The organism is Ancylobacter sp. 3268 (assembly GCF_031456575.1).
Classification (GTDB): domain Bacteria; phylum Pseudomonadota; class Alphaproteobacteria; order Rhizobiales; family Xanthobacteraceae; genus Ancylobacter.
The window spans coordinates 107956-333188 of record NZ_JAVDUX010000005.1; the positions used below are offsets into that span (position 1 = coordinate 107956).

Consider the following 225233-nt stretch of genomic DNA (forward strand, 5'->3'; position numbering starts at 1 on the left):
CGGGCCTTGCAGAGCAGCAACGACGCCGTGTCCTCCCGCCTATCCCCGGTTCAGGGCCTTCTGCTGGGCGGTGTCGCGGGCTTCGTGCTGGGCGTCTGGTGGGGAGCGCAACACCAGGACTGACGCGGCTGCCGATCGGCGTGCCGTTGCGCGCTTGATGATCCGCTCTTGGCGCGATGAGCGACGTGTTCAAGTAATCTCAGGCCGCCGCGTCACACGAAAGAGTAGTTCGAAATATAATTTTCGGCTGATTCGCTACAGGAGGCATCCGTGAGGCTATTTCCTTTGATGACGCTCGCAGCCATGAGCGGCGCACTACTGTATATGCATCGCCAGTCCAAACTGAGCTATGCCGGCTCAGCCGCCGGCGCCCCACGCGATGCTGGGCCGGAAAACATGACAAACCCTCCGCGCGCCTGGGACAAGGTCGATCAGGCCGCGGACGAATCGTTTCCGGCCAGCGACCCGCCGTCCTATTGAAGAGCGGCCCAGTCTTCATCGCGGTCCGGTGCCGAGGTCGCGCACCGTTGTTGTCGGTGACACGCGCGGGGTTGCAGGCAGGTTTGGCCTCGGCGAGCTAGGCGTCGGCAACGGTCGGGACGGTTCGAGGCGCGGTGGTGGCCGCCGCCGAGGGAGCGGGCGTTCGTGCCTAGCCTCTTTTGCGGAGCGCGCGGTAATCGGCGTCGAGTTTGGCGATCTCCTCCGCGGTGAAGGGCCACTCGCCCTGCAGCACGACCCCGCCGCGGATCTCGTTGGCGATCACCGGCCAAAAACGGTCCACCAGCGCAGCTGCCTCCTCCCTCGGATAACCCATTGCGGCCACGTCAATGGCGCAGAGCCGGCGCGCATTGATCTCAAGGTTCCGCATCGCTCCCCACTCCCTCTCGTCACGACGACCTGTCACCGCCTCGCTCATCCTCACGCGGCGGTGAGGTTCTGGCCTGCCTATTAGCGCAAGCCGGAAACCGGTTGAAGTCGGCTGCGTTAGAGGCGTGATCCCCCTTAGCGAGGACCTTGCGTGGCGCATTATCAGTTCAAATGGTCGGATCAGACCGAGCCCCTGTGGGTCGATCTCGTGGACGGCGAGGATGTTTGGTCGGAGGTCGTGACCTCGTTGGGCGAGGCGCTCCGGGACATCGACGGCAACTTCCCGCCCCGCGGCCGGCTCACACTTGAGGTTTCTGACGCGGCGGGAAGCCTGGTCGCGTCGATCACCGTCACGGCGGAGCGGTACGCGAGGTGACCTACCCGACGCGGCCGGAAGCCGCTATGGCGCCTTTGACCTCCGGCGGATGGTTTTGTCTGGAAGCGGGGGTGCAACAGCATCGCGCTCGAGCCGCGCCTTTTTCAGGCGGGCGATCTTGGCATCGCGCGCATCCCCTTCGGCATCGATCATGTTCCACGCAACCTGGTAGGCTTCTTCCCGTCGATCATCGGCTTTGGTCACAGCGAACTCCCTTTCCATTCCAGGATGTAGGGCGCTGCCAGCGCCGGAAAAGGGAGATGAACTTCTGGCGCGCTCCGGGGTTGCCCTCTGGCAACAGGAGGAGATCCCATGATCTTGGAGCATTCCGCCAAGCCGGCCGAAGACCTGGAAGACGTGCAGAAAATCCGCTTCTTCTTCCGCGGCGACACCGACATCGTCTCGTGTCTCGTCAGTTGGGACGCATTGGATCGTCTGGAAGGGGGCAAAGCTGCCGACAGGTCGGAGCGCCTTGAACGATTCGAGAAGCACCGGTCGGCAATAGACGTTGCCGCCAGGCGAAAATATCGGGAATCCGGCGGGGAGGTCACGCTCGAAGCAGACGAGGTGCTCAAGGCCGCGAAAGGCGGGTAATCCGCCCGTTTCGCCGCAGCCGGTGTGGAATCGCAGCCCCGCTTCGTGCCGGTTCTTGGCTGAATGCCCCTCTGCTGCGGTAGCAGCGCCAGCAATAGCTAGCATCCCGGCCATGTGACCCATGTACCGGCAGATCGGTCTCATGGCGCGCGACGCCGCTTGCTGGCCCGGCCGGTGCCCAGCACAGCGGCCCGTGTTCGGCAGCCCCGCATTGCCCGGCTCCGGGCCTGCGGCATGATGAGGAGGCGGATCATCCGATCCCTTCCCCGGGGCGCCCATGCAACAGCTGCTGACTGCCTTCTTCGCCCTCGACCCGTTCGTCGCGCTTGCCGTCTTCGTCGCCACGGCGGCGACAGATGCCTGCTACGTGGCGTTCACATCGGCCGTAGTGGCGCGCAAGCGGCTCTCCGCCGCCAACTGGTCGAGCGTCTGGTACATGCTCTCGTCCTTCGCGGTGATCAGCTATACCGAGAACTGGGTTTACGTGATCTTCGCGGCCGTGGGCTCCTGGGTCGGCGCCTTCCTGTCGCTCACCCTGCTGCATCGGCCGGCGAAGATGCCCGCGCCCATCGGCTCGTCGCCACCTGAGTAGCCCGGCCGGAGGCGCAACGACGACGAGCTACCTTATGCGAAAGGGAAGACGGCCTGCCGGCGCAGCAAGTGGCGCCGGCAGGCCGAGGCGTTCAGCCGACTTTGGTCACGGCGGGAATGACCCATGATCCATCAAGAATGGAGGGGTTGTTCTCGTCCGGCCAATAAAGGCGCAGCATGAGGTTGAACCGGTCTTTCGGTGCCGGCAGCCAGTTGGCCTCCTTGTCGGCGCCCGGGCTCTCGTTCTGGACATAGATGACCAGCGAGCCATCCGCCTCCAGCTTCGGGTTGGTGCGCATGCTCATCGAATAGCGGTTTATCGGATTGGCGACGAAGAACATCGCCGCGTCATACATCGTCAACGACCAGAAGCCCTTCACCGGCGGCAGCTGGTCGGCCGCGAAGCGCAGCTGGTATTTGTTCGCGCCGCTATAGTCGCGACCGTCCTTGTCCTTCAGCGAGGTGGGATAGACGGCGTCCTGCGGGCGGTTGGCGCCCAGACCGATGGCGGTGACGAGCGCCCGCTGAAGATAGTCGGTGCCGTAGAGCCCGGTCTTGGTGGTGTAGCCCCAGCCATTGATGTTCTTGACGTCGCCATCGCTCAGCTTGAAATGCAGCATGATGCGATCGAAGGAGAACTGCGGCAGCCGCTTCGCCCAGCGCGCATCCATGGACTTGGCATCGAAGCTCTGGCCCGGCACCAGGCCGATCCGCTTGAAGCGCTCCAGCGCCGGCGCGTCCTTGGCCGAGGGCGGGTTGCGCTTCAGCAGCTCGGCCAGCAGCGTGAAATACGCCGCCGCGTCGAGCGCGTTCACCTGGTCGCGCACCGGGGTCTTCATGTCGATGGCGGTATCGACCTTGCCGTCCGGCGGCGCATAGTCCTTGCCGAACGCGCTCAGCGGGAAGAGCTTGAACTGATCCTGCAACGCATGGACGGCCGCGTAGTCCTCCGGGGTGCCGGTGCAGTAGATGCGCCCGAGCATCCAGACCAGCCCGGTCGGCGACTTCAGCTGCACCATGCCGTCCGGCACCGTGCCGGACCAGCCTGGGCCGGTGACGAGATAGGTCTGCGCTCCGGTTCCGGTGGTGCGGGAGCCCGGCACCTGGAACACGTCGGTCCAGCCATCGAGGAAGGGCAGCAGGAAATAGCGCCCCTTCATATCCGGCACGCTCACCACCCACGGCTCGGCGCCGACATCGAAAAAGGCGGTGGTGTACAGCGTATCGGCGTTCGGCGCGGTCACGTCGCGGAATGTGGCGTCGGGATAGGTCCGCAGCTTGATCAGCGTGCCCATCGGCGCACGGGAGCCTTCGGCCTTCACCACATTGGTCATCACACGACGGGTCATCTCCATCGTGACCAGCGGATAGCCATAGACATAGGCGTCCGAGGCGATGCCGAAGTCCTCGGCCCCCTCGACCACATCGAAGAACGGGCCATCCCAGGCATTGGCTCCGCGCGCGGCGAAGCCGCTTGCAAGAGCTGTTGTACCCACGATCAGGGCACGGCGCGAAATCCTCATGGCATGCTTCCTTGATGGAATGAGACCGGCTGGAATTCTTCCCTCCGGCCGACCGACGGCCTTTCAAGCTTTCTCGTCACGACGGACCTTATGATGCTACCGCTATTATGGATATTCGGCGCATCGGGGATCGGCTCTGTGATGATCAAAGGAACAGCCCGCGACCTAAGTGATATTGTCAGTATCGCTCACGTAGATCTTGAAGCTGACGTCTTGGTTCGCGCATCGCGACTTTCACTTCCGTCAGAAGAAAAGCAGCCTTGCGAGACGGCAGAGCCATAACTTATGGAGAGGATAACCGCTTGCTTTTTGAGGACAGGAACCGTCGATTTGAGCAACGTCCCGTCCCAGCGCGTAGGGCCCGTGGCCGCGCTCCCCGGCCTGCTCGGCAAACTCGGGGTCGCGCTCGATGAAGCTTTTGCCGGCTCGGGCATCGAGCCCGACCAGCTCGATGCGGAGGCGCGCTTTCCCTACCCTTCGCTGATCGGGCTGCTCGAACGTTGCGCGACCGTGTCAGGCTGTCCGCATCTCGGCCTGCTGCTCGGGGCGCGCAACGATCACCGGGCGCTGGGCGTCATCGGCGAGATGATGGCCAGCGCGCCCACACTGGGCGAAGCGTTCCGGGACTATGTCGGGCTGCAGATCGGTTATTCACGCGGTGCGGTCGTCTATCTCCAACGCGCCGGCGACGACTACGTCGTGGGCTATGGGCTCTATGACGCGGGGACCGGCCATGGCCGTCAGGTGCACGATCTTGTCGTCGCGATCGGGTGCAACATGGTGCGCGCGCTTACCGGCGGAAGGGGACAGGTTCTGCGTACGCTCGAATGCGTCGGCCCGCCGGAAAACATGCCCGTCTACCGCAACCTGCTGAAGACGACGGCACTGTTCGATCAGGAGCAGACCGGGATCGTTCTTTCGGCACGGGACATGGCGCTGGCGCTGCCCGGCGCCAATCCGGCGCGCCGGCTGCAATTGCGCGGCGCGATCCAACTGGCGCTCCGCGGCGATCTGGAGGACGTGGCGGCCCAGGTTCGCCGTGCCTTGCGTCCGCGCCTGATGCTGGGCGAGGCCGATCGTGAATCCGTGGCTCGCGAACTCGGGCTCAACGGCCGCACATTGGCGCGCCATCTCGCCCGCGCGGGCACCAGCTTCGAGGCGATCAAGGACGAAGTCCGCTTTACGGTGGCCCGCGAGCTGCTGGCCCTGACCCGGCTGCCGATCGGGCGCATCGCCGAAGCGCTCTCCTACGCGGCGAACAGCGCCTTCGATCACGCCTTCACGCGCTGGGCCGGCATGCCGCCGTCCCAGTGGCGAGCGGCCCAATGGACGAGCAAATCCGGGAGTGCGGCAAGCGACGGCGCAATGGCCCATGTCGAGCATCTGGCGCGATCGGTTCGGACCGACTGACGAGAGGGACGAGCCGTCGTCAGGCGGCGCGCGACGCGCAGCAGCGCACCATCGGCGCGGAGCCGTCGAATGCCGCCATCGCCGGCGAGCGGATCACCCGACCTTCCCCATCGGGTCGCCTATCGGTCGCGCGGCGGAGGGCGCCGCGGCGTCCGCGGCCCCTCGATGGCGGCGCGGAGGTGAGATCCACGCCGGCGAGCCGAAACGATCGGCATCTGCGGCGGCCGACGGCCCTGAATACGACGCCACCACCCGGCCGCACCGATGCATGCAACGGCACGGCCATCGGCGGAAGCCCTACTGGCCTTTGGCCTTGGCGAGGAACGAGCCGTCGAAGGTCTTGGAAAGATCGATGGCCGCCGCGTCGAGGCTGGGATCGGTCGTGGTGATCAGGTTGAGCGCGCTCTTCATGCTCGCCTCATCGATATTGCCGTCGGTCGAAAAAGATTCGCGCGAAGCATTGAACGCCTTGATGTAGAGCGCCTTGTCACCGAGCCAGTATTCCTGCGGCACCGTTGCCGCCACCTGATCGGGCGTCGCCTTCTCCAGCCATTTCAGCGTCTTGTAGAAGGCGTTGGTCAGCGCCTGAACGGTGTTTGGATTGGCCTTGATGAAGCTTTCCTTAAAATAGAGCACGGCGGCGGGGTTCATCCCCCCGAATACCTTCTGGGTGCCCTCGGTGGTGCGGGTATCCACCAGCACCTTGATCGCGTCCATATCCTCCAGCTTGGAGATCACCGGATCGAGGTGGGAGATCACGTCGATCTCGCCCTTCTGCACCGCCGCGACTGCCGAGGCGCCGCCGCCCACCCCGATAAACGAGGCCTCTTCCGGCGACAGCCTGTCCTTCGCCATCAGATACTGCACCAGGATGTAGGTCGAGGAGCCCGGCGCCGTCACGCCGATCTTCCTGCCCTTGAAGTCGGCGACCGACTTGATGCTGTCGGCCTTGTCCTTGGCCACCGCGACGACGATGCCGGGATAGCGGCCGAGGTCGATCACCGCGCGGATGTCCTGCTTCTTCTGCTGCATGCGGATGGTGTGCTCATAGGCGCCGGTGACGGCGTCCACCGAGCCGCCGATCAGCGCCTGAAGCGACTTGGCGCCGCCGCCGAAATCGTTGATTTCGACATTCAGCCCCTCCTCCTTGAAGTAGCCGAGCCGCTCGGCCAGCGTCAGCGGCAGATAATAGAGCAGCGGCTTGCCGCCGACGCCGAGGGTGAGGTTCGGTTTCTCGATCTCGCCCGCCTGCGCCGCGCCGAGCGCGGGAAACAAAAGGCTCGCCGCGACGAGCAGGGTACGCATCTTCATTTGGTTTCCTCCCGTTTCTTGTCGGATCACGTCTCAGTTCTGTTCGCTGGCGGATTGCGGCCGCCAGACGAGAAGCCGTCGCTCGACCCGGGTCACCCCCCAGTCGATGACGAGCACGAAGGCCGCGAGGATGAACATGCCGGCGAACACCCCGGTCACGTCGAACACCCCTTCGGCCTGGTGGATGAGATAGCCGAGGCCGGCGGCCGAGCCGAGATATTCGCCGACCACGGCACCCACCAGCGCAAAGCCGACCGCCGTGTGCAGCGAGGAGAACATCCACGACATCGCCGAGGGCCAGTACACGTTGCGGAACAGCTGCCGCTCGTTCATGCCCATCATGCGGGCATTTGCCAGCACCACCGGGCTGACTTCCTTCACGCCCTGATAGACGTTGAAGAACACGATGAAGAACACCAGCGTGACGCCCAGCGCCACCTTGGACCAGATGCCCAGTCCCAGCCACAGCATGAAGATCGGCGCCAGCACCACGCGCGGCAGCGCATTGACCATTTTCACATAGGGATCGAACACCGCCGCGACCATCGGCTTGCGGGCGAACCAGAAGCCGATGACGACGCCGCCGATCGAGCCGATGACGAAGGCCAGCACGGTCTCGGTCAGCGTGATCCAGAGATGCTTCCAGATCGTGCCGGAGACGAACAGCTGCACCACCCGCGCGATGACGTCGCCCGGCTTGGAGAAAAAGAACTCGGGCAGCACATAGTCGCCGCCGATCGGCACGGTGGCGCCGATCTGCCAGAGGGCGAGCACGACCACGGCGACGAGGATCTGCAGCAAAAGCAGCTTGGCGGGGTGCATCTTCACGAGGTCATCTCCTCGCCATAGGTCTTGGCGACCTCGGCCTTGAGCTGGTTCCAGATGTCGCGGTGCAGCTGGTGGAAGCGCGGGTCCAGCCGGATGTCGGCGGTATCGCGCGGGCGGGCGAGGTCGATCGGGAAATCGCCGATGATGCGCGCTTCCGGGCCCGCCGACATGATGACGACGCGGTCGGACAATGCGATCGCCTCTTCGAGGTCATGGGTGACGAACAGCACCGCCTTGCGGTCCTGCGCCCACAGTCTCAACAACAGCGTTCCCATGATCTGGCGGGTCTGGGCGTCGAGCGGTCCGAAGGGCTCGTCCATCAACAGGATCTTCGGGCCGCGCACCAGCACCTGAGCAAGGCCGACGCGCTTCCTCTGCCCGCCGGAGAGCTGGTGCGGGTAGCGGTCGGCGAAGCGGGCGAGGCCGACCTTCCGCAGCCAGTCCTGCGCCTGCGCCAGTGCGTCGGCGCGCCGGGTTCCGCCGATTTCCAGCGCGATCGCCACATTGTCGAGCGCGGTCTTCCAGGGCATCAGCGCATCCTGCTGGAAGAGATAGCCGGCCTTGGCGTTGAGCCCGTCCAGCGCCGTGCCGAAAATGCTCACCTTCCCGCCTGCCGGCCGCAACAGGCCGGCGGTGGCGTTGAGCAGGGTCGACTTGCCGCAGCCGGTCGGGCCGACAATGGCGACGAACTCGCCTTCGCGCACATGCAGCGAAGTCGGCGCCACCGCCTTGTAGACCGGGCCGCCGGCCATGCCGAAGCTGATGCTGATATCGTCGAGCGCCACCGCCAGCGGGGCGATGGCCGCTGTCGGCGCCGGCCCCTCGGCAAGGGTCCGCTGCAGCGCGGTTTCCATGTCCTGTCCTCCCATGGCTTCGGTGCGGTTATGGCACGGCCTGGCGCAACCCCGGCGGTGCGGGATGCAGGTCGCCGCTTCGCCCGGCCTTCGCCACCTGGCCGGGTATGTCGTGGCCGAGCCGCGCCGGCAGCCCCCGAGCGAGGCCGATGAGGCGCCCGAGATCGACGCCGGTCGGCACGCCCATCTCCTCCAGCATGTGCACGAGATCCTCGGTGGAGATGTTGCCGGTCGCGCCCGGCGCGAAGGGGCAGCCGCCGATGCCGCCCAGCGAGGCGTCGAAGCGATCGGCGCCGGCATCCAGGGCCGCCAGCGCATTGGCGAGGCCCATGCCGCGCGTATTGTGGAAATGCAGCGTCAGCGGCACGGTGCCGAACCGGGCGCGGAAGGCGCGGACCAGGCGCGCCACCTGGCGGGGATTGGCCATGCCGGTGGTATCGGCCAGCGTCACCGAATGCAGCCCGAGGCCGAGATAGGCCTCCGCCAGCGCCAGAACCTTGTCCTCCGCCTGCGCCCCTTCGAACGGGCAGCCGAAGGCGGTGGCGATCGAACCGTTGAGGCGTGCCGGCGATCCCGCAGCGGCGGCGGCGATGGCGCGGAAACCGTCGAGCGATTGCGCCGGCGTCATCCGCATATTGGCGAGGTTGTGGGTCTCGCTCACCGACATGACGAGGTTGAGCTCGTCCATCCCGGCGGCGAGCGCCTCCTGCGCGCCGCGCAGGTTCGGTACCAGCGCGACATAGACGACACCCGGTCGGCGCCGGATCCCCCGCGCCACCTCGCGGGCATCGGCGAGGTTCGGCACCGCCTTGGGCGAGACGAAGGACGTCACCTCGATCTTGGCGACCCCGGTGTCGGACAGCGCGTCGATCAACGCGATCTTCTGCCCGGTCGGCAGGAAGCGCGGCTCGATCTGCAGGCCGTCGCGCGTCACCACTTCCTGGATGTGCACCCGCGCGGGGAACGGAACCGCGCTCATGCCGCGTCTCCCGGCGCTGCATCTCCCTTGGCCACGGCGCCGCTGGCGACCAGGGCCTCGATCTCCTCCGTCCCGTAGCCCAGCGCGGCCAGCACCGGCGCGGTATGTTCGCCGAGCTTCGGCCCGAGCCAGCTCAGGCCGCCCGGCGTCTGCGACAGCTTGGGCACGACGCCCGGCATCTTCACCGGCGTGCCATCCGGCAGCGTCGAGGGCAGGATCATGTCTCGGGCGAGATATTGCGGGTCGGCGACGATGTCGGCGACCGAATATATGCGCCCGTTCGGCACCTCGGCACGGTCCAGCGCCGCGGTCACCTCGTCGAGCGAGTGCCGGCTCGTCCAGGCGGCGATGGTGCCGTCGATTTCCTCCACATGCGCCACCCGGCCGTCATTCGAGGCGAGGCGCGGATCGGTGGCGAGATCCTCGCGACCGATCGCCGTCATCAGCCGCCTGAAGATGCCGTCGCCATTGCCGGCGACGATCACATAGCTGCCCTCGGCGGTCGGGTACGAATTGGACGGCGCGATGCCCGGCAGCGAGCCGCCCGAACGGGCGCGCACGAAGTCGAACAGGTCGTATTCCGGGACCAGGCTCTCCATCATGTTGAACACGCTCTCATAGAGCGAGACGTCGACCACCTGCCCGCCGCTGCGGCCGGACTTGATGGCGAGCAGCGCCATCAGCGCGCCCATCACCGCATGCAGCGCCGCAAGCGAATCGCCGATCGAGATGCCGGTCCGCGCCGGCGGCCGGTCCGGCTCGCCGGTGGTAAAGCGCATGCCGCCCATCGCCTCGCCGACCGCGCCGAAGCCGGGCCGCTCGCGATAGGGCCCGTCCTGCCCGAAGCCGGAGATGCGCACCATCACCAGATTGGGGTTGATCGCCTTCAGCGCCTCCCAGCCGAGCCCCCAGCGCTCCAGCGTGCCGGGGCGGAAATTCTCGATCAGCACGTCGGCATCGCGCACCAGCCGCCGCACCACCTCCTGCCCCTCGGGCAGGCGCATATTGACGGCGACCGACTTCTTGTTGCGCGACTGCAGGTACCACCACAGCGAGGTGCCCTCGTGCAGCTTGCGCCATTTGCGCAGCGGGTCGCCCTCGCCGGGGGCTTCGACCTTGATCACCTCGGCGCCGAATTCCGCCATCAGCCGCGCGGCGAACGGCGCGGCGATCAGGTTGCCGAGCTCTACGACGCGGATTCCGGTGAGCGGACCCTCTGCGGGACGTTCCATTGGCGACGCTCCTTCCCGATCGTTTCCCGTTCTATGGGTCGAAAGTCGCCTTCCGTCCAATAGTCTTTGCCGGGATGCCGGAAGCGGACATGCAACGGGAGCATCCCACCGAATGGCGCGTCCGCGCGCCGAATGCGTAGCGATGCCGTTCTCTTCATTCGCTTCGTCCAACGGCTGTGCGTGAGAAGCCACTGACACCTTCGTCATCGCCAATGGCCGCGAAACGGATAGCCGTCCCCCGAATCGCACCCAGGGGTCGCAGCGCCGGAACGAGGCGGTCACCGGGCCGGAACGGACGCCCCACCTGCGGCATGCTTGATTTGCTCCGCGACAACCGGTTTCTAGGGACGCAACGGCGTGCGTCCTTCCGGTGACGCGGCGGCCGTCGGAGAGGCGGGGGAATTGATGTCGCTGATGGATCTGACCGCGAGCGCGCTGTCGCATCTGATCGCCACCCGGCAGGTGAAGCCGTCCGAGGTGATGGCCGCCTATCTGGCGCGCCTGACCGCGGCCAATGCCGTGGTCAACGCCATCGTCTCTCCCCGCGACCCGGACGCGCTGATGGCGGAAGCGGTGGCGCTGGACGATACGACCCCGACCGGCTGGCTGCATGGTCTGCCGCTGGCGGTAAAGGATCTTGTCTGCGTCCGCGGCATCCGCACCACCTTTGGCTCGCCCCTGCACCGCGATTTCGTCCCGCAGCAGGACGACCTGCTCGCCGCGCGGCTGCGGGGCGCCGGCGCCATCCTGACCGGCAAGACCAACACGCCCGAATGGGGCCATGGCAGCCACAGCTTCAACCCGGTGTTCGGCGTCACGCGCAATCCCTATGACACCGCCCGCTCGGCCGGCGGCTCGTCGGGGGGCGCGGCGGCGGCATTGGCCGCGCGCATGGTGCCGCTGGCGGATGGCTCCGACATGATGGGCAGCCTGCGCAACCCCGCCGCCTTCTGCAATGTCTATGGCTTCCGGCCAAGCTGGGGCCTCGTCCCCGGCGATGCCGAGGGCGATACCTTCATGGCCACGCTGGCGACCGACGGGCCGATGGCGCGGACCGTCGAGGATCTCGCCCGGCTTCTGGAAACGCTGGCCGGCGAGAACCCGGACGTGCCGTTCGGCCGGCCGGCAACGTCCTATGCCGCGCAACTGGCTATCGACATGTCCGGCCTGCGGGTCGGCTGGCTGGGCGACTGGGACGGCGCCTATCGCTGCGAGCCGGGCATTCTCGAGCTGTGCCGGGACGGTCTCGCCGTGCTCGAAGCGCTCGGCGCCCAAGTCGATGTGCTGCCCCCGCCCTTCCCGGCCGACGAGCTCTGGACGGCCTGGACCCATCTGCGCGGCTTCCTCAACAACGGCTCGAAGGGGGCGCTGTGGGCCGACGCCGCCAAGCGCGCGCAGCTGAAGCCGGAAACCGTCTGGGAGATCGAATCCGGGCAGGCTGTCACCGCCGCGCAGGTCTATGCCGCCAGCCTCACCCGTTCACGCTGGTACGCGTGCGCCGCCGCGCTGTTCAGGCAATATGACGTGCTGGTCATGCCCTCGGCGCAGGTATGGCCGTTTCCGGCGGAGTGGCGCTGGCCGCAGGCGATCAACGGCCACGCCATGGATACCTATCACCGCTGGATGGAAATCGTGGTGCCGGTCAGCCTGATCGGGCTGCCTTCCCTCGCCGTACCCTGCGGCTTCGGTGCGCAGGGGCTGCCGATGGGCATGCAGATCATCGGCCCGACGGGAGCCGATGCCAGGGTGCTGGCGATCGGCCACCGCTATCATCAGGCAACGCGATGGACGGAGCGGACGCCATCCTTGCCGGCGGTCAAGCAAGCGGCTTCCTGAGGGCGTCGCCGCTTCTCCATCACAGCGTCGAGGATACCCGCCACAGATCGGTACCACCCTCCTGGGCGTAGCGATCGATCGCGGCCAGTTCCTCGTCGGCGAAGCCGAGCTGCGCCACCGCGTCCAGCGAATTGTCCAGCTGCTCGACGGTGCGCGCGCCGATCAGCGCCGACGTCACCCGCGGATCGCGCAGCACCCAGGCGATCGCCATCTGCGCCAGCGTCTGGCCGCGCGCCCGGGCAATGTCGTTCAGCGCCCGGATGCGCGACAGGTTGTCCTCGCTCAGCATCGATGCCTTGAACGAGGCCTGCTTCACCGCGCGGGCGTCCTCCGGCACGCCTGAGAGGTATTTCGAGGTCAGCAGTCCCTGCGCCAGCGGCGAGAAGGCGATGCAGCCGCTGCCGAGTTCGGCCAGGGTGTCGAGCAGTTCGTCCTCGATCCACCGGCTCAGCATCGAGTAGTTGGGCTGGTGGATGAACAGCGGCACCCGCTCCTCAGCCAGCAGCGCCGCGGCCTTGCGCGTCAGCGCCGGCGAGTAGGAGGAGATTCCGATATAGAGTGCCTTGCCCTGGCGGTGGAGCTGGGCGAGCGCGCCCATGGTCTCCTCCAGCGGCGTGGTGGGATCGACCCGGTGGGAATAGAAAATGTCGACATAATCCAGCCCCATGCGCCGCAGCGACTGGTCGAGGCTGGCGACCAGGTACTTGCGGCTGCCGCCGACGCCGCCATAGGGGCCGGGCCACATGTCCCATCCCGCCTTGGTGGAGACGATCAGCTCGTCGCGATGGGCGCGGAAATCGGCGGCAAGGACACGTCCGAACATCTCCTCCGCCGAGCCGGGCGGCGGGCCGTAATTATTGGCGAGATCGAAATGCGTCACGCCGCGGTCGAAAGCCCGGCGCAGGATCGCCCGGCCGGTTTCGAACACGTCGGTGCCGCCGAAATTCTGCCAGAGCCCGAGGGAAATGAGCGGCAGGTCGATGCCGCTCGCCCCGCAGCGGCGATAAGGCATCGCACCGGCATAGCGATCGGCGGCAGGGGCGTAGGTCATGGTCCAGCATCCTTCGAGATTCGATGGTCGGCTCGAACCATAGGCCGTCGGCATGACACGGCAATCGGCACACCGCTCAATCAGCATCAACGCTTCATTGAATGAAATTCAATGAAGCGGACCCGCTGCCGCCATGATTTGCGGGCGCCGGGCATCCATGGCACTCACCGGATGCTACCCGGGTTTCGTGCCACGCCTGACCTGCCGCAGGTCCCGCGCCCGCCCGGCGCGTCCGCCGACTTTCCACGTCGAGGCCACAGGCTGCCTCGCCACCACGCCGTCGAGAGAGCTTAGCCATGGACGCCAGGATCGCCGTCGCCGCCCCGCTCGCCTATCCGCTCGATCCGCTGAGCCTCGACGAGATCGCGAGGGCGCTGGCCATCCTCAAGGCCGACAAGGCCCTTGGCGAGACCGTCCGCTTCCCCATGGTGCGGCTGGAGGAACCGGCAAAGGCCGAGCTCGCCGCCTTCCGCGCGGGCGCCACGCTGCCGCGCCGCGCCTTCGTGCTGATGCTCGACATCCGCTCGGGCGAGAGCTTCGAGGCGATCATCGATCTGTCCGCCGAAGCGGTCGCCTCCTTCGTCAGGCTGCCCACCGACGAGCCGCCCTATGGCCAGCCGCCGATCATGCTCGAGGAATTCCTCCGCGCGGAGGAGATCGTCAAGGCCGATCCCGCTTGGCGCGCCGCCGTCGCCAAGCGCGGCATCACGGAAGAAGACCTCCCGCTGGTCCAGATCGACCCGTTCTCCTCCGGCTATTTCGGCCGCGACTTCGAGCGCGGCAAGCGGATCGTGCGCTGCGTCGCCTATTGGCGCGGCGATGCGCGCGACAATGGCTATGCCCACCCGATCGAAGGGGTGGTGGCGGTGTTCGACCTCATTGCCAACCGCATCGTCCACCTCATCGACGAGGAAAGGATCGTTCCGGTTCCGAAGAAGCCGCACAATTACGGCCGCGAAGCCTTCCCCGACACCCGCAAGGGGCTGAAGCCGCTGCACATCGTGCAACCGGAAGGGCCGAGCTTCACCGTCGACGGCTGGAAGGTCGAGTGGCAGAACTGGAGCTTCCGCCTCGGCTTCACCCCGCGAGAAGGGTTGGTGCTGCATGAACTCGGCATTGAGGACCAAGGCCGGCGGCGGCCGGTGATCTTCCGCGCCAGCATCACGGAAATGGTGGTGCCCTATGCCGATCCGACCGCCAACCATTACTGGAAGAGCGCGTTCGATGCCGGCGAATACGGCCTCGGCCGCCTTGCCAACAGCCTGGAACTCGGCTGCGACTGCCTCGGCCACATCCATTATTTCGACGTGCCCGCCGCAGACGACCTCGGCCGGCCCATGCTGATGAAAAACGCCATCTGCATGCATGAGGAGGATTATGGCATCCTCTGGAAGCACTATGAGTTCCGCAACGGGATCTATGAGGTGCGCCGCTCGCGGCGGCTGGTGATCTCCTTCTTCGCCACGGTGGGCAATTACGATTATGGCTTCTACTGGTATCTGTACCAGGATGGCACCATACAGCTGGAAGCCAAGCTCACCGGCATCATCCAGACCGCTGCCGTCGCGCCCGGCGAAGCCTATCCCTGGGGCGGCATGGTCGACGATGGGCTGGGTGGTCCGACCCATCAGCACTTTTTCAACGCCCGCCTGCACATGGACGTCGACGGCGGCGGCAACACCGTCACCGAGCACGACTTCGTGCCGCGCCCCTGGGGCGACGACAATCCCTATGGCAATGTCTTCGACACCACGACCAAGATATTGAAGCGCGAACTCGATGCCGCCGCCCTCGCCAACGGAGCCACCGGCCGCTACTGGAAGGTATCCAATCCGAACATCGCGAACAGCGTCGGTAAGCCGCCGGGCTACAAGCTGGTGGTGACACCCACCCCGGTGATGCTGGCGCAGGACGAGGCCTTCGTCGCCAGGCGCGGCGGCTTCGCCAAGAAGCACATCTGGGTCACCGCCTTCGACCCGGCCGAGAAATATGCCTCGGGCGACTATCCCAAGGTGAATGCCGGCGGACAGGGGCTGCCGGCCTATGTGCAGCAGAATCGCGAGATCGAAAATGCCGACATCGTGCTTTGGCACTCCTTCGGCCATACCCATATGTGCAAGCCGGAGGACTTCCCGATCATGCCGGTGGAGTATGCCGGCTTTACGCTGAAGCCCAACGGCTTCTTCGCCGGCAACGTCGCCATGGACCTGCCGGCGGAGAAGAACCCGCATTCGCGCGACAATCGCGACGAGCGCGAGAGCGATACCGCAGGTTCTTCGGCGGGCAGATCCTGCTGCCATTGACGGGCAGAGGGAACCGGCGCCCGCGCGCCTCTTCTGCGTTCAGGACCGCGCCGGCCGGAACGTCCACAGCAGATTGCCGGCATAGTGCCAGAGCACCAACAGACCGGTGGCGATCAGCTGCGCCGGCAGGTAGGGCAGGCCGCCCTCCCGGGTGAAGCCGGCCATCATCACCGCATTGAGCACGAGGCCGCAGCCGGCGATCAGGAAGAAGCGCGGCGCCGCTTCCCGATGCGGGCGGTCGCTGCGGAAGGCGATGCTGCGGCTGAGCAGGTAATTGACCACGCCTCCGGTGAGAAAGCCGGCCGTCGAGGCGACCACCGGATCGATCCCAGCGCCGCTCGCCAGCGTCACCAGCACGGCATACTGCGCCAGCGTTCCCAGCGCCCCGAGCGAGGCGAACAACAGGAAGTGGCGCAGCCTGGCGATCAAAGGGGAAGCGGCGAGGTCCATGTCACGGCGCCTTGCGGGCCACGGTCGCCGAGCCCGGACCGTTGAAGGACACCGCCGGGGTCTGGGGATCGGCATCGTCATCCCACGGCAGCGGCTCGACGATCGGCGTATGGCGCGCCCGCAGATCCACCACCATGGCAAGCGGCACCCCGAGCCGGCTGATGGTGCGATAGGTCAGACCGGGCACCAGATTGTCACAGCCGACATTCCGCGCCGTGAGCAGGAAGTCGGCATCGTCCCAGCTCTCGGTCAATTCGAGATCGGGGCCGAGGAAGGGCTGGATCTGGCCATCCTCCGCACAGATCGCCACCTTGTAGGGCTTGGCGGGCGGATGCGCCTCTATGCCGGTGCGCAAGGCATTCGCCGCCTCTCGCATGGTTGCCGACCAGTAATCGCCCTCGAAACGACCATCGGCACCCTTCAGCCCGCCGACCAGCTGGTTGTAGCCGACATATTCATAGGGATGCAACGCCACGAAGGTCGCGGCATTGAAGGCGAACAGCGCCCCGGCGGCAACCGCGGTGACCAGTGCCAGCACCGGCGAAAGGCGCAGGGTCGCCTGCCACAGCGCGGCAATGCCGAGCGCGGCAGCGATCGTCGCTGGCGGGATCACGAACAGGAAATGGCGGATACCGTTATAGAGCGGAGGATGCTCGGCCAACGTGAAGGCGACCGGCACCGCCAGCGCCAGAACCAGCGGCAGGAAGACCAGTTGCCGGCGCCGCCCGGCCGCATCGGCCCGCAACAGGGCGAAAAGGCCAAAGGGGATTGCCGCGATGAGGCCGGCGAGCGCGATATCCGGCAGCTTGATGAGCAGATACTCGCTCATATAGGTGCCGGGCACCTCGCCGATCGGCAGGTTCTGGCCGTTGATCAGCGTGCTCAGGTCGAAGCTGAAATGGCTGAAGGCCCCCATCGCCTCAAACAGATTGGTCGGCGGCAGCACCGACCATGGCCAGGCAAGCGCCGTCACCGCAACAGCGATCAGCCCGGCCGGGATCAGCCGCACCACCAGGCGCATGACGAGCCGAATGTCGCGATGGATGGCACCGGCGGCGAGCATTGTCAGGCCGAGATAGAACACCGCGAACACGCCGCCGACCCGGAGCCCGAGGGCGCAGCCGACGGCGAAACCGAGACCCGCCACCGTTCGCCAGCTCGGCAGACCCGGCAGGGCGGCCGCGACGCAGGTGACGAAATAGAGGCTCCACGCCATGGTCGCCGCGAAGGGCACATCCTTGGTGTGGGTGAACATCGCCCCGCCATACATGCCGGTGACCGCCAGCATCGCCACGGCGAGGATCGCGGTCTTCTCCCCGGCAAGGAGCTTCGTCCAGCGCCACACCGCCACCAGCCCGGCAAGGCCGAAGCCGGCCGAGATCAGATGGCGCAGATCATAGACCGGCAGGCTGACATAAGGCTCCAGCCCGGCGGCGATCAGGTCGAACAAGCCGCCATAGAGATAGAGGTTGATGTAGTGGAAGGCGCGGTCATCCTTGAAGCCGCTGCCGTACCACTGCCAGAGCAGCTGGCCATAGGTGTGCTGCACCGGCTCGTCATTGCTGATGCCGTAATCGCGGAACACCACCAGCACCCAGGCGGTGAGGCCGGCGAACAAGACGATGCTGCACAGGCGCGTCAGCGCCTGTGACTGCCACGCGGAGGCGACAAGCGCGCCGAGGCGGCCGGCGAGGGTAGCCGGCGTCGGCCGGGAAGCGGCGATTGTCACGGCTGCGTCTCAACCAGGGGAACGAGGGAAGCGGAAAGCGAGGCCGCCGGGACATAGCCGACTTCATCGGCGACGATATAAAGCGGGCGCTGTTTCACTTCCGTGAAGATGCGGCCGATATATTCGCCCATCACTCCGAGGCTGATCAGCTGCACCCCGGAAAGGAACAGCGTCGAAACCATGATGGTGGCGAAGCCCGGCGTCTTGACGCCGAAGAACAGCGCCTCACCGATCAGGTAGATGCCATAGAGCGCGGACAGCGCGGCAAGGCCGACGCCGATCAACGACCAGACCCGCAGCGGCACCATGGAAAAGGACGACAGGCCGTCCACCGCATAGCGCAGCAGCCGGATGAAGTTGAAGGAACTCACACCTGCCGTGCGCTCCGCGACCTCGAAATCGACCTCCGCCTGCTGGAAGCCGACCCAGCTGGTGATGCCCTTCATGAAGCGGTTGCGTTCCGGCAAGGCGTTGATGGCATTGACCACCCGGCGGTCGAACAAGCGGAAGTCGCCGGCGCCCTCGGGAATGTCCACTTCGCACATCAACCGGAAGAACTGGTAGAATCCCTTGCTGAACAGCCGCCGCGCCAACGGATCGGTGCGGCGTGAGCGGCGCACGGCGGTGACCATCTGGGCGCCGCGGCTCCAGGCTTCGATCAGCTTCGGCACCACTTCCGGCGGGTGCTGCAGATCGGAATCCATCAGCACCACGACATCGCCGGTGGCGGCACGCAGGCCGGCGGCCATCGCCGCCTCCTTGCCGAAATTGCGGGCGAAGCGCAGCCCGCGCACGCCGGCATCGTTCATGCCGATGGCCGCGACACGCGCGAAGCTGTCGTCGCGGCTGCCATCGTCGACAAAGACGAATTCGCGCGCCAACCCCGGATAGGCGTCGAGCACCCGGCAGAGCCGCCGATGCAACTCCTCAAGACTGGCGGCCTCATTGTACACTGGGATGACGAACGAAATCAGCCGGGGCACGCGATTCTGCAGCGTGCTTTCGGGCGTACTATGAATCATCTGCGGAACTTTCCGGCTCAGACGTCAAATAGTCGACAACAGTCTTATTTGCTGCTTATTCCGTAGTTAAGTATAAATCAATTGCGATATTTTTAGGGCTCCAAGAAGTGGCGGCATCGACACCTTCACCTATAGTAATCTGCGCCGATGACTTCGGTTTAAGCAGTGGCGTTTCCGCAGGCATCATTGAATTGATTACGTTGCGGCGGCTGTCCGCCACCGGCGCGATGACCGGGCTGCCGGGATGGCGGCGGGATGGCGGCGAACTCTCCCGCCTCGTCCGGCAACACCCCGCCGATGTAGGGCTGCACCTTACGCTGACCGGCCAGCGGCCGCTTACGAGCGCGCAGGGTCTTGCCGCAAATGAACGCCTGCCCTCGATCGGCGCATTGACCCGGGCTGCGCTGATCCGCAGCCTGCCGCTGGAGGCCGTGCGCGCCGAGTTGCGGGCACAGCTCGACGCTTTCGAGGATGTCTGGGGCGCTCCGCCGGATTATCTCGACGGGCACCAGCATTGCCATATCCTGCCGGGAATCCGATGGGTGGTGATGGAAGAGCTGGCCACCCGCTATGGCGGTTCGCCCTGGCTGCGCTCCTGTGGCGAAAAGCTCTACCGCGCCGCGTCACGGCGCATCGGATTTCCCAAGGCCGCCGTGGTCGGCGCCTTCAATGCCGGCCTGCCGGCGCAGGCGGCGCGCCATGGCATCGCCACCAACGACAGTTTCCGCGGCTTCTACGATTTCTCCGACCAGCTGTCCTATGCGCAGGTGTTCCGCGGCAGCATCGCCAACGCCGCCGATAGCGGCCGGGTGCTGGTGCATTGTCATCCCGGCCGGGTCGATTCCGAACTTGTCGCGCTCGATCCGCTCACCACGCCACGCGAGCGCGAACTCGCCTATCTCGCCTCATCCGAGTGCGGCGACGATCTTGCGCGGGCGGGCGTACGGCCGGCGCGCTTCGCCGAGTTGATCGGGGCTTAGCGGCCGGTCATTTCTGCCGTTCGCCAGACACTGATGGCGTCGCTTCACCGGCGTGGGCGTGCTGCCGCCCGAGGAAGATGACGCCCTTGAGAGCGGTCGGCCTTTGAAGATCGGCACCAGCCGTCTGGCCGGCCCGCAGGACTGACGCTTTGCCGCTGAACGATCAGGTGGTCGATTTCGGCGAGTGAGGCGGAAACACCGCCGTCAGCTCATCGGTGGTCGCCGGCGATGGCCTGATCCCGGCATAGGCGGCGAGATACTTCACATATTCCAGCATCAGCATCCTGCCGGAAGCCAGCGTGCCCCATAATCCGGGACGGGCGGCGCCGACGACCGGATAGGGCAGCAGTTCGACATCCGGCATGGCGCGCTCCATCTCCACCAGCGCCCGCGGCATATGCCAGCCCGAGGTGACGACGATCAGCGAATGGAAGCCGAGGCGTTGCGCCCATTGCGCTGCCTCGATGGCATTGCCGCGAGTGTTGAGTGCCGAACGGCCGAGTTCGGCGCAGCAATCGAGCACCGTCTGCGCCACCGGCACCGTGCGGCCAATCTCGACAAGCGTGGTCTCGGGATGCACGCCGGTGATCAGCAGGCGCCGCCCGCGCTGTTCCGCCAGCAGATTGGCGGCTTCCGCCACCCGATCGGCACCGCCGGTCAGCACGACGATGCCGTCCGCCGTGCGGCCGGTACGGTCGGCAGGCCCGAGAATGCAGAACAGGAAGACGAGAAAGCCTGCGAGAAACAGCGCCAGCGCCCCCGTCAGCAGGCAGGTGGCGAGCGTCATCACCCGCCGAAACCGGCTCGGGCGAGCCGTGGTCTCCTGGTGAAGCAACGCTGATTCGCTCTTCGTCACGGATGAGCCACCTAGCTGATGCCGCGTAGAGTCCGGTAGACGGTGATGCGCGAGGTCATCGCCGTGACCAGCGCCACCAGCACCGACGCCCCGAGGATGCCGCCATAGCCCCGGAGATCAAGCGTCATCACCCCGACCAGGGTGTCGGCCGGCGTGCCGATCCCTATCCAGTGCGGGACCGTCGAGGCCAGGAAGAACACCGCCATCGCGATGCCGCCGCCAAGTGCCCCGCCCTTGAGGCCGACGGCAAGAAAATGATGCTGGAACTCGGCAGCGATGAAACCGTCGCGGGCGCCGACGAAATGCAGCACCTCCACAATCGACCGCGCCGCGTCCACTGCCGCACGGGTGGCGAACACCACGCACAGCACGGTAGCGGCGGCCACCAGGCCGAGCACCGCGAGGCCAATCGCCACCACTGCGCGAGCGGTGGTGGACAGGCGCTGCGTCCATTGCCGGTGATCGTCGAAGCTCGCGGAAGGCACCTGCTCCGCCAGGGCGGCGCGCAGCGCCTCCGCCGCCTCCGGGCCAGCACTGGGCGCCAGCGTCACCACCACCAGCCGCGGCACCGGCAGGCTGGAGACGTCGAGCCCCGTGCCCAGCCATGGTTCCAGCAGCCGGGCGGTCTCTTTGGCATCGAGCGCACGGGCCTCCGCGACCCCGGGTGTCGCCTTCGCGACGTTGACCGCCTTGGCGAGCGCCGCCTCGACGTCGAGGCCGCCACCGGGCTTTATCTGGATGGTGGTTTCGCGGGCGATGTCGGAAGTCCATTCCGATGCCACCGACCGAACCGCGGCCACCGAGCCGATGGTGATGCCGGCGAGAAAGGTCATGATCGCCACGACGGCAACCAGCGCCCCGCCGGTGACGGTCGCCGACGGCACGATGGCGTGCGGGGTGCGCGAATGCCGGTCCGCTCCGGCCTCGCCGGCACGGCCGCCGGGCAGCCATGCCCGGATCCGTGCCCACAGTCCGGGCTGAGCCGTGGAATCGGGGGCGGAAATATGGTGCGCGTCAGTCATAGACGGTCAGCCGTCCCTGGTTGATCACCAGCCGGCGGGCGTCGAACTGGTCCATCAGCGCGATGTCGTGGGTGGCGATCAGCACCGAGGTGCCGGTCTTGTGCAGCTCGACGAAGAGGCGTAGCAGCCGGCGCGCCAGCCGTGGGTCGACATTGCCGGTCGGCTCGTCGGCAAGCAGGATCTCCGGCCGGCTGATCAGCGCGCGGGCGATGGCGGCACGCTGCTTCTCGCCACCCGACAGCACCGGCGGCAGCACATGCATGCGCTCGCCGAGCCCGACCCAGCCGAGCAGTTCGGTCACCTCGGCGCGATAGCTCGCCTCCTCGCGCTCCTGCACGCGCAACGGCAGCGCGACGTTCTCATAGGTGGTGAGGTGGTCAAGCAAGCGGAAATCCTGGAACACGATACCGATGCGCTGGCGCAGCGCCGCCACGTCATCCGGCCCGAGTGCGGCGACATCGCGGCCGAATACATTGATGAGGCCGCGCGTCGGGCGCAGCGATAGGAACATCAGCCGCAACAGCGTCGTCTTGCCGGCCCCTGACGGGCCGGTCAGGAACTGGAAGGAATGCGGAGGGATACCGAAGGTGACGTCCCTCAGCACCTCGGGCCCCATGCCGTAACGCAGCCCGACATTTTCGAAGCGAACCAATCTGCGAATCCCTCGGACCTGAACAAGTGCCGCCAGCGGCGACCATGCCGGCCCTGTCCTAACATAGAGTGTGCGTTCTTGTCGGGAATCCGCCACCGTCCGCTCCGGCTGGACGCGGGGCGACCCGCCGGTCCATCCTGCACCCCGCAAGCGAGTTCGACGATCAGGAGACATTATGAGCGAAGCGGACACCGGGGCGCGGGCAACCACGCCGAAGATAGAGGTGCTGTTCGACGCCGAGACCATTGCCGCCCGCAATCGCGCGCTCGCCGACGAGATCGTCGCCGCCAAGCCCGAGAAGCTGGTGGTGATCGCGGTGCTGAAGGGCAGCTTCGTCTTCGCCGCCGACCTTATCCGTGCCATGCACGATGCCGGCCTGGCGCCGGAAGTGGAATTCATCACCCTGTCGAGCTATCGCGATTCACAGGTCTCGGCCGGCTATGTGACCGTGCTGCGCGACATCGACAGCGAGGTGAAGGGGCGCGACGTCCTCCTCATCGACGATATCCTCGAATCGGGCCGCACCCTCGCCTTCGCCAAGGACCTGTTGGCCGCGCGCGGCGCCCGGCGCGTCATGGTGTGCGTGCTGCTGGAGAAATCTCACAAACGTGCGGTGCAGATCGAAGCCGATTTCGTCGGTTTCCAATGCCCCGATTATTTCGTGGTCGGCTACGGCATGGACGTAGCCCACGCCTACCGGCAATTGCCCTTCATCGGCCATATACCCGACGGCGAAGGCTGAAGACCGACACGGCAGCCGGCGGCGGATTCGCTCAGCTGCCGGCCCGCCCGGCCAGTGCGAGCGGCTCAGCTTCCCGATGGTGCCGGCATTCGCCGTGATCGGCGAGGATCTCGATCACCCGGCACCGTCCGACATGACCGTGCGAGCAACCTTCCACCATGCGCATCAGTTCGGCGCGCAGCGCCTCGAGGCTGGCGATGCGATGCTCCACCTCGGCCAGCCGGTCACGGGCGATCGCATCGGCGGCGGCGCAGGATTGATCCGGCTCGTCCTGCAGCTTCAGCAGCGCACGGATCGCCTCCACCTCGAAGCCAAGTTCGCGCGCATGGCGGATGAAGGCGAGGCGCCGCACATCAGCGGCGTCATAGCTGCGGCGGTTGCTGCCGGTGCGCGGCGGGCTGGGCAGAAGATCGATGCTCTCATAGTAGCGAATGGTCGGAACCTTGACCCCGCTTGCCGCCGCGGCGGCACCGATGCTGAGACTGGGCATCGCAAAAATCCCCGAAATCGCCTCTTGATCCTCTAGTCGCTAGAGGATGTAGCGTCGCCTCCAGTGAAGGGCAAGGAGGCATGCATGTCGGCGCTCAAGCAACGTTATCGTATCGAGGGCATGGACTGCGCGTCCTGCGCGTCCAAGATCGACACCGCGGTGCGCCGGGTGCCGGGTGTCTCGGAAGTGGCGGTTTCCGTCACCGCCGGCACCCTGACCGTCGAGCATAGCGGCGCCGACATGATGCTTGTGGAGAAACGGGTGAGCAGCCTCGGCTATGGCATCGCGCCGCTGGTCCGTCCAATGGAGGCAACGACGCCTCAGCCGCCTGATGACGGTCCCGACCATGCTTGCGGCTGCGGACATGACCACGCCCATGTCGACCACGCCCATGTCGCACACGATCACGCCGGCCACCGGCATGATCCCGATGGCGGCGCCCACCATGATCACGACCACGACGACCACAGCCATGCGAGCCAACCCGCGACGGGCCTCGCCGCCGCCAAGGTGGCGGCCGATGGCCATGTGCATGTCATGGAAGCCGGCTCCTGGTGGCGCAGCGGCAAGGCACGGCTGACGCTGGCCTGCGGCGCCGCGCTGGTCTTTGCTTATGCCGCCGGCCACCTCTGGCCGGACTATGACCGCCTGATCTTCAGCATCGCCATGCTGGTCGGGCTGGTCCCGGTGGCGCGCCGCGCGGTGATGGCAGCCTTGGCGGGCACGCCCTTCTCCATCGAGATGCTGATGACCATCGCCGCAATCGGCGCGGTGATCATCGGCGCCGCGGAAGAGGCGGCGATGGTGGTGTTCCTGTTCCTTGTCGGCGAATTGCTGGAAGGCGTCGCCGCCGGCCGCGCCCGCGATTCGATCCGCGCCCTCACCGCGCTGGTGCCCAAGGTCGCCCGCCTGGTCGAGAACGGCGGCACCCGCGAGATTCCGGCCGAGCGCATCGCCATCGGCGATACCATCCTGGTCCGGCCGGGCGAGCGCATTCCCGCCGATGGCGCGGTCCTGGAAGGTGCGAGCACGGTGAACGAGGCGCCGGTGACCGGCGAAAGCGTTCCCGTCGCCAAGGCGCCGGGCGACCAGCTCTATGCCGGCACGGTGAACGGCGAGGCGGCGCTGACCATGCGCGCCACCGCCACCAGCGCCGACAACACCATTGCCCGCGTGGTGCGCCTCGTCGAGGAGGCGCAGGAGAGCAAGGCGCCGACCGAGCGCTTCATCGACCGCTTCTCGCGCTGGTACACGCCCTTCGTCGTGGCGCTGGCGGCGTTGGTCGCCCTCGTGCCGCCGCTGCTGTTCGGCGCGGCCTGGGACGAGTGGATCTATAAGGGCCTCGCCATCCTGCTGATCGGCTGCCCCTGCGCGCTGGTCATCTCGACCCCGGCCGCTATCGCCGCCGCTCTCGCCGCCGGCGCCAAGCGCGGCCTGCTGATCAAGGGCGGCGCGGTGCTGGAGAAGCTGCGCGAGGTGAATGCCGTCGCCTTCGACAAGACCGGCACCCTCACCGAAGGAAAGCCGCAAGTGACGGATGTGGTGGCGTTTTCCGGCAGCGAAGGCGAAGCGCTACGCCTTGCCGGCGCCTTGGAAGCCGGCTCGACGCATCCGCTGGCCGTGGCGATCCTGGCCGCAGCCGAGGCGCGGGGGATCGCGCTCCCCGCTACCCAGCAGGCCGGCGCCATCGGCGGCGAGGGCGTGACCGGCACCGTCGAGGGCCGCTCGCTGTTCCTCGGCTCGCCGGCAGCAGCCGGCAAGAGGGCGCCGCTGCCGGCCGAACGCCTCGCCGCCATCGAGGCGCTGAACGCCGAGGGCAAGACCGTCGCCGTGCTGGTGGCGGACGGATCGGCACTCGGCTTCCTCGCCATGCGCGACCAGCCGCGTCCTGATGCGAGCGCGGCACTCAAGGCACTGAAAGATCAGGGCATTCGCACCGTGATGCTCACCGGCGACAATGCCCGTACCGCCGAGGCCGTCGGCCGCGACCTCGGCATCGACGTGCGCGCCCAGCTGATGCCGGCGGACAAGCAGCGAATCATCGGCGAGTTGAAGGCGCAGGGGCTGACGGTGGCCAAGGTCGGCGACGGCATCAACGACGCGCCGGCGCTGGCCGCCGCCGATGTCGGCATCGCCATGGGCGGCGGCACCGACGTGGCGCTCGAGACCGCCGACGCCGCCGTGCTGCATGGCCGCGTCGCCGATGTCGGGGCGATGCTCGACCTGTCGCGGCGGACCATGGCCAATATTCGCCAGAATATCGGCATCGCCTTGGGACTGAAGGCGTTCTTCCTCGTCACCACCATCGCCGGCATCACCGGGCTGTGGCCCGCGATCCTCGCCGATACCGGCGCAACCGTGCTGGTGACGGCCAATGCCTTGAGATTGCTCAAAGGACGGTAGCCGTTGGCCGTCTGCGTGCTTCGAGGCTCGCTACGCTCGCACCTCAGCATGAGGAATGCGGACCGGGATTACAGGACCTTCCTCGCCCTGAGATGCCCGGCCAAAGGCCGGGTCTCGAAGGACATAGAACGGTGCCGTCTCACCCCTTGGCAAGCAGCTTCAGCCAGCGCTTGGCCTGGGCGCGGACGTTCTTCGGCGCCGTGCCGCCATAGGAGACGCGGCTCGCCACCGACTTCGACACCGACAGCACACCGAACACCTCGGCGGTGATGCGCGGCTCGACCGATTGCATCTCCTCCAGGCTAAGCTTATGCAAAGGAACGCCTTTTCCGCTCGCCAGCGCGACGATGCGGCCGGTGACGTGGTGCGCCTCGCGGAACGGCAGGCCGAGCACCCGCACCAGCCAGTCGGCGAGGTCGGTGGCGGTGGAATAGCCGGATCCGGCCGCCGACTTCATCTTCGCCTCGTCCGGCACCATGTCGCGCACCATGCCGGCCGTGGCAGCCACCATCAACGACAAGGTGCCGAGGGCGTCGAAGGCGCCTTCCTTGTCCTCCTGCATGTCCTTGGCATAGGCGAGCGGCAGGCCCTTCATCACCATCAGCAGACCCGAGAAGGCCCCGGCGATGCGGCCGATCTTGGCGCGCACCAGCTCGGCGGCGTCCGGATTGCGCTTCTGCGGCATGATCGAGGAGCCGGTGGTGAAGCGGTCGGACAGCTTGAGGAGGCCCACAAGCGGCGAGGTCCAGATGACGATTTCCTCAGCAAAACGAGTGAGATGCATGGCGCAGATCGAGGCCGCCGCCAACGTCTCCAGCACGAAGTCGCGGTCCGAGACCGAATCGAGCGAGTTCGCCGTCGGCCGGTCGAAGCCGAGCGAGGCCGCGGTGGCGAAGCGGTCGATCGGGAACGAGGTGCCGGCCAGCGCGGCGGCGCCGAGCGGGCACTCGTTGAGGCGGGCGCGGGCATCCCGGAGGCGGCCGCGGTCGCGGCCGAGCATCTCGACATAGGCGAGCAGATGATGGCCGAAGGTCACCGGCTGAGCAGTCTGGAGATGGGTAAAGCCGGGCATCACCGTGCCGGCATGCGCCAGCGCCTTCTCGCTAAGTGCTTGCTGCAGATCGGCAATCTGCGTGTCCAGCGTGTCGATCGTGTCGCGGACATAGAGGCGGAAATCCGTTGCCACCTGGTCGTTGCGCGAGCGGGCGGTGTGCAGGCGACCGGCGGGGGCGCCGATGAGGGTTGCCAGCCGAGATTCCACATTCATATGAATGTCTTCCAGCGAACGCTGGAAGGTGAAATGGCCCGCCTCGATCTCTGACAGGATCGTGTCTAGACCCCCGGCGATCTTTTCGGCATCAGAAGCCGTGATGATCCCCTGCGCGGCCAGCATGGCGGCATGCGCCTTGGAGCCGGCGATGTCCTGCGCGTATAGACGCTGGTCGAACCCGATGGAGGCATTGATCTCCTCCATGATCGCGTCCGGTCCGGTCTCGAACCGGCCACCCCACATCTTGTTGCTCATGCTGACTTTTTCTCCGCGAGGACGGCCATGACCGAACCATCCGACCCCATCGATCCGGCCCCCTCGGCCAAGGGGCGTGGAACCGGTCGCGGGAAGGGCGGACGGCTTGCCCTTTATGCCGCGCTCGCCATTTTTCTGGGCGCCGCCGCCGGGCTTGCTGGCGTATACGGGATCGGAGGGGGGCTGCGCAACGCCGACGCGCCGGCGCTCGCAACCGGCCCCACCACCCCGCCCGCCGCACGGACCGGTGGGGTGTACGATCAGGCTGGTCCGGCATCCGGCGAGGCCGGTCAGTGCAGCCGGGCCAGCGAGACGGCGCGCAAGCTCACCGACCTCGCCAGGGGGGAGCTCGCCGCCTTCGCCCCGACGCTGAAGCCGACCCGCATCCCCGACCTCGCGGTGATCACCCCCGACGGTAGCCCGGCACAGCTGAGGGCTATCGGCGGCGACGGGCTGCGGCTGGTCAATATCTGGGCGACCTGGTGCGTGCCCTGCCGCACCGAGATGCCGGCGCTCGACAAGCTGCAGGCCGAGCGCGGCGGCAACGGCTTCGAGGTGGTCGCCATCAACATCGACACCCGCGACGGCGACAAGCCGAAGCGGTTCTACGAGGAGACGGGGGTCCGCAACCTCGCGCTCTATACCGACCCCAAGGCGAAGGCCTTCCAGGACCTGCGGGCGGTCGGGCGCGGCTTCGGCCTACCGACCACCATGCTGGTGGATGCCGAGGGTTGCGAGATCGGCCATATCGCCGGGCCGGCCGAATGGGCGAGCCCGGAAGCGCTGGCGCTGATCGACGCGGCCAAGGCGGCCTATGCCACCCCCTGACCGGCCAGGCGCGGCGGTGAATCGGCGCGACCTCCTCGGCCTGCTCGCGCTGATGGCGGGCGCCGGCTGCGACGGGGGATCGCCGGCGCAGGCGATGGCAGCGCCGCGGGTGCTGCCGCTGTGGCCGGACCCGCCGCCGGGCGGCGGCGGACCGCAGGGAGCACCCGTGAGCAACCGCCGCGGCGCGCTCGACAACATCGCGCGCCCCGGCTTGACGCTGTTCCCGCCCGACCGCCCGAGCGACACGGCGGTATTGGTCGCCTCCGGCGGCGGCTACCGGCGGATCGAGGACGGCAAGGAGGCGCTGCCGGCGGCGCGCTGGCTGGCCGCACATGGCCATGTGGCCGCCGTGCTCGACTATCGGCTGCCCGGCGAGGACTGGGGCGCCGGGCCGGCGGCGCCGCTGCAGGATGCGCGGCGGGCGCTCCGGCTGCTCAATGCCGGCACGATGCTGCCGGGCATCCGCCGGGTCGGCGTGCTCGGCTTCTCCGCCGGGGCGCATCTGCTGGCGCTCGCCGCCGGCCCGGCGCCGATGGGCGACTATGCGGCCGTCGACGCGGCGGACACCGCGCCGGCGCGGGCGGATGCCGCGGCGCTGGTCTATCCGGTGCTGAGCCTCAGCCCCGCGCTTCGCCCCACCTCGGCGCAGCGCCTGCTGGTCGGCCGGGATCCCTCGCCGCAGCTGGCGGCGGCGTGGTCGGCCGAGACCTATGTCGAAGCGGGCTACCCGCCGACCTTGCTGGTCCAGGCCGCCGACGACCCGATCAGCGATCCGCGGGAGGCGCCGCTGATGGCCGCGGCATGCCGCCGCGCCGGCGTGCCGGCCGAACTCCACATGCTGGCAAGCGGCGGCCATGGGTTCGGCATGGGCCGACCCGGCACGCCCAGCGCCGAGTGGCCGGGCTGGCTGGCGGATTTCCTGGCTAAATTCATCAAAACGCCGCCCGGCTGAGACGCCGCGTGACGATCGTCACCCGAAACGGGTGGCGCCGCCGCCGGCCGGCTGATATTTCCCGGCGCCCCGATGGCTGCGATCCTCCGCCAGCCTGTGCCGACAGCGCCGCTTCGCGCGCCCGGAGAGCCCGATGTCCAGCCCGACCGCCCGCCCCGGAACCCCGACGCCCGGAGTCGTGCCGATGGGAGCGCTCGACTGGGGCCTGCTGGTGCTGCTCTCGATGATCTGGGGCGGCTCGTTCTTCTTCGGCAAGATCGCCATCGCCGAGATCCCGCCGCTGACCATGGTGCTGAGCCGCGTCGCCATCGGCGCCGCGGTGGTGTGGCTGATCGCCCGGATGCGCGGCATCTCCATGCCGTTCAGCCTGCCGCTGGTCGGGGCCATGGCGGTGATGGCGCTGCTCAACAACGTCATTCCGTTCTCGCTCATCGCCTGGTCGCAGCAGCATATTCCGAGCGGTCTTTCCGCCATCCTCAACGCGGCGACTCCGCTGTTCACCGTACTGGTGGCGCAGGCCTTCACCCGCGACGAGAAGCTGACCGCCGGACGCCTGGTCGGGGTGCTGCTCGGCTTCGGCGGCGTGGCGGTGATGATGGGCCCGGCGCTGCTGGGGCGGCTCGGCGGCCACGAACTGCCGGCGCAGGTCGCCGCCATCGGCGCCACGATGTCCTATGGCTTGAGCGCCGTCTATGGCAGGCGTTTCCGCGGCCTGCCGCCTCTGGGCGTGGCGGCGACGCAGCTCACCCTGTCCAGCCTGCTGCTGCTGCCGGCGGTGCTGACGATCGACGCGCCCTGGCGGCTGCCGCTGCCCTCGCCGCATGTCATCGGCGCGCTCATCGGGCTCGGCGTGCTGTCCACCGGCATCGCCTACATCATCTTCTTCCGCATTCTCGGACGGAACGGCGCCACCAATATCTCGCTGGTGACGTTCCTGGTGCCGGTGAGCGCGGTGCTGCTCGGCGCCCTGGTGCTGGGCGAAGCGCTGGAACCGCGCGAGTTCATCGGCTTCGCGCTGATCGCGCTGGGGCTCGCTACCATCGACGGGCGGCCGGCAAGGCTGCTGTTTCGGCGCGGCCGGCGGGCATAGCCGCAACGGGCGGTTCACCGGCGGACGGACGGCCGGATCCCCTTCGACGCGAAAAACCCTCCCCGGCGGGGCAGCCGGAGAGGGCAAGTAGACGGCCGACGGAAACCGGCCGCCCCCAAAGGCAACCGCCTCAGAACTGCGCCGTTTCGGTCGAGTCCTGCATCGCCGTGGTGGCGCTCATGCCGTTGGTCAGCGCGGTGGCGATGGCGTCGAAATAGGAGGTGCCGACCTCGCGCTGGTGGCGCGTCGCGGTGAAGCCCTGCTTTTCGGCGGCGAACTCGGCCTCCTGAAGCTCCGAATAGGCCGCCATGCCGTCCTGCTTGTAGCGGCGGGCGAGATCGAAGGTGGTGAAGCTCACCGAGTGGAAGCCGGCGAGCGTGATGAACTGGTACTTGTAGCCCATCGCGCCGAGCTCGGCCTGGAAGCGCTTCATCGCCGCCCGGTCCATATATTTCGCCCAGTTGAAGGAGGGCGAGCAGTTATAGGCCAGCATCTTGCCGGGATGGACCTTGTGCACCCCCTCGGCGAAGCGGCGGGCATCGTCGAGGCTCGGGGTCGAGGTCTCGCACCACAGCAGGTCGGCATAGGGCGCATAGGCCACCGCGCGGGCGATGCCGGCCTCGAAGCCGCCCTTCAGCCGGTAGAAGCCTTCCGCCGTGCGCTCGCCGGTGATGAAGGGCGCGTCGGTCTCGTCGATGTCCGAGGTGATGAGGCGCGCCGCCTCCGCATCGGTGCGGGCCATGATCACGGTCGGCACGCCGAGCACGTCGGCGGCGAGGCGGGCGGCGTTCAGCGTGCGGATGAAGGTGCGGGTGGGGACCAGCACCTTGCCGCCCAGATGGCCGCACTTCTTCTCCGAAGCCAGCTGGTCCTCGAAGTGGACGGCCGCCGCGCCGGCCTCGATCAACGCCTTGGTCAGCTCATAGGCGTTGAGCTGGCCGCCGAAGCCGGCCTCGGCATCGGCGATGATCGGCACCAGATAATCGGTCTGCGCGTCCGATTTTCCCTCATGACGCTCCAGCGTCTGGATCTGGTCGGCACGCATCAGCGCCTTGTTGATGCGGCGGACCACCGCCGGCACGCTGTCGACCGGATAGAGGCTCTGGTCGGGGTACATGTCGCCCGAGGAATTGCCGTCGGCGGCGACCTGCCAGCCGGAGAGATAGATCGCCTCCAGCCCGCCCTTCACCTGCTGCACCGCCTGATTGCCGGTATAGGCGCCGAAGGTGGGCAGGAAATCGCGCTCGTGCAGCAGCTCCCACAGCCGGCGGGCGCCGTGCTGGGCCAGCGTGTGCTCGACGCGCAGCGAGCCGGCGAGCTTTTCGACATCTGCCGGGGTGAAGGTACGGGAGATGCCGTTCCAGCGATCCGGCGCCCAGTGCGGGGCGGAGAAGGGCTGGTTTGGCGCATGGCGGTCGCCACTGGGGCGGGCGGTGTCGAGCATGATTTCCTCGGTAAAGGCTTTACAGATGTCGGGCGAAAAGTGTGGCGCGAGCCGGCCGGGCGGCGCGGCGGAACGGACATCGGCCGTTCCGCTGGTGCACCGGGGCGCCGTTTAAGCGGACCGCCCGGCGTTTCGCGTCCGCGCCTCAGCTGCCGGCGCGGCGCATATAGGTGGCGGCCACCATCGGCCGCATGCCCGCCTCCTCGCCGATATGCGCCGCGAGCGGCGAGCCTTCCGGCAGGCGGAAGCTGTGACGCCCCATGCGGTGCAGGATGGAGAAGCCCTTTGCCGCCAGACCATCCTTGGCGTAGACGCGGCTCACCTCCTCGGCATCCTCGCCGATGATGGTGATGAACTCGTCGCGGTCGGTGTGCGGCTTGGTGTGGCGATGCTGATGGGTCGACATGGTCGCGCTCCGTGTTGGCTGATGTAAAGATTTGACCACTCGACAGCACAAAGCAAGATATATAAGAAAATCATGGTGTTAAGCTGAAAATGCGTGTAAAGTTCTTCAGCGCGGATTGTAAAGCGAGCAAAGCGGAATGGCGGCGGACGATCCCCAGGTCGGCGGGCGTATACAGCGGCTGAGGCGCCAGCGCGGCGTCTCCCAGGCCGAGCTGGCCAGCGCGCTCGGCATCTCGGCGAGCTATCTCAACCTCATCGAGCACAACCGCCGGCGCATCACCGTGCCGCTGCTGCTGAAGCTGGCCAGCTTTTTCGGCATCGAGCCGGGCGAACTGGTGGAGAACGACGAGACCCGGCTGCTCGGCGACCTGATGGAGCTGTTCGGCGACGAGGTGTTCGCCGACAACACCCTGACCAACCAGGATGTGCGCGACCTCGCCAATTCCAACCCGGCGATCGGCCGGGCGGTGGTGCGGCTATACGACCGCTACCGGGCGCTGCGCGGGGCACGCGCCGGCGGTTCCACCGAACCGGCCGCGCCGACGACGGGCGCCGCCGCACAAGGCTCGGGCGGGCATCCGGCGACCGACGCGGTCTCCGATTTCGTCCAGGCCAATGCCAACCATTTCCCGACGCTGGAAGCCGCGGCCGAGCGGGTGCGCACCGACATCGACGCCGAACCGGATTCGCTCGATTACGGCCTGCGCAACTACCTGTTCAACGTGTTCGGGCTGAACTGGCGCACCGCCAACCTGCCCGCCGGCATCGCCCGCCGCTATGATCCGGAGCGCCGCGAGATCCTCACCGCCGAGGTGCTGGAGCCGGCCTCGGCGGCCTTCGCGGTGGCGCACCAGATCGGCCTGTTCGCCGCCGGCACCGAGATCGACCGGCTGATCGAGGACAGCGACCTGCCGGCCGACGCGCCGGTGGTGGCCCGCAACGCGCTGGCTTCCTATTTTGCCGGCGCACTGATCATGCCCTATGAGCCGTTCCTCAAGGCCTGCCGCGAGATGCGCTACGATATCGAGCGGGTGCAGCGCCGGTTCCGCGCCAGCTTCGAGCAGGTGTGCCAGCGGATGACCACGTTGCAGCGGCCGGGCCAGATGGGCGTGCCGCTGCACCTGATCCGCACCGACATAGCCGGCAACATATCCAAGCGCTTCTCGCTCTCCGGCATTCATATCTCCCGCCATTCCGGCGCCTGCCCGCGCTGGAACGTCTATTCCGCCTTCCTCCACCCGGAGCGGATCAACGTGCAGATCAGCCAGATGCCGGAAGGGCAGCGCTATTTCTGCATCGCCCGCTCCTATGCCCGCGGCGGGCACGGCTACCAGGCGCCGCGCCGGCATCTGTCGATCGGGCTCGGCTGCCACATCGCCCATGCCGGCAGCCTGGTCTATTCCGACGGCATCGACCTCACCGATCCCGGCCAGGCGGTGCCGATCGGCGTCGGCTGCCGCATCTGCCCGCGCCTCGACTGCGAGCAGCGGGCGCATCCCCCCGCCGACCACCACTTCACCATCAACGAGCGTGACCGCGCCGAGAGCTTCTACGCGCCCGGACGCCGGAGCTGAACCCGGTGCCGGCTTCAGCACGGAGGTACTCAAGGAGGGACTTGCGGGATCGACCGGACCGGAGGAGCATGTCGCGGCTTTCGCTGGCCTCAGCCTTGGCCGGCCGGAAGCGGCCAACCGGGAGGCGACCATGGCGACAACACATGTCGACCTAAGGAGCGTGCCGGGCACCCAGGCAACGACCGGCTGGGCCGGCGGCCATACGGTGACGGTAGACCGGGCAATGGGGGTAGCCGGAGGTGCGGGCCTCGGCTTCAATGGCGGACAGCTGCTGGCACTCGCCATCGGCGGCTGTTTCTGCAACGATCTGCACTACACCGCCCATGCCATGGGGGTGATCCTCACCGAGGTGTCGGTGAGCGTGGAGGTTGATTTCATCGACGATCCACCGATGGCGACCGGGGCGCGCATCACCGCCCAGGCGAGCGCGTTGCCCAGAGATGTCGATATCGAGGATTTGATCAACCGGGCCTTTGCCGTCTCGACGGTCGGCAACTCCCTGCGCCAAGGCGTGAATGTGGAGCTGGCGGCCGCCTGACGGCGGACCGCGCATCGGATCGCCTGCCGCCGTCCTGCGGCGGCGGGCCGGGAAGTCGGACAGGCAGGGCACGGACCCGCCCCGGCCACCCTGGCAGGATAGGCGGCGCGCCCTGCCAAAGTCCGGAGGCCGCGCCAAGGTCGACACGATGCCGCCGCCGGACGGCACACCCCGAGATCCGGTGTGGTCGGTGGAAGCCTCGGCACTCGTCATCGCATCGCCCGCTGGCGCGTGGGACGATCCGCATTCCGCAGTGGAGCCGCGAGCTGCGTGACATGAAGCATCGGCCGCCACGCTCGGCCTCTCGCTGCTGCCGGCCGCCGCGCCGTCCACGCCGGCGCCGCCCTCCGCCGAGACGATACCCGCCTCGACGAGGCATGGGACGACCGATCGAGACCGGGGCAAGCTGCTCACTTCCCTTGCGATCCGTCCAGCCGGCCAACCTCGCCGACCCGACCGCGGCGGCACGCGTCCGCGAGTCGCTGTCGCTGTCGCTGGACAGGGACGCCATCGCGGGGCGCCGGGCAGGCTGCCGGCCGAACCGGCAAACCCTGCGAGAGCGTTTTCGAGCGAAGTGGATTCCACTTCGCGGCAAGAAAACGCGTCAGAACAATATGCTGGAGCATTTCCCGCGAACCGGTGTGCACCGGAAATGCTCTCGCCGCCCCATAATGACGAGAGCAGAGCGGCGATCCTGATCGCCTTCGCCGCTCGCCATAGACTTTCGCTGCCGAGAGCACCCTGCCGACAGGACGACGTTCTGCGACGACGCTGCCAAGCTTGAAGGCGCCTCGGAACGCCTACCGGTGCTTGCGAATAGCGGTGTTGGTGCGGCGAAAATCTTCTCCGCTCTCCGTCGCAAGTACGAAGGCGCGGACGGAAGGTCGCCGGCGGCGCGCGGATCGTCGGCGAACCGACGATCCCGCACATGGTGGGCTTCGGACAGGCGGACCCGACCTATGGACCGCCCCGCTGCCGGCCGGCAGCCGGGCGCGGCGGCGCCGGCAGGAGCGGCAGGTTCAGCGTGTCGGGACCGGCTTCTCGCCACGATAATCGTAGAAGCCGCGCTGGGTCTTGCGGCCGAGCCACCCCGCCTCGACATATTTCACCAGCAGCGGGCACGGCCGGTACTTCGAATCCGCCAACCCTTCATGCAGGACCTGCATGATCGACAGGCAGGTGTCGAGGCCGATGAAATCGGCCAGCTGCAGCGGCCCCATCGGATGATTGGCGCCGAGCCGCATGGCGGTGTCGATGGCGTCCACCGAGCCGACGCCCTCATAGAGGGTATAGATCGCCTCGTTGATCATCGGCAGCAGGATGCGGTTGACCATGAAGGCGGGGAAATCCTCCGACACCGCATAGGTCTTGCCGAGCCGAGTGACGAAACTCTTCGACAGTTCGAAGGTCTCGTCCTCGGTGGCGATGCCGCGCACCAGCTCGACGAGCTGCATGATCGGCACCGGGTTCATGAAGTGGATGCCGATGAAGCGCTCCGGCCGGTCGGTGGTGGCGGCCAGCCGGGTGATCGAGATCGACGAGGTATTGGTGGCGAGGATCGCCTCCGGCTTCAGATAGGGGCAGACCGTGGCGAAGATCTTGCGCTTGATCTCCTCCTTCTCCACCGCCGCCTCGATGACGAGATCGGCCTCGGCGAGGTCGCCGACATTGTCGGACCCGCCGATGCGGGCGAGCGCCGCCTGCTTGTCGGCGTCGGAATAGAGGCCCTTCGACACCTGCCGGGTCATGTTGCCGTTGATGGTGGCGAGACTCGACTTGATGCGGTCGGCTTCCAGATCGTTGATGATGACCTCATAGCCGGCGAGCGCGCACACATGCGCGATGCCGTTACCCATCTGTCCGGCACCGATGATGCCGATGCGCTTGATCTCGAAACCCATCACTCTAGCCCGTTGCCGCCGTCAGCCCATGTGGGGCGGGATACCCACTATATCCCGCTCCCCGCCTTTTGCCTCAGCTGTTTGTCTTTACCTTGGCGATTTCCGCCGTCAGTTCCGGCACGATCTGGAACAGGTCGCCGACGAGACCATAGTCGGCAACCTGGAAGATCGGCGCCTCCTCGTCCTTGTTGATGGCGACGATGACCTTACTGTCCTTCATGCCGGCGAGGTGCTGGATCGCCCCGGAAATGCCGAGCGCGACATAGAGCTCCGGCGCCACCACCTTGCCGGTCTGGCCGACCTGCCAGTCGTTCGGCGCATAGCCGGCATCGACCGCCGCGCGCGAGGCGCCGACGGCGGCGCCGAGCGCATCGGCCAGCGGCTCGACCACGGCGTGGAAATTCTCCGCCGAGCCCAGCGCCCGGCCACCGGAGACGATGACCCGCGCCGCGGTCAGCTCGGGGCGCGCCATCTGCGCGATCTCTTCCGACACGAAGGTGGCGCCCTTCGCCTCGCCGGCGGCCGACGCGTCCGGACTCGCCTCGCGGATCGGCGCCGAACCGCCTTCCGCGGCGGGCGCGAAGCCGGCGGTGCGGATGGTCAGCACCTTCTTGCCGCTGGCGCGCACGGTCTGGATGGCGTTGCCGGCATAGATCGGCCGCTCGAAGGTGTCGGGCGCCACCACGGCGGTGACGTCGGACACCTGCATCACGTCGAGGAGCGCGGCGATGCGCGGCATCACGCTCTTCCACACCGCGGTGGAGGGAGCGACCAGCGCGTCATAATCGGCGGCCAGCGCGACGCCGAGCGCCGCGACCGGCTCGGCGAGGCGATGGGCATAGGCCGGCGCGTCGATCAGCAGCACCTCGGCGACGCCGTCGAGCCCGGCGGCGGCCTCGGCGGCGGGGCGGGGGTTCGCGCCGACCACCGCCACGGTGACCGGGGCGCCCAGCGCAAGCGCCGCGGTGAGCGCACGGGCGGTGACCGGGTTCAGCGACGCGTCGTCATGTTCGGCGAAGAGCAGGGTATTGGCCATGATCAGAGAACTCCCGCCTCGTTCTTCAGCTTGTCCACCAGCTCGGCCACCGAGCCGACCTTGATGCCGGCCGAGCGCCCGCCGGGCTCGACGGTCTTCAGCACTTCCAGCTTGGGGGCGATGTCGACGCCGAGATCGGCCGGGGTCACCTCGGCGATCGGCTTCTTCTTCGCCTTCATGATGTTGGGCAGCGAGGCGTAGCGCGGCTCGTTGAGGCGCAGATCGGTGGTGAGGATCGCCGGCAGGGCGAGTTGCAGCGTCTGCAGCCCGCCGTCGATCTCGCGGGTCACAGTGGCGGTCTCGCCCTCGATGGTCACCTTGGAGGCGAAGGTCGCCTGCGGCAGGCCGAGCAGCGCCGCCAGCATCTGGCCGGTCTGGTTCGAATCGTCGTCGATGGCCTGCTTGCCGAGGATGACGAGGCCGGGACCTTCCTGCGCCACGATGGCCTTGAGCAGCTTGGCAACCGCCAGCGGCTCGACGCCCGCCTCCTCGGTCTTCACCCAGATGCCGCGATCGGCGCCCATGGCCAGCGCGGTGCGGATGGTCTCCTCGGTCTTGGCCGGGCCGACCGACACCGCGATCACCTCGGTCGCCCTGCCGGCTTCCTTCAGGCGGAGCGCCTCTTCCACCGCGATCTCGTCGAACGGGTTCATCGCCATCTTGATGTTGGCGAGCTCGACGCCGGAGCCATCCGGCTTGACGCGGATCTTCACATTGTAGTCGACCACCCGCTTCACGGGCACCAGGATCTTCATCAGCCGGATCTCCCGCCGCCCGCGACAGGCAGGCCGGCAGTCTAAAACTCCAGGAATGGCGCCGCGCGCGACGAGCGCGACCCCGCGAGGCGCCGGGGAAACTATGGACAGCCCCCCGGCCTGTCAACGTGACGATTCGACGGAAAGTCGAGGGCCGGAGCGCTTTTGCCGCTTATGGAATTGTGAAAATTCCGAAACCCCAGCCGGCGCCGCCGCTTCCGTCTCCCGGAACGGGACCTGAGCCCGGACTTGGGGCCCGGCGGGGGGACCGATCAGATCGGCGGATGGCCGTCCGGGGTGCCGTCGCGGGTGGTGACCCACAGCGGCACGCCGGGCCGGCGCAGGAACACCACCAGCACGGCGCCGGTGACGAGGCCGCCGACATGCGCCCACCAGGCGGTATCGGCCTCGCCGGCGCGCAGCGCGCTCCACAGCTGGAAGCCGATCCAGGCGCCGAGCGGCCAGATCGCCGGCACCCGCAGCGGGATGCGCAGGAACATCAGCACCCAGATGCGCACATTGGGATGCAGCATGAGATAGGCGCCGACCAGCCCGGAGATCGCCGCCGACGCCCCGACCAGCGGCGAGGCCGAATCCGGCACCGCCATGGCATGGGCGAGGCCGCCGGCCACCCCGCAGGCGAGGTAGAAGGCGAAATAGCGCGCATGGCCGAGCGCATCCTCGACATTGTCGCCGAACACCCAGAGGAAGGCCATGTTGCCGGCGAGATGCAGCCAGCCGCCATGCAGGAACATGTAGGAGATCAGCGTCAGCTCGGCCGGCAGGCGCTCATACTCGGTCGGCAACACCGCCGCATGGTTCACCACCGCCGGGATGGCGCCGTAGCCGAAAGCGGTGGCGACGTCGATATCCGGCCGGTAGCCGTGCTGCACCAGCACGAACACCAGGATGTTCACCGCGATCAGCGCCCAGGTGACATAGGCGTGGGTGATGCCTTCGAGCGGGTTGTCGTCGTTGATCGGCAGCAGCATGGCGGGCGACGGTCTGGAAATCGGGCGAATCGCGGCGCGGGCACCGGCGCTCCGCCCCCACAGAATGCCGCGTTGCGGCAAACCGCGCCACAGGCTTGAAGATGCCGGGAAGCCACGGGGCTCATTCGCTCCGGCCGACCGCCATGGACGGCCGGACGGCGAGGCGGGACCACCAGGCGGCAAGGGCGGGGAATTCGCCGACCATCGCCGCGCCTTCCGCCGCCTTGAGGAAATAGTCGAGCATCGGCGCCAGATGCAGATCCGCCAGCGAGAGGTGCTCGCCCGCGAGCCACGGCCCCTCCCCCATGAGATCCGCCAGCGCTTTGAGGCAGAGGCGGGCCGGCGGCAGGGCGGCCGCGAGCACGGCCTCGTCGGCGATGCCGCCGCGCCCGGGCTTCTCCACCCGCTCGACATAGACGCCCCAGACCAGCGCAGGATAGGCATAGGAATCGGCGATGCTGATCAGCTGGTTCATCCGCGCCCGCGCCCGCGGATCGGCGGGCTGCAGCGCCGGGCCTTCAAAGGCCTCGTCGACATAGCGGGTGATGGCGCCGGTCTCGTAGAGGGCGAAGCCGTCATGCTCGAAGGCCGGGATGCGGCCGAAGGGATGCCGCCCCAGATAATCCGCCGGCAGGCCCTCGGCTGCGAAAACGTCGACCGGCACCAGCTCGCAGGCGACGCCCTTCTCGGCCAGCACCAGCCGGACAATGCGCACATAGACGCTGTAACCGGCGCCGAACAGGAGCGGCCGCCGGCGCAGGGGCAGCACGTTCATCGGCTCGCTTTCATCGGCTCGCTTTCATGGCCTCACCCTCATACTCGCGCGCTCATACTCGCGCACTCATGGCCGACCCGGCCTATTCCCGCCCCGCCGCCGGCACCCACAGCACGTCACCGCCGGCGCCCGCATTGGCGGCGCGGCTCATCACGAACAGCAGGTCGGACAGGCGGTTGGCATATTTGATCGCCGCCGGCGAAACGATCTCGCCGTCGCGGCCGGCCAGCTCGACCATCATCCGCTCGGCGCGCCGGCACACGGTGCGGGCGACGTGCAGATGCGCCGCCGCCGGGCTGCCGGCCGGCAGCACGAAGGAGCGCAGTGGCTTCAGCCCGGCATTCAGCGTGTCGATGTCGCGTTCCAGCCGGGCGACCTGCGAGGCGACGATGCGCAGCGGCTCGAAGCCGCGGTCGACGCCGTCATCGGGGGTGGAGAGGTCGGCGCCGAGGTCGAACAGGTCGTTCTGGATGCGGGCCAGCATCGCATCCATGTCGGGATGCGCGGCGAGGTGCAGCCGGGCGACGCCGATCAGCGCATTGGTCTCGTCCACAGTGCCATAGGCGGCGATGCGCAGATCGTGCTTCGGCCGGCGCTCGCCGGAGCCGAGCGCCGTGGTGCCGTCGTCGCCGGTGCGGGTGTAGATGCGGTTGAGCACGACCATGGCGATCTCAGCCCTGGTGCATCAGGATGACGGTGGCGAGCACGAAGCACAGCGCCACCGCCTGTAGCAGCACGCGCCACTGCATGAGCTTCTGCGAGCGCAGCGGCGAGCCGCCGCGCACCAGGTTGGCGAGGCCCATGATCAGCACCACCGCCACCGCCCCCAGGGCGATGGGCAGCACCACGAACTTGGCGAGGAAGAGGATATCCATGCACGGCCTCCCGATGCGATGCGGCGAGGCGCGAAAAGATGCGTCCGCTCAGTTCATCGCCACAATGGCAGCGTTCAGCGCCGTCGCATAGGCGATCCACAGGAGATAGGGCGCCAGCAGCCACGCCGCGATGGTGTCGAGGCGGGCGCTCGCCGCGATGGTGGCGCCGACGGCGCCGATGAGCAGGACGATGACGGCGAGCGCGGCGCCGGTCGCCTCCAGCCCGAAGAACACCGGCGACCACAGCGCGTTGAGCGCCAGTTGCACGAAGAACAGCGCCACAGCCAGCCGCCGCGCCGGCGAGGGGGCGTGCAGCTGCCACAACCGCCACAGCGCCACCGCCATCAGCACGTAGAGCGTGGTCCACACCACCGGGAACACCGCATCGGGCGGGGTCCAGGACGGCTTGGCGAGGCCGGCATACCAGGTGGGGATCTTCGGCGTGGTGGCGAGCGAGCCGATGGCCCCCACCGCCAGGCACAGGCCGACGCTGACCACGAGGCGGAAGAAGGAAAGCGTCTTCAAGATCGGTCCTCCGGCGGCGACGGCACCGATGTCGGTGGCGCGCCCATTACGGAGGAGCGCCGCGCGCGGATCAAGTCACCCGGCGCCACAGCGTCGCGGCGGAGCTGTCGCCGGAGGAAATGCCGGCCGGATCGCCGGATTGGGGGCCGGCCGGTTGCCGGTTGATCGCGGGGTGCCGCCGGGGTCCGGGGCCCGGACGATCTCGACGGGGCCCGGTCCCCGCGGCACGCCGGTCACGCGGCGAGGTGCTTCTCGATCTCGTAGACCGGCAGCTTCACCATGTCGCGACGGACCTCGCCGATCAGCGCTTCCTGCACCGCGCGGCCATAGAGCGGGCGCAGCACCCCCAGCGCGCGCGGCGACGCCACCACCACCAGCGCCTTCGCCTCGCCGGCGGTGAGCAGCGCCTCCAGCCGGGCGGCGATCCGGCGCAGGAAGGCAGCCTCGGCCTCATCGTGGAAATCGGTGACCTCCACCGCCGAACGGGCCGAACCGGCCGATTGATGCACGCGGCCGGGCGCGTCGGTGCCCTGCGCGGCGGTCGGCGGATTGTCCTGCTCATGCACCTCATAGGTGCGCAGATTCGGGAAGGCCCCGTCGCCCTCGTTGCGCAGGATCAGTGCCCTGCGACCGTCGCACACCGCGACGAGCACGCCGGCCGGAAGCCGGATCTTGTCATGGTGGGTCATATGCCGGATCTCCTCTCGCTGTCCGGCGCCATTCGACACCCTTGCCGGGCACAGCGCCTTGACCATGGTCAAGGCGTGAAGGCCGATGAAAGTTCCGCCCGCCCGCCGGGTTCAGGCACCACGGCCGGCCACTACCACGTTCATCGGACGCCGCACGCGGAAGCCGATCGATTCGTACAGGCCGATCGCCGCTGCATTGCCGGCATAGGCGTGCAGATAGGGCGTGTCGCCACGGGCGACGATTTGGGCGGCGACATGGAGCGACAGTGTCCGGCCAAGCCCGTGGCCGCGCAGGTCGGGATGGGTGCACACCCCGCTCAGCTCGGTGAAGCCGGGCTGACGCATGCGCTCGCCCGCCATCGCCGCCAGCCGGCCGTCGATGCGGATGCCCCAGAAGCGGCCCAGGCTCAGCGCCTTCAGGCTGAACGGCCCCGGCCGGGTGAGCGTCGCCAGCTCCAGCATCTCCGCCGCGTCGGCCGCCGCTAGGGACTTGATGCGGGCATCCTCGACCTGTGGCAGCGGCAGGGCGGCCAGCATCTGCACCGCTTCAGCGACCGAGACGGCCGACAGTTCCTCCGGCAGCACGACATCCTCCGCCTCGGCGAGGACGACGGTGTCGCCGGGTGCGACCAGCGCGGCGAGGGCGCGGCGCGATTCGACGCGGTCATCCGCCATGGCGGCGAAGGGGACGATGTCGGCAGGATAGCGCCGGGCAAGGGCGTCGCCCTCGGCCAGCGGCGCCTGAAGGCTGGTCAGCGCGGTCCAGACCGGGCGGTCGAGCGGGTGCGGGTTCACCGAAGGCCGTCCTTCTGCCGCGCGGCGCGCCGATGCAGTGGCTCGCTCGCCAGCCGGTCCTCGATCGCCGTCAGCTGCGCCAGCAGCGGGCCGGACAGGTCGCGGCACAGTTCGGTGACCGCGGCATCGATGCGCGGCCACAGCTCGCTCCTGGCGGCCTCGACGAGCTGCCGCCCGGCGGCGGTGAGCGACACGATCTTCTGCCGCTGATCCTCGGGACCGGGCTTCGCCTCGACCAGGCCGCGCTCGACGAGGCGCGCCACGGTGCGGGTGACGCCAGGCTGGGAGACGCCGAGCGCCTGCGCCAGATCGCCGACGGTGAGGGGGCCCAGGCGGTCGAGCGCGGCGAGGAAGGGATGCTGGCCCGACGGCACCGCCGGATCGAGCGCGTCCAGCAGCGCCTGGGTGTCGGACTGCAGCTGCTCGCCGAGCCGCTTCAGCCGGCTGCCCAGCGCGAGATGGCCGAGCGCCCGCAATATGTCGTCCATTGCGAAGCCTCCAATAACATAACACGTTATATAACATGTAATGTTATTGGAGGCAAGCTGGCGCCCGGGGCAGGCGCGGGCTAGTAGGCGGCTTCGCGTGCCCGGCGGATAGCGGCGTTGAGCTCGCCGCCATACACGAAGATCGAGGCGGTGGTGTAGAGGAACACCAGCGCGATCATCACCGAGGCAAGGCCGGCATAGGTGGTGACGTAATTGCCGGCGAAGGCGGCGAGATAGCGCCCGAAGGCGGCGCCGGCGCCCAGCCACAGCGCCAGGGTGACGAGAATGCCGGGCGCGACGTCCGACAGCCGCCGCCGCCCGGCCGGCAGCCACATATGCGCCACCACCAGCGCCACGATCAGGATCACCGAGGTGGCGGCGTAGCGCAGGAAGGTGATGACCGAGCTGAACGGCTCCAGCGCCGGCACGAAGCGCACCACCCCGAACCACAGCACCGGGCCGAGCACCACCAGGAACGACAGCGCCAGCAGCCCGGCGGCACCGACCAGCACATAGCCGATGGATTCGAGGCGCAGCCAGTACCAGGAACGCATCTCCTTCACGCCATAGGCGCGGTTGAGGCCGATGCGCAGGCTCTCTATGCCGTTGGAGGAGAAGTAGATCGCCAGCACCACGCCGACGGTGAGCGCATCGGTGCGCACATGGGTGAGCACCGAGGAGATCTCCCGGCCGATCGGCGCGGCGACCTGCGAGGGCCACGCCTCCAGCATCAGCTGCACCGTCTCCTTGGCAAGGTCCTGGAAATCGAAGAAGGCGGCCAGCGCGGTGACGAAGATGAGGAAGGGGAACAGCGACATCAACGCCGACAGCGCGATGTGGCTGGCGATCGCCCAACCATCATCCTCGACGAAGCGCCAGAACGCATCCCAGCCAATATCGTAGGCACGCAGGAAAATGCTCGTGTCTCCCGGGATGGTGGCGCGATGCTCCGCACGACATCGGATGTCGGAGCGGAAATGGCAAGGGGGGAATGCCGATTGACGCACCGCAAGCCGGGACGGCAGCCTTACGCCGCGAAGCGGAACACGCTGAGCATGGTGAGATGGCCGAAGGCCGGCGCGTGATAGATTTCGAGCCGGTTCCCGGAAAAACCAGCCTCGCGGGACATGTCGAGAATGTCCCACCCGAAATCATGGAAGACGAGCGAACCTTCCTCGGACACCGGGTTGCCGTGATAGACGGGCGGATGCAGATGCTCCACCCCCGCCTCGCCGATCCGGGCACGACAGACGCTGGCGTCATGGCTCGGAAAGAACGGCGTGGTCATTATCATTTCCCCGCCCCGCCGCAGCACCCGCCGGCATTCGCGAAACGCCTGCCGGGGTGAAGGAATGTGTTCGAACACTTCGTTGCTGACGATGAGATCCAGCGAGCCGTCCGAAAAACTCAGCCGATGGATATCCTCGTGATGCAGGCCATTGACCACGGCACCCGGGGGATGGTCCGGGCCGAGATATTCGCTCCCTGCAAGCGAGCGGATGTTTCTGATGGTGGCGCGCGACCACGCGAAGATCGGCGTGATCTCCTCCATGAAATACACGTCGAGCGGCTGGCGCGCGCGCTCGATCGCCTCGCGGGCCAGCGTGGCGATCAACCTCTGGCGATTGTTGAGCTGCGTAACGGGGCAGACCAGCCGCTCCCGCAGATTGGGGATGCAGACGCCGTCCGCCTCACGTCCGCCCCACAGCAGGTCGACGATGAATTCCACGGACTGACCCGCGGGCCTGGAGTAGCCCGGAAACGTCCATTCCCGCTGATCGGCATGCCGGGCGATCAGCTCACGATCGAAACGCTCGCTTTTCTGCGCCGGAGGCGACGCCAGGAAGCGCTCCCACGACGGCCGGTCCTGCACGACATGCAGCGGGCGCAGGGACGGTGACGACCATCTGCGGACCCAATCCAACATGCCGGACATCTGGCGGGCTCCGTCGCCACAACCTGTACGTGCACAATAAGGCCGCGCTTACCGGCTAGCAAGAAGCCTAATGACGTAGGGCCGGGCTCCTTTCGGACCGCAATGCCAATATGGCTGACCGATTCGCTGAGCCCCCCGCCGACCGTGCCGTGATCGTCCTTTCGGCGCCGTCGCGCCCGCCGCGATTTTCGCTTTGGCCCCTGCCGCCCCCGCTGTGGTAGACAGGTCGCCCTATTCAGATCCGTTCGAGCGCAGGCACGCCCGAAAAGCCGACGAGTGAGTGACATGTCCACCGCCCTCTCCCCGCTCCGCTCCACCGCCACTGCCGACGCATCGCGCGTGCTGCCGGTGGGCGACGTGCCGGCGCTGATGCGCGCGCTGGGAGCCCGCGCCCGCGCCAGCGCCCGCAAGCTCGCCCTCGCCCCGGCACCGGTGAAGGAAGCGGCGCTCAGGGCGGCGGCGGCGGCGATCCGCGCCGATGCCGATGCCATCCTCGCCGCCAATGAGGAGGACGTGGCGCGCGCCCGCGCCGCCGGCCTCTCGGAATCGCTGATCGACCGGCTGACGCTGACCCCGGCGCGGCTGGAGGCCACCGCCGCCGGCGTCGCCGAGATCGCCGCCCTGCCCGACCCGGTCGGCAAGGTCACGGAAAGCTGGGAGCGGCCGAACGGGCTGCGGCTGGAGCGGGTGCGCACGCCGCTCGGCGTGGTCGGGGTGATCTATGAGAGCCGCCCCAACGTCACCGCCGATGCCGGCAGCCTGTGCCTCAAGGCCGGCAATGCGGTGATCCTGCGCGGCGGCTCGGACAGCTTCCACTCCAGCCGCGCCATCCACGAGGCGATGGTGAAGGGGCTCATCTCGGCCGGCCTGCCCGCCGATGCCATCCAGCTGGTGCCGACCCGTGACCGGGCCGCCGTGGGCGAGATGCTGTCCGGGCTCGACGGCACCATCGACGTCATCGTGCCGCGCGGCGGCAAGAGCCTGGTCGCCCGCGTGCAGAGCGAGGCGCGAGTGCCGGTGTTCGCGCATCTGGAAGGCCTGGTGCACATCTATGTCGACAAGGCCGCCGATCTCGACAAGGCGCTGACCGTGGTGAAGAACGCCAAGCTGCGGCGCACCAGCGTCTGCGGCTCCGCCGAGACGCTGCTGGTCGACCGCGCCGGGGCGGAACGCTTCCTGGCCCCGCTGGTCACCATGCTGCTCGATGCCGGCTGCGAGGTGCGCGGCGACGCCGCGACCCAGGCCGTCGATGCGCGGGTGAAGCCGGCCACCGAAGAGGACTGGGATACCGAGTATCTCGACGCGGTGATCGCGGCCAAGGTGGTGGACGGTCTCAACGCCGCCATCGACCATATCGAGACGCACGGCTCGCACCACACCGACGCCATCCTCACCGAGGATCCGATGGCGGCGGAGCGCTTCCTCGCCGAGGTGGATTCGGCGATCGTGGTGCACAACGCCTCGACCCAGTTCGCCGATGGCGGCGAGTTCGGCTTCGGCGGCGAGATCGGCATCGCCACCGGGCGCATGCATGCGCGCGGGCCGGTCGGCGCCGAGCAGCTGACCTCGTTCAAGTACCGGGTGCGCGGCACCGGCCAGATCAGGCCGTGACATTCGACGCGACCCCGGACGTGCCGCCCGCCGAACGGCGCATCCCGCCCTCGGCGCCGGGCATGCGGATCGGCCTTTATGGCGGCTCGTTCAACCCGCCGCACGCCGCCCATCGCGCCGCCAGCCTGCTGGCGCTGAAGAAGCTCGGGCTCGACCGGGTGTGGTGGCTGGTTACCCCCGGCAACCCCCTGAAGGACAATAACGGCCTGCCGCCGCTCGCCGAGCGGCTGGCGCTCGCCCGCGCGGTGGCCGATCATCCGGCGCTGGTGCCGACCGGGCTCGAAGCCGGGCTCGGCACCCGCTTCAGCCACGACACCGTGGCCGAGCTGGTCCGCCGCCGCCCCGGCGTGCGCTTCGTCTGGCTGATGGGTGCCGATAATCTCGCCAGCTTCCACCGCTGGCAGCGCTGGCGCGACATCGCCGCCCTGGTGCCGATCGCGGTGATCGACCGCGCCGGCCTGAGCCTCAACGCCACCGCCGCGCCCGCGGCGCGGGCGCTGGGGCGCTGGCGGCTCGACGAGCGGCTGGCGGGCCGGCTGGCGGACACGCCGGCGCCGGCCTGGATGTTCCTGCACGGCCTGAAATCGCCGCTCTCCTCCACCGCGCTGCGCTCGCGCGCCGGCAGCAACCTGCCGCATGGACCGGCGCCGGATGACGCATCCATGGCCCCGCGTGCGGCGCAATATGGCGAGAATATCGGCAAAGCTTGAAAAGACGGGGCATTCCGCGATATCTTAAGGAAGCATTGACGGCGGGGAAAAGCCTCCCGTGATGCCATCATGAGAGGATTCGGACCCCTGTCCAGCTTGGCGCTTTCCGCAGCCGCCCCCACCAGCCCGGCCGCTGCCCCGGTCTCCGAAGCGCGTTACGACGCCGACGAGATCCTGGCCCTCGTTCTCGCCCGTCTCGACGACGACAAGGCAGAGGACGTCATTTCCATCGACCTGCGCGGCAAGACCACCATCGCCGATCACATGGTGGTGGCGTCCGGCCGTTCGCAGCGTCACGTCGGCGCCCTCGCCGAACATCTCGTCGAGGCGCTGAAGCAGCGCGGCGTCAAGGGCATCCGCGTCGAGGGCCAGCCGGCCTGCGACTGGGTGCTGATCGACGCCAGCGACGTGATCGTCCACCTCTTCCAGCCCGAGGTGAGGTCGTTCTACAACATCGAGAAGATGTGGGCGGGCGGGCGTCCCGACGCTGCCGGAGCCACATCGGCCAAATCCCCGCGCGGCTGACCCCGGGGCCTTGGCGGGTGCGTCTGTTGATTGTCGCCGTGGGCCGGCTGAAGGCCGGTCCCGAACGTGAACTGTGCGCCCGCTACATCGACCGTACCGCCAAGGGCGCCCGGGCGCTCGGGCTCTCGGGCCCCGACATCGTCGAGATCGGCGAAAGCGCGGCGCGCCGGCCGGACGACCGCATGGCGGAAGAAGGCGCCGCCATCCTCGCCGCCCTGCCCGAAGGGGCGGCCGTGGTCGCGCTCGATCCACGCGGCGCGCAGATTTCCTCCGAAGAGATCGCCGGGGACCTGGCGGCGCGGCGCGATCGCGGCACCCGCGCGCTCGTGCTGCTGATCGGCGGCGCCGACGGGCTGAGCCCGCCGGTGCGCGCCCGCGCCGACAAGCTGCTGGCCTTCGGCCGCGCCACCTTTCCGCATCAGCTGGTTCGTGTGATGCTGGCGGAACAGCTCTACCGGGCGACCACCATTCTCGCCGGCCACCCCTACCACAAGGGATGAACGGGGATTGCGGGGAAACGGCCGCCATCGGTTAAGCGCGCGTTAACCAGCTTGCCGCTCTGCTCACCCGATGCCCGCATCTGCCCGCGATACCTCCCCGCGCCTGCGCGTCCGCCATCCCATGGCGGCGCTGCTGGCGCTCGCGCTCGCCGCCGCGACGACCGCGGTGCCGGCGCGCGGACAGGAGGCGGAACAGCTGCGGTCCTTCGCGCCGCAGGAGATTCAAGAAACCCAGGAAGTTCAGGAAAGCCAAAACGTTCAGGAAGCCCAGCCGCCGGCCGGCCGGCCGCCCGATCGCCAGGCCACCCCTGCCGCGCCCCGCACCGCGCCGGCCACCGGCGGTGCGGCGGCGCGGGCGCAGCAGAAGCAGCGCATGGAGCAGCTCGAGACCGACCTGCAGGGCAGCACCGCCGAGCAGGAGCGGCTCGCCGGCGAGATCGAGGCCCTGAAGGGCGACCGCGCCAAGCTGAACGCCGCGCTGATCGACACCGCCACCCGGGTGCGCGAGGTGGAGGAAAAGCTCGACACCAGCGAGCAGCGCCTCGTCGCCCTCGAGCGCGAGGAGGCCGATATCCGCGAATCACTGGATTCGCGCCGGGACGAGATGGCCGAGGTGCTGGGCGGCCTCGCCCGGCTCGGCACCCACCCGCCGCCGGCCCTGCTGGTGCGGCCGGACGACGCGCTGCAATCGGTACGCTCGGCGATGCTGCTCGGCGCGGTGCTGCCCGAGTTGAAGGCCGAGACCGAACTGCTCGCCAGCGAGCTCGCCGCCCAGGAACGGGTGCGCAAGGAGGTGGCGGCCGAGCGCGACGCTCTCGCAGAATTGAAGGCCACGCTGGGTGAGCAGCGCCGCCGCACCGCCGCCCTGATCGCCCAGCGCCAGAGCTCGGTCGAGCGCAGCGAGACGGCGCTGGCCGCCGAGCGCGAGCGGGCCGCCGCCTTCGCCGCCGAGGCCAGCAATGTCCGTGATCTGCTCAAGCGCATGGAGACCGAGATCGCCGCCGCCCGCAAGGCGGCCGACGCCGCCAAGGCTTTGGCAAACAAGACGGATCAGACCTCGGCGCAACGCCTGGCGGCGCTGAGCAACCCCGGACGGATGACGCCCGGCGTGGCGTTTTCCGAGGCCAGGGGGCTGCTGCCGCTGCCGGTGAGCGGCAACATACTGAAGAATTTCGGGGCCGAGGATGGCTATGGCGGCGCCGAGAAGGGCACGTCCTTCGGCACCCGCCGGCAGGCGCAGGTGGCGGCGCCGAGCGACGGCTGGGTGGTCTATGCCGGGCCGTTCCGCTCCTACGGACAACTATTGATCATCAATGCCGGCGGCGGCTACCATATTCTCTTGGCCGGTATGGATAGGATAACGGTCGAGTTGGGACAGTTCGTATTGTCCGGAGAGCCGGTGGGGGTGATGGGCGACGGCCCCCAATTGGTGTCCTCGGTCGGCCTTGGAACCGCCCAACCCATTCTCTATGTCGAGTTCCGCAAGGATGGAATTTCGATTGACCCGACCCCCTGGTGGGTGACGAGCGAGAGCGAGAAGGCACGCGGATGATGCGTAGGACGTCTGTATTTCTGATGGGCGCGGCGGTCGGCGCCATCGTTGCCGTTGGCGCTGCGCAGCCCCGCCTGCTGCTCGAGCCGGCCACGGCGATGGCGGCGGCCTCCGACACCTACCGCCAGCTGAACCTGTTCGGCGACGTGTTCGAGCGCGTGCGCGCCGACTATGTCGAGAAGCCGGACGACGCCAAGCTGGTCGAGGCGGCGATCAACGGCATGCTCGCCTCGCTCGACCCGCATTCCACCTACATGGACGCGAAGGACTTCCGCGACATGCAGGTGCAGACCCGCGGCCAGTTCGGCGGGCTCGGCATCGAGGTCACCATGGAGGATGGCCTGGTGAAGGTCGTCGCGCCCATCGACGACACCCCGGCCGCCAAGGCCGGCGTCCAGGCCGGCGACCTGATCGCCAAGCTGGACGACGAGGACGTCAAGGGCATGACGCTCAGCCAGGCGGTCGAGAAGATGCGCGGCGCCGTCGCCACGCCGATCAAGCTCACCGTCATCCGCAAGGGCCAGGACAAGCCGCTCGAGCTGACGCTGACCCGCGACATCATCAACATCAAGTCGGTGCGCTCGCGCGTCGAGCAGGACGACATCGCCTATATCCGCATCACCTCCTTCAGCGAGAACACCGCCGAGGGGCTGAAGAAGGCGATGGACGACCTGGCCAAGCAGATCGGCGAAGACAAGCTCAAGGGCTATATCATCGACCTGCGCAACAATCCGGGCGGCCTGCTCGACCAGGCGATCGAGGTGTCCGACACCTTCCTCGACCGCGGCGAGATCGTCTCCACCCGCGGCCGCAACGCCGACGAGATCGAGCGCCGCAACGCCCGGCCGGGCGACCTCGCCAAGGGCAAGCCGGTGATCGTGCTGGTCAATGGCGGCTCGGCCTCGGCGTCGGAGATCGTCGCCGGCGCGCTGCAGGACCACAAGCGGGCCACCATCCTCGGCTCGCTGTCCTTCGGCAAGGGCTCGGTGCAGACGGTGATCCCGGTCTCCGGCAATGCGGCGATCAAGCTGACCACGGCGCGCTACTACACGCCGTCGGGCCGTTCGATCCAGGCCAAGGGCATCTCGCCCGACATCGAGCTGGTGCAGGACGTGCCGCAGGAAGTGAAGGAAAAGGCCGAGGCGGCCGGGGTGGAAACCACCCGCGGCGAAGCGTCGCTAAAGGGCCACCTGAAGAACGGCGACGACGAGAAGACCGGCTCGCCGGCCTATGTGCCGCCGGATCCGAAGGACGACACCCAGCTGAAGCTGGCGATCGACCTGATGCACGGCGTGCAGAAGAACGCCGCCTACCCAGCCGATCCCAAGGCCGCGGTGCCGAACTGACCCAATCCGGCCGGCAACGGACGGACGTCCCCGACACGACCCGAACCCCGCCGCGAGGCGGGGTTTCTTTTTGCTGGGGGCCGCCCCCGGTTCCCTCGTCCGGCACGGGGATCACGCGGCCGCGCCCCGCATGGCCCGATGCCGGGTGTGACATTCGGGCAACGGACGCGAAACATCGTGTATCCACTCGCTTTTTCCGCTTCGGTGACTTGGCTTGCCGCGATGCTGCCTTGGTCGGGTTCGAGAAGAGCTGCATGATGATGCTTCGCCCGCCGCCGGCTGCCGCGCCGGCCTTTCCGCCGAACATCCTGACCGAGGTCGAGGAGCCGCTCGGGCGCGATCTTGGACGCGACAGCGACCTCAATCGCGCCGCGGTGGCGATTTTCGGCCTCGCGGGACTGGCCATCGTCGCCGTCGCCTCGGCCTGGCTGATGCTGCGGGGCGAAGCCCCGTCGACGGCGCCTGCCGGCGACCCGCTGCTCGGCGGCAGTTTCGAGCATGAAAATGCGGCGGTAGCGGCGGATGCGCCGATGCTGCGCCCGGCCTCGCCGATCGACGACGGGCCGGGCCCCGGCGCCTTCACCCTGATGGATGCGGCCACCGGCCTGCGCGAAGTGGTGGAAGTGCTGCCGCCGGGCGGTGCCCCCGTCGTGGCGCGCTAGTCGTGGCGCGCTGAAGCAGAAGCGCGCAGAAACAATGAGCTGGCGCAATTCCGGTGGATCGGACTCCACGGGAATTGCTCGATCCCCCTGCGATCACCCGGCATCGGTCAGCGGCCGGCCGGCGCGAACAGATCCAGCGCCAGCGCCGCGACGCGGGCGTGAATCGCCGCGCGGTCGATGCCCGGCGCGTCGATGCAGATCGCCGGCTCGGCGCGACAGGCCTCCGGCGTGCATTCGCCCAGAAACACATAGTGGCCGATATCGGCTCCAAGCGGCACCAGGCGGCTCGCCGGGATGAGGCCGTGCAGCCAGCCGGCCCCGGCCTCGGCAGGCGCCTCGCGATCGGCGCCGCCGACGGTCAGCAGCACCGGCACGTCGACGGCTGCGAGGCTGTCGGGGGTGAAGCCGCGCACGGTCGGCGCCGGCGCCATCACCAGCGCGGAGCGGATGCGCGGATCGCGGAAGCACAGCGACTGGCGCTGCCACGAGGTGCGGAAGGCCGGGCTCTCCGCCAGCAGCGGCGCGATGCGATCGGCGAGATCGGGGAATTCGCGCGGGCCGCGCCCGAGAGACTGGCCGGCGGCCCAGCTGGCGAAGCGCGGAACTTCGGTGATCGCGCCGAGCAGCGCCAGCGCCGCATGGCCGCCGAGCGAGAAGCCGGCGACATGGAAGCGGTTGGCATCGAGACGACCGGCGAACCGCGGATCGGCGAGGAGATGATCGGCGAGCCGCGTGAGGTCGCCGGCACGCTCCCACCAGCACAGGAAGCCCTCCGGCCGATAGGCCTCGCGGGCGGTGTTGCCGTGATGATCGACGCCGGCGACGACAAGCCCGCGCGCCGCCAGCCGGTGCGCCAGCCAGCCCAGCCCGGCGACCGTGCCGCCGGTGCCGTGCGAGAGCAGCACCAGCGGCAGCGCGCCGGCCCGCGTCGCGAGTCGGGCATGGCGGCGCAGCGGCAGCGACCGGAACGTGGCCGCCGGCACGCCGTCGCCGACATCGACCTCCGGAGGCGGCGCCTCGGCCATGGCATCATCGGTCGGATACCAGGCCGACCAGCGTATCGGGCGCGCACCCTCGCCCGACCAATGCGGCCGGGCCGCATCGGTGAACACACCCTCGGTGAAGCCGACATCCAACCCCGCCGCCATGCCGGCCTCCCGTCCGTCCGCTGCCGACAGGGGACCCGCGCGGCGGCACGCCTGTCAATGCCGCCGGCAGATGAACTGTCGCCGGCATTGACGAGTCCTTCTGGTGCGGCGCGCTGGCTCCCGGCCCGGTAAGCATAAATTCATCCGGGCCTACGATCCGTCATCGCCTGCGCTTATGATCGGCGGGCGGCACCGATGCCGCGTGATGTCCTGCGATCCGGCCCTGCGATGACACCCTTCGAACAGCTTCCCTATCGCCCCTGCGTCGGCGTCGTGCTCGTCAACCGCGACGGGCTGGTGTTCCTCGGCCGCCGCACCGACAGCGGCAACGAGCCGGTCGATTCCGGCCATGGCTGGCAGATGCCGCAGGGCGGTATCGACGAGGGCGAAAGCCCCGAGGAGGCGGCGCTGCGCGAGCTCTATGAGGAGACCAGCGTCCGCTCGGTGGCGCCGCTGGCGGTGGCGCCGGACTGGTTCGCCTATGATCTGCCCGAACCGCTTGCCCGCAAGGCGTGGAAGGGACGCTATCGCGGCCAGATGCAGAAATGGGTGGCGCTGCGCTTCACCGGCCCCGACAGCGAGATCGACGTGCTGCGACCCGGCGGCGGCAAGCACAAGCCGGAATTCGCCGCCTGGCGCTGGGAGCGGCTCGACAACACCCCCGGGCTGATCATCCCCTTCAAGCGCGCGGTCTATGAGCGGGTGGTGGAAACCTTCGCGCCGGTGGTGGCTGGGCCGGCGCGCTGAGCGGCGGCAGGGACGCCGCGAGAGCCGGCAAGCCGCTCCCTGCCGCGCCGCATTTCCACCATCGTCTTACGCAAGGGTATTTGCGAACGAACGTTCGTTCTTGATCTTTTTCGCCTCTCGACATAATGAGAGCGAACGTTCGCTCTCATTCCGAAAGGCCTTGTCGCGGGCCTTCCCAACTGGATCATCGCATGGCCGCCGCGTCCACTACCGCAACCCGCGCCGAGAAGCCTGCCGAGGTCCTCGTGCCGCCGCACAAGCCGGCGGCACGGCCGCGCAAGGCCGATCCGCGCCGGCGGGTGCTCGATGCCGCCATCGCCTGCTTCACCCGCGCCGGCTTTCACGCCACCAGCATGCAGGAGATCTGCGCCGAGGCGGAGATGAGCCCAGGCGGGCTCTACCGCCATTTCCCCTCCAAGGAGGCGATCATCATCGCCATCGTCGAGGAGGAGCGCAGCGCCCGCATGAAGATGCTCGAACTGCTCCACGGCGCGCCCAGCTTCGCCGCCGGCCTCACCGCCATGGGTCAGGCGCTGTTCTCCGGCGCGATGCCGATGGTGTGCGCCGATCTCGGGCCGGAGATCGCCGCCGAGGCCGCGCGCAATCCCCGGCTCAAGGTCAAGTTCGACGAGGCTGACGAGGAGATGGGCAATGCCATCCGCGACGCCTTCCTCGCCGGCCAGAAGCGCGGCGAGATCGACGCGGACATCGACCCCGAGACCGCCATGACGCTGATCGACGCCATCGGCGACGGGCTGCTGCTGCGCCGGCGCCTGCAGCCGGACCTGCCGCTCGCCGCCATGATGCCCGGCTTCGGCGATCTCATCGCCCGCATGCTCGCCCCCGCCAAATCCAGCACGGTCGACCCGACATGAAGCTCGCTCCTTCCAGCCTGCGCGGACGAGTAATTCTCGCCCTTGCGATGACCGTCCTCGTGGTGGGGGTCGGCGGCTATGCGCTGCGCGACCGCATCCCCTTCGGCCTCAGGCTCGGCGTGGCCGACCCGGCGCAGGCGACGACCGCCCCCGAGCCGCAGGCGGCGCGCGGCGTCACGGTCAGCGTGGTGCCGGCTTCGCCCCGCGAGGTGGTGGAGCGCCTGCCGGTGACCGGCACGCTCGCCGCCCGCGAGGAGATCATGGTCGGGCCGGAAATCGACGGCCTGCGCATCACCGACATCCTGGTGGAAGAGGGCGACCGCGTCGAGAAAGGCGCTGTACTCGCCCGGCTATCGCGCGACATGCTGGAGACGCTGCTCGCCCAGAACACCGCCAATGCCGCCAAGGCGCAGGCCGCCATCGCCCAGCAGAAGGCGGCGCTGGAACAGGCGAATGCCCAGCTCATCGAGGCGCAGGCGGCGGTGGAGCGCGCCCGCACCCTGATCAAGACCGGGGCCACCTCGCAGGAAGTGCTGGACCAGCGCGAACGCGCGGCGCGGGTCGCCACGGCGCAGGTGGCGGCCGCGCGGGAGGTGGTCACCGCCGCCGAGGCGGACGCCGCCCAGATCAAGGCCAATCGCGACGAGCTCGAGGTGCGGCTCGCCCGCACCGAGATCCGGGCGCCGGAAGCCGGCATCGTATCGGCGCGCGCGGCGCGCCTCGGCGCCATCGTGCTCTCGGCCAACACCGAACCCTTGTTCCGCATCGTCCGCGACGGCGCCATCGATCTCGATGCCGAGGTGCCGGAATCGGCGCTGCCGCGCATCAGGCCCGGCCTGCCGGTCGAGGTGACGCCGGCGGGATTCAGCCAGCCGTTCAGCGCCAAGGTCCGCCTGGTCGGCGCCAAGGTGGATGCGAGCACCCGCCTCGCCCGCGTCGCCGTCGCCCTGCCCGACGATCCGCGGCTGCGGCCCGGCGCCTATGCCCGCGGCGACATCGAGCTCGCCCGCCATACCGGCCTCGCTTTGCCGCTCTCGGCGGTACAGTTCGACAAGGACGGCGCCTTCGTGCTGGTGGTCGAGCACGACACCGTGCAGCGGCGTCCGGTGAAGACCGGTCTGATGGGCGAAGGCTTCGTCGAGATCACCGAGGGCATGAAGGACGGCGAGAGCGTGGTCGCCCGCGCCGGCGGGTTCCTGCGCGACGGCGACCGGGTGAGCCCGGTGCCGCTCGCCGAGGCGAAAGGCGGCGTGTGATGGCGCTCAATATCTCCGCCTGGTCGATCCGCTCGCCTATCCCCTCGATCGTGCTGTTCGTGGTGCTGACCGCGCTCGGCCTCTACACGTTCGACCGGCTGCCGGTGACGCGCATGCCGAACATCGACGTGCCGATCGTCACCGTCACCGTCACCCAGCCCGGCGCCGCCCCGAGCGAGCTGGAAACCCAGGTGACCAAGCGGATCGAAACCGCCATCGCCGGCACCCAGGGGGTGAAGCACATCACCTCCTCCATCACCGAGGGTGCTTCGGTGACCACGGTGGAATTCCAGCTGGAAACCCAGGTCGACCGCGCGGTGAACGACGTGCGCGACGCGGTGACCGGCATTCGCTCGGAACTGCCGCAGGATATCGAGGAACCGCTGATCCGGCGCGTCGATGTCGAAGGCATGGCCATCGTCACCTATGCCGCCTCGGCGCCGCAGATGACGCCGGACGAACTCTCCTGGTTCGTCGACGACACGGTGATCCGCGCCCTGCAAGGCGTACGGGGCGTCGCGCAGGTGAAGCGCGAGGGCGGTGTCGACCGCGAGATCCGCATCTCGCTCAATCCGGACAAGCTCGCCGCGCTGGGCGTGACCGCCGCCGACGTCAACCGCCAGCTGGTCGCCACCAATGTCGATCTCGCCGGCGGCCGCGGCGAAATCGGCACCCAGGAGCAGTCCGTGCGCACGCTGGGCGGCGCGCTGACCGTCGCCGACCTGGCCGAGACCCGCATCTCGCTGCCTGCGACCGCCACCACCTCGTCACGGCAGGTGCGGCTGGCCGACCTCGCCACCGTCACCGATGGCGCCGCCGAGCCGCGCATCTTCGCCCAGCTGGACGGCAAGCCGGTGGTCGCCTTCGGCATCTACCGCGCCAAGGGCTTCTCGGATGTCGACGTCGCCAACCGGGTGGAGGAGGCGCTGCGCCAGCTGGAGGCGGCGCATCCCGAGGCAACCATCACCATGATCGATTCGATGGTGCGCTATACCGAGGCCGACTATACCTCGGCGATGCATACGCTGATCGAGGGCGCGGTGCTCGCCATCATCGTGGTGCTGCTGTTCCTGCGCGACTGGCGGGCGACCATCATCTCCGCCACCGCCATCCCGCTCTCCATCCTGCCCACCTTCTGGGTGATGGACATGCTCGGCTTCTCGCTGAACGGCGTGAGCCTGCTGGCGGTGACGCTGGTGACCGGCATCCTGGTCGACGACGCCATCGTCGAGATCGAAAACATCGTGCGCCACATGCGCATGGGCAAATCGGCCTACCGTGCCGCCATCGACGCCGCCGACGAGATCGGCCTCGCGGTGGTGGCGACCACGCTGACCATCGTCGCGGTGTTCGCCCCGGTGAGCTTCATGGGCGGCATTGCCGGGCAGTATTTCCGCCAGTTCGGCATCACCGTCGCCGTCGCGGTGCTGTTCTCGCTGCTGGTGGCGCGCCTGCTCACCCCGATGCTGGCGGCGTATTTCCTACGCGACCATGGCCACCGCGAGACGCCCGATAGCGCGCTGATGCGCGTCTATGTCCGTCTGCTGCGCGCCAGCGTGCGCCACCGTTTCGTCACCGTCGCCGCCGGCATCCTCTTGTTCATCGGCTCGATGTGGCTCTCGACCCTGCTGCCCTCCGGCTTCATCCCCAATGCCGACGTGTCGCGCTCGGTGCTGGCGCTGGAACTGCCGCCGGGCTCGACGCTGGATTCCACCCGCCGGGTGGTGAACGAGGTAACGGTGCTGCTGGAGAACCAGCCGGAGGTGGCCAGCGTGTTCGCCACCGGCGGCGGCGGCGTGGCGGCCGGCCCGGTGAGCGCCGCCGGCGAGGTGCGCAAGGCGACGATGATCGTCAACCTGAAGCCGCGGAGCGAGCGCAGCGACACCCAGAAGCAGTTCGAGGCGCGGATGCAGCTCGAGATCGCCCGCATCCCCGATCTGCGCTTCAATTTCGGCGCCTCGGGCGGCGCCGGCCCCGGCGGGCGCGAATTCACCATCATCCTCTCCGGCTCGGACGGCGCGGCGGTGGAAAAGGCGGCGCTGGAGCTGGAGCGCGAGATCCGCGCCGACGTGAAGGGGCTGACCAATGTGGTGACCTCGGCGGCGCTGGAGCGGCCGGAGCTGCGGGTAACGCCGCGCCTCGCCGAGGCGGCGCAGCTCGGCGTCTCCGTCGCCGACATCGCCCAGACGGTGCGCATCGCCACCATTGGCGACATCTCGCAGAACCTCGCCAAGTTCTCCGCCGGCGACCGGCAGGTGCCGATCCGGGTGCAGCTCGACCAGAATGCCCGCGCCGACCTCGCCACCTTCCGCACCCTCAAGGTGCGCACCGCCGCCGGCGCCGCGGTGCCGCTCGATTCGGTGGCCGACATTTCCTTCGCCACCGGGCCGACCAGCCTCGACCGCTATGATCGCGCCCGGCGCATCGCCATCGAGGCCGACCTCGCCACCGGCACCCAGCTCGGCGAGGCGCTGGCCGAGGTCTATGCGCTGCCGGGAGCGAAAAACCTGCCGGCCGGCGTGACGCTCAAGGAGGCCGGCGACGCCGAGATCATGGCCGAGGTATTCGGCGGCTTCGCCACCGCCATGGGGGCGGGGGTGATGATGGTGCTGGCGGTGCTGGTACTGCTGTTCGCCAACCTCTTGCAGCCGATCACCATCCTGGTGGCGCTGCCGCTGTCGGTGGGCGGCGCCTTCGTGGCGCTGCTGATCACCAACAACGCCATGACGCTGCCGGTGGTGATCGGCTTCCTCATGCTGATGGGCATCGTTACCAAGAACGCCATCCTGCTGGTGGATTTCGCCATCGAATCGGTGAAGTCCGGACAGGATCGCACCACCGCGCTGATCGAGGCCGGCCGCAAGCGGGCGCAGCCGATCGTGATGACCACCATCGCCATGGCGGCGGGCATGGTGCCCTCGGCGATCGGGCTCGGCGAAGGGTCGGATTTCCGCGCGCCGATGGCGATCGCGGTTATCGGCGGCCTGCTGGCCTCGACGCTGCTGTCGCTGGTGTTCGTGCCGGCGGTGTTCACCTTGATGGACGATCTCGGGCGCCTGCTCGCCCGCCTCTTCGGCCGCTTCATCGGCGCGCGCGACGAGCCGGAGGAGCATGGCCCGGCTGCGGCACCCGCCGCGACGCTGCACACCATGCCGCGCCCGCCCATGGCAGCCGAGTGACGACAGCCACCAGCGCCCGACATACGAAAAACGGCCGGATGGAGGATCCGGCCGTTTCCTTGCGAATTCAGGACATGATTATTGCAGCGGCGTCTCGCTGTCGCCGCCCGGACCGCGGGCCAGCGCCATCTCGGTCACCGCGATCAGCATCTCCGCGCGGGCGGCGAGGTCCGACGCCTCCAGCAGCGCCTGCTTCTCGCGCGCGCCGAACGGCGACATCATCGCCAGCGCATTGACCAGCGCCTCGTTCGGCGCGTCCTTGATGCTCTCCCAATCCGCTTCCAGCCGGTTGGCGTCGAGATAGGCGGCGAGCGTCTTCAGCAGCCGCCCGCGATCCACCGCCTCGGCGCCGAAATTGGGGGAGAAGTCGTCCTCGTAACCGGCAAAGCCGATCCGCGCCTGGCGATAAAGCGTGGCGGCGGTGACTTCCTCGACCAGGCGGAAGCGGGCGACGCCGGTGAGGGTGATGATGTAGCGCCCGTCGCCGCTCTCGGCGAATTCGGTGATGCGCCCGAGGCAGCCCACGCCCTGCAGCGCCGGGCTGGCGGTGGTGACCAGCGCCGGGACCGGCTGGATGATGCCGATGATCCGCTCGCCCTTGAGCGCATCGTCGATCATGGCGAGATAGCGCGGCTCGAACACATTGAGCGGCAGCTGGCAGCGCGGCAGCAGCAGCGCGCCTTCCAACGGGAAAAGCGGCACCACGGAGGGAAGCTCCGCCGGCCCGCCATAGGGGCGATTGATCGCCATCAACCCTCCGAAGCGCCGGCCCGGCGGGCCGGCCGTCATTCACGCGAAAAGACGAGGACTGGACCCGGTCCCGGGCCAGCCGTCAGGCGAACAGGACGGAGGAAAGCCGGCGGCGGCCCAGCACCGTCATCTCGTCGGCCGGGCCCCAGGCCTCGAAGAACTGCACCAGTTGCTTGCGCGCGCCGTCCTCGTTCCAGTTGCGGTCCTTGCGCACGATGGTCAGCAGCTGGTCGATCGCCTCTTCGCGCTTGCCACGGGCGTTGAGCGCGAGAGCGAGATCGAAGCGCGCCTGATGGTCGTTCGGGCTGGCCTCGACCTTCGCCTCCAGTTCCTTCACGTCGCCGAGGGCGGCCGCGGCCTCCTCCAGATCGATGGCGGCACGGACGGCGGCGACCGCCGCGTCATTGGCGCCGGCGGCCGGCACCAGCTCCAGCGTCGCCTTGGCCTGGGCGAGGTCGCCGGTGGCGAGATGGGCGCGGGCGATGCCGGCGAACGCCTTCACATTCTCCGGCTCTTCGGCCAGCACATGGGCATAGAGTTCGGTGGCGCCGGCGGCGTCGCCCTCGGCCAGGGCGGCATCGGCGCTGGCGAGGATCTCGGCGAGGTCCGGCCCGCCGCCGGCGGCGGCCACCAGGCGATCGACCAGCGCCTGCACCTGCGATTCCGGCTGGGCGCCCATGAAGCCGTCGACCGGCTGGCCGTTGACGAAGGCATAGACGGTCGGCAGCGACTGGATGCCGAGCTGCTGGGCGACGGAGGGATGCTCGTCGGTGTTCATCTTGGCGAGGCGCACCTTGCCCTTGGCGGCGCGCACCACCTTCTCGATCACCGGGGTGAGCTGCTTGCAGGGGCCGCACCACGGCGCCCAGAAATCGACCAGCACCGGGCGGCGCTTCGATTCCTCCACCACGTCCTGCATGAAACTGCGGGTGGTGGTGTCGATGATGACGTCGTCACCGGCCGCAGCGCCCTGCGGGGCCGGTTGGGCGGACTGGTTGAGCAGCATGTGGCGTCCTCGGAACGGATCGGTATTCGGTCGGTGACTAAAATGGTCCGTCAGGCGGCGATTGCAACCGTTCAGGCGGCGCCGGATGCGGCATCGGCATCGACCTCCTGCCGGCGCGGCACCGCAAGGATGCGCGGCTCGTGGCCGGTGGCGCGCAGGAAGCGGACGAGATCGTCGCGGGCAATGCTGGTGGTGGCGGTATTGACCAGCGGGTGGCAGTTGATGGTCTCGTGCTCCATCAGCCCGGCATCGATGATCACCCCGACCCGCCCGCCGGTGTCGTTGACCGGGCCGAAGGCGGTGACCGAACCGGGCTTCACCCCCAGCACCTCCTCCAACAACTCGGCGCTGCCGAACGACAAGCGGCTGGCGGCACCGAGCGGGCCGTGCAGGCTCTTGAGGTCGACCGGCACATCCTGCCCGACGACGACGAGGAACAGATTGCCCTTCTTGTCCTTCAGGAACAGATTCTTGGTGTGGCCGCCCGGCAGCGCCTCGATCACCGCCTGCGATTCCGCCACGGTGAACACCGGCGGGTGCTCCACGGTGCGGGTCTCGATGCCGAGCTCGGCGAGGCGGGCGAACAGTTCGGCGGGCGTCAGGGCGGGCATGGTCGGATCCTTCGGCAAGCCCGCCGGTTGCAGACCCCGTCGACGACAGGGCCTGATGCGGGCTCCTGCGCACGGCGGCGGGATGCGCGCGGCAACAGGGGAGCGGGCGAGGGTGTCGTATCAAAAGCCGCCCGCCGGGAGCAAGCGACCGGTCAAAAACACCGGCGAAGACGGCCGCAGCGGCCGGGCGGACCCCATCGCAGCCGCTGCGCTGGGCGGCACGGTGCGCCGCGGCGCCGGCAGGAGGAATGCAACGGACCCGTTGACAGCAGCGGGGCGGCGATCCCACATCTGGGTCACCAACCGGGAAAGTGATCACAATGCGTCCTGTCATCGGCGTCATCTGCGACGTGAAGGCTTCCGGCGGGCATGTCCTTCACGGCGTCACCGAGAAATACATCTATGCCGTTGCCAACGGCGCGCAGGCGCTGCCGGTGCTGCTGCCGGGCACCGTCTCGGCGGTCGATGCCGCCATGGCGCCCGAGCGGCTGGTGCTGGACGAGATCTTCGAGCTCGTCGACGGCATCTTCCTGCCGGGCAGCCCGTCCAACGTGGCGCCGCATCTCTATGGCGACGCGCCCTATGAGCCGCCGCTGCCCTCCGATCCGCATCGCGACGATTTGTCGATCCCGCTGATCCGCGGCGCCATCGAGCGCGGCGTGCCGCTGTTCGGCGTCTGCCGCGGCTTCCAGGAAATGAACGTCGCGCTGGGCGGCTCGCTGTTCCAGAAAGTCTATGAGCAGCCCGGCCATTTCGACCATCGCGAGGATTCAAGCCTCGACATCGCCGGCCAGTACGCGCCGGTGCACGATGTGGTGCTTGAGCCCGGTGGACTGCTCGAAAGCCTTGCCGGCGCGCCGCGCTGGAAGGTGAATTCGCTGCATGGTCAGGGCGTCAACCAGCTGGCGCCGGGGCTGACGGTGGAGGCGCGCGCCGAGGACGGCCTGGTCGAGGCGTTCCGGGTGACCGATGCGCCGGGCTTCACGCTGGCGATCCAGTGGCATCCGGAATGGCGCTTCTGGGACGACAGGTTGTCGACCGCCGTGTTCACCGCCTTCGGCGCCGCGGCGCGCTTGCGGGCCGAGCGGCGGGCCGCACGGGCGCTGAAGGCGGCGGAGTAACCCCGTCGCTCAGCCGAGCTGGGCGCGCAGATGGCCGATGCCGTCGCGGATATCGGCCTCGATCGCCCGACGCAGCGCCGCCTCGTCGCCTGCCGCCAGCGCCGCGAGCGCTTCCTGGTGGCGGTCGACGCGGTAATGCTCCTCCAGATCGGCCAGAGCGAGGCGCATGAAGGGACCGATCTGCAGCCACACCGATTCGATCAGCGGCATCAGCACCGAATCGCCGCGGGTGCCGTAGAGCGCGGCGTGGAAGGCGAGATTGGTCTCGATCATCGCCTCGATATCGCCTTGCTTCCACGCCGCATCCGACCGGCCGTCGAGCGCGGCAAGGCGTTGGCGGAACCCGTCATCGGCATAGGGCAAGGCGCGGGCGGCGGCTTCGCTCTCCAGCAGCGTGCGGGCGGCGAACAGTTCGTCGAAGCGCTGCGCCGTCATCTCCGGCACCCGCACCCGCCGATTGTCGAGCAACACCAGCGCCCGCTCGGCGACCAGCCGCCGCAGGGCCTCGCGCACCGGCATGGCGGAGACGCCGAGCGCCTCGGCGAGGCCGCGTATGGTCACCGCCTGGCCCGGCGGGAAGCGGCCGCTCATCACCGATCGCCGCAATCGGCGGAAAACCCATTGCTGCACGGTTTCGCCGGGCAGGCGCGGCTCGTCGGCAAGGGCGAAAAAGGCTGTGTCCATAGTCGGTTGGCGGATCCGGAACGCGCGGTGGCGGAAAGGGGGTCGGCGCGGCGCGCCGCGGCGCGTGCACGGGGCGGCCACATTCTTCTGACATGGTGACGCGCGATTGTCAGGATCGCCCCCTATAACGCCGCTCCGCGTCGGCTATAAGCGGGCGTCCCGCGCTATCGCACACGTCACGGAATCGACACATGACCGAGACCGCCCCCCACCGCACCGGCTATGAGCTCGACCCCAAGCTGCTGGAAATCCTCGTCTGCCCGGTCACCAAGGGGCCGCTGGACTATGACCGGCACGCGCATGAGCTGATCTCCCGCGCGGCGCGCCTCGCCTACCCGATCCGCGACGGCATCCCGATCATGCTCGCCGACGAGGCGCGGCCGCTGACCGAGGAAGAAGTCGCCAAGGGCTGAACCGGCCGGGCGCCTGCTGAAGCCGGGCCTCCCGCCCTTCGCCTCAGAGCGCCTCGCCCCTGAGCAGGCGCGGCGGCTGGCCGCCGAGACCGGCGGCGCCGCGAATGAGATGGGCCTTCAGCCCCGGCAGGCGATCGACAAAGCCCATGCCGATGTCGCGGGCCAGCCGCAGCACATCCGAGCGCTGGCCGAACAGCCGGTTCAGCCCGTCGGTCGCCACCCCCATGGAGAAGGTGTCGAAGCGGCGCCAGCGCTGGTAGCGCTCCAGCACGTCCGGCCCGCCAATGTCGAGCCCGAGCCGGGCGGCGTCGGTCACCGCCTCCGCCAGCGCCGCCACGTCGCGCAGGCCCATATTGATGCCCTGGCCGGCAATCGGATGGATGGTGTGGGCGGCATCGCCGACGAGGGCCAGCCGGTCGGCGATGAAACGCCGCGCCATCTGGAAGCCGAGCGGGAACGCCTTCGGCTCGTCGAGGATCTCCAGCGCCCCCAGTTCGAGGCCGAATCGCTGCTCCAGCTCGTCGAGCAGCAGCACCCGCGGCAGCGCGAGCAGCCGCTGCGCCGCGGCATCCGCCTCGGTCCACACGGTCGAGGAGCGGTTGCCGGTGAGCGGCAGCCGGGCGAACGGGCCGGCGGGCAGGAAATGCTCCACCGCCTTGCCTTCATGCGGCCGCTCATGCCCGACCGTCATCACGATGGCCGACTGGTGGTAGGACCAGCCGACGGTCGCGATGCCGGCGAGGCTGCGCAGCCGCGAGCGGCCGCCATCGCAGGCCGCGAGCAGCGCCGCGGTGACGCGCGTGCCGTCGCCCAGCGTCGCCGAGACGCCGGACGGACCGGCGGAATAAGCCTCCACCCCTGCCGGCAGCCGCACGATGCCCGCCGCCCGGACGGCCTCGGTCAGCGCGTCCTGCAACAGCGCGTTCGGCACCATATGGGCGAAGGGCTCGCCCGGCTCCACCTCGCCGTCGAAATGCAAGAACACCGGGCGGGCGGCGTCGCCGAGCCGGCTATCGGTGATCTCCATGGCGAGCATGGGCTGCGCGTCGCCGGCCACGCGCGCCCACACGCCGACCGTCTCCAAAAGCCGGCGGGCGCCGGCGGCGAAGGCGGAGGCGCGCATGTCGGTGCTGCGTCGCGCGGGCGAAGCGAAGGCCGGGTCGGCCACCGCCAGCCGCGCCGTATCGCCGAGCCCGTGGCGCAGGGCGAGGGCCAGCGACAGGCCCGCAAGCCCGCCGCCGGCGATGACCGCATCGAAGTTCGCCCCGCTGGAACCGCTGACCCGGGCGCGTTCGGCTTGCTGCGGCATGACGCCCCTTCCCTCGTGGCACTGTACCGGAGCCCTCTTATGCCTTAGCTACCGACCAAAGAACACCGTGCGGGGAATGCGGACATGACGCCCATCGCCGAACTCGTCCAGTTGCTCGATCTCGAGGTGCTGGAGGTCAACCTGTTCCGTGGCCACAACCCGCCGGAATCCTGGCCGTTCCGCACCCGGGTGTTCGGCGGGCAGGTGCTGGCCCAGGCGCTGGTAGCGGCGCAGCGCACGGTGGAGACCGCCACCGCCCACTCCATGCACGCCTATTTCATCCTCGCCGGCGACCCGCAGATTCCCATCGTCTATCAGGTGGAGCGGGTCCGCGAGGGCCGCAGCTTCGCCACACGCCGGGTGGTGGCGGTGCAGCACGGACGGCCGATCTTCATCATGTCAGTGTCCTTCCACATCGCCGAGGAAGGCCTCGACCACCAGATGGCCATGCCCGAGGGCGTGCCGCCGCCGGAAGAGGTTCCCTCGGCGCGCGACCTTCCGGCGGAACTGCTGGATTCGCTGGCGCCTTCGGTGCGCAACTACTGGACCCGGCCGCGGCCGGTGGAATTGCGGCCGGTGCACCTGCTGCAGCGACTCGCCGCCGGCCATGCGGCGCCGCCGACCGAGCCGCAGCAGAAGGTGTGGTTCCGCGCCGACGGCGTGCTGCCGGATGACCCCGCCCTGCACCGGGCGGTGCTTGCCTACGCTTCCGACATGACTCTGCTGGAGACGACCACGGTGGTGCATGGCACCAGCGTGCTCGGCGACCGCATCCAGGCCGCCAGCCTCGACCATGCGCTGTGGCTGCATCGTCCGCTCAAGGCCGACGACTGGCTGCTCTACGTGCAGGACAGCCCCAACGCCCATGGCGCGCGGGGCTTGGCACGCGGGTTGATCTACGACCGGGCCGGGCGACTGGTCGCCTCGGTGGCGCAGGAAGGGCTGATTCGCCCGGTCACACCGGCTCCCGCAGCATAAAGCACATTATTTAGGCACATTCTGCTTAAGGTTTGCGCCTCCCCGAAACAGCCGAGCGCGACAGATCAAGAATTAAGCAGCATCACAACCCTGCCATAATGTCATTTGGCGCCCAACCATCGACGCCACACGCGCTCCCAGCGGGCCGATCGCCCCGCAACGCGTTGCCGCTCCACGGTTGGCACGCGACTTGATTCCTGTCCGCCGGCTTGTCCTTGGGGTTGGGAAACCCGCCTGGCCGAGTCCGACATGAAAACGCCCGGGATCCGCGTGTTGCGATCCGGGGCCAAGCGGGGACAGGAACCATGAAGATCGTCATGGCTATCATCAAGCCTTTCAAGCTTGAGGAGGTCCGGGATGCGCTCACCGGTATCGGAGTGCACGGACTGACCGTTACGGAAGTCAAGGGATACGGCCGGCAGAAGGGCCATACCGAGATTTACCGCGGCGCCGAATACGCGGTGAGCTTCCTGCCGAAGCTCAAGATCGAGGTGGCGGTGGCCGCCGACCAGGTCGCGAAGGTGATCGACGCCATCTCCACCTCGGCCAAGACCGGTCAGATCGGCGACGGCAAGATCTTCGTCTACGCGATCGACCAGGCCGTGCGCATCCGCACCGGCGAGACCGACGCCGACGCCCTCTGAGCCCGCGCCATTGATCCCGACATCGTACGTTTCCGACGGAGCACTCAACCCATGACGATCAAGAACTGGATGCGCGCGGGACTTCCCGCGATGGCGACGACGGCGCTGTTCGCCGTTGCCGCCCTGGCGCAGGAGGCCGCAGCGCCGGCGACCGACGCGGTGGCCGACGCCGTGACAGTGGACAAGGGCGACATCACCTGGATGATGGTCTCCACCATCCTCGTGCTGTTCATGACCGTGCCCGGCCTGGCGCTGTTCTATGGCGGCCTGGTGCGCGCCAAGAACATGCTGTCGGTGCTCATGCAGGTCACCGTCATCGCCGCGGTGATGATGCTGCTGTGGGTGTTCTACGGCTACTCGCTCGCCTTCACCTCGGGCAACGCCTTCATCGGCGGCTTTGAGAAGGCGTTCCTGGCCGGCGTCACCACCGAGAGCCTCGCCGACACCTTCTCCAAGGGCGTGAAGATTCCCGAATACGTCTTCATGGCGTTCCAGATGACCTTTTCGGCCATCACCCCGGCCCTCATCATCGGCGCCTTCGCCGAGCGGATGAAGTTCTCCGCCATCCTGCTGTTCTGCATCCTCTGGGTGACGCTGGTCTACTACCCGATCGCCCACATGGTGTGGTTCTCCGAGGGCTACCTGTTCGGCCTCGGCGCGCTCGACTTCGCCGGCGGCACCGTGGTGCACATCAATGCCGGTATCGCCGGCCTGGTCGGCTGCCTGCTGGTCGGCAAGCGCACCGGCTTCGGCAAGGAGCTGATGCCTCCCCACTCGCTGCCCTTCGCCATGGTCGGCGCCAGCGTCCTGTGGGTCGGCTGGTTCGGCTTCAACGCCGGCTCCAACCTCGAAGCCAATGCCGGCACCACGCTGGCGCTGGTGAACACCTTCGTCGCCACCGCCGGCGCCATCGTCGGCTGGACGCTGATCGAATGGCTGGCCAAGGGCAAGCCCTCGATGCTCGGCGCCATCTCCGGCATGGTCGCCGGCCTCGTCGCCATCACCCCGGCCGCCGGCCTTTCCGGGCCGATCGGCGCGATCGTGCTCGGCTTCGTCGCCTCCATCGTCTGCTTCTTCTTCTGCACCACGGTGAAGAACGCGCTGGGCTATGACGACAGCCTCGACGTGTTCGGCGTCCACGGCATCGGCGGCATCGTCGGCGCCATCGGCACCGGCGTCGTCGTCGCCCCCGCTCTCGGCGGCCCCGGCATCGCCGACTACGCGATGGGCCACCAGGTGTGGGTGCAGGTCCAGGCCGTCGCCGTCACCATCGTGTGGGGCGGCGTGGTCTCGGCGATCCTCTACAAGGTCGTCGACGTCATCGTCGGCCTGCGTCCGTCGGTGGAGAAGGAGCGCGAAGGCCTCGACATCGTCGAGCACGGCGAGCGCGCCTACCACAGCTGACCGCACACCGGTTCCGGCGCGGTCTGCTTGCCCGCGCCGCTTTTCCCCAGCTTCGGCTGCCTCGCAACCCCGGCTTCGGCCGGGGTTTTCGTTTTGGTCCGCGCAACCTCGGCCCCGAGGCTCCCCGCCGAGCCGCGGGAGCAGGCTGCGCGGCCATCATCCGCGGGGGCGCCACACGCCGCCCCCCTCGCGAGCCATCACACGCTCATCCCACGCACGAATCGACGTCGCGGCAGTCGATCGGCGCGATGATCGGCCTCCGCCCTGCTGTGGTCATGGTTAAGAGCGCCTTTACCCGCCGGCGCTATCTTGAATCGCTAACCATGATGGACATGACCCCCGTGCCCGCCTCGAAGTTCGACGTCACCGATGATCGCCCGCCGTCGCCGGAAGCCTCCCGGCCGGATCCGGGACCGGCCGCGCGCTCGCCTTTCATCCGCCTCGGCGAGCTGCTGGCCGACATCGAGCCGGGCAAGCCGCCGCTGAGCCTCGCGGTGGGGGAACCTCGCCACGCGCCGCCGCCCTTCGTCGGCACGGTGCTGGCCGCCCATCTCGACGGCTTCGGCCGCTACCCGGCCGGGAAGGGGCTGCCGGAATTCCGCGCCGCCGCCGCCGCATGGTGCGGGCGCCGCTACGCGCTGCCCCGCCCGCTCGATTCCGAGCGCGAGGTCCTGGTGCTCAACGGCTCGCGCGAAGGGCTGTTTCTCGCCGCCGTCCTCGCCCGCCGGCTGGTCTCCCCCGCCAAGGCGAAGGCGGTCGCCGACGCCGGCAGCCCGGCCATCCTGCTGCCCAACCCGTTCTACGCCGCCTATGGCGCCGGCGCCGATGCGGCCGGCTGCGAGAGCGTGCCGCTGCCGCTGCCCGCGTCCGGCGGCTGGCTGCCCGACCTTGATGCGCTGGATCCGCGCGTGCTCGCCCGCACCGTCGCGCTCTATTTCGCCTCGCCGGCCAATCCGCAGGGCACCATCGCGCCGAAGGCCTATCTCGAGCGGCTGGTGGCGATCGCCCGCGCCCACGAGATCCTCGTCTTCGCCGACGAGTGCTATTCGGAAATCTGGCTCGGCGACGCGCCGCCGACCGGCATATTGGAAGTCGCCGGTCCCGACTATGCCGGGGTGGTGACGTTCAACTCGCTCTCCAAGCGCTCCAGCCTGCCGGGGCTGCGCTGCGGCTTCTGCGCCGGCGACGCCGGCTTCATGGCCGCCTTCGCCGATCTGCGCAACGTGGCGGCGCCGCAGGTTCCCGAGCCGCTGCAGCATGTCGGCATCGCCGCCCTCGCCGACGAGGCGCATGTCGAGGAAAGCCGCGCTCTCTACCGCGCCAAATTCGATATCGCCGACCGGGTCTTCGCCGGCCGCTTCGGCTATGAGCGGCCGGATGGCGGCTTCTTCCTGTGGCTCGACGTCGCCGGCATCGGCGGCGGCGAGGCGGCGGCGCGAAGACTCTGGCAGCGCGAGGGACTGCGCACCGTCCCCGGCGGCTATCTGTGCCGCTCGGAAGCCGACGGACGCAATCCGGGCGCGGGTTATCTGCGCCTCGCACTGGTGCAGGACCTCGCCACCACGCAGGCGGCGCTGCCGCGCGTGGTGGCCGGATTGAGCTGAGCCGGGCCTTGGGTGGCAAGCGGGAGCGGGGCGGGATGATGGGCGGGCAGACACAGTCGACGGGCCGGACGCCGCGGACGCGGCAGGGACAGCCTCGCGCCGCCAGCCCCGACGTCGTACCGCCGCGCCCGGCCCAGAGATCGCGGGCCGGCGCCTCGGTGCGTGGCCGCGGCGCCCGCCGCCGGCTGCTGCCGGAGGAAGTGCGCAACGTGCTGCACCGGCGCGCCGCCGAGCTCGGCGGCCTCGTCCTCGTCGGCCTGTGCGGCCTGATGCTGGCGGCGCTGGCGACCTGGTCCGCCAACGATCCCAGCCTGTCGCGCTCCAGCGCCGCCGAGCCGCACAATCTGCTCGGCGTGCCGGGTGCGGTGGTCGCCGACCTGATGATGCAGCTGTTCGGCGTCGCCTGCCTCGCGGTGGTGCTGCCGGTCGGCGTGTGGGGCTGGCGGCTGCTGACGCATCGCCCGCCGCACCGGATGCGGGCGCGGATCATCGCCCTCGTCGCAGGAACCGCCTTCGCGGCCGGATTTTCCGCCTGCCTGCCGCGCTTCGGCACCTGGCCGCTGCCGAGCGGGCTCGGCGGCGTGCTGGGCGAGGCGATGCTGATCCTGCCCTCGCTCATCCGCTCCGGCTGGCTGACTTCCTTCGACTACACGATCGCCGGGGCGTTGTGCCTGTTCGGCGCGGTGATGACCCTGCCCCTCGCCTTCGGCGTCGGCCTGAAGCGCCAGGAAGCAGTGGAGGAGGACGACGACGCCAGCGCCTTCGAGGACGACGAGCCGGCCCGCTTCGGGCTGCTGTCCATGGGCGCCCTCGCCCATTGGTGGCTGACGCTGAAGGCCTGGATCCTGCCCGGGCGCACCTTCTATCCGCGCCGCCGTCGCGGCATGATGGCGCGTCTCGGCTCGCTCTTCGGCATCGAGGACGAGGATGAGCTGACGCCGCGCGGACCGCGCCGCGAGCCGAACTTCCGCGGCGGGGACGATGAAGACGCCGGCGAGTGGGATGCCGACGACCGCGACGAGGCCGGCTTCCTCGATGCGCCGGATGACGACCTGCCCCCGGCGCACCCGGTGCCGGAGAAGACCCGTACCGGCCGCCGGCCGCCGCTGCGCTCGATCCGCGGCGGCCGCGCCGAGCGCGACGAGGAGCGGCTGCGCTACGCCCATCCCGGCCTCGACCTGCTCAGCCCGCCGCCGGCACGCCTGGGCCCGGCGCTCGACGACGAGGCGCTGGAGCAGAACGCCCGCGATCTCGAAAGCGTGCTGGACGATTTCGGGGTGCGCGGCGCGATCGTCAATGCCCGGCCCGGCCCGGTGGTGACGCTCTACGAGCTGGAGCCGGCGCCCGGCATCAAGTCCAGCCGCGTCATCGGCCTCGCCGACGACATCGCCCGCTCGATGAGCGCGGTCTCCGCCCGCGTGGCGGTGATCCCCGGCAAGAACGCCATCGGCATCGAGCTGCCCAACCCCAAGCGCGAGAAGGTGCTGCTGCGCGAGATCATCGCCGCCAAGGATTTCGGCGAGGCGGCGCACAAGCTGGCGCTGGCGCTGGGCAAGACTATCGGCGGCGAGCCGGTGATCGTCGACCTCGCCCGCATGCCGCATCTGCTGGTGGCCGGCACCACCGGCTCGGGCAAGTCGGTCGCCATCAACACCATGATCATGTCGCTGCTGTACCGGCACCGCCCGGACCAGTGCCGGCTGATCCTGATCGATCCGAAGATGCTGGAGCTTTCCGTCTATGACGGCATCCCGCATCTGCTCTCGCCTGTCGTCACCGACCCGAAGAAGGCGGTGGTGGCGCTGAAATGGGCGGTGCGCGAGATGGAGGAGCGCTACCGCAAGATGTCGAAGGTCGGCGTGCGCAACATTGACGGCTTCAACGCCCGCATCCTCGAGGCGCAGGCCAAGGGCGAGCAGATCGTGCGCACGGTGCAGACCGGCTTCGACCGCGAGACCGGCGAGGCGATCTATGAGCGCGAGGAGATGGACCTCACGCCGCTGCCCTACATCGTCATCGTCGTCGACGAGATGGCCGACCTGATGATGGTCGCCGGCAAGGACATCGAGGGCGCCATCCAGCGCCTCGCCCAGATGGCCCGCGCCGCCGGCATCCACCTGATCATGGCCACCCAGCGCCCGAGCGTCGACGTCATCACCGGCACCATCAAGGCCAATTTCCCGACCCGCATCTCCTTCCAGGTGACCAGCAAGATCGATTCGCGGACCATCCTCGGCGAGATGGGCGCCGAGCAGCTGCTCGGCCAGGGCGACATGCTCTACATGGCCGGCGGCGGGCGCATCTCGCGCGTGCACGGGCCGTTCGTCTCCGACCAGGAGGTGGAGCGCGTCGTCGAGCACCTGAAGACGCAGGGCCAGCCGGACTATCTCGACGCCGTCACCACCGACGAGGACGAGGGGGACGTCGGCGAGGATGGCGCGGTGTTCGACAGGGGCGCGATGGGCGGCGGCGAGGGCGGCGGCCTCTATGAGCAGGCGGTGGCGGTGGTGATGCGCGATCGCAAGGCCTCGACCAGCTACATCCAGCGCCGGCTGCAGATCGGCTACAACCGCGCCGCCTCGATCATGGAGCGGATGGAGAACGAAGGCCTCGTCTCGGCCGCCAACCATGCCGGCAAGCGCGAGATCCTGGTGGAACCCGACGACGCGCGCGCCGGTTGACGCCGCGCGGGCGGCGCAGCCTTATCCTCGCCACAGCGAACGCCTACCGCCTAGATGCACGACCCGACGCCCCGCCCCGCGCCGCGCGCGCCCGACGAGAGTGCCCAATGCGCCCGATCCTGTCTGCCTCCCTCTGCATCGCCCTCGCGCTGCTTGCCGCCCCGGCGCTCGCGCAGCAGCCGGACGGCGTGCCGCTGCCGCCCTCGGTGCAGGCCGACGCGCCGGACGCGGCGCCGGTGCAGGTGGCCGCCGCCGCGGGCCAGCGCGCCGCGCAGCAGACGGTCCAGCGCATCAACACCTATTTCAACAGCTTCAAGAACATGACCGGCAACTTCGTGCAGGTTGATCCGGACGGCACCCGCCGGCAGGGGCAGTTCTATCTGCTGAAGCCCGGCCGCGTGCTGTTCGAATACGACCCACCGAGCCGGGTCGAGCTGGTGGCCGATGGCCGCTCGGTGGCGGTGCGCGACAAGAAGCTGAAGACGCAGGACATCACCCCGCTCTCGGCCACCCCGCTGCGCTTCCTGCTGTCGGAGAATTTCGACCTTGCCCGCAACGCCAACGTCACCGGCGTCTACCAGGACGACGTGTTCGCCACCGTGGTGCTGGAGGAGAAGCAGCCCATGGTCGGCACCTACCGGCTGATGATCATGTTCGACGCCAAGACCATGCAGCTGAAGCAGTGGACGGTGACCGACCCGCAAGGGTTCGACACCACCGTGGCGGTGTCCAACCTCGATACCTCCGAGCGCCCGGACCCGATGCTGTTCGTCATCAACCGGAATTGACGAAGCATCTACCGCCACGAAAAATGGCGGCATGGCGGAACTGATTGTCGAAGCCTGCGAGGTTTGGGAGAACGGCAGCTGGCAACCTCTGCGTGTGGAGGATGCCCTGAATCGCCGTGCGGATATCATGCGCTGCCCGCAATGCCATGGTCCGGTTCGACCGCACAAACTCGGCACCACGGGACAACGCGCCCATTTCGAACATCGCGGCAGGCACACCGGCTGCTCACTGATGCAGCGGACATTCTCTGGCACGCACTCCCTTCATCCCGATGCGCTGGATTGATAGAAGGGGTCAACATCCCCCTCCGTCGCGCCCTTCCGCGCGGCCGCCTTGCGCAAGGTCCCGCCCGTGCCGCTCTCCATCGCCACCTGGAACATCAATTCGGTGCGCCTGCGCATCGAGCTCGTCGCCCGCCTCGCCGCCGAACTCCAGCCGGACGTCATCTGCCTCCAGGAGACCAAGACCCCGGACGACCGCTTCCCGCTGAAGGACGCAGCGCGGTTCGGCTATCCGCATGCGGCGATCCACGGCCAGAAGGGCTATCACGGCGTCGCCATCCTCTCGAAGCGGCCGTTCGAGAGCGTCAGCCGGCAGGGCTTCTGCGACATGGGCGACGCCCGCCATATTTCCGTGGTGCTGGGCAAGGAGGCCGGGCTCGCCGCGCCGCTGACCCTGCACAATTTCTACATCCCCGCCGGCGGCGACATTCCCGACCCCGAGCTCAATCCCAAGTTCAAGCACAAGCTCGCGTTCCTCGACGAGGCGACCGAATGGGAGACGCTGCACCCGACCGCGCCGGGCGCACGCTCGGTGCTGGTGGGTGATCTCAACATCGCGCCGCTGGAAACCGATGTGTGGAGCCACAAGCAGCTGCTCGACGTGGTCAGCCACACGCCGATCGAGGTCGAGCGGTTCGCCCGGCTGCAGGCGGCGGGGGGCTGGGTCGACGTGATGCGCAATTTCGTACCGCCTTCGGAGAAGCTCTACACGTGGTGGAGCTACCGTGCCGCCGACTGGGCGGCGTCCAATCGCGGCCGCCGGCTCGACCATGTGTGGGCGAGCCCGGCCTTCGCGCCGACAGCCACCGCCATGACCGTGCTGCGCGACGCCCGCGGCTGGGAGCGGCCTTCCGACCATATCCCGGTGATGGTGACCTTCGACGCCTGAGGGCCGACGCCCGCCAGAGGCAGGCCCTTCGCCGGTCTCGCCTTTCGCCGATTCGCCGCTATAGTGCGCTCGCCCACTTCTTCCGAGGAAGCTCCGTGCCCCGCCCGAACCGACTGCCGCCGCTGCCTGCCGCGCTCCGCCTCCTTCCCGCCCTGCTCGCGCTCGGCGGCGCGCTCGCTGTTGCCGGCTGCGGCGTCAAGGGCCCGCTGGAACCGCCGCCCGGTACCGCGCTCGGCACTCCCGGTCCGGACGGCAAGATGCCGAAAGACACCGGCCCGGTGAAACCGAACAAGCCCTTCTTCCTCGACGGCCTTCTGTAGTCGACGGCCGTCTCCAGCCTTCCGGCTTCGCCAAAATTCGGGCTCGCCATGCACCACTTCACCTATCGCGACGGCGTCCTCCATGCCGAGGACGTCAGCCTCGCCGACATCGCCCGCGAGGTCGGGACCCCGGTCTATGTCTATTCGACCGCGACGCTGGAGCGGCACTACACCGTGTTTGCCGGGGCCTTCGCCGATACCAAGGCGACGGTGTGCTACGCGCTGAAGGCCAATTCCAACCAGGCGGTGATCCGCACGCTGGCGAAGCTCGGCGCCGGCGCCGACATCGTCTCCGGCGGCGAGCTGAAGCGGGCGCTGGCGGCCGGGGTGGAGCCGCACAAGATCGTGTTCTCCGGCGTCGGCAAGACCCGCGAGGAAATGGCGGCGGCGCTCGACGCCGGAATCATGTGCTTCAATGTCGAGAGCGAGCCCGAACTGCTGACCCTCTCGGAAGTGGCCGTGAGCCATGGCATCGCCGCGCCGGTATCGATTCGAGTCAACCCGGACGTCGACGCCAAGACCCACGCCAAGATCTCCACCGGCAAGTCGGAGAACAAGTTCGGCATTCCGGTGTCGCGCGCCCGTCAGGTCTATCGCCACGCCGCCTCGCTGCCGGGGATAAGGGTGACGGGCGTCGACATGCATATCGGCAGCCAGATCACCGATCTCGAACCGTTCGACAACGCCGCCGCGGTGCTGGCCGAGCTGGCCCGCGACCTGCTGGCGGAAGGCTTCCCGCTGACCCATCTCGACCTCGGCGGCGGGCTCGGCGTGCCCTATGTCGCCGGCGAGCCGGACCCGCCGCCGCCCTCGGCCTATGCGGCGCTGATCAAGCGGCACACCCACAATCTCGGCCTCGGCCTCGTCTTCGAGGTCGGACGGCTGATCGTCGCCAATGCCGGCGTGCTGGTCTCCCGCGTGCTCTATGTGAAGGAGGGGGAGGGCAAGACCTTCGTCATCGTCGACGCGGCGATGAACGATCTCATCCGCCCGACGCTCTACGACGCCCATCACGAAATTTTGCCCGTGCGCGCAGCGGCGGCCGGTGGCGGGGACATGGTGGCCGACGTGGTCGGGCCGGTGTGCGAATCCGGCGATTTCCTGGCGCTGGGGCGGCGGCTGCCGGGGCTGAAGGCCGGCGACCTCATCGCGGTGATGACCGCCGGCGCCTATGGCGCGGTGCAGGCCACCACCTACAATACGCGGCCGCTGGTGCCCGAAGTTCTGGTGCGCGGCGGCGCATATGCCGTGGTGCGCCCCCGCCTGGACGCCGAGGCGCTGATCGCGCTCGACAAGGTGCCCGGCTGGCTCGGCTGAGCCGGGTCGCCACCCAGCCGCCACAATTCCGGCCCGGCGCCGGCCCCGGCCGTTCACGCAGCGATGAACAGATGGGCATGCCTGCTTTTGCGGCGGGGGTAGCGCCTGCGCGCATAGCTGTTAAGGTGACGCTGGGGCGTGGCTGACGGGGTTGGTGTGTCGGAGGCTTGAGCGCGTGACGGCGACACCGGAAGAACATTCGCAATCCACCGGCGGCGAGACGCGCCGCGCGGCGATCGTCGAACGCGCGGAGGCGCGGCTGACGAAGGCACTGCGCCGCGCCGGCGCGGCGCTGATGTGGGAACGCATCTGGCCGGTTCTCGCTACCGCGCTCGGCGCGCTCGGCATCTTCCTCATCGCCTCCTGGCTCGGCCTGTGGCTGATGCTGCCGACCTATGGCCGCCTCATCGGGCTGATCCTGTTCGTGCTGCTGTTGGCGGCGGCACTCCTGCCGGCACTGCGCATCCGACGTCCCTCCGAGGACGAGGCGCTGGCACGGCTCGACCGCACCAGCGGCATCACCCACCGCCCGGTGACGGCGCTGGCCGACCACCTCGCCTCCCGGCCCGACGACCCCGTGGCGGCGGCGCTGTGGCGCGCGCATCTGAACCGCGTTGCCGGGCAGCTCGGAACGCTGAAGGCCGGCCTGCCGTCGCCGCGCCTTGCCGCGCGCGACCCGCGCGCTTTCCGCGCCCTGGTGCTGCTCGGCGTCATCGCCAGCTTCTTCATCGCCACGGGCGACCATCTGCGGCGCATCGGCGCCGCCTTCGACTGGACGGCCGCGGTCCAGCCCAGCCCGTACCGCATCGATGCCTGGGTGAACCCGCCCGCCTATACCGGCCGTCCGCCGGTGATCCTGCCGGGACTGCGCTCCGAAGAGAGCCGCGATACCGCCGCCGCCGCGACGACGGAACCGCAGACACACGGCGCGGCGGCGATGAGCGTGCCGGCCGGCAGCGAGCTGGTGGTGCGGGTGACCGGCCTTGCCGGCTCGCCGCTCTCGGTTTCCGGCGGCATTGCCGCGCCCGAACCGGAAGCGGACGAACAGGCGGCGGCCACCGGGCAAGGCAACGCCGGACAGGCTGATGCCAAGCCCACGGATAGCAAGCCCACGGATATCAAGCCCGCGGATGCCAAGCCTGTAGACGCCAAGGCAGAGGCCAGGCGCCCCGACGCCGGCGAGCAGCGCTTCGTCATCGCCAGCGACGGTTCGGCCCGCATCGCCGGGCCGGATGGGCGCAGCCTGACCTGGCAGTTCACCGTGGTGCCCGACAAGCCGCCCGCCATCTCCTTCGCCAAGGAGCCGGGCGCTTCCGGCCGCACCGGCCTCGTGCTTGCCTACAAGGTGGAGGACGATTACGGCGTCACCGGTGCCGAGGCCCGCTTTGTCGCCGTGCCGGAGCCGGCGCCGCTGTTCGCGCTGAAGAACGCGCCGGCGCGGCCAGAGCCTCATCCGCTGGTGGAGGCACCGAACTTCCCGCTGCCCCTGCCCGGCGGACGGCCGAAATCCGGCACCGGCCAGACCACCAAGGACCTCACCGAAAGCCCCTGGGCGGGCTCGCGGGTGATGCTTACCCTGGTCGCCCGCGACGACGCCGGCAATATCGGTTCTACGGCACCCAAGAGCGTCACCCTGCCGGCTCGAGCCTTCAACAACCCGCTCGCCCGCGCTTTGGTCGAGGAACGGCGGGTGCTGGCTTTCGATGCCAACCGGCGCGAGCGGGTCTCGGCGGCGCTGGAGGCGCTGGCGATCGCCCCGGAACGCTTCACGCCGGATCCGGCGCATTATCTCGGCCTGCGCACCGCCTATTGGCGGCTGGAAGCCGCGCGCAGCGACGACGAGCTGCGCGGCGTGGTCGATTATCTCTGGGAAATCGCAGTCCGCATCGAGGACGGCGACATGTCGGACGTCGAGAAGCGGCTGCGCGACGCCCAGCAGGCGCTGCAGGACGCGCTGGAGAACGGCGCGAGCGACCAGGAGATCCAGAAGCTGGCGCAGGAGCTGCGCAAGGCGATGGAGGACTTCATGAAGGCGCTCGCCCAGGAGGCGCAGCGCAATGGCGAGATGGCGGACGCGCCGCCGGATCCGAATGTCCGCACCGTCCGGCCGCAAGACCTGCAGAAGATGCTCGACAATATCGAGAACATGGCCCGCAACGGCGCCCGCGACGCCGCGCGGCAGATGCTGAGCGAGTTGCAGAACATGCTGAACGGCCTGCAGGCCGGCCGCCAGCAGCAACGCCGCCCGGGCCAGAGCCAGATGTCGCAGGCCATGGATCAGCTCGGCGACATGATCCGCCGCCAGCAGCGCCTGCGCGACCAGACGTTCCGTCAGGGTCAGCAAGGCCAGCAGGGCGAGCAGGGGCAACAAGGGCAGCAGGGCGAGGGCCAGCAAGGGCAGGACTTCGGCCAGCTGCAGCAGAACCAGCAGCAGCTGCGCGACCAGCTGAAGCAGCTGCGGGAAAAGATGCAGCAGGCGATGCGCAATCGCGGCCAGCAAGGCCAGCAGGGACAACAAGGGCAGCAGGGCCAGCAGGGTCAGGGCCAGCAAGGGCAAGGCCAGCAGGGCCAGGGTCAGCAGGGTCAGGGCATGCCCGGCGAGGGGGGCCTTGCCGAGGCGGAACAGGCGATGCGCGAGGCGGAGCAGGCGCTGGGCAATGGCGATGGCACCGGCGCGGTGGACGCCCAGAACGAGGCGCTGCAGTCGCTGCGCCGCGGCGCCCAGCAGATGGCCGAGGCCATGCAGCAGCAACAGGGCCCGGATGGCGGCCCCGGTTCGCCCTCCGGCCAGCAGGCCGAGCGCACCGATCCGCTCGGCCGGCCGCTGCGCTCGCGCGATTATGGCGACGACACCACCGTGAAGGTGCCGGACGAGATGGACGTGCAGCGCGCCCGCCGGGTGCTGGAGGAGCTGCGCCGCCGCTTCGGCGATCCGCAGCGCCCGCAGCTGGAACTCGACTATCTGGAACGCCTGCTGCGCGACTTCTGAGCGGCAGTCAACGGACCATGATGCCCGGCGCTCCACCGCCAGAACCGTTGCGGCGGCAGCGCGCCCCGGTTCGCGCCGGCAATGGCGCGAGAGCACCGAGGCCGGTGCTCTCGGCCGACCCTAGTCCTGCTGCCACAGCGGCCAAGTGTCGGTAAGTCGGTAGCCGGTCGGCCACGGGTCCGCGGGATCGAGCATCAGCTGGGCGGTATGCGTCACGAAGGCGCGGCCGATGATCGAGGGCCGAATCGCCGGCCGCCCGCCGATCGTCGTCTCCTCCTCGATGCGGCAGTCGAAGCGCGAGCCGATGATCGAGCGGCCGATGAACGGATCGCCGACCTTCAGGCGCCCTTTCGCGTGCAGGACCGCGAGCCGCGCCGAGCAGCCGGTGCCCGTAGGCGAGCGGTCGATCTTGCCGGGACGGATCGCCACCGCGTTGGCGCCGGATGCCATTCCATCCTCATAGGTCAGCGGCGCGGCGAACTGGCAGAAGGAGATGTGGGCCCAATCGGCATTCTCCGGATGGCGGAAGCCGAGCTGGGCATTCGCTGCCTTGACGATCTTCATGCCGGTCTCGGCGAGGTCCTTCGCCTCGTCGGGGCGGATGGAGAAGCCGAGCGCGTGGGCGTCGACGATGACGAAGCTGTCGCCGCCATAGGCGGTGTCGACGGTGAGGGTGCCGAGCCCCTCGACCTCCAGCTTCGCATCGAGCCTGTCGGCGAAGGAGGGATGGTTCACGACCCTGATCCGCTCGGCCTTGCCGTTACGGCAATAGGCGGTCGCCTCGATCAGCCCGCCCGGCGCCTCGAGCACCATGCGGGTTTCCTCGCCGGTGATCGGCACGATGCCGGTATCCACCAGCACGGTAGCGACACAGATCGAGTTGGAGCCGGACATGGGCGGCGTGTCCTCCGGCTCCATGATGATGAAGCCCATCACCGCGCGCGGGTCCTTCGGCGGCACCAGCAGGTTCACATGGCGGAAGACGCCGCCGCGGGGTTCCTGCAGCACGAAGTTGCGCAGAGTGTTGTCGGCGGCGATGAAGCGCGACTGCGCCCATAGCGTGTCGCCCGGCGGCGGGGCGACACCGCCGACGATGACGTCGCCGACCTCGCCCTCCGCATGGCAGCCGACGACATGGACGATCTTGGTGGAGCGCATGGAAGCCTCGATGGGAAAGCGGGCGATATCGGCTCCCTCTCCCCGACGGGGAAGGGGTTGAGGTGAGGGAATATCGCTCCCCCACCCCTCATCCAGCGGCTGTGCCGCCACCTTCTCCCCGACGGGGAGAAGGAAATATCAAACCACCAGCACCGGCTCGCCGAGCACCTCGAAGAGCGGCGTGATGCCGAGACCGGGGGCGTCGGGCGCGGTCATGAAGCCGTCGACGCGCCTGGGCGCGCCCTCGGCGATGTCGACGGTGCCGTAGCTGTTGAAATCGGTGGCGGAGAAGCAGAATTCCTCCGGTGTCGAGCGGGCGAGATGGGCGATGGCCGCGGTGACGATGTCGCCGCCCCAGGTGTCCTCAATGGTCATCGGCGTGCCCGAAGCGACGCAGATGTCGCGCATCAGCCGGGCCTTGGTGAGGCCGCCGACCTTGGAGATCTTCAGGTTGATGATGTCCATGGCGTCGTCGGCCAGCGCCTTCATCAGTGTGCCCACCCCGTCGATCACCTCGTCGAGCACGAAGGGCCGCGTGGTGCGGGCGCGCACCGACAGGCACTCCTCATAGGTCGGGCAGGGCTGCTCGATATACACGTCGAGGTCCGCCACCTCGACGGCGATCCGCGCCGCCTCCGCCCGCGTCCAGCCGGTATTGGCATCAGCGACGAGGATGTCGGACGGGTCGAGGATGGCGCGGGTGGCGCGGATGCGGTCGATGTCCCGATCCGCGTCGCCGCCCACTTTCAGCTGGAACTTGGTGTAGCCCTCAGCCTTGTAGCCGGCGATCTTCGCCGCCATCACCTCCGGCGCCTCCTGCGAGATGGCGCGGTAGAGCGCGACCCTGTCCTGCGCCGCGCCGCCGAGCAGCTTGTAGACCGGCAGGCCGGTCGCCTTGCCGAGGATGTCCCAGCAGGCGATGTCGATGGGGGCCTTCACATAGGGGTGCCCGCGCAGCACCGAATCCATGTGCCGGTTCAGCACGCCGAGCTCGGTCGGGTCGAGGCCGATCAGCTTCGGCGCGATCTCTTTGAGCCCCGCCCGCACGCCGGCAGCATAAGCGGGGAGATAGGCCGAGCCGAGCGGGCAGCATTCGGCATAGCCGGTGAGGCTGGCATCGGTCTCCACCGCCACCACGGTGGAATCGAACACCTCGACGAAATTGCCGTTCGACCAGTTGTAGCGGCCTTCCTTGAGCGGCAGGTCTATCTGCCAGGCTTTGATGCCGGTGATCTTCATGGAGGAGGCCTTCCGAAGGATCAGCTGACGATGAAGCCGTGCGCGAAGGGGTCGCGGTCGTCGATGAAGATGGTGTTATAGCCGGTCATCCGCGCCCAGCCGCCGATGGAGGGCACGATGCCGTCATAATTGCCGACCCGCGCGGACGCCTCGACCCGGCCCTTGAACAGCGAGCCGATGATGCTCTCATGCACGAAGGCGTCGCCCACCCCCAGTTGGCCCTTGCCGGCCAGCTGTGCCATGCGCGCCGAGGTGCCGGTGCCGCAGGGCGAGCGGTCGATCGCCTTGTCGCCATAGAACACCGCATTGCGGGCATGCGCCTCGGCATGCCGGGCCGCTCCGGTCCACAGGATGTGCGACAGGCCGCGGATCTCCGGCTTTTCCGGATGGACGAACTGGTACTTCGCATTGAGCGCCGCGCGCAGGCCGGGGCTCATGCGCACGAGGTCGCCGGCGGTGAAGTCGGCCATGTCGCGATAGGCGGCCTGCGGCTCGACGATGGCGTAGAAATTGCCGCCATAGGCGACGTCCACGGTGATCTCTCCGAGGCCGGGGCACTCCGCCGTCAGCCTGGTGGAATGCAGGAAGCCGGGGACGTTGGTGAGGCGGACCTCCTCGACATATTGCCCCTCCTGCCGATATTCGGCGACGACGAGGCCGGCCGGGGTGTCAAGTTTCAGCACGCCGGGCGTCTTCGGGGTGACGAGACCGTGCTCGATCGCCATCGTCACCGTGCCGATGGTGCCGTGCCCGCACATGGCGAGGCAGCCGGAGGTCTCGATGAACAGGATGGCGACGTCGCAATCCGGCCGGGTGGGCGGAAAGAGAATCGAGCCGGACATCATGTCATGGCCGCGCGGCTCGAACATCAGGCCCTTGCGGATCCAGTCATATTCCGCGAGGAAATGCGCCCGCTTCTCGATCATGGTGGTGCCGACGAGGTTCGGCCCGCCGCCGGCCACGAGGCGCACCGGATTGCCGCAGGTGTGGCCGTCTATGCAGAAGAAGCTGTGTCGCGCCATGATGTTGTTATCCGAGGACTAGAAGCGGTCCGCCCGCAGCGGGGCGATGTCGAGGGACGGGGCGCGTCCGGCGATGAGGTCGGCAACGATCCGCCCGGTGCCGGCGCTTTGCGTCAGGCCGAGATGGCCATGGCCGAAGGCATAGACGATGCGCTCGCTTGCCTTCGAGCGGCCGATAATCGGCAACGAATCCGGCAGCGAGGGACGGAAGCCCATCCATTGCGTGCCGCCGGAGGTCTTCAGCCCCGGCAGGAAGGCGGCGGCCTTTTTCAGCATCGCCTCCGAGCGCCTGAAATTGGGCGGCAGCTTCAGTCCGCCGAGTTCCACCGCGCCACCGACGCGGATGCCGGTCGACAGCGGCGTGACCACGAAGCCGTGCCCGCCGAAAGTGAGCTGGCGGTGCAGATCGAAGGCGCCGGGCGGCAGGGTGGTGTTGTAGCCGCGCTCGGTCTCCAGCGGGATGTGATCGCCGAGGCCGGCGGCGAGCGGACGCGACCAGGCGCCCCCGGCAATGACCGCCTGGGCAGCGTCGATCGCCGTGCCGTCGCGCAGCTTCATGCGCGCGCCGGTTTCGCTGGACGCCACCGACACCACCTCGCTATGGGTGATCGCCCCGCCGCGCGCCATCACCGCATCGAACAAAGCGAGCGCGAAGTGATAGGGATCGTCCACCGTCTTCCAGTGCGGCGTGAAGGTGCCGGCGACGAAGCGCGACGCGAGGCCGGGCTGCAGCTCGGCGAGGCGGGCGCCGCGCACATGCTCGAAGGCGATGCCGGCGCGGGCGCGCGCCTCCCAACCCGGCTGCGAGGCGGCGAGCTCGGCCTCGCTCTCGTAGAGCTGGAGATTGCCGTCGGCGCGGACGCGGTCGCCGAGCCCTGCCTCGCGCAGCATCGCCTCCATCGCGACAGAAGCCACACGCATCAGCTCGCCCTGCACCCTGAGGCTGCGGCCATAGCGGTCCGGCAGGCTCGCCCGCCAGAAGCGGATGAGCCATGGCAGAATGTTAGGCAGGTAGGATGGCGGGATGGCGAGCGGGCCCAGCGGGTCCATCAGCCATTTCGGTGCCCTGCCGATGATGCCGGGCGAGGCGAGCGGCAGGATGTCGGTGAAGGCAAAGGCGCCGGCATTGCCGCGGCTGGCACCATCCGCGACCGAGCCGCGCTCGACGAGGCGCACCCGGCGCCCCTCGCCCTGCAGGTGAAACGCAACGGCGAGGCCGACAATGCCGGCCCCCACGATCACCACCTCGTCGCTCATTATCCCTGTCTTCTCATGATCTCTTCCGTGCGGATCGGCTGTTGTGGGTTCCGGGGAAGAGATGATCTTACCGCTCTTTGATTCACCCCTCCCCGGTGTGGAGAGATGGCCCGCAAAGCGGGTCGGAGAGGGGTGACGACATCGGCAGCATTACTGCCCCCCTCTCCCCGACGGGGAGAGGGAGCCTCGTCGCTCGGCTTGTCCCGCCTCACGCCGCCTTGGCGAGCAGCGGGCGGTTGGCAAGCGCCTCGGCGACTAGCTTTTCCACCTCGGCGCGGCGGGCGCCCTCCAGCGGCAGGCGCGGCGCGCGCACCGTCTCGGTGGTGCCCGTCACCAGCGCCTCGACCAGCTTCAGGTTCTGGACGAGGTAGGTCGAGACATCGAGATCGAGCAGCGGGCGGAACCAGCGATAGAGCGCCAGCGCCTCGTCATAGCGCTTCGCCTTGATCAGCCGGTAGATGGCGACCGTCTCCTCCGGGAAGGCCACGACCAAGCCGGCCACCCAGCCTACCGCGCCGGCGGTGAGCGCCTCGAAGGCGAGGTTGTCGACGCCGGTGAACACGTCGTAGCGGTCGCCGAAGCGATTGATGATCTCGGTGGTGCGGCGAATGTCGTCGGAAGATTCTTTAATCGCCACGAAGCGCTTGTCGGCGGCAAGTTCGTCCATGATCTCCAGCGTCACGTCGACCCGGTAGGCGACGCGGTTGGAATAGATCATCACCGGCAGGTCGGCCGCCTCGGCGATGGTGGAGAGGGTGGCCACCGTTTCCTTCGGATTGGTGTGGTAGACGAGGCTCGGCACGATCATCAGCCCGGTGGCGCCGGCCTTGGCGGCGCGCTCGGCGAGGCTGGCGCAGTCGCGGGTGGCGGCGTCGGCGATGGTCATCAGCACCGGCCGCCCACCGGCGACGCTCTTGGCCACATGCAGCACGTCGAGCCGCTCGTCATGCGAGAGCATCGGGCCCTCGCCAAGCGAGCCGTTGACGATCAGGCCGTCGACACCGGCCGAAATCTGGTAGGCGAAACAGCGCTCCATCTCCTTGATGTCGAGCGTGTCGTTCGGGGTGAACTTGGCGGTGACGGCGGGGAGGATGCCAGACCACATGGCGGTGAAACTCCTGTCGGACGTGAGATTCAAAGGACGGATTCGAGGAAGGCGCGGCTTCCGGCTATCGCGGCAGGCCGATCATCGGGCCGATGGCCCGATCGCGCGGGTCTTCCCCGTGAAAATATGCGGCTCGGTCGGAGAGATTCCACGGGACGCGGACACGCGCGATCCGGAAATCGACCTCCCTCGCCAACAGCAAGAGCTTCCAATTTTTGGATCCAAGATGCAATATCCTTTTCATTACCACGCTGCGGCATTATTGGGCAGAGCGAGGAACGGCGGCGGCCGGCGCGGATTGCGGGTTCATGCGGCAGCAGGTAGAGCGAATGGCGGATGCGCGGGAGACGGCAACTGGTGAAAGTAAAGGCAACCGACATCGCGCAGATGCCATCGCCCGCCGACGTGATCTTCGATGCGCTGCGCGAGGCGATCGCCAAGGGTGACATTTCCGAAGGCCAGGTGCTGCGCCAGGACCACATCGCCCGCATGTTCAACATCAGCCGCATCCCGGTGCGCGAGGCGCTGACCCGGCTCGAGGAACAGGGACTGGTCTCCACCCAGCGCTATCGCGGCGCGGTGGTGACCACGTTGTCGATCGCGGAGATCCGCGAGGTGTTCGAGTTCCGCGCCCTGCTGGAGCCGGAGATCCTGCGCCATTCCATTGAACGCCTGTCGCCGGAAGCACTTGAGCGCGCCAAGGAATTCGCCCACGCCTTCGCCACCGAGCCGGAATCCTCGCGCTGGGGCGACCTCAACCGGCGCTTCCATTACAGCCTCTACGAGCCGGCCGGGCGGCCCTATTATCTGCAGACCATCTCGACCGCGCTCGACCGCGTCGACCGCTATCTGCGCGCCCAGCTGGTGCTGACCGATGGCATGGCACGGGCGCGGCGCGAGCATCAGGGCATTCTCGACGCCTGCATCGCCGGCGATTCCGAGATAGCGATGCGGCTCACCCGCGAGCATATTCTAGGCGCCGCCGATTCCCTGGTCGCCTTCCTGATCAGAACTCGCGCGCAGGAGAGCTCAGAGCGATGACGCTTCCCGACAACGTCACCCGCATCGGCAGCACCGATGGCGAGGAACTATACGAGGTCGCCCTCACCGCCGCCTCCGGCGCCAGGGCGCGGGTGCTGAGCTGGGGAGCGACGCTGCGCGACTTGCGGGTGCCGGGGCCGGACGGCTCGCTGCATCCCGGCGTGCTCGGCTTTACCGAACTCCAGCGCTATCTCGCCAACCCCTCCTATCTCGGCGCCACCTGCGGCCGGGTCGCCAATCGCATCGGCGGCGGGCGCTTTACCGTGGACGGCCGGAGCTACGAACTCGCCCGCAACGAGCGCGGCGTCACGCATCTGCATGGCGGCACGCGCGGCTTCTCGCACCGGCCGTGGACGATCGCGGCGGTCGACGAGGACACCGTCACCTTCGCGCGCACCGCGCCGGACGGTGAAGAGAGCTATCCGGGAAACCTAGATCTTTCATGCACTTATAGGCTTATCTCGCCCGGTACGCTCCGCGTGGAGATGGAGGCGCGCAGCGACGCGACCACGCCGGTGAACCTGGCACACCACTCCTATTTCACCCTCGACCCCCGCCGCTCCTCGCATGAACTCGTGGTGGAGATCGCCGCCAGCCGCTACACGCCGCTCGATGCGCTGAAGGTGCCGACCGGCGAGATCGCTGCCGTCGAGGGCACTGGCTACGATCTGCGCAGCCCCCGCCGCCTCGGCGATGCGGGCATCACCTACGACATTAATTTCGTGCTCGATCAATCACTTGGCGAGCTGCGCTTCGCTGCCCGCGTGGCAAGCCCGCGGAGCGGCCGTACGCTGGAGGTGTGGACCACCGAACCGGGATTGCAGCTCTACGACGCCTCCATGCTGGCGGAGACCGACAAAGGCCTCGACGGCCTAACTCACGGTAAACACGCCGGAATCTGCCTTGAGGCGCAGAATTTCCCCGACGCGGTGAACCATCCGGGCTTCCCCTCCCCCTGGCTCGGGCCGGGTGAGCTGTACCGTCAGGTCACCGAATATCGCTTCAGCTGACGGGTTCGGCGACGAAGCCGGCGCGGGCGGCGCGTACCGCCTCGACGATGAAGCTCTCCACCTCGCGAATGCGACGCAGCTCATGCACGTCGGCATGGGCGACCAGCCAGTAGGAACGGCGAAAGCTGTGCTCCGGCAACAGCTTGACGAGCTCGGAGTGCCGCTGCGCCGCGTAGTCGTGCAGGATGCCGACCCCCGCCCCGGCCCGCACCGCCTCCATCTGCCCGACCACGCTGGCGCATTCGATCCGCCGCGCCTCGATGGCGCGGAACGTCTCGAAATAATCGAGCGCCGGCGAGTAGAGCAGGTCCTCGACATAGGTCACCAAGGTGCGTCCGGTGAGTGCGGTGAGGTGGCCGATCGGGCCAGTCCGCTCCAGATAGTCCGATGCGGCGTAGATGCCGAGGCTGTAGTCGGTCAGCTTGCGGGCGACCAGCCGTCCCTCATGCGGGCGCTGGAGGGTCACCGCGATGTCGACCTCGCGCTTGGGCAGCGAGAAGCTCCGCGGCAGCGGGGCGAGCTGGATGGTGAGCCCGGGATAGCGCTCCGCCAGCTCCCCCAGCCGGGGGGCGAGGAAATAGACGCCGAACCCGTCCGGCGCGCCGATGCGCACCGTGCCGGAGAGCGCGAGATTGGCGTTGCCCAGCGCCGACTGCGCCTGCAACAGCTCGGTCTCGATCTTCTCGGCATGTTCGAGCAGCCGCTCGCCGGCGGGGGTGAGGGCGCTGCCGGTGGTGCGGCGCGCGATGAGCTTCGCCCCCAGCCCGGTCTCCAGCGCGCCGATACGACGGCCGACAGTGGCGTGGTCGAGCCCGAGCTGGCGGGCCGCCGCCAGCATCTGGCCGGCCCGCGCCACCGCGAGGAAGACGCGCAGATGGTCCCAATCCATGGCCGCAACCCAGCTTATGGAAATCCTGCACAACGGATGCGAAAACATCGTCGTTGAGTTGATCCGATTTCGCAAGCACAACGGCGCCGGAACAAGGCACCAGAGGAGGCATCCATGGCGGTGATCGGGCACTATATCGACGGCAAGCAGGTGAACACGGCGGGACGCACATCCTCGGTGTTCAACCCGGCGACCGGCGCGCAGTCGGGCGAGGTATTGCTGGCCTCCGCCGCCACGGTGGGCGAGGCGGTGGCCGCCGCCAAGGCCGCCTTCCCGGCCTGGGCCGACACGCCGACGCTGACCCGCGCCCGCATCATGTTCAAGTTCAAGAACCTGCTCGATCGCGACATCGACAAGCTGGCGGAAGCGATCACCCTCGAACACGGCAAGACCTTCGAGGACGCCAAGGGCGAAGTCACCCGCGGCATCGAGGTGGTGGAATTCGCCTGCGGCATCCCGCATCTGCTGCGCGGCGACTTTACCGAGCAGGTGGCGCGCGGCGTCGACGTGTTCTCGGCCCGCCACCCGGTCGGCGTCGTCGCCGGCATCACCCCGTTCAACTTCCCGGTCATGGTGCCGATGTGGATGTTCCCGGTGGCGCTGGCCTGCGGCAATTGCTTCGTGCTGAAGCCCTCCGAAAAGGACCCGACCCCCTCGCTGATGCTGGCCGAGCTGCTGGCCGAGGCCGGCCTGCCCAAGGGCGTGTTCAACGTGGTGCAGGGCGACAAGGAAGCCGTCGACTCGCTGCTGACGCATCCCGATGTCGCCGCGGTGAGCTTCGTCGGCTCCACCGCCATCGGCGAATATGTCTACAAGACCGCCTGCGCCCACGGTAAGCGCGCCCAGGCGCTGTGCGGCGCCAAAAACCACCTGGTGGTGATGCCCGACGCCGACCTCGACAAGACCGTCGACGCGCTGATGGGCGCCGGCTACGGCTCGGCCGGCGAGCGCTGCATGGCGGTCTCCGTCGCGGTGGCGGTCGGTGGCGTCGGCGACGCGCTGATGGAGAAGCTGGTGCCGAAGGTGCAGGCGCTGAAGGTCGGCCCCGGCATGGACGCGGACAGCGAGATGGGCCCGCTGGTGACCAGGGAGCACCTCGCAAAGGTGCGTGGCTATGTCGACGACGGCGTCGCCGCCGGCGCCAAGCTGGTGGTGGACGGCCGCGGCCTCAAGCTGCAGGGCTATGAGGACGGCTATTTCCTCGGCGGCTGCCTGTTCGACGAGGTGACCCCGGAGATGAAGATCTACAAGGAAGAGATCTTCGGCCCGGTGCTCTCGGTGGTGCGGGTGCCGGACTATGAGGACGCGCTCCGGCTGGTGAACGACCACGAATATGGCAATGGAGCCGCCATCTTCACCCGCGATGGCGACGCCGCCCGCGCCTTCGACCGCGATGCCAAGGCCGGCATGATCGGCATCAACGTGCCGATCCCGGTGCCGGTCGCGTTTCACTCCTTCGGCGGCTGGAAGCGCTCGGTGTTCGGCGACCGCAACGTCTACGGCATGGAAGGCGTCGGCTTCTACACCAAGATGAAGACCACCACCGCCCGCTGGCCGACCGGCATCCGCGCCGGCGCCCAGTTCGTCATGCCGACGACGGGAAGCTGAGGGGCGCTCCCGGACACCGGGTGCGAATCCGGCTGACAGATGCGAATGCCCGGCGATGAGCCGGGCATTTTCGTTTGGGTCGCTCCGCTGCGGCGGCGGAATGGCCGAGGGCGTCCCTAATCCGGGAGCCTCCCTCTCCCCGCCGAGGAGAGGGCTGGGGTGAGGGGTCTTCCCCGCCTCCCAATGTTGTCCCCCCTCACCGACCCGCTACGCGGGCCACCTCTCCCCCACGGGGAGAGGAAAGTTGAAGAAGGCGCGGCCAGTGGGGCCTCACTCGCTTTGCGTGGCGGGCGGTGTGCCGGCGGGGGGCGCAATGCGGCTGAAGGTGACGGCGATGACCATGCTGCCGGCCACCGCAATCACCAGCAGCGCCATCGCGGCAATGAAGAAGCCCTTGCGGAGATGTGTCTGCACCTGATGCCTCACTGTTCGCCCGGATCGCAAAGCGCGCCGGCCACTGGGCCTTCCGCTGCCTCGCGGCGATCCGGTGGTCATCGATCCCAGCTCGCCTCGTCCTAGCGCTTCATGTCCGGGCAGACATAGGGCACCTTCGCCACCGCATAGCGATGCTCGACAACGTCCTTGCCCGCCTTGACCTTCAGCGTCAACTGCGTCGGCGATACCGACGCCACCCTGGCGGTGATGGTGGCGCCATCCTCGTCCCAGGCGATCGCGTCCGGCGCCGTGCGGCTCCATTTGCGCAGCGCATAGGTCTCCCAGCACGAATCCATCAGCAGCGTGCCGTCGGGCAGGAACACCAGCATGGTGCCGGGCAGATCGGATGCCGGCCTGGTCTCCACCCAGACGCGGCCGACCAGCGGATCGGCGGCCACCGGCTGGGCAGCCGAGGCGGCGCCCGCACCGGCAAGCGAGAGGCCGAGCGCGAGAAGGGCGGCTCTGAGGGGGTGCGGCATGGTCGTCTCCGTTCGGCGGAAGTGGGGCCGGGTGCGCACCGGCGCAAGGCGGAGCGGCACTGCCCCGCGCGCAGTGAATCACCCACGCTGCTGCCGCTATCCGTCAGCAGGGCTGCGGCTATAATGCGGCATGTCCCGTTCCGAACGCCTGTTCGATCTGTTGCAGGTGCTGCGCCGCCACCGTCGCCCGGTGAGCGGGCGGGCGCTCGCGCAGGAGATCGGGGTCAGCCTGCGCACGCTCTATCGCGACATCGCCAGCCTGCAGGCGCAGGGCGCGACCATCGAGGGCGAGCCGGGCGTCGGCTATGTGCTGCGGCCCGGCTTCCTGCTGCCGCCTTTGATGTTCACCCCGGAAGAGATCGAGGCGCTGGTGCTGGGCTCGCGCTGGGTGGCCGGGCGCGCCGACGGGCGGCTGGCCGAGGCGGCGCTCAGCGCGCTGGCCCGCATTGGCGCGGTGCTGCCGCCCGATCTGCGCGAGGAGATGGAAGGCACGTCGCTGTTCATCGCGCCGGGAGCGCCGATCCCCGCCGATGCCATCGACCCGGCGCTGCTGCGCAAGGCGATCCGCACCGAGCGCAAGCTGCTGCTGAGCTATTGCGACGCCAATGCCGCGGCGAGCGAGCGGGTGGTCTGGCCGTTCGCGCTGGCCTTTTTCGACCAGGTGCGGCTGCTGATCGGCTGGTGCGAGCTGCGCGGCGACTTCCGCAGCTTCCGCACCGACCGCATCGCCACCGCCGACATGCTGGAGGCGCGCTACCCCATCCGCCGCGCCGAGCTGGTGACGCGGTGGAAGCAGTGGAAGCACGCGCAGCCGCGTGAGGGCGAGAGCCAGGGCGAGGCTGGCACCGCCCCGGCCCGCTTTGCCGAGGAGCCGCACGACGCCGCATGATGCTGACGGAAACATGATGCTGACGGAAATTGGCAGCATGGGATCGTAGGCTGCCCGCCTTCACCACATGGCCGAATTGGGGGCGATCATGATCGACGCCAGCAACCTGTTTCTCTACGTGAACGATCCCCGCGCGAGCGCCCGCTTCTATGGCGAGGTGCTGGAGCGCCCGCCGGTCGAGGCGGATGCCGGCTTCGCGCTGTTCGCGCTGTCGCCCGGCCTAGGGCTCGGGCTGTGGCGGCGCGACGGGGTGAAACCGACGCCGCATCTGCGCTCCGGCGGCAACGAGATCGGCTTCAAGGTGGCGGACGCCGCCGCCGTCGACGCCACCTATGAGCGCTGGGCGAAGATGGGCATTCCCATCGCCCTGCCGCCGACCGACCTCGATTTCGGCCGCAGCTTCGTCGCGCTCGATCCCGACGGCCACCGGCTGCGGGTCTATGCCAAGGCGGAGGGGTGAGGCATCCCGCTGGTTCCACCCTCTCCCCGACGGGCAGAGGGTGGTCTCGTGCCCGGACGATCCCGTTCGGATCTAGCCCCGCTCGCGGCCGAAGTCCGGCGCTGCCGTCTCCTGGCCGATCTCGATGATCGAGCGGCGGATGGCGCGGGTGCGGGTGAACAGGTCGAACAGGGTCTCCCCCTGCTCCCAGCGGATCGCCCGCTGCAAGGCGATCAGGTCCTCGGTGAAGCGGCCGAGCACCTCGATCACCGCCTCGCGGTTGTTGAGGAACACGTCGCGCCACATGGTGGGATCGGAGGCGGCGATGCGGGTGAAGTCGCGGAAACCGCCGGCCGAGTATTTGATCACCTCGGAGGAGGTGACCTTTTCCAGATCCGCCGCCGTGCCGACGATGTTGTAGGCGATCAGGTGCGGCACATGCGAGGTGATGGCCAGCACCAGGTCATGGTGCTCGGCGGTCATGGTCTCGACATTGGCGCCTAGCGCCGTCCACAGCGCCGTGACCGCCTGCACCGCCCCCGCATCCGCGTCCTCGGGCGGGGTGACGATGCACCAGCGATTCTTGAACAGCGTGGCGAAGCCGGCATCCGGGCCGGAATATTCGGTGCCCGCCACCGGGTGGGCCGGCACGACATGCACGCCCGACGGCAGATGCGTGCGCAGGGCGTTCAGCACCGCGCCCTTCACCGAGCCGACATCGGAGACGATGGCGCCGGGCTTCACATGCGGGCCGATGGCCTGCGCCACCGCGCCCATGGCGCCGACCGGCACGCAGAGGATGACGAGATCGGCGTCCTTCACCGCCTCGGCGGGCGTCGCCGCCACCTCGTCGGCGATGCCGAGCTCGGCGACGCGGGCCCGCACCTCCGGCGCCGCATCATAGGCGACGCTGACCTCGGCGAGCCGGCGGGCATCGGCCGCCCGCAGGATCGAGGAGCCGATCAGGCCGAGGCCGATGACGACTAGCCGGCCGATCATCGGCCGGGGAAGCGGCGGATCAAGCACCATGGCCGGCTTCCCCCTTCGGCTCCTTGCCGAGGAACTCGGCCAGCACGGCGACCAGCAGGCGGTTGGCCTCCTCGGTGCCGATGGTGAGGCGCAGCGCGCCGGGCAGGCCATAGGCATCCATCCGCCGCAGGATCAGGCCCCGCGCGGAGAGGAAGGCATCGGCATCCGGCGCGCGCTTGCCGTTGGCGTCGGGGAAATGCACCAGCACGAAATTGGCGACGCTCGGCGTCACCACCAGGCCGAGCGCCGTCAGTTCGGCCGCCATCCAGGCCAGCCACCGGTCATTATGGGCGACGGCGGCCTCGACATGGGCGGTGTCGTTGATGGCGGCGGTGGCGGCGGCGATGGCGGCGGCGTTGACGTTGAAGGCGCCGCGGATGCGGTTCACCGCGTCCACCACCTCGGCCGGGCCGTAGAGCCAGCCGACGCGCAGCGCCGCCAGGCCGTGGATCTTGGAGAAGGTGCGGAGCATGGCGACGTTGCGGGTGGTCGCCACCAGCTCGATGCCGGACTCGTAGTCATTGCGGCGGACATATTCGGCATAGGCGGCGTCCAGCACCAGCAGCACATGCGGCGGCAGTCCGCGCTGCAGCCGGCGCACCTCGTCGAACGGCAGATAGGTGCCGGTCGGATTGTTGGGATTGGCGAGGAAGACGATGCGGGTCTTCGCCGTCACCGCCGCCAACAGGGCGTCGACATCGGTGGTGAGGTCGCGCTCGGCGGCGATCACCGGGGTGGCGCCGGCCGCCAGCGTGGCGATGCGGTACACCAGGAAGCCATATTGCGAATAGATCACCTCGTCGCCCGGACCGGCATAGGCGGCGGCGATGAGGGTGATCAGTTCGTCCGAGCCGGTGCCGCAGACCAGCCGAGCGGGATCCAGCCCATAGGCCGCGCCGATGGCCTCGCGCAGCCGGGTCGAGGAGCCGTCCGGATAGAATTCCAGCGCGTCGGCGGCGTGGAACGCCTCGCGCGCCCTGGCGCTGGCGCCGAGCGGGTTCTCATTGGCCGAGAGCTTGTAGACCTTAACGCCGCCGCCCGCCTGCGCCTTGCCGGGCACATAGGCCTCGATCGCCAGCACGCCCGGACGCGGGACGGGACGATCGGAAACGGGCGTGGTCGACATGATGGAACTCCGGCAGCGGACGGGAACGGAATTGGCTTTGCCTAACGGTCGATATCTTGGAGCGCGGCGGACACTTCACCTCTCCCCATTGGGGAGAGGTGGCCCGCCGCGGGTCTCGCCTTCGGCGAACCCGAGGACAGGCTCCGCGGGCCGGCGAGGGGAGATGACATTGGGAGCCGCCGAGCCCCCTCACCCCACCCCTCTCCCCCACGGGGAGAGGGAGTTGCGGCGCGCAGCGTGATCACCGACCGGCTCCCATGGGCACATGGGTATAGCGGCGGGCATGCGAGCCGACGAGGGCGGCGGAGCGCACTGAGGCGCCGCAGGCCCTGAGCGCGCCGAGCACGGTATCGAGCCCGACGTCGGGCGTCGCCTCGCCCGCCCGCTCTCCCGTCTCCGGCCCCGCCAGCGGCAGCGAGATGAGCAGCGCCGCGCCGTCGAGGCCGCGATCCGGTACCGCCAGCGTATCGGCCAGCGGGGCGAGTGCCCGCGCCGCGCCGGCATTCCAGCCGGCGACCCGCACGCTCCACATCTCGACCTCGGTCACCGCGCCATCGGTCACCGGATGGGCGATGCAGAAGGCCGGCAGGCCGGCGGGATGATCGGCCCGTTCGACGAAAGGCAGCCGAGCGATGATCTTCGGCGTGTTCTCGCCCTCGAGCGCCGTCCACCATGGCCCGGTGCCAGGCGGGGCGAAGGCGGGAACCAGCCCGAGATCGCCCTTCGAGCCGGCGACCGCACTCACCACCGCGCCGGCACCCATATGGGCGACGAAGGGCACGGTGAAGCCGAAATGGAAGCGCGAAGTGTCGCGCATCGCGGCTTCGCCGGAGGCGAGGTCGGCATGCACGGCATAAGGCGCCTGCACATAGGTGAAGGTGGAGATGATGACGCGCCAGATGCCCTCGACGGTGTCGAGCGGGAGAATGCCGCGATGCCTGTCGGCGATCATCCGCATCATCGCGGCCTCGCGGGCCGGGCGGAAGGCGGAGCCGCCCTCGGTGGCACGGGACCGCTTCACCTCGACCAGCCGGTCGATGATCTCGCCACGCTCGATCAAAAGCGCGTGCATGGCGGCATCGATGCGGTCGATCTCGGAGCGCAGCCCGGCCAGCGCCGCGGCGGGGTCCACGGCGGCGGGAACGGCGGCAGACAGGCTCTTCACGGATATATCGTCGGGCGCGGTCATCGCCCGTTCTCCTAGACCCGCGCGGGCGCGGCGCAAACCAAAATCTGCATCGCCGCCGCGGAAGCGCCGCGAATCCGGCCCACGCTGCTATTGACAAGAGGTGGCTGTGGGATCATCGGATCGTCCGTTATTCCGAACCCTTCGTCCGGTAAGACGGTTGAAAATGTCCGACAGCGACAATGTGCACGTCCTGCGGCCGGCGGCGCGCCCGACAATGGGCGAGACGGCCGGCTCCGCCCAGGGACCGCAGGCCCAGGGACCGCAGACACACGGCCAATCCACCACCCCGGCGAGCGGCCGGCCCCTCGGCGAGCCGGCGCCCGCCGACGCCCGCCCGGTGGGGCCGAGCCGCGCCTATGAGGCGCTCGCCCGCGCGCAGGCGGATTTCCCGCAATCCGAACTGGTGCATTTCGGCGCCGACAAGCCGCTGACCCTCGACGCCGGCGTCACGCTCAGCCCGTTCCAGATCGCCTACCAGACCTATGGCAAGCTGAACGCGGAAAAATCCAACGCCATCCTGATCTGCCACGCCCTCTCCGGCGACCAGCATGCCGCCAATGTCCACCCCGTCACCGGCAAGACCGGCTGGTGGGAGACGCTGATCGGGCCGGGCAAGCCGATCGACACCAACCGCTTCTTCGTCATCGCCTCCAACGTGCTCGGCGGCTGCCTCGGCACCACCGGCCCGTCCTCGATCAACCCGAAGACCGGCTTTCCCTACGGGCTCGACCTGCCGGTGGTGACCATCCGCGACATGGTGCGGGCGCAGGCGATGCTGATCGACCATCTCGGCATCGACAAGCTGCTGGCGGTGGTGGGCGGCTCCATGGGCGGCATGCAGGTGCTGCAATGGGCGGCGAGCTACCCCGACCGGGTGTTCGCCGCCATGCCGATGGCCGCCGCCGCCCGGCATTCGGCGCAGAACATCGCCTTCCACGAGGTCGGCCGGCAGGCGGTGATGGCCGATCCCGACTGGCGCGGCGGGCGCTATCTTCTGGAGGGCACCAGCCCGCGCAGCGGCCTCGCCGTGGCACGCATGGCCGCGCACATCACCTATATGTCGGATTCCTCGCTGCACCGGAAATTCGGCCGGCGGCTGCAGGACCGCGACGGGCGCACCTTCTCCTTCGACGCGGATTTCCAGGTGGAGAGCTATCTGCGCCACCAGGGCGAGGCCTTCGTCGACCGCTTCGACGCCAATTCCTATCTCTATGTCACCCGCGCCATGGATTATTTCGACCTCGCGGCGGATTATGGCGGCGTGCTCGCCAACGCCTTCAAGGACACCAGGACCCGGTTCTGCCTGGTGTCCTTCACCTCGGACTGGCTGTTCCCCACCGCCGATTCGCGGGCGGTGGTGCATGCGCTGAACGCCGCCGGCGCCTCGGTGTCCTTCGCCGAGATCGAGAGCGACAAGGGGCATGACGCCTTCCTGCTCGACGAGCCGGAGCTCACCGCCATCACCCGCGGCTTCCTCGACAGCGCCGCCCGCGCGGTGGGGGTGGCGTGATGAGCCCGCGCGACCTTGTCATCCAGGACCTGACGATGAAGGAGGCGGCCCGCGCCGCCTCCGGCAAGCGCGTCGACCTGCTGATCATCGCCGATCTCGTCGAGCCGGGCTCGCGGGTGCTCGATGTCGGCTCCGGCGACGGCGAGCTGCTGGAGCTGCTCGCCACCACCCGCGGCTGCGATGCCCGCGGCATCGAAATCTCCCGCGCCGGGGTGAATGCCGGGGTGGCGCGCGGCCTTGCCATCATCCAGGGCGACGCCGACATCGACCTCGCCGACTATCCCGACGACAGTTTCGACTATGTGATCCTGTCGCAGACGCTGCAGGCGACGCGCCGGCCGAAATGGGTGCTGGAGCAGATGCTGCGCGTCGGGCGGCGGGTGGTGGTGTCGATCCCGAATTTCGGCTTCTGGCGGATGCGGCTCGACCTGCTGCTCAACGGCCGCATGCCCTCGACCGAGAACCTGCCCTATAGCTGGTACGACACGCCGAACATCCATTTCTGCACCATTCGCGACTTCGTGGCGCTGGTGGAGGAAGTCGGCGCCCGCATCGAGAGCGCCACCGCGCTGAACGGCTATGGCCAGAAGGTGCGGTTCAACCTGCCCTGGTCGGTGTGGAACCTGCTCGGCGAGCAGGCGGTGTTCCTGCTGTCGCGAGGGAAGTGAGGGGCGAAGCCTCAGCGCGCGAGGCGGCGGGCGAGAAAGCCCTGCATGTCGCGGCGGCCGTCGGCGACGCCATAAACAACCACGCCGGCCTCCTCGACCCGATAGACGATCCGGTAGAGGCCTACATGGATTTCCCGGAAGTCCTTGACGCCCAGAGGCTGCAATTCGACCGGGACATTGCCGCGGAACGATTGCTCGGCCAGCGAATGACAAGCCTCCTGCAATCGGCCCAGCACCAGTTCCGCCCGCAAAGCCGAGTCGTTCGCCGTGATATAGGCGTAGAGAGCCAGCATGTCCTCGCGCGCGTCGCCGGCGATCAAAACGCGCCGCTTCATCGGTCAGGCCGGCTTCACGCGGCTGCGGATCTCGGTGAAGGCCTCGTCGATGGCCTGGACATCGCCTTGCTTGACCCGCTCCCCGGTGGCGAGGAGCGCCTTCAGCATGGCGATGCTCTCCTGCATCTCCTCATAGCTGTCGATGTCCTGCAGCACCGCTTTCGCCTCGCCATTCACGGTGATGATGAAGGGCTGCTGGTGCTCGCCGAGCTTCTGGATCACCTCGGCGGCGTTGGCTTTCAGGTAGGAGATCGGCTTGATGCGCTCGGAAAGCTTCATGGCGGGCCTCGCATGGTCGAACCGGATAAGGTCTGAATATAGACCGAATAAAGTCGGCTCGCGAGTCCTCAGCCGCCCGCCGGCTGCGGCGCCAGAACCGGCTCCAGCACCGGGGCCAGCACCCTTATGCGCGCGCGGCGCTTGACCGCCACCGGCCGGTAGACCTGCTTGGTGGCCTCGACGATGTGCACGCCGGCGAAAAGCGGCGCCAGCACGCCGCCGACCCGCTCCCATGCCACCGCCGAGCGCAGGAACCAGGTGCGCGCCACCGGCGGCACATAGAGCGCCTCGCCCCAGCCGACCGGGGTGAACAGCGCCTCGCGCAGCAAGGCGGTGATCTGGCTGCGCGAATAGGGACGGCCATGGCCGAAGGGCGTGTTGTCCACCCGCGCCCACACGCCGCGGCGGTTCGGCACCACGCACAGCAGCCGCCCGCCCGGCGCCAGCACCCGCCACACCTCGCGCAGCACCTCGGCGGCATCCGGCGTGTATTCGAGCAGATGCACGGCGATCACCCGATCGATCGAGGCGGCCGGCAGCGGCAGTTCGCTCTCATCGACGAGAGCGGCCAGCGTGGGCGCGCGCGAGGGCCAGCGGGTGACGCCCTGCGCCGCCGGCATGAAGGCGAGCGCCCGCTCGCACTCCTCGCGGAACACGCCGAGATAGGGCGTCGCGTAGCCGATGCCGAGCACGGACAGCCCGCGCACATTGTCGAAGCGCTGGCGCACCGCACGGCCGACCAGCCGGCGCGCCACCACGCCGAGCGGCTGGGCGTAGAAACTGCGCAGATCGACGACGTCGGGATACATGGGGCTCCTTGGCGCAGGTACCGGCACGGCCGCGATCGGCGCGGCGACTTCACCTATATAAGCGGCGACGCCTTGAAATCCTCGCCTTTTTGCGCCACATAGGCGCTGCATGCGAGACGGAGGGGCGAATGTGCCCCTGAAAGCCGTGCTCGTATCGGGGCCGCGTCGCTCGATTTCCGCTTCGGCATTATGCCGCGGCAGTCTTCGGCCCCTGATCATCCGGTTTCGCCGACGTCCCAGGCCACGCGGGGTGTCCACCATCCCCGCGACGGGCGGTGCGCACGATAATGGCGCATGGCCGGATGTCGCCCCCATGAAAGAACGTTCTTTGACCTCTTTTTCCGAGCTCGGCCTCGCCGAGCCCCTTCTGAAGGCGCTGGCGGAAGCCGGCCACGAGACTCCCACCCCCATCCAGGCCCAGGCCGTGCCGCAGGTTATCGCCGGCCACGACCTCGTCGGCATCGCCCAGACCGGCACGGGCAAGACGGCCGCCTTCGCGCTGCCGATCCTGCAGCACCTCGTCACTGAGCGGCGCCGTCCGGAGCGCCGCACCTGCCGCGCCCTGGTGCTCAGCCCGACCCGCGAGCTCGCCGGGCAGATCCTCGAGAGCTTCCGCAACTACGGCAAGCACATCCGGCCTTCCACCGCCCTCGCCATTGGCGGCGTGCCGCTCGGGCGCCAGGCGCGTTCGCTGATGAACGGCGTCGACGTGCTGGTCGCCACCCCCGGCCGCCTCGTCGATCTCATGGAGAACGACGCGGTGCGGCTGAACGAGGTCGAGGTCTTCGTGCTCGACGAAGCCGACCAGATGCTCGACATGGGCTTCATCCACGCCATCCGCGCCATCGTGGCGAAGCTGCCGGCCAAGCGCCGCAACCTGTTCTTCTCGGCCACCATGCCGAAGGAGATCGAGAAGCTGGCCGCCGCCCTGCTCACCGACCCGGTGCGCGTCGCGGTGACGCCAGTGGCCAAGACCGCCGACAAGATCGAGCAGAAGGTGTTCTTCACCGATCGCGCCGGCAAGCCGGAGCTGCTGATCGAGGTGCTGCAGGGCGAGGGGCTCGACCGCGCCTTGGTGTTCTCCCGCACCAAGCACGGCGCCGACCGGGTGGTGAAGGGGCTTGCCGGCGCCGGCATCGCCGCCGAAGCCATCCACGGCAACAAGTCGCAGCCGCAGCGCGAGCGGGCGCTGGCCGCCTTCCGCGAAGGCAAGGTGAAGGTGCTGGTGGCGACCGATATCGCCGCGCGCGGCATCGACGTGCCCGGCGTCAGCCACGTCATCAATTACGACCTGCCCAACGTGCCGGAGAGCTATGTCCACCGCATCGGGCGGACGGCCCGCGCGGGCGCGGACGGCATCGCCATCTCGCTGTGCGACGGCGAGGAGCGCGCCTTCCTGCGCGACATCGAACGGCTGATCAAGCTCACCATCCCAAGCGTCGACCGCCGCGGCGAGAGCCGCCGCGAGGGGCGCCCGGTGCGCGAAGGCTTCCGCGACGAGCGGCCGCCGCGCGAGGAGCGCGGCGGGCGTCCGGGTGGGCGTTCCGGTCGCCCCGGCGGTCGTCCCGAATATCGCGGCGGCGAAGCACGCGCGGAAGGCCGCCCCGGCGAGCTGAGCGGCGTCGGCTTCATGCAGCCGGCGCGCGGAGAGCGTCCGCGTCACGAAGGCGGTCGCCATGATGGGCCGCGCCACGACGGCCCGCGGCCGGAGCGGCCGCGCCAGGACCGTCCCCGCCACGAGGGCGTGCGCCAGGATGGTGCCCGTCACGAGGGCGGGCGCGGCGAGCGGTCGTGGAAGTCGCGCGGACCGGCGCGCTGAGACAGGTTCCGCAAGGGTCCGGCGGACCCTTGCGGGCCGAACACCCGGCCGCCGAAAGCACTTTCCTGTCGATCCGGCGATTTGAGCCGGCCGGGACGGGCTTTGGGCGAGACAAAGCGCTGGAGTCAGGGTATTTGCCCTGACCACAGGCTCGAAAAAGCTTCGACAAGGAGAGCCAGGAATGGCGAAAGAGGAACTGCTCGAGTTCGACGGCACCGTCACCGAGGTGCTGCCCGACGGAAACTTCCGCGTCGTGCTCGACAACGAACATGAAATTCTCGCCTATGCGGCGGGCAAGATGAAGAAGAACCGCATCCGCACCATCGTGGGCGACCGCGTGGTGGTGGAGATGTCGCCCTACGACCTCGAGCGCGGGCGCATTAATTTCCGCCACAAGACCGGCGGCCCGACCCCTCCGGTCGGCTCCGGCCAGCGCCGCCCGCCGCCGGGTCGCCGTCGCTGAGCGCCTGACGCCTGAGCGCCACGTCTGAGCGCGACGTCTGGCGACAGGCTGCGCGCAGCGCCGGTCGCTCATCGGCGCGCCGCCTTGCGCGGCGGAAGCGGGCGGCTTCGTTCCTCTTCGACAAATGTCTCGCCCCGCCGGATCCCGGATCCGAGCGGGCGTTTTGACGTGTATCGGCCGGCCTTGCCGTGAGCCGGCCTCAGGCGCCCTTGACCGTTGCCGACGACGGACGGGAGCGCGGCCCTGTCCTGCCGGGCGCTCTGCCGGGCGCCCTGCCATGCGCCTTGCCCGGCGGCCGGCCCGTCCCGCCCGGCTCCAGCCCAAGAGCCTGGGCCAGCCCCAGCGGGCGCTCGCGCGGCTCGGAGAGATCGAGCTCGTCGGCGACATGGGCGATATGCGCGCGCATGCGCCGCGCCGCCAGCTCGCCATCGCCCGCCTCGATGGCCTCCAATATGTCGGTGTGCTCGTGCGGCGGACAGGCGGCGTGCTCGCCGCGCGCATAGAGCAGGATGGCGAGCGAGGACAGCGCCTGCAATTCGGTGAGCAGCCGCACGAATACCGGATTGCCGGCCGCTTCGGCGAGCGCGATGTGGAACTCGCCGGTGAGCCGCACCAGCGTCGCCCGCTCCCCGGCGGCGCGGGCCTCGTTCTCCATCGCCACATGACGGCGCAGCCGCGCCACCGCCGCCGCCGCGCAGCCGCAGGCGGCGGACGCGGCGATCTCCGGCTCCACCACCGCGCGGGCGTCGAGCACATGGCGCGCATCGGCGCGGCTCGGTGCCGCGACGAAGGCGCCGCGATTGGGCTGGTGCTCGACGATGCCGTCCTGGGCGAGCCGCGCCAGCGCCTGACGCACCACGGTGCGGCTGACGCCGAACAATTCGGCGACGCGCTCCTCGGTCAGCTTCTCGCCCGGATGCAGGCGCCGCTCGAAGATCGCCTGCAGGATGCGTGCCCGGATCGGCGCTTCCGAGCGCCCGCGCTCCGAGACAGGGCTATCGACGACTGGCTGGTCCATGTTCCTCCGCGGCGCAGCGCCGGCTGGCGCTCCAGATTAAGCACCTTCCGGGCTGGCGCGCCATGCTTCGCAGCGGCGCCGCGCCAACAGCCCGCGCTAACAGCCCGCGTTCCCTGGGCCCGCGCGCGGGCCGAGCGGGCTATGGCGTCATATCGGCCAGTCGGCCTCGCGCCAGGCGGAATCCCAGAACATCCATTCCAGCTTGCTGGCATGGGCATAGGCACGGTGCATGCGGGTGCGCACCGTCGGCGAGGAGGCTTCCGCCGCGCGATCGGTCGCGGTGATCACCGCCCGAACCGCCTCGTGGAACTCCTCGCCGGCATAAGTGTCGATCCAGGCATCGTAGGGATTGGGACGCACCGCGCGGCCGAGAATGTCGCGGCCGATCTCGGCATAGATCCAGAAGCACGGCAGCAGCGCCGCCAGCACCACCGGATAAGGCTCGGCATGGGCGCTGGCGATCAGGAAGCTGGAATAATGGTGGCAGACCGGCGACATCGCCGTCGCCTCGAAGCTGGCGGGGGAGATATCGAACGCGCGGAAGAAATCGGTGTGCAGCGAGCGCTCGACGATCACCGCCACCTTGGCCGCCTCGGCGAACTGCACCAGCCCGTCGGCATCATCCGCCTTGGCCGCGGCCACCGCCAGCGCCCGGCCGAAGGCGATCAGGTAATGCGCGTCCTGCACCATGTAATGGCGGAAGCGGCTGACCTCCAGCGTGCCCGCCGCCAGCGCCTCGTTGAACGGCATGGTGCGGATCGCCTCATAGATGGCGAGATTGCCCTGCCAGGCTTCCCGGCTGAAGCGAGGAGCGGCGTCGAGCGGCGTGGCGGCATTCATCGCGTGTCTCCCGGACATGAAAAAGGCCGTCTTGCGGACGGCCTCGTTTCGTCATGCATCGGCGGCCCGCCGCGCGGGCGCCGATCAGTGCGTGGTGCGCCCGTCGGCTTCGATGGCGGCGGCCGTGGTCTTCAGTGCGTCGAGCACGGTCTGGCGCTTGAGGCGGGTGGCGTCGTCGCGGGCATCCTCGACGTCTTCCTGCGCGTCCTTGATCATCTGCGCCAGCTTGCCGGCGCTGAGCTCGGCGAGCGGCACCGCAGTTTCCGCCAGCACGGTGAGGCCCTGCGGATTCGCCTCGGCGAAGCCGCCGCGCACGAACAGCTTCTGCACCTTGCCGTCACCCTTGATGGTGAGCACGCCCGGCTTCAGCACCGAAACGAAGGGCGCATGGCCGGCGAGCACGCCGAACTCGCCCTCGGCGCCGGGAACGACCACCTCGCTCACCGAGCCCGCATAGACGAGCTTTTCCGGCGAGACCAGTTCGAACGGGAAATTGGCCATGGTTCCTCCAGCGCCAGCAACAGAGAGGCTATGCCTCGGCGGTGTGTCGGCCGGCCCTCACGCGGAAGGCCGGAACCGGATCACGCCGCCGGGGATCACGCCGCCTCGGCGGCCAGCTTCTTGCCCTTCTCGATCGCCTCTTCGATGGTGCCGACCATGTAGAAGGCCTGCTCCGGGAGGTGATCATACTTGCCTTCCACCAGGCCCTTGAAGCCCTTGATGGTGTCGGCGAGGTCGACAAGCTTGCCGGGCGAACCGGTGAAGACTTCGGCGACGTGGAAGGGCTGCGACAGGAAGCGCTCGATCTTGCGCGCGCGTGCCACCGTCAGCTTATCTTCCTCGGAGAGCTCGTCCATGCCCAGGATCGCGATGATGTCCTGCAGCGACTTGTAGCGCTGCAGCGTCTGCTGCACCTGGCGCGCCACCGTGTAGTGCTCCTCGCCGATGACCAGCGGCGAGAGGATGCGCGAGGTCGAATCGAGCGGGTCCACCGCCGGGTAGATGCCCTTTTCCGCGATCGAGCGCGACAGAACGGTCGTCGCGTCGAGATGCGCGAAGGAGGCGGCCGGCGCCGGGTCGGTCAGGTCGTCGGCGGGCACGTAAATGGCCTGCACCGAGGTGATCGACCCCTTGGTGGTGGTGGTGATGCGCTCCTGCAGCGCGCCCATGTCGGTGGCGAGCGTCGGCTGGTAGCCCACCGCCGAGGGGATGCGGCCGAGCAGCGCCGACACTTCCGAACCCGCCTGGGTGAAGCGGAAGATGTTGTCGACGAAGAACAGCACGTCCTGGCCCTGATCGCGGAAATGCTCGGCGACGGTGAGGCCGGTCAGCGCGACGCGGGCGCGGGCGCCCGGCGGCTCGTTCATCTGGCCATAGACCAGCGCGCACTTCGAACCGGCCGAGGAGCCGTTATGCTCGTGCGGGTCGACGTTCACCTTGGACTCGATCATCTCGTGATAGAGATCGTTGCCCTCGCGGGTGCGCTCGCCGACGCCGGCGAACACGGAGTAGCCACCGTGCGCCTTGGCGATGTTGTTGATCAGTTCCATGATCAGCACGGTCTTGCCGACGCCGGCGCCGCCGAACAGGCCGATCTTGCCGCCCTTGGAATAGGGGGCGAGCAGGTCCACCACCTTGATGCCGGTGACGAGGATCTCGGCCTCGGTCGACTGGTCGGCATAGGACGGCGCATCCTGGTGGATGGCGCGCTTGGCCTCGCCGACCACCGGGCCGAGCTCGTCCACCGGCTCGCCGATGACGTTCATGATGCGGCCGAGGGTGGCCTCGCCGACCGGCACCATGATCGGCGCGCCGGTGTCGGACACCGGGGTGCCGCGGACCAGACCCTCGGTGGAGTCCATGGCGATGGCGCGCACGGTGTTCTCACCGAGATGCTGGGCCACTTCCAGCACGAGGCGGTTGCCTTGGTTGGTGGCTTCCAGGGCGTTCAGAATCGCCGGGAGGTGGTCTTCGAACTGCACGTCAACGACGGCGCCGATGACCTGGGTAATGCGTCCGTTGGTGTTCGCCATCTTCGCGTCCTTTGTCCTTGACCGCGCTGTCGTCAGAGCGCTTCGGCGCCGGAAATGATTTCGATCAGTTCTTTGGTGATCTGGGCCTGACGTGTGCGGTTGTAGATCAGCGTCTGCTTCTTGATCATGTCACCCGCGTTGCGGGTGGCGTTGTCCATGGCGCTCATGCGGGCGCCCTGTTCCGACGCGCCGTTCTCCAGCAGCGCCGTGAACACCTGCACCGCCAGATTGCGCGGCAGCAGGTCGGCGAGAATCTCGTTCTCGTCCGGCTCATATTCATAGGTGGCCACAGCGCCCTCGGCGACGACCGCCGTCGCCGGGAAGGTCGCCGGGATGATCTGCTGCGCGGTCGGGGTCTGCGAGATCACCGACTGGAAACGGCTGAAGAACAGCGTCGCCACGTCGAACTCGCCGGCCTGGAACATCGCCGTGACCTTCTCGGCGATCGCCTGGGCGTCGGCGAAGGTGACGCCCTTATTGGCGCGCAGCTCGACGAACTCGACGATCTGCTTCTCGAACTGGCGGCGCAGCGGCTCATAGCCCTTGCGGCCGACGCAGAAGATCTTCACCGTCTTGCCCTGGGCGAGCAGCGCGTTGGCGCGATCGCGGGCGAGGCGGACGATCGACGAGTTGAAGGCGCCGCACAGGCCGCGCTCGGCCGTAAGCACCAGCAGCAGATGCACGTTGTCCTTGCCGGTGCCGGTCAGCAGCAGCGGCGCGTCCGGTCCGCCGGAAACGGCGGACGCGATGTTGCCGAGCACGGCTTCCATGCGCTGGGCATAGGGCCGCGCGGCTTCGGCGGCCGACTGGGCGCGCCGCAGCTTGGCGGCGGCGACCATCTGCATCGCCTTGGTGATCTTCTGCGTCGCCTTCACCGAAGCGATGCGGTTGCGCAGATCCTTGAGGCTGGCCATCTACCCTCGGCTCCCGTGCCTTCGACGCCCGTCCGCCCGATCAGGCGAACGTCTTCGCGAAGGCGTCGATCGCCTTGACGAGCTTCTCGGTGGTGTCCTTGGACAGTTCCTTGGACGTGCGGATGGTGTCGAGGATGTCGGCGTGCTTCGAACGCAGGAAGGACAGCAGGCCCTCCTCGAAGCTGCGCACCTTGCTCACCGGCAGCGAGTCCAGGTAGCCGTTGGTGCCGGCATAGATCACCACCACCTGCTCCTCGACCTTCAGCGGCGAGAACTGCGACTGCTTCAAGAGCTCGGTGAGGCGGGCGCCGCGGTTGAGCAGCTTCTGCGTCGAAGCGTCGAGGTCCGAGCCGAACTGGGCGAAGGCGGCCAGCTCGCGATACTGGGCGAGCTCGCCCTTGATCTTGCCGGCGACCTGCTTCATCGCCTTGATCTGCGCCGAGGAGCCGACGCGCGACACCGAGAGGCCGACATTCACCGCCGGGCGGATGCCCTGGAAGAACAGGTCGGATTCCAGGAAGATCTGGCCGTCGGTGATCGAGATCACGTTGGTCGGGATATAGGCCGACACGTCGTTGGCCTGGGTCTCGATGACCGGCAGGGCGGTCAGCGAGCCGGCGCCGTTCTCGTCGTTAAGCTTGGCGGCACGCTCGAGCAGGCGCGAGTGGAGATAGAACACGTCGCCCGGATAGGCCTCGCGGCCCGGCGGGCGGCGCAGCAGCAGCGACATCTGGCGGTAGGCGACGGCCTGCTTGGACAGGTCGTCATGGATGATGAGCGCGTGCATGCCGTTGTCGCGGAAGAACTCGCCCATGGCGGTGCCGGCGAACGGCGCCAGGAACTGCATCGGCGCGGCGTCGGAGGCGGTGGCGGCGACGACGATGGAATATTCCAGCGCGCCCTGCTCCTCCAGCACCTTCACGAACTGGGCGACGGTGGAGCGCTTCTGGCCGACCGCGACATAGACGCAGTACAGCTTGGCCTTCTCGTCGTCGCCCTTGTTGATCGGCTTCTGGTTCAGGATAGTGTCGAGCGCGATGGCGGTCTTGCCGGTCTGGCGGTCGCCGATGATCAGCTCGCGCTGGCCGCGGCCCACCGGGATGAGGGCGTCGATCGCCTTCAGGCCGGTCTGCATCGGCTCGTGCACCGATTTGCGCGGGATGATGCCGGGCGCCTTGACGTCGACGCGCTTGCGCTCGGTGTACTCGATCGGGCCCTTGCCGTCGATCGGGTTGCCGAGAGCGTCGACGACGCGGCCGAGCAGGCCCTTGCCGACCGGCACGTCGACGATGGCGCCGGTGCGCTTGACGGACTGGCCTTCCTTGATCTCGCGGTCGGAGCCGAAGATGACGACGCCGACATTGTCGATTTCGAGGTTCAGCGCCATGCCGCGCGTGCCGTTCTCGAACTCGACCATCTCGCCGGCCTGGACGTTGTCGAGGCCGTAGACGCGGGCGATGCCGTCACCGACGGACAGGACCTGGCCCACCTCGGAGACTTCGGCTTCCTGGCCGAAATTCTTGATCTGTTCCTTGAGGATCGCGGAAATTTCTGCGGCGCGGATATCCATATCAGCGAACCTCTTTCATCGCAGTGCGGATCGAATTGAGCTTGGTCTTGAGCGAGGCGTCGACGAGACGCGAGCCGATCTTGACCTTGAGACCACCGAGCAGGGACGGATCGACCGCGACGGCGAGCTGCACGCTCTTGCCGGTCATCTGGTCGAGCGCGCCCTTGAGGGTGGCGGCGTGAGCATCGGAGAGCGGCTGGGCGACCGTGACCTCGGCCACGATTTCGCCCTTCTCGGCCGCCACCAGCGCGTCGAAATCGCGAATGATCGCCTCGACCGCGAACAGGCGCCGATTGGCCGCCACCGTCTTGAAGAAATTGCCGGCGAGACCGCCGATGCCGGCCCTGTCGAGCACCGCGGAGACCGCGTGCTCCTGCTCCTCGGAGGAGAATACCGGGCTGCGCACCAACCGCTTCAGGTCATCGCTCTCGGCGATGAGGGCGCTGAACCGGTCGAGATCGGCCTTCACAGCGTCAATGGCGCCGGCCTCGCGCGCCAGCTCGAAAAGAGCCGTCGCATAGCGTCCCGCCACACCGGATACGTAGGTCTCCGCCACCGTGCCTCTCTCGGGCTTCTCGGGTTCGCCGCGCCAGCCTTCCGGCCGGGGTCGAACCCGGATTTACAAGGGTTTTGAACTGAAAAGACAAGGCCGACCGAGCGGGCCCCCCAATCAGGTCGGGCGGTTCCCTAACACGGCTCTCGGCATGCTGCAACACGATGAAAGCATGGATTCGGGCCACCAATTGACGTAGCGCGCCCTTGGCGCGCCGTTCGAAGGCTTCGCCAAGGTTCCGGACGGCGTTTCAACGGCTTGTCGCAACCTGCGGCGCATTGCAGCACCTGGCATGCCAGAGCCGCCGATTCAGCCGCAATGGAAATATTTTTCATTCCCGCGTGACGCGCAGCGCCGCCGCCGCCGCCACCGGCCCGAGCACCAGCGCCCCGAGCGACAGCCCGGCCAGAATGCGGAACGGCGCCCCGAACGGCACGGTGCCGCCGATGGCGGCGCCGGTCGCCGCCACGCCGAAGATCAGCACGGGAATGGTGAGCGGCATCACCAGCACCGCCACCAGCAGCCCGCCGCGCCGGAACGCCGCCGCGAAGGCGGCGCCGACCAGGCCGAGGAATGTCACCGCCGGCGTCCCGACCAGAAGCGTCAGGCACAGCGCGCCGATCGCCGCCGGCTCGAGATTGAGCAGCAGCGACAGCACCGGCGCCGCCACCACCAGCGGCAGGCCGGTGGCGAGCCAATGGGCGATACCCTTCGCCGCCGCCGCCAGCTCGACCGGCAGCTCGCTCATGAACATCAGGTCCAGCGAGCCGTCCTCGGCATCGGCGGCGAACAGCCGGTCGAGGCCGATCAGCGAGGCCAGCAGCGCGCCGATCCACAGGATCGCCGGGCCGATGCGGGCGAGCAGGTTGAGGTCCGGCCCGATGGCGAAGGGGGTGACGGTCACCACGGCGAGGAAGAACACCACGCCGAGCCCGGCGCCGCCGCCGGCCCGCAGGGCGAGCGCGAGATCGCGCCGGACCAGGGCGAGGAAGGCGCGGGTCATGAAGACGCCTCCCCGGCGAATGCGGCATCCGCCCCCCACGGGTCGCGCGCCGTCCGCGCCGCATGGGCGCCGAGATCGAGCGATTCGCTCGGGGCGAGATCGAGCGGCGCGTGGGTGGCGGCGACCAGCAGCCCGCCTTTGGCGATGTGCGCGCGCGCAAGGGCGGCGAACAGCGCCTGGGCGCGGGAATCGAGCGCGGTGGTCGGCTCGTCGAGGATCCAGAGCGGCCGCTCGGCGACCAGCAGCCGGGCGAGGGCGAGGCGGCGCTTCTGTCCCGCCGAGAGCACCGCGACCGGCAGGGCGCCGAGGCCGCCGAGGCCGACCTCCTCCATCGCCGCCTCCACGCCCGGCGGGGACCCCTGCAACGCCGACCGCGACGGAGGGCGGCCGAGCAGATCGCGCCAGAAGCGCAGATTGTCGGCGGCGCTCAGCGCCAGCTTGTGAGCGTCGAGATGGCCGAGATAGTGCACCTGCTCACCGAAGCTGTCCGGTTCCGGGGCGCCTTCCAGCCGGATGGATCCCGATACCGGCGAGGCAAGCCCCGCCAAAAGTCTTAGGAGCGAGGATTTGCCGGCGCCGTTCGGTCCGGTGACCACCAGCGCGCGGCCGGCCTCGACGGTAAAACCGAGGTCGCGGAACAGTTCGCGCGCCCCCCGCCGACAGGCAAGTTCCCTAACGACCAGTCGCAACGGACGTCCCCCGTGCCTCGTTCGGCCTCCTGCGACGCACAATTTTACGCTGCACCCCGTCAGACCCCTAGGATCGTCGTTTGAAATCGCTCTATATAGAAAACCGAACGATGCGCCGTGGCCTAAGGCCGGGCCGCGCGAGCTATAGCCCGCGCAACCGCTTCCTGTCCAAGGTCGTAAAGAGCGTGTCGAGGCCACTCTCACCGAGGACCAGTCAACCGTGACGTCGCTCGACAGCTTCAAAAGCCGCAAGACCCTTTCCGTCGGAAACAACAGCTACACCTATTACAGCCTGCCGGACGCCGAGAAGAACGGCCTCGACGGGGTGTCGGCGCTGCCCTTCTCGATGAAGGTCCTGCTCGAAAATCTGCTGCGCTTCGAAGACGGGCGCTCGGTGACCAAGGACGACATCGTCTCGATCAAGGACTGGCTGGTGAACCGCGGCAAGGCGGAACGCGAGATCGCCTATCGCCCGGCCCGCGTGCTGATGCAGGACTTCACCGGCGTGCCGGCGGTGGTCGACCTCGCCGCCATGCGCGACGCCATGGTGCATCTCGGCGGCGACGCCAAGAAGATCAACCCGCTGGTGCCGGTCGACCTCGTCATCGACCATTCGGTGATCGTCAACTTCTTCGGCGACAACGCCGCCTTCGGCAAGAATGTCGAGGAGGAGTACAAGCAGAACCAGGAGCGCTACCGCTTCCTGAAATGGGGCCAGTCGGCCTTCGACAATTTCCGCGTCGTGCCGCCGGGCACCGGCATCTGCCACCAGGTGAATCTCGAATATCTCGCCCAGGCGGTGTGGACCAAAGCTGAGGACGGCACCACCGTCGCCTATCCCGACACCTGCGTCGGCACCGACAGCCACACCACCATGGTGAACGGCCTCGGCGTGCTGGGCTGGGGCGTCGGCGGCATCGAGGCGGAGGCGGCCATGCTCGGCCAGCCGGTCTCCATGCTCATCCCCGAGGTGATCGGCTTCAAGCTGACCGGCAAGCTCAACGAGGGCATCACCGCCACCGACCTGGTGCTCACCGTCACCCAGATGCTGCGCAAGAAGGGCGTGGTCGGCAAGTTCGTCGAGTTCTTCGGCCCCGGCCTCGAGCATCTCTCGCTGGCCGACCGCGCCACCATCGGCAACATGGCGCCGGAATATGGCGCGACCTGCGGCTTCTTCCCGGTCGACGAAGAGACCATCGCCTATCTCGACGAGACCGGCCGCGACCCCGACCGCGTCGCGCTGGTGGCCGCCTATTCCAAGGCGCAGGGCATGTGGCGCCATGCCGAGCTCGCCGACCCGGTGTTCACCGACATCCTCGAGCTCGACATCTCCACCGTGCTGCCCTCGCTTGCCGGCCCGAAGCGCCCGCAGGACCGCGTGCTGCTCTCCGGCACCAAGGCCGGCTTCCTCGCCGCGCTGGAGGGCGAGTTCAAGAAGCCGGGCGAGGCGGCCAAGCGGGTGCCGGTGGAAGGCACCGACTACACGCTCGGCCATGGCGACGTGACCATCGCCGCCATCACCTCCTGCACCAATACCTCGAACCCCTCGGTGCTGATCGCCGCCGGCCTGCTGGCGCGCAACGCCGTCGCCAAGGGACTCAAGTCCAAGCCTTGGGTGAAGACCTCGCTGGCCCCCGGCTCGCAGGTGGTCGAAGGCTATCTGGCCGCCGCCGACCTGCAGAAGGACCTCGACGCGGTCGGCTTCAACCTGGTCGGCTTCGGCTGCACCACCTGCATCGGCAATTCGGGGCCCCTCCCGGAGCCGATCTCGGAAGCCATCAACAAGAACGACCTCGTCGCCGGCGCCGTGATCTCCGGTAACCGCAACTTCGAGGGCCGCGTCAACCCGGACGTCAAGGCGAACTACCTCGCCTCGCCGCCGCTGGTGGTCGCCTATGCGCTGGCGGGCTCGCTGCAGATCGACCTCACCACCGAGCCGCTGGGCACGGGGTCGGACGGCCAGCCGGTCTATCTCAAGGACATCTGGCCCTCCAACAAGGAGATCGCCCAGTTCATCCGCGAGAACGTCACCAAGAAGATGTTCCTCGAAAAGTACTCGGACGTGTTCAAGGGCGACGAGAACTGGCAGAAGATCGCCATTCCGCAGGGCGAGACCTATGCCTGGGACGATCGCTCGACCTATGTGCAGAACCCGCCCTATTTCGTCGGCATGACTCGCGAGCCGGAGCCGGTGACCGACATCATCAAGGCGCGGGTCATGGGCCTGTTCCTCGATTCGATCACCACCGACCACATCTCTCCGGCCGGCTCGATCAAGGAAGCCAGCCCCGCCGGCACTTACCTGCGCGACCATCAGGTCCGCCCCGCCGACTTCAACCAGTACGGCACGCGGCGCGGCAACCATGAGGTGATGATGCGCGGCACCTTCGCCAATATCCGCATCAAGAACCAGATGCTGGGCGGCAAGGAAGGCGGCCTCACCCGGCACTGGCCGGACGGCACCGAAATGCCGATCTACGACGCCGCCATGCTCTACAAGCAGGAAGGCGTGCCGACCGTGATCTTCGCCGGCAAGGAATACGGCACCGGCTCCTCGCGCGACTGGGCGGCCAAGGGCACCAAGCTGCTCGGCATCCGCGCCGTCATCACCCAGAGCTTCGAGCGCATCCATCGCTCGAACCTGGTCGGCATGGGGATCGTGCCGCTGGTGTTCCAGAACGAGGATTCGTGGCAGTCGCTCGGCCTGAAGGGCGACGAGATCGTCACCATCCAGGGCATTGAGGGCGACCTGAAGCCGCGCCAGACGCTGATCGCCGAGATCACCTTCTCGGACGGCACGGTGAAGCATGTGCCGCTGACCTGCCGCATCGACACGCTGGACGAGCTCGACTATTTCCGCAACGGCGGCATCCTCCAATATGTGCTGCGCAATCTCGCCGCCTGACCGGGCGGCGTGTTTCACGTGAAATCGGCGGCGCGAGGGGCTTGCCCTTCGCGCCGCTGGCGTTTCCGGCCCTTCCCGGCCGGCGGAAGGGGCAATACCGCGACGCCATGTCACCGGCGACGGTGCGATGGCGGGCTTTCACCCTTCCGTGCATCGGCGACACTCCAATGTGACTGGCGGAGGATGGCCGCGCGTCCTAAAGCCTAGCCGGTCCTGCCTTTGCCGGGACGAAGATGAGGATGTTCCGCGCCGATGTCGTTGCAGCTTCCCGGTCCTGCCGGCCTCCGCCGCCGAGCCGCCCTCCCCCGCCTGACGGGGCTGGGCTCGGCTCTCGCGGCGCTGGGGTTTCGGCCGCGGGGAATTGCCGGGCACGGGATTGCGGGATTTCGCATGGCAGGATTTCGCATGGCAGGATTGGGCTTGGTCGGGCTGATCGCCACCGCGATCGCGCCGGCCGGCGCCCAGGAGGCAGGGCAGCAGGCGGCGAAGAGCGTCCACGCGGTGGAGAAGCCACGGGCGGTGATCGAGCTGTTCACCAGCCAGGGCTGCTCCGCCTGTCCGCCGGCCGACAAGCTGCTCGCCGAGATCGCCGACCGTCCGGACGTGATCGCCCTCACCCTCGCCGTCGACTATTGGGACTATCTTGGCTGGAAGGACACGCTGGCCAAGCACGGCCACACGTCGCGGCAGAAGGCCTATGCCCGGCTGCGTGGCGATTCCAAGATGTTCACCCCCCAGGCGGTGGTGAACGGCAGCGCCATGGCGGTGGGCAATGACCGCTCGGCGCTGGAACAGACACTCGCCACCTCGCGCCCGCCCGATATACCGGTGAAGCTGAGCGTCCAGGACGGCAAGCTGCATGTCGCGGTCGGGCCAGGGAGCGGCATCGGCGAGGTCTGGCTCTGCCCGGTGGCGACCAAGGCCAGGGTCGAGATCGGCCGCGGCGAGAACGAAGGCGCCGAGGTCACCTACCATAATGTGGTGCGCGGCTGGGTGAAGCTGGGCGACTGGAGCGGCGCCGCCGCCAGCTTCGAGGCGCCGCTGCGCCGGCCGGGCGATATGGATGTCGATGCGCTGGCGGTGCTGGTGCAGTCGGGCTCCGCCACCGCTCCCGGTCCGATCCTCGGCGCCGCCCTGCAGCCGATCCCCTGATGCCGCCGGCCCAGGCGGCCTGAACCTTGCCGACCGGGCAAAAAGAAAGGCCGGCAGTGACGCCGGCCTCGATCAGTCAATTGGGGATTGAACCTGAGTAGCGCCAGGCACGTTCCACGCGACGCCGCGGGGGGCTGGGGGGCTGGGAAACCGATGCGCTTCGCGGATCGGCCTGACGCTATGGTTGCTGTTATCTCTCCCGCCCTTGGCGGCCGAAAGGCCGAATCTTGGCAAGGCTGTGTCCGCGGTTGACGAGGCCGTGAAGCCCATGGCCCCAACCCGCGGCCGCCTGATCCGCCGCGAGCGATGCCGCCTTGGGCGCGTTAAGGACTTGTGGCGGCCGCCTGCCGGGGCGATCATGACAGATCGATGATGCCGCGCGCGTCGCCGCCTCGGCGGAGGGCATCGGCGGCAGAGCTCGGCAAAACGGCGTCGTCAACGGTTTGGGCAAAGGCTTCTGGAGGTCCGCGTGGCGGATATCGAACCCATAGGATTGGCCGCCGGCCCGCGCGGCAATGAAAAGAGCGGCCAAAAGGACAGCGTCGTCACCTTCGACCGGCACGAACTCGACCGCATCCTCAGCCTCTATGGCCGCATGGTGGCGCTCGGCGAATGGCGGGATTACGCCATCGCCTTCACCCGCGACCGGGCGGTGTTCTCGATTTTCCGCCGCGCCGCCGAAGTGCCGATCTACCGGGTGGAGAAAGACCCGCTCCTCGCGCGCAAGCAGGGCGCCTACACCGTGGTGTCGCAGACCGGGCTCATCCTGAAGCGCGGGCACGAGCTTGCCCGCGTGCTCGCGGTGTTGGAAAAGCCGCTGCGGGCGGTCAACTGATCCGGCCCGAATCGGCCCCGCGCGTCCGGAGTTTTCCCATGCGTCTTCTCACCCTCGCCGCCACCCAGATGCGCTGCGACTGGGACATCCCCGGCAACATCGCCCGCGCCGAGCGCCTGGTGCGCGAGGCCGCCGCCGGCGGTGCCAGGCTGATCCTGCTGCAGGAACTGTTCGAGACCCCGTATTTCTGCCAGGACCAGCTGCATGAGTTTCTCGACCTCGCCGCCCCCTTCGAGGGCAACCGGCTGATCGCGCATTTCGCCGCGCTGGCCGCCGAGCTCGGCGTGGTGCTGCCGCTCTCCTTCTTCGAGCGTGCCGGGCCGGCCGCCTATAACAGCCTCGCCATGATCGACGCCGACGGCACGGTGCTCGGCGTCTACCGCAAGAGCCACATACCGGACGGGCCGGGCTACACCGAGAAGTTCTATTTTTCGCCCGGGGATACCGGCTTCAAGGTGTGGGACACCGCCGCCGGGCGCATCGGCGTCGGCATCTGCTGGGACCAGTGGTTCCCGGAAAGCGCGCGGGTGATGGCGCTGAAGGGCGCCGAGGTGCTGCTCTACCCGACCGCCATCGGCTCCGAACCGCAGGACCCGCATCTCGATTCCGCCGGCCACTGGCAGCGGGTGATGCAGGGCCATGCCGGGGCCAACCTGATGCCGCTGGTCGCCTCCAACCGCATCGGCAGCGAGCCGGGGCGCAACGGCACCGAGATCACCTTCTACGGTTCCTCCTTCATCGCCGGGCCGACCGGCGAGAAGGTGGCCGAGGCGAACCGCACCGACGAGACGGTACTGGTCGCCAGCTTCGATCTCGACGAGATCGCGCATCAGCGCCGCTCCTGGGGCGTGTTCCGCGACCGCCGGCCGGAGCTCTACGCGCCGATCCTCACTCTCGACGGGACCACGAGCCGCGCATGACCGACACGCTGCTGACCACCCCCGCCGCCGATGGCTTCCGCATGCCGGCGGAATGGGAGCCGCATGCCGGCACCTGGATGATCTGGCCGGAGCGGCCGGACAACTGGCGCGAGGGCGCGAAGCCGGCGCAGGCGGCCTTCACTGCCGTCGCCACCGCCATTGCCCGCTTCGAGCCGGTGAGCATGCTGGTCACCGCCGCGCAGTGGCAGAACGCCCGCCGGCTGCTGCCGCCGCAGGTGCGGCTCATCGAGGTGGCGAGCGACGATTCATGGTGCCGCGACAGCGGGCCGACCTTCGTCACCGATGCGAAAGGCCGGCTGCGCGGCGTCGACTGGGAATTCAACGCCTGGGGCGGGCTCTACAGCCCGTTCGACCAGGACCGGCTGATCGCCGCCAAGGTGCTGGAGACCGAGCGCGCGCCGCGCTACGCGCCGCCGCTGGTGCTGGAGGGCGGCTCGATCCATGTCGATGGCGAGGGCACGCTGCTCACCACCGAGGAATGCCTGCTCAACCCCAACCGCAATCCCGACCTCACCCGCGAGGAGATCGAGCAGCATTTGCGCGACCATCTCGGCATCACCCGGACGATCTGGCTCGGCGCCGGCCTCGTCGACGACGAGACCTCCGGCCATATCGACAACATCGCCTGTTTCGTGAAGCCCGGCGTGGTGGCGCTGACCTGGTGCGACGACCCGGCCGACCCGCAGCATGCCATCTCGCGCGACGCCCTCGACCGGCTGAGCAAGGCCCGAGACGCGCGCGGCCGCAGCCTCGAGGTGGTGAAGCTGCCGCTGCCGGGGCCGCTGTTCCGCACCGGCGCGGAGGCGATCGAAGCCGTGAGCGACCTGGCCTCCGGCGGCAGCATGACGCGGCAGGTGGGCGAGCGGCTCGGCGGCTCCTATGTCAATTTCTATGTCGGCAACGGCTTCGTGCTGATGCCGCGCCTCGACCCCGCACATGACGACGAGGCGGCGGCGATCCTCGGCCGGCTGTTCCCCGGCCGCGAGGTGGTGGGCCTGCCGACGCGCGAGATCCTGCTTGGCGGCGGCAATATCCATTGCATAACCCAGCAGCAGCCGGCGGGAAGGCCGGGCTGATCGGCAAGCGCCGGCTTTCCTCTGCGGGCGCGGGCGGCTAGAGCATTTCCAGTGAACACCGGTTCGCCGGAAATGCTCTAGCATATTGTTCTGACGCGTTTTCTTCCCGCGAAGTGGAATCCACTTCGCTCGAAAACGCTCTAGCGTGCGCCGGCTGGGGAGACACCGATGAAGCTGCCGACCGAACCGCCGGAGGCCAATGACGGCACCGCCGCTCCGCCCGGCGCGGATGCCGCGACGAACGTGCCGCCGCTCGCGCCGACCTTGAGCCCGGCCGAGCTCGACGCGCTGCAGCGGCACGCACGCCCGGCGCGCGGCATCATCGAATATGGCTGCGGGCATTCCACCGGCGAATTCGTGCGCGGCGGCGCCCGGCATGTCCTCAGCGTCGATTCCGATCCGGCCTGGATCGAGCGGCTGCGCCGCCGGCCGGAATTCGCCGAGGCGGAGACGCAGGGCCGCCTCGCCTTCATCCATGCCGATCTCGGCCCGGTGAAGAACTGGGGCAAGCCGCGCGACAAGAGCCTGCGCGCCCGCTGGCCGGCCTATGCGCTGGCGCCCTGGGTCCGGGAGCCGGACTTCGCGCCGGACCTCGTCTTCGTCGACGGGCGCTTCCGCGTCGCCTGCATCCTCTCGGCCTTTCTGTTCGGCCCGCCGGCGATCACCGTGGTGGTGCACGATTTCTGGAGCCGGCCGGAATATCATTCCGTCCTCGCCTTCGCCGAAGCGGTGGAGGCGGCGGAGACGCTCGCGGTGCTGCGGCCGGCGCCCGGTCTCGATCCGAGGGCCCTGGCTGGCGCGTTGCGCGCCGCGCTCGGCGAGCCGCGCTGACAGGCGCGGCCCGCAGCGGTGCTTCCGCCTCGCTCAGCGGAAGATGGCGTTGAACTCGTCCTTCACCTCGGCCGCCTTCTTTTCCAGCGCGGCATAGTCGACCGGGATGATGACGAGGTCGGCGATCTTCGGGCTGCCGGCCGGCGGGTCGATGTCGCTGCGCGCGGCATAGCCGCCATCGGCCGGGAAGATCTTCTGCGCGTCGAGGCTGATCATGAAGGTGGCGAACGCCTTGGCGGCCTCGGGATTGGGGCTGCCCTTCACCACCGCGGTCGGCGAGGGGATCACGAAGGTGCCGTCGGCGGGATAGACGGTGACGATGTCGTGGCCGCTGGCCCGGTCTTCCGCCGCGTAGGAATCCAGCGCCCCCACCGCGATCAGCCGCTCGCCGCGCTTGAGATTGTCGGAGACCTGCTGGTTGCCCTGCACCACCATCACGTCATTGTCGGCGAGCTTCTTGTAGTAGTCCCAGCCCAGCTTCTCCGACAGCGTGCCGACCACCGACAATTGCAACGAGGTGAAGGAGGGATCGGTCATCACCAGCTTCTTGTCGAACGTCTTGGCGGTGAGATCGGTCCATGTCTTCGGCCGCTCGGCCGCCGGCACCTTGTCGCCGCGCATATAGATGGTGATCAGGTTGAGCCGCTGGCCGATCCAGTTGCCGTCCTTGTCCTTGGCGGTGTCGGGGATCTTGTCGAAGTCGACCGGCTTGAACGGCACGAACAGGCCCTGCTCGGCCATGATGTTCGAGGCCGCGGGGTCGGAGGTGGTGAGCACGTCGGCGGCGATGCGGCCGGCCGAAACCTCCTGGTTGAAACGGCGCAGGATCGCCGAGCCGCCGGAGCGGAACAGTTCGACCTTGATGCCGCTCTGCTGCTCGAACAGCTTGGCGAGCTTGTTGGCCTGCTCGATCGGCGTCGAGGTGTACCAGACCACCTTGCCCTCGGCCTTCGCCTTGGCCAGGTCGACGCCGGCCTCCTGTGCGTGGCCGACCGCCGGCAGCGCCAGCGCGCCGGCGATGAGGCCCAATCCGAGCGCGAGACCGCGCCGGTCGATGAGCGTCCTCATATGTTCCTCCTGTTATATCTTTGTTGTTATTGGCGTTTCGTTGGATGCCCGCGGTCTAGCCGCCGCGGTAGATCGGCTCCGGCTGGGTGAAGAAGCCGTGCAGGATGTGGTAGACCAGCATGTAGTTCTTCTGCTGGAACGAGGCGTGCGAGATGCCCGGCATCACCGCGAACTGCCTGTCGGAATTGGGCAGCCTGGCGAAGAACGCGATCAGGTCGTCGAAGCCGGCGATGCCGTCATATTCGCCGCGCATCACGAGGGTCGGCACCGTGATCCTCGCCGGATCGATCAGCGGCAGATTGGTGCACATGTCGATATAGGTGCCGTTGGGCATGGAATCGTCGAGCGCGGTGATGGCGTCGGCGAAGGCCTCGATCACCTTGTCCTCGGCAGTGCCGGGATGGTCGCGGTTGAAGATCGAGTAGACGAAGGCCTTGTCGATCGGCCGGCGCTCGCCGCGCTTGAAGTCCGGCAGCTTCTTGCGGCGGTTTTCCAGCGTGTGGCTGCCCTCGCCGGTCCAGACGAAGGCATCCAGCGCCAGCCGCTTCACCCGCTCGGGATGGTGCTGCGCGAAGGTGGCGGCGCGCAGCGCGCCGGAGGAGATGCCATAGACGTGGAAGGCCGGGGTGCCGGTCTCCCTGATGATATAGTCGGTGGCGGCGGCAAGGTCTTCCGCGCCCTGCGCGATGGTCGCCTCGGTGCCGGGCCGCTTGTCGGAGCGGCCGTAGCCGCGCAGGTCGACGGTCCAGGTCTCGAAGCCCTTGTCGACGAAATAGTCCATCGCCGACGAATAGGGCCGGCCCGGCACCTGCAGGTCGAAGGTCGGCTGCGAGGCCATGGAGGAGCCGTGCACGAACAGGATGGTACCGGCCTTGGCGCCCGCATCCGGCGCCTTGCGCCACAGGAACAGCTCGGCGTCGCCGTTCTTCGTCCAGTGCTCTTCCCCGCGCGGCGCGGGCTTCAGGGCGGCGGTGGTGGACATGAAGGTCTCCTTGGATCGGATAAGTCAATGCGCGGCGGCGCGCGAAAACACGCTGCAATCGGCGGCGTCGATGGAAAGCCCCACCCGGTCGCCGATGGCGAAGCGCTCCAGCGGGTGCGTCTGCGCCCGCAGCGCGGTGCCGGACTCCAGCTGCAGCCAGTATTCGACGAGGTTGCCGAGATAGGTCATGTCGGTGACGACGGCGCCGAGAGCTCCCGGCGCCGCGCCGGGGCTGAGCCGGATGTTCTCCGGCCGCACCGACAGGTCGACGGGCTGGCCCGGCGAATAGGTCGCGTGCACAGGGGCGGGCACCTCAACGCCATCAATCGCCACGGCGAGCCGCCCGGCCGAGGCGCCGGAGCCGGCGACCACCGTGCCCGGCAGGAAGTTCACGATGCCCATGAAGTCGGCGACGATCTTGTTGGCTGGTCGGCGATAGACATCGTCCGGCGAGCCATATTGCTGCAGCTCGCCGCCATGCATCACCGCGATCTGGTCGGAGAGCGCCAGCGCCTCCGCCTGGTCGTGCGTCACATAGACGAAGGTGATGCCGGTGCGGCGCTGGAGCTGCTTCAGCTCGGTGCGCATCTTCTCGCGCAGCTTGGCGTCGAGGTTGGACAGCGGCTCGTCGAGCAGCAGGATGCCGGGCTCGACCACCAGCGAGCGGGCCAGCGCCACGCGCTGCTGCTGGCCGCCGGACAGCTCGTTGGGCAGGCGGTTCTCCAGCCCGCCGAGATTGACCATGGCCAGGGTGTCCAGCACCTTGCGCCGCGCCGCCTCGGCCGGAACCTTGCGCAGCTTGAGGCCGAAGACGACGTTCTCGAACACCGTCTTGTGCGGCCACACCGCGTAGTTCTGGAACACCATGCCCATGCCGCGCTGGTCCGGCGGGGCGACGCCATCGGCGGAGGACACCACCCGGTCGCCGACGCGGATGGTGCCGGCATCTGGCGTCACATAGCCGGCTATCAGGCGCAGCGTCGTCGTCTTGCCGCAGCCCGACGGACCGAGCAGGGTGACGAACTGGTTGTCCTTGATATCGAGGTTGAGCGCGCTGACCGCCGCGCCGCCCTCCTTGGTGCCGTAATATTTCGACAGGTTGTTGATCTGGATTCCGGCCATGGTGCTTGTCCCCGCTCTCAGCTGCCGGTCTTGAGGCCGATGCGGCTGCCGCCGAACTGGCGGGCGATGCCGATGGCGACGGCGATGATGATCATGTTGACGATGGCGAGAGCGGCGACGGGCTCGGTGTAGCCGGTCTCGTAGAGGTTATAGACCGCCACCGCGAGGGTGATGGATTGCGAGGAGAACAGCAGGATCGAGGCCGACAGCTCCTGGATCACCGGGACGAAGACCAGCAGCCAGCCGGCAAACAGGCCGGGGCGGATCAGCGGCAGGGTGATCTCCTTCATCCGCGTGCCCCAGGAGGCGCCGAGGATCTGCGCGGCTTCCTCCAATGACGGGTCGATCTGGCGCAGCGAGGAATTGGCGGCCCGCACGCCCAGCGGCACGTAGCGCCCGACATAGGCGAGCAGCAGTATGGCGAAGGTGCCGTAGAGCGCGATCGGCATCTTCAGCCAGAACTGCAGCAGCGCCACCGCCATGACGATGCCCGGCAGGCCGAGCGGGATCAGCGCGGCATAGTCGAGCAGCTTGCGGCCGGGCAGCCTGGTGCGGATGTCGATCCAGGAAATCACGGCGCCGAGGAAGACGCAGAGCGTCGCGGCGATGGTGGCGAGCATCAGGCTGTTGAGGATCGCCCGGCGGGTCACGTCGTAGTCGATGAGGATGAAGCGGTAATTCTCCAGCGTCAGGTTCTGCCAGAAGCCGAGCCCCCAGCTCTTGGAGAACGACACCGCGATCAGCGTGCCATAGGGCAGCAGGATGGCGATGAAGAAGGCCACCACGCAGACCGCGAACAGCGCCCAGCGCCATGGCCCAAGGTCCATCAGCTGCGGGCGCGCGCCCTTGCCGGCCAGCGTCACATAGGAGCGGCGGGCGAGGAAGGCGCGCTGGAGATACAGCGCGATCACCGTGATGGCGATGAACAGCAGCGACAGCGCCGAGGCGACGCCATATTGCGGCGGATAGTCGAACAGCGCGTAGATGCGGGTCGGCAGCGTCACCACCCGGCCGGGCAGGCCGATGATCGCCTGCGAGCCGAACAGCGCGATGGCGTTGACGAAGGCGAGCAGCGTGCCCGACAGCACCGCCGGCGCCACCAGCGGCAGGGTGATGGTGAGCGCGGTGCGCAGCTTGGAGGCACCGAGGATCTGCGCCGCCTCCTCATAGGAGGCGTCCACCGATTGCAGCGCCGAGGAGGCGAGCAGGTAGACGAAGGGAAAGGTGTGCAGCACCGTCACGAAGACGAGGCCGCTCATGGTGAAGATGTTGAAGCCGCCGTCGATGCCCAGCACCTCGCGCAGGAACACGTTCGCCACCCCGGCATTGGGGCTGAACAGGTTCACGAAGGCGATGGCGGTGAGGAAGGGCGGCGACAGGTAGGACAGCGTCGCGGTGAGCTGGATCAGCCCCTTGGCCGGGACATTGGTGCGGCTGACCGCCCAGGCCAGCGGCACGCCGATGGCGATGCTGAGCAGCCCGGTCCAGGCGCCGAGGATCAGCGAATTGCCGAGCGCCCGCAGATTGGCGGTGCTGCCGAGCGCGGTGGCGAAGAAGCCGCCGGTCAGTCCCTTGTCCCACACGCTTGCCGCCACCAGCGACAGCACCGGCAGGACCACCAGCACGATCAGCGCCAGGATGGCCCCGCCGATGACGAGGCCTTCGAGGCCCATCCAGCGCGGCAGGGCCGACGCGCGCGAGGGCGGCGCGAGGGTGAGTAGAGCCATTTTTCCTCCCGGAGCCGGCGCCTTTTTTGTGGCGCTTCGGCTTGTGCTGCGCGGGCCTCTCGCCCGCCCGATCTAGGCGCGGATACTCATGTGCAGGACATCACGCGCAGGACATCATGCGAACGGGTTGCTCAGAGTGCCGATACCGCTGATCGACATGGTGACGTTGTCGCCGGCCTTCAGGAATTTCGGCGGCGAGAAGCCGAGGCCGACGCCGGCCGGGGTGCCGGTGGCGATGAGGTCGCCCGCCTCCAGCGTGGTGCCGGCCGAGATGGTCTCGATCAGGCCGGGAATGTCGAAGATCAGGTCGCGGGTGTTGGCGTCCTGGCGCAGTTCGCCATTGACCCAGGTCTTCACCTGCAGGTTCTCGGCATCCACCTCGTCGGCGGTGGCGATCCACGGTCCCATCGGGCAGAAGGTGTCGAGCGCCTTGCCGAGGAACCATTGCTTGTGGTTCTTCTGCCGGTCGCGGGCCGTCACATCGTTGATGATGGTGTAGCCGAAGATGTGCTTGTGGGCGTCGGCACGGGAGATGTCGCGCCCACCCTTGCCGATGACGATGGTCAGCTCGACCTCGTAATCGACCGAGCTGGTCACCCGGGGATGGGTGTCGACGGTATCGCCCGGCCCCACCACGCAGGTGCCGGGCTTGGTGAACACCGCCGGATAATCGTCGATCTCCGCCCCCTTCACCGCCCCGGCCTCGTAGCCGGAATTGGCGAACTCCTTCGCATGGTCGCGATAGTTCTTGCCGACGCAGAAGATGTTGCGTCGCGGGCGCGGGATCGGCGCGAGCAGCCTGACCTCGGAGAGATCGGCACCGTTGCCGTTCATGCGGATCGCCGGGGCGATCGCGTCGAAGCGGGCGATAAGATCCACCATATCGGCGGCATCCACGCGATAGACCCGCTCCGCCTCGGCGTCGACCAGCCCGACGCTTTCCTTCCCCTGATGGACATAAGTGGCGAACTTCATTCGGCGGCCCTTTATTGGTTGACCAATTTACGGATATTGGGCCATATTGGTCTGCCAATTGTCAACCAGCCCATTGGACTTTTAGTGATATCGCGTGTGAAATTCAGCTCACATCCTTGTTTGAACGCCGGCCCATTGGTATACCAAATGCAAAGAACAAGGCGAGGAATGCATGGATAGCGTGCTGGTCGACCGGAAGCCGACGGGCCTGGTGCAGGATTTCCTGGAGCGGGCCATCGGCTCGGGCACCTATGGGCCGGGCGCCAAGCTGCCGACCGAACGGGCGATCGCCGAAAAGCTCGGCGTGCCGCGCTCGGCGGTGCGCGACGTGCTCTCGGTGCTGGAAGCGCAGAAGAAGGTGGTGCGCATCATCGGTTCCGGCACCTATGTGGCGAAGGCGGCGCCGAGTGCCGAACCGGTGCGGGCGCCGAGCGACGCCAGCCCGACCGAGATCATGGCCGCGCGCCTCATCGTCGAGCCGCGGCTCGCCCAATTGGTGGTTATGAACGCCACCGCCGGCGATTTCGAGCGCATGGAGGCGTGCAACCGGCAAGCCGAAGCGGCCGACGACTTCGAGGAATTCGAGAAATGGGACGCGGCGCTGCACCAGGCGATCGCCGAGGCGACGCATAACCGGCTGATGATCGCCATCTACGCCACCATCACCGCCGCCCGCGACCATGCCGACTGGGGCGAACTCAAGCGCCGCTCCATCACCGCCGAGCGGCGCGACCTCTACCGGCAGGAACACCGCGAGATCGTCGCCGCGCTGCGCGCCCGCGACGGCCGCGAGGCCGAGGCCGCCATGGCGCGGCACCTCGTCCGGGTGAAGGCTAACCTGCTCGGGGAATAGGCGCCGCGTCAGATATTAGCCGGCTGATATATTCATGCGACAATGCCGGCCTGCCGCAGCACGGCGATCCGCTCGGGCGCGTAGCCCAGCACCTCGGCCAGCACCGCGTCGGTGTGCTCGCCCAGCCCCGGCGGCACCGCGCGCACGCTCGGCGGCGCCTGCGAGAGCCTGAGCGGGCTCGCCACCGAACGGAAGCTGCCAAGCGCCGGGTGCGGCGTCTCCACCACGCTGCCGCGCAGCTGCGCCGTCTCGCTGGCAAAGGCTTCCGATACCGCATGCACCTTGCCGGCGGGGATGCCGGAGCGGTGCAGCCGATCGAGAATATCGGCGAGCGCGAAGCCGGCGATCTTCGCCGCGAGCGGCGGCAGCAGCGCGGCACGGTTTTCCGCCCGGCCGCGATTGGTCAGGAAACGCGGGTCGGCGGCGAGTTCGGGCGCGCCGAGCACGTGGACGCACAGCCGGCGGTACTGCTCGTCATTGCCGACCGCCAGCGCGAGGCGCCCATCGGCGCAGGCGAAGATCTGGTAGGGCACGATGGAGGGATGCGCATTGCCGAAGCGCCGGGCCTCGCTTCCGGTATTCAGATGCGCCGAGGCGACATTGGCCAGCAGGAACAGCGCCCCGTCCATCAGCGCGATGTCGATCGCCTGTCCCTGCCCGGTACGCTCGCGCATATAGAGCGCGGCGAGGATCGCCTGCACCGCGTTCATGCCGGAGACGAGGTCGACGAAGGCGACGCCGAGCTTCATCGGCTCGCCCTCCGGCTCTCCGGTGATGGCCATGAAGCCGGATTCGGCCTGGATGACGAAATCATAGCCCGGCCGGTCCTCCTGCGCATGGCCGCGGCCATAGCCGGAGATCGAGCAATAGATCAGCCGCGGATTGATCGCCCGGAGGTCCTCATAGGTGAGCTTGAACTTGCGCAGGCTGGCGGGGCGGAAATTCTCGATGACGATATCGGCCTGCGCCGCCAGCCCGGCGATGATCTCCCGCCCCTCCGGCGTGGTGAGGTCAACGGCGAGGCTCTTCTTGTTGCGGTTGGCGGCGAGATAATAGGTGGCGACGCCGCCGGCGGCCGGCGGCGCCCAGGTGCGGGTATCGTCGCCGGTGCCGGGATTCTCGACCTTCCACACTTCGGCGCCGAGATCGCCGAGCGTCATCGTCGCCCAGGGGCCGGCGAGGACCCGCGACAGGTCGAGTACCTTGATGCCGTCGAGCGCGCCGGGCATGGAGACCCCCTCAGTTTCCGGGAGAGGGGCACATAGCGGTATCGGCCGCCCCTGGGCAAGCCGGGACGGCGCCCGGCCCCACCGGGCCGCGCTCCACCCCGATGATGACGTCGCGCGTCCGCCTGGATCGCCGGTGCCACCGCACCGTCCACCCGGCATGACCGCGGCAGCGAGGATTTTGCGCCGATCGCCCCGCACGACGAACATGCCGGCTTGGCGAGCCGGGCCATCCGTTATAGATAGCTCCCCGCGCGGGCGTGGCGGAATTGGTAGACGCAGCGGACTCAAAATCCGCCGTCCTCACGGATATGTCGGTTCGAGTCCGACCGCCCGCACCAATCATGACGCCGCCGCCGCACCCGGTGCATTGCCCGGCCCTGCCCGCATCAACCGCCCTCCGAACCGTGCTTCCCGGCCTTGTGCCGACACGCGCCGCTGCCGATCAAGGAAACGGCAGGGGCCGCCGCGCGTTAAGCGTCCGTGAACGCGCCGGCCGGGCGTCGTGCGCGAACGAGCGATGGAGAAGAGCGCCATGACGACATGCAGGCAGCCCGATACCGGAAGCGACGAGCCTTCCGTGCTCACCATCTCGCCGGAACAAGTGTGCTTCATCATCGTCAAGGCGCGGGAGTTCGACGCCAAGGACGTGATGACCGATCCCGATCCCGCTTCCAATCCCTCCGACGACCGCGATGCGGCGGTGCTGGAAGACCATGACGACGATCCGGTCGTCGAGGAACTGACCTCGTTCATTGGCGCCATGTCGGAGGATGAGCAGATCGATCTCGTGGCGTTGGCCTGGCTCGGCCGCGACGACCATACCGCCGGGGACTGGGCCGCGGTTCGCGAGGAGGCCGCCGAGGCGCATAACCGGCGCACCGCCGCCTATCTCCTCGGCACGCCGCTGATCGCCGACTTCCTCGAAGAGGGGCTTTCGCTGCTCGGCTATTCCTGCGAGGAGTTCGAGGCGGGACGGCTGTGAACCGTCGCGGGACGGCAACGGATCCAACGACAACCGATTCATGGGCCATATCCTCGTCGCCGGCAGCGTGAATGTCGACCGGCTCTGGCGGCTCGATGCGCCGCTGCGCGGCGGGGCTCGCCTGACCTATCACAGCGCCACGCTGCGCTGCGGGGGCGGCGGCTTCACCACCGGGGCGGCGCTGCTGGCGCTCGGCCACGCCGTGACCATTGTCGCGACGCTGGCCGATGACGGGCTCGGACGCGCCTGCTTCGACCGGCTTGCCACCCTCGGCTTCGACCTGAGCGGCGTGCGGTTTGCCGGCGGACGCACGACGCCGCTCGACATCTTCATCGACCCATCGGGCGAGCGCACCGTCCTCGCCCCGCGAACCACCGAGGCGCGGCGGCTGGTGCACTTGCCGCGCCTCCCCGCCGAGCTGGTCTATGTGAATGTCCGCCGCATGGAGCCGGCCGTGCTGGCGGGGTTGGCGCCCGGCACCCGGAGGGTCGCCCAGGTGCCGCTGGAACCCGGCGAGCAACGGCCGGCGGATGTGCTGATCGGCGCCGTGCCGGATGGCGGCATCGATCTGGGTGGCATCGACATTGGCCGCATCGATCTTGGCGGCGACGCGTTCGCGCAGGCGCGGCGGATCGCCGGCCCCTCCCTCGCCACCCTCGTGCTGACCGACGGCGCCCGTCCGGTGCAGCTGTTCGACAGCGCGGGCCGTTCCAGCGTCGAGGTCGCTGCGGTGACGGCGGCGGACACCACCGGCGCCGGCGACGTCTTCGCCGCCGGCTATATCGATGCCCTGCTGCGCGAGGAGCCTGCGGCCGAGGCGGCGCGCCACGCCAGCGCCGTCGCCGCCCGATTCCTCACCGACCGCGACGCGTTCTGGAGCCAGGCACCGCTGGAGCCGAACACCTGACCTGCGGCCTTCGGGAGGAGACCTCCACCCATCCCGCTCAATGCGCCTTCGGGGGCGCGCCGGGCGGAAACCGCGCCAGGGTGGCGATCACCTCGGCGTCGCTCAGCTGGGCGAAATCCCGATAGAAATGGCCGATGGCCCCGAACGGCTCCGGCGTGGCGAGGCAGATGAGCGTATCGACCTCGATGCGCAGTTCCTCCAGCACGTCGGCCGGGGCGACCGGGACCGCCAGCACCAGCTCGGCGGGATGGCGCCGGCGCAAGGCCCGCAGCGCCGCCTTCATCGTCGCCCCGGTGGCGATGCCGTCATCGACGACGACCGCCACCCGCCCGGCGATCGGCACCGGCTGCCGCCCGCCGAGATAGCGCGCCCGCCGGCGCTCGATCTCCGCCAGTTCATCCCGGCACACAAGCTGGAACGCCTCCTCGCCGACACCGGAGCTCCGGATCAACGCCTCGTTGCGCACCACCAGCGGCTCGGCCCCCTCGACCACCGCGCCGATGGCGAGTTCAGGCTGCCAGGGCAGCCCGATCTTGCGCACCAGCAGCAGGTCGAGCGGCGCGGCGAGCGCCTGGGCGATTTCCGCCGCCACCGGTACCCCGCCACGCGGCAGCGCCAGCACCACGGGATGCCGCGATCTGTAGGCCGCCAGCGCCGCCGCCAGCCGGCGGCCGGCATCGATCCGGTCCGCGAACATCATCGGCCGCCTCCTGCCGTGCAGCCTCCTGCCGTGCCGCCGCCGGCGGCCGGCGAGCGCCGGGCGGACACCCTGCTATTGTAGAGCCGCCTCACGGCGGGAGATAGCGCCGGGCCGGACCCGGCCATGATACGGTATCCCCGCACGCTCGCCCGCGGCGAAAGATTCCGCCTGTCGAGTCTTCAATACTTGTGATAGCGTCGTCGCCGCAGTGCAGATGAAACTTTCCGGAAGAACATGACCTGACTAGCGTGACATGAACAGGCTGGGGGGCCTCATGAATCCGCTAATCCTGCTTGCCGGTAACTTGCTTCCCAGCCTGCTCGATTTCCTCGTCGGCGATCGCGGCGAGAAAGTCGCCGATGCCGTGGTCAACGCCGTCGCCAAGACGACGGGCTCCGTCGATGCCATCGCGGCGCAGGAAAAGGTCGACCAGGATCCCGCCGCCGCCGCCGAATTGCGACTCGCCCTCGCCCGTATCGTCGCCGACGAGAAGAAGCTCGCGCTCGACGCCGAGACACAACGCCGGCGCGACGAGATTGCCGAGGAGGCCCAGGCCCGCAAGGATGCTCTGGACCGCGATCTCGCCAGCCACAAGGCCCGGCTCGACGAACTCGTCGCCACCGAGAAGGCGGCGTTGGACCAGCGGCAGCAGGACCTCGCCGAAACCACCGGCGCGCGGCAGCTGCTGAGTTCGCTCGTCGACAAGGACACCATCGTCGCCCGCACGCCGATGGTGATCTCCTACATCGTCACCATCGGCTTCTTCCTGGTGCTGGCGCTGTTCCTGCTGTTGAAGAACCGGCTGGAGGCGCCCCCGCCTTTCACCTTCCCGGAAGGCTCTTCCGACATCATCAGGACGCTGGAGCCGGCGCAGATCGCCGCGCTGGTGCAGCCGCGCTCCGACTTCGTCATCCAGATCATCAATATCTGCGTCGGCGCGCTCGCCGCCGCCTTCGCCACGGTGATGAGCTTCTGGCTCGGCTCCTCGCAGAGCTCGCGCAACAAGGATGTGCTCGCCGCCAGCCTGCAGGAGCGCAATGCCGAGAGCCAGGAGCGCCAGGCGCAGCAGAACCGGCGCACCGTCGAGCAGGTGGCGAAGACGGTGTCGCAAGCCAAGTCGGCGGCGGTGGTGGTCGACGAGGATGGCGCCGTCGCCAGCGTGGCGACCGGTGGGCCCGCCGGTGCGCCCGCCGGTGCGGTGGTGGTGGCGACGCCGGCCGGGGAGCCCGCGCCCGAACCCGCCAAGCCGATGAGCGCGAGCGTGCTCGCCGAGCTAATGCCGAAGCTGGTCCATCCGCATCGGCATTTTCCGGACGGCGTGAGCTGGGCGCTCACCCCCATCGGCATCGCCATCGACGGCGCGCGGGCCGAAGGCACGCCCGGCGATCCGACCACCGTCAGCACGATCTGGGACAGGTTCGGCCCGTCCTGCGCCGCCTCGGCGAAGAAATATGGGGTGCCGGTGGAGCTGATCGTCGCCACCATCGCCACCGAGAGCTCCGGCAATCCCAATGCCCGCCGCGCCGAGCCGCAGATCAACGACGAGAGCGTCGGGCTGATGCAGACGCTGGTGGGGACGGCGCGCGACGCCACCGGCCGCACCGGGCTCAGGGCCGACGACCTGCTCGACCCGGCGCTGTCGATCGATGCCGGCACCGCCTATATCGCCAAGCAGCGCAGCTCCACCCAGCTCGATCCGCCACGGGTCTCGGCCGCCTATAATGCCGGCTCGCTCAAGCGCGACGACGCCGCGGCCAACCGCTGGAAGCTGCATTGCTTCCCGCGCGGCACCGGCCAGCACATCGACCGCTTCGTCGCCTGGTTCAACGATGCCATGCGGGTGTCCGGGGACGAGGACTGGGGCAAGGTCGGCGATTGCCCGAGCTTCGCGCTGGAACTGGTCGGCACCGCCGCGCCGCCCGCCGCGCTGGACGTCTCCTCGCCGGATTTCCCGCCGCGTCCCGCCTTCCGCCCGCTGCTCTCGCTGGAGGAACGCCAGAAACTGTTCGGCGCCTTCCAGTTCCAGCATGCCCCGGTCGCCGGCAATCCCGAGAATGTCCGCATCCTCGGCGAATGGGAGGCGAAGAACATCGTCAAGGTCGAGATCCCGCTGCAGAGCTTCCGCGGCAAGCCGGGGCCGCTGACCATGCGCTTCCATGTCAGGGCCAGGGAACAGCTGGTGGCGCTGTGGCTGGAATGGGAGAAGGCCGGGCTGATCGACCGCGTCCTCACCTATGACGGCGCCTTCGTGGCGCGCTTCCAGCGCAAGAGCCCCACCAAGCTGTCCAACCACGCCTTCGGCACCGCCTTCGACATCAACGCCGCCTGGAACCCGCTGGGCGTCGAGCCGGCGGCGATCGGCGAGAAAGGGTGCGTGCGCGAATTGGTGCCGCTCGCCAACCAGCACGGCTTCTACTGGGGCGGGCATTTCAACACCCGGCCGGACGGCATGCATTTCGAGGTCGCCCAGCTGCTCTAACGCCCCCGACCCGGACCGGCGGCGGGCGGGAAAGCCGGCCGCCACCCCATCGGCAGGTGGCCGCCCGCCTGTCGTGCCGCCGTCTCACCCGCTTCGCCGCCGCCGGGCGCCGGGCTCGGCCGCGGGCCTCCTGCGGACGGGTCTCGCCGCGCATCGGCATCATCGGGGCGGCCACCGCGCGGCTCCTGCCGGCAATCTCCCGACTTCTCCTTGCGGAAGGCATGCTTCAGCCGCGTTTCCGCCCGGCTGATGACGCGAAGCGGGACGATCGTCACGCCCGGGTCGGCGAAACCCTCGTCTTCCTTCGCGCGTTAAGGCGGCATGTTCGGCCGCTCTCGCACGGAGCGGGGACGTCCCCTTGTGGGAGAGTGAAGTGGATAGACGTGGATTTCTCCTCGGCCTCGCCGGCGTCATCGGCGCCGGGGCTACGGCCGGTTTCGCGCTCGTCTCCTCTGCCGAGGCGATACCCCTCGATCAGCTGAAACACCTCGCCGCCGACGACGACGCGGCCGCCGCGACGCCGGATGGTACCGTTGTCGAGGAAGCGCAATATTGGGGGCCGCCCCGCGGCGGCTGGGGGCCGCCTCCCGGCCCGCCGCCGGGCTACTGGCGCCGCCGCTATCGGCGCCGGCGCCGGCGCGTGTGCGGATGGCGCCGCGATCGCTGGGGGCGCCCGTTCCGCAGCTGCTGGTATACCTGGCGCTGAGCACCGGCCAACGGAAGGCGCGGTTGTGCGCAGCCGCGCCTCGCCGACGAGGTCACGCATGCCCGGCGGCGCCGGTCCGGCACGGCTGGGCATGCCATCGGCCCGAGAGCGCCCCCGCACCGCTGCCTGATTGTGCCAGGACAGATCATTAGCCGGCATCGCGACGGCCCGCCGCCGTCCGGGCGTCCTGCAGGGATGCCCGGATCTCGTCGGTGAGCAGATCGGCCACGATGCGGCCGAGGCGCGAGAGCGGCTTGCGCGCATCGATCGCGACGGAAACGGTTTGCGGCTCGGCGCCCTTGTCGCGCACCGGCAGAAATCGCAGCGTTCCGGCGGCAAGCTCGGGCGCCGCATCGAGCTCGGAGGTGAAGGCCACGTAGCGCCCGCCGCGCGCCAGCTGCTTCACCAGCTGCAGGGAATTGGTGACCAGCGCCTTCTGCGGATCGGCGAACAGCCAGCCATAGCGGGCATCGAGATAGCGGCGGATCATCAGCGCCTTGCTTTGCAGCGCGATAGGGTAGGCCACCGCCTCCTGGAGGCTCGCCGTCTCGCCCTTCGCCAGCGGGTGGGCCGGCGACACCACGCAGCCGAAAGGCAGCTCCGAACGCCAGTGCACATGCACGTCACGGCGCGGCATCAGGTTGAAGATCGCCGCAATATCGGCGCCGCCGGCCAGCAGGGCCGACAGCGCGTCGTCCGGGCTGGCGATCTCGACTTCCAGCGAGATGCGCGGCTGTTCGACCGCCAGCCGCTCGATGAAGCGCGGCAACAGGCCATTGGCATGGCTGTCCATCGCCACCAGCCGCACATGCCCCTGGTCCAGCCCCTGAAGCTGCTTGATGTCGGCCGCCACCCGCCGCTCGTCGGCACGCCAGCGCCGGGCGAGCGTGACCAGCGCGTCGCCGGCGGCGGTCAGCCGCATGCCGCGCGGCACGCGCTCGAACAGCTCGACCTCGAGCTCCCGCTCCAGCAGCAGGATCTGCCGGTCGATGGCCGAGGCGGCGACGTTCAGCTCCTTCGCCGCCTTCTGGATCGAGCCGGAGCGCGCCACCTGATCGAGATAGCGCAGCGAGGCGGGAACCAGAAAGGCGCGGGCCATCGAACCATCCTAATTATTCGAACGGACTGTTGCTTAATCTACGCTGGACGGCAACGGGTTTGTAGCAGAATCATCCGGGTCATACGAGGTGCGACGCCTCGCTCCAACCCACCCTCCGGTCTCGAACGGGAACAGCCGATGAGCCGCGTTGAGAGCATCGACGTTCCCGCCCGCTCCCTGCCTGCCCGGCCCGTGCCCGGCGGCCCCACGCTTGGCGGCCCCGTACTCGGCGGCTCTCTGCCCGGCGCCGATGCGGGGCAGGAGGTTCCGGGCGAGCCCCTGGCCGCGCGCCTTGCCTGGCGCGCCTGGGCGCGTCTCGCCGGCACCCGCTACGCCGGCTATCTGCTGGTCGCCCCCACCGTGCTGTTTCTCGCCGCCTGGTTCGTGTGGCCCGTGCTTACCATGGTGCATCTCAGCCTGACCGCGCGCGTGGTCGAGGGCGTGACGGTCGAGGGCTTCACGCTGGAGAACTATGTCCGGCTCTATGCCTCCGATCTGTATTTCCGCATCCTGATGCGCACGATACGCATCGCGCTGATGACCAGCCTGCTGGCGGCGGCGTTCGCCTATCCGCTGGCCATCGCCATCGCCCGCGGCGGCCCCGCGCTGGCCCGCCTGGTCACCATCACCATTCTGGCGCCGCTGCTGGTGAATGTGGTGGTGCGCTCCTATGGCTGGCAGACCATCCTCAACAAGACCGGCGCGCTGGCCTGGGGGCTGAAGCTGCTCGGCATCAGCAACCCCCCGGTGCTGCTCTACACCGAATGGGCGGTGCTGATCGCCTGCGTCCACGTCTACCTGCCGTTCATGGTGATGCCGATCGCCGGTGCCATCGGCCGCATCGACCGCTCGGTTGAGGAAGCGGCCCGCGTGGCGGGGGCGACGCGGCTCGCGGTGCTGACGCGGGTGATCCTGCCGCTCAGCCTGCCCGGCCTCGCGGTCGGCGTCTCGCTGGTGTTCTCGCTGAGTGCGGCGGCCTATGTCACGCCGCAGATCCTCGGCGGCAATTTCTCGCCGCTGCTGGGCACGCTAATCGAACAGCAGATCCTGACCCTGAACGACTGGCCCTTCGGCGCGGCGATCGCGACCCTGCTGATCGCCATGGTGCTCGCCTCCAACCTCATCTTCCTCAAGCTCGTCAGCCGGCGCTTCGCGCGCTGGACCGCCGGCGCCCACTGAAGGAGACCGCGCGATGAACGAGACCGTCAGCCTTCCCCTCAAGATCGTCGTCGGCGTCATCCTGCTGCTGGTGGTGGCGCCGCTCGTGGTGCCGCTGCTGATGTCGGTGTCCGACACGCCCTACATCGTGTTCCCGCCGCAGGGCTTCACGCTGAAATGGTATGCCGAGGTGCTCGCCAATCCGGAGGCGCGCGGCAGCTTCCTGTTCTCGCTGGAACTGGCGGCCATCGTCACCGTGGCGTCGCTGGCGCTCGGCGTGCCCTGCGCCGCCGGGCTCACCCGCTACCGGGTGCCGGGACAGGACGCGGTGCTCGGCCTCATCCTCTCGCCGCTGATCATGCCGCTGATCGTCACCGGCGTAGCGCTGCTGCAACTTTTCGCCCTGCTCGGCACGCGGGCGACGATGCTGCAGCTGGTGATCGGCCACACGGTGGTCTGCCTGCCCTATGTGATCCGCTCGGTGTCGGCGAGCCTGCTGCTGGTCAACCGCAACCTGGAGGACGCCGCCGCCGTGCTCGGCGCGCCGCCGCACATCGTGGCGACGAAGGTGATCTGGCCGCAGGTGCGCCCCGGTGTGCTCGCCGGCGGCATCTTCTGCTTCATCGTCTCCTTCGACGACTACCCGATCTCGATGTGGCTCGCCGACGGCAACCATTTCCCGGTGCCGCTCTACCTCTACACCGTCATCGAGCGCTCCTTCGATCCGTCGATCGCCGCCATCGCCTCGCTGATGATCGCCTTCGCCCTCCTTCTCGTGCTCGTCATCGAAAAAGTCTTCGGGCTCAGCCTGGCGCGGCTTGCCGGCTGACAGCGGCCCACACCAACCAGAACAGGGAACAGGTCATGACACAGATATCGCGCCGTTCGTTCGGCAAGCTCGTTCTCGGTGCCGGCGCGCTGGCCGCCCCGATGGGGTTCGTCCGCAATGGCTGGGCCCAGGGCAAGGAAATCCAGATCGGCATCTGGGGCGGCTCGCAGGGCGAGTTCGTCAAGAAGAACATCATCCCGGCCTTCGAGAAGGACTTCGGCTGCAAGGTCACGGCAGAGGAGGGCTTCACCCTCGCCAATGTCGGCAAGATGCGGGCGACCAAGGCCAACCCGAAATTCTCCGTGATGTTCATCGACGACGTGGCGATCCCGATCTGCAAGAGCGAGGGGCTGATCGAACAGCTGCCGGCGGGCGACATGCCCGCCCTTGCCAGCCTCTATCCGCGCTTCGGCTTCGATGGCTGGGGCACGGCGCTGGCGATCTCGGTGGCCGGCCTGTTCCACAACACCTCCATCACCCCGCCGGACAGCTATGCCGAGCTCTGGAAGCCGGAATTCGCCGGCAAGCTCAAGCTGGTCAGCCCGAAGAACACGCCGTCGGTGTTCTTCCTCGTCGTCGCGGCGGCGGTGAAGTCGGGCAAGCCGTTCGGCGAGGCGCAGTATCTGATCGACGACAGCTTCGACAAGGTCGCCGAGCTGAAGCCCAACATCATGAACCTGTTCGACAACGGCCCGCAGGCCGCCAACGAGGTCGCCCAGGGCCAGGCCGATATCGGGCTGCTGGAACTCTCCAAATACATCTACCCCTACACCGCCAAGAAGGCGCCGGTGACCATGAGCTTCCCGAAGGAGGGCAGCTTTGCCGGCAATAACTGCCAGGTGCTGGTGAAGGGCGGACCGAACAGGGATCTCGCCGTCGCCTTCATGAACCGCATGCTGGAGCCGGCCGTGCAGAAGGCGTTCTCCGAATATGCCTTCACCGCCCCGCCGGTCTCCGGCATCGAGTTCTCCGCCGAGACGCTGAACTACATCGCCTACCCGGTCGAGGCGATGGACAAGCGCGGCCTGTTCACGCCCGACTGGGAATATATCAACGCCCGCCGCTCCGGCTGGACCGAGAAGATGAACGGCATTTTCGCCGTCTGATCGCCGCCGCGACACCGCGCTCCATCGGAGAAACGAGATGGCAACAGCAATATCGGCGGGGGGCGGCGAGGTCCGCCTCACCGGCATCTGCCGCAGCTACGGCACCACCCAGGTGGTGCGCGACGTCAACCTCACGGCCGCCAGCGGCGAGATCCTCGCCCTGCTCGGCCCCTCCGGCTGCGGCAAGACCACCACGCTGCGGATGATTGCCGGCCTGGTCCAGCCCTCGGCCGGCGAGATCACCATTGACGGCGCGCCGATCACCGGGCTTCCGGTGCATCGGCGCAATCTCGGCATGCTGTTTCAGAATTACGCGCTGTTCCCGCACCTCAGCGTGCTGGAGAACGTGGCGTTCGGCCTGGCCATGCGCGGCGCCTCCAGGGCGGAAGCCGCGCGGCGCGCGCGGGAGGCGCTGGCTCTCGTGCGGCTCGCCGGCTTCGAGGACCGCATGCCGGCGGCGCTGTCGGGCGGCCAGCAGCAGCGCGTCGCCATGGCCCGCGCCATCGTCTACCGCCCGCGCGTGCTGCTGCTCGACGAGCCGTTCGGCGCGCTCGACAAGAAGCTGCGCGAGGAGATGCAGATCGAGTTGCGCCAGCTCTGCAACGAATTGGGCCTCACCACCCTGCTCGTCACCCATGATCAGGAGGAGGCGCTCATCCTCGCCGACCAGATCGCGGTGATGCGCGGCGGGCGCATCGAGCAGGTGGACGATGCCCGCGCCATCTATGAGCGGCCGGTGTCGCATTTCGTCGCCGATTTCATCGGCAGCTCCAACTTCATCGCCGCCGGCATCGTCGAGAAGACCGGCGAGCGCACGCTGCTGAGATCGGCGAGCGGGCATCTCTTCGCCAGTGCGGTTGCCAACGACTTCTCGGCGCAGGACCGGGTGGCGGTGGCGATACGGCCGGAAAGCGTGCGGCTGTCGCCGGGCGAACAGCCCGCCGCGCCCAACACCCTGTCCGGCACCATCCGGCGCAGCCTGTTCAAGGGCCAGGTGCTGTCGGTGTGGATGCAGGCCGGCAGCGACGGCGAGTTTCAGGTGTCGGTGCCGATCGAGGAGGCGGGGACGCTGAGCCCCCGGCCCGGCGAGACCTGGACCGCGCGCTGGTCCGCCGAGCGCACGCTGGTGGTGCGCGAACAGTGAACCACCCTCAGCTGAACCACGCTCAACTGAACCACACCCACATGCACACGCCTCATGCGATCGGCATCATCCTGCCGTCGTCGAACCGCGTCGTCGAGCGCGTGACGCGGTCGATCCTCGACGCGTTGCCCGGCATCGACGCCTGCTTCACCCGCGTGCCCTATGCCGGCCACCCGCCGGACGGCTACGACATGGCGTCGTTCCGGCAGGCCGCGGCGATGCTGGCGCAGGCCCGTCCGGATGTGATCCTGTGGAACGCGACGCGCGGCGCGCTGATCGGCTTCGAGCCGGACCGGCGCCTCGCCTCGGCGCTGGAGCGGGAAACCGGCATTCCCTGCACCACCACGGCGCTCGCCACGGTCGATTACCTCACCCGTCACGGCCTGCGCCGCATCGGGCTGGTGGCGCAGGGCGACGATCGCGACGGCCAGCGGCTGAAAGAGACCTTCGGCCGCGAGGGCATCGAGATCGTCGTGGGGCACAATCTCGGCATCCAGGACAATTTCGAAGCGGCACGGGTGACCCCGGAGGAGATCGAGGATCACGCGCAGCGTCTCGCCGCGGCGGCCTGTCTCGACGCCATATTGGTGTGGAGCACCAACCTTGCCGGGCATCGGCTGACCAACCGCCGGCGCGGCGGCCTGCCGATCCCGGTGCTGGATTCGGCGGCGGTGGGGATCTGGCAGGCGCTGCCTTATGTCACCACGGCGAAGGCGTGACCGCGCCCATCTTCGCGGCGTTCCTGCTCTTCGCCGTCGTGCCCCGACGCACAGGAGCGGGCATTCTCCTGGCGCCGGGTCCGGACATTTGGCCGGGGTCATTCGGCGACCGTCCTCCCCGCGCATCGGAGCTTTGAAGCGTGCCTCATTGCGTAGCGCACAGGCGATGCATCCCATCCCGCGTGGCGGCGTCGGCCGGTACATAGACCAGCAGCCGGAGGTCCGGCCGGCCGTCTATGGCAAAGGACGAGAATTCGAAGGTGAGTTCTCCCGCCGCCGCATGGCGGATCGTCTTGGCGCCGTCGCCGGTGATCGTGACGTCGTTCTCGCTCCAGAGGCGAACGAAGTCGGGGCTGCTGGCGGAGAGCTCGGCAACGAGCTCGGCCGCGCGCGCATTTTCCCCGGTGCGGGCGGTCTCGGCGCGGAAGGTGGCGACGAGGAAGCGCGCCACCGGCTCCCAGTCGACTTGTGCCCCGCGCGTGGCCGGATCGAGGAAGATCCGCCGCAGGATGTTGCGCGCCCTGGGCGCCATGGCTTCGTAATCGGCAAGGGCCAGGCGAGCCGCGCGGTTCCAGCCGATGATGTCCCATGTGGCGGTGGCGACGGTCGCCGGCATCAGGGGCAGGGCGTCGAGAAAGCGCTGGAGGCGGCCGGAAATCCATTCCCGCGACAGATGGCGGGCTTTTGGCGGGTGCCCCAGGCCGACAAGGAACAGGTGCTGGCGCTCCGCCTCGGTCATCAGCAGCGCCGTCGCGAGACTGTCCAGAACACGCGGCGAGGGAGCGCCGCCGCGCCCCTGCTCGAGCCAGGTGTACCAGGTGGTGCTGATATGGGCCCGCTGGGCGACTTCCTCGCGCCGCAGGCCCGGCGTCCGGCGACGGCCGCCCAGGCCGAGAGCTTTCGCGTCGAGCCTGAGCCGGCGGTCCTTGAGAAAGGCGCCCAGGCGATTCGGGTCGCCGCTGCCATCCGTCATGTTAATCATTATACCAGGATAAGGTCAGGTATTTAACTGGATATAGTCTGCCGCCTAATCTCCTTGCCGACAAGAAGGAGAACGGCCATGCGTGTATTTGTTACCGGCGCCACCGGTTTCGTCGGTTCCGCCGTGACGGCGGAACTGCTGGCTCACGGCCACGACGTTCTGGGGCTCGCGCGATCGGAGGATCGTGCCGCCCGGCTCAAGCGAAAGGGTGCCGCGAGCCTGATCGGCGACCTCGCGACCCCGGAAACGCTGCGACAGGGCGCGCAAACCTGCGACGCCATCATCCATACCGGCTTCGTCCACGACTTCGCGCGATTCGCCGCCTCCTGCGCGATCGACGAGACGGCGATCGAGGCCATGGGCGCCACCATCGCGGGGGCGGGCAAGCCCTTCATCGTCACCGCCGGCCTTGCCGGCCTCGGCGTCGAGGGCCGCGCCGCGACCGAAAGCGATGGCGCGCCGCCGCCGTCGCCGGCCTATCCCCGCGCCTCCGACAGCACCGCGCGGCGCCTTTCCGCGCGGGGCATCCCCACCGCCATCATGCGCCTGCCGCCGAGCGTCCACGGGCGCGGCGACCACGGCTTCGTGCCGATGCTGATCGAGGCGGCGCGGCGCAACGGCCGTTCCGCCTATGTCGGCGACGGCGATAATGTCTGGCCCGCCGTGCATGTGGGCGACGCGGCCCGCGCCTTCCGGCTGGCCATCGAACAGCGGCCGGGCGCCGAGACGTTCCACGCCGCCGCCGAGGCGGGCATTGCGTTCCGCGAGATCGCCCGCACCATCGCCGAAGGGCTGGATCTGCCCTGCGCCTCGCTCACCGGGGAGGAGGCGCGCGCGCATTTCGGCTGGTTTCTCGGCTTCGCGTCGATGCATCAGCCGGTGTCCAGCGCCTGGACACGAGAGCGTCTGGCATGGACCCCCGCCGGACCGGGCCTTTTGGACGACATCCGCGCGGCCGGTTACTTCGCGGGCGATTCCCTCCTCGCCGGGCTCTAGCAGCGCCCGCCGGGCCAAACCGCGCGCGTCGAGTTTGTATCAATTCTTATCAAGGTCCGAGGACGCGACAGCTCGCGACAATCGACGGCGCGGGCGGCACGCTTCTGCGACACCGCCCGCCTAGCGTGGCGCCATCGAAGAACGCCGGCCGCGCCCATCGCCGGGCCGGCCCGACACCCTTTCTCCAGCCGGGAGGTCAGGATGGTCCAGCTCACCGTCAACGGGCAGAGTCACACGATCGAGGTCGAGCCCGACACGCCGCTTCTCTGGGTGCTGCGCGAGCAGGTCGGCCTCACCGGCACCAAGTTCGGCTGCGGCATCGCCCAGTGCGGCGCCTGCACGGTCCAAATCGACGGCGTGGCGACGCGCTCCTGCGTGATGCCGGTCTCGGCCATCGAGGCGGGCCAGAAGATCGTCACCATCGAGGGCCTCTCCCCGGATGGCTCGCACCCCGTGCAGAAGGCCTGGCTGGCGCTCGACGTCCCCCAGTGCGGCTACTGCCAGGCCGGCATGATCATGGCGGCCGCCAGCCTGCTGGAAACCAACCCGTCGCCGACCGACGACGACATCAATGCCGAGATCACCAATATCTGCCGCTGCGGCACCTATAACCGCGTCCGCGCCGCCATCCACATGGCGGCCGACGGCAAGGCCGGCTGAGGAGCGCGCCATGAGCATCCATAGCACGAGCATCCATCCCTCCGTCTCGCGCCGCAACTTCCTCGCCGGCTCCGCCGCCGCCCTCGGCGGCCTGTCGCTCGGCTTTCACATACCCTTCGCCGGTCCGGCGCTGGCCCAGGAGGCGGCGGCAGCGCCGGAGATCAATGCCTGGGTGGTGGTGAAGCCCAACGACACCGTCGTCATCCGCATCGCCCGCTCGGAGATGGGCCAGGGCACGCTCACCGGCCTCGCCCAGCTGGTGGCCGAGGAGCTCGACTGCGACTGGTCGAAGGTGACGACCGAATATCCCCCGCCGGGCGAGAACCTGCGCCGCAACCGCGTCTGGGGCAGCTACTCCACCGGCGGCTCGCGCGGCATCCGCGATTCCCATGACTATGTGCGCAAGGGCGGCGCCGCCGCGCGCCAGATGCTGATCTCCGCCGCCGCCGCGCGCTGGAACGTGCCGGCGGGCGAGTGCACCGCGGCCAGCAGCGTCATCACCCACGGCCCGAGCGGGCGCACCCTGCGCTATGGCGAGGTGGCGGAAGCGGCGGGCCGCCTGACGCCCTCGACCGAGATCGCGCTCAAGGATCCCAAGGACTGGAAGATCGCCGGCAAGCCGCTGCCGCGCCTCGATACGGTCGACAAGCTCACCGGCCGGCAGGTCTATGGCGCCGACCTCAAGCTGCCCGGCATGCTCAACGCCGCCATCAAGGCCTGCCCGGTCATGGGCGGCACGCTGGCGAGCTTCGACGCCAACGCCGTCGCGGGGATGCCGGGCGTGAAGAAGGTCGTGCGGGTCGACGACCGCTCCGTCGCCGTCGTCGCCGATACGTGGTGGCGGGCCAAGACGGCGCTCGATGCGCTGCCCGTCACCTGGGAGGACGGCCCGAACAAGGACCTTTCCAGCGCCGCCATCCGCCGGACGCTGGCGGAGGGGCTGGAGGCGGGCGACGCCTTCGTCGGCAACAGCCGGGGCGATGCCAAGGGCGAACTCGCCCGCGTGGCCGCCGCCGGCGGCAAGGTCGTCACCGCCACCTACGCCTTCCCCTACCAGAACCACGCCACCATGGAGCCGATGAACGCCACGGCGCTGTGGACGGCGGAGAAGTGCGAGGTCTGGGTGCCGACGCAGAATGGCGAGGCCAGCCTCGCCGCCGCGGCCGAAGCCGCCGGCCTGCCGGTCGGCCAGTGCGAGGTCTACAAGCTGCTTTTGGGCGGCGGCTTCGGCCGGCGCGGCAATTTCCAGGATTATGTCCGCCAGTCCGTCAGCATCGCCCGGCAGATGCCGGGGATCCCGGTCAAGCTGCTGTGGTCGCGCGAGGAGGACATGCTGCACGGCGCCTATCACCCGACCACGCAGGCCAAGCTCACCGGCGCGCTGGACGCGGATGGCAACCTGACGGCGCTGCACCTGCGCATCTCCGGCCAGTCCATCCTCGCCGCGGTGCGGCCGGAGGGCATGCAGGGCGGCATGGACCCCATCGTGTTCCAGGGCCTCACCGCATCGGCGCCGGAAGGCCATCTCGGCTACACCGTGCCGAACCTGTTGGTGGACCATGCGATGCGCAACCCGCCGGTGCCGCCGGGCTTCTGGCGCGGCGTGAACCTCAACCAGAACGCCATCTATGTCGAATGCTTCATCGACGAGCTGGCCCATGCCGCCGGCGCCGAGCCGCTCGCCTTCCGCCGCAAGCTGATGGCGAACCACCCCCGGCACCTCGCCGTGCTGGAGGCCGCCGCCAATGGCATCGGCTGGCAGACCCCGCCAGCGCCGGGGCGCTTCCGCGGTCTCGGCCAGATCATGGGCTTCGGCTCCTATGTGGCCGCCGCCGCCGAGGTGTCCGTCGTCGACGGCCAGCTGCGGATCCACCGCATCGTCGCCGCCACCGACCCCGGCCATGTGGTGAACCCGGCGCAGGTGGAGCGGCAGGTCGAAGGCTCCTTCGTCTATGGCCTGTCCGCCTGCCTCTATGGCGAATGCACGGTGGCGGGCGGGCGCATCGAGCAGGAAAACTTCGACACCTATGAGGTGCTGCGCATGGCGGAGATGCCGGCGGTGGAGACCATCATGCTGCCCTCCGGCGGCTTCTGGGGCGGGGTCGGCGAGCCGACCATCGCGGTCGCCGCGCCGGCCGTCCTCAATGCGCTGTTCGCCGCGACCGGCAAGCGCTACCGCACCTTGCCGCTGAAGAACCACGAGCTGTCATGATATACCGCCTTCACCTGCTGCTGCCGGCGCTGTGGCTGTTCATGGCCATGGCGCCGGCGGAGGCCGCGCCGCCGCGCGGGGCGGCCTCCTGCTCGGGATGCCATCCCCGCACCCCCGGCAACGGCCCCGTTCCCAGCCTGAACGGGAAACCCGCCGAAGACATCGTGTCGCAAATGGCGGCATTCCGTTCGGGCGAGCGCCGCTCGACGGTGATGACGCGCATCGCCAAAGGTTTCACCGATGAGGAAACCCGCGCCCTCGCCGAGTATTTCGCGTCCGGCGGCAACGCGCCCGCCAAGCCGCCTGCCCAACCGCCCGCTCAGCCGTAGAAGCCTGCTGCGCGGTCTCGGCGGGGGGCTGGCGGCGGGCGCCTGCGCCGCGCTCGGCAGTCCGGCGGTGATGGCGCAGGCCGCGCCGCGCGTGGTGGTGGTCGGCGGCGGCTTCGCCGGCGCCAGCGCCGCCCGCGCCCTCAAGCGGGAGGACCCGCGCCTCGCGGTGGCGCTCATCGAGCCCAATGCGCATTACACCGCCTGCCCGCTGAGCAATGCCGTCATCGCCGGGCTGCGCGACATGAAAGCTCAGCATTTCGGCTATGCCGGGCTCGAAAGGGAGGGCATCGTCCATGTGCCGCAGGCGGCGGCGCGGGTCGAGGCGGAGCGGCGCGAGGTTATTCTCGCCGACGGGACGCCGATTGGCTATGACCGGCTGATCGTCGCGCCGGGGATCGAGCTGCGCTTCGACGCGCTACCCGGCTATGACGCGGCCGCGGTTGAGCTTCTGCCGCACGCCTGGAAGGCGGGCGAGCAGACCCTGCTGCTGCGCCGCCAGTTGGAGGCGATGGAGGATGGCGGGCTGGTCGTCATTTCCGTGCCCGCCAACCCGTTCCGCTGCCCGCCCGGCCCCTATGAGCGGGCGAGCTTGATCGCCAATTACCTCCAGCGGCACAAGCCGAGGTCGAAGGTCCTCATCCTCGACCGCAAGGACGCCTTCTCCAAACAGCGACTCTTCGAGGCCGGATGGACCGCGCTCTATCCGGGCATGATCGAGTGGGTCGGCGAATCCTCCGGCGGCGGCGTCACCGAGGTGGATGCGGCGACGCGCACCCTGCGTACCGAGTTCGGCGAGCATCGCGCGGCGGTGGCCAATGTCATCCCGCCGCAGCGGGCCGGCGCCATCGCCGCCGTCGCCGGCATCGCCGATGCGACGGGCTGGTGCCCGGTCGATCCCGTCACCTTCGAGTCGCGGCTGGTGCCGAACATCCATGTCATCGGCGACGCGGCGATCGGGGGCGCGATGCCGAAATCCGCCTTCACCGCCAATGCCCAGGCCAAGGTCTGCGCCGGCGCCGTCGTCGCCCTGCTGCGGGGGGAGAAACCCGGCGAACCCAAGCTCATCAACACCTGCTACAGCCTGCTCGCGCCCGATTACGGCATTTCCATCGCCGGCGTGTACAGCCCGCGCGACGATCTTCTGGCCGAGGTGGAGGGCGCCGGCGGCACCTCGCCGCTCGACGCGCCCCCGGCCGTGCGGGCCGAGGAGGCGGTCTATGGCGAGGCCTGGTTCGACACCATTACCGCCGAGGCCTTCGGATGAGCTGCCGTGTGGCAGGCCTGTGTGCGGCCTTCGCCCTTGTCGGCGGGCAGGCCCCGGCATGCGCGGATAACGCGGCCGCGCAGGAACTGGCGCCCTATGTGATCTCCGATGACGCCATCGTCGAGCCGCTGGCCGGCCGGCGCGGCGATCCGGGGGGAGGACAGGCCTTGCTTGCGGAGCGCCACCGCAGCCTGTGCATCCTCTGCCACGCGGCTCCGGCCGTGCCGGCACCGCTGCAGGGCACGCTGGCGCCGAGCCTCGCCGGCATCGGCTCCCGGCTGGACGCAGGGCAGATCCGGCTGCGTATCGTCGACATGAAGCGGCTCAACCCGGACAGCCTCATGCCCGCCTACTACACTGTCCGCGAAGGCACACGCGTCGCCCCTGCCTGGCGGGGCAAGCCGCTGCTCGAGGCGGCGGAGATCGAGCATCTCGTCGCCTATCTCGTGACGCTGAAGGAGTGATCCCATGGGTGACGCCGCCACGCCTGAGATCGAGGAGGGGATGGTGCTGGACCGTCGGGCGGTTCTCGCCGGTGTCGCCGGCCTCGTCGTGCTGGCCCTGCCGCTGCCGGCACTGGCGCGGCCGTCGCTGGACGAGGCGATCGCCAGCTTCGCCGGAGGCACGCCGGTGGCCGCGGGGCGGGTGAAGCTCGCGATCCCGCCGCTGGTGGAGAACGGCAACGCCGTGGGCGTGACGGTCGAGGTCGACAGCCCGATGACGCCGGCGGCTCATGTCCGCCGCATCGGCCTGTTCAACGAGAAGAACCCGCAGGCCGAGGTCGCGGTCTTCCATCTCGGGCCGCATAATGGCCGCGCCCGCATCGCCACCCGCATCCGCCTCGCCACCTCCCAGACCGTGGTCGCCGTCGCCGAGCTCAGCGACGGCACCTACTGGTCGAGCAAGGCGAACATCATCGTCACGCTCGCCGCCTGCATCGAGGATCTGACATGAGCCAAACCCTCGCTGCCAAGGCCCTCGTCAGCGTGCCCAAGACCGCCAGGCGCGGCGACGTTGTCGATCTCCGCGCGATGATCGCCCACCCGATGGAGACCGGCTACCGCATGGGCGCGAATGGGGTGGCCATTCCCCGGCGCATCATCACCCGCCTCACCTGCACCTATGGCGGGAACGAGGTGTTCGCGGCCGAGTTCTTCCCGGCGGTCTCGGCCAATCCCTTCGTGTCCTTCAGCCTCGTCGCCGCCGCGAGCGGCACGGTCGACTTCGCCTGGACCGACGACACGGGGGCGACCTTCACGGCGAGCGCCGAGATCGCGGTGAGCTGATGCCCGGCCGGGTGGCGCGCCTCATCGTGCTGACTGTCCTCACTGGACACCTCATCGCACGCGCGGCCCCCGCGCCGGCGGATGGCATTTCGCCTGCCGAGCGTCGCTCGGGGCGCGACTTCATGGCACCGGAAACCCAGGCCATGCAGTCGGACGATGCCAGCAATCCCGGCATGCTCTGGGTGCTTCAGGGAGAGGCGCTGTGGGAGCAGAAGGCCGGCGCGGCGGGCCGTTCCTGCGCCGACTGTCACGGGCCAGCGGCGAGTATGCGGGGCGTGGCGGCACGCTACCCCGCTCTCGACGCGGCGAGCGGCAAGCCCGTGGACCTCGCCGGCCGCATCAACCAATGCCGCTCCAATCACCAGGATACGCTACCCCTGGTAGCCGAGAGCGACGATCTGCTGGCGCTCACCACTTTCGTCGCCCATCAATCGCGCGGCCTGCCGATCGCCCCGCCCGAGGAGCCGCGCCTTGATCCCTTTCGCGAGACCGGGCGGCAGCTCTTCAACGCGCGCATGGGTCAGCTCGATCTCGCCTGCGCCGATTGCCATGACGACAGGTGGAACGGACGCCTGGCCGGCAGCGCGGTGACACAGGGCCATCCGACGGCCTATCCTCTCTACCGGCTGGAGTGGCAGGGCATCGGCTCGCTCCAGCGCCGCCTGCGCAACTGCATGGTCGGCGTGCGCGCCGAACCCTTCGCGGCGGGATCGGACGAACTCATTGCGCTGGAACTCTATTTGATGCAGCGCGCTGCGGGCATGGAGATAGAGACTCCCGGCATACGCCCCTGAACGCCGCGCAGCCGCAGCGAGGCGATGGATGCTCACTCCGATCAGGATGCCCTCTCAGCGAGCTGTCACATGATCTGGAGCCCACGGCGCACCTTCCCGAAATCAATGAAGGGTCAACGCCCCTCTTTGAAAACCTCCGCACGGCGGCTTTGTATGCTGGGAACCAGCGTTACAAGCAGCAGCCCGAGCGTTGCGGCCAGCAGCGCGAGGCTGATCGGCTTGTGCACGAAGATGGCGAGGTCGCCATGGGCGACCAGCATGGCGCGGCGGAAATTCTCCTCCAGCATCGGCCCAATGATGAAGGCGAGCAGCAGCGGAGTCGGCTCGCAGCCGAGTCGCGAGATCGCATAGCCGAACAGCCCGGCAGCGAACAGCACCACCACGTCGAACGGCGAATTATTCACCGCATAGGCGCCGATGCAGCAGAACAGGATGATAGCCGGCACCAGCCGGCGGTAGGGGATGCGCAGGATCGACACCCAGATGGCGATCAGCGGCAGATTGATGATCAGCAGCATAGCGTTTCCGATCCACATCGAGCACACCACGCCCCAGAACAGCTCCGGTCGCTGCGTCACCACCTGCGGGCCCGGCGAGATGCCATGGATGGTCATTGCCCCGATCATCAGCGCGGTCACCGCGCCCGAGGGCATGCCGAGAGTGAGCATCGGGACGAAGGAGGTCTGCGCCGCGGCATTGTTCGCGCTCTCCGGCGCCGCCAGCCCCTCTATGGCGCCCTTGCCGAAGCGCTCCGGCGTGCGCGAGATGCGCTTCTCCAGCATGTAGGCGGAGAAGGAGGCCAGCAGCGTCCCGCTGCCCGGCAGGATGCCGAGCAGGGTCCCGACGCCGGTGCCGCGCAGGATCGGCAAGGCCGAGGCCTTCAAGTCCTCCCATTTCGGCCACAGCCCGGTGATCCTGGCCCGCAGCACCTCGCCGTCGCCCGGCGTTTCCAGCGTACGCAATATCTCGGCGATGCCGAACAGCCCCATGGCGAGCGGGATGAAGTCGATGCCGTCGCGCAGTTCCTGAATGCCGAAAGTGTAACGCGCCTTGCTGGTCTCGACATCGGTGCCGATCAGCCCGAGCGCGAGGCCGATCAGCACCATGACCAGCGCGTTCAGCATCGATCCCTTGCCCATCACCATGACGGCGACAATAGCGAGCACCATCAGCGCCACGTTTTCCGCCGGGCCGAACATCAGTCCGAGCTCGGAGAGCGTGCCGGCCGAAGCGGCGATGAAGAAGGTCGACACCGTGCCGGCGAAGAGCGAGCCGATGGCGGCGATGGCGAGCGCCACGCCGGCACGGCCTTGCTTCGCCATCTGGTGCCCGTCGAGCGCGGTGATGATGCCGGAGGATTCCCCGGGCATGTTCACAAGGATGGCGGTGGTCGAGCCGCCATATTGCGCGCCGTAATAGATGCCGGCGAGCATGATCAGCGCGCCGACCGCCGGCAATTCGAAGGTGATCGGCAGCAGGATGGCGATGGTGGTGGCCGGGCCGATGCCGGGCAGTACCCCCACCAGCGTGCCGAGCAACACCCCGATCAGGCAGAAGGCAAGGTTCTGCCAGGTGAGCGCGACATCGAAGCCGAGCGCGAGATGCGAGGCGAGTTCCATCACAGCACGGTCGGCAGGATCGGCAGTGGCAGACCCAGACCATAGGCGAACACCGCGCCGGCCACCGCGGCGAGGCCGCCGGCGAGCAGCACCCGCTGACGGGCGCCGTCGCCCTCCTGCGCCAGTGAGGCGACGAACACCGTGATGACGGCACTGGCGAGCAGGCCGATCGGTTGGATCAGCGTCGCGAAGGCCAGCACGCTGACCCCGATGCTCGCCGTCCCGCGCCAATGCACCGGCGCCTCGACAGCCGCCGCGCGCGCGCGGCGGCGCAGCGCCAGCAGGCCACGCAGCGCCAGCCCGGCGGCCACGAAGATCAGCCCGAAGGCAACCGCGCGCGGCACGAAGCCTGGGCCCATGCGCAGCGCCGTACCGAGCGGCAAATGCGTGCTAAAGATAAGCAATATCAATGCGAAAGCTGCGGCGATCGCCGCCACGCTGAGATCCCGCACGGCCATGGAAACACTCCCAGAATAATTTTCTTCTTTTCCTATAGACAATTAAGATTGTCAAATTAGGATGCCGGCAAAACGGAGATATCCGGACCATGGCTCCCACATTTTCGCCCCGCGCCTTTTCCGCTCGCGCTCTTTCACTGGTCGCCGCCGCGATCCTGTCGCTGGCCGCGCTTCCCGCCCTCGCCCAGGACGTCGACGTCTCGACCTACCCGCAGCAGCCGGTGCGGATCGTCGTCACCTCGTCGGCCGGCGCCAGCGCCGACGCGCTTGCCCGCACGGTCGGGCGCGAGCTCGGCAAAATCTGGGCCCGGGACCCGGTTATCGAGAACGTCGCCAGCTCGAACGGCAATATCGGGCTGGAGCAGGTGGCCAATTCCAAGCCCGATGGGCTGACCATCGCGGTCGGCGGTGACAAGGTGCCGCTCAACGCCATCTTCTACGGACCTGAGCTGAAGACCGACCTGATCAAGGACCTGTCGACGGTGACCAAGGCCGTCGCCAACCCGCAGATCCTGGTGGTGCGTCCCTCGCTCGGGGTGAAGAACCTTGAGGAATATCTGAAGTTGGCCAAGGAGAAAGGCGGCACGCTCACCGTCGGCACGCCGTCTAACGGCGGCGCGCACCATATCGGCCACGAGCTGCTCGGCCAGCGCACCGGCACCAGATACACCTTCGTCCCCTACAAGGGTGGCGCCCCGGCGGTGACCGATCTGCTCGGCGGCCATATCGACGCGGTGATCATCACGCTCGCCGCCGTCACCGAGCATGTCCGCGCCGGCCGCCTCGTCGCCATCGGCGTTTCCACCGCCAAGCGCTCTGCCGCGCTGCCGGATGTCCCGACCTTCCAGGAACAGGGCATCAAGGACTTCGATGTCGAGACCTGGCAGGGCTTCTTCGTCACCTCCAGGACCCCGCGCCCGCTTGTCGAGAAGATCAACAAGGACTTCGTGAAGGCGCTCACCGCGCCCGAGGTGAAGAACTTCCTCGAAGGCCAGGGCTTCGTCGTCGTCGCCTCCACCGCCGAGGAAGGCGACGCCGCCGTGCGCCAGGATTTCGAGAGCTACGGCAAGGTCATCAAGGCCGCCAACATCAAGCTCGACTGAGCCCGCAAGGGACCAACGGAACTTCATCATGACGGCAGATACCCGCCTTCACCTCAACGTCTTCGTCCCCACCACCGGCCATCACGAGGCCTCATGGCGCCACCCGAAGACGCAGCCCGAACGCGTGACCGACATAAACTACTATCGCGAGATCGCGGGCCTCGCCGAGCGTGGCACCTTCGATTCCATTTTCCTGGCCGACCAGCTGGCCATCGGCCGCAGCGTCCGCCACGTTGCGCAGGGCAAGCTGGAGCCGCTGACCCTGCTCTCCGCGATTGCCGGCGCGACCGAGCGGATCGGGCTGATCGGCACGGCCTCCACCACCTATAGCGAGCCCTACAACCTCGCCCGGCAGTTCGCCTCGCTCGACCACATCAGCGCGGGACGGGCGGGCTGGAACATCGTCACCTCCTGGTCGGCCGAGGCGGCCGGCAATTTTGGCCTCGCCCAGCGCAACTCGCACAGCGACCGCTATCGTCGCGCGACCGAGTTCGTCGAGGTCGTGCGCAAGCTGTGGGACAGCTGGGAGGATGACGCACGCGTCCATGACCGCTCGACCGGCGTCTATGCCGACACCGACCGCATCCACGCCATCGACCATGCCGGCGAGGAGTTCCGCGTGCGCGGCCCGCTCGACCTGCCGCGCCCGCCACAGGGCCACCCGGTGCTGGTGCAGGCCGGTTCCTCGGACGAAGGCCGCTCCTTCGCCGCGCGCTATGCCGAGGCGATCTTCACCGCGCAGCAGGAACTCGCCGACGCGCAGGATTTCTATGCCGACGTGAAGCGCCGCGCCGTCGCCTACGGCCGCGATCCGGCCGGCATCAAGATCCTGCCTGGCCTGTCGCCCATTCTCGGCTCGACCCAGGCCGAGGCCGACGCGCTGGAAGAGGAGCTGAACGACCTCACCCTGCCGGTGGTCGGCCTCAAGCATCTGTCGCAGCGCTTCGACGGCTTCGACTTCAGCGCCTTCCCGCTCGACGAGCCTATCCCGCTCGACGCCTTCCCGCGGCCGGAGACGGTGCAGGGGGCACAGAGTCGCTCGCAGGTGATCCTGACCCTCGTCGAGCGCGAGCGCCCGACGCTGCGCCAGCTTCTACGCCGGCTGGCCGGCGGGCGCGGCCACAAGGTGCTGGCCGGCACCCCGGCGACTGTGGCCGACCACATCCAGAACTGGGTCGAGAAGCGCGCAGCCGACGGCTTCAATATCATGCCGGCGGTGACCCCGCACGGCCTCGCCGCCTTCGTCGACGAGGTGGTGCCGATCCTCCGGCAGCGCGGCCTGTTCCGCACCGATTACGCCGGGCGGACGCTGCGCGCCCATTACGGCCTCGAGCGTCCGGTCAGCCGCTACGCCCGCTCGGCCTGAGCCGTTCCTTCGCCGTGCCTGAACCTTCGGAGATCGCTGTGCCCACTCCTGCTACTGCCGTCGACTGGACGGCGCCCACCTCCGCCCCGGCCGCCGAGGCCGGCCGTACCCGCCTGGAACTGCGCGGCCTGCGCAAGACGCTCGGCGACACCGCGGCGGTGAACGGCATCGACCTCAAGGTCGCTTCGGGCGAAAGCGTGGTGCTGCTCGGGCCGAGCGGCTGCGGCAAGACCACGACGCTGCGCATGGTGGCGGGCTTCATCCAGCCGGATGGCGGCGAGATCCATCTCGACGGCGTGCTCGCCTCCAACGCCTCCTTCGCCCTGCCGCCGGAGAAGCGCCATCTCGGCATGGTGTTCCAGACCTATGCGGTTTGGCCGCACAAGACGGTCACCGACAACGTCGCCTACGGCCTCGAGGTCGCCGGCCGCTCGCGCGCCCAGATCAAGGCCGAGGTCGGCGCGGTGCTGGAACTCGTCCAGCTCGGCGGCCTCGCCGGCCGCTTTCCGGCAGAGCTGTCGGGCGGCCAGCAGCAGCGCGTGGCGCTGGCGCGCGCACTCGCCACCAAGCCCTCGCTGCTGCTGCTCGACGAGCCGCTGTCCAACCTCGATGCCACGCTGCGCGAGGAGATGCGCTTCGAGCTGCGCGGCCTGCAGAAGAACCTCGGCATCACCACGCTCTACGTCACCCACGACCAGGACGAGGCGCTCGTGCTGGCCGACCGCATCGTGGTGATGAACAAGGGCCGCATCGAGCAGATCGGCACACCGGAAGAGGTCTACCGCACCCCGGCGAGCCGCTTCGTCGGCGGCTTCATCGGCATCGCAAATCTCCTCGAAGGCGAGGTCGCCGCCATCGACCGCGTCGGGGGACGCGTGCTCGTCGCGCTCGACGCCGGCGACCGGCTGTGGAGCCGGGCGCCCGAGCGCTGGCTCGCCGCCGCCACGCCGGGCCGCCGCGCCTCCGTGCTGCTGCGCCCGGAGGACATCAAATTGGAGCGTCCCGAGCAGCCCGACCAGGAGAGCGGCACGGAGGCGACATTCGTCTCCGAGACCTTCCTCGGCAACCACTACGAACTCAAGCTCCAGGCTGGCGGCACGCTCCTGCGGGTGCAGTCGCGCCGGCGCGGCACCTTCGAGGACGGGCGCACCCGGCTCTGGGCGCGGCCCGGCAGCGCATGGGTGGTGGCATGAGCGAGATCAGCCTCTCCGATCGCCTCGCCACCGCCCGCCCAGCGGTCCTCGGCTGGCGGCGTCTCTCGGCGCTGCAGCCGGTGCGCGTCCTCGTCATCGGCCTGTCGCTGGCGATCCTGTTCGCCCTCATCGCCTATCCGCTGATCCTGCTGACCGGCTACAGCCTCGTCGATGCCCAGGGCCACCTGACCTTCGAGACCTTCGAGAAAGCCTTCGCCCGCCGCGGCATGTGGCAGGCCACCGTCAACTCGGCCTGGCTGGTGGCGCTGGTGACCACCAGCGCCTGCGCGCTCGGCATCCCTCTCGCCTGGATCGTCGCCCGCACCGATGCGCCCGGCAAGGCGCTGGTGACGCTCGCGGCCGGCGTGTCCTTTGTGATCCCGACCTTCATCTCGGTGATCTCGTGGATCTTCCTCGCCGCGCCGAACTCGGGCTACCTCAACAGGCTGGCCACCGGCTATCTCGGGTTCGAGAGTGCGCCGTTCAACATCATGAGCTTTGGCGGCCTCGTCTTCATCGAGATCGTCGGTGTCTATCCGCTGGTGTTCTTCGCGGTGAACGCGGCGTTGAACAATGTCGACGCCAGCCACGAGCAGGCCGCGCGCATCCTCGGCTCGAACCGGCTTCGCACCACGCTCACCATCACCCTGCCGCTGGTGCGGCCGGCGATCCTCTCCGCGGTGATCCTGGTCATGCTCGACGCGCTGTCCTCCTTCGGCGCGCCGTCCGCCATCGGCACCATGGCGAACTTCTCGGTCATCACCACCAAGATCTACGACCTGCTGAAATTCCCGCCGCAGTTCAACTATGCCGCGGCGGTGGCGATGCCGATCATGGTGTTCACCGCCATCAGCCTGCTGATCCAGAAATACGCTATCCGGGCGGAGAACTTCCGCACCCTTACCGGCAAGGCAACGCCGGAGCAGATCCTCACGCTCGGGCGCTGGCGCTGGGTGGCGGGCGGCTTCTGCCTGATCGTCGCGCTCGTTACCGCCATATTGCCGGTCGGCGCGCTGCTGCTGCTCTCGGCGCTCTCCTCCTTCGGCGCCGACATCCGGTTCGACAACCTCGTCGGCAAGCATTACGCGCTTATCTTCGACGAGAACTTCGCCGCACGCGCCTCGATCCTGCACAGCCTGCTGCTGGCGCTGGCGACGGCGACCGTCTGCGCCACGCTCGGCCTGGTGCTGGGCTGGGTGGTGGAGCGCTTCCGCTTCTTCGGCCGGGAGCTGATCGGCTTCCTCGTCATGATCGCCTACGGCTTCCCGTCCATCGCCTACGCGGTGGGGGTCCTGATGGGCTATGTCGACCTGTTCTACGGAACACTCACGCTCATCCTCATCGCCTATGCCGGCAAGCTGCTGCCGATCGCCTTCGTGCTGGTGAGGAACGGCATCCAGCAACTTTCCACCGACCTCGAGGAAGCCGCCCGCATCTCCGGCGCCGGCTGGCTGCGCTCGATCAAGGACGTGACCTTCCCGCTGGTGCGCGGGGCGGTCGGCATCGCCTGGGTACTCGTCTTCTCGCTGAGCCTGCGCGAGCTCTCCATGTCGGCGATCCTCGCCCAGTCGGACACGCAGGTGATGCCGACCGTGGTTCTGCAATTCATCGAGGACGGGGCGGTCGAGCTCGCCGCGGCGCTGGCGGTGGTCATCGTCGTTGTCAGCCTCGCCATGCTCGGCCTCATCCGCCTGTTCACCCGCAAGAAGACGACTGCTGTCGCCTAGCCGGAGCGTTCCCATGACCCTGCACGCCCTTCCCCAGGAACGCCCCGATCAGGAACGCCCCGATCAGGGACGCTTCGACGAGGGACGTTTCGACGAGGTCTGGGATGTCCTCGTCGTCGGCTTCGGCTTTGCCGGCGGTGCCTCCGCCATCGCTGCGCATGACGCGGGCGCGCGGGTGCTGCTGATCGAGAAGCAGCCCGATCCCGGCGGCATTTCCATCTGTGCCGGCGGCGGTATCCGCACGATCGTCGAGCATGAGGGCGCGCGCGCCTATCTGCGCGAGGCGGCCGGTCCCGATGTTCCCGACGACGTCCTGGATGCGATCGCCGCGGGCATGGCGGAGCTGGAGCCGTATTTCCGCGACCTGGCCAAGGTGAACGGCGCCGAGATCGCCGTGCACCGGCGCATCGCCAATTACCCGTTCCCCGGCCATGACGGCTTCGGAACGGTGGAGGTGCTCTCGATCCCCGGCTTCGATCCGCGCGCGGAATATCCGCACGTGCGCGGCCGGCTCCGCGGCCCGAACGTATTCAAGCTGGTGCACGACAATGTCCGGGCCCGCGGCATCGAGGTGCGGCTGAACACGGCAGCCGAAAGGCTGATCCTCGGCGAGGGCGGCGCCGTGCTCGGCGCCGAGCTGCGCCACGAGGGCAGACTGAAGCGCATCGCGGCCCGGCGCGGCGTCATCCTCGCCTCCGGCGGCTTCGAGGCCGCGCCCGAGTTGCAGCGCAAATACTGGCAGATCCGCCCGGTATTGCCGGTGGCTACGCGCGGCAACACCGGCGACGGCATCCGCATGGCGCAGGCGGCCGGCGCCGACCTCTGGCACATGTGGCACTTCCACGGCTCCTATGGCTTCCGCCACACCGACCCGGCCTATCCCTACGGCCTGCGCGTCAAGAAGCTGCCGGACTGGACGCCGCAGTTGCAGGAACCGGACGTGCGCATGTCCTGGATCGTGCTCGATCGCCAGGGCCGGCGCTTCATGAACGAGTACCAGCCCTACATCCAGGACACCGGCCACCGGCCGCTCGACCAGTACGACGCCCAGTCGCAGCGCTTCCCGCGCATCCCGGCCTTCCTCGTGGTCGACGAGGAGGGGCGCAAGCTCTACCCGCTCGGCCAGACCGTGCTGAACGACCGCTCGGTCGAGCCTTATGAGTGGAGCGACGACAATCTCAAGGAGGTCGGCAACGGCATCCTGAAGCGCGCCGACAGCGTCGAGGAACTCGCCACGCTCATCGGCGCCGCCCCCGCCGCCGTGGTGTCCAGCCTCGAGCGCTGGAACGCGGCGGTCGAGGCCGGGCAGGACGGCGATCACCGGCGCCCGGCCGGCTCGCTCTTCCCGGTGAGGAACCCGCCCTTCTATGTCGGCGAGCTCTGGCCGGTGGTCAGCAATACCCAGGGCGGGCCGGCGCATGACGCGCAGCAGCGGGTGATCAACGCCCATGGCGAGCCGATCCCGCGCCTCTACGAAGCCGGCGAGATCGGCTCCATCTGGGGCTTTCTCTATCTCGGCGCCGGCAATCTCGCCGAGTGCTTCGTCACCGGACGGATCGCCGGCCGCGAGGCCGCCGCGCAGCGCCCCTGGGCGACCGCGCCGGAACTGACGGCCGCCTGAGGCGGCGGACTTTCAAGGAACCAGGCTCATGACTTCGCAACGCAGGCAGATGGCGCTCGGCGCCTTCCTCTATCCCACCGGCCACCATGCGGCGGCCTGGCGCCATCCGGGCGCGCAGGCCGATGCCGGCGTCAACTTCAGGCATTACGCGCAGATCGCCCAGGCGGCCGAGGCGGCCAAGTTCGACATGCTGTTCCTCGCCGACAGCGCCGGCGCGCGCGGCGAGGATTGGGGCGCGCTGGCGCGCTTCTCCACCCATTACGTCGCGCAGTTCGAGCCGCTGACGCTTCTCAGCGGGCTGGCGGCGGTGACCGAGCATATCGGCCTCGTCGCCACCGCGTCCACCACCTACAACGAGCCCTATGTGCTCGCCCGCAAATTCGCCTCGATCGACCACATCAGCGGCGGACGCGCGGCATGGAACCTGGTCACGTCAGCCAATGAGGCGGAGGCACAGAATTTCGGCCGCGACCGGCTGCTCGACCATGACGAGCGCTACCGCCGCGCCACCGAATTCCTCGCCGTGGCGCAGGGCCTGTGGGATTCGTGGGAGGATGACGCCTTCATCCGCGACAAGGAAAGCGGCGTCTTCTTCGATCCGGAGAAGGCCTATCGCCTCGACCATCGAGGCGAGTTCTTCGGCGTGCGCGGCCCGCTCAACATACCGCGCTCGCCGCAGGGCTGGCCGGTGCTGGTGCAGGCCGGCTCGTCCGACGCCGGCAAGGAGCTCGCCGGCGCCTCGGCCGAGGTGGTGTTCACCGCCCAGCAGACGCTGCCCCTCGCGCAAGCCTTCTACCGCGACGTGAAGGCTCGCGCCGTCGCCCATGGCCGCTCGCCGGACGACGTGAAGATCATGCCCGGTATCTTTCCCGTCGTCGGCCGCACGGAGGCCGAGGCGAAGGCGAAGTTCGACGAGTTGCAGAACCTCATCCACCCGGATGTGGCGCTGTCGATCCTCGAACACCGGCTCGGCATCGCGCTGCGCCATCTCCCGCTGGACGGGCCGCTGCCGAAGGACATCCCCGTCACCAATGCGGCGCAGAGCCGGCAGGCGCTTCTCCTGGAACTCGCCGAGCGCGAGGGGCTGTCGATCCTTCAGCTCGGGCTGCGCGTGGCGGGCGCGCGCGGCCACTGGCAGGTGGTCGGCACGCCCGAGCACATCGTCGACGTCATGGAGGAGCGCTTCCTCAACGAGGGCGCCGACGGCTTCAACGTCATGCCGCCCTACCTGCCCGGCGGGCTGACCGACTTCATCGAGCTGGTGCTGCCCGAGCTGCGCCGGCGCGGGCTGTTCCGTACCGAATACGAGGGCCGGACCCTGCGCGAGCATCTCGGCCTGCAGCGTCCCGGCCGCCGCCACAAGCATCACAAGGCAACCGAGGGCGCGGCGCATGGCGACGCCGCGCCGGCGGCAGCCTGACCCGACCAAGCGACCTTTTCCGGAGATTTCCCATGCTCGTCGACAAGCGCAGCCTTTTGAAAGGCGTCGCCACCACCCTTCTTGCTCCCCTGGCTCTCCTGGCCGGCCTCGCCGCGCCGCTTTCCCCCGCCCGCGCCGACCCGCTGCCCGAGCGCCTCGCCTCCCTCTATGAGGCGGCGAAGAAGGAAGCACAGGTGGTGTTCTATACGTCCTACCGGCAGGAGACGAGCACGGCGGTGCTGGAGTTCTGGCGCAAGACGTTTCCGGACGTGAAGCTCAACATCGTCCAGAAGCAGACGCTCGACCTCATCCCCACCATCGAGGCGGAGAAGGCGGCGGGACGCACCAATCCGGACGTGGTCTTCATCAGCCAGCGCTTCATCCTGGACGACTGGAAGAAGCGCGGCTACCTGGTCCCCTACAAGGTGCGCGACTTCGACCAGATCGGCGGCAACTACAAGGACCCGGAGGGCAACTACATCGCCACCGCGGCGACGCTGCTCTCGGCCGCCTACAACCCGAAGGTCTTCCCGGATCCGTCGGTGCTGCCGAAGAAGATCGCCGACTTCCTCGACCCGAAGTGGAAGGGCAAGATCGTCTTCTCCGATCCGCGCACGGCGGCTTCCCAGCTCACCTGGTTCCAGACGCTGCTGGCGCACAAGATCATCACCTGGGACACGATCAAGGGCTTCGCGAGCCAGGATTTCCTGCTCACCCGCGGCAATGCGGAATCGGTGCGCCTCTTGGTGGCCGGCGAGCGGGACCTCTCGCCGCTGATCTCCTCGCAGAACGTCATCACCGCCCGCGAGCGCGGCCAGAGCATCGAGGCCTATATTCTCGACGAAGGCGTGGTCACCAACGAGAACTACCTCGCCATTTTCAAGGGCGGGCCGAACCCCGACGCCGCCAAGCTGCTGATCGAGGTGCTGACCAGTCCGGAGGGCCAGGAGATCGTGGCGAATGCCGGTTCCTACATCCCGACCCATCCGGACGCGAAGATCCCGGCCGGCCTGCCCAAGCTCTCCGACCTCAAGATCATCGTGGCGGACCAGGACATCGGCGGCGACGCCTCGCAGAAGTTCCTCGAGCAGTTCGACGCCGTCTTCAATCGCCAGTGACGCGGCATAGGCCCTCCGCCCGGCGCGGAGGGCCGTCTTCTCTTACAGGTTTCAGACATGAGCACCGGATTTGCGCGCATCGGCGCGGCGGCCCTGCGCGAGCGGCTGCGCGGAGACGGCGAGATCGCCCTTCTTGACGTCCGCGAGGAGGGCGTCTTCGCCGCGCGCCATATATTGGCGGCCTCCAACGCCCCGACCAGCCGGCTGGAGCGCATCATGCCGGCGCTGGTGCCGCGCAAGGCGACGCCGATCGTCCTCGTCGACGATGACGAGCGCCTCGCCGGGCGGGCGGGGAGGGTCCTCGCCGCCGCCGGGTATGGCGACATCACAACCCTCGCTGGCGGCGTGCCGGCCTGGGAGGCGGCTGGCTTCGAGCTGTTCGCCGGCGTCTATGTGCCGAGCAAGGCCTTCGCCGAGGTGGTCGAGGTGACCAACCACACGCCGCATATCGAGGCGCATGAGCTGGAGGCGCGCCGCGCCGCCGGCGAGAAGGTGGTGCTGCTCGATAGCCGGCCCTTCGACGAATACAACTGGATCACCATCCCCGGCTCGATCGACTGCCCGAGCGGCGAACTGGTGCTGCGTGCCAAGCAGAGCGTGCCGGACGAGGATACGCTGGTCGTGGTGAACTGCGGCGGGCGCACGCGCTCGATCATCGGCGCGCAGATCCTCATCGATGCCGGCCTGCCTAACAAGGTGGTGTCGCTGAAGAACGGCACGCAGGGCTGGCACCTCGCGGGCCTCGACGTGGAGCGCGGCGCGACCCGCGTGGCGCCACCCCCCTCGGCTCCCGCGCATGACTGGGCTCGGCAGGCGGCGGGCCGTCTGGCGGAGCGCTTCGGCACGCCGACCATCGACGCGGCGACGCTCGCCCGCTACGAGGCCGAGCAGGACGAGACCACGCTCTACCGCTTCGACGTCCGCGATCCCGCCGAGTACCGCGCCGGCCACCGCGCCGGCTTTCGCTCGGCGCCGGGCGGCCAGCTGGTGCAGGCGACCGACACCTTCATCGCGGTTCGCCATGCGCGCATCGTGCTGGCGGACAGGGATGGCGTGCGGGCGCACACCACCGCCGCCTGGCTGCGGCGCATGGGCTTCGGCCATGTCGTCGTGCTCGACGAGAACGCGCCCGCGACGCTGGAGACGGGCGAGGCGCCGGAGACCGTCATCGGCCTCGAGGCCATTACCGCCGAGAATGTGAGCCCCGCTGCGCTCGCCGACCTGCTCGAGCGCCCCGAGGCGGTCGTCGTCGACGTCGCTACCAGCCGCGAGTATCGCGCCGGCCATATTCCCGGCGCCTGGTTCGGCATACGCGGCCGGCTGGCCGAGGACGCGTCGAAGCTCCCCGCCGCATCCCTCTATGTGCTGACCTCGCCAGACGGAGTCATCGCCCGCCTTGCCGCAGCGGAGCTCGCGGAAGCCACAGGCCGGCCGGTGAAGGTACTCACCGGGGGCACCATCGCTTGGCGCGGCGCGGGCTTGCCGGTCGAGGTCGACCGCGAAAACCTCGCCTCCGCCACCGACGACGTGCTGCTCAAGGCATTCGAGCGCCGCGACAGGCGCGAGGAGGCCATGCGCGAATATCTGCAATGGGAGCTCGACCTCGTCGAGCAGGTGCGCCGCGACGGCACCATCCAGTTCCGCCTCTAACCTTCGAGAGACATCTGCATGACCAGCTCCAACCGGCCGCTCTCCGGCAAGGTCGCCCTCGTCACCGGCTCCGCCCGCCGCATCGGCCGCGAGAGCGCGCTGCTGCTGGCGCGCGAGGGCGCCCATGTCGTCGTCCACGCCAGGTCGTCGCGCGACGAGATCGAGGCGGTGGCCGCCGAGATCCGTGCCGAGGGCGGTGCCGCCACGGCGCTGCTCGCCGACATCACCGTGGAGGCGGAGGTGCAGCGGCTCGTCGACGCCATCCTCGGCGAGACCGGCCGGCTCGACATCCTCGTCAACAACGCCGCGGTGCGCGGCGAGAAGCCCCTGGTCGAGCTCGACCTCGCCACCTTCCGCGCGGTCTATTCGGTGATCGTCGAGGGCGCCTTTCTCGTCACCCGCGCCGCGGTGCCGGCGATGGCGCGCAACGGCTTCGGCCGCATCATCTCGATCGGCGGGGTGAGCGCGCACAGTGGCGTCTCGCACCGGGTGCATGTGGCGACCGCCAAGGCGGCGCTGGTCGGCTTCACCAAGGCGCTGGCGATCGAGTTCGGCGCGCAGGGCATCACCGCCAATCTCGTGGTGCCCGGCCGCATCGGCGGGCCGCGCTCGGCGACCTCCGGCGCTGGCGGCGCCTTCCCGGGCGGCGGCTTCTTGCCGGTCGGGCACGAGGGCGCGCCGCGCAACGTCGCCGAGATCGTGCGCACCCTCGCCTTGCCGAGCGGCGACTTCATCACCGGCCAGACGTTGCATGTGAACGGCGGCATGTACCTGCCCTAGCCCTTCGGCAGGGCGACATAATCGGTGTCGTTGGCGATTTCCGCCGCCTGCGCCTCGTCGCGATGGAAGATGAGGCAGGGCACCCGCCCGAAATCTCTCCGCAAGCGATCCGCATGTCGTTTCGGTCATCGGCGAAGATCGTCGGCCACACGAACCAGCCGCGCTCCAGCCCCGCCGGGCGCCGCTCGCCACCGGCCTGCAGGCGGATGCCCTCTTCCCGCCCGAGGCGGATGTAGGGCTGCACGCGCTCCCATGGCTTGTGGCTCGCCATCGGGCCGATCCGCACCGCCGGGTCGGCCCCCTCGCCCAGCGAGAACGCGGCCAGGGCGGCCACCAGCCGGGCCTCGATGTCTTCCGGCCGGCGTCACCCCTTCAGGGTCCCGGCGCAGCGGGCAGAATGACGCGGCCGGTCGCCGTCGATCCGGAATGATCTTGGCGATGTCGCGATGCGTGCTCGGCGCCGTCCCCACGGCGTCTCCATACCGTTCACGGCATTGAGCACGCCGGAGGGCAGCATAACGACATTGCGGACGCGGGGCGGGCAATTTCGGCGCTATCCCGGCTTCTGTCGCGACGCCGAAGCGACTACGAATGCGGTAATCGAGCTGTGGCTTTTACGCGCTAAAGACAGGGGCTGCAGCGATCCTTAAGGGATCGACAGGACGTTTCAGGTTCGAATGGGCGCCGTCGACGGCACGCCGTTCGACGATAGCAGGAGGGGAATATGCAGCTCGGTGTCGTCGGCCTCGGCCGGATGGGTGGAAACATCGCGCGGCGCCTCGCCCGTGCGGGACATTCCTGCATCGTCTGGGATCGCAACAGCTCGGCGGTGGGCGAGCTCGCCGGCGAAGGCATGTCGGGCGCCGCCGGTCTCGCCGACCTGGTGTCGAAGCTGGCGGCGCCGCGCGCGGTATGGGTGATGCTGCCGGCCGGCGCGCCGACCGAGGATACGGTGAACGCGCTCGCCGGCCTGATGTCGCCCGGCGACATCATCATCGACGGCGGTAACACCTTCTACAAGGACGACATCCGGCGCGCCGAGACGCTGGAGCCGCAGGGCCTGCATTATATCGACGTCGGCACCTCCGGCGGCGTCTGGGGCCTTGAGCGCGGCTACTGCATGATGATCGGCGGCACCAAGGAGGCGGTGGACCATCTCGACCCGATCTTCGCCGCGCTGGCGCCCGGCAAGGGCAACATCCCGCTGACGCCCGGCCGCGAGGGCCGCGATCCACGCGCCGAGCAGGGCTATATTCATGCCGGGCCGGCCGGAGCCGGTCACTTCGTCAAGATGATCCACAACGGCATCGAGTACGGCCTGATGCAGGCTTATGCCGAAGGCTTCGAGATCCTGAAGAACAAGGATTCCGCCGCGCTGCCGGCCAATGAGCGCTACACGCTCAACATGCCGGACATCGCCGAGGTGTGGCGGCGCGGCAGCGTGGTGTCGTCCTGGCTGCTCGACCTCACCTCGATCGCGCTCGCCAGGGACGAGCAGCTCTCCGCCTTTCCCGGCGAGGTCGCCGATTCCGGCGAGGGCCGCTGGACGGTGATGGCGGCGGTGGAGGAGGCGGTCTCGGCCGAGGTGCTCACCGCCGCGCTCTACACCCGCTTCCGCTCGCGCCAGAACCACACCTTCGGCGAGAAGATGCTTTCGGCGATGCGCTTCCAGTTTGGCGGCCATACCGAATTCAAGATGGACAAGTGATCAATGGCTGGCGAGACCGTCGTCCTCGGGCAGAAGGTGCTGGCGCCGGATGCCGCGCCCGCGCCCGCATCCACCTTCTTCATTTTCGGCGCGTCCGGCGACCTGACCCAGCGCCTGCTGCTGCCTTCGCTCTACAACCTCGCCAATGAAGGCGTGCTGAGCGACGATTTCGCCATCGTCGGCGTCGACCGGGTCGAGCAGAGCGAGGAAGACTACCGGGCCTATCTCACCGAGGCGACCAAGGGCCTGCCCGGCTCCTGCGACGTCGGCGGCACCACGTGGAACTGGCTGATAAGCCGCATCGGCTACATCGCCGGCGACTTCGAGGATCCCGCCACCTATGGCCGCATCCGCGAACGGCTGGATGGGCGGGCCGGCCAGACCGGCAATGCGGTGTTCTACCTCGCGGTGGCGCCGCGCTTCTTCGCCGCCATCTCCGAGCAGCTCGGCGCCGCCGACCTGCTGAAGGAGGCGGAGGGCGCCTTCCGCCACATCGTGGTGGAGAAGCCGTTCGGCACCGACCTGCCCTCCGCGCGCGTGCTCAACAAGCGCCTGCTGGCGGTGGCGGACGAGCGGCAGATCTATCGGATCGACCATTTCCTCGGCAAGGAAACGGTGCAGAACATGATGGCGCTGCGCTTCGGCAACGGCATTTTCGAGCCGATCTGGAGCAAGGAATATATCGACCACGTCCAGATCACCGCGGCGGAAACCGTGACGGTCGAAAAGCGCGGGCGCTTCTATGACGCCACCGGCGCCCTGCGCGACATGGTGCCCAACCACATGTTCCAGCTGCTCGCCATGACCGCGATGGAGCCGCCAAACTCCTTCGATGCCGACGCGGTGCGCACCGAGAAGACCAAGGTGATCGAGGCGATCCGCCACATGAAGCCGAGCGACGCCATCGGCGCGGCGGTGCGCGGGCAATACCGGGCCGGCATCGTCAACGGCCAGCCGGTGAAGGACTACCGCGCCGAGCAGGACGTCGCGCCCGACAGCCGCACCGAGACCTATGTGGCGCTGAAATGCTTCGTCGATTCCTGGCGCTGGAACGGCGTGCCGTTCTATGTGCGCACCGGCAAGGCGCTGTCGGCGCGGCGGACCGAGATCGTCATCCAGTTCAAGCGCGCGCCGGGCGTGCTGTTCCGCCATCTGCCCACCGCGCTGAAGCCGAACGTCATGGTCATCCACGTCCAGCCGGACGAGGGCGTCTCGCTGCGGTTCGCCGCCAAGGTGCCGGGCCGCAAGGTACGGCTCTCCGAGGTGGAGATGGACTTCAAGTATACCGACTACTTCAAGGCGGCGCCGTCCACCGGCTACGAGACGCTGATCTATGATTGCCTGTGCGGCGATCCCACGCTGTTCCAGCGCGCCGATACCATCGAGGCCGGCTGGGAGGCGGTGGAGCCGATCATCGACGCCGTGGCCGGCGGCGAAGACGACGTGCAGTTTTATTCCGCCGGCAGCAGCGGCCCGGCGATGTCCGATGTGATGCTGGCGCAGGACGGCTTCCAATGGCTGTCGCTCGAACGGAACCGTGCCCCATGACCCCCTCCGATACCCTCCGCCCGTCCACCAGCTCGGGGCGCATCTCGCTGATGGTCTCCGACGTCGACGGCACGCTGGTGGACAAGCAGAAGGCCGTGACGCCCGCCACCGTCGCGGCGGTGCGCCGGCTGCGCGAGGCCGGCGTGCCCTTCGTCGCGGTCTCCGCCCGTCCGCCGCGCGGCATGAAGATCCTCGTCGAAGCGCTGGGCCTCGATCTGTTCGGCGGCTTCAACGGCGGCTCGATCCTGCGCGGCGACTTCTCGATCGTCGAGCAGCACTTCGTCGCCCGCGATGCCGCGGCGACCGGCATCGCGGTGATGGCCGAGCGCGGCGCCTCCATCTGGGTGTTCGCCGACAATGAATGGTATCTCACCGACCCTGACTCCCAGTATGTCGCCGGCGAGATCCGCACCGTCGCCTTCCAGCCGACCGTCGTGCGCGAGTTCGGCGATCATATTGCGCGGGCGGGCAAAATCGTCGGCTCGTCGAGCGATTTCGCCATGCTGGAGGCCTGCGAGGCCGATCTCCAGCCCATGCTGGGCAGCGGCGCCACGGTGAAGCGCTCGCAGGCCAAATATCTCGACCTCACCCCGCCCGGCACCGACAAGGGCCATGCCGTGCGCCAATTCGCCCGGCATTTCGGTGTCCCGCTGGACGAAGTGGCTGTCATCGGCGACATGCACAACGACCTGCCGATGTTCGCCACCGCCGGGCTCGCCATCGCCATGGGCAATGCCGCGCCGGAGGTGAAGGCGCAGGCCGATTTCGTCACCACCGCCAATGACGAGGATGGCGTCGCCCACGCCATCGAACGCTTCGTGCTGCCCCGCGCCGCAGGAAAAGGCTGAGGCCCGGCTTCCTGCCCCGGCCGCCGGCGGGCTCCGGCGTTGCGACTTGGTGAGATGCGCGCATCAAACTCTCTTCCAGAACCGGTGACCGCTCGGGCCGCGCTGATCGCCGCGCTGGCCAATGCGGTGCTGTTTCTGGCGCTGCTTCTGCTCGAGGCGGCGCGGGCGGCCCCCCTCGACGCCACATTCGTCCATATCTCGGATATTCACTTCAATCCGTTCGAGCTCCCGCCACACGGCCGCGACCTCGCCGGCCTACCGCTGGCCGCATGGCCGGCCCATTTCGCCGCAGGTTCCGACCACCGGCTCTCGCGCTGGGGCGAGGACACCAACCACGCCCTTCTCGAAACCGCGCTGGCCGACATCTCCAGGGCTGCAGCCGGTGCCGATTTCGTGCTGCTCACCGGCGACCTGCTGGCCCATGATTTTCCCGCCAGGACCGAGCGCGCCTTCGGCTTCCGCCCCGGTTCGGCGGAGAGCCGCGCTTTCGCGGTGAAGACCACGCTGTTCGTCGCCGCACGCCTGCGGGCGGCCCTGCCGGGCAAGCCGATCGTGCTGTCGCTCGGCAACACCGATTCGGGCTGCGGCGACTACCGCATCGATGCCGGTGGCCCCTATCTCCAGGCAACGCGCGAGACGGTGCGCGACCTGGCCGGATCGTCCCTGCTCGCCGCGGATTTCGACGAGAGCTACCTCGCCGGCGGATTTTACGCCGCCTCGCATCCGACCCAGGCCGACACCACCCTGCTGGTGCTCGACGATGCGCTGTGGTCGCCCGCGTATCGCAATGCCTGCGGCACCACTGGCCTCGGCGCGGCGCATGTCATGCTCGCCTGGCTCGAACGCCAGCTGGCGACGGCCGAGGCCGCCGGCCGCAGGGTCTGGCTTTTGCACCACATTCCCGCGGGCATCGACGCCTATGGCACGGTCAGCGCCAAGGGGACGACCTGCCGCGAACGCATCGTGCCGATGCTGGCCGAGCCCTTCGCCTCCCGCTTCACCGGGCTGCTGGCGCGCTACGCCGGCACGGTGACGGCGAGCTTCAGCGGGCACGACCATCACGATGACTACCGGCTGCTGCGCGATCGCGCCGGCGCCGTCATCGGCACCGAGAAGATCGCGCCGGCGATCAGCCCCGTGTTCGGCCAGAATCCCGGCTTCCTGCTGTTTTCCTATGACCGGGCATCCGGCGCGGTCGCGGATTTCGCGGCACGCTACCTGGCCAATCTCGACACCGCGGCGAATGCCGCTGCGGCCGAATGGGAGCAGGAATACCGATTCTCGGCCGCCTATTCTGCGGCGGCCTTCACGCCGTCAGCCGTCGAGGCGATGTGGAAGCAGCTGCAGCCATCCGGCGCAGCCGACACGCCATTCCGGCGCTTGTACAATGTCAGCCACGGCGAGCTCGGCAAGGACGATCTGCCAGCCTATGCCTGTGCCATCGGATACACCGACCCAGCCGCCTTCGCCGACTGCTATTGCGGCCGCTAGAGCGTTTTCGAGCGATGTGGATTCCACTTCGCTGGAAGAAAACACGTCAAAACAATAGGCTAGAGCATTTCCGGCGAACCGGTGTTCACCGAAAATGCTCTAGCATGCCGAGCGGCGCAGCATTCGTTCGACGTCGCAACGAAGCGCCACGCCGCCCCCAGGCCTAACGGTGTCGAGGGCTTCGATATCGGTCATCGAAGCCCTCGGTTCAATTGCGCAGCGCGTCAGACCTGCGCCAGCCCTCCATCGACGAACACCTCGCCGCCGGTCATGAAGCTGCTGTCCGAGGAGGCGAGGAACGCCGCCACCGCCCCGGTCTCGCTCGGGTCGCCCATGCGGCCGACCGGCGTCGTGGCGCCGAGCGCATCCAACGCTTCTTCGCCCACCACCTCGACGGCGAGTTCGGTTTTGGTTGGCCCGGGAGAAAGTACATTCACGCGAATGCCCGTGCCGCGCAGGTCCAGCGCCCAGCTGCGCGCCAGATTGCGGATCGCCGCTTTGGTGGCGCTGTAGACGCTGAACTGCGGCGTGCCCATGACCCCTGTGCTCGACCCCGTGAGGATGATCGACCCGCCCGCCTTCATCAGCGGCAGCGCCTTCTGCACCGTGAAGATCAGCCCTTTCACATTGACGTCGAAGGTCTGGTCGTAGTGCTCGGGCGTGATCTCGCCGAGTGGTGCGAAGGATCCGGTGCCGGCATTGGCGAACAGGATGTCGAGGCCGCCGCGTTCGGCCTTGACGGTCTCATAGAGCCGGCCGAGATCGGCAAGGTCGGTCACCGAACCCTGCACGGCCCGCGCCTGCGGCCCCAGCTGTGCCAAGGCGGCATCGAGCGCCTGCCGCCGCCGCCCGAAGATGTAGACGAACGCGCCTTCCTCGATGAACCGCTTGGCGGCGCCGAGGCCGATGCCGCTTCCGCCTCCGGTTACCACTGCCGTCTTGCCCTGTAGCCTGCTCATGATGTGCTCCTTCGTTGAGGTTGCACTCAGTTGGCGGGCTACCCACTTATCGACAAGTATGCACCTTTTGGTAAGTACCTGGAAATGTCATCCTCCTTCTCTGCCACCACCGCACCGCAGGTTGCCGGCTGCACGCCGACGCTGCCCGGCTTCACCTGCGGCCTCGACGCCACGCTCCGAGTCATCTCCGGCAAGTGGAAGCCGCTGATCCTGTATTTCCTCGCCCAGGGCGGGCCGACGCGCTACGGCGAGCTGCGCCGCGCCATTCGCGATGTCAGCGACAAGATGCTGATCCAGCAGCTCAAGGAGCTGGAGGCCGACGAACTCGTGAAACGGACGGACTACAACGAGATCCCGCCACGGGTCGATTACAGCCTGACGCCGCTGGGCCTCAGCCTCGCCGAGGCGCTTGTGCCGCTCTGCAGCTGGGGCACAGAGAATCTGGCCGAGGTCACCCGCGTCTTCGCCCGGCGGGAGGCCGGGATCGCCAGGAAAGGATAGGACTGCGGGACAAGCGGCCCCCGCAATCCCGATCTTGCGTGTCGCACCGCGTGACGGCAATGTCAGTCGGGCAAGGCGCTCGGCGGATATGTACCGCCCTGCGGTCTCGTCGGGCAGCAGGATGGGGAAGTGCCAATCATGAACATGAACGGTCGGACTGCCGATGCCGGCAGGGCAGACGAGGTCGCCGTGCTCGGGCATCGGGCGGGGCTGGTCAGCCGCCGGTCGTTTCTGGTCGGCTCGGCCGTTGGTCTCGGCGCCTTCGGGCTGGCCGGCTGTGCGACACCCGACGGCCTGAGCCTCGCCGAAGCGCAGAAGCTCTATGGCCCGGTGCCCGAGGAGAAGTTCCCGATCCCGGCGGTCGATGTCAGCAAGGTCGATCGGAAATATTATCGCCGGACCGTTCGCTACGAGACCGAGGAGGCGCCCGGCACGATCATCGTCGATCCCGGCAACTACTATGTCTACCGCATCGAGGAGGACGGGCTCGCCACCCGCTATGGTGCCAATGTCGGCCGCGACGGGTTCCGGTGGAATGGCGAGGCCTATGTCGGACGCAAGGGCGAATGGGCGACCTGGACACCGCCCAAGGAGATGATCCAGCGCCAGCCCGAAGCCGCCAAATACGCCCGCGGCATGCCGGGCGGCCTCGACAACCCGCTCGGTGCCCGCACGCTCTATCTGTATCAGAACGGCGCCTACACGCTCTACACCATCTACGCGACCAGCGATCCCGAATCGATCGGCAACGGTGTCACCAGCGGTTGCGTCGGTCTCCTGAGCCAGGACATGATCGACCTGTATGATCGCACGCCGGTAAAGACGAAAGTGGTGGTGTTGCCGGCATAGCGGCGATGGGGTAGTGCGCCAACGTCGCGGCTTCGGCGTGTCCCATCGGCAGCCCCCGGCCGTGCCGGAAGCCGGGGACCGCGCTTCCGGCGGGACGCCTTGAGGCGCCTTCACGCCGGTGCGCGCAAAAGGCTGCCGATTCGATCGGCGCTGCGCACCCCCCGATGTGGCACGTACAGGCAAGCGGATGGCGACTTGCTCGGTCCTCAAGGACGATCACGCCCCGTTTGCCGCCTCTTCCATCCGCGCCAGCAGATCGTCGCGCGCATCGAGGCAGTGCTCCAGGGCGACGCTGGAGGCTAGTCCGGCATCGCCGGAGCGGATGGCGCCGACCAGGCGGCGGTGCTGCTCGATGATCGCCGCGATGCGCGACGGTCCAAAGCCATAGCGCTGTCGGATGCTGACGACGAGTTCCCAGCCCTGATCCATGATATCGGCGGCCACCGGGTTGTCGGCCAGCACGGCGATCCGCCGATGCAAGGTGAGATTGGCCTCGACCATGGCGGGGGCATTGCCGCTGGCAGCGGCCTGCTCATAGGCCGCGGCGAGGCGATCGAGCTCGTCGGCGCCGGCCGGGCTGATCCGCTCCGCGGCATTGCGGACCAGCAGCACCTCGAGCGCCGCCCGCGTGTCATGCATGTCGCGGACGAATTTCGGCGTGACGCCGCGCAGGATCGCCCCCTTATGCGGATCGATCACCACCAGGCGGTCGCCCTCGAGCTGCCGCAGCGCCTCGCGCACCGGGATGTGGCTGACGCCGTAGCGCGAGCTGAGCTCCGCGACCCGCAGGCGCTCGCCCGGGGCGATGAGGCCGGCGACGATGTCGCGCCGGATCGCGCGCTCGACACGCGCGGTCATGGTCTCATGTCGCATCATCTCGTTCATGCCGCTGGCTCCTGCCTCTGCGCTAGCACGACCGGCTTACCACAACCATCACGCTCTCGATATTATATACAATCATCTTGCTCCCCACGATTATATATAATATCTAAAATCCTATCGGCTGAACGGCCGCACCTTGCAGCGGGCAAAAGACCCGTGCCTTGGGAGAAACGCCAATGCCCCCCTTCGACCGTCCGCGCCCGCGGATATTCGCGCACGCCTGCCACCTCACCCGCCGCACCCTGCTGGCCTCCGCCGCTCTGGCAATGCTCTCGGGCGCGCTGGCCGGTCCGCTGCTGGCACAGGACGCACCCAAGAAGGGCGGCGTGCTGAAAATTGCCGCGCCCTTCAACCCGTCGAGCCTCGACCCGCTGACCGGCGGGGCCGGCTCCGACCACATGCTGCTCTACCCGCTGTTCGACACGCTCATCGACTTCGAGCCGGCGACGCTGGCGCCGAAGCCCGGCCTCGCCACCGCCTGGGAGTTCCCCGACCCGAAGACGCTGGTGCTGACCCTGCGCGAGGGCGTGACGTTCCATGACGGCGAGCCCTTCGACGCGAACGCGGTGAAGGCACATCTCGACCGCGCCAAGGACGATCCCCGCTCGGCGGTGAAGGGCGACATCGCTTCGCTGGAAAGCGTCGAGGTGCTGGCGCCGAACAAGGTGGCGCTGCATCTCAGCCGCCCGGACACCGCGCTGCCGCTGATCCTAGCCGACCGCGCGGGCATGGTGTTCTCGCCCAAGGCGGCCGCCGCCAAGGGCCGCCAGTCGGACCGCGAGCCGGTCGGCACCGGGCCGTTCAGGTTCGAGAAGTGGAACGACAACGACGTGGTGACCATGGTCCGCAATCCCGACTATTGGAACAGGGACCTGCCGCATCTAGACGGGCTGAGCTTCCGCATCATCACCGATCTCAACACCGGGCTGCGCTCGGTGATCGCCGGCGAGAACCATTTCGCCTACCGCCTCAACCCGCAGCAGAAGGTGGTCGCCGACCGCGCCGGCGGCGGCAAGGTGGTGGTCGCCTCCAACCCGACCATTGCCGACTACCATCTGGTCTTCAACTACAAGCGCGCGCCGCTGGACAACGTGAAGGTCCGGCAGGCGATCAACTACGCCATCGACCGCGAGGCCTTCAACAAGGCGGCGCTGCTCGGCCTCGGCGTGCCCGCCCAGACCATGCTGCCGCCCGGCTACTGGGCGCATGATTCCGCGCTCGACGGCTTCTACACCCACGACCCGGACAAGGCGCGGGCGCTGCTCAAGGAAGCCGGCTTCCCGGACGGCGTCGACCTGACCTTCTTCGGCAATTCCGACCAGGCCTCGCAGCAGCGCCACGAGATCATCATGGAGCAGCTGCGCAAGGCGGGGATCCGCACCACGCTGATCTCCGGATCGAATGCCGACATGTACCAGCGCTTCATGATCCGCGGCGAGGGGGACATGATCATGACGCTGTGGACCGGCCGGCCCGACCCCAGCCTGCCCTTCCTGCTGGTCTATGGCGAGAACGGCTTCAACAATGCCGGCAAGGTGCCGCCGCCGCCGGAGATGCAAGGCGGCGCAGGTCGAATCGCAGACCGCCACCACCGAGGAAGGTCGCAAGGCCGCCTTCGCCAGGCTGGAGAAGGCGGCGCTCGATCACGCGCTCTCCGCCGAGGTCGCCTTCGTGCCAGGCATCGAGGTCCATGCGCCGACCGTGAAGGGCTATGTGCCGAACCTGCTCGGCAAGCCGAAGCTCAACGGCATCTTCCTCGCCGACTGAACGAGGCGGCCGGCGGAACACGCCGCCGGCGCCTCCCGCCCCTGACTCATCGAGGAGCCAACATGATCACACGTCGCCACGCCCTGCTCGGGCTCGGCGCGCTCGCGGGCTCGCCGCTGGCGCTCTCCCTCGCCGGACGGCCGGCCTTCGGCCAATCGCCCCGTCGCGGCGGCATCCTGAAGATCGCCGCGCCGTTCAACCCGTCGACGCTCGATCCGCTAACGGGGGGCACCGGCTCCGACCACATGCTGCTCTACCCGCTGTTCGACACGCTGGTCGATTTCGAGCCGACGACACTGGCGGCGAAACCGGGTCTCGCGACGTCCTGGGATTTCCCGGACCCGAAGACCCTCGTCTTCACCCTGCGCGAGGGGGTGACGTTCCATGACGGCGAGCCGTTCGACGCGGCGGCCGTGAAGGCGCATCTCGACCGCGCCCGCACCGATCCGCGCTCGGCGGTGAAGGGCGAGCTCGAATCCATCGAGACGGTGGAGGTGCTGGCGCCGGACAGGGTGGCGCTCCGCCTGCGCCGCCCCGACACCGCGCTGCCGCTCATCCTCGCCGACCGCGCCGGCATGATCGCCTCGCCCAAGGCGGTGGCGCAGAAGGGCCAGAAGCACGACCGCGAGCCGGTCGGCACCGGCCCGTTCAGGTTCGAGAAATGGAACGACAACGACGTCGTCACCATGGTCCGCAATCCCGACTACTGGAACCGGGACCTGCCGCATCTCGACGGGCTGACCTTCCGCATCATCACCGACCTGAACACCGCGCTGCGCTCGGTGATCGCCGGCGAGAACCAGTTCACCTACCGCCTCAACCCGCAGCAGAAGCTGGTCGCCGACCGCCTCGGCGCCGGCAAGGTGGTGGTGAGTTCCACGCCGACCATCGCGGACTACCATCTGCTGTTCAACTACAGGCGCGAGCCGCTGAACAACGTGAAGGTGCGGCAGGCGGTCAATTACGCGCTCGACCGCGAGGGGTTCAACAAGGCGGCGCTGATGGGGCTCGGCGTGCCCGCCCAGACCATGCTGCCGCCGGGCTACTGGGCGCATGACCCGGCCTATGACCACTACTACACCCACGACCCGGACAAGGCCCGCGCGTTGCTGAAGGAGGCCGGCTTCCCGGACGGGGTGGAGCTGAAATTCTACGGCTATTCCGACCAGGCCTCGCAGCAGCGCCACGAGATCATCATGGAGCAGCTGCGTCAGGCCGGCATACGCTGCAGCATGACGGTGGGATCGAGCGCAGACATGTATCAGCGCTTCACCGTGCGCGGCGAGGGCGACATGCTGCTCGCCCTGTGGACCGGACGGCCGGATCCCAGCCAGCCCTTCGCGCTGGTCTATGGCGAGAACGGCTTCAACAATGTCGGCAAGGTGCCGCCGCCGCCCGAAATGGCGCAGGCGCAGATAAAATCCCAGTCGGTGGTCGATCCCGCGGAGCGCAAGAAGGCCTTCGCCAAGCTGGAGAAATACGCGCTGGAATATGCGCTCTCCGGCGAGCTCGCCTTCGTGCCGGGCATCGAGGCCTACGCCCCGAACGTCAAGGGCTATGTGCCGAACCTGCTCGGCAAGCCGAAATTCAACGCGCTCTACCTCGAAGGCTGAGCCCCCGATGAAAATCGTCAAAATCGAAGACTTCCACGCCAATGCCGGCTGGCGGACCACCTCCTTCCTGAAGATCACCACCGACGAGGGGCTGATCGGCTGGTCGGAATATAGCGAGGATGTCGGCACCAAGGGGCTGAACGCGACCATCCGCGCGCTCGGCGAGCGGCTGATCGGCCTCGATCCGACCCGCGTCGAATGGGCGATGGCGGTGCTGTACACCCAGACCGTGCCGGCCTGGTCGGGCATCAACCAGCACGCCATGGCGGCGCTCGGCAATGCGCTGCTGGACATTGCCGGCAAGGCGCTGGGCGTGCCCGTCCACGCGCTGTTCGGCGGCGCGGTGCGCGACCGGCTGCCGGTCTACTGGTCGCATTTCGGCACCTATCGCGTGCGCCATGGCGGCAGATACGGCCTGCCGCCGGTGCGCGACTATGACGACGTGATGAAGCTCGGCGAGGAGGCGCGCCGCCGCGGCTTCCGCGCCATGAAGACCAACATCACGCTGATGGAAGACGGCGCGCTGGCCAATTTCCGGCCCGGCTTCGGCACCATGCCGGGCTTCCCGGCGCTCAATCCGCGCCCGGAGGTGCTGCGCGGCCTCGCCCGGCAGCTGGAGGCGCTGCGGGCAGGGGCCGGTGCAGACGCCGACCTCATGCTCGACGCCAATTTCCACTTCCGTACCGAAGGCTATCTCGAACTGGTGCGGACGGTCGAACCGTTCCGCCTCGCCTGGCTGGAGCTCGACACCTACGATCCGCAGAGCCTCGCTTTGCTGCGCCGCGCCGCGGGCTTCCCGATCGCCAGCGGCGAGTCGCTCTATCACCGCCGCAGCTACCGGCCCTTCCTCGACGCCTATGCGATGGACGTCGCCATCGTCGACGTGCTGTGGAACGGCTTCCTCGAAGCGGTGAAGATCGCCTCGCTGGCCGACGCCTATGAGGTGAACGTCGCGCCGCACAATTTCTACGGCCATCTCGCCGACCACATCAGCGCCAATTTCGCCGCGCTGGTGCCCAATCTGCGCATCATGGAGATCGATATCGACGACGTGCCCTGGAAGGGCGAGTTCGTCACCCACCAGCCGGTGATCGAGAACGGCGAGATGCTGGTGCCGACCCGCCCCGGCTGGGGCACCGATGTCGACGAGGCGGCGGTGCGCCGCCATCCGCCGGGCTGAGCGCCGCCATGGACAACACGCCTCCGAAACCAGCCGCTCCGCTGCTGGACGTGCGCGACCTCGGCATCGCCTTCCGAACCGGCGCCGGCCTGGTGCAGGTGACGCGCGACGTCACCTTCTCCATCGCGCCGGGCGAGACGGTGGGGCTCGTCGGCGAGAGCGGCTGCGGCAAGAGCGTCACCGGCCTCGCCCTGATGGGCCTGCTGCCCAAGGCCACCAGCCGCGTCTCCGGCGAGGTGGTGCTGGAGGGCGAGAATCTCGTCGGCATGTCGCAGCGGCGGTTGCGGCAGCGGCGGGGCGCGAAGATCAGCATGATCTTCCAGGAGCCGATGAGCGCGCTCGACCCGGTGTTCACCATCGGCCAGCAGATCGCCGAGACGCTGCGGGCCCATCGCGACATCTCCCCCCGCGAGGCGCGCGAGCGCGGCATAGAGGCGCTGGCGCGCGTCGGCATCCCCGAGCCGGCGCTGCGCTACGATGCCTATCCGCACCAACTCTCCGGCGGCATGCGCCAGCGGGCGATGATCGCCATCGCCATCGTCTGCGAGCCGCGCCTGCTGATCGCCGACGAGCCGACCACCGCGCTCGACGTCACCGTGCAGGCGCAGATTGTCGACGTGCTCGGCGACCTCTGCGCGCGGCTCGGCATGGCCATGCTGTTCATCACCCACGATCTCGGCCTCGTCGCCCAGACCTGTTCGCGCCTCGTGACAATGTATGCCGGCGAGGTGATCGAAGAGGGCCGCATCGACGAGGTGCTGGTGCGCCCGCGCCACCCCTATACCTCCGGCCTCTTGCGTTCGCTGCCGGCGCTCGCCGAGCGCAAGTCGAAGCTCCCCGCCATTCCCGGCCGCGTGCCGATGCGCGGCGAGATGCCGGAGGGCTGCCGCTTCCGCCCGCGCTGCGGCTTCGCGCGCCCGCTCTGCGAGATGCCGCAGCCGCTCGACCGGCTGGGGCCGTCAGGGCAGGTGCGCTGCTGCCGGCATGACGAGCTCGAACTCATGGGAGTGCTGTCATGAACGCACCCGCCCCCATCCCCGCCCCGCAGGACGCCACTCCCATCGTCGCCGTCGAGAATGTCGGCGTGCATTTCCCGGTCAGCGGCGGGCGCACGCTCAAGGCGGTGGACGGCGTCAGCCTCGAGGTGAGGCCGCGGGAAATCTTCGGGGTGATCGGCGAATCCGGCTCGGGCAAGACCACGCTCGGCCGCGCCGTCATCTGCCTGGAAAAGCCCTCGGCCGGCCGCATCCTGCATCAGGGCGTCGATCCCTACACGCTGAGCGCGCGCGAACTGCGCCGGCACCGCCGCCGCTACCAGATCATCTTCCAGGACCCCAATGCCGCGCTCGACCCGCGCATGACAATCCTCAAGGCGATCCGCGAGCCGATGGACGTCGCCGGCGAATTGCCGGAGCGCGAGCGCCGTGAGCGGGCGATCGAGTTGATGGAGCGCGTCGGGCTCAGCCCGGACTTCGCCGCCCGCTATCCGCACGAGCTTTCCGGCGGCCAGAAGCAGCGCGTCTGCATCGCCCGGGTGCTGACGCTGCGGCCCGACCTCATCGTCTGCGACGAGGCGGTCTCGGCGCTCGACGTCTCCATCCAGGCCGACATCCTCAACCTCTTCGCCGAATTGCAGGCCGAGTTCGGCCTCACCTACATCTTCATCACCCATAATCTCGGCGTGGTCGCCCATGTCAGCGACCGGGTGGCGGTGATGTATCTCGGCCGCATCGTCGAGATCGGCCGCACCGAGGACGTGGTGCTCGCCCCGGCCCATCCCTATACCGAGGCGCTGCTCTCGGCCGAGCCGGTGGCGCTGCCCGCCCATCTGCGCGCGCAGAACCGGGTGATGCTGAAGGGCGAGCTGCCGAGCCCGGTGTCGCCGCCTTCCGGCTGCCGCTTCCGCACCCGCTGCCGCTTCGCGCAGCCGGTCTGTGCCGAAAAGGAGCCCCCCTGGCGGGAGACCGCGCCCGGCCATCTCAGTGCCTGCCATTTCGCCGGCGAACTGCCGATCATGTCGGGGGCCGAGTTGCACCCGGTTAAGCTCGGCGGCGCCCTCCGGCCCGGGAGGGCGTCATGAGCGCGCGCACCCTGCGGCTGATCGGCTGGCGCCTGATCCAGGTGGTGCCGGTGATCGTGCTCGCCACCTTCGCGGTGTTCGGCCTGCTGCAGCTGGTGCCGGGCGATCCGGCGGCGGTGATCGCCGGCGAGACCGCCACCGCCGAGCGCATCGCGCAGATCCGCGAGATGCTCGGCCTCGATTTGCCGCTCTGGCAGCAATATCTCCATTGGCTCGGCGGCGCGGTGCGCGGCGACCTGTCGACCTCGCTGATCACCGGGCTGCCGGTCATCGACGAGGTGCTGCGCCGCCTGCCCAATACGCTGCTCATCGTGTTCCTGGCGTTGATCCTCGCCATCAGCATCGCGGTGCCGCTCGGCATCCTCGCCGCCACCCATGTCGAGGGGAAGGTCGACCGCCTGGTCACCAGCATCGCCTCGCTCGGCGTCGCGGTGCCGAATTTCTGGGTCGGCATGATCCTGGTCGGCTTCTTCGCCCTCAGCCTGGGCTGGTTTCCCACCACCGGCGCCGCCTCGCTGTTCGAGGACCCCGGCGCGGCGCTCCGGCACGCCGCGCTGCCGGCCATCGCGCTCGCCTCCAGCGGCATCGCCGAGATCACGCGCCAGCTGCGCTCCTCGCTCATCGAGGTGCTGTCCTCGCAATATGTCCGCACGCTGCACGCCAAGGGCCTGTCTCAGGGCGCGATCCTGTGGAAGCACGGGCTGAAGAACGTGTCGCTGACCCTGCTCACCGTGATCGGCCTCGTCTTCAACCGCACGCTCGGCGCCACCGTCGCCATCGAGGCGGTGTTCGCCATTCCCGGCACCGGCTCGCTGGTGGTCACCTCCGCCACCAACAAGGACTTCCCGGTGGTTCAGGGCGTGGTGTTCGTGCTCGTGCTGATCGTGATCTTCTGCAACCTCGTGATCGACATCCTCTATTCGATCCTCGATCCAAGGATGAACAAGAAATGAGCGTGAGCAGCGAGGGCGTGCTCCGCCCCCTCCCCGTCCGCCGCCGGCGCAACCGCTTCGTGACGTGGCTCGCCTCGGACACGCGCGCGGCGGTGAGCCTCGCCTTCCTGCTGGCGCTGGCCTCGCTGTCGGTGCTCGCCAATGTGATCGCGCCCTATTCGCCGCTCGAACAGAGCATGGACATCCTCGCCCCGCCCAGCGCCGCGCATCTGCTCGGCACCGACGATCTCGGCCGCGACGTGTTCAGCCGGCTGATCCATGGCGGGCCGATGTCGCTCTATGCGAGCTTCCTCGCGGTGAGCGTCGGAACGCTGATCGGGCTGCCCTTCGGGGTGCTGGCCGGCTATCTCGGCGGCTGGGTCGACACCGCGGTGAGCCGGGTGATCGACACCATCCTGTCCTGCCCGAGCATCGTGCTGGCCATCGCGGTGACCGGCGCGCTGGGCATCGGGCTCACCAACAGCATGATCGCAGTCGGCATCGTGTTCTCGCCCGGCCTCGCCCGGCTGATCCGCGTGCAGACCATGATCGTCAAGGGCGAGCTCTATGTCGACGCCGCCCGCACCTTCGGCATGTCGACCGGTCGGCTGGTGTGGCGCCACATCCTTCCCAACGCAATCCAGCCGGTGATCGTGCAGGTGACGCTGCTGCTCGCCACCGCGCTGCTCGCCGAGGCCAGCCTGAGCTTCCTCGGCCTCGGCGTGCAGCCGCCCAACCCGAGCTGGGGCCAGATGCTGGCGCGCGCCTATGCCTATATGGAGATCGCCCCCGAGCAGATGTACGCGCCCGGCTTCGCGATCCTGTTCACCGCCCTCGCCTTCAACGCGCTCGGCGAATCGCTGCGCTCGCTGCTCGATCCCACCCGCAGGCGAAGCGACTGATCTTGCCCAGCGACCGATCCGTCTCAGGAGGCCATCCCGTGACCGAACCCTTCCGCGTGCTCGCCACCTCGCCGCTGCATCCCGACGCCGAGGCATTCCTGCGCGAGCGTTGCGCCTATGTGGTCGCTCCCGACACCCGCCCGGAGACCTTGAAGCACGCGGCGGCGGATGCGGACGCCCTCATCGTACGGGTGCGGCTGCCCGATGACATCTTCGACCGCGCACCGCGGCTCAAGGCCTGCATCCGCCACGGCGTCGGCCTCGACTTCATTCCGGTCGAGGCGGCGACGCGCGCCGGCATCGTGGTGGGCAATCTGCCGGACGCCAACACCCAGGCGGTGGTGGAGCACGTGGTGGGCTGCGCTCTGATGCTGGCCAAGGGCTTCCATGACCTCGCCGACGATTTCCGCGCCAATGGCTGGGCGGCGCGGGACCGTCATCCGAGCCGGGAGCTCGCCGGTCGCACGCTCGGCATTGTCGGTTGCGGCCGCATCGGCCGCGGCGTGGCTCGCGCCATGAAGCAGGCCTTGGGCATGCGGGTCATCGGCTACAATCGATCGGCGATGACACCCGGCGACGACATCGAGCCTACGACGCTCGACGAGGTCTTCCGCCAGGCCGACATGATTGTCCTTACCATCGCTCTTGCCCCGGAAACGCGTGGCGTGGTGGACGCGCGCCGGCTGGCGCTGATGAAGCCCGGCGCCTTGCTGATCAATGTCGCGCGCGGCGAGCTGATCGATGACGTGGCGCTGATCGCGGCACTGGAGAACGGTCGTCTCGGCGGCGCCGCGCTTGACGTGTTCGATCGTGAGCCGCTGCCGCCCGATCACATTCTCCTCTCGGCGCCCCGGCTCTTCCTGACGCCTCATGTCGCCGGAGGAACCCGCGAGAGCCTGCGCCGGATGAGCATGGAGGCCGCCGAGGATGCGCTCGCCGTGTTGCAGGGCAAGCCGCCGCGCCATTTGATCAATCCCGAAGTCTGGCCCGCCCATACGACCGAGTGAGAAGCGGTGCCGGTGGTCGATCGGACCGTCGAGACCGGGCCTCCCAAGCGCGTTAGCCGCGCTGCCGTCAGCACTAACAGCAATCGGCCGGCCGCAATTTCACCCAGCGCCGCGAGCAAGTCGGGAGAGCGGAATCGGCCGCCGCTGCAACCATCGGGCGGCTGCCATGTTGAAGAATGATCGGACGCCCCGATCGAAGTTCGGCGATCGCACGCTCGAAAGCCGTCTGGTCGCGGTCCCCAAACAGGCCTAGAATTCCTTTAGATGCGACCACTCTTTCACGCCGCTTCGGAAACCAGTCGGAATTCCATGACGAAGTGTAGCGTATGACACTCGCGGATGAAGGGCGTTACCACACCTCGCGCCATGCGTTTATGCATGTTTGGCCTCTCCTCGTCGAGCAGCGGGCCGATGCCTTGGAGAATCACTGTGTATTGGCCGATCCCCTGACCGCCCTTTATGAGCCGCTGTTGCGGCATGCGGGTTCCCGGCCTCTTGTCGTCGCGCAAATGGGCCAGTCACTTGATGGCCGGATCGCGACGCCGACAGGGAAATCCAGATACATCAACGGTTCGGCCGGTCTCGACCACCTTCATCGGCTGCGGGCGCTGGTGGATGCCGTGGTCGTCGGCGTTGGCACGGTGTTGGCTGACGATCCTCAGTTGACGACGCGGCGCGTGGAAGGCCGCAGCCCGGCGCGGGTGGTGATCGACCGCAGCGGACGCACGTCGCGTGATGCCAAATGGCTCCGCCAGGATGGCTGTAAGCGGATCGTTTTCTCGGAGAACGCCGCCGGGTGGCCAGACGCCGTCGAGCGCATCGGGACGGAATGCGATCCGGACGTCTTCGAGCCTGCCAGGCTGGTCGCGGCGCTCGCCGCGCGGGGGCATCGCATAATTCTCGTCGAAGGCGGAGCGGCGACGATCTCCCGCTTCATCGATGCCGGCATGGTGGACCGGCTGCATATCTGCCTGTCGCCGATGATCCTGGGCTCGGGTCGGGCCGTTCTCGATCTGCGGCCGATCGACAATCTCTGCGATGCGATACGGCCGCATGCCCGTCCCTACCTGTTGGATGACGGCAACGTTCTCTATGATTGCGACCTACGCCGCACGGCTGGCGGAGACCCCCATGGCGACGCCTGACAGCTCGACCGAGAACCGGAGCAAGGCAGCGCGCTACAGTTTTGCCGCGCGTGCACTGCATTGGCTGGTTGCCGCCTTCGTCATCTGTATGGTGCCGCTCGGCCTCTACATGGTCTCCCGCGGCGCGGCGACGAATTTCGATGCGCTGACGGGACAGCTCTACGACCTGCACAAGATGGCCGGTTTCATCCTGCTGTGGCTGATCGTGCTGCGCATCATCGTTCGGCTCACGCGCGGCGCACCGCCGCCACTGGCGACACTGACGCCGTTTGAGCGCATGGCCTCCACCGCCATGCACCACCTGCTCTATGCGCTGCTGCTTGTCGTGCCGGTGCTGGGCTGGGCCGGGATTTCCGCCTATCCCGCGCTGAACATCCTTGGTCTTTTCAACCTGCCCGGCATCCTGCCGGCCAATGAGCCGCTGGCGAACAAGATCTTCAGCGTTCACGGACTATTGGCTCAGGTTCTGGGCATTCTGGCGCTGCTCCACATCGCGGCAGCGCTGCGGCATCGCTTCGTCAAGCATGATGGCGTATTGCGGCGCATGTGGCCTCTCAACTGAACGGGTCAGAGCGTCGCGAAGACGTCCCGATGGCCGATCGTCACGTCCGCGCCGGCGCATCGCTCGGCCCAGCCCGCAAAGGCGTCTGCCATGTCGGGCTCGATTTCGCTGGCGGCCGCGGCGATACCGGCGATGAGTGCCATGGCGAGCGCCCGGTCGTCGGATCCGAGATGCCAGGGACTGTCGCCGACCCAGCGACGATAGCCATGTCGGAACAGCAGGGTGGAGAATGCTTGACTGCTGGCCGGACCGAGCGCCGGGCCAAAGCCCTTGTCGCGGCGCTGGTGCCGGTTGAACGCCTCGACGACGCGCCGATCCAGCGGCGTCTCCGGCTGCCAACGGGCGATGCCGTCATAATTCAGAACGGCATAGAGCGGCACCTTCCGCTCGGCCGAGACGGAAACGAGACGCTCCAGCCACGCCTCCGACACCAGATCGAACAGCGCCGCAGCCGTGACCAGATCGGGAGCGATGTCGGCGAAATGCAGGTCGCGCTTCGTAAGGTCGACGGCTTCGAAACTGACCAGAATCTGCCGGTCGCTCTTGTCGAGCCGGATTCCGTTGCCGGCATCGTACGCACGGTCGGCCCAGCGGGCGAGGCGGCGGCGGGCCTGCTCGAGAAGCATGGGGTCGCCATCGATGAGATGCCAATGCTGGCGCGGCGGCAGCGAAGGCGCCAGCGCCCGCAAATTTGAACCGGTCCCGCAACCGAGATCGACGATGGTGAGCGACGCCCGCCCGGCAAAATATCCGCAAACCCTCTCGGCGACCGCCGTGTTCCGGGCGGCATGATCGACCGGCTCGCGCAGCTCCAGCCAGCCGGGATCGAAGTTGCTCATCGCGAAAGGCCCCGCATAGTCGTGGCGATGATATCGGCCGTTTGCGACCATCGCGGCAGCGTCTGCGCCTGGGTCCAGGCGGCATCCGCCATCGCGCGGCGAAGCTGTGGCTGGTCCAGCAATTGCGCGACTGCCGCCGCAACGGCTCCGGAATCGCCCGGAGGCATCAGCAGGGCGGTACCTGCCGGCAGCGTCTCGGGTATGGCGCCGGCATTTGTCGCGACGACCGGCAAGCCGCGAGCGACAGCCTCGGTCAGCGCCATGCCATATCCCTCGTAGAACGACGTGGAGACGAAGATGTCGGCCGCGTCAAATTCGCTGTCCAGCGCCTCGCGGGTCATCGCACCGGTGAGAAGGATCCGGTCCGCCAATCCCCGCGCATCAATGAGGGCGCGCAGCGTGAGTGCGGTTCCCGTGTCGCGGTCGATCGCGCCGACGATATGGCAGGTCCAGTCGCGGGCACGCAGCCCATGCAGGGCCTCGACCAGCACATCATAGGCCTTGCGCGGGATTACCGAGCCGACGGCGAGGATGCGTGGCCGCGCGGATGTGCCCGTCGCGCGCCTGGCGGGTTCGGTGCCGGGAAGGGCGACGACGAGTTTTTCCGAACCCACCGCATAGTCCTGTGCCAGAATCCGGGCGGTCGTCGGGCTGGTGGCGATCACAGCCGACACCTCGGCAAGTGCCGCATGTTCGCTGGCAAACAGTTGCGTCTGCTGCACCGCGCTGAGCCCCGTTTCCAGTGCCAGCGGATGATGAACCAGCGCCGCCAGCGGCCGCCGCAGCCCGCGCAGCATCTCGGCCGGCAGCGCGCCAAGGCCAAGTCCGTCGATGAGTACCGGTTGCCCCGGCGGCGGCGCGTGAAGCAGGTCCCCGCTCTGCGCGATCACCTCCGCCGAGGGAAACGGGAATCCATCGGGCAGTGCCAGATGCAGCGCATTGCAGCCGGCGCGCCGGCATTCCTCGATCACGCGGCGGTCATAGATGTAGCCGCCGGTGGGCCGGCCAAGGTCGCCGGGAACTGCGAAGACGAAATCCGTCAAATGACACTGCCCTCATAGGAGGCGCGTGCAAGGTCGGTCTCGTGCAGGGTCACTCGGATGCTCGCCAGCCCTCGGCCGTCCTCGCCCAAGCTGCCGTCACGGGCAGCGGCGGCGATCGCGTCGAAGATATGTTTGGCGAGGAATTCGGTCGTCGTCAGACGGCCCGCGAACATCGGCAGCTCGTCAAGATTCTGGTAGGCGAGCGGCTTCAACGTCTGCTTCAGCACATCGAGCGCCGCGCCGATATCGATCACGACGTTCTTGGCGGTCAGTGTCTCGCGGAAGAAAGCGACGTCGACCACGAATGTCGCGCCGTGCATGCCCTGCGCCGGTCCGAAGAAGGCGTCCGGAAGCGAATGGGCGATCATGATGCGATCACGGACTTCCACGCAGTACATCGCAGGTCTCCAGATTTGTCAGCCATAGGTGAGCAGGATCGCCAGCGCGTCCGGCTCGTCATTGATAAGCTGCGGCAGCAGCTTCGGGGCCTGCGAGAACGGAATGCGGTGGGTGATCAACGGATCGAAGCGGGCGTCGGAGAGCAGCGAGAGCGCCTTGGCAAGCCGGCGCGCATGCGGCCAGCGCGGCCGTCGCTCCGGTGAGACCGCACCGACCTGCGAGCCGATCAGGCGTAGGCGCCGGCTGTGAAAGCTGCCGCCCAATGCCACGGCCGTAGCCGCTTTGCCATACCAGCTCAGCTCGACGACCTTCGCCTCGAAGCCGCCCGCACCCAGCGCGGTTTGCAGGCCCTCGGCGCTGGCGCTGGTGTGGAAGACGATGTCGGCCTCGCTGTCGATCTCGGCCGGCAACGCAAATTTCGCACCGAACGCCGTTGCGAACCTCGCCCGCTCGGGTCGCACATCGACCAAGGTCACGTCGGCGCCGGGCAAGCCGGCCGCCAGTGCCGTCAACATCAGCCCGACCACGCCGCCGCCTACGATGGCGACCCGGTCGCCGGGGCCCGCACCGGCATCCCACATCGCGTTCAGTGCCGTTTCCATATTGGCGGCCAGCGCGGCGCGTTCGGCCGGAATGTCGTCGAGCACCATGACAGCGGCGGATGCGGGGATTTGGTAAACGTCCTGATGCGGAAAGAGCGAAAAAACCGTGCGCCCGATAAGTGCGGGCGGCCCTGACTCGACGAGGCCGACGCTTTGATAGCCGTATTGCACGGGGAAGGGGAACTCGCCCTGCTGGAAGGGGGCGCGCATGTTCTGCAATTCGCTCGTCGGCACATTGCCGTGGAGAACGAGGCGCTCGCTGCCGCGGCTGACGCAGGAGGCCAGCGCCCGCACGGTCAGCGTGTCGGCCTCGGGCTCCGAAAGAACGTCCGCCCGAATTTCGTACCGCCCCGGTGCGATGCACCAGAGCGATTGTGATGTGCGGACAGGCGCGGGCATCGGGTCCTCGACTTCCCCTGTCGATCGGACATTCCCGCTGCAAGGAGCAGATGACGAGCTGCTCTCAACAACATGATCCGCCTCGACACATGGTCTCGTATAAACGATGTCGGGGTCCCCGCAAATTTCACATTGTTCCCCGCAGAGTCGATCGGCATGAGCCAGAGTGAAGAGTTTGCGGCAGGCCGGTCGGCGGCAGAGGCGGACGCGGCCAGGCTCACTCCCACCGGCACGCAATCAGCGCGGCGGCTGTTTCAAAGGCGCGCCTTCATGGCAACCCTTAACGTGGTGACCTTTGCCGGTCTGGTTCTGGCCTTTTCCCATGTGCTGGCGGCCGGCGGATGGACGCTGCTGGATACGCTGCTGCTCGCGGCGTTCTGCATCTCGACGCCGTGGACGATCCTTGGTTTCTGGAATGCGCTGATCGGGCTCTGGCTGCTGCACGGCCCGGTCGACCCGCGCAAAGCGGTCTTCCCCTATGCCGGCCGGGCGGCTGAGGATGCGCCGATCACGGCGCGCGTCGCCGTACTGATGACGGTGCGCAACGAGGATGCGGCCCGCGCCATCGGCCGGTTCCGTTTGATGCAGGACGATCTCGAACGCAGCGGCGCAGGCGCGCATTTCACCTATTTCGTTCTCTCCGACACGACGCGCCCCGATATCGCCGCTGCGGAAGAAGCGCTGTTCGATGCCTGGCGGTCCCAGGCGGATGGGAGCGTTAGGCTCCATTATCGCCGCCGCACCGAAGCCACGGGATACAAGGCCGGCAATGTCCGCGACTTTCTCGATCGCTGGGGGGACGATTACGATCTGATGGTGGGCTTGGATGCCGACAGCTTTGTCGGGGCGTCGAGCCTATTGCGCATGGTGCGTATCGTGCAGGCCAACCCGATGCTCGGCATATTGCAGAGCCTGGTGGTCGGCATGCCGTCGCGCTCGGCCTTCGCGCGCATCTTCCAGTTCGGCATGCGTCACGGCATGCGCTCCTACACCATGGGCGCAGCGTGGTGGGCGGGCGATTGCGGGCCTTACTGGGGCCATAACGCCGTCATCCGCGTCGCCCCTTTCAAGGCACATTGCCGCCTGCCGGTACTTGCCGGCGATGGCGCGCTTTCCGGCCATATCCTTTCGCATGATCAGATCGAGGCGGTGCTGATGCGTCGCGGCGGCTACGAGGTGCGGGTATTGCCGGAGGAGAGCGAAAGCTTCGAGGAAAACCCGCCGCATCTGACGGAGTTCACCCGGCGGGACCTGCGCTGGTGCCAGGGAAATATGCAGTATTGGCGCCTGTTCGCCATGCCCGGCCTGAAGCCGATGAGCCGCTTTCAGATCGCCTGGGCCATCCTGATGTATCTCGGCGCTTTCGCATGGGTCGCGTTCATGCTTCTCGCAGCCCTGAAGATGTTCGATACGGAATCGTTCGACCAGCCGTTTCCGGCCGCGCTGGGCCTCGGCCTTTTCCTGACCACCTTCACGATGAGTCTGACGCCGAAGCTCGCGGGCCTTCTCGACGTGCTGCTGCGCCGCGACGAAAGGCGGCGTTACGGGGGCGGCGGCAAGCTGCTGTGCGGGGCCTTGCTGGAATTTCTGTTCGGCGTCCTCCTCGGGCCGGTTGTCGCGTTCCGGGTCGCGATATTCATGGTCGGCCTCACCTGCGGCAAGACCGTCACCTGGGAGGCACAGGCCCGCGACGCCGAACGCCTGTCGTGGCGGACGGCGATAGCCGGCCTCTGGCCGCAATTTCTGTTCGGGCTGCTGCTGGCGGCAACATTGTGGGCCTTTGCCCCGGGTGCCCTCATATGGGCTGCGCCCGTGCTCATCGGCCTTTTGTCCGCAGTGCCGTTTGCCGTGCTGACAGCCGAGCCGGCGGCTGGTCGTTGGCTCGCCCGAAACGGCCTTTGTGCGATCCCCGAAGAGGCTGCGTCCGATCGGGCAAGCTAAGAACGTCCGCTCCGCCTCGATATCGGCCGCGCGGCATCAACAGGACACCGGCTCCGATGGCAACGGGATCGGGGAGATGCCGGGGCAAGGGCGTTAAGTCTCGCAGTTGATTGTCGAGCAACCAACCGCCAGAGTGGGGCGTTGTCTAGCGATGGGCAACATGGCACATCGCTCCAGCTTGGAAGGTATCGTCGATGAAAGTCTTGTCGGTACTAAGAGTCGGGCTCCTCGCATTGGCAGCGCTCATCGGCGCCGTCTCGATGGCGAGCGCCGCTGACGGCTCAATCAGCATCCGTATCGTGAAGGCCGGGTTCGTCGTCGGCGGGTCAGCCGGAGACGGCGTGCTGACGTTTCAGGGCCGCAAATATCCGCTCTCGGTTGGAGGGCTGAGCTACGGATTCACCTTCGGCGCTTCCGAGACCCGATTTCATGGAAAGGTCAGAAATATCCGGCGTGCGTCTGACATTTCCGGGGTCTATGCCCAGGGCGGTGCTGGCGCCGCCCTCGGAAAGGGCGCGCAAGTCGTCGTCCTGACCAACCAGAACGGCGCCGTTCTGGAGCTGAGCGGCGAGCAAAAGGGCGTCATCGTCAGCCTTGATTTGAGCGGCCTGGCCTTGTCGCTGAAGTAGGTCCGCCTCGGCGAACCGGCCGCGCAAGGTGCGCGGCCGGTGGAAGATGACCGGTCAGGAGCGGCGCAACTGCGCCGGCGCCATATATTCAACCGTGACGCAATCGCGTAGCCAGGCGATGCGAGGCTTGCTGCTGCGGCGACGGTGCGAGCGACGGCGTTGTCTGCCTTACGGCCTCCTGCGAATAGGTGGGGGTGACGCGCCATTTCCGCGAGTACCGGGGCAAGCTGAACACGTCAACATCCTGATTTGACGACACTATCAGCCATACCGACGTTCGCACTGGGCAGCACGGCACGCAGCCGGCCCAGGCACCCGCCAAGCGTCAAACCGTCGATTTTGCTGTATCTGCTGGACCGTATCGGACCCCGTCGGACGGGGTGATGGTGCCGCGGAAGGGATTCGAACCCCCGACCCACGCATTACGAATGCGTTGCTCTACCAGCTGAGCTACCGCGGCACAGGATACGCGTCGACGGCGCCTCTGATAGCCGCGACGCCGCGGTTTTTCAAGCTGCCGCGGGCGATGAATGCAATCCGCCCGCGTTGGCCCTGCCGACGGTCCCAGCCAAGTCCGGCCGAGAGAGGTCGCCCCATCTCGCCGCCCATCTCGCCGGCGCCGGTCGCCGAGGCCTCAGCCCCACGGACCGCGCCGGCCACCGCTCCGGCCCCACGCCGTGGAGGAGGGTCGCGCCGGCCCTGCCGCTTCCCGCCGGCCCCAGCCCGCACCGCCAGCCGTGCCGCTGTCTCGGCCGAGGCCCATTTCCTGCGCCAGCGCCTGCAGCGCGGCGATGCGGTTCTCGGTCGCCGGATGGGTGGAGAACAGATTGTCCATCCGCTCGCCCGAAAGCGGATTGATGATGAACATATGCGCGGTGGCCGGATTGTGTTCGGCCGGCATGTTCGGCACCTGGTGGGCGGCATTGGCGATCTTGGACAGCGCCGAGGCCAGCCACAGCGGCTGGCCGCAGATCAGCGCCCCCTCGCGGTCCGCCACATATTCGCGCGAGCGCGACACCGCCATCTGCACCACCATCGCCGCCATGGGGGCGAGGATCATCATGGCGATGGTGCCGATGACGCCGAACGGGCTGTTGTTGTTCTCCCGGCTGTTGCCGAAGAACATCGCGAAATTCGCCAGCATGGAGATGGCACCGGCGAGCGTCGCCGTGATGGTCATGGTCAGCGTGTCGTAATGCTTGATATGCGCGAGCTCATGCGCCATCACCCCGGCCACCTCCTCGCGCGACAGCGCGTTCAGGAGGCCGGTGGTCGCCGCCACCGCGGCGTTGTTCGGGTTGCGGCCGGTGGCGAAGGCGTTGGGCTGCGGGTTGTCGATGATGTAGACGCGCGGCATCGGCAGGCCGGCGCGGGCCGCGAGCTGCTCCACCATGCCGACGAACTCCGGCGCGCTCGAGCGGTCGACCTCGCGGGCGCCGTACATCGACAGCACCATCCGGTCGGAATTCCAGTAGCTGAAGACGTTCATGCCGGCGGCGACGACCAGCGCGATCATCATGCCGCCCGAGCCGCCGATCATGTAGCCAATGCCCATGAACAGCGCGGTCATCCCCGCCAGCAGGATCGCCGTGCGAAAATAGTTCATCGATTTCCTCTTCCCGCGCCGTCCGGCGGCGCTCCGTGATGGAAATAGGATGGGAAGCCGCGCCGGTTGCCGCAAGGGAGCCCTGGGTGCCGACATGCCGGGCTGGCAAGAGGCGCAATGGGCAAGAGGCGGGGCACGCTACATCGGCAATCGGCAGGCCGCGCAGGTGGAATTCCCCGGCAATCGCCCCGGCTTGACGCGGACCCGCGCGCGGTGCTTCCAATACGCCATGGACCAGAATCCCGAAACTCCCGAGGCCGCCGCCGTGCCGCCGCGCGTTCTGTCCCCGGCGGCCCGCCGGGCGCTGGAGGAGGCCGCCGCCCGCCGCGCCGCGCAGGGCGAGCCGGCGCCGTTGCCCAAGGAGATCGACGGGCGCGGCGGACCCGAGCCGGTCCGCTACGGCGACTGGGAAGTGAAGGGCATCGCCTCGGATTTCTGAGCGTGACGCGCCGGCGCGGACCCGGTGGCGAGCCGACGCACCTTTTGCCGGGGCTGGTTCGCGAGCCCATCGGCCTCGCGCCTAATCCTCCGGGCCGCCCGGCTTGTCCCGGCGCATCGCCTTGACGCCAGAGCGGCGCGCCTTGCCTTCGAGCCGGCGGATCTTCGAGCCGAGCGTCGGCCGGGTTGGCCGGCGGGTGATCGGCGCCACCGCCGCCTCACGGATCATCTCCACCAGCCGGGCGAGGGCGTCCTCGCGATTGCGCTCCTGGGTGCGGAAGCGCTGGGCGGAAATGACGATCACCCCGTCATTGGTCAGCCGCTTGCCGGCGAGGCGCTCCAGCCGCTCCTTCACCGCCTCCGGCAGGTTCGGCGAGCCGCGCACGTCGAAGCGCAGCTGCACCGCGCTCGACACCTTGTTGACGTTCTGCCCGCCGGGCCCGGAGGCGCGCACGAACACCTCGACGATCTCCTCATCGGCGAGGCTGATGCGATTGGTGACGGGGATCATCGCGCCGGTCCGGGCTGGAACATCTTCAGGCCGGAGGAAATATCCCGTCGCTTCGGAAAAAGCGACCAGGCAACCAGGCAGCGCAGCCACCGCCGGCAGCGGCGCCTCAGCGCCCGCCCGGAGGGGCGCCGATCTCGTCGAGCCGCCGGCGGACGTCGTCGAGCTGGCCGAGCGTGGCGCTCACCCGCTCGCCGAGCGTCTCGGCAATGCGCACCGCCGCCTCGGGATAGCTTTCCACCGTGCGCATGAAGATCACGCGCGGAATGCGCAGCACCGCTGAAGGCGCCAGCGCGGTGGCGGTGGCCGGGCGCTTGGTGTCGGTGATCAGCGCGATCTCGCCGAGCAGCGTGCCGGGCCCGACCTCCTCATTATGGCCGGGCTTGGCGCTGCGGGCGGGGTTCTCGTGGCACACGCGCAGCTTCCCGCTCACCACCACATAGGCGGCATCGGCGAACTGGCCCTCGCGGAACAGCACCTCGCCCTCGTTGAGGCTGCGCGTGTCGGCGCTGATGGCGATCACGCGCAGTCCCTCGCGGCCGAGCAGCTGCAGCAGCGGCACGCCTTCGAGCAGCGCGATGTCGTCCTCGATGGCCATTAGGCGGCCCACCTCCAGCGCACAGGCGCGAATCACCCGCGCGAATCAGATTCACCCGAGAGTGAATCATCTGCCGCGCCGTCAGGGTACCAGTTTGTAGCCACCGGCCTCGGTGGCGAGCAGATTGGGGTGCGAGGGATCCTTCTCGATCTTCTGGCGCAGCCGGTAGATATGGGTTTCCAGCGTGTGGGTGGTGACGCCGGAATTGTAGCCCCACACTTCCTGCAGCAGAATCTCGCGCGCCACCGGCTTCTTCCCGGCGCGGTAGAGATAGCGCAGGATCGCCGTCTCCTTCTCGGTGAGGCGGATCTTGGAGTTGCGCTCGGTCACCAGCATCTTGGCGCCGGGGCGGAACGTGTACGGCCCGATGGTGAACACCGCGTCCTCGCTCGCCTCATGCGAACGCATCTGGGCGCGGATGCGGGCGAGCAGCACCGCGAAGCGGAACGGCTTCGCCACATAGTCATTGGCGCCGGCTTCCAGCCCCATGATGGTGTCGCTGTCGGTATCATGCCCGGTGAGCATGATCACCGGCGCCTTGAAGCCCTTCTGGCGCATGGCCCGCACCGCCTCGCGGCCATCGGCGTCCGGCAGGCCGACATCCATCAGCACCAGGTCGACGCGGCCGGTGTCCACCACGTCCTGCGCCGCACGGGCGCTGTCGGCGGCGACGACCTCGAACTCATCGTAGAGGGCGAGCTGCTCCACCAGCGCTTCGCGCAGTTCCTTGTCGTCATCGACCACCAGAACCCTTTGAGCATTCGCCATCTGTCAGCTTCCGATCGCTTGAGTTGCCCTGTCCGCGTCGTCGTTCGGTACGCAGGCGTGATATCAGCTTCGTTGTCGACCACGCTCCCCGACTAGGCAGGCTCGGCACCTTCGGCAAGAGTGGCAGCGTCGCCAAGGGCGATACGGCCGGGATCGTGACGTGATCGTGAACGGAAATCGCGTGAAGAAGAAGAGGTTTCAGCAAGAAAAGCCGGGGACGATCACCCGGCTGCGCGTGCTGGCGCGCCCCGGATGCCGCACGCGCGGCGTCGTCCTGGCCCCCGGATTCGCCGCCCCGGTCGCGCTGGGCCGTACCGGAATACGGCACGACAAGCGGGAAGGCGACGGCGCGACGCCGGCCGGCACCTGGCATCCGCTGGCCCTGCGCTGGCGCGCCGACCAGGGGCGCCGGCCCGCCACCCATCTCCCCCTCCACCGCACCCGGCCGGACGAATTATGGTGCGACGCCCCCTCGCACGGCCGCTACAACCGGCCGGTGCGCGCACCGTTCCGGGCCTCGCATGAGGAGATGTGGCGGAGAGACCACCTCTACGACCTGGTGGTGGTGCTCGATCACAATCAGCGGCCGCGCCGCGCCCGGCGCGGGTCGGCGGTGTTTATGCATCTGGCGCGCGAGGGCTTCGAACCCACCGCCGGCTGCATCGCCTTCCGCCGCGCCGACCTGATGCGGCTGCTGGCGCGGATCGGCCGGCGCACCGCGATCGTCGTCGGCTAGCGCATTTCCGGTGAACACCGGTTCGCCGGAAATGCTCTAGCCTATTGTTCTGACGCGTTTTCTTCCCGCGAAGTGAAATCCACTTCGCTCGAAAACGCTCTAGCGCGCGCCGAAAATGGCGCTGCCGACCCGAACATATGTCGCCCCCAGCGCCACCGCGGTCTCGTAGTCGCCGCTCATGCCCATGGAGAGCGTCGACAGCCCGTTGCGCCTGGCGATGGTGGCCAGCAGCGCGAAATGCGGCGCCGCCGGCTCGCCGGCCGGCGGGATGCACATCAGCCCCTGCACCGCCAGGCCGTAGTCGGCCTGGCAGGCCTTGAGGAAGGCATCCGCCTCCAGCGGCGCCACCCCGGCCTTCTGCGGTTCCTCGCCGGTATTGATCTGCACCAGCAGCCGCGGCGCCGGCCGGTCGCTCTTCGGGATTTCCTTGGCCAGCTCCTTCGCCAGCGAAGGCCGGTCGAGCGTATGGATCACGTCGAACAGCGCCAGCGCCTCACGCACCTTGTTGCTCTGCAGCGGCCCGATCAGGTGCAGCTCGACATCGGGATAATCCGCCTTTAGCTCCGGCCATTTCGCCTTGGCCTCCTGCACCCGGTTCTCGCCGAAGCGGCGCTGGCCCGCCTCCAGCGCCGGGCGGATATCGCCGGCGTCGAAGGTCTTGGATACCGCCACCAGCCTCGCCGCCTCATCCGGCCGGCCGGCATCGCGGCAGGCGCGGGCGATGGAGGCGCGAACCTCCGCAAGACGGAGGGCGACGGGCGCAGCGGCGGTCATGGCGAATTCCCTTCGGGCGGGGGGCGGAACAGACGCCTCATATGCCAAGCAATGGCGCGATTTGACAGTCCGGGCGCGCGATTTCGCCCTCGCATCCTTGCCGGGTGGCGGCACAAGGGGTAGCGTCGCCGCACCACAGGCCAGAGCACGCACGACTTGTCGGTGACGAATGATCGGAGCGGCCACGACGCCCGCTCTCCCGGCGCTTCCAGGTTTCGCTCCCCCGGTGCGGCCCGCCCGCGAACGCGGACCGTCAGCCTGAGGGTGCGCCTTGCCGCCTTCGTGGTCTGCGTCATGGCGCTGGTGATCGGCGAGCGCACCCTCAGCATCTTCAGCCTGCATGCCGACACGCTGGCGCAGGCGCGCGGCCGGGTGATGGATCTGGTACAGCAGGGGGTCAGTCGGTACAGCCAGGAAATCGCCGCCGCCAGCGCCGTGCTGTCGACGCTGGCAGCCGCCGATACATCCCCGGGAAATCCGACCCCGGAGCAATGCGAACGCCTGCATTCCGTGCTCGACGTGGCGGCGGGCATCGAGACCCTCACCCTCGTCGACACCGATGGAGGGGTGGTGTGCACTACGGCGCCTGGGGCGGTCGGCCTCGATCTGAGCGGCCGCGAATATTTCCGCATCGCCATGCGCGGCGTCGCCAATCTGAGCTCCGTGCGGCAGAGCTATGTCACCCAGACCCCGGCCATCTACATGGCGGCGCCGGCGCTGGAGGACGATGGCGAGGTCCGGTCGGTGGTGATCGCCCGGGTCGGCATCACCGAGCTGTTCCCCGAATCGTTCTCCAGCGATCTCGATCTGCGCTCGCAGGTGCTGCTGATCGATCCGTCCGGGGTCGTCATCCGGGCCGCCCCCGACAACGGCGCCATGATGGGCCGGAACCTCAACAACACTCCCGTCGTCAGCCAGACCCTGTCGCAGACCCGCGGCACCATCATCGCCGAGGGGGTGGATTCGGTCCTGCGGCTTTACGGCTACAGCCGCCTGCCGATGAGCAACATGCACCTCATCGTCGGCCTCGACATGGCGGCGGTGACGCGGGAGGTCGAGCGGGCGACTTGGCGCGCGGCGATGACGCTGCTGGTCGCCACCGTCATCATGCTCATCGGGCTGTGGCTGGTCGGCGAGACGCTGATCGTCGCGCCGGTGCTGGCGCTGTCGCGACGTCTCGCCCGCTTCGGCGAGGGCAAGCGCGAAGGCGACGACGGCAGGGTGGTGATCACCGAGCTGGCGCCGCTTGCCTCCGCCTTCGAGGCGATGGCGGAGGAGCTGACCCGCCGCGAGGACGCGCTGCGCAGCGCCAACCGGCGGCTGAGCTCGCTGGCCAGCCTCGATCCGCTCACCGGCATCGCCAACCGGCGCAGCTTCGACGCCGTCTTCGCGGTTCAATGGAGCACGGCGCGGAACCTCGCCTTGCTGATGATCGATATCGACGATTTCAAACCCTACAATGATCATTACGGCCATGTGGAAGGCGACCGCTGCCTCAACCGCATCGCCCAGGCGCTCGCCGCCACGGCGCGCGGCACCGATGTCGTCGCCCGCATCGGCGGCGAGGAATTCGCCATATTGATGCCCGACGCAAACCTGGCGGCGGCGCTCGAGCTGGCGGAAAGGCTACGCGCCGCCATCGGCGAGCTCGGCATCGAGCATGCCCCGGCGGTCGACGGCATCGTCACCATCAGCATTGGCTGCGCCGCCTGCGCGCCGGTGCCGGGGTTGCACGGCCGCGACCTGATGATGGCCGCCGACCGGGCGCTCTATGCTGCCAAGCAGGCCGGCCGCAACCGGGTCTGCGCCGCCGAGGCCGTGCAGCCGGGCGGCGGACGCACCGGCACCGTGTCCGCCACGGCGCGGCGCGATCCCGCCGGAGGTTGACCGGAGCGCCGACTTCGTGCCCTAGTCCGGCGCCGCCGGTCCGCGCGCGTGATTTCTCGGTGCGCGTCTACTGGCCAGACATCCCCGCCCGCCTCCCCTGACTGCGACGACAAGACCGGCTCCATGACACCGCCTTCGACCACCACTGAGCGCTACAATGCCCGCGAGGCGGAACCCCGCTGGCAGAAGATCTGGGACGAACGCGGCATCTACCGCACGGTGAACGCCGACCCGCGCCCGAAATATTACGTGCTGGAGATGTTCCCCTATCCGTCGGGGCGCATCCATATCGGCCACGGGCGTAATTACGTCATGGGCGACGTGGTGGCGCGCTTCAAGCGCATGAAGGGTTTCAACGTCCTGCACCCGATGGGCTGGGACGCCTTCGGCCTGCCGGCCGAGAACGCCGCCATCGAGCGCAACACCCACCCCGGCAAGTGGACCTACGAGAACATCGCCACCATGCGCGAGCAGCTCAAGCTGCTCGGCCTGTCGCTGGACTGGTCGCGCGAGATCGCCACCTGCGATCCATCCTATTATGGCGAGCAGCAGCGCATCTTCCTCGAGTTCCTCAAGGGCGGCTTCGTCTATCGCCGCGAGAGCGAGGTCAACTGGGACCCGGTCGACAATACCGTGCTCGCCAACGAGCAGGTCATCGACGGTCGCGGCTGGCGCTCCGGCGCTCTGGTCGAGCGGCGCAAGCTCGCCCAGTGGTTCTTCCGCATTTCCGACGCCTCCGAGGAACTGCTCGCCGGCCTCGACACGCTGGAGCGCTGGCCGGACAAGGTGCGGCTGATGCAGCGCAACTGGATCGGCCGCTCGGAAGGGCTGCACATCCGCTTCGCGCTGGAGAACGCCGAAGATCTCCAGCTCTCGGACCTGCCGCAGGAGATCAAGGTCTACACCACGCGGCCCGACACCCTGTTCGGCGCCTCCTTCCTGGCGCTGTCCCCCGGCCATCCGCTCACCGAGGCGCTGGCGGCGAAGAACCCGGCGCTGCAGGCCTTCGTCGAGGAATGCCGGCGCGGCGGCACCTCCACCGCCGAGATCGAGACGCAGGAGAAGATGGGCTTCGACACCGGGCTCACCGTGCGCCACCCGCTGGGCGGCAAGCCGGTGCCGGTCTATGTCGCCAATTTCGTGCTGATGGATTACGGCACCGGCGCCATTTTCGGCTGCCCGGCGCATGACCAGCGCGACCACGACTTCGCGACGAAATACGGCCTGCCGATCGTCCCGGTGGTGCTGGCGCCGGATGTCGATCCCGCCGCCTTCTCGGTCGCCGACGCTCCCTATGATGGCGACGGCACGCTGTTCAACTCCGGCTTCCTCAACGGCCTCAACGTGCCGGCGGCCAAGGAAGCGGTGGCCCTGCGCCTCGAGAACGATATTCGCGGCAACGCCCCGGTCGGCGAGCGGGCGGTGAACTACCGGCTGCGTGACTGGGGCATCTCGCGCCAGCGCTACTGGGGCTGCCCGATCCCGATCATCCATTGCGAGGCCTGCGGCCCGGTGCCGGTGCCGGAGGACCAGCTTCCCGTGCGCCTGCCGGAGGACGTCACCTTCGACCAGCCGGGCAACCCGCTCGATCGTCACCCGAGCTGGAAGCACGTGGCCTGCCCGAGCTGCGGCGCCGCGGCCCGGCGCGAGACCGATACCATGGACACCTTCGTGGATTCGTCCTGGTACTTCGCCCGCTTCGCCTCCGAGCCCGACACCGAACCGCTGCAGAAGGACGCCGCCGACGCCTGGCTGGCCGTCGATCAGTATATTGGCGGCATCGAGCACGCGATCCTGCACCTGCTCTATTCGCGCTTCTTCACCCGCACGCTGCACAAGACCGGCCGCGTCTCGGTGAAGGAGCCGTTCGCCGGCCTGTTCACGCAGGGCATGATCGTCCACGAGACCTACAAGGACGCCGCCGGCAAGTGGCTGTTCCCCGAGGAGGTCGAGAAGCGCCCGGACGGCACCGCGGTGCGCATTGGTACCGACGAGCCGGTGACCGTCGGCCCGCCGGAGAAGATGTCGAAGTCGAAGCGCAACGTCGTGCCGCCGGAAGTGGTGGCTGACACCTATGGCGTCGACTGCGCCCGCTGGTTCATGCTCTCCGACACCCCGCCGGAGCGCGACAGCGAATGGACCAGCGCCGGCATCGAGGGTGCCTGGCGCTTCGTGCAGCGCATCTGGCGTCTCGTCGGCGACACGGCGGCGCTGGCACCGACCGAGGTGCCGCCTCCCGATAATTTCGGCGCCGAGGCGACGGCGCTCCGCCGCGCCGCGCACCGGCTTGCCGCCCAGGTGGCCGATGATGTCGAGCGCCTGCGCTTCAACGTCGCCGTTGCCCGCGTGCACGGCTTCGCCAACGAGTTCGGCGACGCGCTGACGCGGGCGCGCAAGGCGGATGCCGCGGCGCCGGATCTTGCCTTCGCCCTGCGCGAGGCGGCATCGATCCTGGTCGCGGTGGTCGCGCCGATGGTGCCGCATCTCGCCGAGGAATGCTGGACGGTGCTGGGCCGCGATGGCCTCGCCGCCACCGCCTCCTGGCCGGAGAGCGACCCCGCCTTGCTGGTGGACGACACCGTGACGCTGCCGATCCAGATCAACGGCAAGCGCCGCGGCGAGATCACCGTGCCGAAGGAAGCGAGCCCCGCCGAGGTCGAGCAGGCGGTGCTGGCGCTCGATCTCATCGCGCAGGCCCTCGACGGGCGCGCCCCGAAGCGTATCATCGTGGTTCCGCAGAGGATCGTGAATGTCGTCGCCTGACCTCCCGCGCACCGCGCCCACTCGCCGCCGTCTCGTCGCCCTAGCCGCGGTCGTGCTGCTGTCCGGTCTCACCGCCGGCTGCTTCCGGCCGATGTATGCCAACAGCAGCAATGAGGCCGGGACTGGACTGAGCGACCAGCTCGGCGATGTGGAGGTGGTGTTCGCCCCCGGCCGCGTCGGCAACGAGGTGCGCAACGACCTCATCTTCGCCCTCACCGGCGGGGCCGGCAATCCGGCCGGCGCGCCCTATCGGCTGGTGCTGAACGTCACCGACAACACCACCTCCGCCATTATCGATCCGGTCTCCGGCCTGCCCGAGGTCGAGTTGATCACCGTCGATTCCAAGTGGCAGCTCTTCGAGGCCGGCAACGACAAGAAGCCGGTGATGGCCTCCAATGCCTATGGCAAGGCCTCCATCGACAGCGGCTACCAGCGCTTCGCCCGCGCCCGCGCCATCCGCGACGCGCAGAACCGCGCCTCCACCGTGGTGGCCGAGACCATTCGCAGCCAGCTGGCGGTGTATTTCTCCAACAAGACCGCCGCGGCGAGCGTCAGCCCGAACGCCGCGTCGACCGTCGTCACCGATCCCTCGACGCCCATCATCGGCACGCCGACCTCCGCCCGGCCGCGGAGCTGAGCCGCCCATGGTCGCGGTCCGGCCCGGCGATGTCGAGGCCACGCTTTCGCGCGTCGACCCGCTGCGGCCGGTGCTGCTGCTGTTCGGGCCGGATAGCGGGCTGGTGCGCGAGCGCGCCCGCGTCTTTCTCGCCAAGGCCGCCAATGGCTCGACCGACCCCTTCGGCATCGTTCGACTCGACGGCGACGAGATTGCCGGCGATCCCGGCCGTCTGGTCGACGAGGCGGGCACCGTGGCGCTGTTCGGCGGCCGGCGGGTCGTCTCGGTGCGGGCCGGTGCCAAGAACATCGTCCCCGCCGTCGACGCGCTGCTGGCCATGCCCAGCCTCGAAGCCGTGGTGGTGATCGAGGCCGGCGACCTGAAGAAGAACGCCCCGCTTCGGGCCAGTTGCGAATCCTCGGCGCGGGCGCTGGCCATTGCCTGCTATGCCGACAGTGAGCGCGATCTCGCCCGCCTGATCGATACCATGGCGGCCGGCGCCGGGCTCGCCATCGACCGCGACGCCCGCGAGGAGCTGGTCGGCCTGCTGGGCGGCGATCGCCTCGCCTCGCGCGGTGAGATCGAGAAGCTGCTGCTCTATGCCGCCGGCGAGCCGCGCGTCACCGCCACCCATGTGCGCGATATCGTCGGCGATGCCTCGGCCCTCGCCCTCGACGAGGTGGTGGATTACGCGCTGGCCGGCCTGTCGGCGGAAGCCATCGAGGCATACCGCAAGGCGCTCGGCGAGGGCATGCGCGGCGACGTCATCCTCGGTTCAGTGGCCCGCGCGGCGCAGGGCCTGCACCTGATGCGGCTGGGCATCGAAGCCGGCGGCAGCGTCGAACGGGCGATCGAAGGCGCGCGACCGGCCATCCATTTCCGCCGCAAGCCGCTGGTGGAGAAGGCGCTGCGTGGCTGGACCGCCGCCCGGCTCGAAAAGGCGCTGCTGGCGGTTGATGATTCGCTGCTTGCCGCCCGCCGCAATGCCGCCTTGGGTCCGGTCCTGGCCGAGCGCGCCCTGCTTCAGCTCGCCGCCGCCGCCCGGCGCGGCTGAACAGAATTTGTTCCGCCCTCGAATCGAACGCCGGCCCGGCGTGCCCACACAATGATCGAGATCGGCAATATGGCGGGTCCGGCTTCATCCTGCCGCCGCGTCCTCGCGCCGGCCGGGCGATGCCGGATGGAGCCAGCCCGTCGGCCTCAGCTCGCCGACAGGCGCCGGCACAGTTCGTCGAGCTGCTCCAGCGTGGCATAGCGGATGCGGATCTCGCCGGCCTGGCCTTCATGGCGCAGGCTGACGGCAAGGCCGAGCACGTCGGACAGCTGCTTTTCCAGTGCCTTTGTGTCGGCATCGACCTCGCGCGGCATGCGCGGCTTCTTCGCCGGCTTGCCCTCGGCACGGGCCTTCGCCTCGTTGAGCTCCTGCGCCAGCGCCTCGACGGCGCGCACATTCAGCCCCTGCTCCACAATGGCCCGGGCAATGGTTTCGGGATCATCCTGCGTCAGCAGCGCCCGGGCATGGCCGGCGGAAAGCCGGCCATCGGCGAGATAGGTCTTCACGCTGTCCGGCAGCTTCAGCAGCCGCATGGTATTGGCGACATGCGAGCGGCTCTTGCCGATCACCCGCGCCAGATCGTTCTGCGAATAGCTGAACTGATCGGCCAGCTGCTGGTAGCCTGCCGCCTCCTCCAGCGGGTTGAGATCGGCGCGCTGGACGTTCTCGACAATGGCGATCTCCAGCGCCTCGCGGTCGGAGACCTCGACGACGACGATCGGCACCTCGTGGATGCCGGCCCGCTGCGCGGCCCGCCAGCGCCGTTCGCCGGCGACGATCTCATAGGCGTCGCGCTGGCCGGCGACCTGCCGCACCACGATCGGCTGGATGATGCCGCGCTCGCGGATCGAATTGGCAAGATCCTCGAGATCGGCCTCGACGAAGGTCCGGCGCGGATTCTGCGGGTTCGGCCGCAGGAAGGCCAGCGGCACCCGCCGTGCACCGCCCGCCGCAGCCGGACGCTCCTGCGCCGGGCTGTCGTCGCCCATGTCGCCGATCAGCGCCGCCAGGCCGCGCCCCAGCCGCGAACGGCCGCCATCTTCCGCCATCGCCATGGAACGTCCTCTCAGACTGTCGCCGCGGCGCGCAGATTGCGCTCGCGCTGGATTATTTCGGATGCGAGACGAAGATAGGCCTGCGACCCGACGCATTTGAGATCGTACAGCAGCACCGGCTTGCCGTAGGACGGCGCCTCCGACACCCGCACATTGCGCGGGATGATGGTCTCATAGACCTTCTCGCCCATGAACTGCCGCACATCCTCCACCACCTGGTTGGAGAGATTGTTGCGGGCGTCGAACATGGTGAGCACCACGCCATGGATCGACAGGCCGGGATTGAGCGTCTGCCGCACCTGTTCCACCGTCTTCAGCAGCTGCGACAGCCCCTCGAGCGCGAAGAACTCGCATTGCAGCGGCACCAGAATGGCGTTGGCCGCCGCCATGGCGTTGACGGTGATCAGGTTCAGCGAGGGCGGGCAGTCGATCAGCACATAGGTGAAGTCGAATGACTCGTTACGGTAGTGAGACGAGTCCATGTTCAACCGTCGCACCGCGTCACGCAGGCGATAGGCCCGGTCGCGGGCGGTGGCGAGTTCCAGCTCCAAGCCGGAAAGATCCATGGTGGAAGGTGCGATGTGCAGCCGGGGTACCGCCGTCGGTAGGGCGGCCTGCCGCAACGAGGCCTCGCCGCACATCACGTCATAGGTGGAGATTCGCCGGTCGCGCCGCTCGATGCCGAGCCCGGTGGAGGCATTGCCTTGCGGATCGAGGTCGATGATCAGCACCGTCTCGCCGATCGCGGCCAGCGCGGTGCCGAGATTGATCGCGGTGGTGGTCTTGCCGACACCACCCTTTTGGTTGGCCAGCGCCAGCACCCGCGGCACCGCCACCGGCGCTCGCGGCGCCAGCGATACCGCTTCGCCGGATTCCTCGTGCCGGATGTCGCTCATGGTCCGTTCCCGCTTTCCGTGAACCGGCTTGGCGGTTCAGTCCTTCGCCGGCGTCAGCGGCTCCGCTCGATTTACCATCAGGATGCGCCCGCCTGGATCGGTCAGGCTCTCCGTGATCCTGGCGTCGATTCTCCAAGATTTAGATGACTCGGTCAATTCGTTATCAACATCTTGTCCCTTCAAAAAAAGGCCGCGCGCGCCTTGTTCGAGAAAGGGGAAACTCAGCTCCAGCAGCTTCGGCAGCGGTGCCAGCGCCCGCGCCGAGACGATTTCCACTCCGGCGGCGATCTTCGGTGCCACCTGCTCGATCCGCATCGGCAAGACAGTGGCGGGCAGCTCGGCGATCCGCGCCGCCTCGCGCAGAAAAGCCGCCTTGCGGCTGTCGCTCTCCACCAGCGTCACGTCGGCGTCAGCGCGCTCCGCCAGCGCGGCGGCGACCACCAGCCCGGGAAAGCCGCCGCCGGAGCCGAGATCGACCCAGCGGGTCACCTCCCCGGCCAGCGGCACAAGCTGCAGCGAATCGGCGATGTGGCGGGTCCACAGCTTCGGCAACGTGCCCGGCGCCACCAGATTGATGGTGCGCTGCCACTTCTCCAGCAGCGCGACGATCGCGACCAATCGGTCCTCTGTTTCACGTGAAACAGGGGTCAGCGCGAGCGCGCGGCGGCGGTCATCCGAATCGGCAGTGATCATGCCGGCAGCATACCCCGCCGCGGCGAGCGGGTAAAAACCGCGATCGGAAATCCCGCGCCGCGCTAACCCCGCCGGCGGCTCAACGCGCCTTGCGCGCATGCGCCGCCAGCAGCGCCAGCGCCGCGGGCGTCATGCCGTCGATGCGTCCCGCCTGGCCAACGGTACGGGGCCGAATCGATTCCAGCTTGGCCTTGATCTCGTTGGAGATGCCGGCGAGACCGCGATAGTCCAGTTCGGGCAGCTCGGCGGTTTCCTCGCGGCGGAACGAAGCGATGTCCACCTCCTGACGGTGCAGGTAGACGGCGTATTTGGCATCGATCTCCACCTGCTCACCGATACGCGCTTCCTCGGCCGACGCCTCCGGCCAGATGCGGCAGATGTCGGCCCAGCCGACATGCGGATAGGACAGTAGGTCGAAGGCGGTCCGCCTCTGGCCGTCGCGGTTCAGCGTCAGGCCGTGGCGATCGCCTTCGGCCGGCGTGAGCGACACCGAGCGGCTCCAGTCCCGCACCCGCTGCAGCGCCTCCTGCTTGCCGGCGAACAGCCGCTCGCGCCGGGAGCCGACCAGTCCCAGTTCAACCCCGCGCGCGGTCAGCCGCTGGTCGGCATTGTCAGCCCTGAGCGACAGCCGGTATTCGGCGCGCGAGGTGAACATGCGATAGGGCTCGCTCACCCCGCGGGTGACGAGGTCGTCGAGCATCACCCCGATATAGGCGGCGCTGCGGTCGAAGGTGGCGCCTTCCATGCCGGCCGCCCGCCGCGCCGCATTGATCCCGGCGACCAGGCCTTGCGCCGCCGCCTCCTCATAGCCGGTGGTGCCGTTGATCTGTCCGGCAAGGAACAGCCCGGGCGCCTTCTTGGCTTCCAGCGTCGCCGCCAGCTCGCGCGGATCGACATGATCATATTCGATGGCGTAGCCCGGCCGCAGCATCGCCACCTTTTCCAGTCCGGGAATGGTGGCCAGCAGTGCCTTCTGCACCTCCTCCGGCAGCGAGGTGGAGATGCCGTTCGGGTACACCGTCGGATCGTCGAGCCCCTCCGGTTCCAGGAAGATCTGGTGCCCCTCCCGCTCGCCGAAGCGGACGATCTTGTCCTCGATCGAAGGGCAGTAGCGCGGACCGATGCTCTTGATGTTGCCGGAATACATCGCCGAGCGCGCGATGTTGGCGCGGATCACCTCGTGGGTCGCCGGAGTGGTGCGGGTGATGCCGCATTCGACCTGCGGATTGGTGATGCGCTCTGTGAGCGCCGAGAACGGCTCCGGCGGCTCGTCGCCCGGCTGCATCTCCAGCGATGCCCAGTCGATGGTCCGGCCGTCGAGCCGCGGCGGCGTGCCGGTCTTCAGCCGGCCGAGGGTGAGGCCGAGCCGCGCCAGCGTATTGGAGAGGCCCAGTGCCGGCGCTTCGCCCATGCGCCCGGCCGGCGTCTGGCGGTCGCCAATATGGATGAGGCCGTTCAGGAACGTGCCGGTGGTCAGCACCACCGCGCCGGCGCTCAGGCGGCGGCCGTCGCGCAGCATCGCGCCGACCACGCGACCCTCGGCGATGAGCAGGTCATGCGCCTCGCTTTCGATGACGGTCAGGTCTGGCTGCGCTTCGATCGCCTCCTGCATCGCCTTTGCATAAAGCCTGCGATCGGCCTGGGCCCGCGGCCCGCGCACCGCCGGCCCCTTGCGGCGGTTGAGCAGCCGGAACTGGATGCCGCCCTGGTCGGCGACACGGCCCATCAGTCCGTCCAGCGCGTCGATCTCCCGCACGAGGTGGCCCTTGCCGAGCCCGCCGATCGCCGGGTTGCAGGACATGGCGCCGATGGTGTCGCGCCGATGGGTGATCAGCGCCGTACGGGCGCCAAATCGCGCGGCCGCCGCAGCCGCCTCGGTCCCGGCATGGCCGCCGCCGATCACCAGCACGTCGAAACGCGTGTCGCTCATTCCGTTCGGTCCTTCAGGGATGTTGCCGGAGTTGAAGCGCCAATTCACCGGCAACGTCAAGCGAAGCGACCGCACGCGACGTGCCGGAGTGAAGGCTCCAGCTCCGGTTAGGCCTCCGTTTACCTGATTCACGTGAAACAGCACGGCGGCGAATCGAGGCCGTAGACGCCGGGGTTTCACGTGAATCCACCCCGTTATCGAGTGGGTGCGCCGATCACTTGCCGATGCAGAATTCGCGGAACACCACGTCGAGCAGGTCCTCGACATCGATGGCGCCGGTCACCCGGCCGAGCGCGCGTGCCGCGAGGCGCAGCTCCTCGGCGATCAATTCGTCGCTCAGCGTCTCCCAGCCGGCGAGCCCCTGGCGCAGATGTCCCGCCGCCTCGGCGACCGCGCCGCGCTGGCGCTCGCGGATCAGCGCCGGATGCTCGGCACCGCCGGCCCGCGCAGTGACGAAATCGGCGAGCGCCGCGGTCAGCCCGTCCAGCCCGTCGCCGGTGCGGGCGGAAACCGTGAAGGTGCGTGCGGCAGCCGGCATTGTCACTGATACACCGGCGAGGTCGCTCTTGTTGACGACCAGCCACAGCCCGGCCTCGGGTGGCGGCATCACCTCGATAGCCGGCGTTTCGCTCCCCGTGCCGTCATGCACCCACAGCACCAGGTCGGCCGTCTCGATGCGCGCCCGCGCCCGGCGGATGCCCTCGGCCTCCACCGCGCCGGCGGCGTCGCGCAGCCCGGCGGTATCGATGAGGATCGCCTTGTGGCCGTCGAGGTCGAGCCCCACTTCCAGCACGTCGCGGGTGGTGCCCGGCTCGTCCGAGACGATGGCGACGTCGCGTGCCGCCAGAGCGTTCATCAGCAACGACTTGCCGGCGTTCGGCCGCCCGACGATGGCGATCGTCGCCCCGTCCCGCACCATGGCGCCGCGCCGGTCGGCAAGCGCGGCGTCGAGTTCGGCCAGCAGCGTTTCCAGTCCCGGCCGGGCAAGGGCGCGGGCTTCCGCCGGCACATCGTCTTCCTCGGCGAAGTCGATACCGGCCTCGATCAGCGCCATGCCGCGCACCAGCGCCGCTCGCCACCCCTCCACCCGGTCGGCGAGATGGCCGAACGCATGGGCGAGCGCCTGCCGCCGTTGCTGCGCGGTCTCGGCGGCGATCAGGTCGGCCAGCCCTTCCGCCTCGGCAAGGCTCATGCGACCATTGAGAAAGGCCCGGCGGGAGAACTCGCCGCGCTCGGCCGGCCGCACGCCCGGCAGCGCGAACAGCGCCGCCAGCACCGCCGCGACGACGGCCCGGCCGCCATGCAGCTGGAACTCCGCCATGTCCTCGCCGGTGGCACTGGCCGGGCCGGGAAACCACAGTACCAACGCCGAATCCAGCCCCTCGCCGCTACGCGGGTCCACGAGCCGCGCCAGGCTGGCGCGGCGCGGCGGCGGCAGGCGTCCGGCGAGCGCCCTCACCGCCCCGCCGGCCTGGGGGCCGGAAACCCGGATCACCGCCACCGCCGCGGCACCCGCACCGCTCGATACTGCGGCAATTGTGCTTTCTTCCTGTCCGCTCACCAGCTACGCCCTAAATTGAAGATTCGCATTCGCGCCAGATGCCTCCGTCCGACGGGAGAGACGCCGTGCCGAACCGCCTCGCCGAAGCCGCCAGCCCCTATCTGCTCCAGCATGCCGAAAACCCTGTCGACTGGTGGGAATGGACGCCGGAAGCCTTTGCCGAGGCCCGCCGCAGCGGCCGCCCGGTGCTGCTCTCGGTCGGCTATGCCGCCTGCCACTGGTGCCATGTCATGGCGCATGAAAGCTTCGAGGACGACGCCACCGCGGCGGTGATGAACGAGCTTTTCGTGAACATCAAGGTCGACCGCGAGGAACGACCCGATATCGACCAGATCTACATGTCCGCCCTGCAGCAGCTCGGCGTCTCCGGCGGCTGGCCGATGACCATGTTCCTCGATGCCGAGGGGGCACCCTTCTGGGGCGGCACCTATTTCCCCAACGAGGCCCGCTATGGCCAGCCTGCCTTCGTTGACGTGCTGAAGACCATGGCCAACGCCTATGCCTCCGGCGACCCGCGGATCGCCACCAATCGCGAGGCGCTGCTGCACAAGCTCACCGAGCGGGCGCGCCCCGCCGGCAAGGTCGTCATCGGCGCCAATGAGCTCGACGATGTCGCCGGCCGCATTCTCGGCATCATGGATCCCGAGCATGGCGGGCTGAAGGGCGCGCCGAAGTTCCCCAGCACCCCGTTCCTCGAGCTGCTCTGGCGCGCCTATGAGCGCACCGACCGCGAGCGCTTCCGCAACGAGGCCCTGCACGCGCTCGATGCGATGAGCGAGGGCGGCATCTACGATCACATCGGCGGCGGCTATTCGCGCTATTCGGTCGACGACCGCTGGCTGGTGCCGCATTTCGAGAAGATGCTCTACGACAATGCGCAGCTGCTCGATCTGCTGTCGCTCGCCTTCGTCGAGACGCACGAGCCGCTGTTCCGCGTCCGTGCCGAGGAGACGGTCGCCTGGCTGCAACGCGAAATGCTGGTCGAGGACGACGACAATACCGCCGCCTTCGCCGCCAGCCTCGACGCCGATTCCGAAGGCCATGAGGGCCGCTATTACGTCTGGACGCTGAAGCAGCTGCTCGAGGCGCTGGGGGCGCAGGACGCCGAGTTCTTCGCCCGCCACTACGACATCGCGCCGTTCGGCAATTGGGAAGGCGTTTCGATCCCGAATCGATTGAAGGAAGTCGAACGCTCCGGCGCCGACGATATCCGCCTCGCCATGCTGCGCGACAAGCTGCTGGCCGTGCGCTCGAAACGGGTGCCGCCCGGCCGCGACGACAAGGTGCTGGCGGATTGGAACGGCCTGATGATCGCCGCCCTCACCCGCTCCGCCGGTCGGCTCGACCGGCCGGAATGGCTGGAGCTGGCGCGGCGTGCGTTCGATTTCGTCGTCGCCCACATGACCCGAGGCGAGCGGCTGGGACACAGCTATCGTCAGGGCAAGCTGGTCGTCCCCGGTCTTTCCTCGGACTATGCCGCCATGGCCGGCGCGGCGCTGGCACTGCATGAGGCGACGGGCGAACCGGCTTATCTCGACCGCGCCATCGGCTGGATGCGCAGCCTCGACACCCATCACGCCAGCCCGGACGGCGGTTACTACCTGACCGCCGACGACGCCGAGGGCCTGATCCTGCGGCCCGACGCCACCATGGACGACGCCGTCACCAATCCGAACGCCGTGGCGGCGCGGGCCCTAGCGCATCTGGCGTCGCTCACCGGCGACGAAGGCTGGCGCGCCCGGCTGGACCGGCTGTTCGATGGCCTGCTGCCGCGCGCGGCACCGCAGCTCTACAGCCATGCCGGCCTGTTGAACGCGCTCGACACCCGGCTGCGATCGCCGGAACTGGTGGTAGTAGGTCGAGCCGATGATCCCGCCACCGAGAGCCTATGGACTACGGCACAGAAGCTGCCGCTGATCGACGCCGTGCTGCAGCGTGTCGATACCGCCGCCGGCCTGCCCGCCGATCACCCGGCGGCGATCAAGGCGATGTCGGTCAGCCAACCCTCCGCCTTCCTGTGCGTCAACGGTACCTGCTCGCTCCCCGTCACCGATGCCGATCGGCTGGCGGCGCTGCTGAACCGGCCGGCCCTGGGCTGAGGCGCGAGTGATGCACTGCGTCACACGCCCCGGTTCTCGCGGCGGTGGGCTCGGCACACCCGCCATGCTCGAACCGGTCCTTCGCGTCGGACGCAGGGCATCACCCTGAATTCACGGAAATTGCCGTGGATACAGCGTCGTGATCCTGTTGGACGCCCCTGCCGTCATTTCAGCGGAGCGACCCTGCCAATGCCGTGCATGCCCAACTCTGTGGGCAAGCCTGTGGATAAGCTGGGCACAAATTCCCCCCTTCGTCACAGGAGCCCCACAAATCGCCCAGGACAGCCGATCGTAGTTTTGTGAACCATGGATCGGATCGAGTCCGAAACGGCCGTCCTGAGTCATTTCTGAAGGGCATCATTTCGGTAGCGAATCGACAAAATGACTCGCACCGGTTGTCCTGCTGGAGGCCGTCATCCGGCTCGGATATCCAGAGGCGGCCGCGCAGCCCACCGGGCATCGCGCGGTATGGGGAGAAGCCCGCCGCGCGCTGCCGTCGTCGGCCGCGGTGTCAGCCGAGCAGGGAGCGGTTCTTCGCGCCGTCGCCGCGGCCGAAGCGCATATTGGCGAACATCAACGGCACGGTGATCGCCAGCGCCGCGCATAGGTCGGCCTGCAGCACATAGAAGCCGCCCAGCTCCTCGCGTATCGCCGCGCCGATCACCGGATCGGCGAGCTCGGCAATGATCAGCGAGACGGCGAACGCCACTGGCACCCACAGCATCAGAGGCAGCCACCAGCGCCGGCAGGACATGGCAAGGCTCAATCCGGCGATGGTCAGCAGGGTCAGCCACAGCACCGGTGCCGGGGGTTCGCGTTCGGCCATTCCCGTGGCGATCGGAGCGGCGAGGGCGGCGGCGACGGACCACATCCAGCCCGTGAGAACGAGAAGGATTCGCCGCACCGCCATGGCCGTCCGTCTCCGCCGCCAGAGTTTGCCGATCAGCGAGTGACCGCCAAGGGTCGCCTCGTCAGGTATTCATGGAATCGAAGAAGTCGCCATTGGTCTTGGTCTGGCGCAATTTGTCCAGCAGGAACTCGATGGCGTCGACGGTGCCCATCGGATTGAGGATGCGCCGCAGCACATACATCTTCTTGAGCACGTCGTTCGGCACCAGCAGCTCTTCCTTGCGGGTACCCGAGCGGGTGATGTCGATCGCCGGGAACACCCGCTTGTCGGAGACCTTGCGGTCGAGGATGACTTCGGAGTTACCGGTGCCCTTGAATTCCTCGAAGATCACCTCGTCCATGCGCGAGCCGGTCTCGATCAGCGCGGTGGCGATGATGGTGAGCGAGCCACCTTCCTCGATGTTGCGCGCCGCGCCGAAGAAGCGCTTGGGGCGCTGCAGGGCGTTGGCATCGACGCCGCCGGTCAGCACCTTGCCGGAGGACGGCACCACGGTGTTGTAGGCGCGGCCGAGGCGGGTGATGGAGTCCAGCAGGATCACCACGTCCCGCTTGTGCTCGACGAGGCGCTTGGCCTTTTCGATCACCATCTCCGCGACCTGCACGTGGCGCTGGGCCGGCTCGTCGAAGGTGGAGGACACCACCTCGCCCTTCACCGAGCGCTGCATGTCGGTAACTTCCTCCGGCCGCTCGTCGATGAGCAGCACGATGAGGTAGCACTCGGGATGGTTGGTGGTGATCGACTGGGCGATGTTCTGCAGGAGAACGGTTTTACCCGTCCGCGGCGGCGCCACGATCAGACCGCGCTGGCCCTTGCCGATCGGCGCCACGATGTCGATGATCCGCGGCGAGAAATCCTTGCGGGTCGGATCCTCGATCTCGAGCTTCAGCCGCTCGTCGGGATAGAGCGGGGTGAGGTTGTCGAAGTTGATCTTGTGACGGATCTTCTCCGGGTCCTCGAAATTGATCGTGTTGACCTTGAGCAGGGCGAAGTAGCGCTCGCCCTCTTTCGGCGAACGGATCTGGCCCTCGACGGTGTCACCAGTGCGCAGGCCGAAGCGGCGGATCTGCGAGGGCGAGACATAGATGTCGTCAGGGCCGGGCAGGTAGTTGGCGTCCGGCGAGCGCAGGAAGCCGAAGCCGTCGGAGAGGATCTCGACGACGCCTTCGCCGATGATGTCGGTCTCGCGGGCGGCCAGCTGTTTCAGGATGGCGAACATCAGCTCCTGCTTGCGCAGCGTGCTGGCGTTCTCGACCTCGAGCTCCTCGGCAGTGACGAGCAGTTCGGCCGGAGTCTTGGACTTGAGGTCCTGGAGCTTCATTTCCCCCATGGGAAAGGGCCTCGATGTTTGGATGTTTCCGGCGGAAGGGATCCGGCACGGACGATCGTGGAGTAAGGGAAGCGCTGGTCTGCGGACCGAGCCGGCGGAAAACCCGGCTTCCTGTCCGACCCACCGGCCGGCATCGGGGAGATGCCGGTGCAAACGATGCGGCAGCCAGCTTCGCGGAGAGTTGGCAACATAGGCAAGCTGGCGATTCCGCGCAAGCCTGATGAAACGAGGATCAGAAAGGTTTCACCACCACCAGGATCACGATCGCGATCATCAGCAGCGTCGGCACCTCGTTGGCGATGCGATAGAAGCGGGCGGAACGGGTGTTTCGGTCCTGCGCAAAGTCCCTCACTCGCGCGGACAGGAAGCCGTGGAAGCCGCTCATCGCCAGCACCAGCGCGAATTTGGCGTGGAACCACGGCGCCACCCACCAGCCACCCTGCCACACCAGCCACAGCCCGGCGAGCCAGGTCACCGCCATCGCCGGATCGATGATCGCCTTCAACAGCCGCCTTTCCATGATCTTGAACGTCTCGGACTGCGGCGAACCCGAGGGCGCGTCGCAATGATAGACCATCAGGCGCGGCAGATAGAGCATGCCCGCCATCCAGGAGATGACGGCCAGGATGTGCAGTGCCTTGATCCAGTCGTAGAGCATCTCAAGCCATTCCGGTCTTCAATAGCCCCGGACCCGCCGCAGCATCTGCTCGACATGGGCGATCGGCGTCTCCGGCCGGATGCCGTGGCCGAGATTGAAAATATGCGCCGCCCCCCGCAAATCGGCCAGCAGCGCGTCTATGGCGGCGTCGAGGCTCGCTCCGCCGGCGATCAGCGCCAGCGGGTCGAGATTGCCCTGCAGGGCCACCTTGCCACCCACCGCCCGCCGCACCGCCGGGCGGTCCGCCGTCCAGTCAAGCCCGACCGCATCGACCCCGCTGGCCTCGACCAGCCGGGTGAGACCGGCGAGCGTCGCGCCTTTCGGGAAGGCGATGATGCGCGCCTCCGGCCTTTTCGCTCTGACTAGGCCGACCAGCCGCGAAATCGGCCGGATCGTACACCTGACGAAACTCTCCGGATCGAGCACGCCGGACCAGCTGTCGAAGATTTGCACCGCATCGGCCCCGGCCTCGAGCTGGCCGAGCAGATAGTCGGCGGATACCTCGACAAGGCGGTCGAGCAGCGCATCGAAGAAGGCCGGATCCATCATTGAAGCGAGGCGGGCCGGTGCCTGGTCGGGCGTGCCGCGGCCGGCGATCATGTAGGTGGCCACCGTCCAGGGCGCGCCGCAAAAGCCGAGCAGCGCGGTTTCCGCCGGCAGGCTGGCGCGGATTTTGGCCACCGCTTCGAACACCGGCCCCGTGCGGGCCGTGTCGAGTGTCCGGCTCAATCTATTGAGATCGTTGATATTTTTCATCGGATCAAGGCGTGGGCCTTCGCCAGCCTCGAAGGTAAGCCCCATGCCAAGCGCATGCGGAACCACCAGAATATCGGAGAACAGGATCGCGGCGTCGAAATTGAACCGGCGAATGGGTTGGAGCGTTACCTCGGTGGCGTAGTCGGGATTGTAGCAGAGGGAGAGGAAATCGCCGGCCTTGGCGCGCAACGCGCGATATTCGGGCAGATAGCGCCCGGCCTGCCGCATCATCCAGACCGGCGTGCGATCCGGCACATGGCCAGTGAGAGCCTGAAGGATGATCGATCGGGGAAGCGCGTTGTCCACCTGGCTCTTCATACTTCATTAATCTCTTTAAATGAGAGTCTTCAGTGTTTGTGGGTGGGCATTAGCCGGGTTCCTGACATCGGGCAACCTTCCCCCAACCGTCGGCCGTTTTCCCCGATTCTCACGCCAGTGATTACGCGTGAGGTTTCAACGGGTTGATCCCTTCGGCGCGGCTTATCCTCACAGTTCGCTTCGCTCCGTTCCAGCCGCCCACAAGGCGCAGTGATGTGGATGGAATCCCCTGTCGTCCCCAGGCGGGCCTTGTCAGCGTGCCATCCGCGTGGCTTGTTCCCAGCTTATGCACAGCCCTGTGGATGGCTCCGTGACCGACAGCGCTCGACCGGCCGAGAATTATTACCACCTGCATCTCGTATCGGATTCGACCGGCGAGACGCTGATCAGCGTCGCCCGTGCTGCCGCGGCGCAATATAGTGGCGTGAAGCCGATCGAGCACATCTATCCGCTGGTGCGCACCCATAAGCAGCTAGACAAGGCGATCAGCGATATCGACGAATATCCCGGCATCGTGCTGTACACCCTGACCGAGCCGGAGCTACGCAACCGGTTGAAGGCCTATTGCCTCGACAACGGCATACCCGTGCTCTCGGTGCTGGCGCCGGTGGTACGGCTGTTCCAGGCTTATCTCGGCGGAGCGCCGACGCCGCGTGTCGGTGGCCAGCATCAGCTGGACGGCGAATATTTCCGCCGGATCGATGCCATGAACTTCACCGTTATGCATGACGACGGCCAGCACACGGAGGGGCTGGAAGCTGCCGATGTGGTGCTGCTCGGCATTTCCCGCTCGTCGAAGACGCCGACCAGCATCTATCTCGCCAATCGTGGCATCAAGACCGCCAACATTCCGCTGGTGCCGAACATTCCGATACCGCCCGGCCTATCCGAACTGAAGCGCCCGCTGGTGGTGGGGCTGGTGGCGAGCGCCGAGCGGGTGGTCGAGATTCGCCGCAACCGCCTGCTGGGCCTCAATGCCGCCCAACCGCACGATTCCTATATCGACCGCGATTCCGTTGCCGAGGAGATCGCGTTTTCCCGCCGTCTGTGCGTGCGCCATGACTGGCCGGTGATCGACGTCACCCGCCGCTCGATCGAGGAAACGGCGGCAGCGATCATCGGGCTGCTGCAGGAGCATCGCCGCAAGTTGGCGGAGATTGGAAGCTGATGCTGGAACGCGACCCAAGGGACGCCAATTCGTTATGGCAGGGCAAGGACGCTCTGGTGCTCGCCTCGAAGAGCATTGCCCGGCTGTCGCTGCTGGCCGCGGCCGGATTGCCGGTCGAGACGGTAAGCATCGAGGTGGATGAACGCGGCATCGAGGCAAGGCTCCTCCAAGAAGGCGCATCCCCGGCCAAGATCGCGCTGGAGCTGTCCATCGCCAAGGCGCTTGCCGGCAGTGCACGGCATCCGGGACGCCTTGTCATCGGGGCCGACCAGACCTTGGCTCTGGGGGATGAGCGGTTCCACAAACCGGCCAATCTCGAGGCCGCCGCACAGCAACTGCGTCGCCTCGCCGGTCATACCCATGCCTTGCATTCCGGCATCGCCGTTGCGCTCGATGGCGAGATCGTATTTCGCGCCGTTGAATCGGCGTTGCTTTCCATGCGCGAACTCAGCGAGAGGTCGCTCGCCGCCTATCTCGCCGAAGCCGGCCCCACGGTATCCTCGAGTGTCGGCGGCTATCAGCTGGAAGGGCTCGGCATTCATCTGTTCGAGAAGGTGGTGGGCAATCACATGGTGATCCTCGGCCTGCCGCTTATCCAGCTGCTCGCCTTCCTGCGCGAGCGGGGAGACCTGCTGTGACCCGCCATGTCGCGGTTCTCGGCCATCCGGTGGCACATTCGCGCTCACCGCTGATCCACGGCTACTGGATCGCCGAGCATGGTATCGACGGTACTTATGGCCGGCGTGATGTTCCGCCCGAGGAGATTGCCGGCTTTCTCGCTGATTTCTCCGCCGGGGGTCTGGTTGGCGCCAACGTCACCGTTCCGCACAAGGAGGCTGCCTTTGCCGCCGCAGTGGAGCGCGACCCGGTCGCCGAAGCGCTTGGCGCGGTAAACACGCTGTGGCTTGAGGATGGCCGGCTGCATGGGGCCAATACCGATGTGCACGGCTTCCTCGCCAATCTCGATGCGGCGGAGCCCGAATGGGACCGCGCGCTCGACGAGGCGGTGGTGCTGGGAGCGGGGGGCGCGGCGCGGGCCATCGTCTACGGCCTGATCAGCCGTGGTATCGGCCGCGTCACCGTAGCGAACCGTACGCTCTCCCGTGCCGAAGCCCTGCGTGGCCAGTTCGGCGACAAGGTGTTGCCGGTGGATTGGCGTGATCTCGCCGGCACGTTGCCGGGCGCCCGCCTCTTGGTGAACACCACCTCGCTCGGCATGAAAGGCCAGCCGCCGCTCGACATCGACCTTTCGCTGCTTTCCCCCGATGCGGTGGTGACCGATGCTGTCTATGTGCCGCTGGAAACGCCGTTGTTGCGGGCGGCCAGGGCGCGGGGCCTTGCTGCGGTGGATGGGCTCGGCATGCTGCTGCATCAGGCGGTGCCCGGCTTTGCGCGCTGGTTCGGCGTAACGCCGCAGGTGACGCCAGCGCTCCGGGCATTGGCAGTGGAAGATCTGCGCGCCAAGGGCCAGCTCGCGTGACCCTGGCACCGGCGTCTAAGACGCGGCCGTTCCGGCTCGGTCTCACCGGCTCCATCGGCATGGGCAAATCGACAACGGCAGGCCTGTTCCGCGAGCTCGGCGTACCCGTGCACGACGCCGATGCCGCCGTGCACGCCATCTATGCCGATGAAGGCGTCTTGCCGGTAGAGGCGGCCTTTCCGGGCGTTACCGTCGGTGGGCGGATCGATCGGGCCAAGCTTGGCGCCCGCGTGCTGCACGACGCCGAAGCGATGAAGCGCCTGGAGGCAATCGTGCATCCGCTGGTGCGGCAGCGCGAGCAGCGCTTCCTCAAAAAGGCGCGGCTGGATCACGCGCCGCTTGCCGTGCTCGACATTCCCCTGCTCTACGAGACCGGTGCTGAAAAGCGCGTGCAGGCCGTCGTCGTGGTGTCGGCGCCGCAAGCTGTTCAGCGCGCCAGGGTCCTGGCGCGGCCGGGCATGACGGAAGAGAAATTCCGGGCGATTCTCGACAAGCAGATGCCCGATTCGGAGAAGCGGCGGCGTGCCGACTACATCATCGACACCGGCAGCAGCATCGAGGCGACCCGCAAGGATGTCGCGGAACTGGTCCGCCGGCTGACCGCAGCACAGGAGTGATACGATGCGCGAGATCGTTCTCGATACCGAAACCACCGGCCTCGATCCGCTGCGCGGTGACCGGCTGGTGGAAGTTGGCTGCGTGGAGATCTTCAACCGCATCCCGACCGGACAGAACTTCCATGTCTACATAAATCCAGAGCGCGACATGCCGGTCGAGGCGTTCAACGTGCATGGGCTCTCGGCGGAATTTCTGTCCGACAAGCCGTTGTTTGCGCAGGTGGTCGACGATTTCCTCGCCTTCATCGGCGATGCGCCGCTGGTGATCCACAATGCCTCGTTCGACATCGGCTTCATCAATGCCGAACTGTCGCGGCTCGGCCGGCCGCCGCTGACCTTCGACCGGGTGGTCGACACGCTGGCAATGGCCCGCCGGCGCCACCCCGGCGCCTCGAACCGCCTCGACGACCTGATGGCGCGCTACGGCATCGACGGCTCGCGCCGCACCAAGCATGGCGCGCTGCTCGATTCCGAATTGCTGGCGGATGTCTATGCCGAACTCGCCGGCGGGCGCCAGACGGCGCTGGGCCTCACCGTGGCCGAGGCCACCGCTGAATCGCCCGTCGAAGGACTGGAGCCGATTGTTTTGGTGCGGCCGGCGCCATTGGCGCCGCGCCTGTCCGAAGCAGAGATCACCGCGCATGCCGCCTTTGTGAGCACGCTAGGCGATGCCGCGATCTGGAACGACTATGCCGCCACGCCGAAAGCGGATCAGGCAAGCTGATCCGCCCTACAGGCCGGTGGGGTGGCCGGTCAGGACGCCAGCACGTTGCTCGGCTGGGTCTGCGCCATGCGCTGGCGGTAGAGGGTGACGAAATCCACCGGATCGATCATCAGCGGCGGGAAGCCACCATTGCGCACGGTGTCGGCGACGATCTGGCGCGCGAAGGGGAACAGCATGCGCGGGCATTCGATCATGACGAAAGGATGCACCGTCTCCTGCGCCACGTTCTGGGCGCGGAAAACGCCGGCATAGAGCAGTTCCAGCGCAAACAGCGTCTTGTTCTGGATCTCGGCCTTCACTTCGATCTTCAGCTCGACCTCGTACTCGCCCTCACGGACGGGACGGGCGTTCACGCCGATCTGAATGCCGATCTGCGGCTGACCTTGGGGGGCCAGCGATTCGGGAGCGCCGGGGTTTTCGAAGGAAAGGTCCTTGATGTACTGGGTCAGCACATGCAGGGTCGGCATGGCGGGGGTAGCGTCGTTCTCGGCCATTATCGTCTCCGTGCTCCGCCGTCCGGCGGCGCCTCGCGTCGGCGGGATGCGCTGCGGCGTCGGCGTTCGTGCTGACGGCAGGCTTGAAGGGCGAGAGTGGCTAACACGGTTGCCACCCGGTCACAAGGCGGGGTGCCGAGCGGCGGCTTGAGCGGGCCGCGCCGTCGGGCCGCTTTGCCGCAGGCAGGCGATGCTCTACTCTTTCACCGAATTGTCGGATAAGGACCGGCGCACAATATGGTGTCGCTAGGTCAGCTTCCGACAGGAGGACACTGGCGAAATCGCCAGGACTACGTAAATAGCTTTCGAGGGCGTCTTCCCGGATCGTTACGGGTGGCCGTGTCACACACCCATCGCCTCCGGCCCGCCGGGGGCGACGAACAGCGGCGAAAAGCGAAGTGTTCGATATCTACACGATCATATTCCTGGCGCTGGCCGTCTTCATTTTTATCCGGCTGCGCAGCGTGCTGGGCCAAAGGACCGGTCGCGAGCGCCCGCCCTATGATCCCTATTCGCGCCGCGATGCCGCCAAGGCACCGGCCGGGGCCGAATCCGGTGCGGACAAGGTCATCAATTTCCCCGATCGCACCGGTGAGCAGACGGCCCCGCCCGCTCCGGTGGAGCCCGTCGATGCCTCCGAGCCGCCGCCGCCGCGCTGGGCGGGGGTTGCCGAGATCGGCTCGGCGGTGGCCAATGGTCTTGATGCCATTGCCGCGCAGGACCGTGATTTCGACGCCAAGCACTTCATTACCGGTGCCCGGGCGGCCTATGAGATGATCGTCGTCGCCTTCGCTGAGGGCGATCGGGCGGCGCTGAAGGACCTTCTCGCCAAGGACGTGTTCGACGGCTTCGCCGCCGCCATCTCCGAGCGGGAGACCCGCGGGGAGAAGATGGAAACCCGCTTCGTCGGCATCGAGAAGGCGGACATGATCGAAGCATCGGTCAAGGGCCGGACGGCGCAGATCACCGTGCGCTTCCTGTCGCAGCTTATTTCGGTGACGCGCGACCGCAACGGCCAGGTGGTGGATGGCGATCCGGAACTGGTGGCCGACGTGACCGATGTATGGACGTTCTCCCGCGATCTCGGCGCCCGCGACCCCAACTGGAAGCTCGTCGCGACCGAAGCCGCTTCCTGATACGCTAGCCGGGTGCATGCGCTCACCCTCATCTTGCGGTTCCTGCTCGCAGCAGGGCTGATTCTTCTCTCGCCGATGGTGCAGGCCAAAACTGCGCCGTCCGTCGCGCCGCCGCTGTTCGCCGACGCGGCGGTCGAGCCGTTGCGTTTCGCCGATCTGCCCGGCTGGCAGCAGGACGATCCGCGCGAGGCGCTGGCCGCCTTCCGTCGCAGTTGCGGTCGGATCCGTGCCGGCGCCGATCTCGTCGATCCGCCGCGTCCGGTTTTCACGGCACTGAAGCGCGTTTGCCGTCGGGCGGAGCGTCTTCCGGCCCACCCCGCCGAATGGCGGGCGAGAGCCTTCTTCGAGCGCGAGTTCCGGCCGTTGCGCGTGACCTCGCTCACCTCGGCGCACGGCTTCCTCACCGGCTATTACGAGCCGGAAGTCGCCGGCTCGTTGACCCGAACCGACGATTACGCGACGCCGCTGTACCGCCGGCCGGCCGATCTTGTCCTTGAAGCACCATCGCAGGACGGCGTTCCCGCTAATCGCGGCAAGGCCTTCCGTGAGGAAGGCGGTGTCCGAGTTCCCTATTATGACCGCGCCGCCATCGAGGATGGTGCGCTGGCGGGCAAGGGGCTCGAGGTCGCCTTCATCCGCGATCCATCCGATGCCTTCTTCGCCCATATCCAGGGCTCGGTGCGGGTACGCCTGCCGGATGGCCGCCTGCTGCGGCTGAACTATGATGGCCATAACGGCCAGCCCTACACGCCGGTCGGCCGCATTCTGGTGGAAAAGGGCATCGTCCCGCGGGAAAAGATGTCGATGGATGCCATCCGCGCCTATATCGCCGCCCATCCCGAAGAGGGAAAGGCGCTGATGCGCGAGAACCGTTCCTATGTCTTCTTCCGCGTCGCCGATCACCTCACCGACAAGGACGGCGCCGTCGGTGCCCAGGGCCTGCCGCTGGTGGCGGGACGCTCCATCGCCATCGACAAGCGGATTCACGTCTATGGGACGCCGGTGTTCATAGATGCCGAATTGCCCTTGGGCGCGGATGGGTCGTTGCAGCCTTTCCAAAGGCTCACCGTCGCGCAGGACACGGGTTCGGCGATCGTGGGGCCGGCGCGCGCGGACATCTTCTTCGGGGCCGGCGCCGAGGCGGGCTCGATTGCCGGGCGCATCCAGCATCCGGGACAGTTCGCGGTGCTCGTACCCCGCGCCATCGATCCCTTCCGTCCGCACCCCGTGCCGCTTCCTCCCCGCCGACCCCACGGGACCGCCGGGCAATGAGCGGCGGCGACGATCAGCCTCCCCGCATTTCCCGTCGCCGCCGCACATTGGGCGCTGAGGAGAGGGAGCTGTGGGAACATGTCACCCGCTCGGTGCGCCGGCTGCGCCCGGGGCCGCCGGCGGCTTCGCCGCCCGAACCGGGCTTTCCGGAATTGATGGCGGAAGAAGCGGCGAAGGCCGCCCCCGTCGCGGCGGCGCCGCCGAAGGCGGCCTTGCCGCCGCGTCCACCCGGTCCGCCCCCGCTGGCGCCGCTGGAGCCGAAATTGCGGCGTCGCCTGTCACGCGGCGCCGAGGTGGACGCGCGCCTCGACCTGCACGGCCTGACCCAGGCCGCGGCGCATCACCGGCTTGGCGCGTTTCTGCGCTCGGCCCAGGGGCAGGGATTTGGGTTGGTGCTGGTGATTACCGGCAAGGGCGGCGCCGGTGGCGGCGGGCTGAGCCAGATGTTCGGCGAAGGAGAGCGCGGCGTGTTGCGCCGCCTGGTTCCGCAATGGCTGGCGGAGCCGGCGCTGCGCAGCATCGTGGTCGGCTTCGAGACCGCCAGCCGTGGCCATGGCGGTGAGGGCGCGCTCTATGTTCGTTTGCGCCGGGTGCGGGAGCTGCGCCGATGACGCCTTTCGGCCGGCGCATGCGGGAGATGCGCGCCGAGCGCGGCGTGACCCTCAGCCAGATGGCGGAGCAGATCGGCGTTTCGGCGGCCTATCTCTCGGCACTGGAGCACGGCAAGCGCGGCCAGCCGACCTGGCTCATGCTCCAGCGCATCATGGCCTATTTCAACGTCATCTGGGACGAGGCGGAAGCGCTGCGCATGCTCGCCGATATTTCGGATCCGCGCGTGGTGGTCGACACGGCCGGGCTGACGCCGGAGGCGACCGAGCTGGCAAACCTGTTGGCGCGCGAAATCGCCACCTTGCCGCAAGAGGCGGTGGCTGAATTGCTCGGCCGGCTCAAGATATTGAGCCGGCCGGGCTGAAGCCTTGCCGATTCACGTGAAACAGGTGGTCCGCGACAAGGCAGACGCGGACGTCGCCCGCTTGCGAGAGCGGGCTTACAGGATGAACCGGCTGAGATCGGCATTCTGCGCGAGATCGCCGACACGATCGCGCACATAAGGTCCGTCCACCGTCACCGTCTCGCCGGAACGATCCGGCGCGGTGAAGGACAGATCGTCCAGCACCCGCTCGATCACCGTCTGCAACCGGCGAGCGCCGATATTCTCTACCGTGGCGTTGACCTCCACCGCGAGGTCGGCAATTGCCTCCACCGCGTCGTCGGTGATGTCCAGCGTGACGCCTTCGGTACCCATCAGCGCCACCGACTGCTTGACGAGGCTGGCCTCGGTTTCGGTGAGGATGCGCTTGAAGTCCTCGCGCGAAAGCGCCTCCAGCTCGACACGGATCGGCAGGCGGCCCTGCAGTTCCGGCAGCAGATCGGAGGGCTTGGAGACATGGAAGGCGCCCGAGGCGATGAACAGGATGTGGTCGGTCTTCACCGGCCCATGCTTGGTGGAGACGGTGGTGCCCTCGATCAGCGGCAGAAGGTCGCGCTGCACGCCCTCGCGCGAGACGTCGGCGCCGCCCCGGCGCTCCGAGCCGGCGATCTTGTCGATCTCGTCGAGGAAGACGATGCCGTTCTCTTCCACCGAGCGAATGGCCTCCTGCACGATGGCGTCCTGGTCGATCAGCTTGTCGGCCTCTTCCGAGAGCAGCAGCGGATGCGCGTCCTTCACGGTGACGCGCCGCGGCTTGGAGCGGCCGCCGAATGCCTTGCCCAGCATGTCGCCGATCGAGATGGCGCCCATCTGCGCGCCCGGCATCCCGGGAATCTCGAACATCGGCATGCCCTGCCCGCCGCTGGATGCGACCTCGACTTCCACTTCCTTGTCGTCGAGCAGCCCGTCGCGCAGCTTCTTGCGGAAGCTCTCGCGGGTGCCGGGCGAGGCGCCGGGGCCGACCAGCGCGTCGAGCACCCGTTCCTCGGCGGCGAGATGTGCCTTGGCTTCCACTTCCTTGCGCTTGGCGTCGCGCACCAGGCCGATGCCGATTTCCAGCAGATCACGGGCGATCTGCTCGACATCACGGCCGACATACCCCACCTCGGTGAACTTGGTCGCCTCCACCTTGAGGAACGGCGCACCGGCGAGCTTGGCGAGGCGGCGGGAGATCTCGGTCTTGCCGACGCCGGTCGGGCCGATCATCAGGATGTTCTTCGGCAGAACCTCCTCGCGCAGATGGCCTTCCAGCTGCTGGCGCCGCCACCGGTTGCGCAGCGCGATGGCGACCGCCCGCTTGGCCTTGTGCTGGCCGACGATGTAGCGGTCGAGTTCCGAGACGATTTCGCGGGGCGAGAAATTATTCATGAGCTCGAGGTCCTCTCGGCGTTCCGCCTCTTCAGGAGCACGTCGCCGAACGGGGTTGGGCGTGGAGCGGTGATACGAAATCCGGTCGGCTCCAAGGCCCGGCCGGCACGTTGGCTGATGCAGCTGGCCGGCAGCGACTCAGACATCCAGCGTTTCGATGGTGAGATTGCCGTTGGTGTAGATGCAGATATCGGCCGCGATCTCCAGGCTCCGGCGCACGATCGCCTCCGGATCCTGGCCGCTATCGGCAAGCGCCCGTGCCGCCGCGAGGGCGTAGTTGCCGCCGGAGCCGATGGCGGCGATGCCGTGCTGCGGCTCCAGCACGTCGCCGGTGCCGGTGAGCACCAGGGTGATCTTGGCGTCGGCGACGATCATCATTGCCTCGAGCCGGCGCAGATAGCGGTCGGTGCGCCAGTCCTTGGCGAGCTCGACGGCGGCCCGCTGCAATTGGCCGGGATATTGTTCGAGCTTGGCCTCAAGCCGCTCGAACAAGGTGAAGGCGTCGGCGGTGGCGCCGGCGAAGCCGCCGATGACGTCGCCCTTGCCGAGCCGGCGCACCTTGCGGGCGTTCGACTTCATCACCGTCGCCCCGAGCGTCACCTGGCCGTCGCCGCCAATGGTGACGCGCTTGCCGTCGCGCACCGAGACGATGGTGGTGCCGTAGATGGTGTCGGGGGAATGCTGGGTGGGGAAACCGCTGGTGTTCATGAAGGACTCCGAAACAGAGCCCTTACTTAGCTACAAGTTGCCGTTTCGCAACAAGCCGCGCCCGGTGGAAGTTCAGCCCGTGCCGCGCATTCTCCATGCCGGAACAAGGCCGATGAGGATGGTCAGCCCGCCGAGCAGCAGGAAGGCGTCGCTGGACATCAAGGAAAGCAGGCTGGTGAGCAGGCCGGCGATGAACACCGACAGCGCCACTCCGGCATTGGCGATGCCCAGCGCCCAGCCGCGTTCGCTTTCGTCGACCGCCGACGAGATGGCGGCCAGCAGCGTGATGAAGGCGAAGATGTTGGAGAAGGTGGACAGGAAGGCGAGGACCACTTGTCCCGCGGCTGGAATGGGCAGGGCGCTTGCCGCGACGAAGGTGCCACACAAGGCGAGGCCGATCAGCGTCACCGGCCGGTCGCTGGGAAAGCGAGCCCGTAGCCGCCCAAAACCCCAGGCGGAGGATACCGCGCAGCCAATCCCCATCACCATGGAGAACAGGCCGAGGCCGGCGGTCGAAAAGCCGTAGGAAGCCTGCATCTCGACGAGAATGAAGGTGTAGTAGATCAGGAAGCCGAGCTGGAACAGGAAGAAGGCGCCACCGGGAAGCACGATCGACGGGCGGTCGCGAATCCGGCCGAGCAGGATGAACGGCTGCTTCCAGTCCAGCTTGAACGCACGCCGCGCCGCGTCGCCGGCGAAATCTGCACGGCGCAGCAGGGCCAGGGTGACGAGGCACAGCGCCAGAGCGAGGCCGAGCGGCAGCCGGAAATCCCAGTGCCCGAGCACGCCGCCGATCGCCGGGCCGGCGACCATGCCGAGCGTGTTGACCAGCACCACCTGCGCCATGGCGGCGCTGCGCTGGTCCTCCGGTGCCGCATCGACCACCGAGGCCTGGGCGATGGGGGCGGTGCCGGCCATCAGGCCGCAGGTGAGGCGCCCGAGGAAGAACAGCCAGAGATGCCCGATCTCCAGTGCCGCCCACATCAGGCCGTAGCCGCCGGCAAGGCCGCCCATGCAGATCATCAGCGTCCTGCGGCGGCCGAGCGAGTCGGACAGGTCGCCGAGCAGCGAGGCGCCGAAGAACATGCCGATCGGAAACAGCGCGAAGGCGAGCGAGAGCAGAGCATCGCGGATCGCCGGCGCATAGGTCTCAGCCACCCAACCGCTGCCGAACAGCGCGACGATCAGCGGATACATCAGCCCGAACGAAAAGATGTCGATGAAGACGGCGAGGAACAACGGAGCGCGAGAGCGCAGCGCGTCGAGATCCATGATGGGTCACCAGCGGTGGAGCGAAAGTGGATGATGACGGCAAAGCGCGAGTGTGCCCAGCCTCTTGGCTGCAAGGACGGCTTTGTATGGCGCCCGGCCGGCAATGCTGCTAAGACGCCGGCTCTTCCGGGAGCCTGATCATGCGTACGGCGTCCATCAACCGCGCCACCAAGGAAACAGATATTCGCCTCGCCGTGAATCTCGACGGCACCGGCAAGGCGACGATTGCGACCGGCGTGGGTTTTTTCGACCACATGCTGGACCTGCTCGCCCGCCATTCGCGGATCGACATGGATATCGCGGCCAAGGGCGACCTGCACATCGATTTCCATCATACGGTTGAGGATGTCGGCATCGCGCTCGGCCAGGCGGTGCGCCACGCGCTGGGCGATATGCGCGGCATGACCCGTTATGCCAGCCTCTATATGCCGATGGACGAGACGCTGACCCGTGTCGCGCTCGACATTTCCGGCCGGCCGTTCCTGGTGTTCCGCACCGAGTTCGCGGCGGCGAAGATCGGCGAGTTCGATACCGAGCTGGTGCGCGAGTTCTTTCAGGCCTTCGCGATCAATGCCGGCGTCACCTTGCATGTGGAGACGCTGTACGGCGCGAATGCCCACCATATCGCCGAGAGCTGCTTCAAGGGCCTGGCCCGGGCGCTGCGGGCGGCCGTGGCGATCGATCCGGCGGCGGCCGGCGAGATTCCTTCCACCAAGGGCAGCCTCGGCGGCTGAGCCTGGGAGGACCGACTGATGGCGGTATGGACCGTGTTCGAGCCCGAGGAAGCGCTGCCCGGCGAGGCCGATTGGTCCGAGCGGGTGGTCTTCGTGCGCGAAGCTTTCGCCTGGCGGGCGCTGTTCTTCGCGCCATTGGTGCTGCTGGCGAACCGCTTGTGGCTGGCCTTCGTCATCTACGCCGTCGTCGAGAGCGCGTTGCTGGCGGCCTATGTCAATTTCGAGCTCGGCGATGGGTTCATCGCGGTGCTGTTGGTGCCGAACCTGTTCGTGGCGCTGGAATTGCCGACCCTGCGGCGTTTCAAGCTCGCCCGCCTCGGATTCGAGGAAGCCGGCGTGGTGAGTGCCGATTATGCCGAAGCGGCCGAGCGCCGCTTCTTCGAGGCGCGGCTCGGCGGGTCCGGCATATCGGGGCCCGTGCTCGGCCTGTTTCCGGAGGCGATGCGCCGATGAGCGATACGGTAGTGTTGATCGATTACGGCTCGGGCAACCTGCATTCGGCCGGCAAGGCGCTGGAGCGTGCCGCCCGCGAGGGCGGCTCCGGCGCGCGGGTTGTCGTCAGCAGCGACCCGGACGAGGTGCGAAGGGCCGAGCGCATCGTGCTTCCCGGTGTCGGCGCCTATGCCCATTGCCGGCGCGGCCTCGATGCGATCGACGGCATGGTCGAGGCATTGAATGAGGCGGTGATCGCCAAGGGCAAGCCCTTCCTCGGCATCTGCGTCGGCCTGCAGCTGATGGCCGAGCGCGGGCTGGAGCATGGCGTGACACCGGGCCTGGGCTGGATCGCCGGAGACGTGGTGAAGATCGCGCCGGACGATCCGTCGCTGAAAATTCCGCATATGGGATGGAATTCGCTGGACGTCCGGCGCGCGCATCCGCTTCTCGAGGGCATTCCCACCGGGGCTGCGGGGCTCGATGCCTATTTCGTGCATTCCTATCATCTCGCCGCGGCGCGCGACGAGCAGCTCGTCGCCACCAGCGACTATGGCGGCAAGGTCACCGCGGTCGTCGCTCGCGACAATGTCGCCGGCACCCAGTTCCATCCCGAGAAAAGCCAGCGCCTCGGCCTCGCCCTTCTCGCCAATTTCCTGACGTGGACGCCGTGATCGCTCATCGGCGCCCACTTGAGGGAGTGTCAGACTGCAATCAGGTTCGAGTGCTTCTTGAGCCATTCATTCCCGTTGGCGGGGATATTGTAGGTCGCCCAATCATTCCCTTGAAGAATGACGAGGAGCTTGTCGTTCGCGTCGATATGCTTGATCAAAACGTCGCGAATTTCTGCGGCCGACAGAACGGTATTGATCAGCCAAACGCTGTCCAGACAATGCCAATAGCCATTAGCAATGGCTTTGATGGCGTCGAACAATCGGGTGTAGTCGGCACCAGGCTTGAGCAGGTCGTAGGAAATAAGATAGGTCTTCACGGTAGTCTCCTTGAGAGTTCTACATACGGTACGGTTCCGCCCCGTGAGCCGCTAAACCTAGGGGCGGAACCGAATCTGCACGATTCCCTGAGAGAGTCGAGTCCGTTTTGTTCGTTGTCTGTTCACTCAGATGACGTTAGGGGGCGTGAGCTTTGATCCTTTTTCCCGCCATCGATCTCAAGGAAGGCAAGTGCGTGCGCCTGCAGCAGGGCGACATGGCACGCGCCACCGTGTTCAACCACGATCCGGCCCAGCAGGCGGCCGAATTCGAGGCGCAGGGCTTCCGCTATCTGCACATCGTCGATCTCGACGGCGCCTTCGCCGGCAAGCCGGTGAATGCCGGCGCGGTGGAGCGCATCCTCGAAGCCGTCACCATGCCGGTGCAGCTTGGTGGCGGCATACGCGACCTTGCCGGCGTCGAGGGATGGCTGGAGAAGGGCGTGACCCGCGTCATCCTCGGCACTGCCGCGGTGCGCGATCCGGCTTTCGTCAAGGAGGCGGCGCGCCGCTTCCCGGGGCAGGTCGCCGTCGGGCTCGATGCCAAGGATGGCCGCGTGGCGGTGGAGGGCTGGGCGGAGACCTCCGATCTCGGTGCCCTCGAGCTGGCGCAGCGCTTCGAAGATGCCGGCGTCGCAGCCATTATCTACACCGATATCGCCCGCGATGGTCTGCTGAAGGGGCTCAACCTGGACGCCACCCTCGCTCTTGCCGATGCCATCTCGATCCCGGTGATCGCCTCCGGCGGCCTCGCCTCCATCGACGACGTACGGTCGTTGCTCGAGCCGCGCGCCGCGAAGCTCGAAGGCGCCATCACCGGACGCGCGCTCTATGACGGGCGGCTCGATCCCCGCGCGGCGTTGGCGCTGGTCGCGGGGGTATCGGCTTGAGCGAGGCATCCATGCTGAAGGTTCGCGTCATTCCCTGTCTCGACGTCAAGGACGGGCGGGTGGTCAAAGGCGTGAAGTTCGTCGATCTGCGCGACGCCGGCGATCCGGTCGAGGCCGCCAAGGCCTATGACGCCGCCGGTGCCGACGAGTTGTGCTTCCTCGACATCACCGCCAGCCATGAGGCGCGCGGGACGCTGATCGACGTCGTCAGCCGTACTGCCGAGCAGTGCTTCATGCCGCTCACCGTCGGCGGTGGCGTGCGCACGGTGGAGGATATCCGCGCGCTTCTGAACGCCGGCGCCGACAAGGTGTCGATCAACACCGCCGCGGTGAACCGGCGGGAATTCGTGCGCGAGGCGGCTTCGAAGTTCGGCGAGCAGTGCATCGTCGTCGCCATCGACGCCAAGAAGGTGTCCGGGCCCGGCGAGCCGGACCGCTGGGAAATCTTCACCCATGGCGGGCGCAACCGCACCGGCATCGACGCGGTGGACTATGCGCGCGAGGTGGTGGCGCTCGGCGCCGGCGAGATCCTGCTCACCTCCATGGATCGCGACGGCACCGGCGAGGGGTTCGACCTGAAGCTGACCCGCGCCATTTCCGATGCCGTCCCGGTGCCGGTGATCGCCTCCGGCGGCGTCGGCACGCTCGATCATCTCGTGGACGGCATCCGCGAGGGCAGGGCGAGCGCGGTACTGGCCGCCTCGATCTTCCATTTCGGCACGTTCACCGTCGGTGCCGCCAAGGACCGTCTCGCCGCGGCCGGGTTGCCGGTGCGGCGCAGCTGAGGGAAGCCGGAATGGACGACAAGCGCGTGACCCTGGATGATCTCGCCAGCATCGTCGCCGACCGCGCGGCGGGTGGCGGCCCGCCCTCCTATACGCGTTCGCTGATCGAGAAGGGTGTCGCCAAATGCGCGCAGAAGCTGGGCGAGGAGGCGGTCGAGACCGCTCTCGCGGCGGTGGCGGCTGATACCAAAGCCGTCGTTTCGGAGAGCGCCGACCTCCTCTACCATCTGATGGTGCTGCTCCATGCGCGGGGAATCCCGCTCGAGGACATCTATGCCGAGCTCGGTCGTCGTACCGCCCGTTCGGGCATCGAGGAAAAGACGTCGCGTTCCACTGGCTGAACCGTTCCGACCGGCGGCGAGAGCCAGTATCGAGTGCGGCATGAACGTGGTATACGGTCGACCAACGCTTGGCGCCACGTCCGGGCGATGACGGCATATGCTGCCCCGAGGAATCGCAGCCCATGGACATGAAGCTCGACAGCATTGGGCTTTCGCCCTTCCGCAATTTCTCGCGCGCCGAATGGGCCGCGCTGCGTGCCGATACGCCGCAGCCGCTTACTCCCGAGGAGATTGCGCGGCTGCAAGGCCTTAACGACCGCCTCTCCCTGGCCGAGATCGAGGAAATCTATCTGCCGCTATCGCGGCTGCTTTCCATCTATGTGGCAGCGACGCAGAAGCTGTTCCGCGCCATGCAGAAATTCCTCGGGCCAGAGCAGGCCGGGAAGATGCCCTACATCATCGGCATTGCC

Annotated in this window: 220 protein-coding genes, 2 tRNA genes and 1 pseudogene (2 of these 223 only partly in view); 124 read left to right on the plus strand and 99 right to left on the minus strand. The window is 68.3% G+C overall.

Translation table 11 applies throughout. The features are described 5' to 3' along the window. Positions 1-123: the 3' portion of a hypothetical protein gene (locus tag J2X65_RS08615; RefSeq protein ID WP_310200279.1), read on the plus strand. 141 nt of this gene lie to the left of the window's left edge; the window shows 123 of its 264 coding nt (coding positions 142-264); its start codon lies beyond the left edge, outside the window; its stop codon occupies positions 121-123. A 165-nt stretch (positions 124-288) separates the two neighbouring features. Continuing rightward, on the plus strand, positions 289-480 hold the full coding sequence (locus tag J2X65_RS08620) for a hypothetical protein (RefSeq protein WP_310200280.1): 192 nt from the start codon (positions 289-291) through the stop codon (positions 478-480). Between the two features lie 169 nt (positions 481-649). Here the strand turns inward: J2X65_RS08620 and J2X65_RS08625 are convergent, their stop codons facing one another. Further along, a complete protein-coding gene (locus J2X65_RS08625; protein ID WP_310200282.1) occupies positions 650-868 on the minus strand; it encodes a hypothetical protein in 219 nt (72 codons plus the stop codon). Positions 869-1018: 150 nt separating this feature from the next. Here J2X65_RS08625 and J2X65_RS08630 point away from each other — a divergent pair, with 150 nt between their 5' ends. Continuing rightward, positions 1019-1243: a DUF6894 family protein gene (locus J2X65_RS08630; RefSeq protein WP_310200284.1), complete on the plus strand. Its 225-nt coding sequence runs from the start codon at positions 1019-1021 to the stop codon at positions 1241-1243. A 24-nt stretch (positions 1244-1267) separates the two neighbouring features. On the opposite strand, the gene J2X65_RS08635 is transcribed toward J2X65_RS08630, so the two are convergent. Next, on the minus strand, positions 1268-1447 hold the full coding sequence (locus J2X65_RS08635; protein ID WP_310200286.1) for a hypothetical protein: 180 nt from the start codon (positions 1445-1447) through the stop codon (positions 1268-1270). 108 nt (positions 1448-1555) lie between these two features. Here J2X65_RS08635 and J2X65_RS08640 point away from each other — a divergent pair, with 108 nt between their 5' ends. Both J2X65_RS08640 and J2X65_RS08645 read left to right on the plus strand, forming a co-directional pair. Beyond that, complete coding sequence (locus tag J2X65_RS08640; protein ID WP_310200288.1) at positions 1556-1837, plus strand: DUF1488 family protein; 282 nt, start codon at positions 1556-1558, stop codon at positions 1835-1837. A 277-nt stretch (positions 1838-2114) separates the two neighbouring features. Continuing rightward, complete coding sequence (locus J2X65_RS08645) at positions 2115-2429, plus strand: hypothetical protein (protein ID WP_310200289.1); 315 nt, start codon at positions 2115-2117, stop codon at positions 2427-2429. A 91-nt stretch (positions 2430-2520) separates the two neighbouring features. On the opposite strand, the gene J2X65_RS08650 is transcribed toward J2X65_RS08645, so the two are convergent. Continuing rightward, a complete protein-coding gene (locus tag J2X65_RS08650; RefSeq protein WP_310200291.1) occupies positions 2521-3951 on the minus strand; it encodes a DUF1254 domain-containing protein in 1431 nt (476 codons plus the stop codon). Positions 3952-4314: 363 nt separating this feature from the next. Here J2X65_RS08650 and J2X65_RS08655 point away from each other — a divergent pair, with 363 nt between their 5' ends. Beyond that, entirely contained in the window at positions 4315-5361 is a 1047-nt protein-coding gene (locus tag J2X65_RS08655; protein WP_310200293.1) for an AraC family transcriptional regulator ligand-binding domain-containing protein, read from the plus strand. Between the two features lie 297 nt (positions 5362-5658). Here J2X65_RS08655 and J2X65_RS08660 read toward each other — a convergent pair whose 3' ends face one another. From J2X65_RS08660 to J2X65_RS08680, 5 genes are all read right to left on the minus strand, one after another. Further along, positions 5659-6672 (minus strand): ABC transporter substrate-binding protein, encoded by a 1014-nt coding sequence (locus tag J2X65_RS08660; protein ID WP_310200294.1) that lies wholly within the window; start codon positions 6670-6672, stop codon positions 5659-5661. 33 nt (positions 6673-6705) lie between these two features. Further along, on the minus strand, positions 6706-7494 hold the full coding sequence (locus tag J2X65_RS08665) for an ABC transporter permease (RefSeq protein WP_310200727.1): 789 nt from the start codon (positions 7492-7494) through the stop codon (positions 6706-6708). Positions 7495-7496: 2 nt separating this feature from the next. After that, complete coding sequence (locus tag J2X65_RS08670) at positions 7497-8252, minus strand: ABC transporter ATP-binding protein (protein WP_310200728.1); 756 nt, start codon at positions 8250-8252, stop codon at positions 7497-7499. A gap of 130 nt (positions 8253-8382) precedes the next feature. Then, positions 8383-9333, minus strand: coding sequence for a hydroxymethylglutaryl-CoA lyase (locus J2X65_RS08675; protein ID WP_310200296.1), 951 nt, complete (start codon positions 9331-9333; stop codon positions 8383-8385). Beyond that, positions 9330-10565, minus strand: coding sequence for a CaiB/BaiF CoA-transferase family protein (locus J2X65_RS08680; RefSeq protein WP_310200297.1), 1236 nt, complete (start codon positions 10563-10565; stop codon positions 9330-9332). The genes J2X65_RS08675 and J2X65_RS08680 overlap by 4 nt, the downstream gene beginning before the upstream one ends. Positions 10566-10970: 405 nt before the next feature. On the opposite strand from J2X65_RS08680, the gene J2X65_RS08685 reads away from it, so the two are divergent. Beyond that, positions 10971-12401, plus strand: a complete 1431-nt coding sequence (locus J2X65_RS08685) for an amidase (RefSeq protein ID WP_310200298.1) — start codon at positions 10971-10973, stop codon at positions 12399-12401. Between the two features lie 19 nt (positions 12402-12420). On the opposite strand, the gene mgrA is transcribed toward J2X65_RS08685, so the two are convergent. Next, positions 12421-13452, minus strand: a complete 1032-nt coding sequence (gene mgrA, locus J2X65_RS08690) for an L-glyceraldehyde 3-phosphate reductase (protein ID WP_310200299.1) — start codon at positions 13450-13452, stop codon at positions 12421-12423. A 296-nt stretch (positions 13453-13748) separates the two neighbouring features. Here mgrA and J2X65_RS08695 point away from each other — a divergent pair, with 296 nt between their 5' ends. Continuing rightward, positions 13749-15755 carry a primary-amine oxidase gene (locus tag J2X65_RS08695; RefSeq protein ID WP_310200301.1) on the plus strand — a complete coding sequence of 669 codons (2007 nt, stop codon included), beginning with the start codon at positions 13749-13751 and terminating at the stop codon, positions 15753-15755. 39 nt (positions 15756-15794) lie between these two features. Here the strand turns inward: J2X65_RS08695 and J2X65_RS08700 are convergent, their stop codons facing one another. From J2X65_RS08700 to J2X65_RS08710, 3 genes are read right to left on the minus strand one after another with little or no spacing between them, the layout of a single operon-like run. Continuing rightward, positions 15795-16205 carry a GtrA family protein gene (locus tag J2X65_RS08700; protein WP_310200303.1) on the minus strand — a complete coding sequence of 137 codons (411 nt, stop codon included), beginning with the start codon at positions 16203-16205 and terminating at the stop codon, positions 15795-15797. A 1-nt stretch (position 16206) separates the two neighbouring features. Beyond that, the gene (locus J2X65_RS08705; protein ID WP_310200305.1) at positions 16207-17934 is read right to left on the minus strand and encodes a hypothetical protein; all 1728 of its coding nucleotides are present in this window, start codon (positions 17932-17934) and stop codon (positions 16207-16209) included. Then, on the minus strand, positions 17931-18956 hold the full coding sequence (locus J2X65_RS08710) for a glycosyltransferase family 2 protein (protein WP_310200307.1): 1026 nt from the start codon (positions 18954-18956) through the stop codon (positions 17931-17933). The genes J2X65_RS08705 and J2X65_RS08710 overlap by 4 nt, the downstream gene beginning before the upstream one ends. Positions 18957-19063: 107 nt before the next feature. Between J2X65_RS08710 and J2X65_RS08715 the strand changes: the two genes are divergently transcribed. Next, entirely contained in the window at positions 19064-19936 is an 873-nt protein-coding gene (locus J2X65_RS08715; protein WP_310200308.1) for a ChbG/HpnK family deacetylase, read from the plus strand. A 163-nt stretch (positions 19937-20099) separates the two neighbouring features. On the opposite strand, the gene J2X65_RS08720 is transcribed toward J2X65_RS08715, so the two are convergent. The 3 genes from J2X65_RS08720 to ftsE are packed head-to-tail and all read right to left on the minus strand — an operon-like array spanning position 20100 to position 22466. Beyond that, the gene (locus tag J2X65_RS08720) at positions 20100-20792 is read right to left on the minus strand and encodes a YdcF family protein (RefSeq protein WP_310200310.1); all 693 of its coding nucleotides are present in this window, start codon (positions 20790-20792) and stop codon (positions 20100-20102) included. Between the two features lie 11 nt (positions 20793-20803). Continuing rightward, positions 20804-21814 carry an ABC transporter permease gene (locus J2X65_RS08725; RefSeq protein ID WP_310200311.1) on the minus strand — a complete coding sequence of 337 codons (1011 nt, stop codon included), beginning with the start codon at positions 21812-21814 and terminating at the stop codon, positions 20804-20806. Beyond that, the gene (gene ftsE, locus J2X65_RS08730; protein WP_213364359.1) at positions 21807-22466 is read right to left on the minus strand and encodes a cell division ATP-binding protein FtsE; all 660 of its coding nucleotides are present in this window, start codon (positions 22464-22466) and stop codon (positions 21807-21809) included. The genes J2X65_RS08725 and ftsE overlap by 8 nt, the downstream gene beginning before the upstream one ends. A gap of 175 nt (positions 22467-22641) precedes the next feature. Here ftsE and hpt point away from each other — a divergent pair, with 175 nt between their 5' ends. Next, positions 22642-23208, plus strand: coding sequence for a hypoxanthine phosphoribosyltransferase (hpt, locus tag J2X65_RS08735; RefSeq protein ID WP_310200315.1), 567 nt, complete (start codon positions 22642-22644; stop codon positions 23206-23208). A 31-nt stretch (positions 23209-23239) separates the two neighbouring features. Here the strand turns inward: hpt and J2X65_RS08740 are convergent, their stop codons facing one another. Then, on the minus strand, positions 23240-23698 hold the full coding sequence (locus J2X65_RS08740; protein WP_310200317.1) for a helix-turn-helix domain-containing protein: 459 nt from the start codon (positions 23696-23698) through the stop codon (positions 23240-23242). Between the two features lie 84 nt (positions 23699-23782). On the opposite strand from J2X65_RS08740, the gene J2X65_RS08745 reads away from it, so the two are divergent. Further along, entirely contained in the window at positions 23783-26101 is a 2319-nt protein-coding gene (locus J2X65_RS08745; protein ID WP_310200319.1) for a heavy metal translocating P-type ATPase, read from the plus strand. A 139-nt stretch (positions 26102-26240) separates the two neighbouring features. On the opposite strand, the gene argH is transcribed toward J2X65_RS08745, so the two are convergent. Continuing rightward, positions 26241-27626 carry an argininosuccinate lyase gene (gene argH, locus J2X65_RS08750; RefSeq protein WP_310200321.1) on the minus strand — a complete coding sequence of 462 codons (1386 nt, stop codon included), beginning with the start codon at positions 27624-27626 and terminating at the stop codon, positions 26241-26243. A 27-nt stretch (positions 27627-27653) separates the two neighbouring features. Here argH and tlpA point away from each other — a divergent pair, with 27 nt between their 5' ends. The 3 genes from tlpA to J2X65_RS08765 all read left to right on the plus strand — a co-directional run bounded on the left by tlpA (position 27654) and on the right by J2X65_RS08765 (position 30496). After that, a complete protein-coding gene (tlpA, locus tag J2X65_RS08755) occupies positions 27654-28454 on the plus strand; it encodes a thiol:disulfide interchange protein TlpA (protein ID WP_310200323.1) in 801 nt (266 codons plus the stop codon). A gap of 16 nt (positions 28455-28470) precedes the next feature. Continuing rightward, a complete protein-coding gene (locus J2X65_RS08760) occupies positions 28471-29406 on the plus strand; it encodes an alpha/beta hydrolase (protein ID WP_310200325.1) in 936 nt (311 codons plus the stop codon). Positions 29407-29539: 133 nt separating this feature from the next. Beyond that, positions 29540-30496, plus strand: a complete 957-nt coding sequence (locus tag J2X65_RS08765) for a DMT family transporter (RefSeq protein ID WP_310200327.1) — start codon at positions 29540-29542, stop codon at positions 30494-30496. A 130-nt stretch (positions 30497-30626) separates the two neighbouring features. Here J2X65_RS08765 and aceA read toward each other — a convergent pair whose 3' ends face one another. Both aceA and J2X65_RS08775 read right to left on the minus strand, forming a co-directional pair. Continuing rightward, complete coding sequence (gene aceA / locus J2X65_RS08770) at positions 30627-31940, minus strand: isocitrate lyase (RefSeq protein WP_310200329.1); 1314 nt, start codon at positions 31938-31940, stop codon at positions 30627-30629. A gap of 145 nt (positions 31941-32085) precedes the next feature. After that, the gene (locus J2X65_RS08775; RefSeq protein ID WP_310200330.1) at positions 32086-32346 is read right to left on the minus strand and encodes a hypothetical protein; all 261 of its coding nucleotides are present in this window, start codon (positions 32344-32346) and stop codon (positions 32086-32088) included. Between the two features lie 136 nt (positions 32347-32482). Here J2X65_RS08775 and J2X65_RS08780 point away from each other — a divergent pair, with 136 nt between their 5' ends. Beyond that, positions 32483-33919, plus strand: coding sequence for a short-chain fatty acyl-CoA regulator family protein (locus J2X65_RS08780; RefSeq protein ID WP_310200333.1), 1437 nt, complete (start codon positions 32483-32485; stop codon positions 33917-33919). Between the two features lie 130 nt (positions 33920-34049). After that, positions 34050-34457, plus strand: coding sequence for an OsmC family protein (locus J2X65_RS08785; protein WP_310200335.1), 408 nt, complete (start codon positions 34050-34052; stop codon positions 34455-34457). 1019 nt (positions 34458-35476) lie between these two features. Here the strand turns inward: J2X65_RS08785 and J2X65_RS08790 are convergent. The 13 genes from J2X65_RS08790 to J2X65_RS08850 all read right to left on the minus strand — a co-directional run bounded on the left by J2X65_RS08790 (position 35477) and on the right by J2X65_RS08850 (position 45224). Then, entirely contained in the window at positions 35477-36358 is an 882-nt protein-coding gene (locus tag J2X65_RS08790) for a 3-hydroxybutyryl-CoA dehydrogenase (RefSeq protein WP_310200337.1), read from the minus strand. Positions 36359-36431: 73 nt separating this feature from the next. Further along, complete coding sequence (locus tag J2X65_RS08795; RefSeq protein WP_310200339.1) at positions 36432-37394, minus strand: FAD-binding protein; 963 nt, start codon at positions 37392-37394, stop codon at positions 36432-36434. Positions 37395-37396: 2 nt separating this feature from the next. After that, entirely contained in the window at positions 37397-38149 is a 753-nt protein-coding gene (locus J2X65_RS08800) for an electron transfer flavoprotein subunit beta/FixA family protein (RefSeq protein WP_310200341.1), read from the minus strand. A gap of 272 nt (positions 38150-38421) precedes the next feature. Next, a complete protein-coding gene (locus J2X65_RS08805) occupies positions 38422-39141 on the minus strand; it encodes a rhomboid family intramembrane serine protease (RefSeq protein ID WP_310200343.1) in 720 nt (239 codons plus the stop codon). 121 nt (positions 39142-39262) lie between these two features. Further along, positions 39263-39916 carry a glutathione S-transferase family protein gene (locus tag J2X65_RS08810; protein ID WP_404977685.1) on the minus strand — a complete coding sequence of 218 codons (654 nt, stop codon included), beginning with the start codon at positions 39914-39916 and terminating at the stop codon, positions 39263-39265. Between the two features lie 82 nt (positions 39917-39998). After that, complete coding sequence (locus J2X65_RS08815; protein WP_310200345.1) at positions 39999-40580, minus strand: cob(I)yrinic acid a,c-diamide adenosyltransferase; 582 nt, start codon at positions 40578-40580, stop codon at positions 39999-40001. A gap of 7 nt (positions 40581-40587) precedes the next feature. Beyond that, positions 40588-40791: a twin transmembrane helix small protein gene (locus J2X65_RS08820; RefSeq protein ID WP_310200347.1), complete on the minus strand. Its 204-nt coding sequence runs from the start codon at positions 40789-40791 to the stop codon at positions 40588-40590. Between the two features lie 48 nt (positions 40792-40839). Beyond that, positions 40840-41316: a TspO/MBR family protein gene (locus tag J2X65_RS08825; RefSeq protein WP_310200349.1), complete on the minus strand. Its 477-nt coding sequence runs from the start codon at positions 41314-41316 to the stop codon at positions 40840-40842. Positions 41317-41549: 233 nt separating this feature from the next. Then, the gene (locus tag J2X65_RS08830) at positions 41550-42005 is read right to left on the minus strand and encodes a host attachment family protein (RefSeq protein ID WP_310200351.1); all 456 of its coding nucleotides are present in this window, start codon (positions 42003-42005) and stop codon (positions 41550-41552) included. A gap of 111 nt (positions 42006-42116) precedes the next feature. After that, entirely contained in the window at positions 42117-42800 is a 684-nt protein-coding gene (locus J2X65_RS08835; protein WP_310200353.1) for a GNAT family N-acetyltransferase, read from the minus strand. Beyond that, positions 42797-43288, minus strand: coding sequence for a MarR family transcriptional regulator (locus J2X65_RS08840; RefSeq protein WP_310200355.1), 492 nt, complete (start codon positions 43286-43288; stop codon positions 42797-42799). Before J2X65_RS08840 ends, J2X65_RS08835 begins: the two co-directional genes overlap by 4 nt. Before the next feature lie 80 nt (positions 43289-43368). Further along, positions 43369-44199, minus strand: coding sequence for a YihY/virulence factor BrkB family protein (locus tag J2X65_RS08845; protein ID WP_310200730.1), 831 nt, complete (start codon positions 44197-44199; stop codon positions 43369-43371). A 116-nt stretch (positions 44200-44315) separates the two neighbouring features. Further along, on the minus strand, positions 44316-45224 hold the full coding sequence (locus J2X65_RS08850) for a class I SAM-dependent methyltransferase (RefSeq protein ID WP_310200357.1): 909 nt from the start codon (positions 45222-45224) through the stop codon (positions 44316-44318). Between the two features lie 369 nt (positions 45225-45593). Here J2X65_RS08850 and J2X65_RS08855 point away from each other — a divergent pair, with 369 nt between their 5' ends. From J2X65_RS08855 to J2X65_RS08885, 7 genes are all read left to right on the plus strand, one after another. Continuing rightward, the gene (locus tag J2X65_RS08855; RefSeq protein ID WP_310200731.1) at positions 45594-46835 is read left to right on the plus strand and encodes a glutamate-5-semialdehyde dehydrogenase; all 1242 of its coding nucleotides are present in this window, start codon (positions 45594-45596) and stop codon (positions 46833-46835) included. After that, on the plus strand, positions 46832-47545 hold the full coding sequence (locus tag J2X65_RS08860) for a nicotinate-nucleotide adenylyltransferase (protein ID WP_310200359.1): 714 nt from the start codon (positions 46832-46834) through the stop codon (positions 47543-47545). Before J2X65_RS08855 ends, J2X65_RS08860 begins: the two co-directional genes overlap by 4 nt. 96 nt (positions 47546-47641) lie before the next feature. Further along, complete coding sequence (gene rsfS / locus J2X65_RS08865; protein ID WP_310200361.1) at positions 47642-48070, plus strand: ribosome silencing factor; 429 nt, start codon at positions 47642-47644, stop codon at positions 48068-48070. A gap of 17 nt (positions 48071-48087) precedes the next feature. Beyond that, complete coding sequence (gene rlmH / locus J2X65_RS08870; protein ID WP_310200363.1) at positions 48088-48570, plus strand: 23S rRNA (pseudouridine(1915)-N(3))-methyltransferase RlmH; 483 nt, start codon at positions 48088-48090, stop codon at positions 48568-48570. Positions 48571-48640: 70 nt separating this feature from the next. Further along, on the plus strand, positions 48641-50122 hold the full coding sequence (locus tag J2X65_RS08875; protein ID WP_310200364.1) for a peptidoglycan DD-metalloendopeptidase family protein: 1482 nt from the start codon (positions 48641-48643) through the stop codon (positions 50120-50122). Beyond that, positions 50119-51468 (plus strand): S41 family peptidase, encoded by a 1350-nt coding sequence (locus J2X65_RS08880; protein ID WP_310200366.1) that lies wholly within the window; start codon positions 50119-50121, stop codon positions 51466-51468. Before J2X65_RS08875 ends, J2X65_RS08880 begins: the two co-directional genes overlap by 4 nt. A gap of 254 nt (positions 51469-51722) precedes the next feature. Then, positions 51723-52130 (plus strand): hypothetical protein, encoded by a 408-nt coding sequence (locus J2X65_RS08885; RefSeq protein ID WP_310200368.1) that lies wholly within the window; start codon positions 51723-51725, stop codon positions 52128-52130. Between the two features lie 107 nt (positions 52131-52237). Here the strand turns inward: J2X65_RS08885 and J2X65_RS08890 are convergent, their stop codons facing one another. After that, positions 52238-53278: a hypothetical protein gene (locus J2X65_RS08890; RefSeq protein ID WP_310200370.1), complete on the minus strand. Its 1041-nt coding sequence runs from the start codon at positions 53276-53278 to the stop codon at positions 52238-52240. Positions 53279-53506: 228 nt separating this feature from the next. Between J2X65_RS08890 and J2X65_RS08895 the strand changes: the two genes are divergently transcribed. The 4 genes from J2X65_RS08895 (at position 53507) to J2X65_RS08910 (ending at position 59335) form a co-directional block, all read left to right on the plus strand. Beyond that, on the plus strand, positions 53507-54025 hold the full coding sequence (locus tag J2X65_RS08895) for an RNA pyrophosphohydrolase (protein WP_310200372.1): 519 nt from the start codon (positions 53507-53509) through the stop codon (positions 54023-54025). Between the two features lie 191 nt (positions 54026-54216). Next, a complete protein-coding gene (locus J2X65_RS08900; protein WP_310200374.1) occupies positions 54217-54900 on the plus strand; it encodes a TetR/AcrR family transcriptional regulator in 684 nt (227 codons plus the stop codon). Beyond that, positions 54897-56156 (plus strand): efflux RND transporter periplasmic adaptor subunit, encoded by a 1260-nt coding sequence (locus J2X65_RS08905; protein ID WP_310200376.1) that lies wholly within the window; start codon positions 54897-54899, stop codon positions 56154-56156. Before J2X65_RS08900 ends, J2X65_RS08905 begins: the two co-directional genes overlap by 4 nt. Beyond that, a complete protein-coding gene (locus J2X65_RS08910; protein WP_310200378.1) occupies positions 56156-59335 on the plus strand; it encodes an efflux RND transporter permease subunit in 3180 nt (1059 codons plus the stop codon). Before J2X65_RS08905 ends, J2X65_RS08910 begins: the two co-directional genes overlap by 1 nt. A 78-nt stretch (positions 59336-59413) precedes the next feature. On the opposite strand, the gene J2X65_RS08915 is transcribed toward J2X65_RS08910, so the two are convergent. The 3 genes from J2X65_RS08915 to J2X65_RS08925 form a co-directional block, all read right to left on the minus strand. Further along, positions 59414-60085 (minus strand): LON peptidase substrate-binding domain-containing protein, encoded by a 672-nt coding sequence (locus J2X65_RS08915; RefSeq protein WP_310200380.1) that lies wholly within the window; start codon positions 60083-60085, stop codon positions 59414-59416. Between the two features lie 82 nt (positions 60086-60167). Then, entirely contained in the window at positions 60168-61091 is a 924-nt protein-coding gene (gene trxA / locus J2X65_RS08920; RefSeq protein ID WP_310200383.1) for a thioredoxin, read from the minus strand. A gap of 71 nt (positions 61092-61162) precedes the next feature. Then, positions 61163-61702: a prolyl-tRNA synthetase associated domain-containing protein gene (locus J2X65_RS08925; protein WP_310200385.1), complete on the minus strand. Its 540-nt coding sequence runs from the start codon at positions 61700-61702 to the stop codon at positions 61163-61165. A gap of 320 nt (positions 61703-62022) precedes the next feature. On the opposite strand from J2X65_RS08925, the gene J2X65_RS08930 reads away from it, so the two are divergent. Then, a complete protein-coding gene (locus J2X65_RS08930; RefSeq protein WP_310200387.1) occupies positions 62023-62823 on the plus strand; it encodes a gamma-glutamyl-gamma-aminobutyrate hydrolase family protein in 801 nt (266 codons plus the stop codon). A gap of 9 nt (positions 62824-62832) precedes the next feature. Here the strand turns inward: J2X65_RS08930 and J2X65_RS08935 are convergent, their stop codons facing one another. Next, positions 62833-63507 (minus strand): GntR family transcriptional regulator, encoded by a 675-nt coding sequence (locus J2X65_RS08935; protein ID WP_310200389.1) that lies wholly within the window; start codon positions 63505-63507, stop codon positions 62833-62835. A 191-nt stretch (positions 63508-63698) separates the two neighbouring features. Between J2X65_RS08935 and J2X65_RS08940 the strand changes: the two genes are divergently transcribed. Beyond that, on the plus strand, positions 63699-63920 hold the full coding sequence (locus J2X65_RS08940) for a Trm112 family protein (protein ID WP_310200391.1): 222 nt from the start codon (positions 63699-63701) through the stop codon (positions 63918-63920). Between the two features lie 43 nt (positions 63921-63963). Here the strand turns inward: J2X65_RS08940 and J2X65_RS08945 are convergent, their stop codons facing one another. Next, complete coding sequence (locus J2X65_RS08945; RefSeq protein WP_310200392.1) at positions 63964-65229, minus strand: ubiquinone biosynthesis hydroxylase; 1266 nt, start codon at positions 65227-65229, stop codon at positions 63964-63966. 84 nt (positions 65230-65313) lie between these two features. Between J2X65_RS08945 and J2X65_RS08950 the strand changes: the two genes are divergently transcribed. The 11 genes from J2X65_RS08950 to J2X65_RS09000 all read left to right on the plus strand — a co-directional run bounded on the left by J2X65_RS08950 (position 65314) and on the right by J2X65_RS09000 (position 79125). Beyond that, positions 65314-66207 carry an acyl-CoA thioesterase II gene (locus tag J2X65_RS08950; protein WP_310200394.1) on the plus strand — a complete coding sequence of 298 codons (894 nt, stop codon included), beginning with the start codon at positions 65314-65316 and terminating at the stop codon, positions 66205-66207. Between the two features lie 305 nt (positions 66208-66512). Continuing rightward, a complete protein-coding gene (locus tag J2X65_RS08955; RefSeq protein WP_213361593.1) occupies positions 66513-66851 on the plus strand; it encodes a P-II family nitrogen regulator in 339 nt (112 codons plus the stop codon). A gap of 51 nt (positions 66852-66902) precedes the next feature. Further along, entirely contained in the window at positions 66903-68255 is a 1353-nt protein-coding gene (locus tag J2X65_RS08960; RefSeq protein ID WP_310200396.1) for an ammonium transporter, read from the plus strand. Between the two features lie 332 nt (positions 68256-68587). After that, positions 68588-69859 (plus strand): aminotransferase class I/II-fold pyridoxal phosphate-dependent enzyme, encoded by a 1272-nt coding sequence (locus tag J2X65_RS08965; protein ID WP_310200732.1) that lies wholly within the window; start codon positions 68588-68590, stop codon positions 69857-69859. Between the two features lie 38 nt (positions 69860-69897). Then, the gene (locus J2X65_RS08970) at positions 69898-72540 is read left to right on the plus strand and encodes a DNA translocase FtsK (RefSeq protein WP_404977688.1); all 2643 of its coding nucleotides are present in this window, start codon (positions 69898-69900) and stop codon (positions 72538-72540) included. A gap of 107 nt (positions 72541-72647) precedes the next feature. Next, positions 72648-73328, plus strand: coding sequence for an outer-membrane lipoprotein carrier protein LolA (locus J2X65_RS08975; RefSeq protein ID WP_310200398.1), 681 nt, complete (start codon positions 72648-72650; stop codon positions 73326-73328). Between the two features lie 31 nt (positions 73329-73359). After that, entirely contained in the window at positions 73360-73614 is a 255-nt protein-coding gene (locus tag J2X65_RS08980; protein WP_310200400.1) for a hypothetical protein, read from the plus strand. Positions 73615-73680: 66 nt separating this feature from the next. After that, positions 73681-74499, plus strand: coding sequence for an exodeoxyribonuclease III (locus J2X65_RS08985; protein ID WP_310200734.1), 819 nt, complete (start codon positions 73681-73683; stop codon positions 74497-74499). Between the two features lie 95 nt (positions 74500-74594). Continuing rightward, complete coding sequence (locus J2X65_RS08990) at positions 74595-74819, plus strand: LPS translocon maturation chaperone LptM (RefSeq protein ID WP_271180634.1); 225 nt, start codon at positions 74595-74597, stop codon at positions 74817-74819. A gap of 48 nt (positions 74820-74867) precedes the next feature. Then, the gene (gene lysA / locus J2X65_RS08995; RefSeq protein WP_310200402.1) at positions 74868-76136 is read left to right on the plus strand and encodes a diaminopimelate decarboxylase; all 1269 of its coding nucleotides are present in this window, start codon (positions 74868-74870) and stop codon (positions 76134-76136) included. A gap of 175 nt (positions 76137-76311) precedes the next feature. Then, positions 76312-79125 carry a TIGR02302 family protein gene (locus tag J2X65_RS09000; RefSeq protein WP_310200404.1) on the plus strand — a complete coding sequence of 938 codons (2814 nt, stop codon included), beginning with the start codon at positions 76312-76314 and terminating at the stop codon, positions 79123-79125. A gap of 120 nt (positions 79126-79245) precedes the next feature. Here J2X65_RS09000 and J2X65_RS09005 read toward each other — a convergent pair whose 3' ends face one another. From J2X65_RS09005 to J2X65_RS09025, 5 genes are all read right to left on the minus strand, one after another. Then, on the minus strand, positions 79246-80283 hold the full coding sequence (locus J2X65_RS09005; protein WP_310200406.1) for a trans-3-hydroxy-L-proline dehydratase: 1038 nt from the start codon (positions 80281-80283) through the stop codon (positions 79246-79248). Positions 80284-80421: 138 nt separating this feature from the next. After that, positions 80422-81522: a cis-3-hydroxy-L-proline dehydratase gene (locus J2X65_RS09010; protein ID WP_310200408.1), complete on the minus strand. Its 1101-nt coding sequence runs from the start codon at positions 81520-81522 to the stop codon at positions 80422-80424. A 20-nt stretch (positions 81523-81542) separates the two neighbouring features. Beyond that, positions 81543-82544 (minus strand): 4-hydroxyproline epimerase, encoded by a 1002-nt coding sequence (locus tag J2X65_RS09015; RefSeq protein ID WP_310200410.1) that lies wholly within the window; start codon positions 82542-82544, stop codon positions 81543-81545. Positions 82545-82562: 18 nt separating this feature from the next. Continuing rightward, positions 82563-83801 (minus strand): FAD-dependent oxidoreductase, encoded by a 1239-nt coding sequence (locus tag J2X65_RS09020; protein WP_310200413.1) that lies wholly within the window; start codon positions 83799-83801, stop codon positions 82563-82565. A gap of 208 nt (positions 83802-84009) precedes the next feature. Beyond that, the gene (locus J2X65_RS09025) at positions 84010-84906 is read right to left on the minus strand and encodes a dihydrodipicolinate synthase family protein (protein ID WP_310200415.1); all 897 of its coding nucleotides are present in this window, start codon (positions 84904-84906) and stop codon (positions 84010-84012) included. A 357-nt stretch (positions 84907-85263) separates the two neighbouring features. Here J2X65_RS09025 and J2X65_RS09030 point away from each other — a divergent pair, with 357 nt between their 5' ends. Further along, positions 85264-85947: a GntR family transcriptional regulator gene (locus J2X65_RS09030; RefSeq protein ID WP_310200417.1), complete on the plus strand. Its 684-nt coding sequence runs from the start codon at positions 85264-85266 to the stop codon at positions 85945-85947. Continuing rightward, complete coding sequence (locus J2X65_RS09035) at positions 85944-86957, plus strand: aldose epimerase family protein (RefSeq protein ID WP_310200419.1); 1014 nt, start codon at positions 85944-85946, stop codon at positions 86955-86957. Before J2X65_RS09030 ends, J2X65_RS09035 begins: the two co-directional genes overlap by 4 nt. On the opposite strand, the gene J2X65_RS09040 is transcribed toward J2X65_RS09035, so the two are convergent. Next, on the minus strand, positions 86950-87846 hold the full coding sequence (locus tag J2X65_RS09040) for a LysR family transcriptional regulator (RefSeq protein ID WP_310200421.1): 897 nt from the start codon (positions 87844-87846) through the stop codon (positions 86950-86952). The genes J2X65_RS09035 and J2X65_RS09040 overlap by 8 nt on opposite strands. 114 nt (positions 87847-87960) lie before the next feature. Between J2X65_RS09040 and J2X65_RS09045 the strand changes: the two genes are divergently transcribed. After that, positions 87961-89454: a CoA-acylating methylmalonate-semialdehyde dehydrogenase gene (locus J2X65_RS09045; RefSeq protein ID WP_310200423.1), complete on the plus strand. Its 1494-nt coding sequence runs from the start codon at positions 87961-87963 to the stop codon at positions 89452-89454. Between the two features lie 270 nt (positions 89455-89724). Here the strand turns inward: J2X65_RS09045 and J2X65_RS09050 are convergent, their stop codons facing one another. Continuing rightward, the gene (locus J2X65_RS09050; protein ID WP_310200425.1) at positions 89725-89868 is read right to left on the minus strand and encodes a hypothetical protein; all 144 of its coding nucleotides are present in this window, start codon (positions 89866-89868) and stop codon (positions 89725-89727) included. Positions 89869-89969: 101 nt separating this feature from the next. After that, positions 89970-90368 carry a hypothetical protein gene (locus J2X65_RS09055; RefSeq protein ID WP_310200427.1) on the minus strand — a complete coding sequence of 133 codons (399 nt, stop codon included), beginning with the start codon at positions 90366-90368 and terminating at the stop codon, positions 89970-89972. Between the two features lie 130 nt (positions 90369-90498). Here J2X65_RS09055 and J2X65_RS09060 point away from each other — a divergent pair, with 130 nt between their 5' ends. Then, positions 90499-91257, plus strand: a complete 759-nt coding sequence (locus J2X65_RS09060) for a YafY family protein (RefSeq protein WP_310200428.1) — start codon at positions 90499-90501, stop codon at positions 91255-91257. Positions 91258-91345: 88 nt separating this feature from the next. Continuing rightward, entirely contained in the window at positions 91346-91717 is a 372-nt protein-coding gene (locus J2X65_RS09065) for a VOC family protein (RefSeq protein ID WP_310200430.1), read from the plus strand. A 72-nt stretch (positions 91718-91789) separates the two neighbouring features. Here the strand turns inward: J2X65_RS09065 and J2X65_RS09070 are convergent, their stop codons facing one another. From J2X65_RS09070 to J2X65_RS09080, 3 genes are all read right to left on the minus strand, one after another. Then, positions 91790-92725, minus strand: coding sequence for a prephenate/arogenate dehydrogenase family protein (locus J2X65_RS09070; RefSeq protein WP_310200432.1), 936 nt, complete (start codon positions 92723-92725; stop codon positions 91790-91792). Continuing rightward, positions 92715-93851, minus strand: coding sequence for a histidinol-phosphate transaminase (locus J2X65_RS09075; RefSeq protein ID WP_310200434.1), 1137 nt, complete (start codon positions 93849-93851; stop codon positions 92715-92717). The genes J2X65_RS09070 and J2X65_RS09075 overlap by 11 nt, the downstream gene beginning before the upstream one ends. Positions 93852-94092: 241 nt before the next feature. Further along, complete coding sequence (locus J2X65_RS09080) at positions 94093-95040, minus strand: chorismate mutase (protein WP_310200436.1); 948 nt, start codon at positions 95038-95040, stop codon at positions 94093-94095. A gap of 163 nt (positions 95041-95203) precedes the next feature. On the opposite strand from J2X65_RS09080, the gene J2X65_RS09085 reads away from it, so the two are divergent. Both J2X65_RS09085 and metW read left to right on the plus strand, forming a co-directional pair. Continuing rightward, on the plus strand, positions 95204-96550 hold the full coding sequence (locus J2X65_RS09085) for a homoserine O-acetyltransferase (protein WP_310200438.1): 1347 nt from the start codon (positions 95204-95206) through the stop codon (positions 96548-96550). Continuing rightward, positions 96550-97218 (plus strand): methionine biosynthesis protein MetW, encoded by a 669-nt coding sequence (gene metW, locus J2X65_RS09090; RefSeq protein WP_310200440.1) that lies wholly within the window; start codon positions 96550-96552, stop codon positions 97216-97218. The genes J2X65_RS09085 and metW overlap by 1 nt, the downstream gene beginning before the upstream one ends. 11 nt (positions 97219-97229) lie before the next feature. On the opposite strand, the gene J2X65_RS09095 is transcribed toward metW, so the two are convergent. From J2X65_RS09095 to J2X65_RS09105, 3 genes are all read right to left on the minus strand, one after another. Continuing rightward, positions 97230-97538: a type II toxin-antitoxin system RelE/ParE family toxin gene (locus J2X65_RS09095; protein ID WP_310200442.1), complete on the minus strand. Its 309-nt coding sequence runs from the start codon at positions 97536-97538 to the stop codon at positions 97230-97232. Positions 97539-97556: 18 nt separating this feature from the next. Beyond that, positions 97557-97832, minus strand: a complete 276-nt coding sequence (locus J2X65_RS09100) for a type II toxin-antitoxin system Phd/YefM family antitoxin (protein ID WP_310200444.1) — start codon at positions 97830-97832, stop codon at positions 97557-97559. A gap of 68 nt (positions 97833-97900) precedes the next feature. Further along, on the minus strand, positions 97901-98641 hold the full coding sequence (locus tag J2X65_RS09105; RefSeq protein ID WP_310200446.1) for a class I SAM-dependent methyltransferase: 741 nt from the start codon (positions 98639-98641) through the stop codon (positions 97901-97903). 313 nt (positions 98642-98954) lie between these two features. Here J2X65_RS09105 and J2X65_RS09110 point away from each other — a divergent pair, with 313 nt between their 5' ends. Together J2X65_RS09110 and infA are read left to right on the plus strand one after the other, a co-directional pair. Next, on the plus strand, positions 98955-100460 hold the full coding sequence (locus J2X65_RS09110; RefSeq protein ID WP_310200447.1) for a DEAD/DEAH box helicase: 1506 nt from the start codon (positions 98955-98957) through the stop codon (positions 100458-100460). A gap of 181 nt (positions 100461-100641) precedes the next feature. Next, positions 100642-100923 carry a translation initiation factor IF-1 gene (gene infA, locus J2X65_RS09115; RefSeq protein WP_144341050.1) on the plus strand — a complete coding sequence of 94 codons (282 nt, stop codon included), beginning with the start codon at positions 100642-100644 and terminating at the stop codon, positions 100921-100923. A gap of 199 nt (positions 100924-101122) precedes the next feature. Here infA and J2X65_RS09120 read toward each other — a convergent pair whose 3' ends face one another. The 9 genes from J2X65_RS09120 to ccmA form a co-directional block, all read right to left on the minus strand. After that, positions 101123-101941, minus strand: coding sequence for a GntR family transcriptional regulator (locus J2X65_RS09120; RefSeq protein WP_310200450.1), 819 nt, complete (start codon positions 101939-101941; stop codon positions 101123-101125). Positions 101942-102088: 147 nt separating this feature from the next. Continuing rightward, complete coding sequence (gene tenA, locus J2X65_RS09125; RefSeq protein ID WP_310200452.1) at positions 102089-102781, minus strand: thiaminase II; 693 nt, start codon at positions 102779-102781, stop codon at positions 102089-102091. Positions 102782-102865: 84 nt separating this feature from the next. After that, positions 102866-103282, minus strand: coding sequence for a F0F1 ATP synthase subunit epsilon (locus tag J2X65_RS09130; RefSeq protein ID WP_310200454.1), 417 nt, complete (start codon positions 103280-103282; stop codon positions 102866-102868). Between the two features lie 95 nt (positions 103283-103377). Then, entirely contained in the window at positions 103378-104814 is a 1437-nt protein-coding gene (gene atpD, locus J2X65_RS09135; RefSeq protein ID WP_310200456.1) for a F0F1 ATP synthase subunit beta, read from the minus strand. Between the two features lie 32 nt (positions 104815-104846). Next, positions 104847-105728 (minus strand): F0F1 ATP synthase subunit gamma, encoded by an 882-nt coding sequence (locus J2X65_RS09140; RefSeq protein WP_310200458.1) that lies wholly within the window; start codon positions 105726-105728, stop codon positions 104847-104849. A 40-nt stretch (positions 105729-105768) separates the two neighbouring features. Further along, on the minus strand, positions 105769-107298 hold the full coding sequence (gene atpA / locus J2X65_RS09145; RefSeq protein ID WP_310200460.1) for a F0F1 ATP synthase subunit alpha: 1530 nt from the start codon (positions 107296-107298) through the stop codon (positions 105769-105771). A 1-nt stretch (position 107299) separates the two neighbouring features. Then, positions 107300-107854, minus strand: a complete 555-nt coding sequence (locus tag J2X65_RS09150) for a F0F1 ATP synthase subunit delta (RefSeq protein WP_310200462.1) — start codon at positions 107852-107854, stop codon at positions 107300-107302. Between the two features lie 328 nt (positions 107855-108182). Then, the gene (gene ccmB / locus J2X65_RS09155) at positions 108183-108854 is read right to left on the minus strand and encodes a heme exporter protein CcmB (protein ID WP_310200464.1); all 672 of its coding nucleotides are present in this window, start codon (positions 108852-108854) and stop codon (positions 108183-108185) included. Further along, positions 108851-109543, minus strand: coding sequence for a heme ABC exporter ATP-binding protein CcmA (ccmA, locus tag J2X65_RS09160; RefSeq protein ID WP_310200466.1), 693 nt, complete (start codon positions 109541-109543; stop codon positions 108851-108853). The genes ccmB and ccmA overlap by 4 nt, the downstream gene beginning before the upstream one ends. A gap of 220 nt (positions 109544-109763) precedes the next feature. On the opposite strand from ccmA, the gene acnA reads away from it, so the two are divergent. The 6 genes from acnA (at position 109764) to J2X65_RS09190 (ending at position 117283) form a co-directional block, all read left to right on the plus strand. After that, on the plus strand, positions 109764-112448 hold the full coding sequence (gene acnA, locus J2X65_RS09165) for an aconitate hydratase AcnA (protein WP_310200468.1): 2685 nt from the start codon (positions 109764-109766) through the stop codon (positions 112446-112448). Between the two features lie 405 nt (positions 112449-112853). Continuing rightward, positions 112854-113600, plus strand: a complete 747-nt coding sequence (locus J2X65_RS09170; RefSeq protein WP_310200470.1) for a DUF1223 domain-containing protein — start codon at positions 112854-112856, stop codon at positions 113598-113600. A gap of 487 nt (positions 113601-114087) precedes the next feature. After that, complete coding sequence (locus tag J2X65_RS09175; RefSeq protein WP_373878595.1) at positions 114088-114435, plus strand: DUF2794 domain-containing protein; 348 nt, start codon at positions 114088-114090, stop codon at positions 114433-114435. Positions 114436-114473: 38 nt separating this feature from the next. Continuing rightward, the gene (gene aguB, locus J2X65_RS09180) at positions 114474-115355 is read left to right on the plus strand and encodes an N-carbamoylputrescine amidase (protein WP_310200472.1); all 882 of its coding nucleotides are present in this window, start codon (positions 114474-114476) and stop codon (positions 115353-115355) included. Further along, on the plus strand, positions 115352-116452 hold the full coding sequence (gene aguA, locus J2X65_RS09185; protein WP_310200474.1) for an agmatine deiminase: 1101 nt from the start codon (positions 115352-115354) through the stop codon (positions 116450-116452). Before aguB ends, aguA begins: the two co-directional genes overlap by 4 nt. A 168-nt stretch (positions 116453-116620) precedes the next feature. Beyond that, complete coding sequence (locus J2X65_RS09190) at positions 116621-117283, plus strand: hypothetical protein (protein WP_310200476.1); 663 nt, start codon at positions 116621-116623, stop codon at positions 117281-117283. A gap of 33 nt (positions 117284-117316) precedes the next feature. On the opposite strand, the gene J2X65_RS09195 is transcribed toward J2X65_RS09190, so the two are convergent. The 5 genes from J2X65_RS09195 to J2X65_RS09215 form a co-directional block, all read right to left on the minus strand. Further along, positions 117317-118351, minus strand: coding sequence for an ABC transporter substrate-binding protein (locus J2X65_RS09195; RefSeq protein WP_310200478.1), 1035 nt, complete (start codon positions 118349-118351; stop codon positions 117317-117319). A 55-nt stretch (positions 118352-118406) separates the two neighbouring features. Then, entirely contained in the window at positions 118407-119333 is a 927-nt protein-coding gene (locus J2X65_RS09200) for an alpha/beta hydrolase (protein WP_310200480.1), read from the minus strand. Positions 119334-119357: 24 nt separating this feature from the next. Then, positions 119358-120455, minus strand: coding sequence for an ABC transporter ATP-binding protein (locus J2X65_RS09205; RefSeq protein WP_310200482.1), 1098 nt, complete (start codon positions 120453-120455; stop codon positions 119358-119360). Positions 120456-120472: 17 nt separating this feature from the next. Continuing rightward, complete coding sequence (locus J2X65_RS09210) at positions 120473-122182, minus strand: iron ABC transporter permease (protein WP_310200483.1); 1710 nt, start codon at positions 122180-122182, stop codon at positions 120473-120475. A 114-nt stretch (positions 122183-122296) separates the two neighbouring features. Further along, complete coding sequence (locus J2X65_RS09215; protein WP_310200485.1) at positions 122297-123157, minus strand: fumarylacetoacetate hydrolase family protein; 861 nt, start codon at positions 123155-123157, stop codon at positions 122297-122299. A 172-nt stretch (positions 123158-123329) separates the two neighbouring features. Between J2X65_RS09215 and J2X65_RS09220 the strand changes: the two genes are divergently transcribed. Then, entirely contained in the window at positions 123330-124010 is a 681-nt protein-coding gene (locus J2X65_RS09220) for a FadR/GntR family transcriptional regulator (RefSeq protein WP_310200487.1), read from the plus strand. 32 nt (positions 124011-124042) lie between these two features. Here J2X65_RS09220 and J2X65_RS09225 read toward each other — a convergent pair whose 3' ends face one another. After that, positions 124043-125239 (minus strand): CaiB/BaiF CoA-transferase family protein, encoded by a 1197-nt coding sequence (locus tag J2X65_RS09225; RefSeq protein ID WP_310200489.1) that lies wholly within the window; start codon positions 125237-125239, stop codon positions 124043-124045. A 251-nt stretch (positions 125240-125490) separates the two neighbouring features. Between J2X65_RS09225 and J2X65_RS09230 the strand changes: the two genes are divergently transcribed. From J2X65_RS09230 to J2X65_RS09240, 3 genes are all read left to right on the plus strand, one after another. Continuing rightward, positions 125491-125577: transfer RNA gene (locus J2X65_RS09230), tRNA-Leu, on the plus strand. A 194-nt stretch (positions 125578-125771) separates the two neighbouring features. Next, the gene (locus J2X65_RS09235) at positions 125772-126221 is read left to right on the plus strand and encodes a DUF3775 domain-containing protein (RefSeq protein ID WP_310200491.1); all 450 of its coding nucleotides are present in this window, start codon (positions 125772-125774) and stop codon (positions 126219-126221) included. A 40-nt stretch (positions 126222-126261) separates the two neighbouring features. Beyond that, positions 126262-127128: a PfkB family carbohydrate kinase gene (locus J2X65_RS09240; RefSeq protein WP_310200493.1), complete on the plus strand. Its 867-nt coding sequence runs from the start codon at positions 126262-126264 to the stop codon at positions 127126-127128. Between the two features lie 37 nt (positions 127129-127165). Here J2X65_RS09240 and J2X65_RS09245 read toward each other — a convergent pair whose 3' ends face one another. Next, a complete protein-coding gene (locus tag J2X65_RS09245; protein ID WP_310200495.1) occupies positions 127166-127828 on the minus strand; it encodes a phosphoribosyltransferase family protein in 663 nt (220 codons plus the stop codon). Between the two features lie 274 nt (positions 127829-128102). Between J2X65_RS09245 and J2X65_RS09250 the strand changes: the two genes are divergently transcribed. After that, positions 128103-130307 (plus strand): transglycosylase SLT domain-containing protein, encoded by a 2205-nt coding sequence (locus tag J2X65_RS09250; protein ID WP_310200497.1) that lies wholly within the window; start codon positions 128103-128105, stop codon positions 130305-130307. A 373-nt stretch (positions 130308-130680) separates the two neighbouring features. Next, positions 130681-131013 (plus strand): hypothetical protein, encoded by a 333-nt coding sequence (locus J2X65_RS09255; RefSeq protein ID WP_310200499.1) that lies wholly within the window; start codon positions 130681-130683, stop codon positions 131011-131013. 148 nt (positions 131014-131161) lie between these two features. Here J2X65_RS09255 and J2X65_RS09260 read toward each other — a convergent pair whose 3' ends face one another. Next, the gene (locus tag J2X65_RS09260) at positions 131162-132112 is read right to left on the minus strand and encodes a LysR family transcriptional regulator (protein ID WP_310200501.1); all 951 of its coding nucleotides are present in this window, start codon (positions 132110-132112) and stop codon (positions 131162-131164) included. A gap of 138 nt (positions 132113-132250) precedes the next feature. Between J2X65_RS09260 and J2X65_RS09265 the strand changes: the two genes are divergently transcribed. The 5 genes from J2X65_RS09265 to J2X65_RS09285 are packed head-to-tail and all read left to right on the plus strand — an operon-like array spanning position 132251 to position 137068. Further along, a complete protein-coding gene (locus tag J2X65_RS09265; protein WP_310200503.1) occupies positions 132251-133291 on the plus strand; it encodes an ABC transporter permease in 1041 nt (346 codons plus the stop codon). A 13-nt stretch (positions 133292-133304) separates the two neighbouring features. Continuing rightward, a complete protein-coding gene (locus J2X65_RS09270) occupies positions 133305-134099 on the plus strand; it encodes an ABC transporter permease (RefSeq protein WP_310200506.1) in 795 nt (264 codons plus the stop codon). Between the two features lie 35 nt (positions 134100-134134). Next, positions 134135-135205 carry an extracellular solute-binding protein gene (locus J2X65_RS09275; RefSeq protein WP_310200508.1) on the plus strand — a complete coding sequence of 357 codons (1071 nt, stop codon included), beginning with the start codon at positions 134135-134137 and terminating at the stop codon, positions 135203-135205. 37 nt (positions 135206-135242) lie between these two features. Next, positions 135243-136349, plus strand: a complete 1107-nt coding sequence (locus J2X65_RS09280; protein ID WP_310200511.1) for an ABC transporter ATP-binding protein — start codon at positions 135243-135245, stop codon at positions 136347-136349. Then, positions 136346-137068 (plus strand): aspartate/glutamate racemase family protein, encoded by a 723-nt coding sequence (locus J2X65_RS09285; protein ID WP_310200513.1) that lies wholly within the window; start codon positions 136346-136348, stop codon positions 137066-137068. Before J2X65_RS09280 ends, J2X65_RS09285 begins: the two co-directional genes overlap by 4 nt. A 145-nt stretch (positions 137069-137213) precedes the next feature. Here J2X65_RS09285 and J2X65_RS09290 read toward each other — a convergent pair whose 3' ends face one another. Then, on the minus strand, positions 137214-138041 hold the full coding sequence (locus J2X65_RS09290; RefSeq protein WP_310200515.1) for a helix-turn-helix transcriptional regulator: 828 nt from the start codon (positions 138039-138041) through the stop codon (positions 137214-137216). An 87-nt stretch (positions 138042-138128) separates the two neighbouring features. Here J2X65_RS09290 and J2X65_RS09295 point away from each other — a divergent pair, with 87 nt between their 5' ends. From J2X65_RS09295 to soxA, 9 genes are all read left to right on the plus strand, one after another. Next, a complete protein-coding gene (locus J2X65_RS09295) occupies positions 138129-139046 on the plus strand; it encodes an SDR family oxidoreductase (protein ID WP_310200517.1) in 918 nt (305 codons plus the stop codon). A 201-nt stretch (positions 139047-139247) separates the two neighbouring features. Continuing rightward, positions 139248-139706, plus strand: coding sequence for a 2Fe-2S iron-sulfur cluster-binding protein (locus J2X65_RS09300; RefSeq protein WP_310200519.1), 459 nt, complete (start codon positions 139248-139250; stop codon positions 139704-139706). A gap of 10 nt (positions 139707-139716) precedes the next feature. Then, positions 139717-141918 (plus strand): molybdopterin cofactor-binding domain-containing protein, encoded by a 2202-nt coding sequence (locus J2X65_RS09305; RefSeq protein WP_310200520.1) that lies wholly within the window; start codon positions 139717-139719, stop codon positions 141916-141918. Continuing rightward, positions 141915-142247, plus strand: a complete 333-nt coding sequence (locus J2X65_RS09310) for a cytochrome C (RefSeq protein ID WP_310200522.1) — start codon at positions 141915-141917, stop codon at positions 142245-142247. The genes J2X65_RS09305 and J2X65_RS09310 overlap by 4 nt, the downstream gene beginning before the upstream one ends. A 70-nt stretch (positions 142248-142317) precedes the next feature. After that, the gene (locus J2X65_RS09315; RefSeq protein WP_310200735.1) at positions 142318-143511 is read left to right on the plus strand and encodes an NAD(P)/FAD-dependent oxidoreductase; all 1194 of its coding nucleotides are present in this window, start codon (positions 142318-142320) and stop codon (positions 143509-143511) included. Positions 143512-143519: 8 nt separating this feature from the next. Continuing rightward, positions 143520-143975 carry a sulfur oxidation c-type cytochrome SoxX gene (soxX, locus tag J2X65_RS09320; protein WP_404977686.1) on the plus strand — a complete coding sequence of 152 codons (456 nt, stop codon included), beginning with the start codon at positions 143520-143522 and terminating at the stop codon, positions 143973-143975. A 4-nt stretch (positions 143976-143979) separates the two neighbouring features. Next, positions 143980-144465, plus strand: coding sequence for a SoxY-related AACIE arm protein (locus J2X65_RS09325; RefSeq protein WP_310200523.1), 486 nt, complete (start codon positions 143980-143982; stop codon positions 144463-144465). Next, positions 144462-144797 (plus strand): thiosulfate oxidation carrier complex protein SoxZ, encoded by a 336-nt coding sequence (gene soxZ / locus J2X65_RS09330; protein ID WP_310200525.1) that lies wholly within the window; start codon positions 144462-144464, stop codon positions 144795-144797. Before J2X65_RS09325 ends, soxZ begins: the two co-directional genes overlap by 4 nt. Then, entirely contained in the window at positions 144797-145591 is a 795-nt protein-coding gene (soxA, locus tag J2X65_RS09335; RefSeq protein ID WP_310200527.1) for a sulfur oxidation c-type cytochrome SoxA, read from the plus strand. The genes soxZ and soxA overlap by 1 nt, the downstream gene beginning before the upstream one ends. Positions 145592-145704: 113 nt before the next feature. Here soxA and J2X65_RS09340 read toward each other — a convergent pair whose 3' ends face one another. Together J2X65_RS09340 and J2X65_RS09345 are read right to left on the minus strand one after the other, a co-directional pair. Beyond that, positions 145705-147210: a tripartite tricarboxylate transporter permease gene (locus tag J2X65_RS09340; protein WP_310200529.1), complete on the minus strand. Its 1506-nt coding sequence runs from the start codon at positions 147208-147210 to the stop codon at positions 145705-145707. Next, on the minus strand, positions 147210-147668 hold the full coding sequence (locus J2X65_RS09345) for a tripartite tricarboxylate transporter TctB family protein (RefSeq protein WP_310200531.1): 459 nt from the start codon (positions 147666-147668) through the stop codon (positions 147210-147212). The genes J2X65_RS09340 and J2X65_RS09345 overlap by 1 nt, the downstream gene beginning before the upstream one ends. 89 nt (positions 147669-147757) lie before the next feature. Between J2X65_RS09345 and J2X65_RS09350 the strand changes: the two genes are divergently transcribed. Genes J2X65_RS09350 through J2X65_RS09390 form a run of 9 tightly spaced genes read left to right on the plus strand, consistent with a single transcriptional unit; the run spans position 147758 to position 159646 of the window. Further along, positions 147758-148771, plus strand: coding sequence for a tripartite tricarboxylate transporter substrate binding protein (locus tag J2X65_RS09350; protein WP_310200533.1), 1014 nt, complete (start codon positions 147758-147760; stop codon positions 148769-148771). Between the two features lie 28 nt (positions 148772-148799). After that, the gene (locus tag J2X65_RS09355; protein WP_310200535.1) at positions 148800-150137 is read left to right on the plus strand and encodes an LLM class flavin-dependent oxidoreductase; all 1338 of its coding nucleotides are present in this window, start codon (positions 148800-148802) and stop codon (positions 150135-150137) included. 38 nt (positions 150138-150175) lie between these two features. Then, positions 150176-151330 (plus strand): ABC transporter ATP-binding protein, encoded by a 1155-nt coding sequence (locus tag J2X65_RS09360; RefSeq protein ID WP_310200538.1) that lies wholly within the window; start codon positions 150176-150178, stop codon positions 151328-151330. Beyond that, positions 151327-153057, plus strand: a complete 1731-nt coding sequence (locus J2X65_RS09365) for an iron ABC transporter permease (protein WP_310200540.1) — start codon at positions 151327-151329, stop codon at positions 153055-153057. The genes J2X65_RS09360 and J2X65_RS09365 overlap by 4 nt, the downstream gene beginning before the upstream one ends. Positions 153058-153070: 13 nt before the next feature. After that, on the plus strand, positions 153071-154678 hold the full coding sequence (locus J2X65_RS09370) for an FAD-dependent oxidoreductase (RefSeq protein ID WP_310200541.1): 1608 nt from the start codon (positions 153071-153073) through the stop codon (positions 154676-154678). Positions 154679-154706: 28 nt separating this feature from the next. Further along, the gene (locus J2X65_RS09375; protein ID WP_310200543.1) at positions 154707-156098 is read left to right on the plus strand and encodes an LLM class flavin-dependent oxidoreductase; all 1392 of its coding nucleotides are present in this window, start codon (positions 154707-154709) and stop codon (positions 156096-156098) included. A 32-nt stretch (positions 156099-156130) separates the two neighbouring features. Then, on the plus strand, positions 156131-157216 hold the full coding sequence (locus J2X65_RS09380; protein ID WP_310200545.1) for an extracellular solute-binding protein: 1086 nt from the start codon (positions 156131-156133) through the stop codon (positions 157214-157216). A 57-nt stretch (positions 157217-157273) separates the two neighbouring features. After that, entirely contained in the window at positions 157274-158866 is a 1593-nt protein-coding gene (locus J2X65_RS09385; protein WP_310200547.1) for a rhodanese-like domain-containing protein, read from the plus strand. A gap of 18 nt (positions 158867-158884) precedes the next feature. Further along, positions 158885-159646, plus strand: coding sequence for an SDR family oxidoreductase (locus J2X65_RS09390; RefSeq protein ID WP_310200549.1), 762 nt, complete (start codon positions 158885-158887; stop codon positions 159644-159646). Between the two features lie 145 nt (positions 159647-159791). On the opposite strand, the pseudogene J2X65_RS09395 reads toward J2X65_RS09390, so the two are convergent. Next, positions 159792-159980, minus strand: a pseudogene (locus J2X65_RS09395) (aldehyde dehydrogenase family protein); the annotation flags it as partial. Between the two features lie 390 nt (positions 159981-160370). Between J2X65_RS09395 and gnd the strand changes: the two are divergent. The 4 genes from gnd (at position 160371) to J2X65_RS09415 (ending at position 165241) form a co-directional block, all read left to right on the plus strand. Further along, complete coding sequence (gene gnd, locus J2X65_RS09400; RefSeq protein WP_310200551.1) at positions 160371-161354, plus strand: phosphogluconate dehydrogenase (NAD(+)-dependent, decarboxylating); 984 nt, start codon at positions 160371-160373, stop codon at positions 161352-161354. Positions 161355-161357: 3 nt separating this feature from the next. Beyond that, positions 161358-162902 carry a glucose-6-phosphate dehydrogenase gene (gene zwf / locus J2X65_RS09405; RefSeq protein ID WP_310200553.1) on the plus strand — a complete coding sequence of 515 codons (1545 nt, stop codon included), beginning with the start codon at positions 161358-161360 and terminating at the stop codon, positions 162900-162902. Further along, positions 162899-163750: a Cof-type HAD-IIB family hydrolase gene (locus J2X65_RS09410; RefSeq protein WP_310200556.1), complete on the plus strand. Its 852-nt coding sequence runs from the start codon at positions 162899-162901 to the stop codon at positions 163748-163750. Before zwf ends, J2X65_RS09410 begins: the two co-directional genes overlap by 4 nt. Before the next feature lie 84 nt (positions 163751-163834). Then, on the plus strand, positions 163835-165241 hold the full coding sequence (locus J2X65_RS09415; protein ID WP_310200558.1) for a metallophosphoesterase: 1407 nt from the start codon (positions 163835-163837) through the stop codon (positions 165239-165241). Between the two features lie 224 nt (positions 165242-165465). On the opposite strand, the gene J2X65_RS09420 is transcribed toward J2X65_RS09415, so the two are convergent. Next, entirely contained in the window at positions 165466-166200 is a 735-nt protein-coding gene (locus J2X65_RS09420; protein ID WP_310200560.1) for an SDR family oxidoreductase, read from the minus strand. A gap of 84 nt (positions 166201-166284) precedes the next feature. Between J2X65_RS09420 and J2X65_RS09425 the strand changes: the two genes are divergently transcribed. Together J2X65_RS09425 and J2X65_RS09430 are read left to right on the plus strand one after the other, a co-directional pair. Then, positions 166285-166701, plus strand: coding sequence for a helix-turn-helix domain-containing protein (locus J2X65_RS09425; protein WP_310200562.1), 417 nt, complete (start codon positions 166285-166287; stop codon positions 166699-166701). Positions 166702-166839: 138 nt separating this feature from the next. Next, on the plus strand, positions 166840-167550 hold the full coding sequence (locus J2X65_RS09430) for a L,D-transpeptidase (RefSeq protein ID WP_310200564.1): 711 nt from the start codon (positions 166840-166842) through the stop codon (positions 167548-167550). Between the two features lie 216 nt (positions 167551-167766). Here the strand turns inward: J2X65_RS09430 and J2X65_RS09435 are convergent, their stop codons facing one another. Beyond that, positions 167767-168435, minus strand: a complete 669-nt coding sequence (locus J2X65_RS09435; protein WP_310200566.1) for a GntR family transcriptional regulator — start codon at positions 168433-168435, stop codon at positions 167767-167769. 173 nt (positions 168436-168608) lie between these two features. On the opposite strand from J2X65_RS09435, the gene J2X65_RS09440 reads away from it, so the two are divergent. The 9 genes from J2X65_RS09440 (at position 168609) to J2X65_RS09480 (ending at position 179620) form a co-directional block, all read left to right on the plus strand. Next, positions 168609-171812 (plus strand): ABC transporter substrate-binding protein, encoded by a 3204-nt coding sequence (locus J2X65_RS09440; protein ID WP_310200569.1) that lies wholly within the window; start codon positions 168609-168611, stop codon positions 171810-171812. A 7-nt stretch (positions 171813-171819) separates the two neighbouring features. After that, positions 171820-172992, plus strand: coding sequence for a mandelate racemase/muconate lactonizing enzyme family protein (locus J2X65_RS09445; RefSeq protein ID WP_310200571.1), 1173 nt, complete (start codon positions 171820-171822; stop codon positions 172990-172992). A gap of 8 nt (positions 172993-173000) precedes the next feature. Then, positions 173001-174011 (plus strand): ABC transporter ATP-binding protein, encoded by a 1011-nt coding sequence (locus J2X65_RS09450; protein WP_310200572.1) that lies wholly within the window; start codon positions 173001-173003, stop codon positions 174009-174011. After that, entirely contained in the window at positions 174008-175072 is a 1065-nt protein-coding gene (locus tag J2X65_RS09455) for an ABC transporter ATP-binding protein (protein ID WP_310200574.1), read from the plus strand. Before J2X65_RS09450 ends, J2X65_RS09455 begins: the two co-directional genes overlap by 4 nt. Further along, positions 175069-176025, plus strand: coding sequence for an ABC transporter permease (locus J2X65_RS09460; RefSeq protein ID WP_310200576.1), 957 nt, complete (start codon positions 175069-175071; stop codon positions 176023-176025). The genes J2X65_RS09455 and J2X65_RS09460 overlap by 4 nt, the downstream gene beginning before the upstream one ends. Beyond that, a complete protein-coding gene (locus J2X65_RS09465) occupies positions 176022-176906 on the plus strand; it encodes an ABC transporter permease (RefSeq protein WP_310200578.1) in 885 nt (294 codons plus the stop codon). Before J2X65_RS09460 ends, J2X65_RS09465 begins: the two co-directional genes overlap by 4 nt. 38 nt (positions 176907-176944) lie before the next feature. Further along, the gene (locus J2X65_RS09470) at positions 176945-177913 is read left to right on the plus strand and encodes a hydroxyacid dehydrogenase (protein ID WP_310200580.1); all 969 of its coding nucleotides are present in this window, start codon (positions 176945-176947) and stop codon (positions 177911-177913) included. A 326-nt stretch (positions 177914-178239) separates the two neighbouring features. Continuing rightward, entirely contained in the window at positions 178240-179058 is an 819-nt protein-coding gene (locus tag J2X65_RS09475) for a RibD family protein (protein ID WP_310200583.1), read from the plus strand. Further along, positions 179045-179620: a cytochrome b gene (locus tag J2X65_RS09480; protein WP_310200584.1), complete on the plus strand. Its 576-nt coding sequence runs from the start codon at positions 179045-179047 to the stop codon at positions 179618-179620. The genes J2X65_RS09475 and J2X65_RS09480 overlap by 14 nt, the downstream gene beginning before the upstream one ends. Before the next feature lie 5 nt (positions 179621-179625). Here J2X65_RS09480 and J2X65_RS09485 read toward each other — a convergent pair whose 3' ends face one another. Genes J2X65_RS09485 through J2X65_RS09500 form a run of 4 tightly spaced genes read right to left on the minus strand, consistent with a single transcriptional unit; the run spans position 179626 to position 182902 of the window. Further along, a complete protein-coding gene (locus J2X65_RS09485) occupies positions 179626-180459 on the minus strand; it encodes a class I SAM-dependent methyltransferase (RefSeq protein WP_310200585.1) in 834 nt (277 codons plus the stop codon). Then, a complete protein-coding gene (locus J2X65_RS09490) occupies positions 180456-181502 on the minus strand; it encodes a glycosyltransferase family 4 protein (protein WP_310200587.1) in 1047 nt (348 codons plus the stop codon). The genes J2X65_RS09485 and J2X65_RS09490 overlap by 4 nt, the downstream gene beginning before the upstream one ends. Then, positions 181499-181900 carry a 6-carboxytetrahydropterin synthase gene (locus J2X65_RS09495; RefSeq protein WP_310200590.1) on the minus strand — a complete coding sequence of 134 codons (402 nt, stop codon included), beginning with the start codon at positions 181898-181900 and terminating at the stop codon, positions 181499-181501. Before J2X65_RS09495 ends, J2X65_RS09490 begins: the two co-directional genes overlap by 4 nt. Before the next feature lie 18 nt (positions 181901-181918). Next, positions 181919-182902 (minus strand): zinc-binding alcohol dehydrogenase, encoded by a 984-nt coding sequence (locus J2X65_RS09500; RefSeq protein ID WP_310200592.1) that lies wholly within the window; start codon positions 182900-182902, stop codon positions 181919-181921. Positions 182903-183058: 156 nt separating this feature from the next. Between J2X65_RS09500 and mdoH the strand changes: the two genes are divergently transcribed. After that, a complete protein-coding gene (gene mdoH / locus J2X65_RS09505) occupies positions 183059-184843 on the plus strand; it encodes a glucans biosynthesis glucosyltransferase MdoH (RefSeq protein ID WP_310200594.1) in 1785 nt (594 codons plus the stop codon). Between the two features lie 194 nt (positions 184844-185037). Beyond that, positions 185038-185472 (plus strand): hypothetical protein, encoded by a 435-nt coding sequence (locus J2X65_RS09510; protein WP_310200596.1) that lies wholly within the window; start codon positions 185038-185040, stop codon positions 185470-185472. Between the two features lie 384 nt (positions 185473-185856). Here the strand turns inward: J2X65_RS09510 and J2X65_RS09515 are convergent. Beyond that, positions 185857-185932: transfer RNA gene (locus J2X65_RS09515), tRNA-Thr, on the minus strand. Positions 185933-186106: 174 nt separating this feature from the next. Beyond that, the gene (htpX, locus tag J2X65_RS09520) at positions 186107-187078 is read right to left on the minus strand and encodes a zinc metalloprotease HtpX (protein ID WP_310200598.1); all 972 of its coding nucleotides are present in this window, start codon (positions 187076-187078) and stop codon (positions 186107-186109) included. 229 nt (positions 187079-187307) lie between these two features. On the opposite strand from htpX, the gene J2X65_RS09525 reads away from it, so the two are divergent. After that, on the plus strand, positions 187308-187517 hold the full coding sequence (locus tag J2X65_RS09525) for a DUF1674 domain-containing protein (protein WP_310200737.1): 210 nt from the start codon (positions 187308-187310) through the stop codon (positions 187515-187517). A gap of 81 nt (positions 187518-187598) precedes the next feature. On the opposite strand, the gene arfB is transcribed toward J2X65_RS09525, so the two are convergent. From arfB to J2X65_RS09540, 3 genes are all read right to left on the minus strand, one after another. Next, positions 187599-188027: an alternative ribosome rescue aminoacyl-tRNA hydrolase ArfB gene (gene arfB, locus J2X65_RS09530; RefSeq protein WP_310200600.1), complete on the minus strand. Its 429-nt coding sequence runs from the start codon at positions 188025-188027 to the stop codon at positions 187599-187601. 106 nt (positions 188028-188133) lie between these two features. Continuing rightward, entirely contained in the window at positions 188134-188622 is a 489-nt protein-coding gene (locus J2X65_RS09535; protein WP_310200602.1) for a cyclic nucleotide-binding domain-containing protein, read from the minus strand. Positions 188623-188703: 81 nt separating this feature from the next. After that, a complete protein-coding gene (locus tag J2X65_RS09540) occupies positions 188704-189390 on the minus strand; it encodes a response regulator transcription factor (protein WP_213361781.1) in 687 nt (228 codons plus the stop codon). A gap of 181 nt (positions 189391-189571) precedes the next feature. Here J2X65_RS09540 and J2X65_RS09545 point away from each other — a divergent pair, with 181 nt between their 5' ends. Then, the gene (locus J2X65_RS09545) at positions 189572-190126 is read left to right on the plus strand and encodes a L,D-transpeptidase family protein (protein ID WP_310200607.1); all 555 of its coding nucleotides are present in this window, start codon (positions 189572-189574) and stop codon (positions 190124-190126) included. 99 nt (positions 190127-190225) lie between these two features. On the opposite strand, the gene J2X65_RS09550 is transcribed toward J2X65_RS09545, so the two are convergent. Beyond that, positions 190226-190900 (minus strand): YggS family pyridoxal phosphate-dependent enzyme, encoded by a 675-nt coding sequence (locus J2X65_RS09550; RefSeq protein WP_310200609.1) that lies wholly within the window; start codon positions 190898-190900, stop codon positions 190226-190228. Between the two features lie 264 nt (positions 190901-191164). Between J2X65_RS09550 and J2X65_RS09555 the strand changes: the two genes are divergently transcribed. From J2X65_RS09555 to holA, 4 genes are all read left to right on the plus strand, one after another. Continuing rightward, a complete protein-coding gene (locus tag J2X65_RS09555; protein ID WP_310200611.1) occupies positions 191165-192787 on the plus strand; it encodes a diguanylate cyclase in 1623 nt (540 codons plus the stop codon). 123 nt (positions 192788-192910) lie between these two features. Then, positions 192911-195550 (plus strand): leucine--tRNA ligase, encoded by a 2640-nt coding sequence (gene leuS / locus J2X65_RS09560; protein WP_310200613.1) that lies wholly within the window; start codon positions 192911-192913, stop codon positions 195548-195550. Then, positions 195537-196187, plus strand: coding sequence for a hypothetical protein (locus J2X65_RS09565; protein WP_213361801.1), 651 nt, complete (start codon positions 195537-195539; stop codon positions 196185-196187). The genes leuS and J2X65_RS09565 overlap by 14 nt, the downstream gene beginning before the upstream one ends. A gap of 7 nt (positions 196188-196194) precedes the next feature. Further along, entirely contained in the window at positions 196195-197220 is a 1026-nt protein-coding gene (gene holA / locus J2X65_RS09570) for a DNA polymerase III subunit delta (RefSeq protein WP_310200615.1), read from the plus strand. A gap of 146 nt (positions 197221-197366) precedes the next feature. Here the strand turns inward: holA and J2X65_RS09575 are convergent, their stop codons facing one another. From J2X65_RS09575 to mnmE, 5 genes are all read right to left on the minus strand, one after another. Further along, positions 197367-198275 carry a ParB/RepB/Spo0J family partition protein gene (locus J2X65_RS09575; RefSeq protein WP_310200617.1) on the minus strand — a complete coding sequence of 303 codons (909 nt, stop codon included), beginning with the start codon at positions 198273-198275 and terminating at the stop codon, positions 197367-197369. Positions 198276-198286: 11 nt separating this feature from the next. Continuing rightward, positions 198287-199171, minus strand: coding sequence for a ParA family protein (locus J2X65_RS09580; protein ID WP_310200619.1), 885 nt, complete (start codon positions 199169-199171; stop codon positions 198287-198289). 36 nt (positions 199172-199207) lie between these two features. Further along, on the minus strand, positions 199208-199864 hold the full coding sequence (rsmG, locus tag J2X65_RS09585) for a 16S rRNA (guanine(527)-N(7))-methyltransferase RsmG (RefSeq protein WP_310200621.1): 657 nt from the start codon (positions 199862-199864) through the stop codon (positions 199208-199210). Between the two features lie 79 nt (positions 199865-199943). Beyond that, positions 199944-201794, minus strand: coding sequence for a tRNA uridine-5-carboxymethylaminomethyl(34) synthesis enzyme MnmG (gene mnmG / locus J2X65_RS09590; protein ID WP_310200623.1), 1851 nt, complete (start codon positions 201792-201794; stop codon positions 199944-199946). Positions 201795-202008: 214 nt separating this feature from the next. Continuing rightward, positions 202009-203355, minus strand: coding sequence for a tRNA uridine-5-carboxymethylaminomethyl(34) synthesis GTPase MnmE (gene mnmE / locus J2X65_RS09595; RefSeq protein WP_310200625.1), 1347 nt, complete (start codon positions 203353-203355; stop codon positions 202009-202011). Between the two features lie 65 nt (positions 203356-203420). On the opposite strand from mnmE, the gene J2X65_RS09600 reads away from it, so the two are divergent. Further along, entirely contained in the window at positions 203421-205454 is a 2034-nt protein-coding gene (locus J2X65_RS09600; RefSeq protein WP_310200626.1) for a thioredoxin domain-containing protein, read from the plus strand. A 511-nt stretch (positions 205455-205965) separates the two neighbouring features. On the opposite strand, the gene J2X65_RS09605 is transcribed toward J2X65_RS09600, so the two are convergent. From J2X65_RS09605 to hemE, 4 genes are all read right to left on the minus strand, one after another. After that, positions 205966-206364, minus strand: a complete 399-nt coding sequence (locus J2X65_RS09605) for a hypothetical protein (RefSeq protein ID WP_310200628.1) — start codon at positions 206362-206364, stop codon at positions 205966-205968. Positions 206365-206425: 61 nt separating this feature from the next. Further along, entirely contained in the window at positions 206426-207691 is a 1266-nt protein-coding gene (gene rho / locus J2X65_RS09610; RefSeq protein WP_213352391.1) for a transcription termination factor Rho, read from the minus strand. A 232-nt stretch (positions 207692-207923) separates the two neighbouring features. Then, a complete protein-coding gene (gene hemJ, locus J2X65_RS09615; RefSeq protein ID WP_310200632.1) occupies positions 207924-208349 on the minus strand; it encodes a protoporphyrinogen oxidase HemJ in 426 nt (141 codons plus the stop codon). An 18-nt stretch (positions 208350-208367) separates the two neighbouring features. After that, positions 208368-209423: a uroporphyrinogen decarboxylase gene (hemE, locus tag J2X65_RS09620; protein WP_310200634.1), complete on the minus strand. Its 1056-nt coding sequence runs from the start codon at positions 209421-209423 to the stop codon at positions 208368-208370. Positions 209424-209709: 286 nt separating this feature from the next. Here hemE and J2X65_RS09625 point away from each other — a divergent pair, with 286 nt between their 5' ends. The 5 genes from J2X65_RS09625 to dnaQ are packed head-to-tail and all read left to right on the plus strand — an operon-like array spanning position 209710 to position 213412. Beyond that, positions 209710-210591, plus strand: a complete 882-nt coding sequence (locus tag J2X65_RS09625) for a pyruvate, water dikinase regulatory protein (protein WP_404977687.1) — start codon at positions 209710-209712, stop codon at positions 210589-210591. Continuing rightward, the gene (locus tag J2X65_RS09630) at positions 210591-211229 is read left to right on the plus strand and encodes a Maf family protein (RefSeq protein WP_310200638.1); all 639 of its coding nucleotides are present in this window, start codon (positions 210591-210593) and stop codon (positions 211227-211229) included. Before J2X65_RS09625 ends, J2X65_RS09630 begins: the two co-directional genes overlap by 1 nt. Further along, positions 211226-212071, plus strand: coding sequence for a shikimate dehydrogenase (locus tag J2X65_RS09635; RefSeq protein WP_310200640.1), 846 nt, complete (start codon positions 211226-211228; stop codon positions 212069-212071). Before J2X65_RS09630 ends, J2X65_RS09635 begins: the two co-directional genes overlap by 4 nt. A 2-nt stretch (positions 212072-212073) precedes the next feature. Then, positions 212074-212688: a dephospho-CoA kinase gene (gene coaE / locus J2X65_RS09640; protein WP_310200738.1), complete on the plus strand. Its 615-nt coding sequence runs from the start codon at positions 212074-212076 to the stop codon at positions 212686-212688. A 4-nt stretch (positions 212689-212692) separates the two neighbouring features. After that, a complete protein-coding gene (dnaQ, locus tag J2X65_RS09645; RefSeq protein ID WP_310200642.1) occupies positions 212693-213412 on the plus strand; it encodes a DNA polymerase III subunit epsilon in 720 nt (239 codons plus the stop codon). Between the two features lie 29 nt (positions 213413-213441). Here the strand turns inward: dnaQ and secB are convergent, their stop codons facing one another. Beyond that, positions 213442-213906: a protein-export chaperone SecB gene (gene secB, locus J2X65_RS09650; protein WP_213361831.1), complete on the minus strand. Its 465-nt coding sequence runs from the start codon at positions 213904-213906 to the stop codon at positions 213442-213444. 398 nt (positions 213907-214304) lie between these two features. Between secB and J2X65_RS09655 the strand changes: the two genes are divergently transcribed. The 4 genes from J2X65_RS09655 to J2X65_RS09670 are packed head-to-tail and all read left to right on the plus strand — an operon-like array spanning position 214305 to position 217287. Further along, positions 214305-215042 carry a Tim44/TimA family putative adaptor protein gene (locus tag J2X65_RS09655; protein WP_310200644.1) on the plus strand — a complete coding sequence of 246 codons (738 nt, stop codon included), beginning with the start codon at positions 214305-214307 and terminating at the stop codon, positions 215040-215042. Positions 215043-215054: 12 nt separating this feature from the next. Beyond that, positions 215055-216314, plus strand: a complete 1260-nt coding sequence (locus J2X65_RS09660) for an MltA domain-containing protein (RefSeq protein WP_310200646.1) — start codon at positions 215055-215057, stop codon at positions 216312-216314. Continuing rightward, positions 216311-216925 carry a Smr/MutS family protein gene (locus tag J2X65_RS09665; protein WP_310200648.1) on the plus strand — a complete coding sequence of 205 codons (615 nt, stop codon included), beginning with the start codon at positions 216311-216313 and terminating at the stop codon, positions 216923-216925. The genes J2X65_RS09660 and J2X65_RS09665 overlap by 4 nt, the downstream gene beginning before the upstream one ends. Further along, entirely contained in the window at positions 216922-217287 is a 366-nt protein-coding gene (locus tag J2X65_RS09670) for a helix-turn-helix domain-containing protein (RefSeq protein ID WP_310200650.1), read from the plus strand. Before J2X65_RS09665 ends, J2X65_RS09670 begins: the two co-directional genes overlap by 4 nt. Positions 217288-217362: 75 nt before the next feature. On the opposite strand, the gene hslU is transcribed toward J2X65_RS09670, so the two are convergent. From hslU to J2X65_RS09685, 3 genes are all read right to left on the minus strand, one after another. Beyond that, positions 217363-218673: an ATP-dependent protease ATPase subunit HslU gene (gene hslU / locus J2X65_RS09675; protein ID WP_310200652.1), complete on the minus strand. Its 1311-nt coding sequence runs from the start codon at positions 218671-218673 to the stop codon at positions 217363-217365. Between the two features lie 138 nt (positions 218674-218811). Continuing rightward, positions 218812-219381 (minus strand): ATP-dependent protease subunit HslV, encoded by a 570-nt coding sequence (hslV, locus tag J2X65_RS09680; RefSeq protein WP_310200655.1) that lies wholly within the window; start codon positions 219379-219381, stop codon positions 218812-218814. A 72-nt stretch (positions 219382-219453) separates the two neighbouring features. Beyond that, positions 219454-220653 (minus strand): MFS transporter, encoded by a 1200-nt coding sequence (locus tag J2X65_RS09685; protein ID WP_310200657.1) that lies wholly within the window; start codon positions 220651-220653, stop codon positions 219454-219456. 140 nt (positions 220654-220793) lie between these two features. Here J2X65_RS09685 and hisB point away from each other — a divergent pair, with 140 nt between their 5' ends. Genes hisB through hisH form a run of 3 tightly spaced genes read left to right on the plus strand, consistent with a single transcriptional unit; the run spans position 220794 to position 222493 of the window. Then, on the plus strand, positions 220794-221387 hold the full coding sequence (gene hisB / locus J2X65_RS09690; RefSeq protein ID WP_310200659.1) for an imidazoleglycerol-phosphate dehydratase HisB: 594 nt from the start codon (positions 220794-220796) through the stop codon (positions 221385-221387). Between the two features lie 18 nt (positions 221388-221405). Then, positions 221406-221840: a DUF2628 domain-containing protein gene (locus J2X65_RS09695; RefSeq protein WP_310200661.1), complete on the plus strand. Its 435-nt coding sequence runs from the start codon at positions 221406-221408 to the stop codon at positions 221838-221840. Next, positions 221837-222493 carry an imidazole glycerol phosphate synthase subunit HisH gene (gene hisH, locus J2X65_RS09700; protein ID WP_310200663.1) on the plus strand — a complete coding sequence of 219 codons (657 nt, stop codon included), beginning with the start codon at positions 221837-221839 and terminating at the stop codon, positions 222491-222493. Before J2X65_RS09695 ends, hisH begins: the two co-directional genes overlap by 4 nt. A gap of 29 nt (positions 222494-222522) precedes the next feature. Here the strand turns inward: hisH and J2X65_RS09705 are convergent, their stop codons facing one another. After that, on the minus strand, positions 222523-222810 hold the full coding sequence (locus tag J2X65_RS09705; RefSeq protein ID WP_310200665.1) for a hypothetical protein: 288 nt from the start codon (positions 222808-222810) through the stop codon (positions 222523-222525). A 152-nt stretch (positions 222811-222962) separates the two neighbouring features. Between J2X65_RS09705 and hisA the strand changes: the two genes are divergently transcribed. From hisA to coaA, 4 genes are all read left to right on the plus strand, one after another. Then, positions 222963-223697 (plus strand): 1-(5-phosphoribosyl)-5-[(5-phosphoribosylamino)methylideneamino]imidazole-4-carboxamide isomerase, encoded by a 735-nt coding sequence (hisA, locus tag J2X65_RS09710; RefSeq protein WP_310200667.1) that lies wholly within the window; start codon positions 222963-222965, stop codon positions 223695-223697. 11 nt (positions 223698-223708) lie between these two features. Beyond that, positions 223709-224482: an imidazole glycerol phosphate synthase subunit HisF gene (hisF, locus tag J2X65_RS09715; protein ID WP_310200669.1), complete on the plus strand. Its 774-nt coding sequence runs from the start codon at positions 223709-223711 to the stop codon at positions 224480-224482. 11 nt (positions 224483-224493) lie between these two features. After that, the gene (locus tag J2X65_RS09720) at positions 224494-224823 is read left to right on the plus strand and encodes a phosphoribosyl-ATP diphosphatase (protein WP_310200671.1); all 330 of its coding nucleotides are present in this window, start codon (positions 224494-224496) and stop codon (positions 224821-224823) included. 122 nt (positions 224824-224945) lie between these two features. Further along, positions 224946-225233 carry the 5' portion of a type I pantothenate kinase gene (coaA, locus tag J2X65_RS09725; protein ID WP_310200672.1) on the plus strand. Its footprint extends 672 nt past the window's final position, so the window shows 288 of its 960 coding nt (coding positions 1-288); its start codon is at positions 224946-224948; the stop codon falls past the right edge of the window.

Coding starts and splice junctions, on each gene's coding strand:
- hemE (WP_310200634.1), bottom strand. CDS start 209,423: ATGAAGAGCCAGGTGGACAACGCGCTTCCCCGATCGATCATCCTTCAG.
- J2X65_RS08675 (WP_310200296.1), bottom strand. CDS start 9,333: ATGAGCGCGGTTCCGTTCCCCGCGCGGGTGCACATCCAGGAAGTGGTG.
- J2X65_RS09020 (WP_310200413.1), bottom strand. CDS start 83,801: ATGAGCGACGAGGTGGTGATCGTGGGGGCCGGCATTGTCGGCCTCGCC.
- J2X65_RS09510 (WP_310200596.1), top strand. CDS start 185,038: ATGAAAGTCTTGTCGGTACTAAGAGTCGGGCTCCTCGCATTGGCAGCG.
- J2X65_RS08640 (WP_310200288.1), top strand. CDS start 1,556: ATGATCTTGGAGCATTCCGCCAAGCCGGCCGAAGACCTGGAAGACGTG.
- J2X65_RS09370 (WP_310200541.1), top strand. CDS start 153,071: ATGACCCTGCACGCCCTTCCCCAGGAACGCCCCGATCAGGAACGCCCC.
- J2X65_RS09550 (WP_310200609.1), bottom strand. CDS start 190,900: ATGACCGCCGCTGCGCCCGTCGCCCTCCGTCTTGCGGAGGTTCGCGCC.
- J2X65_RS09575 (WP_310200617.1), bottom strand. CDS start 198,275: ATGGCGATGGCGGAAGATGGCGGCCGTTCGCGGCTGGGGCGCGGCCTG.
- J2X65_RS09140 (WP_310200458.1), bottom strand. CDS start 105,728: ATGGCCAGCCTCAAGGATCTGCGCAACCGCATCGCTTCGGTGAAGGCG.
- J2X65_RS09210 (WP_310200483.1), bottom strand. CDS start 122,182: ATGGCTCTACTCACCCTCGCGCCGCCCTCGCGCGCGTCGGCCCTGCCG.
- J2X65_RS08900 (WP_310200374.1), top strand. CDS start 54,217: ATGGCCGCCGCGTCCACTACCGCAACCCGCGCCGAGAAGCCTGCCGAG.
- hisB (WP_310200659.1), top strand. CDS start 220,794: ATGCGTACGGCGTCCATCAACCGCGCCACCAAGGAAACAGATATTCGC.
- J2X65_RS09290 (WP_310200515.1), bottom strand. CDS start 138,041: ATGACGGATGGCAGCGGCGACCCGAATCGCCTGGGCGCCTTTCTCAAG.
- rho (WP_213352391.1), bottom strand. CDS start 207,691: ATGGGGGAAATGAAGCTCCAGGACCTCAAGTCCAAGACTCCGGCCGAA.
- J2X65_RS09630 (WP_310200638.1), top strand. CDS start 210,591: ATGCTGGAACGCGACCCAAGGGACGCCAATTCGTTATGGCAGGGCAAG.
- J2X65_RS09245 (WP_310200495.1), bottom strand. CDS start 127,828: ATGATGTTCGCGGACCGGATCGATGCCGGCCGCCGGCTGGCGGCGGCG.
- J2X65_RS09535 (WP_310200602.1), bottom strand. CDS start 188,622: ATGGCCATCGAGGACGACATCGCGCTGCTCGAAGGCGTGCCGCTGCTG.
- ccmB (WP_310200464.1), bottom strand. CDS start 108,854: ATGACCCGCGCCTTCCTCGCCCTGGTCCGGCGCGATCTCGCGCTCGCC.
- J2X65_RS09190 (WP_310200476.1), top strand. CDS start 116,621: ATGAAGCTGCCGACCGAACCGCCGGAGGCCAATGACGGCACCGCCGCT.
- J2X65_RS08670 (WP_310200728.1), bottom strand. CDS start 8,252: ATGGCCGGCGGCCCGGTCTACAAGGCGGTGGCGCCGACTTCGCTGCAT.
- J2X65_RS09280 (WP_310200511.1), top strand. CDS start 135,243: ATGGCAACAGCAATATCGGCGGGGGGCGGCGAGGTCCGCCTCACCGGC.
- J2X65_RS08725 (WP_310200311.1), bottom strand. CDS start 21,814: ATGACTGACGCGCACCATATTTCCGCCCCCGATTCCACGGCTCAGCCC.
- J2X65_RS08775 (WP_310200330.1), bottom strand. CDS start 32,346: ATGTCGACCCATCAGCATCGCCACACCAAGCCGCACACCGACCGCGAC.
- J2X65_RS08745 (WP_310200319.1), top strand. CDS start 23,783: ATGTCGGCGCTCAAGCAACGTTATCGTATCGAGGGCATGGACTGCGCG.
- J2X65_RS09085 (WP_310200438.1), top strand. CDS start 95,204: ATGTCCGACAGCGACAATGTGCACGTCCTGCGGCCGGCGGCGCGCCCG.
- mgrA (WP_310200299.1), bottom strand. CDS start 13,452: ATGACCTACGCCCCTGCCGCCGATCGCTATGCCGGTGCGATGCCTTAT.
- atpA (WP_310200460.1), bottom strand. CDS start 107,298: ATGGATATCCGCGCCGCAGAAATTTCCGCGATCCTCAAGGAACAGATC.
- J2X65_RS09315 (WP_310200735.1), top strand. CDS start 142,318: ATGGCGCAGGCCGCGCCGCGCGTGGTGGTGGTCGGCGGCGGCTTCGCC.
- J2X65_RS09445 (WP_310200571.1), top strand. CDS start 171,820: ATGAAAATCGTCAAAATCGAAGACTTCCACGCCAATGCCGGCTGGCGG.
- J2X65_RS09130 (WP_310200454.1), bottom strand. CDS start 103,282: ATGGCCAATTTCCCGTTCGAACTGGTCTCGCCGGAAAAGCTCGTCTAT.
- J2X65_RS08915 (WP_310200380.1), bottom strand. CDS start 60,085: ATGGCGATCAATCGCCCCTATGGCGGGCCGGCGGAGCTTCCCTCCGTG.
- J2X65_RS09240 (WP_310200493.1), top strand. CDS start 126,262: ATGGGCCATATCCTCGTCGCCGGCAGCGTGAATGTCGACCGGCTCTGG.
- aguA (WP_310200474.1), top strand. CDS start 115,352: ATGACCGACACGCTGCTGACCACCCCCGCCGCCGATGGCTTCCGCATG.
- J2X65_RS09720 (WP_310200671.1), top strand. CDS start 224,494: ATGGACGACAAGCGCGTGACCCTGGATGATCTCGCCAGCATCGTCGCC.
- J2X65_RS08685 (WP_310200298.1), top strand. CDS start 10,971: ATGTCGCTGATGGATCTGACCGCGAGCGCGCTGTCGCATCTGATCGCC.
- J2X65_RS08740 (WP_310200317.1), bottom strand. CDS start 23,698: ATGCCCAGTCTCAGCATCGGTGCCGCCGCGGCGGCAAGCGGGGTCAAG.
- J2X65_RS09625 (WP_404977687.1), top strand. CDS start 209,710: ATGCACAGCCCTGTGGATGGCTCCGTGACCGACAGCGCTCGACCGGCC.
- J2X65_RS08905 (WP_310200376.1), top strand. CDS start 54,897: ATGAAGCTCGCTCCTTCCAGCCTGCGCGGACGAGTAATTCTCGCCCTT.
- soxZ (WP_310200525.1), top strand. CDS start 144,462: ATGAGCCAAACCCTCGCTGCCAAGGCCCTCGTCAGCGTGCCCAAGACC.
- J2X65_RS08875 (WP_310200364.1), top strand. CDS start 48,641: ATGCCCGCATCTGCCCGCGATACCTCCCCGCGCCTGCGCGTCCGCCAT.
- J2X65_RS09260 (WP_310200501.1), bottom strand. CDS start 132,112: ATGGCCCGCGCCTTTCTGGTTCCCGCCTCGCTGCGCTATCTCGATCAG.
- J2X65_RS09565 (WP_213361801.1), top strand. CDS start 195,537: ATGTCGTCGCCTGACCTCCCGCGCACCGCGCCCACTCGCCGCCGTCTC.
- J2X65_RS09390 (WP_310200549.1), top strand. CDS start 158,885: ATGACCAGCTCCAACCGGCCGCTCTCCGGCAAGGTCGCCCTCGTCACC.
- J2X65_RS08980 (WP_310200400.1), top strand. CDS start 73,360: ATGGCGGAACTGATTGTCGAAGCCTGCGAGGTTTGGGAGAACGGCAGC.
- J2X65_RS09420 (WP_310200560.1), bottom strand. CDS start 166,200: ATGAGCAGGCTACAGGGCAAGACGGCAGTGGTAACCGGAGGCGGAAGC.
- J2X65_RS08625 (WP_310200282.1), bottom strand. CDS start 868: ATGCGGAACCTTGAGATCAATGCGCGCCGGCTCTGCGCCATTGACGTG.
- J2X65_RS08850 (WP_310200357.1), bottom strand. CDS start 45,224: ATGTCCGGCATGTTGGATTGGGTCCGCAGATGGTCGTCACCGTCCCTG.
- J2X65_RS08890 (WP_310200370.1), bottom strand. CDS start 53,278: ATGGCGGCGGGGTTGGATGTCGGCTTCACCGAGGGTGTGTTCACCGAT.
- hemJ (WP_310200632.1), bottom strand. CDS start 208,349: ATGCTCTACGACTGGATCAAGGCACTGCACATCCTGGCCGTCATCTCC.
- atpD (WP_310200456.1), bottom strand. CDS start 104,814: ATGGCGAACACCAACGGACGCATTACCCAGGTCATCGGCGCCGTCGTT.
- J2X65_RS09665 (WP_310200648.1), top strand. CDS start 216,311: ATGAGCGGCGGCGACGATCAGCCTCCCCGCATTTCCCGTCGCCGCCGC.
- J2X65_RS09340 (WP_310200529.1), bottom strand. CDS start 147,210: ATGGAACTCGCCTCGCATCTCGCGCTCGGCTTCGATGTCGCGCTCACC.
- J2X65_RS09015 (WP_310200410.1), bottom strand. CDS start 82,544: ATGGCGCGACACAGCTTCTTCTGCATAGACGGCCACACCTGCGGCAAT.
- J2X65_RS08885 (WP_310200368.1), top strand. CDS start 51,723: ATGATGATGCTTCGCCCGCCGCCGGCTGCCGCGCCGGCCTTTCCGCCG.
- J2X65_RS09345 (WP_310200531.1), bottom strand. CDS start 147,668: ATGGCCGTGCGGGATCTCAGCGTGGCGGCGATCGCCGCAGCTTTCGCA.
- J2X65_RS09310 (WP_310200522.1), top strand. CDS start 141,915: ATGATATACCGCCTTCACCTGCTGCTGCCGGCGCTGTGGCTGTTCATG.
- J2X65_RS08650 (WP_310200291.1), bottom strand. CDS start 3,951: ATGAGGATTTCGCGCCGTGCCCTGATCGTGGGTACAACAGCTCTTGCA.
- J2X65_RS09440 (WP_310200569.1), top strand. CDS start 168,609: ATGCCCCCCTTCGACCGTCCGCGCCCGCGGATATTCGCGCACGCCTGC.
- J2X65_RS09525 (WP_310200737.1), top strand. CDS start 187,308: ATGGACCAGAATCCCGAAACTCCCGAGGCCGCCGCCGTGCCGCCGCGC.
- J2X65_RS08660 (WP_310200294.1), bottom strand. CDS start 6,672: ATGAAGATGCGTACCCTGCTCGTCGCGGCGAGCCTTTTGTTTCCCGCG.
- J2X65_RS09450 (WP_310200572.1), top strand. CDS start 173,001: ATGGACAACACGCCTCCGAAACCAGCCGCTCCGCTGCTGGACGTGCGC.
- J2X65_RS09225 (WP_310200489.1), bottom strand. CDS start 125,239: ATGCCCGGCGCGCTCGACGGCATCAAGGTACTCGACCTGTCGCGGGTC.
- J2X65_RS09250 (WP_310200497.1), top strand. CDS start 128,103: ATGAATCCGCTAATCCTGCTTGCCGGTAACTTGCTTCCCAGCCTGCTC.
- J2X65_RS08910 (WP_310200378.1), top strand. CDS start 56,156: ATGGCGCTCAATATCTCCGCCTGGTCGATCCGCTCGCCTATCCCCTCG.
- J2X65_RS08810 (WP_404977685.1), bottom strand. CDS start 39,916: ATGAACGTGCTGCCCCTGCGCCGGCGGCCGCTCCTGTTCGGCGCCGGT.
- J2X65_RS08840 (WP_310200355.1), bottom strand. CDS start 43,288: ATGGACGACATATTGCGGGCGCTCGGCCATCTCGCGCTGGGCAGCCGG.
- J2X65_RS09010 (WP_310200408.1), bottom strand. CDS start 81,522: ATGAAGATCACCGGCATCAAAGCCTGGCAGATAGACCTGCCGCTCAAG.
- infA (WP_144341050.1), top strand. CDS start 100,642: ATGGCGAAAGAGGAACTGCTCGAGTTCGACGGCACCGTCACCGAGGTG.
- J2X65_RS09430 (WP_310200564.1), top strand. CDS start 166,840: ATGAACATGAACGGTCGGACTGCCGATGCCGGCAGGGCAGACGAGGTC.
- J2X65_RS08805 (WP_310200343.1), bottom strand. CDS start 39,141: ATGCTGCTGCCGATCAACGACGACAACCCGCTCGAAGGCATCACCCAC.
- J2X65_RS08970 (WP_404977688.1), top strand. CDS start 69,898: ATGGGCGGGCAGACACAGTCGACGGGCCGGACGCCGCGGACGCGGCAG.
- hslV (WP_310200655.1), bottom strand. CDS start 219,381: ATGAACACCAGCGGTTTCCCCACCCAGCATTCCCCCGACACCATCTAC.
- J2X65_RS08855 (WP_310200731.1), top strand. CDS start 45,594: ATGCGCGCGCTGGGAGCCCGCGCCCGCGCCAGCGCCCGCAAGCTCGCC.
- J2X65_RS08975 (WP_310200398.1), top strand. CDS start 72,648: ATGCGCCCGATCCTGTCTGCCTCCCTCTGCATCGCCCTCGCGCTGCTT.
- mnmG (WP_310200623.1), bottom strand. CDS start 201,794: ATGAGCGACACGCGTTTCGACGTGCTGGTGATCGGCGGCGGCCATGCC.
- J2X65_RS09075 (WP_310200434.1), bottom strand. CDS start 93,851: ATGTCGACCACGCCCGTTTCCGATCGTCCCGTCCCGCGTCCGGGCGTG.
- J2X65_RS09120 (WP_310200450.1), bottom strand. CDS start 101,941: ATGGACCAGCCAGTCGTCGATAGCCCTGTCTCGGAGCGCGGGCGCTCG.
- J2X65_RS08765 (WP_310200327.1), top strand. CDS start 29,540: ATGTCCAGCCCGACCGCCCGCCCCGGAACCCCGACGCCCGGAGTCGTG.
- J2X65_RS08620 (WP_310200280.1), top strand. CDS start 289: ATGACGCTCGCAGCCATGAGCGGCGCACTACTGTATATGCATCGCCAG.
- J2X65_RS08950 (WP_310200394.1), top strand. CDS start 65,314: ATGACGCCCATCGCCGAACTCGTCCAGTTGCTCGATCTCGAGGTGCTG.
- J2X65_RS09385 (WP_310200547.1), top strand. CDS start 157,274: ATGAGCACCGGATTTGCGCGCATCGGCGCGGCGGCCCTGCGCGAGCGG.
- J2X65_RS09580 (WP_310200619.1), bottom strand. CDS start 199,171: ATGAGCGACATCCGGCACGAGGAATCCGGCGAAGCGGTATCGCTGGCG.
- J2X65_RS08960 (WP_310200396.1), top strand. CDS start 66,903: ATGACGATCAAGAACTGGATGCGCGCGGGACTTCCCGCGATGGCGACG.
- J2X65_RS09410 (WP_310200556.1), top strand. CDS start 162,899: ATGACCCCCTCCGATACCCTCCGCCCGTCCACCAGCTCGGGGCGCATC.
- J2X65_RS09035 (WP_310200419.1), top strand. CDS start 85,944: ATGACGCTTCCCGACAACGTCACCCGCATCGGCAGCACCGATGGCGAG.
- J2X65_RS09070 (WP_310200432.1), bottom strand. CDS start 92,725: ATGGTGCTTGATCCGCCGCTTCCCCGGCCGATGATCGGCCGGCTAGTC.
- J2X65_RS09455 (WP_310200574.1), top strand. CDS start 174,008: ATGAACGCACCCGCCCCCATCCCCGCCCCGCAGGACGCCACTCCCATC.
- hslU (WP_310200652.1), bottom strand. CDS start 218,673: ATGAATAATTTCTCGCCCCGCGAAATCGTCTCGGAACTCGACCGCTAC.
- J2X65_RS09435 (WP_310200566.1), bottom strand. CDS start 168,435: ATGAACGAGATGATGCGACATGAGACCATGACCGCGCGTGTCGAGCGC.
- J2X65_RS08710 (WP_310200307.1), bottom strand. CDS start 18,956: ATGATTCATAGTACGCCCGAAAGCACGCTGCAGAATCGCGTGCCCCGG.
- aguB (WP_310200472.1), top strand. CDS start 114,474: ATGCGTCTTCTCACCCTCGCCGCCACCCAGATGCGCTGCGACTGGGAC.
- J2X65_RS09325 (WP_310200523.1), top strand. CDS start 143,980: ATGGGTGACGCCGCCACGCCTGAGATCGAGGAGGGGATGGTGCTGGAC.
- htpX (WP_310200598.1), bottom strand. CDS start 187,078: ATGAACTATTTTCGCACGGCGATCCTGCTGGCGGGGATGACCGCGCTG.
- J2X65_RS09220 (WP_310200487.1), top strand. CDS start 123,330: ATGGATAGCGTGCTGGTCGACCGGAAGCCGACGGGCCTGGTGCAGGAT.
- J2X65_RS08795 (WP_310200339.1), bottom strand. CDS start 37,394: ATGGCCAATACCCTGCTCTTCGCCGAACATGACGACGCGTCGCTGAAC.
- soxA (WP_310200527.1), top strand. CDS start 144,797: ATGCCCGGCCGGGTGGCGCGCCTCATCGTGCTGACTGTCCTCACTGGA.
- J2X65_RS09215 (WP_310200485.1), bottom strand. CDS start 123,157: ATGAAGTTCGCCACTTATGTCCATCAGGGGAAGGAAAGCGTCGGGCTG.
- J2X65_RS08700 (WP_310200303.1), bottom strand. CDS start 16,205: ATGGACCTCGCCGCTTCCCCTTTGATCGCCAGGCTGCGCCACTTCCTG.
- J2X65_RS09025 (WP_310200415.1), bottom strand. CDS start 84,906: ATGTGGTCTGGCATCCTCCCCGCCGTCACCGCCAAGTTCACCCCGAAC.
- J2X65_RS09170 (WP_310200470.1), top strand. CDS start 112,854: ATGGCAGGATTGGGCTTGGTCGGGCTGATCGCCACCGCGATCGCGCCG.
- J2X65_RS09100 (WP_310200444.1), bottom strand. CDS start 97,832: ATGAAGCTTTCCGAGCGCATCAAGCCGATCTCCTACCTGAAAGCCAAC.
- J2X65_RS08880 (WP_310200366.1), top strand. CDS start 50,119: ATGATGCGTAGGACGTCTGTATTTCTGATGGGCGCGGCGGTCGGCGCC.
- J2X65_RS09065 (WP_310200430.1), top strand. CDS start 91,346: ATGATCGACGCCAGCAACCTGTTTCTCTACGTGAACGATCCCCGCGCG.
- tenA (WP_310200452.1), bottom strand. CDS start 102,781: ATGAATGCCGCCACGCCGCTCGACGCCGCTCCTCGCTTCAGCCGGGAA.
- rsmG (WP_310200621.1), bottom strand. CDS start 199,864: ATGATCACTGCCGATTCGGATGACCGCCGCCGCGCGCTCGCGCTGACC.
- J2X65_RS08955 (WP_213361593.1), top strand. CDS start 66,513: ATGAAGATCGTCATGGCTATCATCAAGCCTTTCAAGCTTGAGGAGGTC.
- J2X65_RS08895 (WP_310200372.1), top strand. CDS start 53,507: ATGACACCCTTCGAACAGCTTCCCTATCGCCCCTGCGTCGGCGTCGTG.
- J2X65_RS09080 (WP_310200436.1), bottom strand. CDS start 95,040: ATGACCGCGCCCGACGATATATCCGTGAAGAGCCTGTCTGCCGCCGTT.
- J2X65_RS09055 (WP_310200427.1), bottom strand. CDS start 90,368: ATGCCGCACCCCCTCAGAGCCGCCCTTCTCGCGCTCGGCCTCTCGCTT.
- trxA (WP_310200383.1), bottom strand. CDS start 61,091: ATGCTGCTCAACCAGTCCGCCCAACCGGCCCCGCAGGGCGCTGCGGCC.
- J2X65_RS09605 (WP_310200628.1), bottom strand. CDS start 206,364: ATGGCGGTGCGGCGAATCCTTCTCGTTCTCACGGGCTGGATGTGGTCC.
- J2X65_RS09540 (WP_213361781.1), bottom strand. CDS start 189,390: ATGGCGAATGCTCAAAGGGTTCTGGTGGTCGATGACGACAAGGAACTG.
- J2X65_RS08945 (WP_310200392.1), bottom strand. CDS start 65,229: ATGCCGCAGCAAGCCGAACGCGCCCGGGTCAGCGGTTCCAGCGGGGCG.
- J2X65_RS09300 (WP_310200519.1), top strand. CDS start 139,248: ATGGTCCAGCTCACCGTCAACGGGCAGAGTCACACGATCGAGGTCGAG.
- J2X65_RS08965 (WP_310200732.1), top strand. CDS start 68,588: ATGACCCCCGTGCCCGCCTCGAAGTTCGACGTCACCGATGATCGCCCG.
- J2X65_RS09425 (WP_310200562.1), top strand. CDS start 166,285: ATGTCATCCTCCTTCTCTGCCACCACCGCACCGCAGGTTGCCGGCTGC.
- J2X65_RS08815 (WP_310200345.1), bottom strand. CDS start 40,580: ATGGTCGTGCTCAACCGCATCTACACCCGCACCGGCGACGACGGCACC.
- J2X65_RS09380 (WP_310200545.1), top strand. CDS start 156,131: ATGCTCGTCGACAAGCGCAGCCTTTTGAAAGGCGTCGCCACCACCCTT.
- tlpA (WP_310200323.1), top strand. CDS start 27,654: ATGACCGAACCATCCGACCCCATCGATCCGGCCCCCTCGGCCAAGGGG.
- J2X65_RS09200 (WP_310200480.1), bottom strand. CDS start 119,333: ATGTCCACCACCGCCGCCCTGAAGCCCGCGCCGCGCGGGGAAGAGCAC.
- J2X65_RS08790 (WP_310200337.1), bottom strand. CDS start 36,358: ATGGGTTTCGAGATCAAGCGCATCGGCATCATCGGTGCCGGACAGATG.
- J2X65_RS09695 (WP_310200661.1), top strand. CDS start 221,406: ATGGCGGTATGGACCGTGTTCGAGCCCGAGGAAGCGCTGCCCGGCGAG.
- J2X65_RS09195 (WP_310200478.1), bottom strand. CDS start 118,351: ATGAGGACGCTCATCGACCGGCGCGGTCTCGCGCTCGGATTGGGCCTC.
- J2X65_RS09495 (WP_310200590.1), bottom strand. CDS start 181,900: ATGTACTGCGTGGAAGTCCGTGATCGCATCATGATCGCCCATTCGCTT.
- J2X65_RS09045 (WP_310200423.1), top strand. CDS start 87,961: ATGGCGGTGATCGGGCACTATATCGACGGCAAGCAGGTGAACACGGCG.
- J2X65_RS08930 (WP_310200387.1), top strand. CDS start 62,023: ATGCGTCCTGTCATCGGCGTCATCTGCGACGTGAAGGCTTCCGGCGGG.
- J2X65_RS09365 (WP_310200540.1), top strand. CDS start 151,327: ATGAGCGAGATCAGCCTCTCCGATCGCCTCGCCACCGCCCGCCCAGCG.
- J2X65_RS09005 (WP_310200406.1), bottom strand. CDS start 80,283: ATGCGCTCCACCAAGATCGTCCATGTCGTCGGCTGCCATGCGGAGGGC.
- J2X65_RS09465 (WP_310200578.1), top strand. CDS start 176,022: ATGAGCGTGAGCAGCGAGGGCGTGCTCCGCCCCCTCCCCGTCCGCCGC.
- J2X65_RS08925 (WP_310200385.1), bottom strand. CDS start 61,702: ATGCCCGCCCTGACGCCCGCCGAACTGTTCGCCCGCCTCGCCGAGCTC.
- J2X65_RS08785 (WP_310200335.1), top strand. CDS start 34,050: ATGGCGACAACACATGTCGACCTAAGGAGCGTGCCGGGCACCCAGGCA.
- J2X65_RS09295 (WP_310200517.1), top strand. CDS start 138,129: ATGCGTGTATTTGTTACCGGCGCCACCGGTTTCGTCGGTTCCGCCGTG.
- J2X65_RS09275 (WP_310200508.1), top strand. CDS start 134,135: ATGACACAGATATCGCGCCGTTCGTTCGGCAAGCTCGTTCTCGGTGCC.
- metW (WP_310200440.1), top strand. CDS start 96,550: ATGAGCCCGCGCGACCTTGTCATCCAGGACCTGACGATGAAGGAGGCG.
- J2X65_RS09460 (WP_310200576.1), top strand. CDS start 175,069: ATGAGCGCGCGCACCCTGCGGCTGATCGGCTGGCGCCTGATCCAGGTG.
- J2X65_RS08820 (WP_310200347.1), bottom strand. CDS start 40,791: ATGGATATCCTCTTCCTCGCCAAGTTCGTGGTGCTGCCCATCGCCCTG.
- hisH (WP_310200663.1), top strand. CDS start 221,837: ATGAGCGATACGGTAGTGTTGATCGATTACGGCTCGGGCAACCTGCAT.
- secB (WP_213361831.1), bottom strand. CDS start 213,906: ATGGCCGAGAACGACGCTACCCCCGCCATGCCGACCCTGCATGTGCTG.
- J2X65_RS09270 (WP_310200506.1), top strand. CDS start 133,305: ATGAACGAGACCGTCAGCCTTCCCCTCAAGATCGTCGTCGGCGTCATC.
- J2X65_RS09105 (WP_310200446.1), bottom strand. CDS start 98,641: ATGTATCCCGACGTCGTCGATCTGCGCAGTTTCTACGCCCAGCCGCTC.
- J2X65_RS09110 (WP_310200447.1), top strand. CDS start 98,955: ATGAAAGAACGTTCTTTGACCTCTTTTTCCGAGCTCGGCCTCGCCGAG.
- holA (WP_310200615.1), top strand. CDS start 196,195: ATGGTCGCGGTCCGGCCCGGCGATGTCGAGGCCACGCTTTCGCGCGTC.
- J2X65_RS08780 (WP_310200333.1), top strand. CDS start 32,483: ATGGCGGCGGACGATCCCCAGGTCGGCGGGCGTATACAGCGGCTGAGG.
- J2X65_RS09040 (WP_310200421.1), bottom strand. CDS start 87,846: ATGGATTGGGACCATCTGCGCGTCTTCCTCGCGGTGGCGCGGGCCGGC.
- J2X65_RS09350 (WP_310200533.1), top strand. CDS start 147,758: ATGGCTCCCACATTTTCGCCCCGCGCCTTTTCCGCTCGCGCTCTTTCA.
- argH (WP_310200321.1), bottom strand. CDS start 27,626: ATGAGCAACAAGATGTGGGGTGGCCGGTTCGAGACCGGACCGGACGCG.
- leuS (WP_310200613.1), top strand. CDS start 192,911: ATGACACCGCCTTCGACCACCACTGAGCGCTACAATGCCCGCGAGGCG.
- J2X65_RS09480 (WP_310200584.1), top strand. CDS start 179,045: ATGGCGACGCCTGACAGCTCGACCGAGAACCGGAGCAAGGCAGCGCGC.
- J2X65_RS09355 (WP_310200535.1), top strand. CDS start 148,800: ATGACGGCAGATACCCGCCTTCACCTCAACGTCTTCGTCCCCACCACC.
- mdoH (WP_310200594.1), top strand. CDS start 183,059: ATGAGCCAGAGTGAAGAGTTTGCGGCAGGCCGGTCGGCGGCAGAGGCG.
- J2X65_RS09485 (WP_310200585.1), bottom strand. CDS start 180,459: ATGAGCAACTTCGATCCCGGCTGGCTGGAGCTGCGCGAGCCGGTCGAT.
- hpt (WP_310200315.1), top strand. CDS start 22,642: ATGAGCGAAGCGGACACCGGGGCGCGGGCAACCACGCCGAAGATAGAG.
- J2X65_RS09670 (WP_310200650.1), top strand. CDS start 216,922: ATGACGCCTTTCGGCCGGCGCATGCGGGAGATGCGCGCCGAGCGCGGC.
- zwf (WP_310200553.1), top strand. CDS start 161,358: ATGGCTGGCGAGACCGTCGTCCTCGGGCAGAAGGTGCTGGCGCCGGAT.
- J2X65_RS08940 (WP_310200391.1), top strand. CDS start 63,699: ATGACCGAGACCGCCCCCCACCGCACCGGCTATGAGCTCGACCCCAAG.
- J2X65_RS09375 (WP_310200543.1), top strand. CDS start 154,707: ATGACTTCGCAACGCAGGCAGATGGCGCTCGGCGCCTTCCTCTATCCC.
- J2X65_RS08800 (WP_310200341.1), bottom strand. CDS start 38,149: ATGAAGATCCTGGTGCCCGTGAAGCGGGTGGTCGACTACAATGTGAAG.
- J2X65_RS08830 (WP_310200351.1), bottom strand. CDS start 42,005: ATGACCCACCATGACAAGATCCGGCTTCCGGCCGGCGTGCTCGTCGCG.
- J2X65_RS09205 (WP_310200482.1), bottom strand. CDS start 120,455: ATGGCCGGAATCCAGATCAACAACCTGTCGAAATATTACGGCACCAAG.
- dnaQ (WP_310200642.1), top strand. CDS start 212,693: ATGCGCGAGATCGTTCTCGATACCGAAACCACCGGCCTCGATCCGCTG.
- lysA (WP_310200402.1), top strand. CDS start 74,868: ATGCACCACTTCACCTATCGCGACGGCGTCCTCCATGCCGAGGACGTC.
- J2X65_RS08645 (WP_310200289.1), top strand. CDS start 2,115: ATGCAACAGCTGCTGACTGCCTTCTTCGCCCTCGACCCGTTCGTCGCG.
- J2X65_RS09500 (WP_310200592.1), bottom strand. CDS start 182,902: ATGCCCGCGCCTGTCCGCACATCACAATCGCTCTGGTGCATCGCACCG.
- aceA (WP_310200329.1), bottom strand. CDS start 31,940: ATGCTCGACACCGCCCGCCCCAGTGGCGACCGCCATGCGCCAAACCAG.
- arfB (WP_310200600.1), bottom strand. CDS start 188,027: ATGATCCCCGTCACCAATCGCATCAGCCTCGCCGATGAGGAGATCGTC.
- J2X65_RS08695 (WP_310200301.1), top strand. CDS start 13,749: ATGGACGCCAGGATCGCCGTCGCCGCCCCGCTCGCCTATCCGCTCGAT.
- J2X65_RS09265 (WP_310200503.1), top strand. CDS start 132,251: ATGAGCCGCGTTGAGAGCATCGACGTTCCCGCCCGCTCCCTGCCTGCC.
- J2X65_RS09305 (WP_310200520.1), top strand. CDS start 139,717: ATGAGCATCCATAGCACGAGCATCCATCCCTCCGTCTCGCGCCGCAAC.
- J2X65_RS09060 (WP_310200428.1), top strand. CDS start 90,499: ATGTCCCGTTCCGAACGCCTGTTCGATCTGTTGCAGGTGCTGCGCCGC.
- J2X65_RS08935 (WP_310200389.1), bottom strand. CDS start 63,507: ATGGACACAGCCTTTTTCGCCCTTGCCGACGAGCCGCGCCTGCCCGGC.
- hisF (WP_310200669.1), top strand. CDS start 223,709: ATGCTGAAGGTTCGCGTCATTCCCTGTCTCGACGTCAAGGACGGGCGG.
- gnd (WP_310200551.1), top strand. CDS start 160,371: ATGCAGCTCGGTGTCGTCGGCCTCGGCCGGATGGGTGGAAACATCGCG.
- J2X65_RS08665 (WP_310200727.1), bottom strand. CDS start 7,494: ATGCACCCCGCCAAGCTGCTTTTGCTGCAGATCCTCGTCGCCGTGGTC.
- J2X65_RS09685 (WP_310200657.1), bottom strand. CDS start 220,653: ATGGATCTCGACGCGCTGCGCTCTCGCGCTCCGTTGTTCCTCGCCGTC.
- J2X65_RS09475 (WP_310200583.1), top strand. CDS start 178,240: ATGACACTCGCGGATGAAGGGCGTTACCACACCTCGCGCCATGCGTTT.
- J2X65_RS09235 (WP_310200491.1), top strand. CDS start 125,772: ATGACGACATGCAGGCAGCCCGATACCGGAAGCGACGAGCCTTCCGTG.
- J2X65_RS08680 (WP_310200297.1), bottom strand. CDS start 10,565: ATGGAACGTCCCGCAGAGGGTCCGCTCACCGGAATCCGCGTCGTAGAG.